The organism is Psychrobacter sp. Cmf 22.2, from assembly GCF_001921745.1.
GTDB lineage: Bacteria > Pseudomonadota > Gammaproteobacteria > Pseudomonadales > Moraxellaceae > Psychrobacter.
Genome location: NZ_MRYA01000006.1, coordinates 1 through 165,578, shown reverse-complemented (window position 1 = coordinate 165,578; position 165,578 = coordinate 1). Strand labels below are relative to the sequence as shown.

Below are 165,578 nucleotides of genomic sequence, written 5' to 3'. Positions count from 1 at the left end.
GTAAGTCATGGTTATTTATTGTGGTAATCGTTTAGTTGATTTATTTTATAACATTTTTGTGGTCAGGTGACTATATAACCTACCCATCTAATTGTTTAAGGCGTCAAAGACGAAAAAATAATTTTTAATAAAATATGTGACGTTGATATCTGCTTATTCAATAATGAATAAGCAGACACAAAAAAACCTCAAGTAAACTAATACTTGAGGCGAAACTTGCTTAAACTTAATGTCTAAATTCGGTTTAGCTGTTTACAAAATATGGCGCAGCGGACGGGACTCGAACCCGCGACCCCCGGCGTGACAGGCCGGTATTCTAACCAACTGAACTACCGCTGCTTAGGTCGTTTAGCTTTTTTACCACAAGCTAGTAAGTGGTGGGTGATGACGGATTCGAACCGCCGACATTCTGCGTGTAAGGCAGACGCTCTACCAACTGAGCTAATCACCCGCTCTGTGGGTGTGTATTATATAGATTTACATCTGCCTGTCAAATAGTATTTCGCCTTTTTTTAGCTATTTCTTCTAATTTTCAGTAAATATATGGCAAGCAGTTGTTTTTATTACTTTTATATTTTTCAAAAATGATGATATTTTTTTAGATCGACGCGTTTTAGTTGCTTTACCTTATAGATAAGCGAGACAACCTTACGCTCAGTCATAAATGCGGCCTCTCAAAATTATTTTTGAGAGGCCTTTATCTAAAAAGGAAACGTCATACGCCTCCCTTTATCGAACTTACCGTAAGGCTTGGTTAAGCCAAGCAGCTTATTCTCTAGACTACTTCTCAGATTTATCGAAATCCATAGAGACAGAGTTGATGCAGTAGCGCATACCAGTGGTCTCACGTGGCCCATCAGGGAAAACATGACCCAAGTGGGCACCGCAGTTACTACAGGTAACTTCTGTTCGAGTCATCCCTAGCGAATTATCAACATGCTCATCGATAGCACTGTTGTCGATACCTTGATCAAAGCTTGGCCAGCCGCAGCCAGCGTCAAACTTACTATCTGAATCAAATAAGTTAGCACCGCAGCCTTTACAGCGATAGACACCTTTATCCTCAGTGTCATTGTAGATGCCCGTAAATGGGCGTTCTGTGCCCTTCTCACGCATCACATGATACTCATCAGCACTGAGACGCTCTTTCCAGTCTGCTTCTGTTAATTGTGCAATCTCTTCTTTGCTAAGTTGATTGTCTTGCATGATTTATCCTTATTAGAGTGTTTATTATCTAGTCTGCTTATGGCATTTTATTGCAAATACTACTTTATTAAATATACATTAGCAGACTAAGCCAACGTTCTCTATCTGTTGGTTATAGAACGATTATTCAAGGTAAGTTGACAAAGTACGTTACATATATTTATCGTCTACGACATCCAATATTCATTATAAATAATGCAACAGATATAACCAATACGACATAAGCACTAGTAAGATTCAAGTTGCTCTTAGTTTATGCAAGAATAACTTGCATTAATAACAATTAAAAAACTTGCATCTGTACAATTAATGCAATAATATCTTGCAATGTGCAATGATAAAATTCACCAGAATAGCGGATTAAAATAACTATGAGCGACAACAAAGACAAAATGTCACAAGCTGAACGCCTAGTAAAGCTACGTCGTGACAAAGGTTTCACTGCTGAGCAATTGGCACAAGCGATGACTGCGGCTGGTGCAAAAGTCAGTCGCGGCGCTATCTCTAATTGGGAACGTGGCACTAATGGCATTGTGTCATCTAAATTGCCGACCCTTGCAAGTATTTTAGGATGCAGTGAAGGCTACTTACTCCGTGGTGATATACAAACAGACGATAAGGCGCCTGACGCAGCCAGTAGCGATATAAGAGCAACCCTATCTGATAATCAAGCTCCTCATCAACCGCTTTCTCATTCACAAGAAAAAGCTGTCAGTAAGGAAACCAACAGCACCGTTCAATCGCCAGACCAGCAAATAAGCGCCAAAAATAAAATAACTACAGGTAGTAATACTATGACATCACTAAAAAAATCTACTAAATTACAAAATGTTTGTTATGACATCCGTGGACCGCTGCTACAAACAGCGACTAAAATGGAAGCCGAAGGCCAGCATATCTTAAAGCTAAATATCGGCAACCCTGCTCCTTTTGGTCTTAGTGCACCGCACGAAATCTTGCGTGATGTAGCAATGAACCTGCCTGAAGCCACTGGATATTCAGACTCGCAAGGTATTTTTTCGGCGCGTAAAGCCGTCTTGCAATACTATCAATCAAAAGGACTGCTATCTGCCGTAGACGTGCGTGATGTTTATTTAGGCAATGGGGTCTCTGAGCTGATCGTTATGACTATGCAGGCGCTAATGAATGATGGTGACGAAGTTTTGATTCCAATGCCGGATTATCCACTGTGGACTGCAGCGACCAATCTTGCTGGTGGTACTGCCGTGCATTATCGCTGTAATGAAGAAGACAATTGGCATCCTGATATTGAAGACATCAAATCAAAAATTACTAGCAAGACTAAAGGCATTGTCGTCATCAATCCCAATAACCCGACAGGTGCGCTATATTCAGATGAAGTTCTCGAACAGATCATCGAAGTTGCCATTGAGCATGATTTGGTTATCATGGCAGATGAGATTTATGATCGCGTCCTCTATGACAGTATGACACATACGCCCATGAGTACCTTAACTGATGAGGTGCTTATCTTGTCATACAATGGGCTCTCCAAGTCGCATCGCGTCGCAGGTTTTCGTGCTGGCTGGTTAATGGTCTCAGGCAAAAAACAGAATGCCAGCGACTTTATTGAAGGTTTAGACATGCTGGCCTCCATGCGCCTATGCTCAAACGTACCAGGACAATATGCTATTCAGACTGCGATGGGGGGTCATCAGAGTATGAAAGAGTTGACCTCAGAAAAAGGACGTCTATATAAGCAACGTGAAATGGCCGTCTCTCGTCTTAACGCTATTAAAGGCATCTCGTGTACCATGCCTCAAGGCGCATTTTATTGCTTCCCAAAGATGGATCCTGCCATTTATCCTATTGAGGATGACATGCAGTTTATGATGGAGCTATTACTCGAAGAAAAGGTACTAATGGTGCAAGGCAGTGGCTTTAACTGGGATGCACCTGATCACTTTCGCGTGGTATTCTTACCCAATCTTCATGATTTAGAAGATGCTATGGATCGACTCGATCGCTTCTTTGCCAAAAAACGCCAACAGTTTGGCACTGCTTAGTTTTTTAATACTATTTAATTAATATTACATCTTAAACTAGACGTAAAAAAAACGCTTATCAACTTGATGCTGATAAGCGTTTTTCTGGTTTTTACGACAACTACAGTTAAAAGATTTGCTTGAGGATCAGATAACTGATGGCTGATAGTGCCGCAGCCACTGGTAAAGTAATGACCCAAGCCAAACCAATAGGCTTCATAAGTGACCAGTTGGTATCTCTGTTGACAATACCAATACCCAATACGGCGCCAACCAACGTATGCGTACTTGATACAGGTAATCCCATAGTAGATGCACCCATCACGACGGCTGCAGCGGCAAGCTCAGCAGAAAACCCCGATGCTGGATGCATTTTTGCCAAATTTGTACCGACTGTCTGAATCACCTCTTTACCAATGAACCAAAGACCGACGATAAGTGCTACACCAAAGGTCAACATCACCGCTGGAGGTACAGCCGCTTGTGAAGCAATTTCATTGGTACGAATAACATCCATAATCGCGGCAAAAGGACCAACAGCGTTGGCAATATCATTTGAACCATGACTAAACGCAAATGCCGATGCTGTAAAGACCTGCATCCAGCTAAACATAATAAAGGTCGCTTTGGTAAGATCCTCTTTGTGCTTACCACGAATACTTTTGGTGTAGATAAAGGTAGCAAGCCAAACCAGCGCCCCTATCATACCCATAATTAAAAAACCCTGCAGGGTAGTCATATTGCTATTGACGTTTTTGAGGCCTTTAAAGACCACAAGAGAGGTCATAACCGTACCACCCATGGCAGCAATAATTGGTACCCACTGCTTAATGGCTTTTAGCGTATCAAGATTACTGCGTTCATGTTCAATCTTATAAAGATCTTTATAATAATCTGTCTCTAAGTCTTCAACCACGCAGTCATCATCTTTATAAATCTCTTGATCGCGTAGCATCGCTGAAGTATAAGCCAGTTGTTCTGACTCTGATAGACTGTCTAAAAATTCTTTGTGGTTTTGTTTTAAGACTTTTTTACTCGCTTTTAGCTTACCGATATGGGCCTCAGCTTTATCATTATAATCAATAATATTTTTCTTAATCTGTCCATACAATAGGTAAGCCAATATACCACCTAACAATGGCGAGAGTACCCAAGAGATAGCAATCGTCCCTATCGTACCCCAATCAACAGTAGAAAATGCACTTGCACTGCCGCCCAAATCAAAACCTAACACAATAGAGCTACCGACCACCCCGCCGATAATAGAGTGAGTGGTTGAGACAGGCAAGCCTTTACGCGTGGCAAACAACAGCCAAAACGCGGCAGCAATTAATGCAGACAACATGACATAAATGAATTGGTTGGGGCTAACGGCTAAGCCGTCCATATCGACGATGCCTTTACGGATAGTATCAGTAACCTCTCCGCCTGCCAGCACCGCTCCCGACACTTCAAATATCGCGGCCACCCCCAATGCTTGAGGAATGGTTAATGTACCAGCACCAACTGAGGTACCAAACGAGTTGGCGACATCATTACCACCAATATTGAATGCCATAAAGACACCAAAAGCGGTCGCCACAATAAATAGCGTCGTCTGTTGACGCATTGTATAATCGAGTCCCCACCATAAAAAATAGCCGGTCATCGCAATCAGTAAAATAGCAAAAAATAAATTGATTCTCATAGAGCCCACTTGTTTGGTCGACCCTGTAGAACTGCTGCTAATACCCATAAATTAATGCGCCTTGCGTAAGCTGATTGAAAATATTTGCGATGTGGATGTATGATATAAAGTAGCGCGTTTATCATACCATTAAGCCGCAAATGTAACGCCAAATCGTTCGATTACAGCATCTTGCGGCTTAAGAGTTCGTTTATGATAATTATAATTGAGATAATGCTATTTGGTCATTTTCATCACGCGCCTATTATATTAAATAATCAGGCGTATTGTATAATGATACTACAAGATTTGTAACTGAAACCTCAAAACTTATATTTTCGGCAGTATATTACTTAGACTAAATACAGAAGATATAAAGCCTATAATTCTCGTTTGTCCTATTATCGATATTCACAATGAATTGTCAAAGAAAACATCCGAATTATTCTCATCAAAACATTCTATGTCTATTTTTTGAGTGCTTTGCAATAAAATACCTACAGTGTCTCATATCTATAAGTGCAGATTTAGCTGCGCAATAGCATGGTCTAGTACCTGTAAACGAGCACAGCGCTTTTCATTGGTTGCGATGATACACCATGGCGCATCAGAAGTATTGGTACGCGCCAACATATCTGCTGCCGCTTGTACATAGTCTGACCATTTGTCACGATTACGCCAGTCATCATCAGTGAGTTTAAATTGCTTATGCGGCGTCTCGCGGCGATCCTCAAAACGCTGTAACTGCTCTTTTTTATCGATGGCAAGCCAGTATTTTATGACAATCGTTCCTGCTGCCATAAGCTCTGCCTCAAAACGATTGATTTCATCATAAGCGCGTTGCCACTCTGGCTTATCTATTAAGTCCTCGACGCGTTCAACCAACACCCGTCCGTACCAAGTACGATCAAAAATAGCAATACGACTCATACGGTCCGTTTGCTCATTTGGTAAACGTGTCCAAAACCGCCATAAATAGGGATGCTGCAACTCATATAACATCGGTGCGCCAATGTTATAAATTTGATACTCACGTGGATCAAGCGGCGCAACCATTCGTTTGATAGCCCCGCCCTTGCCAGCAGCGTCCATTCCTTCAAAGGCAAATACCACGTGGCGACCTTTGCGCGCGCGCAGTAACTCTGCAAGCTTGGTCTGTTTTTTTGCAAGTTGTTTATGATAGTCTGTCTTATCGATCTCAGGATTCTTAATATCTATCAGCTGTTCGGGTATATCTACGGATACAAAGTCTGGCTGACTGTCATCGTCACTTAGGTTAGTGCCACTTTTAGTACTGTCAGAGATCGTACTGGCAATGTCACTAGTTCTTTTAAGATCAGCAGATACAGGTAAGCTGACACTACTTGCCAGCGCTGTCTGCATCGCTTGTAACACCTCATGGCAAAACTCAGTCGCTGCTTGTGATTTGTCCCTACCATCGATAATGACCCAGTCATCTTGCTGCCGCAAGAGTTCAGATGCCACACGGTTAAACTGCGCGACTATTGCAGTATCACTCCAATCAATTTGATATAAAAACTGTGGATCAGCTTCCTTATCTTTTAGACGTGCTTGTAAGGTCTCAACTTCGACATGAAACCAGCACTTGAGTAGTTTGGTGTGGTTTGCAGCCAGATCTCGCTCAAATACTTGCAACTGAATCAGTGCTTGCTGCAAGTAATCTTGCCATTTGGCGACCAGAAGTTCCTGATCTTCATCGTCTTGCATAGCGTTGGTTGCCAGATGCATTACATGATATAAAAGATCAGCATACCAGTTACCAAAGTAGACCATGACATCACCATGTCGCGGCAGGGCTTTGGTATGAGCTTGCCAGATAGGCTGGTATGCAAGCGGAGGATAACCAATCGTTGCTTCAACTTTTAATAATCTTGGATCAACCCACTGACGTAGCTGTTTGACTGCTGTGCCCTTGCCTGCTTGCTCCATACCATTGACGAGCACCAATAATCCGGTTGGCTTATTAGTAGAAGACGGCGTTTGTTGCCGCGTCTCTCGCAGTGCATACTGCGCTGTCACTAAGGCCAATCTTAGTGCATCCTTGTCCAATGAAAACTGACTCAAAGGATTGGGTGTCAAGCGCTGATCTATTAACTGTTTGACCATTTGGTTTTCTGTGGTTTTTTGTTCCCCATCTGATTTATTATGAGACATATGTCAGTTCCATTTTATTTTTATGTGAGCGGTTATTGGTTATCGTCCTTTCATAATAATAACATTCGTTTGCGCAGAAAATCACAGTGCTGTGTAACAGTTTGACATTTGTATTCTAACTTAAATTCTTTTAAGGTAATATATTACGCTAGCGATGCTATTTACCGACATTTATAACTTCTAAATAAAAGTCATTTCCATTTAAAAATACATACCTAACCATACAGGACAAACTTCTATGTCTGCTTTATCTGATTTACAAAAGCATTTAACGCGCTATTGGGCACTACCTTATCATGAGGATGAGGCATTAGATTCTAAGCTCAAAGACGTACAAGCATGGCAACGGGCACGTATTCAGCGTACTCATTCAGAGCTATTTGAGCAGCCAAAGAACAAGCCTATGGCGAATTATTTTCTCACACAACTATATGGCGGTGATGAATTCAAGCTATTGGCCAAGCAATTAGAACGCATCCTGCCAAAAGCAAAAAAACTTGAGAAACTTGCCAAAGAGTCCGTATTGCAGACTGGCACTATGGCTGTTCAGGCCGCTATCTTGGCAATTGAGCTAGATATGCATCTGGCGCAGTGGTTAATAGAGCAAGACCTAGCAGTCAATGAAGAAAACATGCTTAAAGCTTATCGCGCGGTCGATGAAGCAGATGAACGTCGTTTACAGATCAATAATCTAAAAGACGTCTGTTACCGTACTGATAAATATCTCAACTCATTTATGCTGCGTAAGGCTTTTTCTTTTGCCAAAAGTACGGCATATAGCCGTGGCTATCAGCCTTTATACGATTTTATCGATGCAGGTTTTACCGCGATGAAGCCTCTTAAAAGTGTCAGTGGTTTTATTGAACCATTTTGCAAGCGTGAGCTGCAGATCATCGATCAAGTTCATAACGCTGATAGTAACGACAATGTAGAAGTATTTGCTGTATCATAGACCAAAACAGTCGCTAAGTTGAGCATTTTGCGTGCATCATATTGATCAATCACTGTTGGTCGTATAATGCTAGCAAAATGCTTTTACATTTGGATGAAGAGTAATTATGATTGAATAATTATAAAAGCCAAGTAGACACAACAGTAGGCCACAGGAATACTCTATGACCAATGACTTAAAAAACACCAATCACAAGTTCACTAAAAACAGCCATATTCAAGATAAATTAGTCAAAGATAGTATTGTACATAGTGAAAATATTAGTGCAAAGGCCCAAGCTCGCAAAGACCCTACTCCTAATACGTCAAGTCATCGCTCAACGGCAAACAGTGCGGGTATTACAAATACCAATAATAGTGACTTTACTCAACTACAAGACTTACCAACAGGAACACCGCAAGGTCAGCAAACCACTATGCCATATAATGATAATAAAGTAAGTGACAACCCAGCTCCGTCCGCGGACAATCAAAAACCGCGAGTTGCCTTTAACCAACGTGATGACATTAATAACCCGCATACGCTGGATACGGATGGATCAGAAGAGACTCATTTTGGCTACAAGACTGTCAATAAAGCTGAGAAGCAAGCGCGCGTAGCCGATGTGTTTACCTCAGTTGCCAAAAAATACGATATCATGAATGATCTGATGTCTTTTGGTATTCATCGTCTTTGGAAGCGCTTTGCTATCAGTCTATCTGGTGTGCGTGCAGGTCAGCACGTGTTAGATATCGCAGGTGGTACGGGTGATTTGGCCAAAGTGTTTAGCCGTGAAGTAGGTCGTCATGGTCACGTTGTCTTATCAGACATTAATGCAGCGATGCTAGAAGTTGGCCGTGAGCGTTTGATTAACGCTGGCTGTAATAACGTTGACTTTGTCCTTGCCAATGCCGAGACCCTTGCTCCTTTTGAGGATGAAAGTTTTGACTTATTGACTATTAGCTTTGGTCTGCGCAATGTCACTGATAAAGACGCAGCTCTACGTTCAATGTACCGTGTATTAAAGCCAGGCGGTCGTTTATTAATCTTAGAGTTCTCAAAGCCTGTTTTTGAACCACTATCTAAAGCCTATGACTTATACTCTTTTACTGCCTTACCGCTTATGGGCAAGCTTGTAGCAAACGATTCAGAAAGCTATCAGTACTTAGCAGAGTCGATTCGTATGCATCCTAATCAGCAAACTTTAAAGCAGATGATGGAGCAAGCAGGCTTTGAAAACTGCGATTATCATAATCTAACAGCTGGTATCGTTGCAGTTCATAGAGGTTTTAAGGCATAACGCTGATTGCTCAACAATCTCTAACGCTCAAAGCAGTGTTGACAACGCTACAGCATGACCATAATTATTTTTGATATGTGAGAGTATTATGCTAACGGTATTACTTTTGGCAAGTGCCGAAAAACTCATCAATATGGCTATCGCTAGTGATGATATCACTAAAGCTGGCTTGACACCGCTTGCTGGTAAAGTACTGCGGTTAAATATGGTCATGCCTAAGATACAGGTAGATATCTTATTTAACCATGAGCATCTACGTTTTGAGCCCATTACTGCCAATAGTGTGTTTGAGCCACGCGGGCAAAGCTTTGGTCGAGATGCTGATGAACGTCAACAGGCAAACAAGGATATGGGGCGTATTGGCCATAGTCGTCCAGACTGCACTATTAATGTTGAAAACCCCGCTGAGCTATTAAACTTGATACGCGGCGCTGAAGGCAATCTGCCGATTGACGGTGATTACAAAGTCTTGATGCAGCTCAAACAGCTGGTCGCTGGATTTGACCCTGATATTGCAGGTCAGCTCGAACCTTTCATAGGCAAGCCAATGGCAAGTCAGTTGCAACTACTGATATCTCAGCTCAAAAGCAGCTTTCGCCACACTGCCAAACGTACCTTTGACGATGTGAGTGATTGGGCCAACGACGTGACAGGCAATAGCCCACCTGACCCCATCGAAAAAGCAGAAGCAGACAGTCTCAAGCAGCAAATTCTTAAGCTGCGTGCGGATATCGAACGTGAAGAGGCACGTTTGGCCGCTATCAAAGCTGAGCAAGCATGTTTAACCGATAGGTAGATATAGCTTATCCTGTCTTTTTCATCTTATCCGCATTCTTATCTAGACTGTTTGTTTCAAGTAACTACTTAGAGTAACTACTGCCCATGCTATTATCCTATCGCGCCCGTCTACTTGAACTTTGGCGTATTGCTGCAAGCTACCGTATTGATACTCACTTTACGGCTGAGGAGGCTCCACAGCTACAGCCGATTTTACGTTTGATTCGGATGCATCCAGCTGCTTGGGGCAAAAAACATCAGCCCAATGCGATTAAATATGCGCTAGAAGATATGGGCACGCTGTTTTTAAAGCTTGGTCAGCTACTCTCCACCCGTCGTGATTTAGTGCCACCTGAAATTATTGAACAACTTGTTCAGTTACAAGATAAGGTAAAACCTTTTGAATCTGATGTTGTCATCGCTCAAATTCAAGATCCAAGGTATGGTCTCGGTCAGTCTATTGAGACGCTATTTGCACGCTTTGATGTCAAACCGTTAGCCGCAGCTTCCATAGCTCAAGTACATACCGCAGCATTGAGAGATGGTCGTGAAGTTGTAGTAAAGATCGTGCGTCCTAATATCCGCACGACTATTGTTGCAGATTTTGAGCTATTACGTGAGCTTGCCAGTTGGGCATCGGCACGGATTGAAGCGGCACGTGCAATACATATTATTGATATTGTTGAAGACTATCGGCAAGTCATGCTCAATGAGCTGGATTTGACTTTAGAGGCGGATAATACTACTCAGATGCGTAACAACTTTTTGGGTTCGGCATTGATGTATGTGCCTGAAGTTTACGACGCTGCCAAAAACGTTATGGTGATGGAACGCATTCAAGGGGTACCGATCTCACAAGTTCATATATTTGATCAGCTAGGCTATGACCGGGCAACACTCGCTGAAAAAGGATTGACGATATTTTTTACCCAAGTCTTTCGAGATAACTTCTTTCATGCCGATATGCATCCGGGCAATGTCTTTGTAGAAACGCCACCAGTAAAAACATTAGATAGTCATACTCAAGCGGTCAATCTCGGTCATGAACCTCGTTATATTGGTCTTGATTGCGCTATTATGGGCACTTTATCAAAAGACGATCAATTGATTGTAGCGCGTATGCTATTGGCCGTCATGAACAATAACTTTACTGCTATGGTCGATATCGTCAGCCGTGCTGGTTGGATTCCACCAAATACAGACAAGCATGCTTTGATGCGTGATATGAAGCGCACCGTCGGCCCGATGCTACAAAAGTCTATCAATGAGATTGATTTTGCTGGCGTTTTGATGCAGATTTTAGATATAGCGCGTCGCCATCATATGAGCATCCCGCCGCAACTGATGCTTTTACTAAAAACTTTGGTACATGTTGAAGGCCTTGGTCGTGACTTGTATCCAGATTTGGATATTTGGTCATTGGCGAAGCCAATCTTAAGTAGTTGGGTTAAAGAGCAGCTTGATCCTATGCGCAACTTTCAACAGATACGCGCACAGCTACCAGAGATTTTATTGTCCAGTACTGATATTCCAAAACTACTAGATCAAGGTCTGCAGAGTTTGGCTTCACAAGGGTCACGTCAAGACAGTCAGTTGCGTGAGATTCAGCAAATACGTGCCGACATGCTCAATGACCGTCGCCGTGACTGGCTAGCATTAGCAGGATTTGGCCTATTTATCGCCATTGCTACACAAGTAGTCGGCTGGCTATCACCTGTGTTTTACATTTTAGCGATGTTAGCAGTCGTTTGGCGTATCTTAGCTTAAAGCTACCGCTTCACTGACAAGGATAAGTTATGATCAGCTCTCAAGTTAATACCACACCTACTAAACCGGACTATAGTGCCGCTATTAGTGAGCTACAAGCTCAGTTTGGCGAGCAGCTCAGTATCAATCCGACGGTCCGCGAACAACATGGCCATACCATGACATGGCTTGCCAACCAGCCACCAGATGCCGTGCTGACAGCGCAAGATAAGCATGACGTTGCTAAAGCGGTCGCGATTTGCAACCAGCATAAAATGCCAGTGATTGCTTTTGGTATTGGCTCATCGCTTGAGGGCCAATTAAATGCTCCTTATGGCGGACTTTCAATCGATATGCATGCGCTAGATGCTATCTTGCAAGTCAATAACGAAGATTTGACAGTGACTGTACAGCCTGGTGTTACACGTGAACAGCTGAATCATTATTTACGTGATACAGGTTTATTTTTCCCCATAGACCCAGGCGCCAATGCTAGTATCGGCGGTATGGTTGCAACCCGCGCTTCAGGTACTAACGCAGTACGCTATGGCACGATGAAAGATGTGGTACTGGCACTTGAAGTGGTGACAGCGAATGGAGAGATCGTACGAACTGGTACGCGTGCCAAAAAGTCGGCTGCAGGTTATGATCTGACGCGCTTAATGATAGGTTCTGAAGGTACGCTTGGTATCGTCACCGAAGTCACACTCAAACTGTTTGGGCTTAGTGAATGTGTTGGTAGTGGTCTTTGTCATTTTCCAACGATTGAAGAGGCCTGTCAGGCCGTCATGCTTACCATTCAGATGTGCTTACCTATTGCTCGAATCGAATTGCTTGATGCTTTACAAGTAAAGGCCTGCAACCAATACGCAAATCTTGATCTACTTGAGACACCTACCTTGTTTGTAGAGTTTCATGGGACTGAAGCGAGCGTACGCGAACAAGCACAGACTTTTAATGATATTATCGAAGAGTTTGGCGGTACTGACTTTGTTTGGGATACTAATGAAGCTGAGCGCAAACGTCTGTGGCAAGCGCGCCACAATGCTTATCATGCCAGCTCAGCCTTGCGACCAGAAGCAAAAGCGTTATCGACTGATGCCTGTGTGCCTATTTCACGCTTGGCTGAATGCGTAAGCGCCACTGCAAAAGACATTGCAGACGCTGGAATGATTGGCCCTATGGTCGGTCATGTTGGCGATGGCAATTTCCATGTTTTATTGTTGGTTGATAATGATGATCCAGTAGAGACTGCCAAAGCTGACGAGATCATCGGACGGTTGGCTATACGTGCTATCGAGATGGATGGCACTTGTACTGGTGAACATGGCATCGGTCAAGGTAAGCAAAAATACATGGATCAAGAACATGGCAACGCCATACCGCTTATGCAAGCCATCAAGTCCGCTCTTGATCCAAACAACATCCTAAACCCTGGTAAAATCTGGCCTCAGCCTTTAGTAATAGAAACACCTCAAGCAGTAGAAGTATAAAATAAGCTTACACAAAAAATGCGCCGACTTTTATCCATAAAGTCGGCGCATTTTTCATTCAAGCGGTCAGATGGTTTCTACTGTATCTGATCAATTGCCACTTGAGTTAATATTCGGCCACGAGCGGTACGTAATACATAACCTTGCTGAATCAAATAGGGCTCAATCACATCTTCAAGGGTGCCGCGATCTTCTGCCATGGCAGCTGCCACTGCTTCCACGCCTGCCGGACCACCGTCAAAACGTTCATGCAAGATTTCGATATAACGCCTATCAAGATGATCTAAACCGCGCCGATCGACTGCTAGCATATCTAGCGCACTAGCAGCGATAATACCGTTGATACTGCCATCCCCTCTTACTTCAGCATAATCACGTACTCGTCGCAATAAGCGATTAGCAATCCTTGGCGTACCTCGCGCACGGCGTGCAATCTCGATAGCACCATCTTCGCTCATTGACACACGCATCAGGCGCGCCGCTCGGCTTACAATAGTCGTCAGATCAGCAATATTATAAAATTCAAGGCGCTGAACGATACCGAAGCGATCACGCAGTGGTGAAGTCAAAAGCCCTGCTCGCGTCGTCGCTGCGACCAAAGTAAAGGGCGGCAAATCAAGTTTGATAGAGCGTGCTGCAGGGCCTTCGCCAATCATAATATCAAGCTGAAAGTCCTCCATTGCAGGATATAGTATCTCTTCAATGACTGAGCTTAAACGGTGAATTTCATCAATAAATAGTACATCACCAGCTTCCAAATTGGTTAGCATAGCGGCCAGGTCACCTGGACGCTCAAGCACAGGTCCTGATGTCGAGCGCAGATTACCACCCATTTCACGAGCAATAATATTAGCAAGCGTCGTCTTACCCAGACCAGGCGGACCAAAAATCAAAGTATGATCTAGTGCTTCATCACGACCTCGCGCGGCACCAATAAAAACTTCCATCTGTTCGCGCACGACTGGCTGACCAATATATTCAGACAAAAGCGAAGGACGAATATTGCTATCAGGAGCATCATCTCCTCCTTCTAGCGGATTAATTAAGCGGTCTTGCATCATAGGTTCTATCATTATATTAAAAAGATAAACAATGTAAAGGCAACAAACAGCATAACCAAACCTAGCGGATAAGTCATGTAAAACGTTTTAAATTACGCATTAAAACGAAAATAAGCGACAACTAGTGTCGCTTATCTATAGGTAGCTGTATATGTAAGATGAGCAGTCTAAAAACCAGATAACTGCTGCAAGGTAGCTTTTAACAAGCTTTGCGTATCAGCAAAGACATCACCGTTACTTTTGGCAGCCTTAATCGCCTGCTGGGCTTCTTTTTCTTTATAACCCAAGCTAATCAGTGCGCCTTCCACCTCAGCGATGATGCTTCCTTCATGCGTTACCGTTACTGGCTGAATATCAAACTCCAAATTACTATCATCGACTTCGATGTTTTTGAGCTTATCTTTAAGCTCAATTAGTAAGCGCTGGGCTGTCTTTTTGCCGATACCTGGTATACGAGTAAGCGCAGTTTCTGAGTCCTGCGCAACATGCATCTTTAGCTCAGCTGCTGACATAGCAGACAGCATGGCAAGCGCCATCTTGGCGCCAACCCCATTAATCTTGATAAGCTGACGAAAGACATCACGCTCTTTTCGATCGATAAAGCCATATAGCAACTGTGCATCCTCTCGTACATGAAAGTGCGTCCAAATGCTCGCTTGCTGCTCCAATTGTAACTGACAAAATGAGGGTAATGGCAGCTCGATATCATAGCCCACACCAGATGCTGTCATAATACAAGCTGTTGGCGCCATTAAATATTGTACTTGCCCAGTAATCAGTCCAATCATAGTAGCTCACCTGTCATAAACACTTGTATAAGAAACTTTTATATAAGGAGCATTAGTATACGTACAACTACTGCCCCCTAAGCAAATCCTAAACCAAACTTTTCAATAAGTTAGCTTATTGGTAAAAATCAACCATACCTTCAAGGCTGATCGGACGGATTTTATGCGCTTGACCCGCAGAACCGAAGGCTTCAAAGCGGTTACTACAGATATCTGACATTGCAACCATAGAAGCTTTAAAATATTTACGTGGATCAAACTCACTAGGATTGTTTGTCAAGTATTCACGGATAGCACCTGTCGATGCTAGACGTAAGTCAGTATCGATATTTACCTTACGCACACCATGCTTGATGGCTTCTACAATCTGCTCAACTGGCACGCCGTAAGTTTCGCCGATATCACCACCATTCTCGTTGATGACTTTTAACCATTCTTGCGGTACTGATGAAGAGCCATGCATGACGAGGTGAGTATTGGGTATACGGGCATGAATCTCTTTTACACGCTCAATAGATAAAATATCGCCTGTGGGCGGACGCGTAAATTTATAAGCACCATGACTGGTACCAATTGCAATCGCTAATGCATCAACATTGGTATCTTTGACAAACTGTTCAGCTTCATCTGCACTGGTCAACAGCTGCTCATGATCAAGAACGCCTTCTGCACCTGAGCCGTCTTCTTCGCCCGCCATACCAGTCTCAAGACTGCCTAGGCAACCAATCTCACCCTCTACAGAGACACCGCAAGCATGAGCAAGCTTGACGACTTCACGCGTTACACTCGCATTATAGTCATAATCCATCGGCGTTTTACCATCTTCACCCAGTGAGCCATCCATCATAACTGAAGAAAATCCAAGCTGAATTGAACGCTGGCAGATGGCTGGTGACATACCATGGTCTTGATGCATAACGACTGGAATATGAGGCCATTCTTCGATAGCAGCGATAATCAGATGACGCAAAAACGCCGAGCCTGCATATTTACGAGCGCCCGCACTGGCTTGTACGATGACAGGCGAGTCACAAGCATCGGCAGCCATCATAATCGCTCGCATCTGCTCCAAATTATTTACGTTAAATGCAGGCACACCGTAGTTATGCTCAGCGGCATGATCTAAAAGTTGACGTAAGGAGATTAAGGCCATAAAAAGCTCTCTGATTGGTTTTAAAATAATAACGTTATTAAAAACTGCAAAAGTATCACTCATTTAGTATGAGGGTTATACTACAAAATAAAGTAAATCCAAAGAATTGAATTCCATTTAGTGGTTACTCGTTGCTAAACGCAAACTGTAGCCATAAAGAATAACCACTGGGTTTACCTACCCAAATTATAGCGGGGTGATTATAGCAAAAATTCCCTCTGCCTCGTAGCAGTTGCATCAGTATTTATTTATCTAGCCAGTTTTCCAAGTAACATTTCATAAGTCACTGGCATCTACGTCAATCTAGCTTGCGTAGCTTATGTCAAATAGCAGACACAAAAAAGCCCTGATTACAATCAAGGCTTATTTAAGTTTTTTAGGGCTTATAGAACAAGTATCCGTCTATTAATTATAACTCAGTAATTCATCTCTCAGTAATCAATAAACTGACTATCTACTTGCTTAGTATTGTTGCTCAGCTTCAACTTCAACTTCGTTTGCGCCATCAGCGACAGCGTCAGCACCTTCAGATACTGCTGCAGCAGTACCTTCAACGACTTCGTTTGTGCCTTCAGCGATAGCATCACCAGTGTTTTCTAGTGCATTGGTAGCAGCAGCACCAGCTGTTTCAGCACCCTCAGCGACTTCTGTACCAGCTTCTTGAGCGGCTACTTCAGCTTCTTGGGCAGCAGCTTCAGTCTCATTAGTAGCTTCTTCTGCATTAACAGCGATGTCATCACCAGCAGATTCAACCGCAGCTTCTGTTTGCTCTTCAGTTTGTTGGCTACACGCAGTGACTGCAAACGTACCAGCAAGAACACTAGCAAGTAACAAATGACGTTTTAACATAATAAACCCCTCATAAATAATGCATGTCAAAATACATGGTGGCGCTATTTTATAGGTAGCAAATAACACATGCAATAATAATTTTCAGTATATTAACAAATAATAACTGCTTAATAATAATCCTCAATTATCAACTTCACATACTTATTATTATCGTTAAAGCATGTTGATAGTTGATAATATCCATATAGACTACCTTAAATGTTAAATCCTATTTGTACATGTAGTGTTACTACCAGCGTGACTTATATTAATATTTGGTAATTATATAGCAATAATACTGTTACCTTTTATACTTGTTTTAGGGCCGTCTGTCTTAAACAATTATTTTTCTGCAATTTGTAAGGCAGCTACGGCAGGTAAAACTTTACCCTCAACAAACTCTAAAAACGCACCGCCGCCTGTCGACATATAGCTTACCCCATCCGCTACCTGATATTTATCAATGGCTGCCAGAGTATCACCCCCACCCGCTATCGAAAACCCATCACTGTCTTGTACTGCTCGCGCTAAAATCTCAGTACCAGCACCAAAAGCGTCTACTTCAAACACACCAACCGGACCATTCCATAAAATAGTTTTGGCGTTGATAATGGCATCAGCCAGCTGCTTAGCACTTTGCGGCGCAATATCTAATATCATATCGTCGGCACCGATATCACTCACCGCTTTAACAGTGGCTTTTGCTTGCTGTAATGAGCCTATAAAATCATCAAAATTAATGTCGTTTTTATCAGCAACAATCACAAATTCAGGCAGTAAGATATCAGTCTTAGTCATGATTTGATGAGCTGTATCGACTAAGTCTGCTTCATATAGCGATGCACCTACGCTGTGGCCTTGCGCTGCCAAAAAAGTATTTGCTATACCGCCGCCAACAATAATCTGGTCACAAATATCAGCCAAGCTATGAAGAACTTCAAGCTTGGTAGATACTTTAGAGCCACCAACAATGGCTAACATAGGCTGGGCTGGGGTCTCAAGCGCTAAACTTAATGCATCTAGCTCAGCTGCGAGTAATGGACCGGCACATACCGTCTTATTAGCTTGACGCATGGCTTGAGTCACACCTTCAGTAGAAGCTTGCGCCCGATGAGCCGTGCCAAATGCATCCATCACAAATATGTCACATAAACTGGCATAAGCTTCTGCCAGCGTAGTCTCATTGTTTTTTTCGCCTTTATTAAAACGGACATTTTCTAATAAAACCACTTCACCAGCTGTAATATCTACGCCTTGATTAAGGTAGTCATTGCTAAGCGTCACTGGCTGCTTTATTTGTCCTGCTAGATTGGCCGTTAAATACTCAGCGACTGGCGCAAGAGAGTATTTCGATTCAGGAGCGCCTTCTGTTGGACGACCTAGATGTGAACATACAATGACAGATGCTCCCTTATCTAACGCCATCTTGATAGTTGGTAAGCTGGCCTGCAAACGTGCATCGCTCGCTACTTTGCCATCTTTAATAGGTACATTAAGATCTTCTCGGATCAACACTACTTTATCTGTTAAGGTCAGCTCACTCATACGTAAAAAATTCATTATCGCTCCTAGGCTACATTGATTATTTTATCTACCGTTTTAACAAATTAATTTAACTGCTATTACTGTATGAGCCGTAGTTTATACAATAGAGCGCATTCATTCTAGGCAAAAAACAAGCTTAACCGTAAATTCTTCACAAAAATTCACCACTACAAACATTTAATATTCATTATTGAGAATATATATGCAATCAGTAGTCATAATCACAAGATGTCTTGAAGAGTTAGTAACATTTCGTGGTGGCACTGATTCATCGATCAACTTAATATAGGAGACTATCTATTTACAGAAAACTTTACCGTCCTCTTTTTATAGGTAATAGTTTTATAGATAATAGCTTTATAAAATAGAAAATAACAATAACCCATTTGGAGAATATAATGAGCATTGATTTTGACGCTGCCAAACAAGAATTACTAAAATTAAAAGAAGAGTATGAAACTCGGATCGATAAAATCGAAGATCATATTCAACATCCACAAGACAGTTTGAACGAGCATTGGGAAGATCAAGCCATATCGTACCGACAAAACGACATGCGAAAAAATTTATTGAGTGAAGCAAGGCAAAGTCTTATTTATGTCGAAAACGCATTAAGCCGTATCGAAAACGGTACTTATGGTGAATGCGAAGTGTGCGGTGAACCAATAGAAGAAAAACGCTTAGAAGCATTACCATATGCGACATTATGTATGAAGCATGCTGAATAGGCTTTTTGTATAACGCCTTATTGAACTTTTAGACAGGTATTTACCAGTTGGTAAGTGCCTGTTGCCACTTTTGACAACGCTCCTCTATCGACTGTATAGGCAGATCCATAATATCACCAACGACGGCAACATAGGCAATAGGCAGTCCTTTTAATTGATGAATGTTTTCAGCCGTTAGTCCCCCAATGATACAAACGTCAGTTTTATTGTCAGCAGCTTGTTGGCAACCATCGATAAGTTGTTGTCGAGTAATGGTATCGGCTTTAGGTTTAGTCGATGAGGCAAATATAGCACCCATAGCAATATAAGTTACGCCTGAATATATGGCTTTTTTAATGAGTGTTACATCTCCATGACAAGTGCGACCAATGATTTGATTGGTTTTTAGTTGTTGTCTAGCTTCGCTAATAGCACCATCTTGTTGTCCAAGATGCACCCCTACGCCAAGCTTGGCTGCCAACGCAAGATCATCGTTTATAATGACTGGCACTTTGTAACGCTCAGCTAAAGCGACTATTTTTACCGCTTCAGCATACAGCTTCTCTTGACCATTTGGCTGCGCTAACACCTGCTTTCTTCTGATTTGTAACAACCCTATCGTACCTGTCGCCAGAGCCACCGTTAATTTGGCATAAAGCAGATCGAACTCATCATCATTAGTCAGCAGATACAGCATAGGTCCTGTTTTTGGTGTATTTTTTGGTTTGTTTGGAGTTGATATTTTAGTCATCACTTATCCTTAGGTTCAATGAATACAAAAAAAGACCGTTATCTTAGATAACAGCCCTTTATTGTCTACAAACTACAAGCTTTATAACCGTTTATATCAGCACTTTATACTGTCTGACGCGTGGCTAAACTGGTTAAGATATTTTTAGCATCGCCCCAGCGAGTCGCTGAACTATTAGCGCCTAGAATCACAATGATAGCAGGGCGGTTGTTGACACGGGTTTCCATGACCACGCAACGACCCGCTTCATTAATGAAGCCTGTTTTAGAAATACCAATTGGATAATTACCTGAACGGACAAGGCTGCTGGTATTATTGGCTTTATAAGTACGGTTGCCACTTGAGTAATTGGCCACAAAGAAGTCATAGCTTTTGGTGGTAGAAAAACGACGAATAACATCATAATTACCCGCCGCACGTACCATTTTTACCAAATCATTTGACGAGGCAACATTGCGCTTATCAAGCCCTGTTGGATCACCGAAGAATGCTGTTGTCATTCCTAACTCTTGAGCTTTACGATTCATTGCACGTATAAAAGCGTTATAACCACCTGGATAATTGCGCGCTAAGCTTTTTGCAGCAGGATTTTCTGATTTCATCAAAGACATAAGTAATAGTTCAGCACGATTCATACGATCGCCTGACTTTAAGCGCGAGCTTGCACGTTTAGGACCTACAAAATCCTCTGGATCAAGCGTAATTTCTTCACGCATATCAAGACCAGCATCTAGCACAACCATTGCCGTCATTACCTTAGTAATACTGGCCATAGGACGAGCAATATCTGCATCTTTTTCATAAATAGATTCACCAGTTTCAGCATCGATAACTGCCACACTACGTGAATCAGTGCTGATCGGAATCATGCTACTGCTACCAAAACTACCACGGTAAGTAGTGTTATATCGGTTGCTGCTACTACCATAGCTGTTAGAGTTAGTAATACTAGTAGTACCATAACCATTATCGATTTTTTTGATAGGCGTAGAAGCACTTTTAGAGCTATACATAATGTTGCGTGCTTCTGATAAGCTATCAGCGCCGCCCCAACTGACACGTGCACTAGACTCAGCAGGGCTACCATTAATACTTAGCGCCGCTTGTGCTGCACTGCCTAAGCTTAATGAAATCATGGCAGCAACCAGTTGCTGTTTGGTTAATGGTAAATGTTTCATTCTTCCCCCTGCTATTGGTCTTACATCAATTGCATATTAGTATGCACAACTGATTAACGTAGCGTTTTTGATGGTGTTTGTAGACACTCGTATAGAGTTTTTGTACTTTTAGTGTATCATGGTTTGTACATAAGTTTAACGTATCAAGCTGACTTCATAAGATTTTTTTGTATATATATAAAGATTATTACAATTGCTTTAAGTTTAAGTAATAGTACTCAACACTCAAGAAATATTTGTTATAGTTCATCTCTGCTTTAAATAGAGGGTTTTCTACATTGTTATTAGTAAGTATTGTCATTGTGAAACAAGCAATTTTGTATAAGTCACTATAAAACAAGATTATTATAAATAGCAACATCGATGTAAAATAAAATACTTGTACTAAACTATATAGGATAAGTCACTATTAAATAACATATTTATCTCATAGCCAGTTCTCATCAGTAGTTGGCTATCTCAATGCGTATTAAACTATCAAATAGTAAAACTAGTAAAGAGTATAACTATGATTCGAGTATTAGTAGTAGATGATCATGATTTGGTACGGATGGGTATCAGTCGAATGTTATCTGACAGTGCAGATATTGAAGTAGTGGGTGAAGCTGATAGTGGTGACATGGCATTAAAACTTGCTAAGCAGCTTAGTCCAGATGTGGTTCTATTAGATGTCAATATGCCAAACATTGGAGGACTTGAAGCGACAAAGCGTCTAGTGCAATTAGACATGGGGATAAAAATACTAGCAGTAAGTAGTATGTCAGCGCAGCCTTACCCATCGATGCTCCTTAAAGCTGGGGTTAATGGTTATATCACTAAGGGTACACCGCTTGATGAGATGATACGCGGCATCAAAAAAATATACCAAGGCGGACGTTATTTTAGCCATGACGTTGCCGAGCAGCTAGCAGAAGTATTGTTATCGGATAAGGCCTCCTCGCCTTTTGACTTACTAAGTGATCGCGAAAAACAGGTCGCTATGATGGTTGTTAACTGTCAAAGTCCCCAACAAATTGCAGACCAATTATTTGTAAGTGTAAAGACCATTAATACCTATCGCTACCGTATTTATGAAAAAGTTGGCGTAGATAGTGATGTTAAATTGACTCATCTAGCCATTCGCCATGGGCTGATTCAGCCTTAATGCCAAAGCCATGTGTAATTTTAACTGGTCTATTGATCTTTACTCCTCCCCTTCGGTTATTTTATGAAACCTGCTTTTAAAACCTTTAACGCCATACTGCAGTCTCTAAAGCAGGATAACACCCTACCTGTCTCACAGTTACGTAAGCTTGGGATAATCTATAATGGTTATCGTTTGGTGGTTAGTGCATTTTTATTACTGATGGCATACGCCAATATTAAAGCTGACACCAATTTATTATTACCAAGCTTATTGCAACAAACCGCTCTTGGGTTTTACGTCATTCTTAGTCTGATTTTGCTCAGTTTATTCTTAGTTGCTACCAAGCAATTACAACGCCAGTTAGTGTTTGGTTTGGGCATTGATGTCATTGTATTAAGTTTATTGTTATACACCAACGGTGCGCCAGACTTACAATTGACGATGCTATATATGGTTGTTGTAGCAGCAAGTTTTATGTTGCTGCGTAGCTCACAAGCTCTCGTCATTACATTACTGGCGATTTTATTTGTTATTTATCAGCAGTTTTTTCATGCGATTGCCAATAGTATGAGTCTCACCAACTTAGGAGATGCCCTACTAATGTCAGCCAGCTTTTTGGCGGTTGGTTTTTTGAGTTGGTCAATATCTCAGCGTTTGGTGCACGTCGAAAGATTTATAACGCGCCAAGCAGAGGAGGTAGAGCGTCTCAATACGATTAACCAAGAAGTTATTAGTCAAATGCTCAATGGCGTTATGGTGATTGATAAGCAGCATATTGTATTGGCCAATCATGCAACTTACCAGCTATTAGGTATTCCTGAGACCCAAACATCGCCGTTCACAGAAGTATCTTCTAGTTATGGTGATGCCAAACCGACTATTAGGCAGCAGCAGCGTAGTTTTAAAAACCATCATAATCCGTTGTATGCCTTTCAACAGGCCTTGGCTCATCAACATAGAGCCCTACTCAATAGTTGCCTATCTGTCCCTACTAATCAATCAAGAAACTTTGTTTACGAATTGCCTGAAGCAGCCACTGCTTCTATTACAAACAAACTGCGCGTACAAGTGATCCCACTAAACGACGGTAGTCAACTCATATTGTTTGAAGATTTGCGCCGTGAACAAGCCAATGCTCAACAACTAAAACTGGCCTCTTTAGGACAGCTAACGGCCAGTATTGCGCATGAGATTCGCAATCCGCTTGCTGCTATCTCACAGGCCAGTCAGTTATTGATGGAAGACATGAATGATATAACTGACTCAGACAATAGCGAGAGTCAAGCTGCCATGGATACCAATGGCAATAACGAGCTATATAAGATGATATTTGCACAAACCAAACGTGTTAATCGCATCATTGAAGACGTGCTAAAACTATCACGTCAGCAGCGCTCTAATAAACAGACCATAGAGCTTGAGACTTGGATGCCACAATTTTTAGAAAACTACTTTCGTGGCAATGATATTTTTTTGCATGATACCTCTCATCCCGTAATACAGTTTGATACTCATCAATTAGAGCAAATACTGATTAACTTGATCAATAACGGTTTGCGTTACTGCGGTCTTATACATCCGTATGCTTACGCTGAGATTGAAATATACTGCGTGCAGAACGATGTTATAATCGATGTTTTGAATGAAGGTGAAGGCGTCGCTCCAGCTGATGTAGAGCATTTATTTGATCCATTTTTTACGACTGATAAAGCAGGTACGGGACTGGGGCTTTATTTGTCGCAAGCCTTTAGTGAAGCCAATCATGCAAGGCTACTTTATGTCGCTGAGCACGAAAAAACCTGTTTTCGTTTGATCATACCGACCGGCTCTTGTTCAGAAGAAGTTTGGGATGACGAATATTAAAGCTGGAGATGTCAGTAATATTTATACCAATAGCATATTGATTTTTATCCGTAATAAACACAACGCACATGTACAGTTAACGAAGATGAAAAGTCTTACAGATAAAGGCTTTCTATTTATTTATAATAAATATTCGTTTAGTCATTTGTATCAATTAAGCAATCATGAGGTTATGTATGACAGCAATCGCGCTAGTCGTCGATGATGAAGTAGATTTATGCCGACTTATGCAAATTACGCTGACAAAAATGGGCATCAAAAGTGATGTAGCTTATAGCCTATCACAGGCAAAATCTTGTCTAGAAAGTAACCATTATGACTTTTGCTTAACGGATTTGCAGTTACCAGATGGCTCAGGATTGGAGCTGGTCAAGCAGATTAGTAGTAGCTCTAATACACCTGTTGCTGTCATCACCGCCCACGGTAGTATGGATTTGGCTATCGAAGCACTTAAAATCGGCGCTTTTGATTTTGTGAATAAGCCACTTGAGTTACCACGTCTACGCCAACTGGTCGAAAACGCTCTTAAAGTTATTCATCAGGACGAAGGTGTTCAAGAAACTGATGAGGTTACGCCAGAGCAGCAGCTACTAGACAGTCGTCTTATCGGCAATTCTGCTGTTATGCAAACTCTAAAAACAACCATCGTTAAGCTTGCCCGCTCACAAGCGCCAGTATTTTTATCAGGTGCTTCTGGTACGGGTAAAGAAGTGGTCGCCAGACTCATTCATGATTTGAGCCCGCGCCGTGATGGTAGTTTTGTCCCAGTGAACTGCGGCGCGATTCCATCTGAGCTTATGGAGTCAGAGTTTTTTGGACATAAAAAAGGCAGTTTCACGGGTGCAGTGGCAGATAAGCAAGGTTTGTTTCAACAAGCCAGTGGTGGTACGTTATTTTTAGATGAAGTTGCAGACTTGCCACTTGCTATGCAAGTAAAGCTATTACGCGCTATTCAAGAAAAAACAGTACGGGCTATTGGTGACACCAAAGAGATACCTGTAGATATTCGTATCTTATCAGCCACTCACAAAGACTTAAGTCAATTGGTAAAAGACGGAGAGTTTCGGCAGGATTTGTACTATAGAATCAATGTTATTGAGCTCAAACTTCCCATGCTCAATGCGCGTCGTGACGATATCCCTTTGCTGGCCAAGCACTTTTTAGCGCTGATATCTGAAGAGTGGCAGCTAGATACGCCAGCACAGCTGACTGAAAGTGCTTGTGAGCGCTTGCAGCATCATGAATTTGCAGGAAATGTTCGTGAACTACGTAATATATTAGAACGGGCAATTACCCTAGCAGAAACCACCATGATAGATGACACCCATCTAGGATTGCCCGAACTTAGCGATAGCGTTACTGCTGACTCAAAAGATACGGCAAATCATAAGGATAACAGTACTGCATCTACAGTAGATGACGAGCCTATGATACTACAAGTTGATGGCCCCAAACAAAGCGTCAAAAATAATAATAGCGGACATCTTTCAAACAATTTGCATCCATATCGTACCCATACTCAACACTATTCTTCAGCGTTTCAGATGTCCACCTCTAAATCTGATAGTGTTAGTACTTCATCTGTTTATAATCAAGACCGCCGTAAGTCTGAACAGTTTGTTGACGACATAAACACTCAACCCTCACTCGTCAGTATTTCTGAAGCTGAGTTGCCTCAAAAAGGCCTAGAAGCCTATTTACAAGAGCAAGAAAAGCGTTTGATCATTAAGGCGCTCAATCAGACCGATGGGAACAAGACTCAAGCAGCAGAGTTGTTAGGTACGACCTTTCGCTCGTTACGCTACCGGATGAAGAAGCTTGAGATTGATGAAGATTAGAGCCATTACTCATAAGCCATCTTTTGCTGTATCAGTCATGCTATAGTTATTATCTTTTTTTACAAAATGAAGTCCTGAAGAGTGTACTTGCGGTCGCAATATATCGATAGCCTGTTGCTCCCATGTACGCTCATTGCCAGATAAAGCTATATCAGGCTGTACGCCTATCTTATCGATTTTTTTCCCTGCTGCTGTTAAATAGTGAGCCACTGTCAACTTAACGGCTTGCTCATCATTAAGTGGTATGACTGATTGCACAGATCCTTTGCCGTAGCTTACTTCACCGACGATAGTTGCACGTTGTTGTGTCTGTAGACTACTTGCCAGCACTTCTGCCGCTGAAGCAGAATAACGATTTTGTAAAACCACTACGGGTAAAGGTTTAAGTAAAGCGGTGTCTTGGGTGGATAAGGTACGCAGCTTACTTTGTCTACTCTTTACCTGTACCACGTCAGTATCGCTCATAAACAAACTGGCTACTTTTACAGCCGATGTCAGTACGCCACCTGGGTTGTCACGCAAATCAAGCAGTACTCCGGTAACGGGCGCATCAAGACTGGTTAGGCTTTGCAAAATCTTTTCACGTGTATTGTTTTGAAAAGCAGGAAGTTTAATAACAGCAATACCATCAACAAGCCGGGTCTCGATGTTTTGTCGATGAGTATTGTTGCGCTGCAATGTAATAACACGCTTGCGTCGACCAGCTTTGGAAACGGTCACATCAACCTGCGTGCCGGCAATCCCGTTAAGTAGCTGCTCTACATCATCAGACTGCCTATCACCATCAATCTTAAACTCGCCAATCTGATGAATATAATCCCCAATAGTAATATCTTTTTTATCAGCAGGCGACTCATCTACGATATCAGTCACTACCCAATATCCTTCATCTGGTTTGTATACTGCCTTTAAACCAACATCTCCCACGTCACCTTCGGTAAATGCACGTAGGTTTTCATACGCTTCAGCATTCAAAAATTCAGCATGACTATCAAGCTTAGTCAACATACCACTCATCGCATTATCGAACAACGCTTCGTCGTTGACAGGATCGATATATTGACGACGTACTAAGTCCACCACTGCGACAAAGGTTTTTAAGGTTTCAGGAGAGATGGCGTTTAAAGACACTTGCGCAACTTCATCTGGTATATTAGTCAAATCAGCCTCTACTGTCTCGACTGCGGCAGCATCGCCTAATGCATCTATATCATCATCTGTCTGGTCAACTGTATTCTCTTCAATATCTAAGTCATTTACGCCTACTGCTTTCCCATCTACTGTACTCTCATCAACATTCAAACTGATCAGTTGCAGGTCTGCTGTAGGGTTATCAGTGTTCATACTCATACCAACAGGCTCTGTGCTGGCTGCCTGTACAGGTATATTGATACCAGTTATCCCAAGTACCCCAACTACTCCTATCTTTAGCGCAGAATCACAGATAGCAAATGGTAGCAATTTTGACTTAAATAGTATGGCTGATAGTTTTGAAGACAACGAAAGCATAAAAGGACTCATATAAGATAAAGAACATGTATCACCCTATCATTGTTATGTGATTTCAAGCTCACTAAAGAGGAGCTAATGGGTCTAAAACAGCAACACAATAATAATAAGATATAGTCGATCCAGTATAAACTAAGTACAGTGCTACTAAGATAACTTTTCCTTGCTTACTGTACCTACGCAGCTCGATGCGGCACAAAACTTATGTCAGTAGCGCGTTATAATTTTTGTACTTGTTATATAGGACTGACTATAGCATTAAGATTCCACCAAAAAATAGCGTAATATTGCAAACAAAAGGGGAAAGATAAACACTATCCTTCCCCTTTCTTCTAAAAAAGTAACATTTGTTATAAGGTAGGAATCAGCAAACTCTTACCTGTCATCTCAGCTGGTGGCTCGATATCCATTAATGTCAGGATAGTAGGTGCGACATCGCTTAACTTACCGCCTCTACGTATTCGTACATTTTGCTCACCAACATAAATAAGAGGAACATGTTCCGTTGTATGTTGAGTATGCACCTGCCCGCTTTCGTAATCTTGCATCTGCTCGCAATTGCCATGATCTGCTGTGATTAACATATCACCACCCGCCGCCCGTACCGCCGATTCAATACGTCCGATACATACATCAAGCGCTTCCACCGCTTTCACCGCTGCATCAAAGATACCCGTGTGTCCGACCATATCACCATTAGCGTAGTTGACAACCAATACGTCATATTTTCCTGACTCAATAGCAGCCACTAATTTATCGGTCACTTCAGGGGCACTCATCTCAGGTTTTAAGTCATAAGTCGCTACATCTGGAGACGGCACTAGAATGCGCTCTTCACCCTCATATTCTGCTTCACGGCCACCACTAAAAAAGAAAGTCACATGCGCATACTTTTCGGTTTCAGCGATACGCAGCTGGGTTTTGCCCTGATCCTGCAAATACTCGCCCAGTGTATTTGTTAGTGAGGTTGGATAATAGGCAATGCTGGTTTTTGCATTATCTGCCAAGACGTCTGAGTACTTGGTCAACATCACAAAGGCAGCAAGCTTTGGTTGCTTTTGACGAGCGAAACCTGAAAACTTATGGTCTGGTAGCACAAACGCTTGCGCAAGCTCGCGAGCACGGTCAGCACGAAAGTTCATAAAGATAAGCGCATCGTTGTCTTCAACAGTATATGGCATCTCATCACGTCCAATCACGGTCGTTGGACTAACAAACTCATCGGTCTCACGTGCTTTATAAGCCGCTTGGACAGCCCCATCTGCTCGCGTTGCTAGGCGATCAGCCCTACCTTCAGTAATAAGCTCATAAGCTTTTTGGACGCGATCCCAGCGGTTATCACGATCCATCGCATAGTAACGCCCGATAATACTGGCAATCTGCACGTGGCCACCTTCATAGTGTGCATTGAGTTTATTAATATAGTCACGCAGACGATTGATATACTTATCAGCAGACTTCGGCGGCGTATCGCGTCCATCTAAAAAACAATGCACAAAGACGTTTTTGGCACCATGTACCAATGCAGAATGACACATACCTTCGATATGATCTTGATGCGAGTGCACACCACCATCAGACAGCAGTCCCATGATATGGACATTACCACCTAACTCGTTAGCAGCTTTCACTGCCTCAACCAATGCTTCATTTTTATAGAATTCGCGATTATTAAGCTCATTTGAGATACGGGTTGAATCTTGATAAAGGACACGGCCAGCGCCAAGGTTCATATGCCCTACTTCTGAATTACCGAACTGACCATAGGGTAAACCAACGTCTTCTCCTGAAGCTGATATCAGGCCATGCGGATATTGCTGATAAATATTATCTAAATTTGGCATATTTGCAGCAGCAATAGCATTGTCTTTTTCATCTTCACGATGCCCAAAGCCATCCAATATCATAAGGACATGGGGCACTTTTTTGTTAGGATTATTAAGCTGAGCCTGACTGTCAGTGATAGATTCTGATTGTTGTTGCGTATTGGACATAGATTACCGCTCCTCAAGTGAATGAACGCCTATAGTGCTATATTAGATTAAAGTGTCTATACTACCACAAAACTCAAAATAGCTGAAAACTCGACATTTTTTAACCAGTCTATAGGGCTTTTTAGATTTTTACTAAATCGAAGTCATGAATAGGTAAAACAAAGATTAAGGCAAAGTATTAATCTGTAAATCAGGCTTGCAATCAGTTATACCATTAGTTAATATAAAAATATTCTAGAGTGTTGGCTAGTAGATGTTTATTCCCTGAGCCGATAATGCTTTACCTGGATGTGCTATCTATTGCTTCATTGTGTATGCCTGCATCGCTTGCGGTGTATCAGGAAACCTGCCGAGGCAATGACACATCCGCCCTGAACTTCACGGTTCATGGGTCACCATCTTACGGCGGCACTCTGGTTGTTATATTCGGTTATGCTATCTAGGTTATAACCATTAAAAGCCCCTTTTGTCATGGACAAGAGGGGCTTTTTCTATATCTGATGTTTATACAATCTTGTATTGTCATGTCTATAAACTATTCGTCATTGGCAGACTTAGTAATTTTCTTTACATCTTTTGGGACATTTTTGGCTGTGCCATCAACCGTAGTATGTTGTTTAAACACATCACCAAATGGATTCTGTTGCTGCTGTCCGAATGGATTTTGACCGCCCATTCCGCCTGCACCGCCAAACGGATTTTGACCACCCATACCACCAAACGGATTCTGACCGCCCATCTGTCCACCCATTTGTTTTGCCATCATCTCCATCATTTTTTGTTGATTATTCATGACATAGTTATTAGCTATATCTTTAAGCTTCTTTTGGACGGGAGGTAGTACGACGAGCAACGCCAACACATCGCTAATAATACCTGGAATTAATAGTAAAATTCCTGCAGCTGCCATGGCCACACTCTTGAGCATGGTCGATTCTTGCGGACGCATGGCAGGGTCCATCATACCTCCTGCTTTCATCTGTTGGGCCATCGGATTGAGAGCCGACATACCTTTACGAATAAGAGAGATACCGATGACAGCGGCGACAATAAACCACATAAATACAAGCCAGCCACTCATAAACTGAGCAAGCAAATACCATATCAGCATCTCAATAATAAACCAAACGATGGCAATACCAACTATCTGACCCATAAAGCGTCGTCCTATCAAATAAAAACTATAAAATTAAGTGCCATAAAATTAAAATGGCTAACATGTCATGTATATGGGGATTGATTGCTATACTATCAAACTTAAGGCTAATTTTTAAGCCATAAAACAAAATGGAAGTAAGACAGAATACTATGACAATTATTATAGGGATTGATCCTGGCTCACGTATGACGGGCTACGGAGTCATTCAACAAACGGGCGACAAGTTAACCTATATTGATGCAGGTACCATTCGCACTGACACAAAAGAGATGCCTGAACGTCTTAAGCGTATCTTTAACGGCTTAACTCGTATTACTCAGTATCATCTAAAATATGCCAATGAACCTATTTATGCTGCTATTGAACAAGTATTTATGGCAGAAAACCCTGACTCTGCGCTTAAGCTTGGGCAAGCACGTGGCGCCGCTATTGCAGCAATGGTTGCATTGGATTTGGAAGTATCAGAATATACTGCACGACAAATTAAACAAGCAGTTTGCGGTTATGGCGCTGCCGCCAAAGAGCAGGTCCAAGAAATGGTTTGTCGCATATTATCTTTAGATGTGGTACCACAGGCCGATGCCGCTGATGGTCTAGCCTGTGCTATTTGTCATGCGCACTCTAGTCATTCAATGAACAAACTACTACTTAATAGCTCAATGCGTGGACGCGGTGCCTCCAAGAAAAAAGGCCGCTGGCGCTTAACTGAAGACGACTTGGGAAATTTGCGTTAACCACTTGCTTGTCTGATACATGAACTATCAAGCAATATATTACTATATCGTTAACCATTAAACAAAAAGCACGCGCTCTATAGGCACGTGCTTTTTATGGTTATATCTTCCTTTTCGAACAACAGTATTTATCTGGCCATTGAACTTTCTATCACGATATCGAGTACATAAGCATACTTTGCATCTGAGTCGTCATCCGATTCAAGTTTATAACGCTGCAGGCGTAGCACTTCATCATAATCAGGGTTATGCTCATAACCATCAATACTGCCCTTGAACGCTGTCCACTCACCTTCGTTTATCTTTATACCTTGATCATCGTAGGTAATTGGTTTTACTTGCAGACAACTCTGCGCCGAATCGTTAGGGCAAGGTTTGGTGTTTGCATCCACTGCCCAAAATATCGTCTCACCTCTGCTATTATACTTCGCTTGCGCCGTCATCCTACCTCCCCAAACGAGAGTTGCCTTGTCGCTTGTGATTTGAGTAAGAATTAGAGGTGCTTCGTTTGACAAACTTAGCTGGCTCTCACCCTGCATCAGCTCATTCAGTTTATTTTCAGCTGTATTTAAATCTTGGCACAGCATTTTTGTACCCATGCCGTCTTCCGTCATCAGTATATTATCTTGTAGCTGATAAACCGCATTGACAGTATTACAGCCTACACTATAGCTGATAATGTTTTGACCTTGATATTTATTAAAGTTTAAAACAACTTGGTCATTAATATCCATTAATGATGTTATAGGCTGGTTATCGACATCATTTGCAGTGACCAATGTCCAACGGTAACGAGCAAGCTTGACACTCATTTTTTCTTCAGCACTTAGTGTTTGAGTAGCAGGTGCCGATTGGGCATCAGGATTGATAGCCGCGTTTTCTACAGTGGTATCGTTGGTATCATTACTGGTTGAAGTATTATTACAGGCAGTTAACGCTAAGCTAGATGCTAGCAAACTTGGCAGCAAAGAGGATTTTAAAATTTTACTTACCATGTTACATCTCTCTTATGGCTTTTTTAAACTTCTTTAGAAGCATTTCACTTTTTTAATCAATTTGTCATACAAATACAACCATCGTACGAAAATATATATCGCACAGATACAGACAAAGTATAAAGCGTTTAGATCAACGTATACTTTCTCACTATGGACTGCTAAGACTTGTGTAAACAAATATTTAAGAAAATTTGTTTACTTGTTTAAGATACACTCTAAATATTTAAGTCGATATGACAGATATCAAATGGTATAACTACTATAAGAATAACTACGTTACCTTATGTAACTAAATGTTTTAGTTTTATTATCCAGCAGTTTTTGCCTCTATATACAACTTTTAGTTTTGTTTCCCCAATTAATAAAGGATAGCCAATAACTTAACTATCCTTTGTTAGGTATGTTTATAATGAGGGTTTATACGGATTTTATTTAATCGCTGTCCTTTATAGATTTGGCCGTTTTTTTGATATTAAAACGTTCATTCATCATTTGATAAAAGCGCGCTAAATTTTCCCCTTGCTCATTAGGATTGACCTTAAGTATTTTGCCAAAATCCAACCCTAAATACAGCACGATATCTGCAAAGCTCAGTTGCTCGCCAACTAGGTACTCATGACCAACTAAAGCGTTTTCAAAATAAGATAATGCTTTGACAGCACGAGCGATAGACGGCGCAACGAACTCTGGTACTTGCTCAACGCGCTGCGCTTTAGATGGATGGCTGTGCTGAAATGCCAGCATAAGGTTATATAGAACTTCAAACTCAGCAATACGGCGCATAGAGCAGACTTGTGCACGTTGTACCACATCATTGCCCATCACCGAACGCTCACCATAGACGCGATCAAGGTATTCGCAGACTGCCTGAGAGTCGTTAAGTACGGTACCATCATCTAAGGTTAATACTGGTACGGTTTGCATAGGATTCATCTGAGTAAAATCATCTGACATTTGCTCATTGGCAGCAAAGTCGATATCTACGACATTTATGTCATCCATATCATCAACGTCGATACCTTTTGACGCTAATAGAATAAGTGCTTTACGTGGATTAGGGGCAGTACGAGTTACATACAATGTCTTCATGGCAAACTCCGTGGAAGGGTGATCAATAATAGTTATAGCCTACTATAGTTATCATAGCAAAGCCTTATTAATACTTGTCAGAATATTAGTAAAAAACCCCATAACTTTGCGTTATGAGGTTTTTTGGCTTTCATCAGTAGTTTTACCAGGTTACAGCACTTAGCTTATTTATTTGGTGCAGGCGTTGTACGTAGATATGGCTTAACTTCTGTATGTCCTTTAGGATAGTTGGCAGCGATATCTTCGTTTTTGACACTTGGCGGAATAATAACGTCGTCACCATCTTGCCAATCTACAGGCGTCGCGACATTGTATTCATCAGATAATTGTAGCGCATCGATGACCCGAACGATTTCATCAAAGTTACGACCACAGCTGGCAGGATAAGTTAGCGTTAAACGTACTTTTTTGTTTGGATCAATAATAAAGACGCTTCTGACTGTGGCAGTATTATCAGCGTTTGGATGAATCATGTCATAAAGATCGGCGACCGTGCGATCTGAGTCAGCAATGATAGGGAAGTTGACAGCAGTACCCTGAGTCTCCTCGATGTCACCTACCCAGCCTTTATGATCTTCTAAATCATCAACTGACAGCGCAATGGGTTTGACATTGCGTTTTTGGAACTCACCACCTAATGCTGCGGTACGTCCAAGCTCAGTCGTACATACTGGCGTATAGTCGGCAGGATGCGAGAACAACACAACCCAGCTATCCCCTGCCCAATCATAAAAATTGATATCACCATCTGTTGTTGTAGCGTCAAAGTTTGGTGCGGTATCACCTAGACGTAAATGTGCCATACTTAATTCCTTGTATTAGTAATGAGCGATAAAGTTTCTCAAGGCGCTCTGTTATTATCGTTGACGTGCCGAGCTATGAAACAGTAACTCGGCTAACGTCAGTAAGAATTCTATTTTATATTAACAAACTGGTTATGAATGTCTTGTGACGGATTGTAATGCGGTTATTCCATTTATCCCTAAGCGAATCAATATAGATTAAATTATTATTTACACAAAAAAGCCCATGTCTAGCGTACTAGAAATAGGCACAATTGCAAACTACTATTGTCAAGTTTAATCTATAGCGTCAATACTTTAGCTTATATATGACTCACTTATAAAAACTCACTTCGTAAATCTAGAGTAGACTGTTGGCCTAAACCATCGTAGTGTTGATCAAGAAAGGCTTTTGCAGACTCACGACCGATATCGCGTAGGTGCGTTAAAAATGCCCATTCAGAATTTATTTTACTAGACGCTGACAGTGGATTGATTTGTTCAGTGGCTTCAATACGGTGCAAGAAGACCTCAGAATAACGCTCTCTATCCAGATTGTTTTTCTGTAGTTGACGGGTCACAAAGTCAATCGCTCGTAACTCTCTTAACAAAGATGAATTGAACGAAATCTCATTAATACGGTTCTGTATTTCTATGGCACTTGTCGGGGTTTCGTTGCGCTCAATCGGATTAATTTGAACAATCACAATATCTTGGGACTTAGTGGTGCGAAACAAAGGATACAAAGGAGGATTGCCAACATAACCACCGTCCCAATACGGTATGCCATCGATTTCAACCGCTTGAAAATAAGAAGGCAGACATGCCGAAGCTAAAATCATGTCTGCGGTCAACTCTTCACGGTTGAATACTTTTATTTTGCCCGTATGCACGTTGGTTGCCGCTACAAACAGCTTGAGCTGACTGCAAGCTCTGACCTTTTCAAAGTCAATGGTAGACTCAACCAGATCATGTAGCGGGTTGATATTCAAAGGGTTGGTGTCGTAAGGTGACGCTACCCGGCTAAACAGATCAAGCATTAGGTACGCTGGTGAGTCGTCCACATCCCATTTGCCAGTCAAAATACTCAAAGGGCTACGTTTAACAGGGTTCATCATGCCCATGTAGGCCACTTGCCGCCAAAATTGCTCAAGCGCTTCACGCGCGCCATCTGCACCACCATTCATATAGCCTTGTGCCAATACCGTTGCATTCATGGCACCAGCACTCGTCCCAGTGATACCTTCTACACTGACGCGGCCATCTTCCATGAAATAGTCCAGTACGCCCCAAGTAAAGGCGCCGTGAGAACCGCCGCCTTGTAATGCTAGATTGATTGACTTTTTAATCATAATCCCTTTACTCTCCCTTAGATGTATCGTCGAGCATGCCTATTGGGTCAAACAATCAACACATCTACTATTGGCTTGTATCCCTAATCCAAACATCGCACTTTCAAGAGTTTGATAGACGATAATTAAGCCGGCTTATAACTGTCGCGTAAGCTCACGATTTGGTTAAACACTGGCTTGTCGCTGGTGTGCTCTTCACTATCGGCGATGAAGTAGCCTTCACGCTCAAACTGAAAGCGCGTGCCAGCATCTGCGTTGGCAAGTGACGGCTCAACCACTGCTGCAAGCTCAGTCAATGAATTGGGATTGAGCACTTGATGCACATCACTGGCGCTACCTGGGTCCTCGACACTAAATAACTGCTCATACATACGCACGGTCGCAGGCACGCCAAGGCTTGCTGACACCCAATGAATCACGCCTTTGACTTTGCGGCCTTCAGGGTTGTTGCCCAATGTCGCAGGATCAATCGTCGCTTTTAGCTCGGTCACATTGCCAGCATCATCAGTGATATGCTCAGTCACGGCCAGCACATAAGTGTTACGCAGGCGGATTTCTGGCTTTTCTGGTGACAGGCGCTTATAGCCGGCTGGCGGTTCAATTTCATAGTCGCCTTGGTCGATATAAAGGGTTTCGGTAAACGGAATCTCACGCTCACCCATATCGACGTTAGGATGTTTTGGCTGCTTGAGCCATAGAGTCTGAGCATCTTCATCCCAGCGCGCATTGACGCTATCGGCCTTTTGTGCCTCCCAGCTGCTGACCGCTTCCGCAAAGTTGGTAATCGTCACTTTTAAGGGCTTGAGCACCGCCATGCCGCGCGCGGTCGTCGTCTCAAGTGATTGACGGATACTAAATTCTAATAAACGAAAATCAACAACGCTATCGACTTTGGTCACGCCAACGCGCTCACAAAAATCGCGCAGACCCTCTGGCGTATAACCACGGCGGCGCATGCCCGCGATGGTCGGCATGCGCGGATCATCCCAGCCACTCACCACCCCTTCATCGACCAACTGTTTGAGCTTACGCTTACTGGTCATGGTGTGGTCGACATTTAAGCGGCTAAACTCATACTGATGCGGCGGCACCTCAAAGCCGATTTTTTCTACCGCCCAATCATAAAACGGACGATGGTCTTCAAACTCCAGTGTACACAATGAATGGGTGATATCTTCAAGCGCATCAGAGAGCGGATGGGCAAAATCATACATCGGATAGATGCACCATTTATCGCCGGTTTGATGATGCGCTTGGTGCATGACGCGATAGATGACAGGGTCGCGCATGTTCATATTGGGGCTGGCCATGTCGATTTTGGCACGTAGCACCGCTTCGCCTTCGGCAAACTTGCCATCTTTCATCTCATTAAAGCGCGCCAAGTTTTCTGCGACACTGGCATCACGCTGCGGTGATGGCGTACCTGCCTCATTAAATGAGCCGCGGTTGTCGCGGATTTGTTCAGGCGACTGCAAATCCACATAGGCGTCGCCCTGCTCGATAAGCTGCACTGCCCACGCATAAAGCTGATCAAAATAACCTGAGGCGTGATGCGCCTCGCCTGCCCACTCAAACCCTAACCATTTGACATCGTTTTCTATATTGTCGATGAAGTCTTGTTTTTCTGCCGTTGGGTTGGTGTCATCAAAACGCAAGTTGCAAACACCGCCAAACTCCTCAGCGATACCAAAGTTTAGACAGATTGATTTGACATGACCTAAGTGCAAATAGCCGTTTGGCTCAGGGGGGAATCTCGTTACGATTTGGGGGTATTTCTGCGCATTGACATCATCACGAATGATATTACGAATAAAGTCGTTTTTTTGTGCATTATTGCTTGAGTGCTCACTCATTACTCATTGCTCCTAGCGCAAGTGTTCAGCGCGTGTTACCACGCTCAAAAATGATAAATTAAAAAAGACTGATAAAAGATAACGTTGCGTTATTCTATCAGGTTTCGCAAAGGCATTAACAGCCTGATACATGACAGACGACAAAAAAGCCGTTAGACTAGCCATAACTTTTCAACCACCACTTGACAGCGTCATTTAAGGCGCTGCAACTAAAAAAGGAATATCACATGGTAGACATGCCACCAGTAGTAGAACTAGACACCAATATGGGTGCGATCGTCATCGAACTCAACGAAGAAAAAGCGCCAAAAACCGTGGAAAACTTCTTAAATTACGTAAAATCTGGCCATTATGACGGTACGATTTTTCATCGCATCATCGATGGCTTTATGATTCAAGGCGGCGGCATGGACGCTGAGATGAATGAAAAAGCAACCAACGCTCCCATCGAAAACGAAGCGGACAATGGCCTAAAGAACGACAAGGGCACTATCGCCATGGCGCGTACGCAAGATCCACATTCAGCGACCAGCCAGTTCTTTATCAACGTCAAAGACAATGACTTCCTAAACCACTCTGGCAAAAACATGCAAGGCTGGGGCTACACGGTATTTGGTAAAGTCACCAGCGGTATGGACGTCATCGACAAAATGCGCGGCGTACCAACCGGTCGCTTCGGCATGCATGCTGATGTGCCAAAAGAGCCTGTCGTTATCAACTCTGCGACCATCGTTTCTCAGTAAGTCATATAAGTAAGTGTTACTGATAGTCTGATAATAGATGACAAGGATTATGATAAATGCAAACGTTTAATCATCTGATAACGACCCGCCCACATGAGGTGCGGCAAGTATTCATCAGCGATTTGCATTTATCGCCAGAGGAGCCTGCCTTAGTGCAGGCTTTTTTGGCACTGCTCGATGACTGTCTGGCCCTGCCCGTCCTCAAACGTTTATTTATCTTAGGCGATTGGTTTGAGGTCTGGATCGGTGATGACGCTTATTTGACGCTGTCAGATGACGCGCGCCAAACCCACTGGCTCACCCCGCTTATCGCTAAATTAAAACAACTGCGTATCAAGGGCTGTGAGATATTGGTGATGCATGGTAATCGTGATTTTCTACTGGGTCAGCCGTTTTGCAACCTGTTTGGCGGGGAGCTGATTAATGAGCCGTATATGTTAACCATCGGGCAGCAACACTACCGTCTCGAGCATGGCGACGCGCTTTGTATTGATGATAAAAAATATCAGTTTTTTCGTAAAATCATGCGCAACCGTCTAACCCAGTGGTATCTGCTGAATAAATCCTTAGAAAAACGCTTGACCATCGCGGAAAAAATGCGCCAAAAAAGCCAACAAAACAATGCTAATAAAGCCGCTCACATTATGGATGTCAACGATGAGGCGGTAATACAAGCCGTGGCTAATAGCGATGCGCTGCTACATGGCCATACCCATCGTCCAGATATCCATCAAGCGACGACAGATAAAAAACGCTACGTGCTGGGTGATTGGCGGCGGCTGAACGAAGACACCCGTAAACCAATGGTCAGCGCAGTGATCGGTGTAGTGTTCGCTAATGAACACTCAGATAGCAATAAAGCTAAATTTGAATTGGTTGAATTTAAATTACAGGTCTAGCTTCTTTTTTATAAACTAAATGATGTCATAAAATAAGGGTCTGCTAACTATTTAGCAGACCCTTCGTAGTTGGTTGTTCACTTATCAAGTGCAGGCTCATTACTTATCGAGCTTAACTTATCAATCTTATTAAGGCATGAGTTTAAAAAAGTGCTGACGATAATGCTTAAGCTCACGAATAGAGTCACGGATATCATCTAACGCGAGATGACTGCCGCCTTTTTCAAAGTTTTTTAAGATATCGGGACGCCAGCGAAAGCACAGCTCTTTAATCGATGACACGTCAAGGTTGCGGTAATGAAAGAACCGCTCCAGCTCTGGCATTTGCCGCGCCAAAAATCGACGATCTTGACAGATTGAGTTACCGCACATCGGCGACTTACCGCTATCGACCCATTTATTCAAAAACTTAATGGTTTCAGCTTCAGCCTCTGCCAGCGTCACGCTGCTACGACGTACACGATCAACCAAGCCTGATTGTCCATGTTGTTTGGTATTCCACTCATCCATACTATTTAATACCCGATCAGATACCTTAATCGCAAACACTGGCCCTTCTGCAAGGACGTTTAAATCTTCGTCAGTGACGACAGTGGCAATCTCGATAATCTCATCAGTTAAGGTGTTGAGCCCAGTCATTTCTAAATCAATCCATACCAACCCTTTTTTACCTTGGTTTTTAATTTTGATTTTATTGGGATGGTCATCGGTACTCATATTCTGTCCTATGGTCAATAAAGTTTGAAACAATATTCAAGTAAGTTTCGTTGTATAAATTACATAACGATAATGATGTTTGTTTAGCATCACTGCACGTCTGCTGGTGTAAAAAAACTAAAAAGTTCAAAATATTACAAAACCCCTATCTGCTATAGACGCTTTAGGCTGTATGTTAGCAAATTTTCACGCTACACTTAGCAATATTTTTATAATAGGTCACAAACCCATGGCACTAATCCGGCAACGCAAACTGACTAAACAACAGATTCGTCGCATTGACAAGCAGCAGCTCGAGAGTCAAGAGAGCATCGATGAGAGCTTGATGGATGGTGTGGTCATGGCGCATTATGGTAAGCAGTTAGAAGTACAAATCACAAGCTTGCCAGCAGACATGCCCGTACAGCCAGAGATTGCACCCGATGATCCTGAGCCTTTTTGGCAAGCGCTTGAGATGGGCGATATATGGCGCTGTCATGTGCGTACCAACCTTCCTATGCTAGCGGCAGGCGACCACGTACGCTGGACGGCAGACCCCAATACTGGTTTTGGGCGTATTGAATCTGTACAACCGCGTACCTCTCTTGTCTCACGCCCAGATCGTTATCATAAGCTCAAACCTGTCGCCGCCAATGTCGATATTTTAGCAATCGTGTTTGCGCCGCTGCCAGCTGCTGCGCCAACCCTTATCGATCGCTATTTGGTCGTCTGTCATCACGCTGGCGTCAAGCCATTATTAGTGCTTAACAAAGCCGACCTACTGGCGCAAGAAAACGGCATCGATACTAGTGAGCTATTGGCACAATACGCGGCTCTTGGTTATGAGAGCGTGCTGACTTCAGTTGATTGCCCCGAAAACATTGCCAATAATGATGAGCAGCAGGGACTTGATGAGCTAAAACGCTACATAGACAAAAAACTAGTTATTTTTGCCGGTCAGTCTGGCGTCGGTAAAAGCAGCTTAATTAATGCTTTACTACCTGATTCGGCGCAGAGCGTTAATATCATTTCTGAAAACTCAAAACTTGGCCAGCATACCACCACCACCAGTCGTTTATTGCCGTTTAATCCAGACGATCTTACCCAAGGCGGCATCGTCGATACGCCTGGTATTCGCGAATATGGTATCTGGCATTTAGATCCTGACGATATTATTTCAGGTTTTATTGAGCTTGCGCCGCTTGCCGGTGACTGTAAGTTTCGTGATTGCAAACATACTCATAACAGCAAAGGTTGCGCGTTATGGCAAGCGGTAGCTGATGGTGATGTGCTACAGCGCCGAGTCGAAAACCTTGTGACCTTGCAAGCAGAGGCTGATACTAAGCCATATTAATAACGCTATTTATCAAATCCGCACTATTAAAACGTAGGTTGCTCATCATACATTTACTATAGATGACCTAATCGGTATAATAGCGCCTTGTTCAAAATCATTAAGCTGTCTTCTCAGCTTAATAGAACACTTATTTTCTTGGAGGTTTGGTTTGGATCGTGCGCTTGAATTTGTGGGCAACCACCCGTTTTTATTTGGTATCTTAGCCGTACTTGCCGTACTGTTTTTTACCATTGAAAACAAACGTAGCGGCAAAAAAGTGTCGCCAAATACCCTCGGTATGATGGTCAACTCTCAAAATGCGCAGCTGATTGATATTCGCGCCAAAAAGAAGTTTGCCACCGGCTACATCCAAGGCAGTCGTAATATCCCTTTTACAGAGCTCAAAGATCACTTAGATGAGATTCGCGCAATTGAACAGCCAGTGATTATCATTTGTGACATGGGTGTACAAGCAGGTGCGGCTATCCAGATGATTGGTAAAGATAGCGTCTATCGCTTAGAAGGCGGTGTGGGCGGCTGGCAAGCAGCGGGTATGCCCTTAGTAGGACTAAAAGATGCCAAACCCAAGGGCAAAGGTAAGACGAAGCCTAGCTTACATAAGTAAGCCTATTCTCAGAACGAATAAAAAGACATGACTACCCGTTGTGTCTTTTTTTATGGAAGCCGATTCAACGATCATAGGCGCTTGACAGTGTTTAATCGCCTTTTATAACGGGCTGGCTTGAATTTACCATACCTATCCCCACTTTATAGTAAGCGCAATCAAATATACACTTATCATAAATCTATTTAATCCAAGACAATAGATACTTTATATAATATTTAATAATTAAGGATATCTTATGACTGCTTCAGTTAAAGTTTATACAACGCCTATCTGCCCTTATTGCACAAACGCCAAACAATTGCTAAAGAATAAAGGCGTTGACTATGAAGAAATTGGCATGCACGATATGAGTAGTGATGAGCGCCGTGCATTGATGCAAAAAACCAATAACTATCGTACTGTGCCACAAATCTTTGTTGGTGATACTTTTGTTGGTGGCTTTGATGAATTGAATCAAATGAATCAGCAAGGCAAGCTTGATGAGTTATTAGCAGGTTAATCTGCTTTACATGTACTATATGAAGACATAACGACTATATTAATCATCTTTGGCTAATTCTAATTATAGTATTAGACAATAGATGACAGACTATTGTTATTCTTGCCCCAGCTTGTAATAATGTAGCTTGATATCGTACGTTGTTATTAAAACGATGTTATTAAGACAATAACGACACATTGTATTATTTATTCGAGGAATGAACATGGCTGAAGAACAAGCACAACCGCAATTAGCACTAGAACGCATCTACGTAAAAGATATGTCGCTTGAAGTACCAGGCGCGAGTGTATTCACCAAAGAGTGGAACCCTGAGCTGGACATCAATCTATCAAGTAATGCTGAAAAGCTTGATGACGATCACTACCAAGTTATCTTAACAGTAAGCGTTACCGCTAAGAATGCGGAAGAACCAGCGTTTATCGCTGAGGTTCATCAGGCTGGCATCTTTTTGTTAAAGAATATCCCTGACGATCAAATTGGACAGATTCTAGGCGCTTATTGCCCTAATGTTTTGTTCCCTTATGCGCGTGAAGTTATTAGTGACATCGTTACTCGTGGTAGCTTCCCGCAGTTACTGCTTGCTCCAGTCAATTTTGATCAAGCCTACGCGCAAAGCCAACAGCAAGCGCAGGTCGATGCTGAAGGTAACGCATAAATACTGTTGTTCATTTTAAAACCGTCGCCTCATTATGGTAGACGGTTTTTTTATGGATAAACTATTATAGTATTACGTGGTTATAAGACGCCATCAAAAAACCCTGCCAATGAGCAGGGTTTTTATTAATCCAAAGGGTATGAGAAAACGATTACCCTTTTAACGCCGATAAAACTTGCTGTTTGACGTCATCGATAGCTTGAGTACCATCAAACTTGTCATACTTAGGTGCGTTTTCACCTTCTTTGGCTTTTTCTTGATAAAAGCCAACCAAGGCTGATGTCTGCTGATGATATGTAGCAAGGCGCTCACGAATAGTAGATTCTTTATCGTCTTCACGTTGGATGAGTGCTTCGCCAGTGACATCGTCGATATCATCGACCTTCGGTGGATTGTGATCGACATGATATACACGACCTGAGCCTGGATGCTGGCGGCGACCAGATAGACGCTTTACGATCTCATCATCAGGCACACTAATCTCGACTACATGATCGATAGCAACGTCAGCATCTGCAAGGGCTTGAGCTTGCGGGATTGTACGTGGAAAACCATCCAGAATACAGCCATTAGCACAATCAGGTTTAGAGATACGCTCTTTTACTAGGTTGATGATAAGTTCATCAGAAACCAGACCACCTGCATTCATAATGCCTTCAGCTTGCTTACCAAGCTCGCTGCCTTCTTTAATCGCTGCACGTAGCATATCGCCCGTTGAGATTTGCGGAATATCAAACTCTTTAGAGATAAACTGTGCTTGAGTACCTTTACCAGCGCCAGGTGGACCTAGCAAAATAATACGCATCATAATACGTCTCTCCTTGATGGATGGGATGTTAGGGATTGGTTAATTGCGCGAATGCCAGATACACCTTACCTTGTGACTTTATAAAGCTCAAGTTTTTTTGGTATTAGTACCGTATGTAGGTATGACTTAGCTGTTCATATAACGCAATTGCACGCTATAGCAACGACTATAGCGCTTAGATTGTTGAGCTTTTTAAAGTTATGGTATCTGCTGATTAATTTCAACATTGACTTGTTTTTGATCGGCACTAATCACCACAGGGTTACCTGACAAATCACCTGACTCTGCACTAGCATTGCCATTATGACTAATACGAGCAATAACAGCCAGTTGGGTTTTTGCGGCACGTGCTGATTGTAGCGTCCGCTCAGGTATCATAGCATCAATGTCACTTAAACTTATATTGGCCTCACCTTGTTTAATCACACTAATCGGCAAACGCTTGGCTGCAAACGGTGGACCGCCGTTGACATCACGAATAGCAACAAACAACACGTCATCGCCTTTAACCAATGGCAATAAACTAGGATTGACGCTTACAGTGACATTAACCCCTTCAGCGGCTCGCTGCTGCTGCCCTGTTACGTTGGCACTCAACTCATCCAAACTTGCCAGCGCTCGGGTATGATCGCCTGGTTTGGCTGCAATACTTGCTCGTAATCTTTTGATCCAGCCTTGTGCTTGTTCAAAGTTACTAGCACGTGCTTCACCCATTGCCATTAGCATTTGCGCGCCTTCATGCTGCGGGTTATTACGCAACACACCTTGTAATACGCGGCGGCTATCAGCATCCAGTTGGCCTTCATTAGCAAAAAAGCTAATTTGCGCATAAGTGGTTGCGATCTCTTCATTATCAGGAGATAAACGATACGCTCTAGATAAAGCTTCTAATGCAGAGTCAGTCACCTCAAGGGATAAAAACAGCTCTGATAGGCGCATCCAGCGATCAGGATCGTCAGCATGACGATGGACATTGGTCTGCATAGCAGTAATCAGTTGACGACCATCTTCAATAGCCCACTCTGGTGGCTGATCAATCTTACCTGTCAGGAGATCATCGGCTACCTGTCCAACTTTATCTTCTGCTTGCCATAGCTCAAACACTGGAGTGCGATCGCTTATCATTAAGTACGCCATCGCTGCCATCACTGGCACCCAGACAATAATTATTAAACGACTTTTGACACCTGGATTTATCATTGGTGCCACTTGTCGCTGCGCATCTAATAGCTGACGTTCAAGCTCAAGCTTTTGATTTTGATAATGGCTATCATCAATAGTGCCGCTGTCTTTATCACTTTTAAGCTCTGCTAGGCGCTCACGAAACACAGTTACGTTGATATCTAACAATTGATTGTCTACAGGATTGTTTTTTAGACGTGTGGCACGTAGCCATGGTGTAATCACGATGACTGCAAGAATTAAGGCTACGAGTAAACTTAGGGCAATAAATAAGCCAGCAGTAGAAAATAGGGTCATTTTTTGTCCTCTTTGCTTGTGACATCGTGATCAATACTGTTTGAACGTGATAACAGACGATCCAGTTCAGCCTTTTCTGCAGGCGTCAACGCTGCGGCAGGGCTATCAACTATCTTATTAGTAACGCCTTGAGCCGCCAGTTGTCGACGTTTACTCTGCCAAAACCAGCCGGCAATCAAAAAGAGCAATAATAACGGTGGAAAAAACCACAGTATCCATGTTGATGGGCGGACAGGCGGCTTGTAAGTAATAAAATCACCATAACGCTCTTGCATATAGCTGCGTATCTCTGCGTCACTACGTCCATCCTTAACCATGTCGTAAGTTTTTTGCTTTAAATCTTGTGCAATCGGCGCATCAGAGCCTGCAAGGTTTTGGTTTTGACATTTAGGGCAACGCAGCTCCTCAATCAGTCCGCGATACTGAGCTTCTTGCTGCACTGAATCAAAGTCGTAAACATCGATTGCTGCGTAAGCTGTCATACTCAGTAGGCACGCCAATACAAGGCTTACTAACCTTAGTACAATAGCCGTTGTTATTTGAGCGGCTTTCATTTGCATGCCTCCCCAACTTGACTTGGATCTGGGCTGCTGCCATTTTTATTGGCTTCATTAAGTACCATCAAGCAAGGCATGATACGTTCTTGCCAGTTGGCCTCGTTAACCTCTCCAACAATGTGCTGACGTATAATACCCTCGCCATCAACGATAAAGGTTTCAGGAGCTCCAGTTAAACCTAGATCTAGTGCAAACTGACCTGATAAATCTTGAATGGACATCGAAAACGGATCGCCACCTCGGTTCAAATAGCTTAGCGCATCACCAATATCATCTTTGTAATTGACACCAACCAAATTGACACCGCGCTCTTCTAGCTCCATCAAAAACGGATGTTCAATAACACAAGTTGGACACCAAGAGCCCCAGATATTCATCAAAAACGGTTTATCGGGCAAATTGTCATTGGTCATAATACGGCTAGTGTCTGACAACAACGGTAGCTCAAATGCAGGTACTGGCCGCTCAAGAGCCATATTAGCCACAATATCAGTAGGCTTACCCAAGCGCATATAAAGCATTACCATTAGTCCCAAAAACACAATAAACGGCACTAAAAACCATACTTTGAGTTGTTTTTTATTCATCGTCTTATGATGCTGTGCCTTGTTCTGCTGGTTGTTAGGGGTCTTATCCGATTGACTCATCTTATTTCTCCCCAAGCGTCGTTGCGGGTACGGCTGCACTATTAACAGTATCAGCAACCTTATGTGACGCTTTGACTTTCTTAATACGATAGCGGTTATCCAACATACTAATCAGCGCTCCTAAAGCCATAATAATCGACCCTAACCATATCCAGCGAATCAAGGGTTTTACATAGATACGCACTGCCCATTGATTGCTACCTTCAGCGATCGGCTCGCCAAGCGCGACGTACAAGTCGCGCATGAGACTCGCGTCAATCGCAGCTTCCGTCATTGGCATCATACTAATGATATAGGTACGCTTTTCAGGGTATAAGACTGTAACGTCGCGCCCATCTTTCGTGACCGCCACCTGTGCTTGAATACTATCAAAATTACTTCCTTTTACTTCACGAAAGTCTTTAACAGTAAAATCATAGCCTTGAACATGGACAGTATCATTAGGTCCAAGAGCCACATCGCGCTCAATACTCAAGCTACTGGTAAAAGCCACGCCAATCGCTGCGATTAAAACCCCAATATGAGCAGTTTGCTGTCCCCAATAACTAAGACGCAGTTGGCGCAGTCCATTGACCATACTTGGTGCATTTTTAGTTTTATCTCTAAAATCAATAATCATCCATAACAGTACCCAAAAGCTTACTGCCAAAGTCACACCAATATTTAGCATAGATGATGGATGGACAAAGTAAGCGATGATCGCCGCCAATATCAGACTACTGGCTGCGATGACCATACCGACGCCGAGCAGCGGACGCTTGTCCTTTTTCCAGCGAATGTTAGAGCCCATACCCATGGCAAGCAGTAATAACCAAGTCAAAGGGACAAACAATGCATTAAAATAAGGAGGGCCGACGGATACTTGACCTAAATTGAAAGCATCTGCAATAATCGGATAAAGCGTACCAAGCAAGACCACTAAAGTGGCAATCAGAATAATGGCGTTGTTAATAACCAAGAATGACTCACGCGAGATAAGCTGATACTGACTTTCAACCGTCAAACGCCAACCTCGTACTGCAAACATCAATAGACCACCGCCTACGATAATACCAAGGATGGCTAGAATGACTAAACCACGTGTGGGATCAGCGGCGAACGAATGTACCGAAGTAATGACCCCTGAACGTACCAAAAACGTCCCTAGTAGACTCAATGCAAACGCAAAAATCGCTAGCATAATTGTCCAAGCTTTGAATACACCGCGCTTCTCGGTCACTGCCAACGAATGTAATAACGCTGTTCCAGCAAGCCAAGGCATGAGTGACGCGTTTTCTACTGGATCCCAAAACCACCAACCGCCCCAACCAAGCTCGTAGTAAGCCCACCATGAACCTAATGCGATACCGATGGTCAAAAAACCCCAAGCAGCTAAGGCCCAAGGGCGTGACCAGCGTGTCCATACCGCATCCAGACGCCCCTCCCACAATGCCGCCATACAAAAAGCAAAGGGCACAACCATACCCACATAACCCATGTATAGCATAGGTGGGTGAATAATCAGACCAAAATCTTGCAGTACCGGATTCAGATCCGCACCATCGACAGGTATGTTTGGCAGAGTACGATTAAATGGCGATGAGGTAAAAATCAGCATCGCTAACATCATCATCTGTACCGCTGCCAAAATGACCAACACTCGTGCTCGCATCGATAACGGCAAGCCACGACTAAAATAAGACACAAGCGCACACCATGTCGCCATGATGGTCATCCACAGCAGTAAAGACCCTTCGTGACCACCCCAAGTTGCTGATAGCTTGTAATACCAAGGCAATAAAGTGTTAGAGTGCTGTGCAACATAGACTAGGCTAAAATCATTATAATAAAAGCCTGCCATCAGCGCTGCAAACGACACAATCATCGCTGCAAACTGCGCCCAAGCCAAACTTGGTGCAAGACGTTGCCAAGCGACCTGATGACGCATAACACCAATGGTTGGCAACACAACTTGCAAAATTGCCAACACAAAGGCAGCCAGTAAGGCAAAATAACCCAATTCTGTGATTAACATACAATCTAACCCTGTTTACCCTAATACGGTCATAGTTTACTGTGGCGGATTGGGCTTTTATTCATTGAAAAGCACCTATAGTCTACTCATGTCAAAATCAAAACAACGCAAGCTTTGCCAACCATACACCTGTACGATTAGCCTCCAACTCCCTTGTAAAGATAAATTTTGAATTGACTATCTAACTTAATACTGATTTTCTATACGTGTTTATTGACTACTTAGAATTACAAAACGTTTTTATAACAAAATCATTGGTTACTGCACCGCAGGAAAGAACACTAAAACAAGATGCAACCAACCTGCTAAAAACCCAGTCAAACCACCAAGCACGATCAACGTCATCTCATCCTCACGGAATGCTGGACGCAATAAGTTTTGAAACTCATAAGGCGATAAAGCACGAATACGATCACGAAACAGACCAAATATTTTGCTTGCGCGGCTCTCGTTGAGTTCAGGATCTCGAAGTGGCACCATCGTAGCAGTGATCGACTTATTGATAATGGTATTTTTCAATTGTCCATACTCACGGCGACCCAGTCCCATACGCAAAGTCGTTCGAACCACTGGCGACTCTAATATCTGATAAAGGTGCGACTTCATCAGCTCACGCGTTTGCGCCGCTCGATCTCCATACATCATCTCATTCATAATATTCTCTAAAGTCACAAGGTCGTTGACTACGATCTCAGCGAACACTTCAGATACTTCTTCTTGGCGCTTCATAAAGCCGCCTTGGAAACGAAACTTCGCGATATGCGGTAGCGTCGGCTTTATAAAAGGAAAGCCATCACAACGCTCAAAAACTTTTATATAAGAAACAAAGCGTGGCTCTACTGGATTAAATACCATCCAAATTGCAATCCAATTAGTCAGCAAGCCCCAAATAGCAGCAAAGAATGGCACTGTCCAATGCTGTGGTACGACCAAAAAGATAAACATTTGGATAATACCAAAGACCAATCCAATTAAAGCACTGATATGCCAAATAAAGTTGATCTCATGTTGGCCAACTCTTAAAAACATGTTTACCATTAAACGTCGATCGCTTTCCATCTTGTTCACGATCATTTGACGCATATCGACCAAATCTTCAACATGGTATGTCAGATCAGTCACCAAAGATTGCATGATGTCCGGTAGCTCTTGGTGCGCTTGCGTATAGATACGGCGTTTTAATGCATACGGCAGACTGCCCCATAACGCCCCAGAATGCTCCAGCATAATCTCATCAATAAGTGGCTCAAGGTTTTTATCAACCGTATCAGTGATAAAAGCCGCCATCTGCTCAGGCTCCATCGCCTGAAAAAACTCTTCAAGTGAGCCAAGCTTTGAGAGTGTTTGATCGACAATCACTCCAGAGATTTTCCCAGCTTTACGTGGGACGATACCTTGCCAGCCAAGTCCAGGCAAACCAAAAAACGGGAAATTAGGTATACGTATACCCCAAAACCTAATGGGGTAAAACAGCATTTTCAATGCCATCCATACATGCAACCAAGTGACTAACGCTGTCACTGGTGGGATGGTCAGCATGGCAAAAAATTCTGGATGCTCGGCGATCGTTTGCCATATTGAGGTTGCGACCATGACTCTTCCTGCCTCTGACGTAACGATTCTCGTTAATCTATTGTCGTTTGTTGGTATTTTAAAAAAACGCTTAGGGACTATGGACCCTGATAAAAGCAGCACCTTAGTGACAAATAAACACTACAAAATAAATCGCCTGATTTTAGCATACTTGCCGTTCATTAGCACATATACACCTAAGCCAAGTTGTGACTATACATGACAATATCATGCGTCTGACTTAGATTTGTTAACTAACACTGCTCCTTTAAAATAGTCTACGAATAGTGCTATTAATAGCATATGAGAATCTATTAACAAATAAGCTGACAGGTTCAGCGCAATTTATTACATTCTGTTATAATTTGTCGCATAGCAATAATAGCAATACACTTTTAAATCTATGATTCAATATTATAGGGTCATTTACTCCATGTACTTGAAATGATTGTTTTTATTGTCTGCATTTGCTTAAATACCTTTTCACAGCATTCCTTTACCAAAGTAATTTTTGCTTTATCCACTGCGCTCATTGGTACTAACTTTACATGAATAAATCGCTTATCCCAGACACCGAGCAGGTCAACCGCGTTTTTATGCGCCGTATTCTTATTCTTGGTTTATTCATATTTCTAGGTATGAGTGTTTTATTACTGCGTTACGGTTATCTACAAGTGTACGCTCATGATAAATACAAAACTCAGGCTGACAATAATCGCATCAAGCTCATATCTGCACCGCCCAGCCGTGGTTATATTTATGATCGTAACGGCGTATTACTTGCTGACAATCAGCCTGTGTTTACTGCCATGCTGAGCCCCGATGAGGTAGAAGATCCAGAACGTACTTTAAGCTTACTTGCACCTATCTTTGCTTTGACAGACACTGATATTACTGACATTTTGGCAAGACTGAGTAAAAGTAAAAACGATCCTGTGACCATCAAGATTGATTTAACGGAAAAGCAGGTTGCACAGTTTAGTGAGCGTAAGCCGTTTTTTCGGGGTGTTACTATCCAAAGCAAATTGACTCGCTCTTATCCCTACGATGAACTGTTTGCCCACGTTATTGGTTATGTTGGCCGTATCAATGACAAAGAGACCAAACGTATTGATAAAGACCGTTATGCAGGTACTGATTTGATTGGCAAGATTGGTATTGAGCAGCATTACGAAGATATTTTGCTTGGACAGCCAGGTTATCAGTCGGTGGAAACGGATGTTCATGGCAATATTCTACGCCAATTAGATACCAAGCCTCCTATCGCTGGTAACGATATCACTTTAAGTTTGGATTACGGTTTACAAACGATTGCTCAGCAGCAGCTTGACGGTCGCCGCGGAGCTATTGTAGCGATAGATCCAAAGAATGGTGATGTGTTAGCGTTCGTGAGTAATCCAAGTTATGACCCTAACCCTTTTATCTCAGGCATCTCTTTTAAAGACTACGATGCATTAAGAGAAGATATCGATCAGCCGCTATATAACCGCGCGCTACAAGGTATGTATCCACCAGCCTCGACTATCAAACCATTTGAAGGGTTAGGTGCGCTGCATTATGGCTTGAGAAACTGGGAGACGACTATCTATGATCCTGGCTATTTTAGCTTGCCTGGCGACTCACATCGTTTTCGTGACTGGAAGCGCGGTGGCCATGGTTCAGTGAATCTTAAAAAGTCTATTATGATGTCAGTGGATACTTACTATTATAAGCTGGCGTATGAAATGGGAATTCAGCGCTTACATGACTGGATGGTACGCTTTGGTTTTGGTAAAGATACGGGTATTGATTTGCCGAATGAGAAATCAGGTATCATGCCTTCTCCAAAATGGAAAGAAGATACGTATGACAAAGGCTGGTTACCGGGCGAGACCATCTCAGTAAGTATTGGTCAAGGTTATTTTCTGGCCACGCCGCTACAGATTGCTAATGCGACTGCCATGATGGCAAGTAAAGGCAATCATATTACGCCGCATCTGCTAAAAAGTAGTGAAGGTGCGGCAGAAATTGATGTCATCAGCAAACCTGATGGCAAGATTGACTTTAATGGCAAACCTTCTGATTGGACACGTATGCATGATGCGATGGAAGATACCGTCAAAGCTGGTACGGCACGTGGTATCTATACCCCGCGCTATCGTATCGCTGGCAAGACAGGTACTGCACAGGTCAAATCTATCGCTCAAGGTAAAAGCTACAATAAATCGGCACTAGATAAACGTCATTGGGATCATGCATGGTTTAATGGTTTTGCGCCCGTAGAAGACCCTCAAATTGCTCTTGCGGTACTGGTTGAAAATGGCGGCGGCGGTAGTGCAGTAGCAGCGCCTATTGGACGCGCATTATTTGATTACTGGGTATTACAGCGTAAAAGTGACCCTATTACGCCACCAACTCCCGATGAGCTAAAAGCTATTAAATATCAAAAAGCATTGGACAAAGCTAAACGTGATGCTATTCGCGATCAAGAACAAGCATTAAAAGAACAGGCAGAAGCGCAGGCAGCAACTACTACAGCGACCGAATAAAGAATAGCAATTATGAAAAGAAATACAAAAACATCGACATCGCGCAGCCCAAAGCGTGACACAAATCATAAAAAACAAGCCACTGCGGGCAAAGTACGTATTATTGGTGGACAATTTAAACGTCGTAGTATAAATTTTATCGATGCTGATGGCTTACGGCCGACGCCAGATCGCTTGCGAGAAACACTATTTAACTGGTTACTCGCCGATATGCATGGCGCGCGTGTCCTTGATAGCTGTGCAGGCAGTGGCGTACTAGGATTTGAAGCCTTATCTCGCGGTGCAACTCACTGCACATTTATCGAAACCAATCAATCTCAGTACCAAATGCTACTGAAAAGCTCTCAGCAGTTGAATATCGACACTGACAGTTATCTAATCCTACATGGCAATGCTGAGCATGTCTTATCTCAAAACAAGAATTTCAAACAACCGTTCGACATTGTTTTTATTGATCCGCCTTACGCTAAAGATTTATGGCAACCCATTTTGACCACTTTAATTGAGCAGTCGTTAATCACGACAAAGACGCTTATTTATCTAGAAGCGGATAAAGATTTAAATGAGCAATTAAATGAATTGGCTCAGTCCCTAAGCGCAGTCTTTACAATGCAAGGGTTAAGCAGATTTAAAGCTATCAAACAGACCAAAGTGGGGCAAGTTGTGGCTGGACTTTATAGACTAGAATCGTCATAATCATGCAACTTGCATTAATGAATGCTAAAAACCGCTGAAAAACTGGTCTAACGCTGCAGTTTAATGTATATAAGGCGAAAATAAACCCCAATGCAGCTTGCAAGCGTAGGCGCTACTGCTTATAATATGCAGTCTGTTTTTTGAGAGCCCCGTTCCCAGCTAAACTCTCAATGAATTCTAATTTTAAGGTTTTATCATGAAAACACTTAGTGCAAAACCAGCTGAAGTGACCCATGACTGGTATGTCGTAGATGCTGACGGCAAAACCCTTGGTCGCTTAGCCACCCAAATCGCTACTCGCTTACGTGGCAAGCATAAAACTTCTTATACTCCGCACGTAGATACTGGTGACTTTATCGTTGTCATCAATGCAGAAAAAATCGCGGTAACGGGTAAAAAAGCGCAAGATAAAAAATACTATCGTCACAGTGGTTATCCAGGCGGTATTAAAGAAACCAACTTCACAAAGCTGATTGCACATAAGCCTGAAGATGTTCTACATAAAGCAGTTAAGGGTATGCTTCCAAAAGGTCCTCTTGGCTATGCGATGATTAAAAAGCTAAAGCTATATGCAGGTGCTGAACATCCACATACTGCACAGCAACCTAAAGAACTAGACATCTAAGGAGTCACTTATGGAACGCAATTACGGAACTGGTCGCCGCAAGACGTCTACTGCTCGTGTCTTTTTAGCAAAAGGTACTGGTAGCATCGTTGTTAACGGCAAGCCACTTGATGAGTACTTTAGCCGTGAAACTTCACGTATGGTCGTTCGTCAGCCATTAGAGCTATTAGATACTCCTAACGACTATGATCTTTATATCACTGTGAAAGGTGGTGGTATTAGTGGTCAAGCAGGTGCTATTCGTCACGGTATTACTCGTGCATTAATCGAACTTGATGACACCAACAAACCTACGCTAAAAGCAGCTGGTTTTGTTACTCGTGATTCACGTCAAGTTGAACGTAAGAAATTGGGTCTACGTAAAGCACGTAAGCGTCCACAATTCTCGAAGCGTTAATAAAAGCTGTTTATCGTTTTACTGTTATGGTTGTCTTTTTCTCAGAGTTATACCAATAGCATCAAGTAAAACGCTAGATTTGCAAAACCTTATAAGCTGGTCACAGCTTGTAAGGTTTTTTTATGCCTAATGCTTAATAGTAATTACATTAAACGCTATTGTACCCAATAGCCTGACTTTGTAGTCTGCTAGACACTTTGCTTTTATAGTCAAAACCAACTTGCAAACCAGCTACCGCTACCCCATCATGATAGTAACTTTTCATCATTAGCCTCGTCACTATAGATGCTATAAACAGTGCTGTAAAAGGACATTATGAAAGCGCCCGAACAATACGATCCTAGCAAACCCGTAAAGCCTGCCATGCCGCTGCAAAGCAAGCAGCAGTCTGCTAAATCGCCAGCTATTCCTGATGGCATGCCAACAATTACGCAAACGCATAAAAGCACAGCACAAGCGGAAAAAAAGCCTTTCCAATGGCAGTTTTTACACCCTAAATTTTGGGGAGTTTGGCTGTTATTATTCGTTTTTCTACCAATGATTTATCTACCGCTGGGTTGGCAGTTTTGGTTGGGCCGTAAGCTCGGTATCTTGATTTATAAAGTGGCCGGTTCGCGCCGACGCGATACGCTGATTAATCTTAAGCTCGCCTTTCCCAAAAAGCCAGAAGCTGAGCGTGAACTGATGGCAAGGCAGGTTTTTGTTAATCAAGGTATTGGTGTATTTGAGACCTTATGCGCTTGGTTCCGGCCAAATGTTTTTACCAAAACGTTTTCTATCTCAGGACTACAGCATTTGGTGAACGCACAGAATGAGAAGCGCCCTGTTATCTTATTAGGCGCACATTATACGATGCTAGATTTGGGTGGATTGTTATGTACACAGTTTTTTGCCACTGACTGTATGTACCGCCCACAAAACAACGCACTTCTTGATTGGTTTATCTATAACGGTCGTACGCGTATTTTTGGTAAGCAAATTTCTAGCCGTGATATGCGTAGCTTAGTCTCCTCTATCAAAGCTGGACATGTTATTTGGTATTCACCTGATCAAGATTATGGTCTTAAGCAAGGAGTAATGGCACCATTTTTTGGTGTACCCGCAGCCACGATTACGGCACCTAGGCGCTTGGCTAAAATGGGGAATAAGAAAAACCCGCCAGCAGTTATGGCGTTGCATACTTATCGGCAAACGCCAGACAATTTGCCTCGTGGCAAACGACCTCATTATCATTTGACGATTACACCAGAGCTGAGTAACTATCCAAGTAATGATGAGGTGGCCGATGCAACACGCGTGAACGAAGTTTTGGAAGGTCTTATACGTATTGACCCTACTCAATGGATGTGGTTTCATCGCCGATTTAAACACGGTCCTAACGGTCGAACTGATATTTACAAGTAGGTTTTGATTATCAAAAAACGCCTGATAAAATTTGCTATACTTTGCGGCTAATATTTCGCACTTATGATATGCGCTTATAATAATTTGACAAACAATATAACGGATTTTCCATGAGCAATAACAGCAATCCTGACAACCAAGCTTCTGATGCCTCAACCGAAGCCAAACGTATTCTAACGGGCATTAAACCAACGGGCATTCCACACTTGGGTAATTACGTTGGTGCAATTCGTCCAGCGATTGAATCTATTCAAAACAGTGAGCACGAAGCATTTTTCTTTTTAGCGGATTATCATGGCATTATCGGCTGTTATGACCCTGCGATTATTCATGAGTCGACCAAAGCAATTGCAGCCACGTGGATTGCTTGTGGCCTTGACCCTGAACGCGTGACGTTTTATCGTCAATCAGATGTACCTGAAATCCCAGAGCTTGCTTGGATTTTAAATTGCTCATGCGCTAAAGGTTTGATGAACCGTGCCCATGCTTATAAGGCTGCGGTCGATATTAATACAGAAAAAGCCGACGTCGATGCAGATTTTGGTATTACCATGGGCCTGTTCGGCTATCCTGTACTCATGGCAGCTGATATTTTGATGTTTAACGCCACCCATGTCCCCGTTGGCCGAGATCAAGTACAGCATATAGAAATGGCGCGTGACATTGCCGGTACCTTTAACCATCGTTATAAGTCTCTTTTCACCCTGCCATCAGCAGTCGTTGATGAGGACATTCCGCTATTGACAGGGCTCGATGGACGTAAGATGAGTAAGAGCTATAGCAACACCATACCACTATTTGGTGAGACAAACCCGCAGGTCAGTTCTGAAAAACAGATGCATAAAGCCATCATGAAAATCGTGACCAACTCCCAATTGCCTGATGAGCCAAAGGACCCTGACGACTCAGCTCTCTTTGAGATTTATAAAGCCTTTGCAACGCCTGCAGAAATTGCTGATATGCGCGCACAATATGCCGCTGGTATAGGCTGGGGTGATGCCAAGCAAGTCTTGTTTGATAAAATAAATGACGAGATCGCACCGTTTCGTGCGCGTTATGAAGAGCTAATGGCTAATCCAAAGGAATTAGAAGAGATACTGCAAATGGGTGCAAATAAAGCTCGTCGTCATAGTCGTAAGCAATTAGATAAAGCTCGCCGTGCTATCGGTATTCGTCCCCTCGCCAAGCTTAAATAGCCGCTCGCTAAATGCAAACGATCGGTTGATTGGTATAATTTGTCGTATCAGGATGGATGCTAAACGTGCAAACTGAACCACAAGATAAACAAGCAGTCTTGTCAAAGGCTGTTTTTTCTGTAGACGCGTATCAAACAACTGAGCCTTTCTATACTAAAGGCGAAGATAACGGCTCAGTTGTCAATGACATGTCTTTACGTATTTATCAGACACCAGTGCAGCACTTGCCAGAAGATCTGTACGTACCACCTGGTGCCTTTGCCATTTGGCTAGAACAGTTTGCTGGGCCATTAGACTTTTTATTGTATCTGGTCAAAAAAAACAATGTCGACTTGACGCAAATGCCAATTCTGCCCATTACTGAGCAGTATTTGGCTTATATCAGTGAGTTGGATACCGATCATTTTGAGTTGGCGGGTGACTATCTGCTGATGGCATCTACACTGATTGCGATTAAAACCGAGCTATTATTACCTTCTTCAGAAACGCCAAGCGATGAGCGCGACCCAAAAGCAGAGCTCATTGAGCGTCTGGAGGAATATGCGCAAATTAAAGCAGCCAGCGAGCGTCTAGATACGCTTATTCGTCTTGAACGTGATGTGTTTTTGGCGATGGTGAGTATGCCTAACCAAGATGTTATGACTGCCGAATTGCCCAGCTACTCTCCAAACTTATTGATTGATAGCTTATTTAAAATGCAACTACAACCCGACTATCAAATGCATTCTATCAAAGTTGATGCCGTTCCCCTCTCTGATCGTATTGCCAGTATCAGCCGGCAGCTCAGCACTGATGCTGATGGCACACACTCCTTTTATGAGCTATTAGATAAAGCACAAGGTAAGATAGGGATTGTAGTCAGCTTCGTTGCGGTACTAGAGCTGATAAAGCGGCAGTTGGTTGGTGTGGTGAGTGCTGATTTGACAGATGAGGCTACTATTAATAACGAGCTTGCCAGTCCAATCGAACCAATAAAGTTACAATGGCTGGCCTGACAGTTTTGAAAAGAGAATGTTTAATGACAGATACTAAGCACCTGCATCTTGAGGAGATTAGCAAACACATAGAAGTACTGCTACATGCTTCAGAAGCTCCGCTCACTGCAAATTCTATCAAGAAGCATTTATCTTTGTCTGGTAAAGAGTTAACGCAAGCTTTAGAGCTACTACAGCTGCGCTTAGACACTGGTGTCCTCAGCTTACATGAGACTGCTAGCGGTTATCGCCTACAAATAGCGGATAGCTACAGTGCGTTGATACAGCGCGTCTTTCCGCAACGTCAAGAACGCCTGAGTCAAGCGCTGCTCGAAACGCTAAGTGTCATTGCTTATAAACAACCAGTAACTCGCAGCGACATAGAGTATATACGCGGTGTGACGCTATCGAGCGGCATACTGCGGCAACTGTTCGATAAAAACTGGATCATTGAGGATGGTTATAAAGAAACATTGGGTCGTCCAGCTCTACTCCATACGACACCGCAATTCTTAGATGCATTTGGACTGACTAAATTAGATGAGTTACCACCAATGCCAGATATACCAGCTATTGGTGGCAGGTCTTGATTTGTGATTAGAGCGTTAGCTGTTATGGTCAAATTGATTTAACTATCTTATTGAATACCGTGTTGATTGCTTCAACCGTCTTTTTGATTTCAGCTTCGGTAAGCGTTGGATGTACTAAGAACATCAAACTTGTCTCCCCAAGTTCTTTTGCAACTGGCAGTCTGGTTTCAGGACGCAGCCCTGTACCATCGAATGCTTTTTCTAAGTAGACTTCAGAGGCAGACCCAGAAAAACAAGGCACATCTAATTGATTGATTTCTTCAATAATACGGTCGCGTGACCAGTCATCAGGTAAGTTATCAGCGTTCACATAAACATAGAGCTTATAGTATGCGTGCTTGGAATCTGCAAACTCTGGTGTCTCTTCTAACTTTGGTGCATGCAAATACCCTTTATCTTCCCATTGAGTACAAGCCTGTAAAATTGCTTGAGCATTTGCAGTACGCTTAGCGGTCCAATCTGGCATTCTCTCAAGCTGAATACGTCCTATTACGGCTTGCATCTCAGTCATGCGCCAGTTAGTACCAAAACTTTCATGCAACCAACGATAGCCAGGTGGATGCTCTTTTTCATACACAGCAGCATAGCTCTTACCGTGATCTTTATACGCCCACATCTTACGCCATAGATTCTCGTCGTTTGTAGTGACCATACCGCCTTCGCCGCCAGTTGTCATGATCTTGTCTTGACAGAAGCTCCATGCGCCAACATGTCCGATACTACCGACACTACGGCCCTTATAATACGCGCCATGTGCTTGCGCACAGTCTTCAATGACATATAGGTTATGCTTATCTGCAAGCGCCATCATGCCATCCATATCGCATGGCCAGCCTGCTAAATGCACACATACAATACCTTTTGTTTTATCAGTTATAACGGCAGCAATTGTCTCTGGAGTAATGTTACCAGTAGACTCATCAACATCAGCAAACACAGGAGTAGCACCCGCATTTACCACACTAGAAATACTGGCAATAAAGGTACGTGGCGTCACAATGACCTCATCACCTTCGCCAATATCTAGCGCCTGCAACGCTACGTCCAATGCTAAAGTACCATTGCCTAATGCGATGGCATACTTACTATCTGCCCAATCAGCGAACTCTTGCTCAAATTGACGACATTCCTGCCCTGTCCAATAGTTTACCTTATTAGACAATAAAACTTTACTGACCGCATCAGCTTCTTCTTGTGTAAAACTTGGCCAAGGTGAAAAAGGCGAATTTAGCATATAGCTTCCTTATTTATTATAAGATCGATGAACAATAATACTTCATTTTTTTCTAAATTAACTGTCTATTCTCAAATGCTCTTACTTCGTTATGCGCTGCTTTATATAAAGCATAAAAACAATGTTTTACTTTATAACGTCATCAAGAAAACTTTCTGGATAAGCGATACTATTCTTGAGCGACTCAAAAGAAAAACAATCTTCAAGACTATCGACTTCTTTTTCTAATTTTGAAAATTGTACAAACCAATCTTCGAGATAAAAAATATAATTAAAGATTTTTTTGCTCATGGAAGTATCTAGACTATTATTATTTAATAATAGTATAAGCTCGTCGTATATCTTTTTATTGGCATGAAAAACATGCAAGGCCTGATGATAGGTCAAACCTTTCTGATAAACTTTATAAGCCGCCTCAGAGCGTTTTATATTGTTAATGAGCGCATTGTGTATAAGAATCATGACGTTTCCAAGTTTTGATATGTAAATAATCTAGTAAAATTATATATTCTTAAATCCGAATATATTAGAAAATCCTAGTCATATTACGAATTAAATTAAATAGATTGGCTATATTTTTGTATACATTTTTAATTAGATTTCTGGGAATGACTTTTGTTTTATAAAGTAAATAAATAATTTAAAAATCATGTTATATTAACTGTACAAAAAACAACCAATGCTATTACATCAAAGCTCTGTCTGAAAATCCCTATGCATTTTCAATACAGTAAAAACCTTTATAACTATATTATGCAACCGAACTACTTTATTACTTCTTATATTGTCGATATGTATTTTGAAGAAAATATGTCAGATGATATAAAGCAGTATAGCTAACACATAATAAAGTAACTCTTTTTAGTAAACTGACTGACACCCCTGCTGCAAATCTATATGGACTGCTAGTCAAAGACGGATACCAATTTAAGACTGCCTGTATACCCCATACCAAACATAAAGTAGTCATTGAAACAATGATTATTACACTCTGCTTTTTGGAAAACATTAACGTTACTATAGTATCTGTTTCTGTCTCTTCAGCGACGTCTTTGGTGTTAATCTGCCAGTCCTTTGCCCGTAATAAGGCAAACCAAAATAACGCTCCTAACCCTACTATTGAACTTAGATATTGTAACAACCTAGCGATACTTGTTCCCTTAAATGGGAAAAAGTACAAAGGGTATTGTAACCAGTCAATATGACGAGCAATAGAGCCATCAGCATGGGTAATTCCGTCCCATATCAGATGCGTAAATGCACCGAATACTAAACTTAGTACTACTGGCAGATAAAAAGACTTTACCTTATGTAGGACTCGTTTTTTGATACCTGCAAACGACCAATATCTATTAGCATAGCCAGTAAAATACCTTTTAACCTTATTACGACTATTTTTGCTGTCTACATCTTTTAGATTAAAAGACTTTGCTGCCCGTTTTATCAAAAACGGTTGGACTAGAGCGAAAGCAGCAGGTTTTAGACCCCAATTCCACAATGCAAATATTGTCAATCCCCAAGGTAAACAGTAAGTAAACACACCCATCCATTGATGAGATAAGTTTCCTGTTGCGCTACTAGCACCAATATAATAAGGGAAATCTGGCATCATAGTACCGATGAGCAATGCTTCAAAATGAAAACAGCGTATGCTACGGTTTTTCTTTTTATTACGATAAAATGGCAATGCTGCAGCCATATGCGCTAACGTAAAGGCCATATTTATATCCTGTTACTAGCTCTAGCACGCAAAGCAGATATCAGCACTTACTTAATCAAGGCTCTGGCTGGGTTCCCAACCATAACAGCGCCTGCTGGAACATCTTTGGTAACCACAGCACCCATACCAATAATTGCGCCTTTACCAATAACTAAAGGCTTATCTGCTGTTCCTTGCTTGATAACCGCCCCAACACCAACGTATACATGATCATGGACATGCACATTACCACTACAGCTCACTCTAGGCGCAAAAGTCACATAATCCCCAATCACAGAGTCATGAGATACATGACAATACAAATTGGCATGAAAAAACTTCCCAATCTTCATGGTATTGGTTAAACATGCATGGGGTGAGAGAATGCTACCTTTACCTATCTCTATTGTGTCAGGATCTAAGATAATAGTAGTAGGCGCATGAACAGAGAGCGCAGGTATATTGTCTTGTTCAAGCTTGTCTGCCAGCAACTCACGAACCCTGCTATCACCAATGGCGATCGTTACTGCTTTATTCTTAGAGGGATCGCGTAAAAATTCATCATATTTTAGTACTTTATGATTCATAAGCGTATCAAGCTTACCCGAATCATCAATAAATACGATACGGGACTTATCAAGCAAAGGGTATTGCAACTTTAATAAAGAAACAACTTGCTTCCCATGACCACTTGCACCATATATTCCAATTAACTGCTGCATTTTTTTTCCTTATTGCGAGTTATCAGTAAACCTGCTCATTGTCACGTTATCACTTGCATTTATGTCTTCTTTGTCCTAAGCATCAAAAGATCATATAAGACGCGAAGATAAAATTGGTGGTTTAATCGTTGATACTTCTAATAACGTCGAAACTTTCTGCCGTATTTGCACCAACATAAGCGCCTCTAAGAGCGGCTAGATGTTCTATTGCTTTAATAGATCGCGTATTCGGGAACGCTTTGAGTTGACTAGAAAAGCATTCCATAGCAGTGATCTTAGTGGCAAAATCATTTTCACTTAACACATTAAAGTAACGCGGAATAAAAACAGCCTCTACTGTTGGGTGGCCCCACTCTGTTTCAGATAGTGTCTCGTAGGCATAAATGTGCCTAACACTCTGACCTGGTAATGGTCTAGCAGCCACAAGACAAGCGTTGTATATAGCACCATGATCGAGATGTAAATCACCTTTATGAGGTATATATAGAGTGTCTATATTCTTTTCTTTTATCAAAGCGTTCAAAGTACCAGCGATTTTGTATTGTGGATACTGCTCCAATTGCGGCGCAGGAAAGTCATAAAATACAGTTTCTTTTATTCCCAATACCTCATGAGATTTCAACGCTTCGGATCGCACAAACTCCATTCTTTCAGAGTTAAAAAGCTCTGGCGCACCAACTGCTGCATTTGTCATGATCGCGACGTATACATTATCTCCATGGCGTACATGTTTCGCTATTGTGCCACCGCACCCTAAAACCTCGTCATCAGCGTGAGGCGCTACTACTAAAACATTTTTCATGACATTTTCCCAATAATCTCTTTTAACTCTGCAATTTGTTTTTTAAGCTCGTATATCTCAAGCTCAACTTTGTAGCCCAACAAGCTTCCTACTCTCAGTCTGCTTGAATCATCAAAAGCAATTGTAATCCAAATAAGCCCTTTACCCGTCTGAACCAAGAACTCATCTTTTTGACTCTTCAAGATACGACCTTGAACACCTTTTATTTTTAGATTTTGTTCCACTCTACTAGATGTTACTTCTAGTTTATTATTACCTGAAAAAGTAAAAGCACCAGGATGTGGCTCAGAGGCAGCTTTGATAAGACGGTCTATATCGTATGCTGAGCAGGACCAATCAATTAATCCATCTTCAGGCTTTCTAATACCAAATTCTGTCGCTAATGAATCGTCTTGTTCAATAGCTATTAATTCACCATTAGCTAACTGAGGTAATAAAGAATCTAACGCTAGACTCATGGCTTGATGGATTTTTTCTTTTACACTCTTGGCCGTATCTTCACCAGAAACGTCAAATCCTTCTTGCGCTACAATAGCGCCAGCATCGGCAGCTTCTTCAAGCATAAAAAAGGTAGCTGCTCCTTCTTGCGCTTCATGGACAAGCCAAGCCAAAGGCGCCCGACCTCTTCCTTCAGGTAATTTAGTCGGATGAAAACCTATAGCGCCTAATTTAGGAGCCTGAATGATATCTTTAGACACCAATTGAGAAATACCAACGACAAACAAGTAGTCAAGTTCTAAAGACTGTATCTCTTCAATATGGTCATTAATTTTCGTAAATGGCGTAAAACTGATTGAATTTTCTAAGCAAAATGGTTCCAAATCACAGTGCCCACTGACGAATTTGGTTATATTCGGTTTATAACCAAATACTCCGACTACGTCTAATCCATGCTCATGTAGTTTCTGTAGGGTAAGAGCGCTTGACTCCACGCCACCAATCAGTCCAACTCTCATTATTTTTTACCCCATTTCTCACCAAGCAAAACTATCAATGCTGTTTTAGAAAGAATTTTTAAGTCCAATAGAAGTGATTGTCCTTCGACATACTCTTTATCAAACTCCCAGCGCTCTTCCCAAGTTAAATGAATGTTCCCATTTACTTGTGCCAATCCCGTTAGACCCGGACGAACCAATAAACGTTTCTTTGCACTTTCATTAAACTCTTTCACTAGATTTGGCAAGCAAGGTCTTGGCCCAACCAAAGACATATCGCCTTTAACTACATTAAAAAGCTGTGGCAATTCATCAATCTTTAGTCTACGTATTACCTTACCAACTTTAGTAACCTCGGGATCATCGTTGAAAGTCTGTTTAATCTCTCTCACTTTGTCCGTCATGGTTCTAAACTTATAGACTGAAAATACTCTACCTTTTTTACCCACTCGTTGCTGTTTAAAAAACAGTGGGCCTTTACTGGTTAATTTTATTAATACCGCAGTTACGATGAGCAGCGGAGATAATATAACCAATATAAAAATACTTATAAGAAAGTCAAAACAGCGTTTCATAGAAAACCTTATAGCTTAAATATGCGTTTATAGTGTGTTATAAAAATTACTATATTTTTTAATCTTCGTCTCGCAACAATATAATCAGTTTCATGACATTTCTACGTGCGACAATAAACTTATGAGAGGAGTGACTATAGACCCATCTCTTCCAACATTTTGGCATTAACCTTGTGCACATCATATTTTTCTTCAGCTATAGTCCGTGAGCGCTCCCCCATCTCTACAGCTAATTCAGGCTCTTCAATAAAACGAAGCATCGCTTGAGCTAAAGCATCAACATCTTTTACCGGTACTAAAAAACCATTATCACCATCTACAACAGTTTCACGGCAGCCTGGCGCATCTGTAGTAATCACTGCTCGGCCCATAGACATTGCTTCTAATACTGTGCGAGGAGTGCCTTCACGATAAGACGGTAATACATAAACAGAACTTGCTTCAATAGCTGGTCGTACATCGTCCAGCTTACCTAAGAAGTTAATCGTTCCTTCTGCAATCCATTCGTCCAGCTCAGTTTGTTTAATAGCGTGGGGATTGGTATCAAGCCAACCTACCAAATCAAAGTTTATCTCAGGATGAGTCTTTCTAACTTGTTGGGCTGCCTGTGCATATTCACGGACCCCTTTATCCCATAATAATCGAGCAATCATCAAAAACCTTGGCGCAGATTGTTCAGTTAAAGGCACAACGTTAAACTGCGACACATCTACACCTGAACCGTTTACGATACAAGTATCAGCGTTCTTAGATACGATCTTTAACTCACGGAACAACATTTCATCATCTGGGTTTTGAAAGAACACTTTGTCGGCTTTAGATAAAGCACGACGATATAGTTCATGAATTAATTTTTGTAGTTTGGTGCGTTTTTTTGCTACCTCAACTTGCTGAAAAGCGTAGCCTAACCCCGTAATCAGGGCAAAACGGTGAGGTACTTTAGCAAGCCAAGCAGCTAACATGCCGTAAATGACTGGTTTGATGGTATAACTGAGCACATAATCAGGCTTAATCTCTTGCATTAAACGATATAAAGTGCCCAGAGTTTTAGCATCATTGATAGGGTCAGTACCTGTACGTTGCATAGGAACATCATGAACCACGTAATCAAGGGCCTCAAGACGCTCAACAACCTTCATATGATCCTGAAGTCCTGGAGCAGCAACATGGACTTCAAATCCTGCATCTTGTAAAGCAGCCAATAGAGCACCGCGAAAATTAAGTAAGGAAGGTGCATAGCTTGCTATAATTAAAAATTTCATAAATTACTCTAATAAAATGAATTAATGTTCGACAGAAAGTTTTTGAACGTTTGCATTCCTTACTCTATAACCAAGATAAACTAAGAGAACGGTATAAATGAACAAATAATTGAGTAAAAGAAAGGTTGAACTATTAGTAGATAAAGAAAATATCGCTACAAGTGACATTGTTGTAGCGGCCTTAAATCGAGCCGTATGCTTAGAAGTCATCCAGATTAGAGATAAACAAAATGCTGTAAAAATAGAAGTACCGATAATCCCAAACTTTATTAGCGTCTCTACTAAACCATTATGTGTCCCAAGTTCATGTCCATCAATTTCAAATTTAACACCATCAAAGCCTAAACCTATAATAGGTTGACTCTTAAATCTTTCCAGTGCTAGCTGCATGAGTACATCACGCCCATTGTAACCTGTATCTAATAACCTTGAATCAGATGAACTCGCTACATTAGAAAAGTTACCAGATACCCAATCTGCGATCTCAACAGAATAAATAGATAAACCCAGTGCAGTTGCTATTACTACAAATAAGGAGAAAAAATTACTTCTAGGAAATTTTGTAACAAAAGCATAAGATAACAAGCTTAATACAAATGCCAAAGTTGCACTTCTAGAAGCGGTAACACCTAGGATCAATAAGACTGTCCCGATACCTAGAAACTTATATCTTTTTTTATCTAAACCCAGAAGTACAAAGGGTAGTAACATTACAGATAAGTGACTGGTAATATTTGGATTCATGAACAAACCCGGCTTTCGGAAATCAGACCAATTTGTAAAACTTATAAGAAAAAGCGGTAGTAAAATAAGTAGCGTCTTAGACAACTTTTTATACTGCTCTTTATTATAAAAATTCGTCCCTTCAGTCAACGCTATTTGAGATGCAAAGAATAAAAATAAAACCATAGCTATAGATTGAAAAATAATCAACACACTACCTTGGAAAATAATGCTCTGTATTACAATAAATAGCACAAGAAAGAAAATAGCAATTAAACTTTTATTTGCTACTATCTTCTTATGTTTATATATTATAAAAAAATAAAAAAGACAAAACTGCAAAACCACCAGTGGCGCTCGTAAAGGTGCCAAACTTGAAAAACTTACAATAAATATCACAAGTATTGAACTCAATACAAACGAGTTTACACTAATGAACTTAGGGGCTTTTATATTCATATAATTTACTACAATAAAGTCAATTAGTTTTTGTCTTTTGAATATAACTCATGAAAATTATTTACAACATTCTTTATAGAGTATTTATCTATAACATTTCTTTTATTTTTATCTGCTTTTTCTATCAAGGCACTTTTTGAATAACTAAGGTAATTCTTTATAGCATGACTAATGCCAACTACATTGTTACTCAGTGCGATAGATTCTTTGTCCAATAAAACACCTACGTCACCAACATCAGCTGCTACACATGTCGTATCTGCTAATATCGCTTCGCCCACTACATTTGGAAACCCTTCAGTTTTTGAATGCAAGCAAAAGATATCCATCGCTTTTAGACACTTAGGCACATCGTCTCTTTGTCCTAATAGTTTAAAATTATCTGCTAAATCATGTTGTGTTATCCAAGACATCAACTCTGTATTTTCTGCGTTGTTGTCCCTTCCTACTAACATAAATTTTAAATCTGGAAAATCTTTTACCAAATTAGCAGCAACGTCTATAAATAATTTTTGGTTTTTAACTAGATTAAACCTTCCTACCGATCCAATAACAGTGTCATCCGCGGATAAACCAATCTCTTTACGAATATTGAGTCCATCTTCCTTTGTAGAAGAGAGGGCTTCTATATCGAAACCATTAGGAATAACCATCATCTTAGATTTGTCATAACCAATACCGATATGGTAATTTTTTGATACATGTGCTGCGCAAACTATGGAATTAGGAACGTAATAAGATAGCTTGGCGCATACTTTACTAAGATAGACCGTTTGCTTTGAAGCACCTTGAGATACATCTGTAGTACGGATACCCCAAATAATATTATCAATACCTACACTTTTTGCAGCTAGACCACCTAAAAAATCAGCATGGTACATCCAAGTTTGTACGACATCAGGTTTGAGTTCTTTAAGTAACTTCTTCAATTTAAAAAAGGTTTTGGGTACTGAAGGAGTAGACGTCATACCCAAACTATATACCTTTATCCCCTGATTTTCTAAATCTGGACCAATAACACCGCTATCCGTTAAAGAAATAACAACATGTTGAAATTTTCCCGTTTTTTGGCTGTGAAGTACCAGACGCTTAAGCATCAGCTCAGCACCTCCTACATTCAATCCAATAATAACGTGTACTATTTTCTTAGGCATTTTTACGTTCCACATAATTTAACAAGTTGTAAGGAAATTTTTCTTTGCTTAGTAATTTTTCTTTTCCAACATAGCCCTTTAAGAACAAGATAAATCTCATATCCATTTCAATATTCTAAAAAATGGTTAATACTGTAAAAACTTTAATTATTCTTATATAAAAATAGTGTTTGAGATATATTATCTTTATCTTCTTCCTACGTTCTTATAAAACTTTCAAACTTTCATTTTTAAATTTCATATTTAAAATATTTTGTAAGGATATCGATTCATTACTTTTTATAAAAAAATTTAGTGCATATGCGAAATTTTCCTCAAGATCTTGATTATTTTTCTCTTTAACCCACTCTCCATTTGTACAAACATATCTACTTGGCGCTTTCAATAAGGTTCCCGGTGAAAAATTAGTGCCTTGAAATTCTATTAAATGACAACCATCAGATGACTGAGCAATATCTAACGAAGCATAAGGATTACTAATTTTATCAAATATACTCTTTGCATAATCCAAGGTTTCTTTTGGAGGCTTTATGTGCTCAAATAGTCCACTACCACTCGCTCTAAAGTCACCCTCTTTAATATTTCTTTTTAAACTATAGTACCTGTCACCAAATACTAAAATTTTAAAATCATTCGCTAAATTAGGTATAAAGTCTTGCTCAACAAACCTATTAAACCCTTTATGCCTGTAGTTGTATATTAAAAACTCTTCAGCTTGTAATCTAATTTTTCGTTGAAATTTTATTACTTTTCTCTTATTCGATACATTGAAATGCTTTTTCTTAATATCTAATAGATCTTTTTCATTCTTTACTAAAAATACACCACTACTACCTGCTCCACTTACTGTTTTCAATACTTTTGGTAATGGTAAGTTAGAGTCATCAATATCAAAGAAGTAGTTTCCTTTTAAATCACCAAAACCTAATTCAGTTCTATACAACTCCTGAAATCCTTTATTTTCGTGACTCATAAGTATATCGTAACTCGGTATGATTCTACATTTTTTATTAATGAAATACATGACATCTCTTAGATATAGTCTAATATTCTCCTCATCACTAGAAGTGTAAAAAACTATATCCGTTTTATCAAAGTCAATATGCATAAGGTCATTGATAGTTATAATCTCACTATCAAAATTCAAAAGACTTGACACCTTATTGACATCTAGACTCTGCCAACTTTGACCAGTACTACCAAAAAATCCATTAGGTAGTGTAGCGATATATACCTTCATAATCTTAAGCCTCTACAATTAACATTTCCATTTTTTACCTAAAAATAATATAACTTTATCTATGAAAGTATATTTTTTAACTATATATTGTGAATTTGATGTCATTATTAGATAAAACATTAGTAAAAATATATCATCTTCTAGACTTAATTAAATCACTGATAATTTCATCAGTATATTCACCTAAGAATGACTCCCCTGCGTTTTGTGGGATTCTTATAGTTTGACCAAACAAATTTATCTCTATACATCGCCATTTATCAGTAGAGTCTAGGGCCATATCAAGACTGATTATACGAGCACCTATAACAGATCTAGCAATATTTTTACTGGCTTCAACCAAGTCTTGGTATAGTGGGAATTTCTTCCCTTCAAACACAAAACCTGAATTAGGATGACTTAAATATTTTGTTTCATCTATATCGGTTGCATACTTATTCAGTATTCCATTGAGTTTTATACTGCAGACAATTCCGCCATCAGATACATTATCCAAGCTTCCATCTTTTCCCATACGTATACCGGAATTGAGCATATGTACTACATTATCTTTATCTTTATATAAACTTACACGAACAGTATTTATACTATCTTTATTAAAAGCATTGATTAGTTCAGACTGTTCTATCTTTTCTTGGACTACTAAGTTAGGATGTTGTTTTATAATTTCTTTAATATCTTCCTTGCTATCAACAAAGTAAACATCCTTACCACCATAACTGTCTTTATTAGGCTTAATCACAATAGGAAAGTCAGTATCATCAATCTCTTTGTCAATAAACGCTTCAATATCATCTATAGCTTTGAATTCATACGTATAATAACTACCATCTAGCTTATGAAAGAAGTCTTTTGGGAAAATACCTCTACCAAACCATTTGTTATATACGCTTTTATGCGCTAGAAACCCAACATTTCTTTCATTATTTAAGAATCTTTCAAGATATAAGCTATAAAACTCTTCAGGAATAATACGCTTATTGAAGGATCCAGATAATGATTTTGATATCTCTACTGTCTTGAAGTTAATAACTGGAGATACAGCTTTCCAATAATTACGGTATTCCGTCTTCTCATCTTTTGTTAGACTTACTTTTTGGAAGCCGGGAGAGTTATATATTGATTTATGAAGCCTATGAAATGCAGAATATGCTGACAAAAACCTCCAACTCCGAACAATTTTATTTTTTACAATTTTTTTAGCTTTCATGCTTTACGCCCTCGTTTATTTTTTTGAAATAGAAGTAGGATCCAGATCCTAAAATTAATTGACCTATAAATATATTAGTAGCTCCCCCCAATAGTCCAAACTTATAAATAAGCGGGAACGATAATATAAATCCTATTGTTGATGCTATTATTGTAATTCTCATTACTATCTTATCGTAACCTCTTGAGATTAGATAGTTAGTAGAGTAAACACTGTAGAAAACAATAGCTAAAAACCCAGCAATGAGAATATAAAAGACTTCTGAGTCAAAACTATACTTTATACCAATAATATCAAAAATATACTGATGTACTACTAATAAGAAAACTGAAATAGCTGCTATCAAAATTAAATAATACTTGCTAAAGATGTCAAACTTTTCTTTATACCTAATTAAGTATGGAAAAGCCACACCTGATACCACAGAATTAAAGACAGTCAATAACTGTACAACTTGTCTTGTAGCACCAAAATAACCTGCAGATGCCTTACCCAATATCATTCCTACAAGAAAATTGGTAGTATTGTTAAAAAGATTCGGAACGAATTGATTTATAAATAATGGGAAACCAATCCTTAATGTCTTTTTAACTCTTTTAATGCCTACAAAAATTAACTTTAAATTGAATTTACTTATTATTATATAATGTGAAATTAATGATACTATAATATAGCTTATCCCTAATAAGAATGGATATATCCAATAGTCTTGTGGAGCTTTGATCAATATAAAAACTCCTATAGTGAATGAAAGCTTAACTATAAGATTTAAAACCGTTATATAACCCATTCTTTCAACACCCCGAAAAAACCATTCAGGGAATAAGGTTTGACCTATAAGCATCAAACACATCAATAGATATACGAGTAAATCCTCTTTAAACTGTGGTACAAGCAGAATTATCGGTACTAACACAGCTAAAGAGAACAACAGTAAGTACATTTTAGTAATAATTGTTTTACTGTAAATAAAACTTAGTTGTCTCTTATTGGCTCGATGCCTTGCAATTTCTCGTGTCGCTGATAGATTAAAACCATAGTCTGTCACTGCTTGAAAATAAGCCATTAATGACAGTGCTAATACGATCGCTCCATATTGTTGTATCCCTAATACCTTAATTAAATAAGGCAAAGTAACGAAGGGTAATACAGCATTAACAAGCTTTAAAACTGCTAGTGAAAAAAAGTTTTTTAGCAGTTGGCTAGTATCTTTATTACGTAGCATGGTGCGAACTTTACTAATCATAAAACTCAACTATTAATTTGCTAACGACTTAACGTACCAAGGCATGGCTTTATCAATACCTTGACTAATATCAAACTGAGGCTTATATCCTAATAAGTTTTTTGCTTTAGTCACATCTGCTTGAGAATGTCTTACATCACCCTCCCTAAAGTCTCGATATACAGGCTCTTTATCATACTTCACATCATTTCCTGCTAATGCTGACTTAATGGAGTTGAACAAATCATTTAGCGTCGTTCTATCACCTACTGCTACGTTGTAGACTTGATTCTTGGCTTCAGTATTGGTAGATGTTGCTGCTAGTATATTCGCTTGTACGGTATTGTCGATATAACAAAAATCACGGCTGGTTTCGCCGTCACCGTTGATATAGACTTCATCATTAGCAATCATTGCAGCTGTCCACTTTGGAATGACCGCAGCGTAAGCACCGTCTGGATCTTGACGTCTGCCAAACACATTAAAATAGCGTAAACCGACAGACTTAAAACCGTAACTGCGTGCAAACACTTCTGCGTACAACTCGTTAACGTATTTGGTCACTGCGTACGGAGATAGTGGCTTACCAATAGCGTCCTCTACTTTAGGTAATGCAGGATGATCGCCATACGTTGAACTACTTGCAGCATAAGTAAAGCTTGAAACCTCTGCATCACGCGCTGCAACTAACATATTTAAAAATCCTGAAATGTTAGTCTCATTAGTGGCAATAGGGTCTGCAAGAGAGCGAGGAACAGAGCCTAGTGCAGCTTGGTGCAATACGTAGTCCGCACCTTCACAAGCCTTATGGCAGTCATCTACTTTTCTGATATCGCCTTCAATAAAGCGAAAACGTTGCCATTGCTCTGCAGATACTAATGACTGTACTTCATCTAGGTTTTTTTGATGGCCTGTTGCAAAGTTATCCAAGCCTACTACGGTTTGATCCAGCTTTAATAAGGTCTCAAGTAAGTTTGAGCCAATAAAACCTGCCACGCCAGTAACCAACCATTGCTTTGGATTACTTGCTAGTTCTTGTGTTGTTTGTTCATATTGCGTCATGGTACTTCCTTATTATCTATATATCTTGTATTTACAGACGAATATCAGTTTCATCTTTTGCAAATACGTATTTTAAGTCATATAGCACATGTTTTTCTTTACCTAACTCTCTGATACTGCTGACGCCCATATCGGTAAACTCTGAGTGAGCAACTGCTAGAATAATACCGTCATAGTCTCCTGCTTGAGGCTCACTAACTGGTGTGATGCCATATTCACGCTGAGCTTCTTCTTTATCTACCCAAGGATCGTAAATATCGACTTCGATGTTATATTCTTTTAACTCATGAACAATATCGATAACTTTGGTGTTACGTACATCAGGACAGTTCTCTTTAAAACTTAGTCCAAGTATAAGTACCTTTGCACCCTCTACTTGAATACGTTTTTTGATCATATTTTTGATGAGCTGAGTCGTAACATACTCTCCCATACCATCGTTAAGACGACGACCAGCCAAAATGATCTCAGGGTTATAACCGATAGCCTGTGCTTTATGCGTTAGATAGTAAGGATCAACACCGATACAATGCCCACCAACCAGACCTGGACGGAACGGTAAAAAGTTCCATTTAGTACCTGCTGCAGTAAGTACCGCTTCGGTATCGATGTCCATCTTGTTAAAAATGACGGCCAACTCGTTAATCAGAGCAATGTTTACATCTCTTTGAGTGTTTTCAATAACCTTTGCTGCCTCTGCAACCTTAATACTCGCAGCTTTATGAGTACCGGCGATAATAATTAGGTTGTATACATCATCTACAAAATCTGCTATTTCAGGTGTAGAGCCTGCAGTGACTTTTAAAATATTGACAACTCTGTGCTCTTTGTCACCGGGATTGATACGTTCAGGACTGTAACCTGCATAAAAGTCTTGGTTAAATACCAAGCCAGACACGTCTTCAAGGACAGGGATACATACTTCTTCTGTTGCCCCTGGATAAACGGTAGACTCATAAACAACGATATCGTCTTTTTTGATAATGCTACCTATCGCTGTTGAAGCTTTGATTAAAGGTGTCAAATCAGGTTGTTTAAAATCATCAATAGGCGTCGGTACGGTAACGATAAAAAAGTTACAGTCCTTGAGCGCTTGAATATCTGAGGTATAGCTCAGATGTGTCGCTTGCGCTAGTTCTTTATCACTCACCTCTAGTGTATGGTCTGTACCTGATTGCAAGTCTGCAATACGATTTGCATTGATATCAAAGCCTATGACAGGGACTTTTTTACCAAACTCAACTGCTAGAGGTAGACCCACATAACCTAGGCCAATAACTGCTATCTTTATATCTTTGATGTTTCTCATAACGTTCCTTACTAGATAAGTTTATAAAATAGTTTTGATCATTTAGCGTAATGGTTGTTTTATTTGAGAAGGTTTATGAAGGCGCTGAACCTTCGTGATATCCCTCTACAAAATATTTGAACTCTTCTTTTAGCCATTCCACATCATGTGGCTGCGATCTACGGGTTAATTGAGACAGCATATTTTCGATATCCATTAGCGGGAAGCTTTGCTCCATCGCCTGTCGAATCAAGGGATGCTGAGTAGGCTCTACATTGTCATCACCGATGATAAGCTCTTCGTAGAGTTTTTCTCCAGGTCTGAGTCCGCTGACGACAATCTCCATATCTCCATCTGGGTTATTTTTATCTTTAAGCTTACAACCTGTTAGATAAATCATACGTTTAGCAAGATCTACGATTTTTACAGGCTCTCCCATATCTAATACGAATACTTCACCACCTGTCGCCATCGCGCCCGCTTGAATCACCAAACTTGCCGCTTCTGGAATAGTCATAAAGTAACGGGTTACATCTGGGTGAGTCACTGTAATCGGACCGCCCTGCTCAATTTGTTTGGTAAATAATGGAATGACCGACCCTGAAGAACCAAGTACATTTCCAAAGCGCACCATGCTAAAGCAGGTTTTACTATTAACTTGACTCAGGCCTTGACATACAAGCTCAGCCAAACGTTTAGATGCACCCATGACATTGGTAGGTCTGACAGCTTTATCAGTAGAGATAAGTACAAAGGTCTCAACTTTGGCTTGCAGGGCTGCATAAGCGCAGTGATAAGTTCCTTTAGCATTATTGATGACACCCTCAAAAGGATTATGCTCAACAATAGGTACATGCTTATATGCCGCGGCGTGATATACCGTATGAATCTTATATTTCTTAAAGACCCTAATAAGCTTATCTTCGTTGGTCACATTGCCAATCATGGCAATGATTTGAATATCACTATAATCAGGGTTGAGCGTTTGCTGGTTTTTGAGCTCTTGATGAATACTATATAAAGCGTATTCAGACAATTCATAAAGAATGAGACACTGAGGTTTGTTTTTGATTATTTGCCGGCATAGCTCACTACCAATAGATCCACCAGCACCAGTAACCAATATGTTTTTACCTGATATATTTTTGCTCAATAGAACAGCGTCAGGCTCAACGGTTTGTCTGTCTAGTACATCCAAAATATCGACAGGACGCATCGTGCTTACGGTCACTTGTCCAGCAGCAATCTCATGTAAGCTTGGCAGCTGTTTAATCTTGACCGATACTTCTGCAAACTCTTCAATAATCTGTCTGCGACGCGCGCGACTAATAGAAGGCATGGCCAAAAATACTTGTGAGACCTCTAGCTTATCTACCAACTCTACTGTTTCAGCAGCGTCATGAATCTTCTTACCCAATAAGTAACCACCAGCCAGCTGTTGATTGTCATCGACAAAAGCGACCGTACGGTATTTATTTGAGCGCTCTAACGCATCGAACAACTCTCTACCTGCTGCACCTGCTCCATAAATGATAACGTTCTCTTGAGTTTCTTTATCGCTAAGGCGGTTAGGCTGACCACCATTACTACGCTCTAGTAACTCTCGTATACTTAAGCGACTGCCCCACAACCAAACAAAAAATAAGAATAGGTATAAGATAGGAACTGAACGCGGTATATCAGTTAAGATATCGAAGAAATTCATCACTTCATACGCAATAATCAGTACTATAAATAACTGTAATACATTGCGCATGACTCTATCAGAGAAGATACGGGCAACACCCCTGTAAAAGCCTATGAAATAAAGGCCAACAACAGGCGGTAGGGCATATAAAAACAGTGCTAAAGGACTCAGATGGTTAGCAATATCGCCATACCGTAAGGCCAAGGCAAAGAATAAACAGACCATTGACATCACAATATCTGTGGTCAGAAAGACCCCACGCTTTGCAACACGTGGCATCTCTAACAATCGCTGGGCAGTACTATATAACCGATTACCAGTGTTGTTATTTGCAGAATACGTTTTATTAAGCTCTGGCTTCATAGACATAATACTCAACTGGTTGTGTTATCGATATTATTGGGCGTTACCGTAAGTGTAAGTATAGTGATAGCTATTCTTACTCAAGATACCTTGCTGCAGATCATTGATAATGATGCCATCTACCTCGATATTTGCTTTATTCATCTGCTTGACAGCGTAATTCAACTGACCTTCTAGCGAATCGTTGTGACGAGTTACCATTACTACTTGATCAGCATATTTAGAAAGTATGACGGCATCTGTGGCTGCGAGCACAGGTGGTGTGTCAATAATGATGTAATCATAATGAGCCGCCAGTTCGTTCATCAAACCACCAAACTTCTCACTGGCTAGCATTGAAGATGGGTTACGAGCATTGTGACCACGTGGAATAAAATCAAGATTGTCTATATTAGTAGGATGAGTGATGCTCACCGCTGTACTTTGCTCTTCTGTAAAGAAGTCTGTAAGACCTGTGTCTTGTTCCATATTGAACACGTTATGAAGACTACCAAGGCGCATGTCTGCATCTATGACCAGAACCTTTTTGTTCAATTGGGCAAAGACTTCTGCTAAATTTGCAACGATAAAAGACTTACCAACGTTTGGACTCTCGCCTGTGACAACGATGACACGGCTGCGTTGATTGGACTTGGCGATGCTTGGCATACCAAACATTAGATAGGTTCTTAGACTTTTTATGGCTTCATAAGTTGCACTATTATGATCAGAGTAAGACAATAATCTGTTAGTCACGCGCTTGTTTTTGCCTAGACGGTTTAGTGCTTTTGAGCGCGGCACTGTTGCTATCACTGGAACACCCGTATTAGACTCGACCATTTCAGGATCTCGAACCACGTTACGCATTGCACTTCTAAGTAGTACTATCAGGGCACCTAATATCGCGCCTAATACAGTAGCTAACAAAATCACTAACTTATCTTTTGGTGCGATAGCGTTATAAGTACTAACAGGCAAGTCAACAATGCGTGCATAACCGATCTGACCTGCTTTGACGATTTTTAGTTGCTCATAGTTTGTGAGCATAGTGAGATAAATCTCTCTATTGATATCGACATCTTCTGATAACTTTAAAAACTCTCTTTGAATCTCAGGCAAGCCTGCAACCGTATTGTTGATCTCTTGCTTTCTGTTGTTTAATACTCTCAATTGATCGTTGATCTGAACAACCAATGGATGCTCATCAGTGTAATAAGTAGATAGTTCTGCTTGTTGAAGCTTTAGATCACTCAACTGACCATCGATTCGAGATTCTTCAGCTAACAATAGCTGGGCTTCTTGAGCAACATCGATAGTACCGTATCTTTTACGAAACTCGTTAAACGCTGCTTCAGACTCTTCAAGCTTTTGCTTTAGGACAGGAATTTGTGTTTCCATGAAATCGAGCGTTTTGGTGGTTTCTTCAGAGCTACGAGCCTTATTTTGATTAACATAAGACATGACGATTTCATTTAGAATCAAGGTCGTTTGTTGCTGGTTTGGTCCGGTCAAAGACAACTGAATAAGACCAGTCATATTGCCTGTTTCTTCAACTGTCAAATTACCGTTTATGGCATCTGTTGTGATTTTTAACGATTGCTTAGTGATACCAATAGGCTGACCATTGGAGGGTAGGTCTTCTACCGTAATTTCAATTGGACCTTTTGTGCCTTTAAATTGATGTGGCTGATTAAGCTGGCCTTTAAAAGTATCTACGCCACTACTTAATACAAAACCCGTATCGGATCTGCTTAGAGTAAAACCTTGATCTAGGTATTCTTCTGATACATCAAACTGACTGACTGTTACTTCGCCACTTTCAGTCTGTAATGACACTCCCTCTTCAGAATGCACAGGCGTGTTGATTCGATCCTCTACTATTCTATCTATCGCGTTAATCTCAGGATTTTTTAGGCGAATCTGTAAGTGCAATGAATCAACGACTGGTTTTAATACCATTCGTGATTTTATTAATTGAGCTTCTTCTTGAGACTGACTAATCCCAGAGCCAACCAAGTTAGAGATGTTTTCACCCAGTGCTGAGACACCTTGCGGATTGGCATCAATTTGTACCAAGGCATCTGATTGGAACGTTGGATTGACGTAGCGGGTATATAATATTCCTGCTATTAACCCCAACAGAGTGAAAAAAAGCAAGGTTTTCCAGCCACGTAACAACGACCCAAGTAGGCTTGAGAGATCGATTTCTTTATTATCTCGATCACTGCCAGATGTTGATAATTTCTGTGAGTCTGTATTCATATTTATATCCGCTACTTAAATGATTTTTTCATTCCATTGCTCGAGACTATCAATAATATTGCTCTTAGCAATCTCAAACACCGATGTAGGTAACCCATAAGGGTCTTCAATATCTTTACCGATCCAATGACCAATTCGAAACGTTTTGCCTCGGCAATGTGGCCACTTGTCTTCAATCCACTTGGTTTGACTGGTTGACATTGTCAAAATCAAATCTGCCTGTCGTACTAAGTCTTCGCTAATCTGTTTGGCAATATGTGATTCAATATCTGTATCGTCAGTGGCCATTACTTCAATTGCTTTGGTGTCAGCAGGGTAACCTACCAATGCTGACACGCCAGCGGAATCGATATGCTTTTGTGGATAGCGCTTGGCTAGCATCGCAGCTGCCATTGGACTACGGCATATATTGCCTACACAAACGATTAAAATATTATCAAATGCCATAATCGACGCTTTTATCTATAAACCTGAAATTAGGTTTGCCGCAGAAGTCGATGGTAATAAGGCACTAATCACACGGTTCCAGCGTGTGAGACCCGTTGGATCGACATAAACGATGTCGTTAGGCTGCATCTCAAAACGATTGGCCAAGGCAAAGCTTGTGATAGTCTGCATATCGACATAATAAATGTTGGTATATTGCGCTTCTTTATTATCACGAACGATGTAGATCTTGGCAGCATCAGCAGTACTAGCATTGAGTCCTCTTGACTCTCCTAATACACTAGATAAGCTCAGTCCTTGCTCAAGGATTGGTATAGGCTCGATTTGTCCAAACTCACCCAAAACAAATACCCTATTACGGCTCTGGCTGTTGACGTGTATAGAATCACCATCTTGTAAGTATATTTGGTTGGCTGATGAACCCATTTCACGTAATGACTGTAGACCTAGCTCGTAGCTCTTCCCATTGCGATTCAATATAATATTGTTTGAGTCACCAGTTTCAGTTGCTCCTCCCGCCATAGAGATCGCTCCATAAAGCGTCACAGGGGCATCTTCAATATTAAACTCACCAGGTTGTCTGACTGCACCATCAATAAAGAACTTATTACCACGGTAATTGATGACTTTTACTTGTGGATCTGCATACTTAAGATACTTCTGCAATCTTGCGCGTAAGTTGTTCGTAAATTGCGGCACACTCAAACCACTTGCTTTAATACGACCTATCATAGGAAACTGTATAAAGCCTTGTTGATCTACAGGAAAACCTGAAGCATAAGGATTAGAGCTTCCGGCTGACGATGCAGATGCAATATCTGGATAACCAACCAGCTCTATACTTAAAATATCGCCATCAGCAATACGGTAATTGACTGGATTAGAGGATTGAATCAGACGTGTCACATCATCATTACGCACAGCCACTTGCTTAGGTGGTAGCGTGGCCAGATTTAACGGCTGAACATTAAATCGAATACCGTTCTCTGCTACAAAAGTACCATTAGGGGGTAAATCTCCAGACTGCAAACCTGCGTTGATAGTGGTCGCACAACCAGTGAGAAACACAACAGCTGATAAACATAATGCGTTCAACAACTTTGAAGAGTTTTGCGTAGGGGTAAAATGCTTATTGACCATAATGTCTACTCAACCTTATATCCTTCAAAACGAGTATATTAATTACATATATTCGCAAAAACGGATTAAAAAAATACATATATTCGAAATAGCGGATTAATTACCGATGAATATACACTTAAATCAAATACAACGCAATATTCTATAAACTTTTGTAATGGAAGAATACTCACATGATGGGCAATTCACAACATTAAAGGTTTCTTTTCTTACAACTTATATAGTAACAACCGACATAACTTAAGAGAAATAGAAATATCGACCAATAGCATGAACGGTGTTAATATCACTTTTAACGGTTTAAACCATAAAAGATTATCTGCAAAAATTAATCAATAAAATATGAACGCAGTATTTAAGGTATGAATGATTGTCAATAAAAAACTTTTAATAACAACCTGAACCATACAAAAATGTTTAAAAAAACTGTAAATCAAGTAATTTATGCGCTAAACATTTTAAAATAGCGTAGAATATACGTTAAAACTCACTCAATGATGTTGATACATTGCGAAATGTAACCTAACCGACTCAAGGACATGATTATGAAAGATGAAAAACTGCAAAAAGCACTCGCCCGTATGGGACTTGGCTCACGTCGTCAGATGGAAGAAGTCATCAAATCTGGGCGAGTAACTGTCAATAATGGACCTGCAACGATTGGTGATCGCGTCGAGCAAGGTGATGAGATTCGCGTTGATGGTCGCCAAATTAAATATACAGCCGAAAACGAGAAGCGTCGCCGAGTGATAGCTTATTATAAGCCTGAAGGTGAAGTTTGCTCTGCTAAAGATCCAGAAGGTCGACCAACGGTTTTTGAACGCTTACCAAAGCTGACTCACGATCGCTGGGTGATGGTTGGACGCCTTGATATCAATTCAACTGGGTTGTTACTATTTACCAATGATGGTGAGATGGCACATCGCTTGATGCATCCCTCTAACGAAGTGACTCGCGAATATGCGGTACGTGTACTGGGTGAAGTGACCTCTGATATTGCGCGCACTCTTACCGCTGGTGTCATGTTAGAAGATGGTATGGCACAGTTTGAAGATATTAAAGAAGGCGGCGGTGAAGGCGTCAATAAATGGTATCACGTCAAGCTAAAAGAAGGGCGCAACCGCGAAGTACGTCGTCTGTTTGAGTCACAAGGTCTCAAAGTCAGTCGTTTACTACGTACCCGCTACGGTACGATCTCACTACCAAAAGAGTTACGTACTGGACGTTTTTTAGAGCTCGACAAAAAAGACATCAATACGTTAACAGACCTAGTAAGTCTACGCCCGCGTTATGGTACTGGTTTGCACGGCGCCGCTAAAGAGAAGCAAGAGCGCATTAAGAGTAAGCCACTAAAAGCGCGTCGTAGTGATAATCGCAATGACAGTCGCGGTAACAGCACAAAACCTAAGAGCAGCGGCAGTCCTGCAAGTCGTGGTACGCGTAATACTCGAGATCGTAGTAACAATAATAGCAATAAACGTTGATTTAAATGTTGTTCGAAGCTTTGTTTAATACAGCTTATATTAATAAATACTGAATAAATAAAACTTTGAAAATTTAGTGTGAAACAGCAAAAAGCTGCCAATGAAGTATGATCATTGGCAGCTTTTTTTATATAACTTTTGCGATAATATTACCAAAGCAAAAGTTAGCTGTCATGACTATCGATATAGTTTTTCATGACTTGTAACTCTTGCAAGTGCTGCAGTTGCATTTGCGCTAATAGCTCATCTAAGCGCTGTTCGATATTATTCAATACCTGTTGCAATAATTCATCAGCTTCTATGTTTTTTTGGTTATCCATCTGCTTGGCATTTGTACGAACGCTCGCTAGGTGATAACGACTGGCCAGCATTTCAGGCAAGCGAGTATGCAGCATTTTGTCTACTACAAACTGCGGCTCTGTTACCGCTGATGTTTTATTTTGATCTGATAACGCTTTTTGATAATCATAATAGCTACTTACTTTTTCATCAATACGTTGCAATTGACGTAACTGATGATCTGGCAAAACCTGCAAATGTTTTTTATTCAAATTTAGCTGTTGCCAATTTATCGTAGATAATGATAATGGTGCGTTATAATCATGATACCTGAGCACGCCCGGCGTAATGCCAACCGCTTTATGAAACGCTTGCCAGCCTTTTTTGCCCAAATAAATAGTAGTAATCGTGGTCACAATGCCAACACCTATCAGCACACTCATATACCCTTACTCTTCTAGCTTTGGTTTTTGTTGATACTAACGTCTTTATCATCGTCTATTTGTAAGCTCTGAGCATTAGAGGCAGCGCCATCAAAACGCTGCTGCAAATAACGATTGGTTGCAAGTAGCTTTTGACCATCTTGGTGATATGAGGCATTGAGCAAATCATCAAACTGTGTATTGATAGTGCTCAGCACCTCAAGCAGCGCTTCTTTGCCAGTGACATTAGAATGCTTGATTTTGGTGTTATCAGCGCGCTCATCGTCTAAGTCATGCAGACGGCGATAATCAGCTACCGCTTCTGGAATATGCTTGTCCATCAAATTTTGGATCATGACATAGGTCTCTGTGACCGTATCTGTGTCATCAATTTTGCCATCATTATTGGTATCCCCATAGATAGCACGCAGTTTTTCGCCCTTTTGATTAATCTGAGCAAGCGCTGTCTTGACGTCAATAGGCAAGCTTTTTTCGGGGATATAACCCAGTTGCGGCATTGCTTCATATTCTAGCATTTTAGGGGCGGTTACTTTTTTGATGCCACGATACCCCAAATATAATCCTGCTGCTGGTAGCAACCCATACAAAACAAACATCACTAACATTGCAGTTACTTGGGTCATTAGATTGTCCTCGTCATTTGACAGAATTATTTGGCAAACTCTTATTATTTTAAATAAACATTTAACAAAAAAATAAGGCTATATTAAAGCCTTATATTGTTATGCATCAAATACATTATCTTTATTATTACTAACTTACTTTATGTTGGTAACGTCAGCTTTGGGTGCGGCTTTTTACGTAGCGATGGGTTGAGGCAAGACGATCCATAACCGTTTGATGCAACTCATCCAATAACTCATCAAGCTCGTAATCAATCTCCAAAAACAAATCTGTCAACATATCGCCTGCCGTCATTTTTCCTTGTACCATATTATTCTTAGTACGGTGCGGGCTAAAACGTTGAAGTTGCTCATAATGATGCAATGCCTCTGGAATACTCTCAGATATAAGTTTATCAATGACAAATTGACGTTCGTTGTGCTGCTGTTGTTGCTGCTCATTGAGCTCACTACTCCACTCACGGTAGCGCTTAAGCTTACCGTTGATTCGGTCTAGTATTGCAACAGCCTCAATCGGCATCGCATTTAGGGTGGCTTCATCGACCACATCAACAAGCTCAGTCATAATCGGACAGCTTCCATGTTTTAGATACCATAACGTATCTGGGTCAAAAGGGGGTCTATTCGCCGGGCGCATCTGGGAGCGATTGGACAAATAACGATCAGTTAACGGTGTTGGCGTTTGAATATCATTAACTTGTGCCAGCGCCGCACAGATACGATCTGCACGATCAGGCGGGGTCAATATAGAATGCTCACTACTGCTTTGATCGCTGGCCTTAGTCGTATCTAACTCAGGACTGCCCGCTGTCTGTTGGACATTTTGAGCCGCGAGTGTTGGCAAGTCATCTTGAGCTTGGCCAAATGATTGTAGCATTCTTGTCAGACTTACGACCATGACGTACTGTGCCCCTCATTCCTTGCAGTCAGATTGTGTTTATCTTGTATTGCATAGATTAAATCAATAGCGTATCTTAACAGCTTTTTAGAGCGCCGCCAGTACGCAAAATGTCAATATTCCTACACCTCAAAACATGAATCACTATCATATTATGAATGCTCCCGATTATATCTCTGGCTTCTTACTTGGTTTATCCCTCATTATAGCCATCGGTTCACAAAATGCTTTTGTCTTAAAGCAAGGTCTTAAACGCGAGCATATATTTTTCGTCTGCCTGTTTTGTGCCCTCAGTGATGCAATATTGATATCTGCTGGCGTTGGCGGTTTTGGTGCAGTCACGGCACGCTATCCAAAAGTGGTCGATATTGCCAAAGTCGCTGGTGTTATATTTTTGATAGGATATGGGTTACAAAGCTTGTATGCCAGTGTGCGCCTATCACATGCTCTTGATGTCGATGGACAAGTGGTCACCAGTCTAAAGAAGGCGCTACTCCTCTGCTTTGGCTTTACTTGGCTCAATCCACACGTCTATCTAGATACATTGGTGCTAGTTGGGATGGTTTCAACAGGAGCAAGCAGTAAAGTTGTATTTGCAGCTGGGGCAGTCAGTGCCTCGTTCTTTTTCTTTTTTACACTAGGCTATGGCGCACGATTACTCAGACCCTTATTTGCCAAACCAAAAGCGTGGAATATACTAGATGCTTTAGTCGGCATACTGATGCTGTATTTGGCTTGGCATCTATATCAAAGTTAAACCAGGGAGTAAATACAATTATCAATTAAGGCTGCAAAAACGAAAAAACCAAACACATTCATTGAATATGCTTGGTTAATAATGATAACGATTTATAATTTACGGTTTATGATGCCTTTTTACGTTTTTTAGGCTGAACAAAGCTTAAGTTCAAAAAGTGCTCTAATGAGTCATCAAGAACATCTAACCAAGGCTCTGGCAATTCAGGTGCTAGTGTACCTGTCAAAGTAGAACGATAAGCCTTTTCTCTAAAGGTCATGATGCCGTCTTTTTTGTGCTCTTGCCATTCTTTTAGGATCTCGCCTTGCTTCTCTACTGCAAACTCAGGATAGTCAGTCGCATCGGTTAAGTCGCGAATATATGCGGCTTGGAAATCAATGGAATCATCAACCGTTACGGATTTATCATAAGTAGCGAGCCATTTTTGCTCATCTGCTTGCCGTGTCGCCAAGTCAGGCAATTCAATATTGCCCATCATTACATCACGTGCATACCATGCTTGGGCATCAAACATATTAAAGGTAAAGTATTGATCCTGCATTCCTAGATAGATAAGCTTGGGGTTAGGCTGCCAAAAGATACCCTTATACAAGTTGGCTGGATATAGGCAGTTGTGTGTTTGTAGACGCAGCTCATCAGGCAAGAATGGGAAATGAAATAGGTAGCCGGTACACATAATGATAGCATCAAATTGTTGACTGGTACCATCTGCAAAATGCGCCACATCATCTTCGAAATGCGTCACTAACGGTACTTCTTTAATACCGTTTGGCCAGTCATAACCAAGTGCTTGCGTGCGATAGCTGATGGTGACTGATTTGGTACCGTACTTATAGCACTGCGTGCCAATATCTTCAGCAGAATAGCTACTGCCAATCAGTAAGATATCTTCGTCTTTAAACTCTAATGCATCGCGAAAATCATGAGCATGCAAAATACGACCTGGGAAAGTCTCTAAACCTGTAAAATACGGCATATTTGGCGTTGAAAAATGACCCGTCGCAACCACGACATAATCAAACTCTTCAACTTCTTGTTCATTGGTTTTATGGTTCATCACCGTCACGGTGAATTTTTGCGTGTCATCGTCAAAAGCCACCCAACGTACTGGGCATTCAAAACGAATATACTTTTGAATATCTTGCTTATCAATACGGCCCATGATGTAGTCTTTTAGGACTTCACGTGGAGGATATGAGGGTATAGGCTCACCAAAGTGCTCATCAAAAGAGTAATCTGCAAACTCTAAGCACTCTTTTGGACCATTTGACCATAGATAGCGGTACATACTACCGTGTACAGGTTCACCGTTTCTATCCAAACCTGTACGCCAGCTATAATTCCACATACCGCCAATAGCGTTTTGTTTCTCATAACAAACTATTTCAGGTAAGTCTTTTACACCTGCTAAGCGAGCCGCTTCAAAGGCACGTAGCTGTGCTAAACCGCTTGGACCTGCACCCAAAATAGCAATTCTGTTCTTACTCAAGATCAACTCCTGCTAAAAATAGTGGACAATTACTATAACACAAAATTATCAATGGTGTTTAGGAGCACTGCTAGTTGGTTATTAATGAGCAAAACCAGAACTTAAGGCGTTGTTAAACAAAACAGGATTTCTACTATTTTTAGTGCAAGAGTATACGAATACGATGGTTTTTGAGTAGAAGTAAAAGGTTAGATGATTAGGTGACTAAACGCTCATACATTCTATATTAGGTCGGGGAATAACGTTCGTAGTCCGCTAACGATGATTTCAATAGAAACCGCTGCAAGCAACATACCCATGATTCGGCTCATGATATTAAGTCCAGTATCACCTAACAAACGGCTGATACGCCCTGCTGCCATCAGTGCTAAATAACAGAAAAGACTGATCAAAAAGCCTGCAATAAGAACCGCTGAGACTCGTAAGATACCTGAAATTTGTGAAGAATAAATAATAACCGTTGAGATGCCACCAGGTCCGATCATCATAGGAATGGCGAGAGGTACGACAGCTGAAGCAGTGCTTGGTGGAGCGCTTTGTATATGATCAACATCGAAGTTTTCTTGATCGGGCTTTACTGGGTTACCATCACCATTCATCATATTAAGGGAGATTAAAAAAACTAATATGCCACCTGCCAACTGAAACGAGCCAATAGAGATACCCAGTAACTTAAGCAAGGTCTCGCCTGCTACGGTAAAAAAGCTGATAGTAATAAAAATGGTCAAGCAAGCAATACGTGCAACTTTACGTCGATTGATCATCGAGTAGCCGCGAGTCAAGTCTAAAAACAGTGTTAGCGCACTAAATGGATTAATCAATACCACAAAAGCTAAGATAATTTTGATAATTTCAGTATTCACTGAGCGCTCGCTTGTCTATCGGTAAAAACCAGGCAAAAAGATAAGGTCATCGTGCGAGTGCAACGATGACCCAATAGGCGGTTAGCAATGGTATTGTAGCATAGGCAGATAACCTAATTAAATCATTAACTTTGGTTAATATTTGCCCGCCTCAGTAATGAGAAAATCATCATTAATTAAACGGTAATTAAGCGCTAAAATCAAGACCGATATCGAGCGCGGTGGTACTGTGCGTCAGATAACCCATGGCGATGAAATCCACCCCTGTTTGGGCGACCGCTTGCACCGTCTCAGGCGTGATGCCTCCCGAAGCTTCTGTCTTGGCGCGGCCTTGGCACATAGCCACCGCTTGCGCCAAAACATCAGGCGTCATATTGTCCAGTAATACCAAGCTTGCACCAGCATCGAGTGCCTGCGATAACTGCGCTAAGGTGTCGACCTCTACCTCAATCGGAATCAGATGACCGGCGAAGTCTTGCGCTTGCTTGATGGCAGTTGCGATATCGCCTGCAATCGCAATATGATTATCTTTGATCAAAATTGCATCGTCCAGCCCCAAGCGATGGTTACGCCCGCCGCCGCAGCGTACAGCATATTTTTGTACCGTCCGTAGGCCAGGAATGGTTTTGCGCGTACAGGTGATTTGCGCAGGGTATGCAGCCACACTATCGACGATCTGCCGTGTCGCGGTCGCGATACCGCTCAGGTGCGTCATAAAGTTGAGCGCGGTACGCTCAGCAGTGAGCAAATGACGCGCATTACCGCGAACGATTGCCAGCACTGTCCCCGCCTTAACCCTCTCACCATCAGCGACCTGAGCGTCAAAACCAATCTGCGTATCGACCATATCAAAGGCCAATCGCGCCAAATCCATACCGCAGATAACCCCTGCTTGGCGCGCTTTGATCTGTAGCTGCGCTTGCATATCTGCTGGGATAGTTGCTTGTGAGGTGATATCGCCGCGCCTGCCCAAATCCTCTGTAAGAGCGGCCTCTACTAAAGGGCGTAGCAACACCTCATTTAATGCTGGTTCTTGTTTGCCTGTCATCGGTTATCCTTATCGTTGCGCATTTGCCTCATAAATATGTCATCGCCAGTGATATCATCACAAATAGCAATAATATCACTGGTATCACGGTCATTTTTTAGACTCAAAATGAGCATAAATATAGCGTAAAGCACCCCGCCCTGCAATAAAATAATGTCATTTAATTATTTGCGTTTGGGCAGCTTGCTATCCATAAGCAGGCTTTGTAACTCGATATCATGCCGAAAACGATACAGCTTGGCGGGCCGGCCGCGCTGGGCGCTACTGCTCTCTCCTGTTTCCATCACTAGGTTTTGTGCCTCAAGCAGGCGGCGAAAGTTTTGCTTATGCAGGCGCATACCTGATAACGCCTCTACGCTCTGCTGTAACTGCGATAAAGTGAACACATCGGGCATCAAACCAAAAATCAGTGGCCGATACTCTATCTTGGCTCGTAATCGAGAGATGGCAGTGGCAATCACGCGGCGATGATCGTAATACATCGGCTCACCTATCAGCTGCGACCAGTGTTTGGGCAGCTCGGTTAGCACATTGGATAAGTAGCTTGGTGGGTAGCTTGGCGCTTCAGGTATCAATCCTGCTTCATAAAGCATCTCATAGCGCAGCAACACATGCTCGGCGACCCATTCTCTATTTTCTGGCAGCTGCTCCCGACTGGCCGCGCTGGCACCCAAGCTTGGGGACTGTTGGCTTATCACATGTGCTTCACCGATGCCCCAACACAGCTCAATACGCTGACGTCGCCGCTGCTGGGTGATAGCATCATCTGCCTCCTCTGCCCATGCCAATAACGCTGGTACAATAAACGAGGTAATGATACTTGGCGCACCATCTAAGTGGTTTTCCCATGGAAAATAATCATACCAATCTCGCCATAGCGCTTGGCTTGGCAGCTTTGGCGTCTGCGTCTCCTGCACCAGCCCTAGATAGCTGACATACACTAAAGCATGACCATCGACATTGCGTCTATTGGTATCGACAAAGGTATAAAGCTGCTCTAAATACCCAAGTGGCTGCTGCGTCTGTTCCTCCACCCACTGGCGCACCCCTGCTTGCAACGAGCGATGCAGCGGCATCAGTGGCCCATTGGGCAACAGCTTGCCCTGATCGACCGTTAGGACACGGGCGGTATGCTCAGTAATCGCAACGAGTACGGCAACCACCTCGGTGGTGCCACTGCCTTGCTGATGCGCATGTGAATAAGACAACGTCATAAGTGTATTTATCATCCTCGGTAGAAAATTAAACTCAGTACATAAACAAGCTGAGTACAAAAACAAACTCAGTATACAATCAAAACAGCCGTGCTACAGCAGTCGTTAGCACCGTTTATCTATATAACATTGATACGCCCTAGTATAGCTCGAATCTAAGACGATCATAGTCTGTCGCTGTAACATCAGCCGAGCCTCACGCCTTAATACAGTTAGAAAAATCATAAAAAACCCCTTGTTTTTATGCTCAAAATGAGCATAATTAAAACAATTTATGATTTTGCTTCAGCAAATCACCCCAATATTACGACATATGATGTGTCACTATCGCACCAAAGGAAAGGTTGCAGCTATGAAAACTTATCCGTACGACGCCCCTATCATGAGTACCGACCAGCGCATCGCCACTCAGATGACCACCGAATACGCCAGAGCAAAGATACCTACCGAGTTGCCACGCTCTGAGCGGCTGGCGGTTGAAGAAAATATCAAGCACTTGCTAAAAGCGCATAACGCTGTGCTCGTCGCTCATTATTATGTCGATCCTTTTATTCAGGATTTGGCTTTGGCGACTGGCGGCTGTGTCGGTGACTCGCTTGAGATGGCGCGCTTTGGACAAGCACATGAAGCGCAGACATTGGTGGTGGCAGGCGTGCGCTTTATGGGCGAGTCAGCAAAAATTCTAAGCATGGAAAAGACCGTCCTGATGCCTGATTTAGCAGCGGAATGCTCGCTTGATTTGGGCTGTCCTGCAGATGAGTTTGCCGCATTTTGCGACGCCCATCCTGAGCGTACCGTGGTGGTTTATGCCAATACCAGTGCCGCGGTCAAAGCGCGTGCCGACTGGGTGGTGACCTCCTCTGTCGGTATCGATATCGTCCGTTATTTACATGCGCAAGGTGAACCTATCATTTGGGGGCCTGACCGTCATTTGGGCAAATATATCGCTCGTGAGACTGGCGCAGACATGCTGCTCTGGCAAGGCTCTTGTCTTGTGCACAATGAGTTTAAGGCGACCGAGCTGCTGCAATTGAAAGAGGAGCACCCTGACGCCAAAGTGTTGGTACATCCAGAGTCGCCCGATAGCGTGGTCGCGCTCGCTGACGTCGTCGGCTCGACCAGTAAGCTGCTCAGCTCAACCTATGAGATGGATGCCGAGACCTTTATCGTAGCGACCGATTTGGGCATCTTGCACGAGATGCAAAAACGCTCGCCAAACAAGCGCTTTTTGGCCGCACCGACCGCTGGCGACAGCGCCAGCTGTAAGAGCTGCGCGTTTTGCCCGTGGATGGCGATGAATGGCCTAAAAGGCATCGAGCAGTGTCTGACGCAGCGAAGCGGTGAGGTCATGTTGACGCCTGAGCTGGCAGCGGCCGCCAAAAAGCCTTTACAACGCATGCTTGATTTTGCCGAAGCGCAAAAGAAACGCGTGACAGCGAGCGGTGACATTGTCAAAGACCGCGCACTATTTGCTAACGTTGGAGCTGCCTAATATGAGTGAGGCGCATACAGCCGCTAATACAAGCACCCCTGCTGATGATATCCATGGCGTCAGACACACAGATGTGTTGATCATTGGCGCAGGTCTTGCAGGATTGAGCACGGCGCTGGCCTTACCGCAAACACTTAACGTGACGATACTAAGTAAAGCGGCGCTGGACGTTTGCTCCAGTCATTATGCTCAAGGCGGTATCGCGGCAAGTTTGGATGCCAAAGACTGCGCCGCTGATCATATCGCTGATACGCTCATCGCTGGCGCAGGATTGTGCGAGGCAAAAAACACCACAGAGATACTAAGCTCAGGCGAGCAAGCGGTGCAATGGCTGTGCGAGCAAGGCGTGCCCTTTACTCGCCTCCCAAAACAACACGCGCCAGCAGAAAAAATAGCGACATTAAACAGGCTTAAAACCCTTTATCAGAGAGGCTTTGAGACGACAGCCTTACAAACCAGCGACTTACACTTGACCAAAGAAGGCGGCCATGGCTGCCGGCGCGTCGCTCATGCTGATGATGCCACTGGCCGACATATTATGGAAGCCCTCGTTATAAAAGCGCAAGCGGCGTCTAATATCACCATCCTGCCCTATCATGAAGCGCTTCATCTGCTAAAAAATACTGACAATCATTGCCGAGGTGCACTTGTTTTTGATCATGACAACCAGCGCACGCTGACTTTTTATAGTCGCGCAGTGGTGTTGGCCAGTGGCGGTCTAGGACAGTTGTTTAAACGTGCCAGCGCACCCAATGTCTGTGTCGGTGATGGGATTATGATGGCATGGCAAGCGGGTTGCCGCTTAGCAAATTTAGAATTTATCCAATTCCATCCCACAGGTCTGGCACTTGGCGAGAGTAGTTTTTTGATATCTGAGGCATTACGCGGTGAAGGTGGACGGTTATATTGTCCGCAGACGGGTAAACGCTTTATGCTAGATATTGACGCACGCGCAGAGCTAGCACCGCGAGACATCGTCGCTCGTGCTATCGCTGAGCAAATTAGCATCAATGGACTTGGCTACGTTCATCTCGATGTCAGTCATTTGCCAGCGGCATTTCTCCAAGCACACTTTCCGCAGATTTATCAAACACTATTAGACCTTGGCATCGACATCACCACCAACCCGATCCCAGTTGCCCCCACCGCGCATTATAGCTGCGGCGGCGTGGTTACTTCTGCTAATGGCTTGACCGATGTGACAGGACTCTATGCGGCGGGAGAAGTTGCTTATACAGGCCTACACGGCGCCAATCGCTTGGCCAGTAACTCGTTGCTAGAGTGCGTGGTGGTCGGACGCCATATCGCCGCCGATATCCCGCGCTATCTACAAGCAACTAAAAAACCAGATGCCACATCCATTTATACTAACTCAGAGCAGTCCATCTATGATATTTGGACCCCGCCGATGCTGGCAGGCTGTCAGCGTATTACCTTGCCATCGCCCATTGAATACCAACGCCATGCTAACGACCATCACAACGTCAATGTCCGCACCAGTACAAATACTGACATCGCTGGCATAACCACCCGATTAAAAGAATTAATGACCTCGCATCTGGGCATCACTCGCAGCGCCGAGCAATTAGAACAAGCGCTGGTACAAATTCAGAAGTGGCAGCAGCAGCTTAACTGCGTAAACCCCAATCAAATAGCTATCGGTAATAAGGATAAGGCCGCTATTCTAAACGGTTTGCCTTACTTTCAATTAGCAAGACAGTTGCAGTTAGCGACCTTGATTATACAGTCGGCTTATCAGCGTCATGAGAGTCGCGGCGGGCATTACCGCAAGGATTATCCTGACTTAGCGAGCAAACCTAAAGTGAGTGTGATTAACCCTTTATTAGACAGTCTGCCTAGCCAAATTCATCCATCTGATAAATCTATTGCAGTTAATCAAGAATATAGCCAGCAAGATAAGCATTCGCAATCAGCCGTTGGCACCCTATAAAATAGTGAGAATATGGCAATTTTTGTCCACTCGTTCCAGCATTTATAGCCTAATATGATACAATCTCCAGCTCCCTAAAAATGCCTTCAAAAAGCTGCGAGCACATCATCATGCAAAGCCTAGTTACCCTTGTTTTGGTATTAATGCCAATGTTTATTGGCTTTGCCATTCCCTCTAATCCTAAAATGACTAGGCTTGCTGATAAAGGCTTGTCGTACTTGGTTTATGTCATCTTAACCCTTATCGGTATTGAGCTGTCACAAGTAGAAGGGCTGGGTAACCAAATAGGCGAAATCGCCCTATATGTCACCATCTTATCGATACTGACCATTGGCAGTGGTTTGTTTGCGCTCATGCTTTTTGACCGTCTGCGCCCGTGGCATGCCAAAAAACCCAGCGTCAAATCCAAAGAGCACCGCGTCAGTATCCGCGGTAGCTTAGCACAAGTGATTTGTGTCGTGATTGGCATGGTGATTGGTTATTTCTTACCGGCAGGTTATATGCCGCCTGAAAACACCATGACCGTCATGCTGATGATATTGATCTTATTGGTCGGTATCGGCCTCAAAGGCTCGGGCATCACCCTAAAAGAAGTTCTGCTCAATAAGCGCGGCGTTGAGATGAGTATTATCTTTACGTTATCGATATTGGTGGGCGGCCTTGTCTTTGCGCTGATATTTAGCGATGTATCGTGGACGAAAGGTTTGGCACTAGCGTCTGGCTTTGGTTGGTATTCGCTATCAGCAATCGTCATGACCGATGCTTATGGCGCAGTTTGGGGCAGTGTCGCGCTGTTCAATGACTTGATACGTGAGTTTTTTGCGCTATTATTTATTCCCGTCTTTATGCGTAAGTATCCATCAGCAGCGGTCGGCCTTGGCGGCGCGACCAGTTTGGACTTTACCTTGCCGATTATCCAACAATCTGGCGGGTTAAAAGTGGTGCCACTGGCGATTAGTTTTGGCTTTATTATTAATATTGTCTCGCCAGTGTTGATGGTGCTGTTTTCGGCTTTTTAAAAACCGACCGTTTTTTTGACGTTATCATTCAGATTTAAATATCTCGCAGCGCTTTAGATATGGTTCATAGTTTTTCCGATCACTTGGGTTTTCTATATTTGCTAGGTCTTTGACTTGCGTACTTGCTTTGACAGTTACCCTTCTATCTTTTGACTCTATACCTGCAAGATCACTTTCGCTAAAGTCTGTAGCTATAAATGGATATCTATCTGAGCAATCATAAGTAGAAATACGATCAGAGGTAATGTGAGGCTTTTCTACTAACCTATTCCTGACATTAATAGCACGGTTACGTGATAAATTATTTTCATTAGGCGCTATCATCGCAAGCTCGTTTGATGCTACATGACCAAAAATAAAAACCTTGGCATCTGGTTGTTCATGAAGGTTTTCTTCAATTATTGCAAGTGCTTGATCATATTCGTCAGTTAATTGACTGCTCATCGGTTCAAAAAATCCTTGCAACTGCATTTCTAGCGAACCTGTATAAACCACTACTGGACAGCCTTTAGCATCGACCACTACGTTAGGTGGCGTTTCAGGGCATTCATCTATGGCATCAAGCACACCATCGCCATCTAAATCGCTATCCGCCTGCATCGTCCTGATGTTTTCATATTGCGGTATAGTTTTGGGCGGTATAGTTTCGGTAGTTTGGCAGCCAGCTAATATTATAGATGCTGCTAGTAACAACAACGTGCGATGGGTTTTAATGGTCATTATTACGCTCTCTTCATCTAGAATAACTAAAGGCCTTGCCTATCATCACTTTCACGTTTTTTAAAATGTTCAATATATTACTCAACATTGCTAATAAGTGCATAATTACGCTGGTTGAGCCAACTGTTTTCGGCGTCATTTGTCGCAATTGGGCGCTCTGATCCATAGTAAACGGTCTTAATGCGATCAGGATCAATATTATGTTTCATGGTCATATAATTTTTAATCCCTTCCACACGGTATCTTGATAACGTTTGATTGGCGCTAGTTTCTTCACGCTTGGATATATGCCCTTCAACACGCATGACAGCGTCCAAATGATCTTGCATTTTTTTGCCTGCGTTATCTAGCTGTTCATAATACTCACTTTTTATCTCACTGCTATTTTCATCATAATAGGCTCTAGCTTCCATCATAAATTCGTTTTCACCAAAAAGTAAGGAATGGGGACAGCCTCTTTCATCGATGACTACATTCCACGGCGTAGCAGGACATTGGTCGATGTCATCAGGAATGCCATCGCCATCTGAGTCTAAAATCGCTGGAACGACGGGCGCTACGATAGGCGCTTGCTGATTAGCCGCTACTAATTGTGGCGTAGTTTGACATGCGGATAAGACCAAAGCGCTGCCAAAAACAATAATCGCCGAATATATATTTTTTTTCATAGCAACCTCCTTTTCAGTTAAACCCCACTTGCCTGCTTCGCAAACAATCGCATGAGTGGTTTCATCTTGCCAACGCGGTACATGCCTTCACTGCGAATCTGCTGAATCGGACGCATCTGCGCGAGCGAGCCTGCAAACAGCCAATTAAGCGCAGAAAAGCTGTGCATCATCAGGCTATTATGCGGTCGGCGTAGACGCTCATAGCTACGCAAGGTTTGGTTACTGCCCCACAGTTTATTGCCACTACGCGCATAGTCGTGCATCAGCTGCTCACTTAGCGCCTTCACATCGAGCATGCCCAGATTTAACCCCTGACCTGCCAGCGGATGCACACCATGAGCGGCATCGCCTATTAGCACCAAATTGTCCTGTACATAACGCTTCGCTTGCTGCGCGCTCAGTGGAAAGCTGGCGATGGACTCTATCTGCTCGATTGCGCCCAGCTCATAGTGACTGGCAGCGGCCAATTTATCAGCGATCTCGCGCTCGTCTTCCTCGAGCAAAGCCAGTGCATAATTGCGCGGCAGTGTCCAGACAATGGACTGCCAATGCTGCGGATTGGCTTTATCTTCATCAGTGATATCCGCTAATGGCAACAGAGCCAGTGTGCCGGTCGGTAGCATGGCTTGGCGTGCGGTCGCTTGATGGGGCTTGGCAGTCTGAATCGCACAGCAAATCGCGGTTTGCTGATAGTCAAGCGTGTCCAGCCCAATCGCCGCCTGCTGACGGACAAACGAGCCACGACCATCGGCACCGACGAGCAGATGCGTATCGATAGCAGCGCCGTCCGCTAGCGTCACACGGTAGCCCTGCTGCATCCCGCGCCAGTCCATATTGACGACTTTTTGCCCTGCGATGACGGTCAGATAATCACTGACATCATCCTCAGACAGACGCTGCCATAAGGCATATTCGATGACCGCTGGTTCAACCATACTGCCAAGCAGCTCTGGCGCACTGCGGCCACTATCACCAAATAATAGCTCACCCATACCATTGAGTTGCCATACCTGCATCTGCGAGTAATCCGCCTTACGCCCCGATAGTGCTATTTTTCGCCAAGCGCCTACGTCTTTTAGCAGCGCAATACTGGCGCGGCTCATCGCATAAACGCGGGCATCTCGCTTGCCAAGAACCTGTTGCCATGCAGACTCATCTCGAGCAGGACGCGCATCGATTAAGGTCACGGGCATTTTGGCTTGTGCCAGCTTTAGCGCCAGCGTCGCACCGACGATACCGCCGCCGATAATGAGTGTATGGTTGTTTGTCATAAGTTAGCTCTCGATATCAGGACGTATTAAACATTTTAAACATTTAAAAATAAACACTGCTACTGGTCAAAGTACTACTGAAAATTCTTGCATCACTTTAGTTATGGAGATAGTCGTTCCACTATAAAATAAACACAGTGCTACTGGGATGAATTTTATGCAGCCTCTGGAGTGACAAAGTCACACAGCAAGCAAGGGAAATTTATACCAGTAGCACGCTGGCATAGCTGTATTTTTCTTATTTAGGATTCACTATATTACGATTTTAAACCCATTGCATAATTTGCCACCAGCGGTTTGATATTGGGCAGTTTATCAAACGCCACCAGTGCCATATTACGCGCCAATTTGATGGCAGGATTGGGATGGGTAAAGCCATGGACGACCGCATCACAAAAACGAATGACGCGTTTTTGGTCCGTTTGTCGGGATTTTTCGTAGCGCGTGAGCAATGCCGGACTACCGATATCCTCGCCTCGCAACACTTGCGCGCTCAGCATTTTTGCCAGTACGTGAGCATCGCGCATACATAGATTAAAGCCTTGACCTGCCACTGGGTGCAAGGTGTGGGCAGCATTACCCATGATGACGCAGCGGCCAGCGACTTGCTTATCTGCCAGTACGCGTGTCAGCAGATAGGCACCGCGGCGACCAGAGTTGACAAACGTGCCAGCACGATCGCCAAATGCCTCCTGCAACGTCGCCAAAAAATGCGCATCGTTTTCTAGATATTTATCTTCTTCACCGGTTGGGCAGACCCAAACCACCGAGCGTCTGTAGCCTTTTTGATATTCCTCATTGCCATCGCCTTCTGGGTCGGTCAATGGCAGCACCGCCAGTGGCCCTGCTGGACTAAAGCGCTCAATCGCTTTATGCTCATGCGGCTTGTCTGTCTCTACCACACCGACGATGGCGGTCTGCTGATAGTCATACGTCGTCGTGCCGATGTCTAATAGCTGGCGCACGGTAGAGTCGCGGCCATCGCAAGCGACCAGTAGACTGGCCTGCAGCTGCTGCTCGTGCTCTTCTTCGCCGTAGTAGCTAAAGCTGAGCGTCACGCCATCAGGCTGCTGCTCGACAGCGATGACGTTGGCATTATCAATGATACTAATCAGCGACTCCTGCTGCGCGGCCAGTAGTAGCTTACGCCCCAGCCAAGCGTTTTCCATCACTTGCCCAAACGACTCGACTTGCTCGTCCGCCTTATTTAACTGCGCACGTCCAAAGCTGCCTTGCTCGCTGATCTGTACCGCATCGATGCGGCAGGCATGGCTTTGTAGCTCATCCCACAGCCCAATCTCTTGGTAAATCTGTACTGTGCGCCGCGACAGGGCGGTGTTGCGACTGTCCAAATAATGACTGCGCGTGCTGTCATCGTTTGGACTAATGGTTGGGTAGCTCATCTTTTCTAGCAAAGTACTGGCGATACCGTGATGGGCGAGCAGCAAGGCAAAAGACAGACCCACATGACCGCCCCCTGCGATCAGTACTTGCTGGTCGGTGATTGCCGTTTTATTATTTTTCGTATCGAGAGCCTGATTGACGGTATTCGAATGCGTAGCATTTGTCTTGGTTGACATAGTTGAATGAGTATCTTGTATCATTATTATTCCTATTGGAACTGATTGGATAGAGCGGTTATACACACCTATTAAGTATTTTTATTCAGTAATTGATAGGTATTTGATCGTTTACTAAGGCTTTTATATAACGACTAGACCGTTTTTGGACAGCTGATAGATTACCATAAATTGCCCGAACTTCTGTGTCCTTTACAGAAAGCTTATTATGACACTATCTATAAATACTTCCTCATACAACAGAAAACTGCTATCCACTGTAAGTGTTGCAATCCCCATACAAAAACCAAGCTAACTACCCTTGTATATGGCTTGAAATTTAAAAACTATCAACCATAATAAAGACAAGATAGCTACTTATCATCTTCTATATAATTAACGATTTTACTGTCATCTCTCTACTACTTAAAAGTAATAAGTTTTTACCATTGTTTTATTTATTAAGCCCACAGTTTTGCTGATGTTGAAGAGCAATAATGGGCAACAAATACAAGGATAATCGCTTGACTGATTCTATGAACCGCCGTATAAAGTTTGAATCATTAACTCCAGCGCAGCTTAAGACCGTGCTTGGCGAATACAATAATCACATGAAATACCTACAAGATCGCCTCGATATCAAGATTATTCAACGCCAAGGTGACTTTTGCCTGAGCGGTGATGTGACTGCGGTCGAGCGCGGCGAACGTATCATCTATAAGCTGGTTGACGAAGCCCAAAATACTAAAGACATTAGTGCAGAAGAGCTGCATCTTATCATTCAGTCTAGTATCTCGCGCGAGCAAGATATGGAAGATGAGCAAGAATCTGCCGATGATGAAGACGATGCAGCCGATTTGGATTCGGCAAATGATTTTACCCCTGTTAGTCTACGTACTCGTAAAGGCAAAATCATCCCACGCGGTGGCAATCAGCAGCGTTATGTAAAAAACGTGCTCAGCTCCGATGTGTCATTCGGTATTGGGCCTGCCGGTACGGGTAAAACTTATCTTGCGGTCGCCTGCGCGGTCGATATGATAGAGCGTAATGAGATCGAGCGTATTTTACTGGTTCGTCCAGCGGTAGAAGCTGGGGAGAAGCTAGGCTTTTTACCGGGTGACTTAGCACAAAAAATTGACCCCTACTTGCGCCCATTATACGACGCACTATATGAGATGCTAGGCTTTGAAAAAGTCGGTAAAATGATTGAGCGTCAAATTATCGAAGTTGCGCCACTCGCCTATATGCGTGGTCGTACCTTGAATAACTCGTTTGTCATCTTGGATGAGGCGCAAAATACCACGCCTGAGCAAATGAAAATGTTTTTGACGCGCTTAGGTTTTGGTTCACGCGCCGTCATCACAGGGGACATCTCACAGGTCGATCTACCGCGCGGTACCAAGTCAGGACTGACGCAAGCACTAGATATCCTAAGCGGTATTGAAGAGATTCATATCACTAGGTTCGATTCAAAAGATGTGGTACGCCATCAGCTGGTACAGCAAATTGTTGAAGCTTATGATGTGTTCGATAGTGAACAGCTGCTATTAGAAGAAAAACGCAAACAAGAGCGTATTGCAGAGCAAGAACGTAGACAGGCAATTGCTGATGCAGCCTCCAAGCTGTAGCTAAGCATCTTTAAACAGTGTCTGTCTAACTCAAAAGACCGGATTACTAAAAATAGTGATCCGGTCTTTTAATTAACATTAAATAAAAGTAGGGCGTGTTGATAAGCATAATATAGTGAGTTCAGTACAAAAACGTTACAGTGGGACTGGGATGAATTTTACGCAGCATCTGTCGGCGTAGGCACAGCACGCAAGGAAAATTTATACCAGTTCCACGTTGACATACAATGTATCTGTTTTATTTAGAATCAACTATACCTCTCCTTAAGGTGAAGCTATGAACCAATCTAACAACGATAATATAAACGTACTAAAGACAAGTGAACTAGACAAGGTTGAGCTTGATGTCAGCGCTATTGATAGTAACGATGAGGGGTTAATTAGTCGTTACTATAGTGAAGATCGTCTATTGCCAATCATGGTTGCAACTTTAAAATATATAGATAGACGTATAGAGAACGGTCTGATGCTACCCTACTTTACAGATATTAGTCTTGAGACATGGCAGCACAAAATCAAAGCGTTAGATATATATATTACTGACAAGATTGAAGGTCGTGAATTAAATTTGGAAGCACGGGGCAAAGATTATGCGACCAATATTTTGTCTTACCCAAGCGAGATGCCAGTTAATATTATTGAGTTGATGCCAACACTGCCACTGGGAGAGCTTATTATTTGTCATGAAGTCGTGGCGCATGAAGCCATAGAGCAAGAAAAAACGCTGACGCAGCATATTAGCCATTTACTGGTACATGGTATGCTACATTTACTAGGTTTCGATCATGAGCTTGGACAAGCTGAGCAAGAGGAGATGGAAGGGTTTGAGATAGAGATTTTGGCAAGTCTCAACCTACCAAACCCTTATCTACCAAACACTTAAATTTGACGAGGTCAGTTTTTTGACCGTATCAATCTCTTAGAATAATCACTGAATAACCAATCCTTGCTCAGTCTTTAGTCATGGGCAGTTTTTGCGACTGACCCATCTGATTAATCATCTGATCCAAACCTTTGACGTGGACGCTACGCTGCGGGAATGGAATCTCAATCTTCTCATCATCTAAAGCGTACTTAAACTGCTCAAGCAAATCACACTGCATGGTCCACCAATCAGCATTGGTTGTCCAAACATTGAGAGTCAAATCTACCGAGTTATCGCCAAGATTGGTCACGCGCACGATAGGCTCAGGATCTGTAAAGGCCATCGGGTTGTTTCTGGCCAAGCTTAGCATGACCTCTTTGGCGGTTTTGATATCGGCATCATAGCCAATACCGACCGTGATGTCGACGCGGCGGTTAGGCAGCGCGGTATAATTGATCACAGCTGATGTGGTGATATCGCCATTTGGGATGATGATAACGTGATTATTAATCGTGGTTAAATGAGTGTTAACCAAAGTAATTTCAGTAACTGTCCCTGTGTAACTGCTAATCTGTACATAGTCACCAGTTACAAACGGCCGAAAAGTCACAATCATAATGCCAGCGGCAAAGTTTGACAGCTGATCTTTTAACGACAAACCAATCGCGACCGCAGCACCGCCCAATATAGCAACGACTGAGGTGGTCTGCACACCAACTTTGCTCAGTGCGGCTAAGACCACAATGACCAGCAGCACCCCATACAAAAGACGACCCAAAAAGCTGGCAACAGTATCATCTAAGCGGCTACGTAACATGATACTATGAGCAAATGTCACTGCCTTTTTGGCAAGCCAGCGCCCGACCACGAATATTAGTAACGCTAAAGCAACTTTAAACACTAAGCTTAATGCATTAGTCGTTAGTGTCGCAACATCAATAGTAAAACCTAAAAATTCCATACCGACTCTTTATTTTGTAGCTTCGTTTGTTTATCAGACTTACGGTCACAATCGGATGCCAGTTATTATTTTAATAGCTCTGATATCTTAACCTAGTTATCCTGACAGTTTATACCCTATTTTATTCAATAAGTCTTTTATACTCTATCTATAAATCTGTTGTTCTTTGTCCGCTTATTTTTAATAAGTTACTTCTACTTTATCACTATAACGATAGGTACGTATCAAACGCAGCTCGACAATATCATTCATATCTGCGGTAAATTTACCAAAGGGCGCAGCTTGTCGTACTGACTGCTTCGCAGCTTCATCCAATATCGTCGAGCCTGAGCTTTCAAGTAAGCGAATGGCTTTAATATTGCCATCATTGCTAATAATCACCATAAGACGCACTTCACCTGTGATACCTTGGGCACGTGCCTGCACTGGATAATGCAAGTTACCAACTCGTTCGACATGCTCACGGAAAGTTTCGATATAGTCCGCTGCAGCGCCGCGCGTCGTCGAATTGCTATCAACGGTCACTACTTTAGATTTGGTAGCATATACCTGTTGACGCTGAGACAACTGCGCCTCTAAAGTGGCAATCTGCTGACGCAGTCTCTCCTCTTGCGCCATCATATCATCTTGCGCTTGCTTGCTGTCATTATCAGCTTCTACATCAGCCTTACGCCAGCTCAAAGTGGTACGTAGATAACTTTCTTGATAACGCTGTTGACGTACTTGGCGCTGCAGATTGATAACATCTTGCGTTTTGCTTATCTGCTCTGAGGACAGTGGATTTGTTTGGACGCTTTCTTGTCGCACTTGTTGACGTACTGAGCCGCCACCTTGTTGGGAAGCATTTGCAATATAATGAGCATCTTCGTTTGGCTGCATATTGTCTGTCAAAGCTTTTGCCACGTCTTGCATCAATGCAGCGGGATCTTGTCCCATAGAAAAACTGATGCCAAAAATAAGGATGCCATGTACGAATAACGCAATAACAATAGCAACCGGTAAACTAAAATCACGCGCCGCAGCGGGCGTAGAAAAATGATAGCTTTGAGAGTCTTTAATATGGGCCACAATAAATCTCAAATTATAAGCGTAAAAACAGCGGTCATCGTTTTGATACGATCATACCGCATTAGGCAGATTGTAGCCCTCTGATAAGCAATAATTATGCCGATCAATCATTGTATTTGTGCCATCATAACATGAGCAGCAGTTGTATCGCTATGGTGTCACTTTATCATAATCAAAATACAAATAAGGCTTGAGACTAAAAGCGTTACGACCAAACTATGTGTGTTTGCTTGGCATTCTTCGTTATGTTTTTTAGGTTATTTGCTACAATATAAGGCCTTACGTTTTGTAGCATGCTATTTTGCTATATACTATTTTCACTCGTCATATTGCTACCTACAATATCAATTAGCGTCTGACAATCAATCATGTAGTAAAAATAATCCTACTATAATCACAAGGATAACAAGTTTGAGTAACTTCGATAACTTCGACAACTTCGATGACCTCTCCGATAATCTTGGCTATCAATTCAACGAATCATTTAGTGATGGTTGGGAGAGCCTAACCCAAAGTATCAAGAATATTTATAATAAGACTGCCGATAAGCTTGATGATGAATTGGCTTTGCCTGTTGCGCAAAAATACGTCAACGATGCATTACAGAAGTTCGTCACGGACAATGTTAAGTCTATCTTAGAGTTGAGAGTTGAGTTACATGATGACTGGTTTCGCCTATACTGTACAGTAAATGCTGCTGGTATATATGCTGAAGTAGCTGGTAACTTTAGCTTAGTACATGCCCAACTTGATCGTAACGTACAGCGTTTTGTGTTTGGACAACTGACTTATACAGATGTGCTTAACTTACGCTGCGAATCGTTCCTAAAGCTTCAAGGGGTCAAACTTGCTATCTGGTTTTATCATAGCGTCCTAAAAAAAGATCCTCTAGGCGTCATCCTCACTTACATCAATATTGCTCGTGCTAAAGAAGATATTATTTATCTCGATATCAATCGCTGGCTTAAGAAGAACCAAAAAATCATGAGTACCCTACATAAGGTACAGGTAAATTACGGAGAGGTTGAAGAAGATCAATTGATTCTAAAAGCACAAATTAATTATCGCGATTTACTGGGCGGTAGTAGTGGTGAAGATATCATTGGTGATGATGATGAACCCGAATTAATGCAAGGACCTATCCATCCTGTAGATGACGCAACTGAGCCCAGTACAGAATAACTACGACCTATATTACAGTTTTTATTGAATAATAAAAAACGCTGCCAATCAACAGATCGCAGCGTTTTTTAATGATTTGTCATTACTCTCAAAACCAATGACTTATCTATTGCTTACCAATAGTTTTCCACCGCAATGTTCCCTTCACCGCGGCGGTTCATAACAAAACCTAACTCTTTTAACGTCTCTTTGGTATCTTCTACCATGTCTGGATTACCACATAGCATCACATGGGCGCTATCGTTATCTAGCTTTATACCAGCCTGCCTCTCAAGCTCACCATTTAGTAATAATTGTGGCAAACGCTCGCTAAGCGCTCCTTCCATAGGCTCACGAGTCACAATCGGCACAAAGATTAAGCTGGCAGGATTATCCACCAATGTACCAAAGTCATCTTGCAATTGCTTTATTTGCTCAACGTACGCCAGCTCCTCTTTTGAGCGCGCGCTATAAGCTAGGACGATATGCTCATAGTCTTGCCATGTTTGCATATCTTGCAGCATTGATAAAAAAGGTGCCAAGCCAGTGCCAGTTGCAAGCAACCATAAGTCTTTTGGTGAAGGTTTTTGATAGCGAGCTAAAGTCAAAAATCCGAATGGCATGGTATTGAGGAGTAACTCGTCCCCCACTTGTAAGTGCTGCAACTGTGATGTAAACGCCCCATCTGGAATCACGATAGAGAAAAACTCTAGTACTTCATCAAACGGTGAAGATACTATCGAGTAAGCGCGGAAAATATCTTCATCCGGCGCGGCGTCAGTTACTTGGCTTGGTGCCTTGTCTTGCTGCTTGTAGTATTGCAGCTTACTGGGATTGACACCCAAACGTACAAATTGACCTGCAGTAAACTTAAAGCTGTCTGGACGCGTCACGGTAAAACTAAACAGATTGGGGGTCCAAGTGGTCTTACTCAGTACTTTAACGGTTTGAATATTGTCTTCACTCATAATAATTAGTCACTTATATTTTGTTAATTTTTGCGTGGTTTATTAAAACGAACAAATAAAAAAGATGCGCCAAGCTTATCATAAACTCAGCGCATCTTGGTTTTCTATCAGTAACTGTAATAGCTCAATCAAAGCTTATTAGCCCTTATATAAGCCGTATGTTACCAGATACGTGCCATACTCGACCATACAATCATACTGTTGGGTAATATACCAAAGAAAATAATCACTGCGGTCACACCGATGACCATCAGACCACCCATACGGATGCCCCATTGCCCTGCCACGTCAAACTCAATAAACTCTTTTGGACGTTTAAACAGTGTCAGCATGACACGTAAATAGTAGAACAAACCAATGGCACTACCCAAAATAATCATCGCAGCTAAGAACCAGTTCGTACCCTGAACAGCTGCTAGTATGGCAAATAGCTTGGTAATAAAGCCAGCAGTCAATGGAATACCAGCCAATGAGAGCATCATAATTGTCATAACAGCCGTTAGTACCGGACGACGCCAAAACAATCCTTGATAATGTATCAGCTCATTAGCTTCACCGGCCAAACGATAAGGACTAGACATTAGAGTCACAACACCAAACGCACCGATAGAAGTAAAGGCATAAACGGCCATATACATACTAGTAATACTATCAGCAGCACTACCAATACTGACAATCACAATCAACACATAACCCATATGAGCGATAGAAGAATACCCTAGTAGACGCTTTAAGTTGGTTTGACGTACTGCCAATAAGTTACCAACCAAAATAGACAAGGTTGCCATAACCATAATTAGCATCTGTACTGATGGTAAAGCCAGTAAAGCCGTATCAATCAAGAAGCGGACAGCCAGTGCCATCATAGCAACTTTGGAGACTGAAGCCAGATAAGTCGCTATAGGAGCTGGCGCACCTTCGTACACATCTGGCGTCCACATATGAAAAGGGGCTGCTGATAGCTTAAAAGCAATACCAAACATCATTAATGCTGTACCTAATATTAGTAGCGGTGATTCAAATATATCACCCAATACTAAGCTAATAGGTTTGAATGCCAATGAACCAACTTGGGCATAGATGAAAGCCATTCCCATTAATAAGGTGGCAGAGGCAGTCGCTGATAATACTAAGTACTTAAGCCCTGATTCGAGTGAGCGATTACGTAAAAAAGTATAAGACAGCAGACCATATAGCGGTATAGACAAAAGCTCTAAGCTCATAAAGAATGCAGCCATATGCTGCGCCGATACCATTAAAAGCGCGCCAGTGGTCGACACTAACATCAGCAGATACAGCTCATCTTTATTGTCTTTAAGATTGGCCAAATATGCGTAAGCTAATGTACAACATGCCAGCGCACAGATAAAAATAACGACCATATTAAACTGAGCAAAATTATCGATTACAAATAACTGCTCAGCGTTTGGCAATGCATATCGGCTGTCTATTACCCCTCCTATTTGTGCAAGTAGGATAAACAGACCAACGTTTAGTCCAGTCACGGTAATAGTGCCAGTGATGACATGCGAGCGCTTAATAGTAATCGCAATCATGGCCAATAACGTTGTAACTACCACTGCAATGATTGGTGCATAAGGCATTAGCCCCATCAAATCATTCATCGTAATATCATTCATGACTTAACGTGCCTCCATTGCATCAAGTAACTGTGACGCATCTACTTGAGTGATTTCACTGTAGACATATGCATTATTAATCCACTGCATGGCTTGACTTGATGTATCAAGTATCGGCTGCGGGTACAGGCCGAGCCATACCAATCCAGCCGCTAACATAAGTAGTAATGACAGCTCACGTTTGCCCAAATCTTTTAATTTGCGTGTCGGCAAACCATGTGACTTGGTCTCGTGCAAAGCCACCTCTTCAATATTATTAACCCCAAACAATGCGCGATAAATCAAGATTAATGAATACAAACCAGCCAATACCAAGCTAAAGGTTGCTAGTACCACAAACACTGGATACTGGGCAAATGCACCAAATAAAATCATGAACTCACCGATAAAGTTACCCGTACCAGGAATACCTAGGAGCGCGGCGCAAAAGAACATCAATATCGGAGCATAATAACGGAACTGTCCCCACATACCGCCCATCAAAGTCAGATCACGAGTATGTAGACGCTCATAGAGCTGTCCTGCCATGATAAATAGTGCAGCCGAGCTAAGCCCGTGCGCAAGCATCTGAATCATCAGGCCTTGCAGACTGAGCAACGTACCTGCATAAATCGCCAAAACCACGAAGCCCATGTGCGAAACACTGGTATAGGCAAGCAAACGCTTCATATCGGTTTGCATAAAGGCAAGCCAAGCTCCGTAAAATATACCAATAGTCCCTAACGTAATGGCAATTGGTGCAAACTCTTGAGACGCTGCAGGAAATAAAGGTAATACAAAACGAATCAAACCATAAGCTGCTGTCTTGATTAGTACCCCTGCCAAGTCCACCGAGCCTGCTGTTGGTGCCTGCGCGTGAGCATCCGGCAACCAGCCATGAAAAGGAATAATTGGCAACTTGACGGCAAAACCAATAAAAAAGCAAAGCATGATTGGATATTCCCAGCCGCCAAGTGGCGTACCGAGCAAGTCATTATAATTAAAGCTAACCACACCGCGATTGGCATAATTGAATAGTACTAATAACAAGATACCAATGAGCATGATAAGCCCAGAAGCTTGGGTATAGATAAAGAACTTGGTGGCAGCGTATTCTTTAGTCTTACCACCAGCGACATCATGACCCCAGATAGCAATCAAGAAATAGATAGGAACCAGCATCATCTCCCAAAAGAAAAAGAAGAGGAACATATCAATCGCTAAGAACACGCCTATAACGCCGCCCAAACTCCATAACAAGTTCAGATGAAAAAACCCAACACGGCGTTGAATCTCATTCCATGAACAAGCAACAGCAGCAACACCAAGTAACCCTGTCAGTGCAATCATCAGCAGCGACATACCATCTATTGCTAAATGAAAGCTAATACCAAAACTTGGTATCCATGGCACATTATATTCAGCGACCCATGGCACAGCAGATTGTGGTGCTATGACTTGCTTACTCATGCCTGAAAAGTCGCCATACTGCCATAATACAAGTGACAACCCAAAGGTCAGCATCATGCCGATCAAAGCAATCCACCGCGGCAGACGCTTGTTTATTCGCTCAACCAACCAGCATAACAACCCTGCAATAAATGGAATTGCAATCAATGCTGGCAGCATCCACGTTTGTTGTAACTCTATCATCTTATACCACCGTCATCATTACCAGCACTAACAGCACAGCCATACCCAAGCCAAAACTTGCAGCATAACCTCGAAGTGACCCTGTTTGCGTTGCAGACATCGCTTTGTTCCCTGCTGATGCCAACATAGGTAATATGTTCCATGTTTTATCAATGGGATCGGCTTTAAATAAGCGACCAATGAATAAAAAGGGTTTTACGAAAATCAAATCGTATAGCGCATCAAAGCCCATACCGTTATAGCACCAGTAATATAGCGCGCCACCAATACTTGATTGTTTAAAGCGCGATAACATCCGGCCCTTATCAACCACATATAATAAAGCTGCTAATATCAATCCAGCCAGCATTGCACCCATCGCGATATATTCCGCCGTATGTTTGGCGTGCGCTTGACCTGCAATTTCTAATAAATGCCCTACGCTCTCTGGCAACACACCTTGTAACGGTGGCGTTATGAGTGCGCCCACTGCCGTGGATAGTACTAACAGTACAGTCAATGGCAACCAATACGACACACCAGATAATTTATGTGCAGGTGTTTTCTCTTCACCAAAAAAGACGATCCAAATCATACGGAAAGTATAGATTGCCGTTAAGAATGCACCGAATACACCCATATAGAATAAAACTTGATGACCGGTAGCATAGGTCTCCCAAAGAATGGCTTCTTTAGAGTAAAAACCTACCGTCACCCAAGGTATGGCTGCAAGCGCACCGCCACCGACGATATAGCACCAAAATACCAATGGTATCTTTTTGCGTAAGCCGCCCATCTTAAAGATATCTTGCTCGTGATGGACTGCAAGGATGACTGCACCTGATGATAAGAATAGCAAGGCTTTAAAGAAAGCATGAGTCATTAAGTGGAAGATAGCTCCTTGCCATGCACCAACGCCGAGCGCTAAGAACATATAACCGATTTGGCTCATGGTCGAATACGCTAGGATACGTTTAATATCTGTTTGTACCAATGCACAGAATCCGGCGACAACAAGCGTCAATGCGCCTACTGCTCCAACCCAATATAAAAGAATACCAGGAGTCAAAATAAATAACGGATGCATACGTGCGATTAAATAAACGCCTGCGGTTACCATGGTCGCCGCGTGAATCAATGCAGATACCGGTGTCGGACCTGCCATCGCATCAGCAAGCCACGTATGTAATGGCAACTGCGCTGATTTACCCATCGCACCGCCAACCAACATCATAGTGGTCAACATCATTGTTGGATTATTAAGATCAACCACCTCTGGCGCACGCGTAATAATCTCTTGAATATTGAGCGTACCAAATTCACGAAACAGCAAAAACAGTCCAAATGCTAAGAAGACATCACCGACACGAGTAACGGTAAAGGCTTTCATCGCAGCTCGGCCATTGGCACGATCTTCGAAGTAAAAACCAATCAATAGGTATGAACAGATACCCACGCCTTCCCAGCCAAGATAAAGTAGTAATAAATCATCTGCGAGTACCAGCAACAGCATGCTGGCAACAAATAGGTTCATATAACTAAAAAAACGGGCAAAGCCTTTATCACCTTTCATATACCAAGCGGCAAACAGATGAATCAAAAAGCCAATACCAGTGATAATCCCAGTCATAGTCAATGCTAAACCATCAAAGCTTAGAGCAAAGCTTGGTGCAAAGTCGCCAACTTGAAACCATGTCCATAGCGGTACTTGTATTACGGTACCTGCTGGATTGTCCAGCAAAAAAGTGTAACTGGCAATCAAGGCACACAATGCTGATAACAGCATGCTTCCCACACCAACGAATGCAGCTGCTTGTTCAGTCAGCTTGTCACGCATAAAGGCTAATATTAAAAAGCCAATGAGCGGAAGTATAAAGGTTAATGGTAATAAACTCATGACATCATCCCTTCATCTCATTGGCGCTATCGACATCGAGATGCCCACGCTTATGGTAAAACTGTAGTAATATTGCCAAACCGATGGCTGCCTCAGCTGCTGCTAGTGTCAAAATAAAGATAAACATAATTTGTCCGTCTGGATCGACCCAGCGGCTACCTGCCACTACAAAAGCTAATGCTGCCGCATTCATCATAATCTCAAGACTCATTAGCATGAATAAAAAGTTACGACGTACCATGACACCGCATAGTCCAATAGCGAACAATATACCTGCCAAAATTAGTCCATGGCTCATAGGTATCATACCCAGTACACCTTGCGCCTCAGTAGCGGGCTGCACTAAGCCTACTACCTCATGGGCGAACGGGACGTTGGACACATCTTGTGCCACGCTCGCTGCTAATATCATCAGTCGGACTCCTTACGCGTGACTCGCTGTACACCTACATAGTCATGTGGATCTACTTCTTTGTATTCGTATGGTTCAGCTATCTTTACAGCATCACTAGCTTTATGACTACCGGCATTCCCATGTTCTATAATACTACCCACACTTGGTTGGAAGTCTTGACTGTCGTTACCCATGATCTCATCATCTACAGACTCTTTGCCCAAATGATAAGCAGCAACTAGAGCTGCCAATAATAGCAGCGCGGCTACCTCAACCAACATGACATACTTAGTAAACAGTGCCGTACCAACCGCTTTAGCAGAAATAGACGTACCGCCAATCATGGCGACTTCATTATGATTAAGACCAATCATCGCATACAGCACAACCGCGATAATGACAGTCAGCCCAGTTGGTACTGCCCATGTTCCTGCACTAAGCCAACGCTCCTCACGAGCATCATTAGCCATGCCCAAATTCAGCATCATAATGACAAAAACGAAAAGCACCATAATTGCACCAGCGTATACAACGATCTCAAGCGCCCCAGCAAAAGGCGCACCCAGTACGAAAAATACACCGGCTATCGCTAACAATGATACGATCATCGATAAAATAGCATGGACTGGGTTGGCATGAGTGACCACACGCAGACTAGCAAAAATAGCGACTGCTGCAAGTGAATAAAAACCTGCTAGCTCAGGGTTGTTTAAGATATTCATCATGGCAGCAAGCTCCGAAGATCAATAGGTGCGGCTTCATTTTGTGCAGCCCCTTTTGGTTTATCTGCCACGGCCATACCAGAGACGCGATAATAGTTATAGTCAGGATATTTACCCGGTCCTGAAATAAGTAAATGCTCTTTCTCGTAGACCAGATCCTGACGATTATACTCACCCAACTCAAAATCTGGTGTCATTTGAATCGCTGTCGTTGGACACGCTTCTTCACACAATCCACAAAAGATGCAGCGTGAAAAATTGATTCGGAAAAACTCTGGATACCAGCGTCCATCATCACGCTCAGCTTTTTGTAGTGAGATGCAACCAACTGGACACGCTACTGCACATAAGTTACAAGCAACGCAGCGCTCATCACCGTCTGGATCACGAGATAATATAATACGTCCACGAAAACGCGGCGGTACTGGTACAGGCTCTTCAGGATACAATATAGTATCGCGTGGCCTAATCGCATGGCTATTAACCATCCACATGCTGCGGACAATGGTAAAAATACCAATGACAATCTTTTTTATCGTAGTAAACATGGGATTATTATCCTTATCAGCATTACTTTAGATCTTTACCAAAACTACAGTGCTGGAGAAAACATCAATATAACAGCAGCAGTAATCAGTAAATTGATCAAAGTAACTGGCAGACAGACTTTCCAACCAAAATTCATCACCTGATCATAACGCGGACGCATGAGTGAGCCGCGAGCCAAAACAAACATGGTCATAAAAAATAGCGTTTTTATCATGAACCAAAAAGCTGGCGGGATAAATGGAATATCTAAATTAAAGGGCGCAAGCCAGCCCCCAAAGAACAAACAAGTCATCAGCGCAGAAATGAGTACCACATTGACATACTCACCAATAAAGAACATGCCAAATTTCATACCTGAATATTCGACATGATAACCTTCGGCAAGCTCTTGCTCTGCTTCTGGCTGGTCAAATGGATGCCTATGCGTCACTGCTACACCAGCGACCACAAAGGTTAAAAAGCCAAAAAACTGCGGAATGATATACCAGCCATCAATTTGTGACTCAACGATTTCACGCAGATTAAAAGAGCCAGTCAGTGCAACCACACCCATTAATGACAAGCCTAAAAATACCTCATAGCTGATCGTTTGTGCTGCTGAACGCAGGCCACCAAGTAATGAGAACTTGTTGGCAGAGGCCCAGCCACCAAACATAACCGCGTAGACAGCTATACCTGCCATGGCAAAGAAAAACAAAATGCCAATATCCCAATCAGCAACACCAAGCGTTGGCGAGATAGGAATAATGGCAAATGAGGCCAATGCAGTGAACATAGCTACTGCAGGCGCCAAGGTAAACATAAACTTATCGGTAAATTTTGGTATCCAATCTTCTTTAAAGAAGATTTTGAGCATATCAGCGACCAGCTGCAAAGAGCCAAAAGGCCCGACACGGTTGGGACCGTAACGATCTTGCCACAGCGCTAACATACGACGCTCGTAGACAATCATGATGGCAGCTACCAAAACGACTACCAAAAAAATCATTAAAGACTGTCCGACCAAAAACAAAATAGACCAAGCATCAAAGGTCATGCTGTCAGCCAAAAATGTTGGTACATCAGGAATAATACGGGTCACTTGCATATTACATCTCCTGTGTATTGGTCGGAGCTATCGTTGTTTGGGTTGAGCGATTATCATCAAGACCGTTACCAGCCTCACTAGTATGTGTCAAAGAGCTATCATCAGCCATATTACCTACCATCGTTACTGGCGCATCCACTTTGCGTACCGAAGCTGGCACTGATGGATGGATAATGTTTACTTGTCCAACTGGATAGCCGATACAGCCTTCTGCTAAATAACCAACGATCTGTACTGGCAACGTAATTTGTTGCTTATTAATCTCGATAGCTAGGTAATCACCAGTTGCGATATTCCAATCTTTGGCATCGTCAACACTGATACGCCAAGCTGCTACAGGCAGTTGTTCAGCAACGATTGGACTTCGTGATGCCATCATCGAGCTGGCATAGATATTATAGACCGGTACCAATTTAGCTTGGCCTTTTGCTATATCCGTCGTCGTTATCGAACTTGCTTCTGGTGCAATATATCGACGTGTCGGTAGACGCTCTAACATATCAAACACGCGCACACCTGGATCGCCATTTTTGAGATGACCGCCCACTTTATCTTGGTATTTGTTCCATGCTTGCGGAGAATTCCAACCTGGCGCATGAGCAAAAGGAATCATCGAGCTTGGGGTTTGTTTGCCGCTATAGCCTTCCATCGAAAAGGTTAAGCTGGTATCCCAGTCTTTTGGCTGCATTGGTTCATGGACAGATATTGGTGCACGCATTGCGGTGCGACCAGAATAACGACGCGGCTGACGAGCAATCTTAAGACCCGTGATACGATAATCAGCATTGGGCGCCGCAGCTTTAATACCGGCAAGCTTAGGATGAGTCGCTACTAGGGCATCAATCACATCATCTAGCTGTGTCCAGTCGACATCTCGACCTTCCAAGCTGCTATGGACAGCATGCAACCAGCGCCAGCCTTCTTTGATACTACTCATCGGATGATAGTAATTGTTATCATAAACCTGAAAGAAGCGCTGAGCACGACCTTCAGCAGATACCAAGGTACCATCTGCTTCAGCAAAGCTTGCAGCTGGCAAAACAATGTCGACATCTTTGTGCCACTCAAGCAGCTGATGATCGAGTGCGATGACGGTCTTGTCAGCGAGTAGCTGTGTTAGTTTGTTGGCATCAATCGCATCAGTCAGCTGATTTTCAGCAACGATGACCACATCAAAATCAGTCGCCAGTAACTCTTCGACTGACTGACCACCAAGCAGGCAAACACCCATGCTATTTGCATCTGGAACCGTTAAATAAATACCCGCTTGTGCCTGATAGTTTTTATTAACTTCTTTGAGCTCAAGATTGTCTTCTCTTAGCTCATCGCTATCGGCAGGCTCACGCTCGATATCATCTTGAGCTTCTTTATCAGTACCAGTATTCGGTTTAGCAGGTTTAGCCGACAGCTCTTTATCTTCTTCAGGCTGATCGTCCGCCGCCTGTGCCTGAGCGGCGGTAACCTTAGCGTTATGTGCTTCAACTTGCTGTTGCTCGGTTGCTTTAATAGCCACTCGTTTTTGCGTGAGTGCCTGAGCAATCTGCGCGGCCGCTTCTATCAGTGCCGTCGATGACAAGCTGCTACCTGAGACGACTAGTGGCTGATCTGCTTGAATCAAATCATAAGCGATCTGCTGAGCCAGCGCTTGCATACCGTCAATATCAGTATTGTCATCTGTATCTTGTTGTTCAGTCGCTTGTGGGTCGATTATTTCTGATAAATCATCTGCAAAATTAGCAATTTCATCGGCCACTTTAAAGCCAAGCTTGATAATATCTTCTGGCGTTGCCACCACGCTCACTTTACTGATGTCTTCAAGCTTTGTCTGGGTCACATCAATCACATAGACTGGGCTTAGCGCAACTTGTGCAATACGTTTAACCGGTTCAGCAAGCCAAGCCTGAGTTTTGAGTGTGGCGGCCATTTTTAGGCCTTCGTTTTTTGCAGCTTGACGTACTGATAATGCGACGCGCGATGAGGTTTGCGTAATATCCTCACCCAAAATCAGTACCGCGTCATGACTTTCAATATCTGTCAGACTAGGATTGTAGATACCTTCAGTACTTAGTACTTCAATGCATTTATTGACCAATGCTTGCTGCTGATGATTCAAACCTGTTGAAAAGTTATCAAAACCTACTAGGTTTTTTAGCGCAAAGTTGGTCTCTAAGCTGGCACGTGGCGAGCCAATACCAATGACTTCTTTGTCCTTGATACGCTTGATGGTTTCGTCTAAGGCATAGTCAATGTTGATTTTGACGTGTTTATCATTGATACGCTCAAGTGCTTGGGTAGGACGATCAGTACGGTTGACATAGCCATAACCAAAACGACCACGATCACATAAGAAGTAACGGTTTACCTCACCGTTATAGCGGTTTTCGATACGACGTAGCTCGCCATAACGCTCACCAGGTGAAATGTTACAGCCAGCCGAGCAGCCATGACAGATACTGGGCGCATACTGCATGTCCCATTTACGGTTGTAGCGCTCAGAGTGGGTTTTATCGGTAAATACACCAGTGGGACAAACTTCGGTTAAGTTACCTGAAAACTCACTTTCAAACTGACCATCTTTATCACGGCCAAAATAAACGCGGTTGTTCGAGCCATAAACACCCAAATCTTCGCCGCCAGCGTAGTCTTTATAGAAACGTACACAGCGATAGCAAGCGATACAGCGGTTCATTTCATGCGCAATAAACGGCCCAAGATCTTGATTATGGTGCGTGCGTTTGGTAAAGCGGTAGCGACGACTGTTATGACCTGACATATAAGTCATATCTTGCAAGTGGCAATGACCACCTTCTTCACAAGTTGGGCAGTCGTGTGGATGGTTGGTCATCAGTAGCTCAACCATCGACTTACGAAACGCTTTGGCTTCATCATCAGTGACCGAAATGTACATGTCGTCGCCTGGCGCAACCATACACGACATCACAAGACGACCTTTACCTGCTTCCATATCTTCTTTATTTTGATACTGCTTGACGGCGCACTGACGACACGAGCCCACTGAACCTAAGGCTGGATGATAACAAAAGTATGGCACATCAATGCCAAGTGACAAGCATGCCTGTAGCAAGTTATCGCTGCTATCTACTTCGACAGTGGTCCCATCAATATGTATGACTGCCATGCCGTTCTCCTTATTTCACTACTGGCTGTTGATGGGCTGCCGCTTTAATAACGTCTACACCAACTGCCTGTGCGATTTTTTGATCAAACTCAGGTCGGAAATATTTAATCGCACTCATCAGTGGTTCCATCGCACCTGGCGCATGGGCACAGAAAGTTTTACCAATCCATAAGTCACGCGTTAAACCCTCTAGTTTTTCCACATCGCCCACTTGCCCCTCACCATCATTGATAGCGGTAAGTAATTTCACACCCCATGGCAGGCCATCACGACATGGCGTACACCAACCGCATGATTCGCGCTGAAAGAAAATCTCAAGGTTACGCAATAATGGCACCATATCTTGTGCTTCATCGACCACCATAATCAGTCCAGTACCCATGCGGCTACCTGCTTCTTGAATGGTGTCAAAATCTACTACCACATCCAAGTGGTCAGCAGTTAAAAAGTCAGTCGATGCCCCACCGGGTAACCATGCTTTTAGCTTTTTGCCCTCGAGCATACCGCCAGCCAAATCTTCAATAATCTCACGAGCGGTGTACCCAAATGGTAACTCCCATAAACCTGGATCATTGACCAAACCTGAGCAGCCAAATATTTTTGTACCAGGAGTCTCGCTTTTGCCTTTGGTCTTGGATAATGACTGATACCACTCGACGCCATGGTTCAAGATGGCTGGCATATTACTTAAAGTCTCGACGTTATTGACCACCGTTGGTCTACCCCACGCGCCAGAGATTTGCGGAAATGGTGGTTTGGTACGTGGATTGGCTCGGCGACCTTCTAGGCAGTTGATCAAGGCCGTTTCTTCACCGCAGATATAGCGGCCAGCACCCGTATGCACATGTAAATTAAAGCTAAAATCTGAGCCTAAGATATTGTCGCCCATTAGGTTATTGGCCAAACACTCTTCGATAGCTGTGACCAAACGCTCAGCGGCCAAGATATACTCACCACGGATAAAGATATAACCATCGGTCGCGCCGATCGCATGGGCGGTGATGAGCATACCTTCGATCAACTGAAACGGTAGGCACTCCATCAACAGACGATCTTTAAAGGTACCCGGCTCCATCTCATCAGCATTGCAGATGAGATAACGCGGCAAACCGTCTGGCGGTGACATAAATGACCACTTTAGGCCAGCATTAAAACCTGCACCGCCACGACCCCTCACATTGGCCGCTTTAATCATATTTTCAACATCTTTAGGCGCTTTATTTAAAGCTTGTTTTAGACCAGTAAAGCCTTCTAAAGACTGATAAGTAGCCAAATCTAATACAGAGTCATAATGAGCTAGGCGCCATGTTAGCGGCTTGGTTTGGCTATTGGCTGTGGCCTTGTCACCATAGATTGGCACATGCTGATCATTAAGCTGGCTTGGTGCTTGACCTTGGCGACGGCGAGCGATTTGCTCTGACAGTGTTAATCTCATGCGTATAGCTCCAATAACTGTGCGACCTCGGAGGGCTGAATAGGACCATAAGTGTCTTCATCAATCAGTACAGCTGGTCCTTTATCGCAATTACCCAAACAGCAAATTGGCAACAGAGTAAAACGGCCATCAGGTGTCGTCTGACCATATTCGATACCTAGCTGCAATCTAAGCTCAGCTGATAGCGCTTCGTAGCCAGTTAAATAGCAGGCAACGGAATCACAAATCAAGATGACATGACGACCAACAGGCTGACGGTAAATACGGTTGAAGAAAGTGGCGACCCCGTCCATATCTGTCACCGGTATATTTAAAATGTTGGCAATCGCGTTTACTTGTGCGTCATCTACCCAGCCATTGCGTTTTTGTACGATCTTTAATGCGTCTAGTGAGGCTGCGCGAGCATGTGGATAATGATGCATAAACTCATGTATCGCTGCAATCTCCTCAGTAGTGAGAATGCTGGCTACATCTACTTTTGGCATTTTATCGGAAACAATTTTCATAATCTTCTATCTTTCCTCAATCATCACGCTTTATCACACTACAAGGATGTCTTATTGCGACTTTTGCTATATTAAAATATTACCGCATTTGACGTGTTATTTAGCAATAATGCATTGATTAAATTGTCTTTTTTAATATTTAGCGATCGCAATCTGCCATCACAATGTCAATTGATGCCAAATACATAATGGCATCTGACACCAAGGAGCCATTAATTACTGAGGGCATTTGCTGCAAATGCGCAAATGTCGGCGTACGAATACGGGTTCGGTAACTCATCGTGGCTTTGTCGGACGTTATGTAATAACTGTTTAGACCTTTGGTCGCCTCCACTATCGTTGTACACTCACCCGCCGGCATCACAGGGCCCCAAGATACAGATATAAAGTGGTTAATCAGCGTTTCGATATCATTCAATGTACGGTCTTTTGGCGGTGGTACGGCCAGTGGATGGTCAGCTTTATAAGGCCCTTGCGGCATATGATCCATACACTGACGAATAATACGTAACGACTGACGCATCTCTTCGACTTTGATCATACAACGGTCATAAGCATCGCCGTTGTAACCAATAGGCACTTCAAAATCAAAGTTCTCATAACCCATATAAGGACGCGCTTTTCGTAGGTCAAAGTCTACCCCTGTCGCACGGAGACCGGCTCCAGTAACGCCCCAAGCCAATGCTTGCTTGGCATTATACTGTGCAACGCCTTGGGTTCTTCCTTTTAGCACACTGTTTTGTAGGGCCGCTTTGACATATTCATCCAGACGCTTTGGCATCCAATCTAAAAACTCACGAACTAAACGTTGCCAGCCACGCGGTAGATCAGCAGCAGTACCACCGATACGGAACCACGCTGGGTGCATACGATAACCCGTCACCGCCTCAATGACGTCATACGCTTTTTGGCGATCGGTAAACATGTAAAATACAGGAGTCATACCGCCAGCATCTTGAATAAAAGTACCAACAAACAGCAGGTTATTAGTAATGCGAAAAAACTCACTCATCATCACGCGAATGGTCTGCGCCCGATCTGGCACAGTAATACCCGCAAGCTTTTCGACCGACATGATGTACGGTAGCTCATTCATCACTCCGCCAAGGTAGTCAATACGGTCGGTATAAGGGATAAATGAATGCCATGTTTGACGCTCTGCCATCTTTTCAGCACCGCGGTGGTGATAACCGATATCAGGAATACAATCGACTACTTCCTCACCATCAAGCTGCAGTACAAGTCTGAACGCACCATGAGCAGAAGGGTGATTGGGACCGATGTTCAAAAACATAAAGTCTTCATCACGCCCTGAGCGCTTCATGCCCCATTCTTCTGGCACAAAACGCAGGTTTTCTTGTTCATAGCGCTGTTTGGCAGTGTTTAAAAAGTACGGCGTAAATTCGGTTGCGCGTGCATGGTACTCTTTACGCAGTGGATGTCCTTCCCAATATTTGGGCAACAAGATACGGGTTAGGTGTGGATGACCACTAAAAACAATACCAAACATATCCCACACTTCGCGCTCATACCAGTTGGCATTTGGCCAAATATTAGTGGCGCTCGGTAAATTTAAATCCTCTTCGCTCAGAGCAACCTTGATACGTATATCACTATCACGTTCAAGCGACATCAGATGATAAAACACGGTAAAGTCACTATCAGGTAACCCGGCACGGTGCTGACGTAGACGCTCATCTATCGCTGATAAGTCAAATAACATGACATAAGGCTTTGGCAATTTACGTAAGAATAAAAGCACATCGAGCAAATCGGCACGCGCAACCCAAACCGTTGGAATATCATCCACAGTCTGCTGTACCACGAACTTACCTGCATAATTGTGCCCCAGCTCTCTAATAACTGCGGGTACAGGCTTTATCTTAGAATCTTTGTTTTCGACTACCGTGACCATGAATGATACATTCCTTCATTAATCATAACCAAACTATGATGAGCGTATGCGCACTTCGCACTTTTAGGGGTTATTTACTACTAGCCAAACCAATACATCCAGTAAAAGCTGGCTAAATATAAGCAGTATTAAATGCTATCTGGACTACGCAAGTTTTTTACAGCGATACGATCTGCTTGTTTACGGTCGCGTTCAGGGGTCATTTGTGGCTGATAAATACCTTGATCATTGACATGAACCCCTAGCGGACGCCGCTCGTTAGTAATGGACTCTTGGAGTAGCATAAGACCCTGAATCAATGCCTCTGGACGCGGTGGGCAACCTGGAACATAGACGTCGACAGGGATGATTTTATCTACACCTTGTACCACTGAGTAAATATCATACATACCGCCAGAGTTGGCACACGCCCCCATCGAGATGACCCATTTTGGTTCAAGCATCTGCTCATAGAGACGCTGGATAACGGGTGCCATCTTAATAAAACAGGTGCCTGCGACAATCATTACATCTGCTTGACGGGGCGAAGCACGAATAACCTCTGCACCGAAGCGTGATAAGTCATGAACCGCAGTAAGTGTCGTTGCATATTCGACATAACAGCAAGAAGTACCAAAGTTAAATGGCCACAGTGAGTGCTTACGCCCCCAATTTGCTGTTGAATGAACAAGGTCTTCTAGACGTCCCATAAAGACATTTTTATTTACTTCATCTTCGATAGGATCATTGACCGTTTGGCGAGACTGTGCAGGATAGGTATCTGCATCAGGGTTGGCTTTTGTTAATGTGTATTTCATAACATACAACCTTTATATTAAGCGAAGGGTGACAACCAACTGATCATCACTATCGCTACAATTTTTATGATTAATAAGCAACTATTAATACAAACATACTGTCATTATATAGCGTTGTTACTACCAATCTACAGCTACTCTTTACCAGTAATTCCAAGCAAGATTTGCTTTAGACAAAACGATCAACGATCGACGTTTTCTGGCTTGGTAGACGCCGCAAAATCCACAGAAGTAATATTACCTGTGGTATTGATATGGTCTATACTTTTTAGATGACGACGGTTGGTTTCAATATTGTTTGAAACATTGACCTGTCCTGAAGACTGGGCAGGTATCTTACCAGTAGGATCTACCATTAGCTCATGAGCACCATTGAACTTGGTAATATCAGCCAAATTAAAGCCCGCTGGTGCAGCATAAAGACGTTCTTTTTTACGGCGTCTATCAGCAGGTGCCCAATTCATAGCACCCAAGCTTAGCTCATATATCAAACCAATGATTAAAATACCAATAAATATAGCCGCTGCTGCAAACCCAAGCCAACTGGCCTCACGGACTGAGACCGCATAAGCATACAAATACAGCGCTTCTAAATCAAAGATGACAAAAAAGATAGCCACCAAATAGAATTTGGCAGACAAACGAATACGGGCGTTGCCAGATCCGACAACACCCGCTTCAAACACTTCTTCTTTTTGTAAACCCTGAGAGCGACCGCCAAGTAAGCGCGGAACAGCCAGCATAAAGACGACTAGCCCCATAGCGGCTAGAATAAAAGCGACTGCTGACCAATTAAAAGCAGACATGATAATACGTGCTCCTCACCCAATTTCGTGTCGTAAGTAACGCAAACCATTGTTCTATAAAGAATAACAGCATAGCATTACCTGACGCAGACGAAAACACAAAGGCTGTGCTGGTAACGACCAATTATCAAGATTATTGACGACGGTATAAGACGATACCAACCGTAAATCTATCTAAGTACTAAAAATATTAAAGCAGTCTACTGCTCTTTGACACTAAGACCCAAAACAGAGAGACTGGCAATCTTCAGCTATCCTATCAGTCAAAAACTGTAGCATATCTAGATAAAGGCTGGTCATCAAATCCATCTAATAAAGACGCAAGATAAATTTATTAAATCAATATCATATTTAGACATTTAATTGATTTAATAACTCATTACGCGTAATCAACAATGGTATGACAACTGGCATAAACTGTTTGCTCACTATACGCATATCACCCATCAAAAGCCAGTTTTTAACTGTATTATGTAGTCATTTTATATGCTACAAAATATGTATTTTATAAAACCAAATGTGCTACTCACTCCTAAAGCTATAGCAGGACCGATAGTTTGGTTGACAGTCCAATAATTGGGATAAATACATTGGACAATGTAGTCAATTACCAAAAATCACAACGAGTATATCTAGAAATAATAGCACTATACAACAGAGTATTTGATATGCGTGGCAAGACTGCGAGTATTGTAAACCAAATACATCCAATTGCAACCTGCCCGCAGCGCTACTTTAAATAAATATTGCTATGCATGGTGGTGTTCTATGGCTTATAGCCAATAAAAAAGAGGTAGATCCAAATAATGGACTACCCCTTTATCAATGATTAAATCATGAATCAATCAACACTACTGTGTTTATTTTATCAGCCGATTACTGATTGATGATATCTACGCCTTTTGGCGGCGTAAATTTAAACTGACTACTGCTAATACTTGGATTGAGTTTGATACTATTAAATTTAATCGATGTGGTTTGTCCAAGTGTATCATTCAGCACCATCATGACAGGCTTACCACCATTAAAGCTTACCGATAGATTTTTAAAACTAGCATCACCTGTTTTAGGATATAGTACGTAGTAATTTTTGTTTTCGTACGGTTGAGTGACTTTAAAGTTTTTATCAATCTTACTTGGATCGCCTGATAGTAATAATGCTGGCGTGTTGCCTACTTGACTATCTACGCCTTGCTTGGTTGCTTGCTCCAAATCTTTGTCATAGATCCACATTGAGTTGCCATTTGCGACAATCAGCTGCTCTGATGGTGATTTGGTTTCCCAGCGAAAGTTATTGGGACGCTGAACGCTCATTGAACCTTTAAAGGTGCCATTGGTTGCGCCTTTAGTCGTCTGAGTAAAGTCGGCAGTCATGCTCTTAGTGTTGGTTAATAGCTTGTTTAAACGTTTGGCTGCGACCAAATTATCAGCAGGTGCCGCTGTCGCTGACTGGGTCAATGCTATCATCGGTGCTGCCACACCAAGCGTAGTCATTAATACACCAGCTAGCGCGCCACTCATCATTTTTTGTTTTACTGTCGTCGATAAAGTCATGGTTTTTCCTCTCGTGATAAAAATAAAATATCAATTAACATAAAAATTAGATCATCGTGTTTTTGTTATGTTGACCCATTGCACCAGATAAGATCATGTGCAGTATGAGTCATTGCAATAAATATATAAGTATCATAACTATATATTTATCTTATGTTGATCTAACTACTCAGTTGCCAGCTTCTTGTTTGTTAAATTTTAAGTTTAGTATTGCTCTAACTCTCAACAAAATAACGCTAATAACTAATGAGCACAGTGTGCCAGTTTTTTTATTACGCGCCTAGTCTTCAATTGCAATCAATACTACGCCTGCCATACACGCTTGTAACGCTAGCAGTTACACTTTTTTATTCTTATATCACTCTATTCTAATAATCAGTAGTAAAAGTGAACATAAAAAAGCCCCTATCACCAATTGGTAATAGGGACTTAAATATGTAGCAAGCTACGTTATTTATATAAAATAAAGCAGCTTAAGCTTAAAGGTAACGATTACTCGCTTTCAACCGTTACATAACGACGGTTAAATTTACCTTTAGTCGCAAACTTTACCACACCGTCATTTAGTGCAAATAAAGTATGGTCACGACCCATACCAACGCCTTCGCCTGCGTGGAACTCTGTACCACGTTGACGTACGATGATGTTACCAGCAGTAATAGCTTGGCCACCAAAGATTTTTACGCCTAGCATTTTTGGGTTTGAATCACGACCGTTACGGCTCGAACCGGCAGCTTTTTTATGTGCCATGAGAAAATCTCCTTGTTAATATGACTTATCGCTAATGCGATAACTCTTAAGCATTTAGTGCGCTATTTTAGCAATAATCGCTAAATGGGTAATTAGGCATTAATGGCTTTGATTTTTAACAAGGTGTACCATTGGCGGTGACCTTGCTCTTTGTGATAGTGCTTACGACGGTTGTGCTTGATGATACGGATTTTTTCACCGCGACCATGCTCAACTACTTCAACTTCTACGTTAGCGCCGTCTACAACAGGCTGACCGATTTTGACGTCATCGCCATCAACAACCATCAACACGTCTTCTAATTTGATTGTTTCGCCTTTTTCTGCTTTTAGTAGTTCAACTTTTAAAAGCTCATCGACAACAACGCGGTGCTGTTTACCGCCAGTTTTGATTACTGCGTACATTATATGACTCCGTTTAACCCGTGTGCCGTGGCTGATATCATATCAACGCTTCAATAACGAACACGACAGGGAAAAATAAAGGCAAGATTTTACGTCTTTTTGCTTATAAAAGCAAGCTACCCAGCCTATCTTTTTGACGTTCATAATGCTTACTTGGTAACTTAAATACCGTTTTACTAAACTTTCATTAAACCTGTAACTAAGCCCATTATTTACCAGATGAACCATAAAGCATGTTTGGTTGTCATATTAGCGGCAAACTAATACCTAAGTGTCGTCATTATAACTCATACAATCAGTAACTTACAATGTAGTATACACCGCTGCTTTACTTTACTTACCGATTTGATAATGTAGCTATGCTACTATAAGCACATCGGTAGTGTTGTAAGAAACGACTATCAAACGATTCTTTCTATTTTCTAATAATATGATTATTTACTATGACGACCACTTTATCGAACGCCTCTATTCCATCTGTACCTGCGCCAAGCTACGCTGATATCCAAAGTATCGTAACTGATGACTTCGAAATTATGGACAAGCAGGTGTTTGGCAGTCTTAATTCAAAAGTACAACTTGTAATGAGTGTATCCCAGCATGTCATTAATGCTGGCGGCAAACGTATGCGTCCACTAATTACGTTGTTATGTGCGCGTATGCTAAACGACGAGCCATCACAGCAGGCGATGCATTTGGCAGCCATTACTGAGATGCTACATACGGCAACTTTGGTACATGACGACGTTATTGATGAGTCAGGACAGCGCCGGGGCAAACCGACAGCCAATGCCACGTGGGACAATGCAACAGCAGTTTTGGTTGGAGATTATCTCATTGCCCGTGCCTTTAATTTGCTAGTAAGCTTCCAAAGTTTACCGCTGTTACAGCTATTTTCAGATGGAACTTGTGATATTGCTGAAGGCGAAGTCTTACAGTTGCAGCATCAGCATAACCCTGCCGCCACTGAAGCCGACTATCTTAATATTATTGATGGTAAAACCTCACGACTATTTATGATGGCAACTCAAGGTGCAGCTATATTACAAGAGCAAACGCAATATCTATCTGCATTAGCGGACTTCGGTCAACACTTTGGTAATGCCTTTCAGATTATCGATGATGTCCTTGATTATAGTGGTGATAGTGAGGTGATGGGTAAAAACCTAGGTGATGATCTGGCAGAAGGCAAACCAACTTTGCCCACGATTAAAGCGCTTGAATTACTCAAAGACAGTGATAAAGAAAGTTATGAGCAGCTGCGTATTGCCGTACAGACAGGTAAAACGCCAAATGCAGAACAGCTAATAGAGTTGGTTCGTAACTCAGGCGCGTTAGACTACTGTACAAAACGTGCGCTAGAAGAAACCAAGCTGGCGCAACAGGCGCTTGAGAGCTTGCCTGACAACCGCTACCGCCATGGTCTGTATCAATTGACTGAGCTTGCCAGCGCGCGCTTGCTATAGTGACTAAGTGATTGAGCATTTATTTCCGCGGTCACAACTATGGCTTGCCAACGCCGATTTTTTGTAGACAAAGACGATTTAGGAAGCAAAAAACACCTTAATGACTATAGGGTTTTGGATCTTTAACAAAAGTTAACATTTATTTTTGCTGATTGATAGGCAGGTAGTGCTGCGCAGTTATCTGACATAACGCTGATAACACGGATAGTTAGCACTTATATCGCTGCCAATATTGCTGATTTTTGTGACAATCCGCGATATTAGTCACTTGACTGTGGGGTTACCCCTATAGTTTATAATTATTTATTCATTTTATACATCCATGTTGCCGCTTACTCATAGGTCTCCTACCCCTAAGCGGCGACTAAAACACAAAGCGTCTTACCGCGGTACCTCATTGATATAACGCTATCAGATGTCCTAGTAGCGAGGTTTTGAAGATGGTATAGGTGCTTTGAATCAATACTAACTTTTATATTCAATACGCTTAGGTTTATTGATAAACTTTTTATACTGCCATTATTCTTTATACATATTGCCGAGGACATTGATGAAGCACTCTACTCTAGCGCTTGTAATAGCATCTGTACTATCTGGAGCTGTACTGGTTGGCTGTGACAAAAACGAGGACTCAGCAGATGCCGCCGCACAGCAGCAGATGCCGCCAGCCGTCGTCAACGTCCAGACTGTCACTTTTGATACCGTACCCCAAGTACAGACTTTTTCTGGACGTACCGCAGCTTATCAAACTGCCGATGTCCGTCCACAGGTAAATGGCGTCATTGACGAAGTACTGTTCCGCGAAGGCGGTAACGTCAAAAAAGGCCAGCCGCTTTATCGTATCAACACTGATAACTACGCTTCTTCTGTTACCAGCGGGCAAGCAGCGGTGCAGCAAGCACAAGCCAATTATCAGACATCACTGGCCAATAACGCCAACGCCAAAGCTGAACTGGCAAGCCGTCAGGCATCACTTGCTCAAGCTCAAAACGACTTACAGCGTCTGCAAGGTCTGGTCGATATAGATGCCATCTCTAAACAGCAATACGAACAAGCACAAACGCAAGTGCGTACCGCACAAGCTGCAGTACAAAGCGCAGCAGCAGCGGTTGGACAGACACAGGCAGGTATTGAAAGCGCAAAAGCTGGCATTCAGACTGCAAAAGCAGGTCTAGAAGCCAGCACTTTAGATCTTAATCGCACCATTGTACGTGCACCGCTTACTGGTCGTACTGATCGCTCTAGCGTCACCGCTGGTACACTGGTCAGTGCAGGCCAACCAGATCCACTGGTAACCATCTCACGCCTAGATCCTATCTATGTCGACATCAGTCAGTCATCTTCTGAGCTATTAAAGCTACGTCAACAGATAGCTGCAGGCAAAGCACAGCCAGGGATGAACTCGGTTGAGTTGGTATTAGAGGATGGGTCAGTCTATCCGGTACGTGGCAAGCTTGCGCTGTCTGAAGCCAAAGTCGATGAATCGACAGGTGCGGTTACTTTGCGAGCTATCTTCCCAAATAGCAATAATATCTTACTACCAGGTATGTACGTGACAGCACGTCTAACGCAGAGCGTTATCACCAATGCGACACTAGTACCGCAAAGCGCGGTCATGCGTACGCCTAAGGGTGATACCCAAGTTTATATCGTTGATAAAGATAAAAAAATCCAAGTACGTCCAGTCACTATCAATGGCACTTATGATGGACAATGGGTTGTCACTGATGGTTTGGAAGCGGGTGATAAAGTGGTGGTGATTGGCGGTGCGAAGGTTAAACCTGAGCAAGAAGTGGTGGTCAAACCATTAGAGAATGCCAATCCAGCCCCATCTACCCAAGGGACTGCTAACGCCCAAACCCCACAGCAGGCAGCCAAAACGATGGACGAGAAACCATCAGATAACGATACTTCTGATGATTCAACTAAAGAAGAATCATCAGAAGCCGCTGCTAACTAATTCCATTCAAAGATAGGAAGACTTAGGGATATACTATGTCACGTTTTTTTATTAATCGCCCTATTTTTGCATGGGTGCTGGCTATTTTGGTCATGCTCATCGGGGTGATGTCGGTTATCAATCTACCGATTGAACAGTATCCACGTATTGCACCACCGACTATTTCGGTGAGTGCAAGCTATCCTGGTGCGAACGCACAAACCGTTGAAGATTCAGTCGTACAGATCATTGAACAACGTATGAAAGGGCTTGACGGTCTGATGTATATGTCGTCATCAAGCTCCTCAAATGGTGGTGCCTCTGTCACGCTAACGTTTGAGAACGGTACAGACCCTGATACCGCTCAGGTACAGGTACAGAACAAACTACAAGCAGCTATGAGCTCATTGCCTGAATCGGTACAGCGTCAGGGTGTCAACGTCAATAAATCCTCTAGCAGCTTTTTGATGGTGCAAGGTTTTATTTCTGAAGATGGGGGTATGGATCGTGCGGATATCGCCGACTATATCAACTCAAACGTCGTTGACCAACTAAGCCGTGTCGAAGGGGTTGGTGAGGTTCAGGTGTTTGGTTCTGCTTATGCTATGCGTATTTGGCTAGACCCTGCTCGCTTACGTAGCTACAACATGGTGCCGTCTGATGTAGTCAGTGCAGTACGAGCGCAAAACGCGCAAGTCTCTGCAGGTCAATTAGGTCAAGCACCTGCTGACACTGACCAACAGGTTATCAACGCTACTGTCACAGTACAGAGCTATCTGCAAACCCCTGAAGAATTTAAAAATATCTTGTTAAAAACCGATACTACTGGCGCGCAAGTGCGTCTTGGCGATGTCGCAGATGTCGAGATTGGTAGTGAAGACTATAGCGTTATCTCCTTGTATAATGGTCAAGAAGCTGCCGGTCTCGGTATCTCATTAGCTGGTGGTGCTAACGCCCTTGAGACGCGAGAAGCTGTCGGTGCACGTATGGCTGAGCTGGAAGCCAACTTCCCTGCAGGCCTAACTTCAGTGGTACCTTATGACACCACGCCGTTTGTCCGTTTGTCTATCGAGCAAGTCGTACATACGCTTATCGAAGCGATCGTATTAGTATTTATCGTCATGTTCATTTTCTTACAGAACTGGCGTGCAACTATTATCCCTACCCTCGCCGTACCTGTCGTCCTACTTGGTACGTTTGCAGTGTTGTATGTCGCAGGCTTTAGTATTAACGTGCTGACCATGTTTGCGATGGTGCTATCCATCGGTCTTTTGGTCGATGATGCGATCGTCGTGGTAGAAAACGTTGAGCGTATCTTAGAAGAAGATCCTGATATTTCTATCAAAGATGCTACCGTTCAATCCATGGGTGAAATCAGTAAGATCGTTATTGGTATTGCAATTATCTTGTCAGCAGTATTCGTTCCCATGGCTTTCTTTGGCGGCTCAACAGGGGTGATTTATCGACAGTTCTCGATTACCTTGATTACTGCTATGGTATTGTCTGCACTGGTTGCACTTATCTTTACTCCTGCACTATGTGTGACGCTACTAAAACGTGGTAAAAGCCATGAGAAGGGCAACACTGAAGAGAAAAAAGGCTTCTTTGGTTGGTTTAACCGTGGTTTCTTTAAGCTTAGCCGCAAATATGAAAACTCTGTTGGTAAGAGCTTCCGTTTTAAGTGGTTGTACCTGATTGGTTATGCCGCCATCATCGGTATCATGGCTGTTGTCTTCTTACGCATTCCAGGCTCATTCTTACCAGAAGAAGACCAAGGTATTATGTTTACCTTGGTTCAGCTACCAGCTGGTTCGACGCTGGATGAAACGCAAGATGTGCTTGATAAAGTCAGTGACTATTATGATACCCAAGAAGGCGACAATATCGCCTCTGTCTTTACCATCGCGGGCTTTAGCTTTGCAGGACAAGGACAGAATATGGGTCTGGCCTTTGTGCGCTTATCAGACTGGGAAAACCGTTCTGGAGAAGAAAATACCGCACAAGCAGTTGCTGATCGTGCGATGGGTTACTTCTTTACCCAGTTAAATGAAGCACAGGTATTTGCGATCGTACCACCAGCGATTACCGAACTTGGTAATGCCAGTGGTTTTGATTTGATGATTCAAGATACTGGTAACCTTGGACATGAGGGCTTACTTGAAGCGCGAAACATGTTGCTCGGTATGGCAGCACAGAACGATCAAGTCGCAGGCGTGCGTCCTAACGGTCAAGAAGATGCACCGCAGCTAAAAGTAAATATCAATCAAGAACAAGCAGCTGCCTATGGTTTATCAATGGGTAGTATCAACAGCGTTATCTCTACTGCTTGGGGCTCAAGCTACATCAATGACTTCGTCGACCGTGGTCGTATCAAGCGCGTCTTTGTCCAAGGCGAGCCTAGCAGCCGTACCAACCCTGATGATATCGGTAAATGGTATGTACGTAATGAGACAGGTGATATGATCTCGTTCGATGCCTTTTCTAGCAGCGAATGGCAATCCGGCTCACCGCGTCTGACGCGTTACAACAGCTTGCCATCTATGAACATCCAAGGTAGCGCAGCTCCAGGCCTTAGTACTGGTGAAGCGATGAGCTCGATGGAAGCTATGATGGAAAATCTACCTGATGGCGTCGGTTACGAGTGGACAGGTATGTCACTTGAAGAGCAAAAATCAGGTGCCCAAGCGCCAATGCTATATGCGCTGTCCATCTTAGTGGTATTCTTATGTCTGGCAGCCTTGTATGAAAGCTGGTCTATCCCTTTTTCTGTGCTGCTTGTCATCCCACTTGGGGTATTAGGAGCGGTGATATTTACGTGGCTACGCGGCTTTAGCAACGATATTTACTTGCAGGTCGGTCTATTGACAGTGGTTGGTCTGTCTGCCAAAAACGCTATCTTGATTATTGAGTTTGCCAAAGAACACCAAGAGGAAGGCTATAGTTTAAAAGAAGCCGTTATGACAGCAGCAAGACAACGACTGCGTCCGATTATCATGACCTCGCTTGCCTTCGGGTTAGGGGTTGTGCCATTATTCATCGCCACAGGTCCTGGTTCTGGTAGTCAAAACGCCATTGGTACTAGTGTGGTCGGCGGGGTTGTCACCGCAACATTCTTAGGTATCTTCTTTATCCCTATGTTCTATATTTGGGTGCGTAGTTTGTTCCCGCACAAGTATAAGAATAATGGGCCAAACGATGGAGACGATGGTAGCAGTAGCACCCCTGATTCACAAAAACCGACTCCTTCTGAGGAATATCAGCCTGCAAGTCTTGGAGATAATACACAATGAGTGCCCAAAAAACCTTTACCTTAAGATCAGCAGCGTTAGTAAACTTTGCACAACCGCTGCTGTCACAAACGCGCAAAAATAGCGCTCGTCTCTTAAGCCTAACTGCCTTAGCAGTCAGTATGGCAGCTTGTAATACCATTCCAAAAGCTGATACAAGCCCTGTACTTGCTGAGCCTAACATTCCTGTCGGGCAAAGCTATGGCGCCTTTGATCGTGAAACGGTTAGTAGTACTGAGCAGCCAAGCCTTGCCAGTCAACGCTGGCAAGACTTTTATAGTGATGAGCGTTTAAAAGGACTCATTGCGTTAGGTCTTAACAACAATAAAGACTTTGAAAGTGCACGTTTGGCTATCGAAAAAGCACGCGCACAGTACCGTATTACTGATATCAATGACTTACCGACGATTAATGGTCAAGCGGGTTATTCACGTTCCCGTCAGGGTAGTGAGTTTGGCACTCAGACCAATGACAATTACAACGTCGATTTGGGCTTAGCCAGTTATGAGCTTGATTTTTGGGGAAGAATTGACAGCCTAAAAGATCAAGCCTTACAGAACTTCTTAGCGACTGCTGCGGCCAAAGATGTTACCCAGATTAGCCTAATAAGCAATATCGCTCAAAGCTATGCCAATCTAAGTTACAGTCTGGCTCAATTAAAATTGGCAGAGGCGACGGTAGAGAGTCGTGAGAGATCTTTATTTATTGCTGATAAACGTTTTGAAGCAGGCATTGATCCCAAGCTGCCTTCACTGCAATCTTCTGCAGCACTAGAAAATGCCAAGCTTGCTGTATTACGGGCGCAAAGCAGTATCTTGAATTCGCGTAACGCACTGCAGTTTTTAGTTGGCACCCCTATTCCAAGCGAGCTTATTCCAGCACCTGCGGTCAGTAACATTACCAATCATGAAATATTTAGCGCAGGTCTGCCAAGCGAATTGCTACGTTATCGTCCAGATGTCCTACAGGCTGAATATAATCTAAAAGCTGCTGGTGCTAATATAGCGGTAGCACGTGCAGCATATTTTCCAACGATTAGTCTTGCTAGTAGCGTTGGGGTGCGTAGTGACGGTTTGAGTGACCTGTTCGATAATAGTGCTTTTGGTTGGTCTTTTGGGCCCAATATTAGCGTGCCTATCTTTGATGCAGGGCGCTTAGATGCCAACTATGATGTAGCCAAAATCGAGCGTGAGCAGACCTTGGCAAACTACGAAAAATCTATCCAAACAGCTTTTCGTGAAGTGTCTGATGTGCTTGCCACACGTGCCACTTTAGGCGAGCAACTGGCAGCGCAATATCGTTTGCAAGATAATTTTGAACAAACCTATCAGATAGCGGATGCACGCTTCAAAGCAGGTATTTCAAACTACCTAGATGTGCTTGATGCACAGCGTTCACTGTTCTCAACCCAACAAGGTATCTTGGATCTAGAGCTACAAAAGATCGTTAGCCAAATTGAGCTATACCAAGCGCTTGGTGGCGGTGCTAACCTAGACATACCGACGGCTATTCCTGTGCCGCAATATACTAACTTGGCTCAAGTCGCTAACTTACCGGCCAACAGTGCAAAAGCAAAAGCGGCTTACGCTGTCAACGCTGCCGGATCAGCACGCGTGGCATCTCCACAAGAAGCGCTAGAAATTAAACAAGCTAAGACGCCAGCGACCTCTACCTTTAAGCCTACTGCTATTGTCGATGTCGATAACGATGGTGAAAAAGAGACAGCTGTTGGTATCGTGACTCAAGAGACACCTACCGAGCAGGCACCAGTAACGCAAATTATTAAGCCTTAAACAATTACGAGGTATCAAGCGCATAGCTACTCTATAATTAGCCCTACCGTCTTGGTAGGGCTTTTTGCTTTCATAGACTGCTTTTGGTTATAGTAGTCTCATTATATTGAATACTCTTTTACACAGACCAACTTATAAATGATTGCATGCTTTTATAAAACTGACATTGATAAAGTCATGTTGAGTGAAGGAAGATCTGTTGCAATCATAATTACTGAAAATATAATAAGGAACGATTATGTCTTATACCTTTAACCGTCAATACCCTGAAACTCGTCTGCGTCGCCTACGTTATAACGATAATGTACGGTCTATGATTCGTGAAGTAGAGCTACATCCCAAGCACTTTATCGCACCAGTATTTGTATTAGAAGGCAAAAACCAGCGTGAAACGATTGCGAGCATGCCGGGGGTTGAGCGCTTATCAGTCGACCTACTTATCAACTATGCCAAAGAATTGCTAAGCGAGGGCGTCACGACTGTTGACATCTTCCCTGTCATTGATAACTCATTAAAAACGCCTGATGGCAAAGCGGCATACGACGAAGACGGTCTTACTGCGCGTGCAGTTAAAGCCCTTAAAGACGCCGTACCCGAAATGGTCGTCATGACGGATGTGGCGCTCGACCCTTATACGTCACATGGTCAAGACGGCCTGCTCGATGACAGCGGTTATGTCATCAACGATGCAACTATCGAAGTGTTGGTCAAGCAAGCGCTCGTCCACGCTCGTGCTGGCGCTGATATTATTTCTCCAAGCGATATGATGGATGGACGTATCAAAGCCATGCGTGATGCCTTTGAGTCAGAGGGTTTTGTGAATACGGCTATCATGGCCTACTCTGCCAAATACGCTTCTGCTTATTATGGGCCATTCCGTGATGCAGTCGGTAGTGCAGGTAACTTAAAAGGTGGCCACAAAAAACAATACCAAATGGATTTTGGTAACCGCGCAGAAGCGCTGCATGAAGTTGCCATGGATATCAATGAAGGCGCCGACATGGTGATGATTAAGCCCGGTCAGCCCTACCTTGATCTGATTCGTGAAGTCAAAAACACCTTTGGTGTACCGACCTTTGCCTATCAAGTCTCTGGCGAATATGCTATGCATATGGCGGCCATTCAAAACGGCTGGCTCAGTGACGCGGTTATTCTAGAGTCGCTGATTGGTTTCCGCCGAGCCGGGGCCGATGGGATTTTGACTTATTTTGCATTGGAAGCAGCCCGTCAGCTAAATAATGCGTAATCTACTTATAATTTTTAAAGTTTTTTCGCGTCTACAGCTTTATGTCTGCTGGCGCGATTTTATTTCTATAATCTTCATTTTTTTTATAAGCTCAATATGACTATAATCTAAAGATATAAGGCTTTAGCTTCTTAACTATCTTCTGCCCAAAAGTAGCATTTTTACTTTATAATAACCCACCTAATTTTGATGGCGTGTTGACGCTATCCTCTACATTTTATTACAGTTATTGTGCTCGATGTTTCATCACTTTTGCGATGACCTATCAGCGCCTACCCTCTTTTTTGCTTTTGCCCTACAGGTTACGTTATGAGTCAACTCAATCCTAGACAACAAGAAGCCATGCTCTATGTATCAGGACCGCTACTGGTATTGGCAGGCGCAGGCTCAGGCAAGACCTCGGTAATCACGCGTAAAATTGCCTACCTTATCGAAGAGTGCAACATGCCAGCTGAGCGTATCACGGCAGTGACCTTTACCAATAAAGCTGCTCGCGAGATGAAAGCGCGGGTCGGTAAGCTCTTGCCTAGCGAAAAAACGCGTGGATTAACCGTCTCGACCTTTCACCAATTTGGCTTGCAGTTTTTGCGTTACGAGCTGATTCATACACCTTTAAAAGGCAACTTCTCTATCATGGACAGTGACGACAGTAAACGTCTGCTGATGGAGCTGATGATGCGTGACAATTTAAGCGGTGCTGAGAGTCGTGAACTGGTCGGAAAAGCGATCAAAATGATTTCTGATTGGAAGAACGATCTGATCGAGCCTGATAAGGCGATGGAAACCTTAGATGATCCAGAGGATATGATCTTTGCTACCTTATATGCGCTATACGAGCGTAATTTGCGTGCTTATAATGCGGTAGATTTTGACGACTTGATTGTATTACCGACCAAGATACTGCGTGAAAACAGAGAGCTGCGTGATAAATGGCAAAATCGTATTCGCTATTTACTTGTCGATGAGTATCAAGATACCAATACCGCGCAGTATGAGATGATTAAATATCTGGTCGGGCCGCAAGGGCGCTTCACCGTCGTGGGTGATGATGACCAATCTATCTACGCATGGCGCGGTGCCAAACCTGAAAACATGGCGCTGCTAAAAGAGGACTTTCCTAAGCTCAAAATCGTCATGCTTGAGCAAAACTATCGTTCAACCACGCGTATCTTGACTTCTGCCAACGCCGTCATTACCAACAACGAGCATTTGTTTGAAAAAAAGCTATGGTCAGATAAAGGTCATGGTGAGAAGATTCGTATTATTAACTGCCGAAATGATGACGATGAGTCCGAGCGCGTGGCAAAAGAGATTGTCACCCACAAATTACGCTTTGGTAATGAGTGGGAGCAGTACGCTGTTCTCTATCGCAGTAACTTTCAGGCGCGTATGTTAGAAGCACAACTGCGTCAGCTGCAAGTGCCATATAAATTGTCTGGCGGTCAATCTTTCTTTGCACGTAGTGAAATCAAAGACATCATGGGTTATTTGCGCCTTATATTAAACCCTGAAGACGACAGTGCGTTTTTGCGTATTATCAACACGCCCAAACGCGGCATGGGTCCTGCCACGCTTGAGAAGCTCGGTTTATTTTCGCAAGAGCATAGCATCTCCCTACTCGCTTCTTGCACCCATGCAGGTCTTAGCCATGTGCTACCGTCTAAAGCTTATAGCACGATAAAGGAGTTTGGTGAATTTATCGAGCACTATACTCGTGAACTGGATCAACATCCTGACCCTGTACCAATCGTGCGCCAAATGATTGATGAGACCGGCTATATTGACTTTGTCCGTAGCGATGCCAAAACCCCGCAACAAGAAAAGAATCGTATCGACAATATTGATATGCTGTATACCAGTATTCAGTCTTTAATCAACCGCGCTGAAGAAGATGAAGATCGAACGATTGATACCATTATTCGCAAATTAGTACTACTCGATATGCTCGAGCAGCAGCAAGAAGAAGAAAATACCAACAAGGTTAATTTGATGACCTTGCATGCCGCAAAAGGCTTGGAGTTTGATTTTGTCTATATCATGGGACTAGAAGAAGAGATGCTGCCGCACCGCAACTCTATATTGAGTGAGACGATCGAAGAAGAGCGACGCCTGATGTATGTAGGCATCACCCGTGCGCGCCGTGAGCTGACATTGACACTTGCAACCCAGCGCCGCGCTGGTGGGCAGATGCGCGTCACTTCAGAATCACGATTTTTAGATGAGCTACCAGAAGATCATATCGACTGGCCAGCGAAGGCGAAAAAGAAAAAAGCCAGCAAAGACCCAGAGGCAGTCGCTGATGAGTATCTGGCCAATATTCGTGCGTTACTCGGTAATCGCTAATCGCTAATGCCCGTTTTTTGTCATAGGTTGCCTGTTTTATTATAAGTCGATCAATATTATGAAATAGCTACTTATTATAGTGAGTTCAGTATAAAACCGATATAGTGGGACAGAGATGAATTTTACGCAGTATCGAGCGGCGCAGGCACAGCACGCCAGAAAAATTTATACCAGTTCCGCGTTGACATATAATGTATCTGTTTTTTTAGGATCGTCTATATTAATTTTTGATTGATTGTTTTTATTTTTTATCGTTTATTTTTGGAATGCCTATGCCTGCCCCTACGCCAAGCTCAGAACAATCATCCAAACCGCAGTCAGAATATAATTTGTTAGAGTACAACGCTGAACATAAGCTGCTCTATTTGCAGGGATTGGTGGCTGATAATGCGTATGCAGCGATCACTGATTTTTTAGCCCAGCAGTCTGAATATGAAATTGCCAACTTACTAGAATCTTTCCCCAATCAAGATCGGCAGGTTATTTGGGCGCAGGTTCCAGAGTACCTCAAAGGCGAAGTGCTTGCCGAGTTAGAAGTTGATACGCGTCAACCGCTGATGGAGAATATCTCCTCAAAAGAGATTTCTTTATTTACCCAAGATCTTGACGCCCAAGACATCTCAGAAATCTTAGAAACAGTTACCGACACTGTGCGTACTTCGGTAATGGCAACGTTAGACGAAGACACTCGCATTCAAGTCAACAAGCTTGATACCTATGCAGATTGGGAAGTTGGCAGTTATATGGACCCTGATATCATTCAGGTTCAAGATGATGTGAGCTTGGCACATGTACAAGAATGGCTACGAGAAAACGATGAGCTACTAGATGACCAAAGCCAAGAGCTGTTGGTCGTTGATCAAAGCCAGCAGCTGTTGGGACTGTTAAGTTTGGTTGATTTAATCAAACACAAACAGAGCTCACTGGTCTCAAGCTTTACTGACAATGCCATTACTATCAATGACCGGTTAGACATCCAAGATGCTGCCGCAATTTTTCGTTCAGAAGACATTCGTTTTGCGCCCGTTATTAACAGTCATGGAGAGCTGGTCGGTCAATTAAATGGCGAAGACATCATGGAAATTATCCAAGATGATGTCGATAGCACAATGAAAAACTTGGCGGGTGTTAGTCAAGATGAGGAGTTATTTGCGCCTATCTTGACCAGTGCTAAAAGCCGTAGTGTCTGGCTGGGTATCAACTTATGTACTGCACTATTGGCTGCTGTCGTCATTGGTCAGTTTGAGGCGGTGCTGGCAAAAGTAGTAGCACTAGCGATATTAATGCCCGTGGTTGCCAGTATGGGCGGTATCGCAGGTTCACAGACGCTGACTGTTGTGATTCGAGGTATGGCTATGGGCCAAATCGGTGGCTCTAACCGTTGGTGGCTTTTTAATAAAGAGTTATGGGTTGGCGCAATTAACGGTCTTATTTGGGCGTTTATCATGGCGATTATTGCACAAATGTGGTTTCATGATGGTAAGATTAGTGCAGTAATTGGCTTTGCTATCGCCATTAACATGACCGCTGCCAATGTATCTGGTATTAGTATTCCATTGATGCTTAAGCGCATGAACATTGATCCTGCTCTATCTGCTTCAGTTATTTTGACCACAGTGACCGATATCGTCGGCTTTATGTCGTTTTTAGGATTGGCAAGCGTATTGCTGTTATAGCGGTTACCTTTTGCAAGGTATGAGCAAAACTTTGAGTCCAAAACTACAACGTGTCAAAGAGTAGTTGTTATCTATAATCGCTACCTGTTTATAAGTGATTATAAATATTGGTTTGATAAAAAAAATAGTATTATAAAAACTTAAGTGAGTGTGTTATGCAAGCTGTACAAGTCAAAATTCTTAATTCAAAAATTGGTACCCATCCTGATTTTCCTATGCCGACTCGTGCAACAGATGGATCAGCAGGTATCGATTTACGTGCCTGTATTGATGAGCCTTTGACCATCAAGGCAGGAGCGACTCATCTGGTGGGTACAGGCTTGGCCGTCTATATACAAGATCCCAATTATGCCGGAATGATATTACCGCGTTCAGGACTTGGTCATAAGCATGGCATTGTACTGGGCAACTTAGTCGGACTTATTGATGCCGACTATCAAGGGGAGCTGATGGTCAGTGTTTGGAATCGTAGTAGTGACGACTTTGTACTCAATCCTGCTGAGCGTATGGCACAGTACATTGTGGTACCAGTTGCTCGTCCAGAATTTGAAGTGGTTGCAGATTTTAATGATAAAAGTCTTCGCGGTGCAGGTGGCTTTGGACATTCAGGCCGTCATTAAATTTAAAACAACTGAGTTAAAATATATATCAGAGTAACATATATATAACCGCGGTGGACTTAGTAAGTAAGTGCGCCATTTACCATCAATAGGGATACGAGGAGTTTGTAGTCATGCCGACTTTTGCCGCCCAACTCCCTCTATTTCGTGCTTATGATATTCGCGGGGCACGTCAGTATTTTACTACTGAATTCATCGCGGCGTTGGGTGAAGTTTTTGCACAGCTATATAAAGCACAAGCCAGTCACTCAATAAAAAGTCATCCGCTGAAAAACATTCATCCAAAAAAACATGGCATAAAAAAACACAATTTAAAAATGCCTGATCTAAAAAACAAGCACGTTAAAGAAAATTCTTTAGCTTGCTCTGTTTCTCAAAATTATCGCTTTGTGCCATCAGGTAATGTGGTGGTCATTGGCTATGATGTACGCTGTGATAGCGATACCATAGCGCATCTGCTTGCCAGTCGTCTGAGTCAGCACGGGTTGACGGTTATCCAGCTAGGACTTATTACAACGCCAATGATGGCGTTTTGGGCGCAGCAATATACAGGGCACGGTATTATAGTTACAGCCAGCCATTCTGAAAAGAATACTTTAGGGATAAAATGGTTGGTTAATAATGGGTCTCCTAGTGATGCTGATATTCAAGCTGTTTATAAAAGCCTTACGAATGATTCTATACCTAAGCTCAAAACATTATCTAACCCAAGCCATCAGCGAGATAATAAATCTCAAGTCAACCTTTTAAATAATCGTCATGCGAGCATAAAGGCAACTGATCTTGTCAGCCTACCTGCCGATACCGTTGTGTCTACTTACATCGATGCTATCGCGCAAGTATTTACTCGTATCGAGACGCAAAACTACTCCCCTGACCGCTCTAGTGCTACCAGTAAACTTGATTTAAAAATTGTTATTGATTGTCTAAATGGAGCGACCAGTAGGATTGCACAGCCCTTATTTGAACGCTTTTGTCAGCAAGTCATTGTGCTAAATGATATTCCGGACGGTAACTTTCCGAGAGGTAATCCAGACCCCACTGAGCCTAACCGTCTGGCAGAACTGCAGCAAACCGTTATTATTAATGAAGCAGATATGGGTCTGGCTTTTGATGGTGATGGTGATAGACTGATGATCGTCGATAACAGCGGTAAGGTCGTGACCCCTGATCATCTATTGTATTTGCTAGCGCGAGTCGCCATTGTAGAGCGTCCTATATACAATAAAAAGCCCAATACACCGCAGGTTTTATTTGATGTAAAGTGCTCTCATCATTTGGCACGCTTACTCAAAAAGCTTGATGCAGTACCAGTCATGAGTAAGACGGGTAGTAGTTTACTGCGCCAACAGCTTCAATCACATGATAATCGTGCTATTTTTGCTGGTGAGTTATCAGGACACTTTATCTTTAACGATGACTATTTTATTGTCTATGATGATGCTATGTATGCTGGACTGCGCTTGCTACATTGGCTGGCATCAACCGTTATCAAGTCCGATATTACCGCACTGTTAGGTATCGATACTAATTTCAATACTCATACGCTACCGCCAGCTTACGATGCGTGGGGCGCACGTAGAAGAGCGACTCTACCGTATCGACTGACTGATATTACATGGTATCTACCTACGCTTGTCAGTACCGCTGACAACTACCTGCCGTTGCCTGAGAGTGCTACTACTACGTGTTCAATTGTGCATCATTTGACGGTTCTCTGTCGTTATCTACAGCATTTGGTCGAAGATACTCATGACGTCGCGTTGCCAACATGTCATTGTTTTGATAGCGTGCAACAAATAACACCAGCTCAGGCTAAGCGGCTGTTGCCAAAAGGTACGCGTCTGTCTTGTATTGACGGCGTACGTTTAGATTTTGCTCATGGTTTTGGCGTATTGCGTCAGTCAAATACCAGTCATAGCCTCACGGTACGTTTTGCAGGAGATAGTTTGGCTGCTATGACAGAGGTGCAAACGCGTTTTATCGCCTTATGTCAAGCTTTTGATACGCAGTTGGCCGAGCAAATTGCTGCTATATCTGCCGAATAGACACAATAGCCACGACCTCTCAATTTTTAAGAAATACTATTTAAGTAATAGCATTTAATACAATACTTTTGCCACTAATGGCACAATAATGAGCTAAAAGTGCATAAACAACGTGCACTTTATTAGCGTATTTTAGGAGAGCCCAATGTCGCTTAATTTAGATGATGCTAAGAACACCGCTGAGGTACTAACCACTGCACTGCCTTATATTCAGCGCTTTGTCGGCAAGCTGATTGTGGTTAAATACGGCGGTAACGCGATGACTGACCCAGCGCTTGAAAGCTCATTTGCCCGTGATATTGTCCTTCTAAAGACGGTCGGCCTACATCCAGTAGTCGTCCATGGCGGCGGGCCTCAAGTCGATAATTTATTAAAGGAGCTTGGTCGTCAGTCTGATCGTATCGATGGGATGCGTGTGACCGATAAAGGCACTATGGATATCGTCGAGATGGTACTCGGCGGCAATGTCAACAAATCTATTGTTAGCCTCATTAACAAACATGGCGGCCGTGCTATCGGCCTAACCGGTAAAGATGCCAACCTCATCCAAGCCAAAAAACTCTTGGTAGAAAAGATTGGAGCAGACGGTATAGCCGTGCCAGTAGATTTAGGCTACGTCGGTGACGTGGTCAGCGTCAACAAAGACGTGATTAATATGCTTATTGCTTCCAACTTCATCCCAGTTATTGCACCGCTTGGTGTCGATGAAGAAGGCAACACCTATAACATCAATGCTGATTTGGTCGCCGGTAAAGTGGCGGAGTTTTTGCAGGCAGAAAAACTCATGCTCTTAACCAATATCAAGGGCGTCTTGGGCCGTGATGGCAAAGTGGTGACTGGCCTGACACCAAAAACCGTTGATAGCTTGATCGCAGACGGCACGATTTCAGGCGGTATGATTCCTAAAATAGGGTGCGCGCTTGATGCGGTGCGTGGCGGCGTAAAAAGCGCAGTCATTGTCGATGGCCGTGTACCGCATGCCACCTTGCTTGAGATTTTCACCAACGAAGGTGTCGGTACACTGATCAGTCGTGACTTAGATTCATCGATGACCTGACATTAGGAGCCAATCATGGCCTTGTGGTTATGGTGCCTGCTTTTTGTGTTAGAGAGCCTCTACTGCTGGTGGATTATTGGCTACGGCGGTGCGCGCTGGATAGAGGGCTGGAAGTCGTTCTTTATGATTGAATGGTTTGCGCTTGATTGGACAGCGGAGCAAATTCGTCTTTACGTGCTCATTATTTGGTGCTTCAGTCTGATTTGGTTTATCATAGGTATTATAAAGCCCGAGCTTAGGCTCTAAGCTTGGGCTTTTTGCCAGTATCTAAAAGCTTTGTTTACCTAAAAGCTTCTCTTACGAAAAAGTCGCGTCGAACGCTTCTTCATCATAACCACACAGCAAGAAAAGCTTATCTTGGTAACTGCCTTCTACAATTGGACGTTTAATCATGCTGGTGTTTTCTACCAGCAAATCTATCGCTTTATCTATACTGTCATCAGCGGCTTGCTTCTGCTCGTCAGATAGTTTGCGCCACGTGGTTCCGCGCTTGTTTAGCACTTTATCAATACCCAGCTTATCTACCCAGCGCTCTACGCTCTCTTTATCAATACCCTGCTTTTTATAGTCATGAAACTCATAGCTTACATTTAGCTCATCAAGCTTGGTAAACGCTTTTTTCATGGTGCTACATGATTTGATGCCATAAACAGTGATGCTCATAAAAACTCCCAATCCATAGTCATTAGTCGCTGTATTATACCGAAGCCGGTTAATTTTTGGTTTATTAGGGCGTGTCCTCATTTTAAAAATGGCGATAAAAATGAGATAAATCGCCGTCAAACAAGGAAAATAGCGCAGATAATATCGAGATATTAATCAGCTATTTGACATCGTTTGGCCAGATTTAGCCATTTTTAGCCCATTTAGATGGCTATCGATTGAATTGAGGACACGGCCTAAACAAAAACCTCCTGTCGCTACCATGACGCCTTCCCTCAACTTGCAAACATGTCGTCGTGACAGCGCGCGAACGCGTCATCATACCATCGCAATTTTCGCCAAATTACGCTATGCTATGGCATTATTTTGTTTTACCCAATTTATCTGTAATCATCAATTTCGAGCCGACTATGAGCAACGCCGTGACAGCAGAAACTGCTAATACCAATCAGACCAATAATACTTCTATAGACCATACCCAATATCAACCGCAGCTGATCGAAGCGGCACAACAAGCCAAATGGGCAACGGACAAACGCTATGAAGTGGGCAATGAGCCAAGCGACAAGCCCAGTCGCTATATGCTGTCGATGTTCCCGTACCCAAGCGGCAAGCTGCACATGGGACACGTGCGTAACTATACCATCTCTGATGTGTTAAGCCGTTATTATCGTCTAAAGGGTTTCGAGGTCATGCAGCCAATGGGCTGGGATGGCTTTGGCCTGCCAGCGGAAAACGCCGCCATCGCCAACCAAACGCCACCTGCTGCTTGGACATTTGCCAACATCGACAACATGCGCGCGCAGCTAAAATTGCTCGGTCTCTCTATCGACTGGTCACGTGAGTTTGCCACTTGTAGCCCTGAGTATTATCAGTGGGAACAGTGGTTATTTTTACAGTTATATAAAAAAGGCTTGGTCTACAAAAAACTCTCTACGGTCAACTGGGATCCGGTCGACAACACCGTCCTTGCCAACGAGCAAGTCATCGATGGCAAAGGCTGGCGTAGTGGCGCGCCCGTTGAGAAGCGCGACATCCCGATGTATTACTTTAATATCACTGATTATGCCGATGAGCTGCTCGATGATTTAGACCAGCTAGAGGGTCATTGGCCGTCTGAAGTTCTGACCATGCAGCGCAATTGGATTGGACGTAGTGCTGGTATGGAAGTTCACTTCCCTTATGAGCTTGCAGGCGAAAGCAACACTTTAGATGTGTTTACCACTCGCCCTGATACCTTGTTGGGCGTCACTTATGTAGCGGTTGCCGCTGAGCATCCATTAGCGCAGTATGCGTCTGAGCATGATGAGGCGATCGCTCAGTTTTGTGCGTTATGTAAAAAAGGCTCAGTCGCCGAAGCAGATCTTGCCAAAGCCGAAAAGATCGGTATGGATACTGGCCTTACTGTGCTTCATCCACTTACAGGTAAAAAAGTACCTGTTTGGGTTGCCAACTATGTACTGATGAGCTACGGCTCAGGTGCGGTAATGGCGGTACCTGCACACGATGAGCGCGATTATGAATTTGCGACCAAATACAACTTGCCTATCAAACAAGTTATCCAGTCTCCTGACGGTTATGCTGAGTCCGTCATCGCCGATGCCAAAACAGCTGGTACTGAACCAAACCTTGCTTATACTGAGCGCAATAGCTTGGTCAATTCAGGCGAATTTGATGGTATGGATTTTGATCAAGCGTTTGAGGCAATGCTGGCAAAGCTTGAGCCGCAGGAGCTGGCGAAGAAAAAAATCCAGTACCGCCTGCGTGATTGGGGCGTCTCGCGTCAGCGCTACTGGGGCTGCCCTATCCCGATGGTCAACTGTGAGCACTGCGGCACAGTACCTGTTGAAGAGCAGGATTTGCCAGTTGTACTGCCAACTGACGTCGTTCCAGACGGCCGCGGCAACCCGCTCAAAAACATACCAGAGTTTGTCAATACTACTTGTCCAAAGTGCGGCAATCCAGCTGAGCGCGAGACCGATACCTTTGACACCTTCGTTGAGTCGAGCTGGTACTACGCGCGCTTTGCCAGTCCAAACGACACGCAAAACATGGTCAACAAGTCTGCGGCCAATAAATGGCTGCCTGTCGATCAATACATCGGCGGTGTCGAGCACGCGGTCATGCACCTACTTTATGCGCGTTTCTTCCATAAGCTTATGCGTGATGAAAACTTAGTATCAGGAAACGAGCCGTTTGCTAATTTGATGACGCAAGGCATGGTACTTGCTGGTACTTTTAATAGAGTCAATAGCGATGGCAGTACCACTTATTATTTCTCAGACGATGTCGATATCGATTACAACGAACGTGGACAACCGATTAAAGCAACTTTAAAAGCAGATGGTCAGCCCGTTACAATTGGTAAAATCGAAAAGATGTCCAAGTCAAAAAACAACGGTGTCGATCCACAGATTACTATTGATAAATATGGCGCTGATACTGTGCGTCTATATACGCTATTTACTGCCCCTGCTGATCAAACCCTTGAATGGTCGGATGATGCGCTAAAAGGTCCGTATAATTTTGTCAAAAAGGTTTGGCGCATCGCAACTGAACACATGCAAGCATTAGCAGCAGCCAACTTAAACCTTGAGACGCTCAATAATGAAGCCTTAAACACGGATGGTCTAAGTAAAGAAGCGAAAAACTTACGTCGTAAGACTCATGAAACCATCGTCAAGATTGATAGTGATTTGGGTGACCGTTTGGCGCTGAACACGCCAGTATCGAGTTTGATGGAGCTTGCCAATGAGCTATCAAGCTTTAATGCCAGCGGTGAGCAAGACTTGCAAGTACAGCACGAAGCATTGATTGACTTACTGATTATGCTATCCGTTTATGCCCCGCACGTTGGTGAGCACTTAATTGAGCAGTTAGGACTCGACACGGTAACGTTAAACTACCCAGCCGTTGACGAGCGCGCTCTGGTGCAGGATACGATTACGATGGTGGTACAGGTCAATGGTAAGATGCGCGGTAAAATGGATGTCGCCCCCAACAGCGATCCTGAGCAGCTAAAAGCACAGGCGCGTACGCTTGAAGGTGTGGCCAAGTTTTTGACAGGGGACATCAAAAAAGAAATCGTTGTCCCTAATAAATTGGTCAATATCGTGGTGGTAGGTTAGATCTTTTAGGCTTAGAAATTTTGATGACCCTAAGCCTTTTTAAAATTTAAGGATAGCGATTATGTCTTATAAGCATCGAGCTGCACAATCACAACCCAAAAAGGCAAACGGGCAAAAACTAGCGACAGCGTTACTTGCTGCTTTGCCGATGATGACAGTACTCGGTGCCGCGACAGCGCTTAGCGGCTGCGGCTTTCAATTACGTGGTTATGATACACCGATGCTGTTTGATGTTGCCAAAACAGCGATAATTATTGAAGATGATCGTACTTCCTTTCCGTTAAAACTACCATTAACGCGGCGCCTAGAAGCCTTGGGGGTCGATGTCATTGATAACATGACTCTGACCGACGTGGCTAATAACAATCAAAGTGCTGATACTGCACCAATCGCTGCTATTACAGTAAAAAATATACGTTTTAAGCGTTATGAGCTGGTTGGTGTATTGACAGAGATTCGCTTAGTATTGACAGCAGATGTTAGTTATCAAACTGTCGAAAATGGCAAGTCTGTGACTTTAACCAATCCTATTCAAGTCGAACGTAGCTATCAGTATAATGAGGCATCTGTCAGCACTGATGATCAGCAAGGTGACCAAATCCGCGACTGGCTTTATGATAGCTTGGCACGCCGGATTACAGATCAATATGTCGCCATCTCCTTACCTAAAGTTGCTCCCAGTAGGACTAATAATTCAGCTCAAATGATTAAAAACTCAGCAACCACCAACGTTATTGCACCTAACCCCTAGTTTCGTAGCTAGGGCTCGCATTGCTTACTTTTACACTCTAATTTCTCAACCTTAAAAGGTTATGATTCAATCCTTATGCAAGATACCTTTATACAGGCCTATCCAAAGCTACTACAACCTACCGTTGCAGTAGCTGGCTTGTGGCTTGCACATGGTGATGAGCCGTTACTAAGTCAATGGTTTATCGATGCCATGCGTCCACACTGGCGCGCACAAAACTACGCGATTAAGCGTATTGAACTAATATCTGTTAAAAGCTGGCAAGAGGTGCTATCAGAGCTGGGTAGCCAATCTTTATTCGACGATGCCAGCGCGCTCATCGTGACGGGCAACCATAAGCCGGACAAAGCCGTCATCGCTGAGCTAGAACGCCTCGCTCAGGATGCACAAACAGGAGCGCATAGTCATAGTTTGTTATGGTTAACATCCAAACAAGACAAGCGGTCTCAGAGCAGTAAATGGTTTGCACCGTTTGCTCAATATGGTCACGTTATTGATTGCAATTTATATAATGAACAACAACGTCAGCAGCTGCTACAAATACAAGCACAGCAGTTTGGCCTAAAGCTATCAAAAGAAGCGTGGCAGCTACTCATGTCACATACCGAGCACCATCTATTGAGTGCCTATCAAACATTATGGCGATTGTCTTATCTGTTCGCACCGCAATTGATGGCAAATAGCGATAAGACTAAAGAAAACAACATCTCTAAGCCTGCTACCAATGTCGCTTTAGACATCAAAGATCTACAAGCTGCCTTAGTCAGCGACGCCCAATTTAGCGTGTTTGATTTATCGGATGCGATGCTTGCAGGTAATAGCGCGCAAGTGGTAAAAATAATGTTTCAGCTGAAAACGACTGATGAGCCAACGACCTTAGTGCTATGGGCGATTAGTAAAGACATGCGTCAGATTATGCAACTGATGGATGGACAAGACCCGCAAGCACTTGGCATATGGCGGAGCAAGCAAGGCTTATACCAGCAAGCTTGTCGCCGTCAGTCAAAAGCGCAAACTGCCGAATGGCCTGCCCTGCTTTATCGCTGTGACCGAGCGATTAAAGGTCTTATTCGCCAGCCAGCTTGGGAGCTTTTATTACAAGCGGCATTGGAGCTATCTGGTCAACGCTTGTTTACGACTCGATAACTTTCTATCTTTACTATTCTCCACAACTTGTCTTTATTAGCTGATCTTAAATGGCAGATTTTGGTTCTTCCTACTCTCCTTAACCTTTCTTAAACTATCTACCATTCCTTTTTATTCTGTAAGCCTCTACTATACATACACTTAAGTTCACTGTGATTGGATCATTACCATGCGCAAAATAAGCAAAAAGCCTGCTATCAAATGGGGCATTATCGCCTTGATTATTATAGCGTTAGGAGCTTTAGCCTATACCTTTTTAAAACCAGAAGAAGAAAAACCCAGCTACCTGACAGCAACGGCTAACATTGGCGATATTGAAAACAACGTCATGGCTTCTGGTAAAGTTAAAGCACTCAATACGGTTGATGTCGGTGCGCAGGTGTCCGGTGAAGTTAAACGTTTGTATGTTGAGGTGGGCGACGAAGTACAAGAAGGCGATCTTATTGCTCAGATTGATCAAGTGACGCAAAAAAACAACTTAAGTAATGAGCAAGCAAGCCTTGAGCAAAGTGAAGCCGCTATTCAAAGCGCACAAGCAGAATATTTAAGTCGACAAGCCAGCCTAAAGAGCGCCTACGCCGATCTTGCCAGTCGTCAATCTGAGCTAAAACAAGCCCAGTCTGATTTTGCTCGCCTGCAAGACTTAGTCGCCATCGATGCAATATCGCAGCAGGAGTATGATACCCAAGCGACGAGTGTTGAGACAGCAAAAGCTGCCGTTGCCAATGCGCGTGCAGCTATCGATACGGCTAAGGCTGCTATCGCCACCACAGAAGCAAATATCAATAGTCAGCAAGCAGCACTACGCAAATCCCAAACCAACGTCAGTACTGCTGAGGAAGACTTAAGCTATACCACTATTCGCGCGCCCATGTCAGGGACTATAGTCTCTGTTACTACTGAACAAGGCACTACCGTCAATGCCAATCAAACAGCGCCGACCATTGTTACCTTAGCGGACTTATCGACCGTACGTATCAATGCGCAGATTTCTGAAGCTGATGTAATCAATGTTAAAGCTGGCATGCCAGTCTATTTCAATATCATTGGCAATCCTGATCAAAAGTTTGATTCTATACTCAAGGCCATTGAGCCTGCACCTGAGAACATCAGTGACACCAGCTCAACGGATTCTGCGATTTATTATGTGGGTTACATCGAAGTGCCTAACACGGACCGGCGCTTTCGCATTGACATGACAGCACAGGTTTATATCGTTATCGATCAAGCAACAGACGCCCTGCTTATCCCTGCTGCTGCTCTACAGCCTGTTGGCAAAACGGACAAAAAAGCGACTGCAAACGATGATCCAAACGTAAAAACGGGTAAGGTTCGCGTGCTAAAACCAGACGGCGAAGTGGTTGAACAGAGAGTTAAAACTGGCATCAACAATCGTGTCGATGTACAGATTTTAAGTGGCTTGAATAAAGGCGATGAAGTGATTTTAGGTGAAGCAGACTCAACCAAAGGCCAAAGCAGCAGAGGTGGTAGACCGTTCTAACCATTAGATTTATAAGATGAGCTTTAGTTTTGATTGCTTGGTGTTTAGGAGTTTTACGTCAGCAATTTTTTAGTAGTATGCATATAGGTAGCATCGCAAATGAGTCACAAAACCTCTGATCTTAAAACCGCAGCAGACGTCCCATTGATGCAGGTCAAAGGGCTAATAAGAGAGTTCAAAGCTGGTGAGCAAACCATTCGCGTGCTACACGATATCGACTTGACCATCAATCAAGGTGAGATGGTCGCTATCATAGGTCAGTCAGGCTCTGGTAAGTCAACTCTAATGAATATTTTAGGCTGCTTAGATCAAGCGACGGCAGGCGAATACAAGATATATGGACAATCTGTCAATCGCTTGGACGCTGATGAATTGGCCAAGCTACGCCGCGAGCATTTCGGTTTTATTTTTCAACGCTATCATTTGCTTGGCGACATTAGCGCACGAGACAATGTCTCTGTACCTGCGGTATACGCCGGTATGGATGGACAGGCACGTAGTGAACGAGCCGAGAAGCTATTAGCGGATTTGGGCTTAGCAGAAAAAGTAAATAACCGTCCAAACCAGCTATCTGGTGGTCAACAGCAACGTGTATCTATCGCGCGCGCCCTCATGAACGGCGGTGATATCATCTTAGCAGATGAGCCAACTGGCGCGCTAGATAGTAAGTCGGGCGAAGATGTCATGCAGATTTTGCATGATTTAAATGCTCAAGGGCATACCATCATTATGGTTACCCATGACCCCAATCTTGCCGCACAAGCCGAACGCGTCATTGAACTCAAAGACGGCTACGTCATCGCTGACTATAAGAATGACAATTATCAACAAGTACAGGCGCGGCCCGAATCGATCTTAGACAATCATCGCAAAAGCGCTTTTAGTAGCTTTATTGATCGCTTATTTGAAGCCTTTAAGATGTCGTTACTAGCGATGCGCGCGCACAAAATGCGCACTTTGCTTACGATGCTTGGGATTATTATCGGTATCGCCTCAGTGGTATCCGTGGTTGGACTCGGTAAAGGCTCACAAGCGCAGATTTTAACCAACATCAGCTCCCTTGGTACCAATACCATTACCGTAAGTGATGGCTACCCCTATGGCGACCCACGACGTCAGTACAATGATGATAATTTGACCCCGCAAGATGCTCAAGCTGTTGCAGATCAGCCCTATGTCATTAGTGTCAGCCCTCAGCTTGATAGCAACATGAATGTACGCTATCGCAATGTACAAGAGGCCGCTAGTGTCAGTGGTGTCGGAGAGGACTATCTTAGTGTCAGTGGTGAGTCGCTGATTCAGGGGCAAGATTTTGACGAGCAAAGTATCTTGCGACGTACGCAAGATATTATTATTGACGACAATGCCAAAAACACCTTTTTTCCAGATATCGCCAACCCTATTGGTGAGGTGTTATTAATAGGCAGTGTACCAGGACGCGTGATTGGTGTCCTTGCCCCCAATAACAGTGGCTTTAGTCGTAGTGTCGACTCACCAACGCTGTATATGCCGTATACGACGATGATGTCACGTATTAAAGGTAGTGCCTACATTGAGAGTTTTGTGGCATTAATCGACGATAATATCTCTTCTTCGGCTGCTGAGTCCGCCATCTCCCAATTGATGATAAGTCGTCATGGCACCGATGATTTTCGTATACGTAATTCTGACTCTATTCGCCAAACCATTGAATCTACTACCACGGCGATGACTTTGTTAATCTCATCCATTGCCATCATCTCTTTAGTCGTCGGTGGCATTGGCGTAATGAATATAATGTTGGTGTCAGTCACTGAGCGTACCAACGAGATTGGTGTGCGGATGGCAGTCGGTGCACGTCAAAGTGACATTATGCAGCAGTTTTTGATCGAAGCTGTACTGGTCTGTATTTTGGGCGGGCTGCTGGGTATTGGTTTAGCATTTGCTATCGGAGAGTTAATCAACCGTGTTGGTGGTGATAGTTTTAAAGTTATTTACTCACCAACGTCTATCATTGCTGCATTTGTTTGCTCGACGCTTATCGGGGTGGTTTTTGGATTCTTACCTGCTCGCAATGCTGCTAAATTGGACCCTGTCGAAGCTCTCTCGAGAGATTAGCAGTAGATTATCGTTATAATCTGTTAGAATATATGGCTCATAAAATAGAAAGAATGCTAAAACGTTAAAGAAATGGAAGAATTTACACAAGATTTGAACTTTTTTTATCATGCGGGGTTGTAATTGTCACAATAATATATATAATGTGCTCTCACGTTTAGGGATACAAACTTTCTAAACGAGAAAGCAAGCTTAATGTCTCTGCTAGTATTGATAACACGATATAACCAGGTAATAAGTTTGATAGGAAATCCTATTTAAAGGATTTCCCTTGCGAAGCTAAAAAAGCAGTGCTTTTTTTATACGCTTCTCAGGGCCGATAGCTCAGTTGGTAGAGCAGTTGACTTTTAATCAATTGGTCCCGCGTTCGAGTCGCGGTCGGCCCACCATATTTAGTTTGATGCTTGTTTATCGTTCTACCCTATCCGGTAGTGATGAATAAGTGGAAAACATCGTTAAGATGTTTTTAGTTTTACAGCGTTTTCCCTTCAAGGAAAATTCTCTTGCATACCGTCAGATACATTGATTATATGCATAAGTATTAGAAAATCCTGTTTAAAGGATTTTCTTTTGCGAAGCTAAAAAAGCAGCGTTCTTTGTAAGGTTGCGTTTAAATGTAAGACTTTTGGAAATCCTATTTAAAGGATTTCCCTTGCGAAGCTAAAAAAGCAGTGCTTTTTTTATACGCTTCTCAGGGCCGATAGCTCAGTTGGTAGAGCAGTTGACTTTTAATCAATTGGTCCCGCGTTCGAGTCGCGGTCGGCCCACCACATTTGAAAAGCCCCATCACTAACTTAATAGTGACGGGGCTTTTTTTTTGCGTGTCTTGACCGCTATCGTTTAGATTTACGATCGCGCTTAAAGAGATTAAAACCAGCATCTTTTCGCCATAGCAGTTTATGCTTAATCGTATCTTTAATCGTGCGCGGCTCCTTAGGAGCTTGAGCAATCAGCATATCAAAAGTGACGTCACTTATAGCTAGCTCACCGCCATGCGCCATCATGACTACTGAAGGTTTTAAATTTTTTATTCTTTGTAATGACTGAATATAAACTTTAGGATCATAAATAGGGAAAGGCGCGACAAACTTATGACGCAGCTTGATGATTAAGTCCGCTGTATATACTTGCCGACTTGGCAGATGAAATAGCGACAAGTCACGATCTGTATGTCCTGGCGTCTCAAATACCTGCCATTCCTCAAACTCTGGTATATGTTCTTGATCCTTAACAGTAATATCGGGTATAAGGTGTGCTGGGTAATACAAATTTTTAGGCGAACGTCCTTGTCGTCTAGCGACGTATTGGGCGAGGTTCATGTCCACAACATGCATGGTACGACCAGCAATACCACTATACCATTGATTATTTTTGTCTGCAGACACAATACGGCAGCCAGTCTCTTTTCTAAATTTGTGCGCGCCGCCTGCATGATCTGGATGCATATGAGTGACCACAACAACCTTTAGATCTGTTATCGGTCGCTGCAGCGTATTCTTGATATAGTCGAGTACCAGCGCTACATCAGGTCGACAACCTCCATCTAAAAGCATAATCTTGTCCGGATATACGGCAAGATACATACTTTGAATATATCCTTCTAAACGTATAATTTCACATAAGCTCATTTATATTCCTTGCCTCATTATTCATTCTTATCACGAGGCGTCCTTTCGATGTAGATAACCATCTTTAGTATAGCGCTCGTCAATTCAAAATAAATGACTTTGAGTGAACGCTTGTGACTATAAATAGTTAACCTTATATCACCTTTAAATCATACACTGATGCACTCAACTCTAAAAAAGCAAAAACTCAGCACATAGGCTGAGTTTAAGATAAAGCGTTTGAAGATTAAAACTTATATAGTATTAGTCAACTATGCAAGATCACGAACCTTTGGCTCACGCTCCCACAGACGCGACTTAGCGTTTTCGATAAAGGCATCTAAGTCAGCAAGTGGTGTGACAAAGCTGTCTTTTTCTACTGGTAGCTTGCTTAAGATGAATTCTTCAGTCGCTCCGCAATATGCAATTGCTTTACAATGCACATAAGCATCAGTAAACCAATCTAAGGTCGAGCTGTCTTTTGCTAGTTTCTTGGCTTGGTCTGGCATGATGATACTGACCACCGCATCAAAGAATACCGAAGGCGCACCTGCTACACGCTCTTCAGCTTGTATACGTGTGCCATCATCTAATTCCACCTCTTTACTCGGCGCAACGATTTTTACCATACCGCCTTGGGCATTGACAGCGTCTTCAAACTTTTTGATTTCGCTATGATTTGACCCTTTAGCAACTAAGATACCAACCAAACGTCCTTTTAAAGACTTAGGCGTACGGCCAATCGTCTGCAATGGCTCAGAGGTTGCCATATCTTGTACGGGAGCTGCAGCATCAGCAGGTTCTGGCAACTCCATACCTAAGGCAGTTGCCACGCGATTGGCCAAATCTTCATCGATATGTAACAGATGGCCAAGCATACGGGTACGTACATGAGGAGTATCTACTTTGCCAAGCTCAAATGCATAAGCCGTAGCAATATGCGCCTGCTCAGCTGGCGTTTGGCTGCGGTAGAACATACGCGGTTGACTATAATGGTCTGCAAAGCTCTCTGCGCGAATACGGCCTTTTACGCCATCATCCAACTGCTCATGGAATGACTCAAAACCTTTTTTAACACTTTCACGTGGACGCTCAGGATCTAAACTTTGTGGATCATAGAGGGTACGCGTCTTGGGCACCTGCATTTGCATATGACCATCTTGCTGGTTATTAGCAAATGGACATTTTGGTGCATTGATAGGAATTTGCGCAAAATTTGGTGAATTAAAACGGAACAATTGAGTGTCTAAATAACTAAACAGGCGTCCTTGTAGCAGAGGGTCATTACTATAATCAATACCAGGTACTACATGTGATGGACAAAATGCTACTTGCTCCGTTTCTGCAAAGAAGTTATCAGGGTTACGGTTCAAGACCATTTTACCGATAATTTTAACTGGCACTGTCTCTTCTGGAATCAGTTTGGTCGCGTCTAGATGATCAAATGGAAACTCATTGGCTTCTTCTTCAGTAAATAACTGAACACCAAGCTCCCACTCAAAATACATACCATTTTCAATCGCTTCATACATGTCACGGCGGTTATAATCAGGGTCAGCACCAGATATTTTTACAGCTTCATCCCAAATAAGCGACTGTACACCTGCTACTGGTTTCCAGTGGAAACGTACAAAGGTACTTTTACCGTCTTTATTTAGCAAACGGAAAGTATGGATACCAAAACCTTCCATCATGCTAAAGCTACGCGGGAGCGCTCGATCACTCATCAACCAGATGACATTGTGCATAGTTTCGGGGCTTAGTGACACAAAGTCCCAAAAAGTGTCATGCGCAGAAGCCGCTTGCGGAAACCCGCGATCTGGTTCTGGTTTTACCGCATGGATCAAATCTGGAAACTTAATGGCATCTTGAATAAAGAAGATCGGCATATTATTGCCAACTAAGTCCCAGTTCCCCTCTTCAGTATACATTTTTACTGAAAAACCACGAACATCACGCGGCGTATCTTTTGAGCCTTTATTACCAGCGACAGTCGAAAAACGAGTAAATACAGGCGTTTGCTTCCCTGTTTCTGTAAGAATTTTAGCGGTCGTGTATTCTTCTAACGATTCTGTCAATTCAAAATAACCGTGGGCAGCACTACCACGAGCATGTACCACGCGCTCAGGAATACGTTCATGATCAAAATGATTAATCTTTTCACGCAGTACAAAATCTTCTAACAATGATGGCCCACGCGCGCCAGCTTTTAGCGAATTTTGGTTATCAGAAATAGCAACACCTTGCTGCGTCGTTAAAACTTTACCGTCATCGTCTGCACGCTGGTGAGTTTCACCCCCGTTACCACGTTCAGTATTCATATTTTTAGCGGGGTCGGTATGATCTAGATTCTTCTTCATAATATATCCTAGCTAGTAAATAAAATAAGTCTGTTAAGACCCTTGATAAAGTGCTCACACAGTTTTTATATCCTTGAAGATAATGTTGACTTCATATGTCGTTCATTTTTCTGTGTTAATAGCACTACCGATTATTGATAAAACGAAAATAAATAACAGGTTTCCAAACTATATTACCCAAAAAATAAGTTGCTTATATGGTGAACCTTGTTGATATTTAGTTAAATTTCACACTTAATATAAACGAAAACTTTCACCTCTATGGCGGTATATATGCAAGATAAGAACGCATATAAATAATTGATTGTTGTAATGCCAATATTTTCTGGGGTATGCTTTTAGAAGGATTACTTACCAACGATAAATAACTGGACGTTGTATTTAGCCATCTATTTATCTTTTTTTAGCAAACTATAAGGCTATTTATCATGTCATTAACATCGTCTATCCTACCCAATTTTTTATCTAAACATCTTTATAACTCGTTGGTCGCTAGCACCTCGTTGGGCTTAATGATGCTTACGTTTGGCCAGACAGCAGCGGCCATTACCTCTACAGACATCACCTATAAGGTCGATGATAAACCTTATCAAGGCTATTACGCCAAAGCTGACAAGCCTAATGCGCCTTTTATCCTACTGATTCATGATTGGGACGGATTGACAGACTACGAGCGCAAACGCGCGGATATGCTGGCCGAACAAGGCTACAATGTGCTGGCTGCTGATATGTTTGGCACAGGTGTGCGCCCGACCGAAATGGAAGATAAGAAGCGTCTGACCTCAGCGCTGTACGACGATCGCAGTAAAATGCGTCGCTTGCTACAAGGCGCGTTAAATGCAGGACGACTCCAAGGTAATGATGTTCGCACAGGCGTGACGATGGGTTACTGTTTTGGTGGTACAGTCGCTTTAGAGCTTGCAAGATCAGGTTTTCCGCAAAAAGCGTTTGTGCCTTTTCATGGAGGGCTCGAAACTCCAAAGGGACAAAATTACGATAAAACGAATGGGGAGATTTTAGTTTTCCATGGTACAGCCGATGAGGCCGTACCATTTGAAGACTTCACTACTTTGGGAAAAAGTTTAGAAGCTAGCAAAGTACCCCATGAGATGATTACGTATAGCGGTGCAGTTCACGCTTTTACTGATTTTAATAACCCTGATAGATACAATGCGCGCGCAGATGAGCGCTCTTGGAAGCGCTATTTAGATTTTTTAGCAGAAGAATATCGATAGCGTTAGGTGCTATTATCAGTTAGAGTATAAGAGCAGCAATAAGACTGTTTGCTATCAAATATAAGCATCAATGCTTTTGCGCGGTATCAATGCTGTTTTAGCTCAACAGATTTTTTGCAACCATACTTTAAAAAAGGCGACTAATATATTTTACCTAAGACGGCTCGTAACTGTATTTACGAGCCGTCTTTATTCATCCGTCTAGGGCGTAGTGTTCGTTGAGTGAGGAAGATAGCCATATCTAAGCTCTATTGGATATATTCCCTAGTTATAGACAAGGAAGACAGTTATGTTATTAGATAACGACGTATTGCGTGCGCGCATTCGTTTATTAGGATCGTTTTTAGGTGAGGCCATTTCTCGCCAATCTGGCCAACAGACATTAGACACCATCGAGACCTTGCGCCAAGGTTTTATCCAAGAGCGCCGCGAGCATAACGACGGACAAAAAAAGCAACTTATCGAGCTCATCGCCTCGCTAGACAATCAAACACTAAAAAATGTCATTCGCGCGTTTTCTATTTACTTTTTTTTGGCAAACCTAACCGAAGAAAACTACTTACGTGAGCAGCGGCGAGTGATGCGCGCGGAGTCCAACCAAAGCTGGGAGGGCTCTTTTCGCCGCACTTTATCAGAATGCCGCGAGCGCCAGATCGAACCTGAACAAATCAAAGAACTCATTGATCAGCTAAAATTTATCCCCGTCTTTACCGCGCACCCTACCGAGGCGCGTCGCCGTACAACGATGAATATCCTGCAAACGCTATACGAGCACACCGATGCCATGGGTGCCTATCCTGAGGGTAGTCTCGCCTTTGAGCAAGCCAAACAAAAAACGTCAGAAACCATTGATCTACTGTGGTCATCAGATGAAGTGCGGACTCGTAAACCCTTGGTCTATGATGAAATCAATAACGGCCTGCATTATTTTGATGCCAGTCTTTTTACCGCTATACCGAAAGTCTATCGCAATATCAAAGACGCAATCGTAGAGATTTATCCTGAGCTTAGTGACTATGCGCTGCCCGCTTTTGTCAATTTTGGCTCTTGGATCGGCGGCGATAGAGATGGCAACCCCTTCGTCACTCATGAGACCACAGAAATGGCCGTGTTGATGCATGCCAATACCGTGCTGCGCCATTACCAAGTATTGATCCGAAAGCTGCGCCGCGAGCTCATTCATAGCGATAGTATCGTTACCATCGCGCCCGAGATTTATGAGCGCATCCAAGATTACAATGAGCTGGATCAGCAAGTGTTTTGTTATAACCCTGATGACTACAACCATGAGCCATACCGTAGATTGTTGTCGCTTATTCTTGCTAAAGTAAAAGCCACCAACCAACACATCCAAAGCCAAGGCACTGACGATAAAGCAGCAAAAGACGCGTACTTATCGCCGGCCGCACTGTTAGATGACTTACGCCTTATCCGAAAAAGCGTCAACACGCATGATAGCGCCCATGCCGAAGGGCTGCTACTAGATACCATCCGCTTGGTCAAAACCTGCGGCTTTCATCTGGCCGCGCTCGATATTCGCCAAGACTCAGGCTATCATGGCGAGGTCATTGCCGATATTTTTGCCAGTGCCTCCAACTTGCCCGATTACAAGGCGCTAAGCGAAGCAGAGCGCCAAGAGTGGCTAACCCGCCTACTACAAAAACCAGGCACGCCGCTGATTTATACCGATAATTTAAGCGAGCAAACCCGTGAGCAGCTGGCATTGATGCAGTCGGTGGCCAAACTGCGCAAACTGGTCGGCGACGATACCTTTGGCAGCTACGTGATCTCGATGACCAATAACGCCAGTCAACTACTAGAAGTGCTGCTGCTGATGCGTTTTGCTGGTTTATCTGGTATCGATGACGACGGACACTTATTTGCCGCTTTACCAGTAGCACCATTGTTTGAAACCATCGAAGACCTTAAAAACATTGATAAAATCATGCCAACGGTGCTGGATAACCCGCTGTATCGCGAGCTACTTGAGCACTCAGGCAATATTCAAGAGATTATGCTGGGCTACTCGGACTCTTCTAAAGACGGCGGCATCATCACCTCGGCTTGGCAGCTGTATAGCGCCCAGCAGACCATTACACGTATTGCCAACCAATATGGCATCAGCACCCGTCTGTTCCATGGCCGCGGCGGCTCTGTCAGTCGCGGCGGCGGCTCAACTCATCAGGCCATCGCCGCTCAGCCTGCTGGCACATTAAACGGACAAATCAAGTTTACCGAACAAGGCGAAGTGCTCTATGCCAAATACGCCAATCCAGATACAGCAGTGTTTGAGCTGACCATGGGCATCACAGGCGCACTAAAAGCCAGCTCGTCACGCTTTGTGGCGCAGCCAGCCCAGCTCGATAGCTATGAAGCACTGTTTGCGGATTTGGCCGATGCTGGTGAGCAGCAATATCGAGCACTGACGGATAATACAGAAGGCTTTTATCAGTTTTACTCCGAGGCCACGCCCGTACAAGAAATCTCTTTACTAAATATCGGCTCGCGCCCTGCCCACCGCAAAAAAGGCTTGCCAAGCAAATCGACCATTCGGGCGATACCTTGGGTGTTTGGCTGGTCATTGGCCCGCTTTACCCTTCCTGCATGGTATGGCGTGGGCACGGCATTAGAGAGTGTCAAACAAAACGAAGGATTGATGAAAGAGATGAATAAAAACTGGCCGTTTTTTAGCGCCTTTATCAGCAATATCGAAATGGCCTTTACCAAATCGGAGATGAATATCGCCCACGCCTACAGTCAGCTGTGTAAAGACGAGCACTTACGTGCGCAAGTCATGCAGGCTGTCGAGCACGAGCACGCGCTTACTCACTCTGGCCTAAACTCCCTGCTCGAGCAAACCTCATTATTGTCCACGCAGCAAGAGCTGGCAGCGTCTTTACAATGGCGCAATGCTTACTTAGACCCGATAAACTATATCCAAATCGAGCTACTCAAACGCATGCGCCAACCTGATGATAATGATGCTAAAAGTACCGACAAACTGGCGGTAGAAGATCCCCTGATTCGCAGTATCAATGCCCTCGCGGCAGGACTACGTAATACTGGTTAGAACTTGATACTGATATTAAAACGCGAATAACCGCTGACTTAGTTAGCGGTTATTTTTTGAAAAACCAAAATTTGGTTGTTCGCTGGCATCTGATATTGAGTCATTAATGTTAAATGGTGAGTGTTGGCTAAAGCGATGATATCTTCTTTATGCCGGATACCGCTACCAGCATCACGCTGGCGCAAACTGAGATCAAACTGCTGGTTAATTGCACTGGTATAGCGTCCGTTTTCATTAAATGGCCCGTAAACAATCAGCTTGCCGTCTAACGGTAATGCTTCTCCGACCAACTCAAACAACCTCTCAACCAAAGGCCACGATATGATATGCAAAGTATTGGCCGTAAACACTGCATCGTAAGGCTTGCCCGTTATTGAGCTCGGTATCGAATCTGTCGTCAAGTCAAACGTAACAGGCGCATGCAAATTTGGCGCAGGATAACAGGCTTGCCACGCTTGAATGATAGGGTGATTGGCAGCGACATCACTGGTTTGCCATTGTAAGTGCGGCAATCTTGGTGCAAAGTAAACGCTATGCTGACTGGTACCTGAGCCGACTTCTAAGACATGAGTATGCTCTTGTAGCTCTTTTTGTAGCACGTTTAAGATAGGTACTTTATTATTTTCACACGCTTGCGAAAATGGCACTCCGGCTGGAGCAATCGATTGCGTATTATCTGAATTATTATTAAACACTACAGCCATCCTTATAATACTGTTTTCATCAAGCACAGATATCAATAACGAAGATAAGCAACAATAACCTACCACAACGACCTAATAGATACCTGCCTCAACGCCTGCCGCCAATGTCATTGCCAGCTCTTCGACTTGCTCAGTGAACGCCTCTTGCCAATCGCCTTGTAAAATCAGTGCTTCTTGTATCCATTCCCAGCGTAATCCTGTCGTAATCGTTTGCAGCGCCCGTTTGGTTCCTGTGCCATCTTGTCCCGCTCGAATATACAGCGCGAATGGCATGCCCTGCTTCTTCTCTAGCACTGGATAATAACAGCGATCAAAGAAATCCTTGGTCAGTCCTGCCATATACGCCAAGTTCTCAGTCGTGCCTAATAATAACGCATCAGCTGCGAGTACATCTTCAGGCTGCGTATTCTGGGGCGTCTTTAAGATGACATTGATATCTATATCAGAATGATTGGCACCATCGTAAGCCGCTTGCGCCAACTTCTTGGTGTTGGGTGATGGCGCATGCGCGACGATAAGTAAGGTTTTGGTAGCCATATTAATCACCTTTATAACAATTAATAGTCATTTTCTGAATAATATCACAACAGATAATTTTGGGAAAAGACACTCAATATCATTCTTATGGAATACTTTTTGCATAATAGCGCTCAAAGGTTGCTCAAGTTTTTATGCCTGTTATTGATAGTGGTTATATAGAATGATCTCATTACACTATTTTACATAGGTATAAGACTTATGCAAATGGACACAGTTTCAAAAACTCGATTACTACAATTTTCCAGTTGCTACAGGTTTTATAGAAATAAAGCTAGTCTATACTCACAATCGCGATACCAAAGTTAAAATTAAACGTTAACTTCTCAACATATGTAAAACGAAACCATATTGTAGTCCTACAAATTTGAGTAATTGAGCCAATTTGAGTTAAACAATCGGAGTATTTATGAGTATTAGCCAGAATCGATCTGCTAATGATAATTTATTAAATTTGAATACAGTTTCAGAAGGCAAAATGGTTAGAAGCGACGGTATCGTTGTTAATAATCGTGGTTGCGATATATCTGACTTTATTAAAGTAGAGCCAAATGCTAAATATAACATCTCTAGCGAACAACGCAGAGGTCGTGACACTTTTATTTATATTGCTTACTACGATAGCAATAGAGATTTTATCAAACGGGTATCTGCAAGAGACAGATATTCTAAAAGTATAACCGTTACTGCCCCTACAGATGCTCATTATGCGCGTCTCAATATGAATGGCGGCCCTGCCTATCAACACAAACGTATGTTTATAAAAGATGGCGAAGTACTGCCTCCTCAAAATTTTGAGGGCGTATATCCTGATCCTCATCAGGATACCATCTATTTTAAGAATAATTATAGTACGCCTGAAGAAGCGCTTGAGGATGCAGCTAGGCGTGGAGGCGCCAACATTATATTCCCAGATGGTAAATATGAAGTAGCTCTAAAACCTAGAGTACCTAATATTCGGCTGTTTGGTACGGGTGCAACTTACTTTTATGCTAAATCCAGATCAGCAGTGCTTGAAGTTCGCGAAAGAGGGAATGGCTTTCAAGCGACAGGCATTCATTTTAGAGGCCAAACTATAAAGCATGCTGACACTAACAGCCCATTGGCCACCTCTATCTATTGTATGTGGATATGGGGCAAAGATTGTAAGTTTAGCAACTTTACCTCTGAAGGAGCGATATACGACAGCTTATATATACGTGGCAATGGTGAAATGAACTTTGAAGCCAGTGATTTCAAAATAGGTCCATCTAACAGAAACTGTCTTACTATCGCATCAGGCTTTGGTATAACGCTTAAAAATGGCATTGTTCGGTTTAAAAAAAATACATATGTCTATTCTACAAACCCTAGCCGAAACGACCGTGAACCAACCTATGGCGGTTTATACCTTGCCGATATTGAACCACCTACCTCTTCTCTTCAATGGGGCAATGTATTATACGAAGACATTGAGTTTATCAATGCTAGCAACTCGTCTGGAGGACGTCAGATCATAATACAAGATAACAATCGTAATAATCGCAATTACTTTGATATTACTATCCGTAACTGTCTTATGATCAAAGAAGGTAATCATGATGGACATGCCCCATACATCAGGCTGACATCAAAATCTAAACAGAAAGCATTTAGAGGCATTACTGTTGAAGGTGGTACATATAACAACCGCGTCATTATGACATCAAAGTATGAAAAGTTACTTGAGGACTGTACGTTTCAGAATATTAAACTAGATAATACGATATCTTTTGGCTGGCTAATTACCCTTGGCGAAGATTGTATTGCTAGAAATATTAATACTAAAACTAACATCAAAGTTGCAAGCTTTAAAGTTGATCCTTCAACCAATGTCATTGTCCAAAATGTCACAGGTAATAAAAATTATAGTTAATGCTATTTTTATTAGTAGTGATGCAGTTCAATGGTCTAGTACCCAATAAAGTAATAAAGATTATAGGAAAGTTATTGTGAATGAGTTATCAAGAAGAGCCTTTTTACAACGTTTAAGTTATTTAGCAGGTGCTGGTGTTGTTGCACCTATGGCTATGAGCTTATCAGCTAACAAAGCGAGAGCAGCAACAGCAGGCTCAGACTATAAAGCCTTGGTCTGTGTTCTATTAGACGGAGGTAATGATCAAGCCAATACTTTGATACCTATCGACACATCCAGTTATGCAACTTATCATAAGATACGTCAAGACATTGCATTAGATCGATCAAATGTACTACCTTTAATACCTACAACTCAGCTAGCTGGCGGTTTGAAATGGGGTTTTAACCCTAATCTTAAGCGCCTAAATAGCTTGTTTCACTTAAAAAAACTGGCAGTTTTACAAAACGTAGGATCTTTAGTGCAACCTACCTCAATGGATCAGTATAAGAATCGATCAGTAGCGTTACCTAGAGGCTTATTTGCTCACTATAATCAAAAACAAAACTGGCAAAGCACTGCGTCGGATTCTTTTAGAGAAGGCTGGGGCGGAAGAATTGGTGATGCAATCATAAAACAAAACTCTCATGGAGCGTTTTCTTGTATCAGTACTGATGATGATAATGTATTTCTAACAGGCGAAAAGACCAACCCATTGAAAGTTACCTCTGATGGTCTCAAAATTACTGGAGGTATTGAAGAAGGGTCATCAGTATCTGGTACGACGAACTTTTCAGAAGCACTAAGAAGTTTATTTACTTCGTCCGATGACAGTACAGTTGCAAATTCCACCAACGAATCAATGATGTTATCTGCTATCCAAGACGCAAAAACTATTTCAACTGAATTTTCAGCCGAAAATACATTAGCGCAACAGTTAAAAACAGTAGCATCACTTATCAAAGCACGAGATAAGCTGGGTGCCAAACGCCAAATATTCTTTGTGAAACTTAAAGGGTTCGACACACATAATGATCTACTTGGGCGACATGATACGTTGATGCGTCTACTTGATGATGCATTAGGAAGTTTTTATGAAGCTACTGAAGAGTTAGGTGTTTCTCAAAATGTTACCACTTTCACCATGTCAGAGTTCGGTCGAACTTTGAATAGCTATGGTAACGGATCAGAGCACGGCTGGGGAAGTCACCATTTCATTATGGGCGGCGCTGTAAAAGGTAGAGATTTTTATGGTCAAGCTCCAGAGATAGGTCTAAATACAGCCATTGATGTCGGTGAAGGTGCATGGTTACCTACGACATCTATCGATCAGTATTCAGCGACTTTGGCCAAATGGTTTGGCGTCTCAGATAATAATCTAACCATGGTAGCGCCGAATTTACATAAATTCAATAATCAAGATTTAGGCTTTATGTCTAGCTGATTAATTTTTAAAAAAGCATTTTATGAAAGGTGTTTGAACGTTATAACAGCAATAAAGCTTGCCAGAATTCAATTTTGGCAAGCTTTATCGTTTTAGGTTCGTTGTATTACCTTTATAATAAACAGTAGTAGTGCATACCGCCCTCTGCAGCCTATTTGCAGATTATGTTATTCTACGCAAAGTAAACTCTCCTAGTTTTAGCAGAAATTTTAGCTACTTCTAATCAAACAATTAACCTAGAACCCCATATTTCAAATAGGCATCAAACATGTTTATAAAAGAACGTTTTTTCTATTTATCCTTTTTTACTACCATGCTTATGTTCTGTAGTAGTGCGCAAGCTAAAACTCCTGAAGATGAGATCAAAGTAAAAGTATTTATCGCCGCGATGTTTGAAATTGGTGAAAACAGTGGCGATAAAGCCGGCGAATTTCAGCATTGGTATAATCAATATTTTGCAGATAGTAAGCCCATAAAAGTAAAAGGTGCTCATAGCCCAGTCTACTGTAACTCCGAAGGCGTCTGTGGGTCAGTATTAGGCATGGGTAAAGTAGGATCTTCAGCATCTATGCAAGCAATAACACTCTCTCCTAAATTTGACTTTACAAAGAGTTATTTCATTCTAAGTGGCGTCGCAGGCACACCACCTAGTAAAGGTACTATAGGAGATGTCAGCTGGGCTTCTTGGCTGGTGGATTATGACTTAGGTCACCGCTGGAAAGCAGAAGAAGGTAAAAAAGGCGCGCCTACTTTTACGCCGCGCAAAGGCTATGAGGATATTCGTCGCTATCAACTTAACCCTGAACTCCTAAACTGGAATCTACATTTGAGTGAGTCAGTTTCTTTAAAAGATTCAAAAGAAGCCAATGACTATCGAATGAGATACCCAAATGCTGAGGCAAGACGTAGTCCAGCTATAACGGTAGGCACTCATATGACAGGAGATACGTTTTTTCATGGTCCAGGCTTGTCAAAACAAGCTCAATATATCACTGAGCTGTATAATGCAGATGATTACGTGATCACTGAAATGGAAGCCGCTGCCATAGCGCAAGTACTAGATAGAACTGTAGGGACTGAACGTATAATGAGCTTACGTGGTGCGGTGAACTTTGATCAAGGTCATCCAAATGAGACTACCCTTCAACATCTAGATCCTGCTCCAGGAGAAACCGCTGGTGGCTTTTCAGAAACAGTGGAAAATATAGTATTAGTAGGATCAGAAACTGTCGATCATATCGTTGATAACTGGGATGTTTGGGAAGACGGTGTACCAAAATTTGAGCAAAAATAAGAACCAAGATTTAGGTTTTATATCTAGCTGATTCATTTCCAAAAAAGCACTTCATGAACGTTGTTTGAACGTTATAACAGTAGTAAAGCTTGCCAGAATTCGGTTTTGGCAAGCTTTATCATTTTAGGCTCGTTGTATTATCCCTATACAATTAAACCTAAAGTTATCTAAAAAAGTAAAATAGAACTAATTAAGACAGCCGGATCGTAACGTTTATCTCAAGCGTCACAAGCTAACTCAATAATGGTCATATGCACTTTACTGCCTCTTCTTACTTCACCTACTATAGCTTTGATCTTCTCAGCCATGGTAGCTAAAACATCAGTTACTGTATCGACGACTTTGATACCATATTAGTACCGAGATATACACAATTAACATCATCGAAAATCACTTATGCTAGTTTCTAGAATTAATAGTCACCTTTTGCATGATATCAGGATGGATACTTTTCGCAACCGGACACATGAGCGCAGTGTTATAAAATATCTTTTGCGTTTTTTCATCAAGCTGTTGATTAAAGGTAATAGCAACATGAACTTCACTGACTCGTCTGGGGTCAGCTGCCATGATTTTGGTCACTTCAGCGGTAGTACCTGCAATATCAACTTCCATATCTTGCGCTTTGATACCAATAATCGTCAGCATACAACTGGCTAAGCTGGTCGCTAGCAAATCAGTCGGTGAAAACGCTTCGCCCTTACCCTGATTATCAGTCGGAGCATCGGTAATGATTTCGTTGTTTGATTGCAAATGTATAGCAGTAGTACGTAGGTCGCCTTGGTAGGTTACTTTTGATGTTGTCATACCCTATCCTTTCTAATGAAGTTAACTTAAATATAGACATAGTGTAATAGAATGCAACAGCTATGACCAGTAGCTATTCCTTAAAGCCCTACCCAATCCCAGACAAAAAAAGCCCCCAACACTCATGTGTCGGGGGCTTTTGGAATAGGGAGCTGACGATGACCTACTCTCACATGGCCGGAGCCACACTACCATTGGCGCGACGATGTTTCACTTCTGAGTTCGG

At 42.7% G+C, this 165,578-nt stretch carries 134 protein-coding genes, 4 tRNA genes and 1 other RNA gene; 57 read left to right on the top strand and 82 right to left on the bottom strand.

Annotation, left to right across the window (positions count from 1 at the left end; genetic code table 11):
• Positions 1-262 precede the first annotated feature (262 nt).
• The 3 genes from BTV98_RS11140 to msrB form a co-directional block, all read right to left on the bottom strand.
• Positions 263-339: transfer RNA gene (locus BTV98_RS11140), tRNA-Asp, on the bottom strand.
• A gap of 36 nt (positions 340-375) precedes the next feature.
• Positions 376-451: transfer RNA gene (locus tag BTV98_RS11135), tRNA-Val, on the bottom strand.
• A 329-nt stretch (positions 452-780) separates the two neighbouring features.
• Positions 781-1,206 (bottom strand): peptide-methionine (R)-S-oxide reductase MsrB, encoded by a 426-nt coding sequence (gene msrB, locus BTV98_RS11130; RefSeq protein WP_075103613.1) that lies wholly within the window; start codon positions 1,204-1,206, stop codon positions 781-783.
• Positions 1,207-1,577: 371 nt separating this feature from the next.
• Here msrB and BTV98_RS11125 point away from each other — a divergent pair, with 371 nt between their 5' ends.
• Positions 1,578-3,233 (top strand): aminotransferase class I/II-fold pyridoxal phosphate-dependent enzyme, encoded by a 1,656-nt coding sequence (locus BTV98_RS11125; protein WP_075103612.1) that lies wholly within the window; start codon positions 1,578-1,580, stop codon positions 3,231-3,233.
• Positions 3,234-3,339: 106 nt separating this feature from the next.
• Here BTV98_RS11125 and BTV98_RS11120 read toward each other — a convergent pair whose 3' ends face one another.
• Together BTV98_RS11120 and BTV98_RS11115 are read right to left on the bottom strand one after the other, a co-directional pair.
• Positions 3,340-4,947 carry an inorganic phosphate transporter gene (locus BTV98_RS11120; protein WP_058368423.1) on the bottom strand — a complete coding sequence of 536 codons (1,608 nt, stop codon included), beginning with the start codon at positions 4,945-4,947 and terminating at the stop codon, positions 3,340-3,342.
• A gap of 444 nt (positions 4,948-5,391) precedes the next feature.
• Positions 5,392-7,053 carry an ATPase gene (locus BTV98_RS11115; protein ID WP_058368422.1) on the bottom strand — a complete coding sequence of 554 codons (1,662 nt, stop codon included), beginning with the start codon at positions 7,051-7,053 and terminating at the stop codon, positions 5,392-5,394.
• A 238-nt stretch (positions 7,054-7,291) separates the two neighbouring features.
• On the opposite strand from BTV98_RS11115, the gene BTV98_RS11110 reads away from it, so the two are divergent.
• The 5 genes from BTV98_RS11110 to BTV98_RS11090 all read left to right on the top strand — a co-directional run bounded on the left by BTV98_RS11110 (position 7,292) and on the right by BTV98_RS11090 (position 13,300).
• Positions 7,292-8,005, top strand: a complete 714-nt coding sequence (locus BTV98_RS11110) for a hypothetical protein (protein ID WP_075103611.1) — start codon at positions 7,292-7,294, stop codon at positions 8,003-8,005.
• 163 nt (positions 8,006-8,168) lie between these two features.
• Positions 8,169-9,284 carry a bifunctional demethylmenaquinone methyltransferase/2-methoxy-6-polyprenyl-1,4-benzoquinol methylase UbiE gene (gene ubiE / locus BTV98_RS11105; protein WP_075103610.1) on the top strand — a complete coding sequence of 372 codons (1,116 nt, stop codon included), beginning with the start codon at positions 8,169-8,171 and terminating at the stop codon, positions 9,282-9,284.
• A gap of 88 nt (positions 9,285-9,372) precedes the next feature.
• A complete protein-coding gene (locus tag BTV98_RS11100) occupies positions 9,373-10,080 on the top strand; it encodes an SCP2 domain-containing protein (RefSeq protein ID WP_058368420.1) in 708 nt (235 codons plus the stop codon).
• A gap of 86 nt (positions 10,081-10,166) precedes the next feature.
• Positions 10,167-11,828, top strand: coding sequence for an AarF/ABC1/UbiB kinase family protein (locus BTV98_RS11095; protein ID WP_058368419.1), 1,662 nt, complete (start codon positions 10,167-10,169; stop codon positions 11,826-11,828).
• A 29-nt stretch (positions 11,829-11,857) separates the two neighbouring features.
• Entirely contained in the window at positions 11,858-13,300 is a 1,443-nt protein-coding gene (locus BTV98_RS11090) for an FAD-binding oxidoreductase (protein WP_075103609.1), read from the top strand.
• Positions 13,301-13,377: 77 nt separating this feature from the next.
• On the opposite strand, the gene ruvB is transcribed toward BTV98_RS11090, so the two are convergent.
• From ruvB to BTV98_RS11065, 5 genes are all read right to left on the bottom strand, one after another.
• Positions 13,378-14,358 carry a Holliday junction branch migration DNA helicase RuvB gene (gene ruvB / locus BTV98_RS11085; protein ID WP_058368417.1) on the bottom strand — a complete coding sequence of 327 codons (981 nt, stop codon included), beginning with the start codon at positions 14,356-14,358 and terminating at the stop codon, positions 13,378-13,380.
• Positions 14,359-14,528: 170 nt separating this feature from the next.
• Positions 14,529-15,149 carry a Holliday junction branch migration protein RuvA gene (gene ruvA / locus BTV98_RS11080; protein WP_058368415.1) on the bottom strand — a complete coding sequence of 207 codons (621 nt, stop codon included), beginning with the start codon at positions 15,147-15,149 and terminating at the stop codon, positions 14,529-14,531.
• 115 nt (positions 15,150-15,264) lie between these two features.
• Positions 15,265-16,302 carry a class II fructose-bisphosphate aldolase gene (gene fba, locus BTV98_RS11075; RefSeq protein ID WP_075103620.1) on the bottom strand — a complete coding sequence of 346 codons (1,038 nt, stop codon included), beginning with the start codon at positions 16,300-16,302 and terminating at the stop codon, positions 15,265-15,267.
• A 462-nt stretch (positions 16,303-16,764) separates the two neighbouring features.
• Positions 16,765-17,151 (bottom strand): hypothetical protein, encoded by a 387-nt coding sequence (locus BTV98_RS11070; RefSeq protein WP_058368414.1) that lies wholly within the window; start codon positions 17,149-17,151, stop codon positions 16,765-16,767.
• A gap of 324 nt (positions 17,152-17,475) precedes the next feature.
• On the bottom strand, positions 17,476-18,693 hold the full coding sequence (locus tag BTV98_RS11065) for a phosphoglycerate kinase (RefSeq protein ID WP_058368413.1): 1,218 nt from the start codon (positions 18,691-18,693) through the stop codon (positions 17,476-17,478).
• Positions 18,694-19,076: 383 nt separating this feature from the next.
• On the opposite strand from BTV98_RS11065, the gene BTV98_RS11060 reads away from it, so the two are divergent.
• The gene (locus BTV98_RS11060) at positions 19,077-19,406 is read left to right on the top strand and encodes a TraR/DksA C4-type zinc finger protein (RefSeq protein WP_075103608.1); all 330 of its coding nucleotides are present in this window, start codon (positions 19,077-19,079) and stop codon (positions 19,404-19,406) included.
• Positions 19,407-19,446: 40 nt separating this feature from the next.
• Here BTV98_RS11060 and BTV98_RS11055 read toward each other — a convergent pair whose 3' ends face one another.
• Both BTV98_RS11055 and BTV98_RS11050 read right to left on the bottom strand, forming a co-directional pair.
• Positions 19,447-20,136 (bottom strand): thiamine phosphate synthase, encoded by a 690-nt coding sequence (locus BTV98_RS11055; protein ID WP_058368412.1) that lies wholly within the window; start codon positions 20,134-20,136, stop codon positions 19,447-19,449.
• Positions 20,137-20,240: 104 nt separating this feature from the next.
• Positions 20,241-21,314: a serine hydrolase gene (locus BTV98_RS11050; RefSeq protein ID WP_058368411.1), complete on the bottom strand. Its 1,074-nt coding sequence runs from the start codon at positions 21,312-21,314 to the stop codon at positions 20,241-20,243.
• A gap of 508 nt (positions 21,315-21,822) precedes the next feature.
• Between BTV98_RS11050 and BTV98_RS11045 the strand changes: the two genes are divergently transcribed.
• The 3 genes from BTV98_RS11045 (at position 21,823) to BTV98_RS11030 (ending at position 26,141) form a co-directional block, all read left to right on the top strand.
• A complete protein-coding gene (locus tag BTV98_RS11045; protein WP_058368410.1) occupies positions 21,823-22,458 on the top strand; it encodes a response regulator in 636 nt (211 codons plus the stop codon).
• Positions 22,459-22,521: 63 nt separating this feature from the next.
• On the top strand, positions 22,522-24,303 hold the full coding sequence (locus BTV98_RS11040) for a PAS domain-containing sensor histidine kinase (protein WP_075103607.1): 1,782 nt from the start codon (positions 22,522-22,524) through the stop codon (positions 24,301-24,303).
• 176 nt (positions 24,304-24,479) lie between these two features.
• A complete protein-coding gene (locus BTV98_RS11030) occupies positions 24,480-26,141 on the top strand; it encodes a sigma-54 dependent transcriptional regulator (RefSeq protein ID WP_058368407.1) in 1,662 nt (553 codons plus the stop codon).
• 9 nt (positions 26,142-26,150) lie between these two features.
• On the opposite strand, the gene BTV98_RS11025 is transcribed toward BTV98_RS11030, so the two are convergent.
• Positions 26,151-27,650: a S41 family peptidase gene (locus BTV98_RS11025; protein WP_256713900.1), complete on the bottom strand. Its 1,500-nt coding sequence runs from the start codon at positions 27,648-27,650 to the stop codon at positions 26,151-26,153.
• Positions 27,651-28,000: 350 nt separating this feature from the next.
• On the bottom strand, positions 28,001-29,644 hold the full coding sequence (gene gpmI / locus BTV98_RS11020) for a 2,3-bisphosphoglycerate-independent phosphoglycerate mutase (RefSeq protein WP_058368406.1): 1,644 nt from the start codon (positions 29,642-29,644) through the stop codon (positions 28,001-28,003).
• Between the two features lie 228 nt (positions 29,645-29,872).
• Here gpmI and ssrS point away from each other — a divergent pair.
• Positions 29,873-30,068: non-coding RNA, 6S RNA (ssrS, locus tag BTV98_RS11015), on the top strand.
• 111 nt (positions 30,069-30,179) lie between these two features.
• On the opposite strand, the gene BTV98_RS11010 is transcribed toward ssrS, so the two are convergent.
• Positions 30,180-30,800 carry an FxsA family protein gene (locus BTV98_RS11010; RefSeq protein ID WP_058368405.1) on the bottom strand — a complete coding sequence of 207 codons (621 nt, stop codon included), beginning with the start codon at positions 30,798-30,800 and terminating at the stop codon, positions 30,180-30,182.
• Between the two features lie 152 nt (positions 30,801-30,952).
• On the opposite strand from BTV98_RS11010, the gene ruvC reads away from it, so the two are divergent.
• Positions 30,953-31,537 carry a crossover junction endodeoxyribonuclease RuvC gene (ruvC, locus tag BTV98_RS11005; RefSeq protein ID WP_058368404.1) on the top strand — a complete coding sequence of 195 codons (585 nt, stop codon included), beginning with the start codon at positions 30,953-30,955 and terminating at the stop codon, positions 31,535-31,537.
• A gap of 128 nt (positions 31,538-31,665) precedes the next feature.
• On the opposite strand, the gene BTV98_RS11000 is transcribed toward ruvC, so the two are convergent.
• The 5 genes from BTV98_RS11000 to BTV98_RS10980 form a co-directional block, all read right to left on the bottom strand.
• Positions 31,666-32,532, bottom strand: coding sequence for a DUF4377 domain-containing protein (locus tag BTV98_RS11000; protein WP_058368403.1), 867 nt, complete (start codon positions 32,530-32,532; stop codon positions 31,666-31,668).
• Positions 32,533-32,967: 435 nt separating this feature from the next.
• A complete protein-coding gene (locus tag BTV98_RS10995; RefSeq protein ID WP_075103605.1) occupies positions 32,968-33,624 on the bottom strand; it encodes a glutathione S-transferase family protein in 657 nt (218 codons plus the stop codon).
• 164 nt (positions 33,625-33,788) lie between these two features.
• Entirely contained in the window at positions 33,789-34,427 is a 639-nt protein-coding gene (locus BTV98_RS10990) for a peroxiredoxin (protein WP_058368401.1), read from the bottom strand.
• 317 nt (positions 34,428-34,744) lie between these two features.
• Positions 34,745-35,758: a patatin-like phospholipase family protein gene (locus tag BTV98_RS10985; protein WP_058368400.1), complete on the bottom strand. Its 1,014-nt coding sequence runs from the start codon at positions 35,756-35,758 to the stop codon at positions 34,745-34,747.
• Positions 35,759-35,883: 125 nt separating this feature from the next.
• A complete protein-coding gene (locus tag BTV98_RS10980) occupies positions 35,884-37,611 on the bottom strand; it encodes a glutamine--tRNA ligase/YqeY domain fusion protein (protein ID WP_058368399.1) in 1,728 nt (575 codons plus the stop codon).
• A gap of 227 nt (positions 37,612-37,838) precedes the next feature.
• Here BTV98_RS10980 and BTV98_RS10975 point away from each other — a divergent pair, with 227 nt between their 5' ends.
• The gene (locus tag BTV98_RS10975) at positions 37,839-38,354 is read left to right on the top strand and encodes a peptidylprolyl isomerase (protein WP_075103604.1); all 516 of its coding nucleotides are present in this window, start codon (positions 37,839-37,841) and stop codon (positions 38,352-38,354) included.
• Positions 38,355-38,410: 56 nt separating this feature from the next.
• Entirely contained in the window at positions 38,411-39,253 is an 843-nt protein-coding gene (locus tag BTV98_RS10970) for a UDP-2,3-diacylglucosamine diphosphatase (RefSeq protein WP_058368398.1), read from the top strand.
• Between the two features lie 129 nt (positions 39,254-39,382).
• Here the strand turns inward: BTV98_RS10970 and orn are convergent, their stop codons facing one another.
• Entirely contained in the window at positions 39,383-39,970 is a 588-nt protein-coding gene (gene orn, locus BTV98_RS10965) for an oligoribonuclease (RefSeq protein WP_058368397.1), read from the bottom strand.
• A gap of 229 nt (positions 39,971-40,199) precedes the next feature.
• On the opposite strand from orn, the gene rsgA reads away from it, so the two are divergent.
• From rsgA to secB, 4 genes are all read left to right on the top strand, one after another.
• Positions 40,200-41,303, top strand: coding sequence for a ribosome small subunit-dependent GTPase A (rsgA, locus tag BTV98_RS10960; RefSeq protein WP_058369124.1), 1,104 nt, complete (start codon positions 40,200-40,202; stop codon positions 41,301-41,303).
• 151 nt (positions 41,304-41,454) lie between these two features.
• Positions 41,455-41,910: a rhodanese-like domain-containing protein gene (locus BTV98_RS10955; protein ID WP_058369125.1), complete on the top strand. Its 456-nt coding sequence runs from the start codon at positions 41,455-41,457 to the stop codon at positions 41,908-41,910.
• A gap of 238 nt (positions 41,911-42,148) precedes the next feature.
• Positions 42,149-42,412 carry a glutaredoxin 3 gene (gene grxC / locus BTV98_RS10950; RefSeq protein ID WP_058369126.1) on the top strand — a complete coding sequence of 88 codons (264 nt, stop codon included), beginning with the start codon at positions 42,149-42,151 and terminating at the stop codon, positions 42,410-42,412.
• 205 nt (positions 42,413-42,617) lie between these two features.
• Positions 42,618-43,070: a protein-export chaperone SecB gene (secB, locus tag BTV98_RS10945; RefSeq protein WP_058369127.1), complete on the top strand. Its 453-nt coding sequence runs from the start codon at positions 42,618-42,620 to the stop codon at positions 43,068-43,070.
• Between the two features lie 151 nt (positions 43,071-43,221).
• Here the strand turns inward: secB and adk are convergent, their stop codons facing one another.
• From adk to BTV98_RS10915, 6 genes are all read right to left on the bottom strand, one after another.
• Positions 43,222-43,878: an adenylate kinase gene (adk, locus tag BTV98_RS10940; protein ID WP_075103603.1), complete on the bottom strand. Its 657-nt coding sequence runs from the start codon at positions 43,876-43,878 to the stop codon at positions 43,222-43,224.
• Between the two features lie 198 nt (positions 43,879-44,076).
• Positions 44,077-45,357: a c-type cytochrome biogenesis protein CcmI gene (gene ccmI / locus BTV98_RS10935; RefSeq protein ID WP_075103602.1), complete on the bottom strand. Its 1,281-nt coding sequence runs from the start codon at positions 45,355-45,357 to the stop codon at positions 44,077-44,079.
• Entirely contained in the window at positions 45,354-45,911 is a 558-nt protein-coding gene (locus BTV98_RS10930) for a cytochrome c-type biogenesis protein (protein WP_082638039.1), read from the bottom strand. The genes ccmI and BTV98_RS10930 overlap by 4 nt, the downstream gene beginning before the upstream one ends.
• Positions 45,908-46,561 (bottom strand): DsbE family thiol:disulfide interchange protein, encoded by a 654-nt coding sequence (locus BTV98_RS10925; protein WP_075103601.1) that lies wholly within the window; start codon positions 46,559-46,561, stop codon positions 45,908-45,910. The genes BTV98_RS10930 and BTV98_RS10925 overlap by 4 nt, the downstream gene beginning before the upstream one ends.
• A gap of 1 nt (position 46,562) precedes the next feature.
• A complete protein-coding gene (locus BTV98_RS10920; protein ID WP_058369131.1) occupies positions 46,563-48,575 on the bottom strand; it encodes a heme lyase CcmF/NrfE family subunit in 2,013 nt (670 codons plus the stop codon).
• Between the two features lie 258 nt (positions 48,576-48,833).
• On the bottom strand, positions 48,834-50,168 hold the full coding sequence (locus BTV98_RS10915) for a DUF445 domain-containing protein (protein ID WP_058369132.1): 1,335 nt from the start codon (positions 50,166-50,168) through the stop codon (positions 48,834-48,836).
• Positions 50,169-50,695: 527 nt separating this feature from the next.
• Here BTV98_RS10915 and mrdA point away from each other — a divergent pair.
• The 8 genes from mrdA (at position 50,696) to scpB (ending at position 58,557) form a co-directional block, all read left to right on the top strand.
• Positions 50,696-52,675, top strand: coding sequence for a penicillin-binding protein 2 (gene mrdA, locus BTV98_RS10910; protein WP_058369133.1), 1,980 nt, complete (start codon positions 50,696-50,698; stop codon positions 52,673-52,675).
• A gap of 12 nt (positions 52,676-52,687) precedes the next feature.
• Complete coding sequence (gene rsmD, locus BTV98_RS10905; RefSeq protein ID WP_058369134.1) at positions 52,688-53,371, top strand: 16S rRNA (guanine(966)-N(2))-methyltransferase RsmD; 684 nt, start codon at positions 52,688-52,690, stop codon at positions 53,369-53,371.
• Positions 53,372-53,567: 196 nt separating this feature from the next.
• Complete coding sequence (gene rplM, locus BTV98_RS10900) at positions 53,568-53,996, top strand: 50S ribosomal protein L13 (RefSeq protein WP_075103600.1); 429 nt, start codon at positions 53,568-53,570, stop codon at positions 53,994-53,996.
• A 10-nt stretch (positions 53,997-54,006) separates the two neighbouring features.
• Positions 54,007-54,393, top strand: a complete 387-nt coding sequence (rpsI, locus tag BTV98_RS10895) for a 30S ribosomal protein S9 (RefSeq protein ID WP_058369136.1) — start codon at positions 54,007-54,009, stop codon at positions 54,391-54,393.
• 363 nt (positions 54,394-54,756) lie between these two features.
• On the top strand, positions 54,757-55,797 hold the full coding sequence (locus tag BTV98_RS10890) for a lipid A biosynthesis acyltransferase (protein WP_227511764.1): 1,041 nt from the start codon (positions 54,757-54,759) through the stop codon (positions 55,795-55,797).
• Positions 55,798-55,907: 110 nt separating this feature from the next.
• Positions 55,908-56,993, top strand: a complete 1,086-nt coding sequence (trpS, locus tag BTV98_RS10885; RefSeq protein ID WP_058369138.1) for a tryptophan--tRNA ligase — start codon at positions 55,908-55,910, stop codon at positions 56,991-56,993.
• 188 nt (positions 56,994-57,181) lie between these two features.
• The gene (locus BTV98_RS10880) at positions 57,182-57,988 is read left to right on the top strand and encodes a ScpA family protein (RefSeq protein ID WP_058369147.1); all 807 of its coding nucleotides are present in this window, start codon (positions 57,182-57,184) and stop codon (positions 57,986-57,988) included.
• 23 nt (positions 57,989-58,011) lie between these two features.
• Positions 58,012-58,557 (top strand): SMC-Scp complex subunit ScpB, encoded by a 546-nt coding sequence (gene scpB / locus BTV98_RS10875; RefSeq protein WP_058369139.1) that lies wholly within the window; start codon positions 58,012-58,014, stop codon positions 58,555-58,557.
• 28 nt (positions 58,558-58,585) lie between these two features.
• On the opposite strand, the gene BTV98_RS10870 is transcribed toward scpB, so the two are convergent.
• The 19 genes from BTV98_RS10870 to BTV98_RS10780 form a co-directional block, all read right to left on the bottom strand.
• Complete coding sequence (locus tag BTV98_RS10870; RefSeq protein ID WP_075103599.1) at positions 58,586-59,791, bottom strand: DegT/DnrJ/EryC1/StrS aminotransferase family protein; 1,206 nt, start codon at positions 59,789-59,791, stop codon at positions 58,586-58,588.
• Between the two features lie 126 nt (positions 59,792-59,917).
• On the bottom strand, positions 59,918-60,253 hold the full coding sequence (locus BTV98_RS10865; RefSeq protein ID WP_075103598.1) for a hypothetical protein: 336 nt from the start codon (positions 60,251-60,253) through the stop codon (positions 59,918-59,920).
• 310 nt (positions 60,254-60,563) lie between these two features.
• On the bottom strand, positions 60,564-61,511 hold the full coding sequence (locus BTV98_RS10860) for a DUF4184 family protein (RefSeq protein ID WP_058369142.1): 948 nt from the start codon (positions 61,509-61,511) through the stop codon (positions 60,564-60,566).
• Positions 61,512-61,558: 47 nt separating this feature from the next.
• On the bottom strand, positions 61,559-62,212 hold the full coding sequence (locus BTV98_RS10855; RefSeq protein WP_058369143.1) for an acetyltransferase: 654 nt from the start codon (positions 62,210-62,212) through the stop codon (positions 61,559-61,561).
• A 121-nt stretch (positions 62,213-62,333) separates the two neighbouring features.
• Complete coding sequence (locus BTV98_RS10850; protein WP_058369144.1) at positions 62,334-63,014, bottom strand: PIG-L deacetylase family protein; 681 nt, start codon at positions 63,012-63,014, stop codon at positions 62,334-62,336.
• The gene (locus tag BTV98_RS10845) at positions 63,011-63,970 is read right to left on the bottom strand and encodes a methionyl-tRNA formyltransferase (protein WP_075103597.1); all 960 of its coding nucleotides are present in this window, start codon (positions 63,968-63,970) and stop codon (positions 63,011-63,013) included. Before BTV98_RS10845 ends, BTV98_RS10850 begins: the two co-directional genes overlap by 4 nt.
• A complete protein-coding gene (locus tag BTV98_RS10840) occupies positions 63,970-64,524 on the bottom strand; it encodes a sugar transferase (RefSeq protein WP_058369818.1) in 555 nt (184 codons plus the stop codon). Before BTV98_RS10840 ends, BTV98_RS10845 begins: the two co-directional genes overlap by 1 nt.
• A gap of 134 nt (positions 64,525-64,658) precedes the next feature.
• Positions 64,659-65,786 (bottom strand): glycosyltransferase family 4 protein, encoded by a 1,128-nt coding sequence (locus BTV98_RS10835; protein ID WP_058369817.1) that lies wholly within the window; start codon positions 65,784-65,786, stop codon positions 64,659-64,661.
• Positions 65,787-65,807: 21 nt separating this feature from the next.
• On the bottom strand, positions 65,808-66,968 hold the full coding sequence (locus BTV98_RS10830; RefSeq protein WP_058369816.1) for an O-antigen ligase: 1,161 nt from the start codon (positions 66,966-66,968) through the stop codon (positions 65,808-65,810).
• Positions 66,969-66,991: 23 nt separating this feature from the next.
• Positions 66,992-68,122 carry a glycosyltransferase gene (locus BTV98_RS10825; protein ID WP_058369823.1) on the bottom strand — a complete coding sequence of 377 codons (1,131 nt, stop codon included), beginning with the start codon at positions 68,120-68,122 and terminating at the stop codon, positions 66,992-66,994.
• Positions 68,123-68,327: 205 nt separating this feature from the next.
• Positions 68,328-69,362: a RimK family alpha-L-glutamate ligase gene (locus BTV98_RS10820; RefSeq protein WP_075103596.1), complete on the bottom strand. Its 1,035-nt coding sequence runs from the start codon at positions 69,360-69,362 to the stop codon at positions 68,328-68,330.
• 133 nt (positions 69,363-69,495) lie between these two features.
• Positions 69,496-70,572: a sugar-transfer associated ATP-grasp domain-containing protein gene (locus BTV98_RS10815; RefSeq protein WP_058368382.1), complete on the bottom strand. Its 1,077-nt coding sequence runs from the start codon at positions 70,570-70,572 to the stop codon at positions 69,496-69,498.
• The gene (locus BTV98_RS10810; RefSeq protein ID WP_227511710.1) at positions 70,562-71,797 is read right to left on the bottom strand and encodes a flippase; all 1,236 of its coding nucleotides are present in this window, start codon (positions 71,795-71,797) and stop codon (positions 70,562-70,564) included. The genes BTV98_RS10815 and BTV98_RS10810 overlap by 11 nt, the downstream gene beginning before the upstream one ends.
• A gap of 33 nt (positions 71,798-71,830) precedes the next feature.
• On the bottom strand, positions 71,831-72,859 hold the full coding sequence (locus BTV98_RS10805; RefSeq protein WP_075103595.1) for an NAD-dependent epimerase/dehydratase family protein: 1,029 nt from the start codon (positions 72,857-72,859) through the stop codon (positions 71,831-71,833).
• A gap of 31 nt (positions 72,860-72,890) precedes the next feature.
• Positions 72,891-74,168: a Vi polysaccharide biosynthesis UDP-N-acetylglucosamine C-6 dehydrogenase TviB gene (gene tviB, locus BTV98_RS10800; protein ID WP_075103594.1), complete on the bottom strand. Its 1,278-nt coding sequence runs from the start codon at positions 74,166-74,168 to the stop codon at positions 72,891-72,893.
• A 73-nt stretch (positions 74,169-74,241) separates the two neighbouring features.
• On the bottom strand, positions 74,242-76,203 hold the full coding sequence (locus BTV98_RS10795) for a nucleoside-diphosphate sugar epimerase/dehydratase (RefSeq protein ID WP_083606192.1): 1,962 nt from the start codon (positions 76,201-76,203) through the stop codon (positions 74,242-74,244).
• A gap of 27 nt (positions 76,204-76,230) precedes the next feature.
• Complete coding sequence (locus BTV98_RS10790) at positions 76,231-78,438, bottom strand: polysaccharide biosynthesis tyrosine autokinase (RefSeq protein ID WP_058368380.1); 2,208 nt, start codon at positions 78,436-78,438, stop codon at positions 76,231-76,233.
• A gap of 15 nt (positions 78,439-78,453) precedes the next feature.
• Entirely contained in the window at positions 78,454-78,885 is a 432-nt protein-coding gene (locus BTV98_RS10785) for a low molecular weight protein-tyrosine-phosphatase (protein WP_058368379.1), read from the bottom strand.
• A gap of 15 nt (positions 78,886-78,900) precedes the next feature.
• A complete protein-coding gene (locus BTV98_RS10780) occupies positions 78,901-80,025 on the bottom strand; it encodes a polysaccharide biosynthesis/export family protein (RefSeq protein WP_058368378.1) in 1,125 nt (374 codons plus the stop codon).
• A gap of 545 nt (positions 80,026-80,570) precedes the next feature.
• Here BTV98_RS10780 and rluB point away from each other — a divergent pair.
• A complete protein-coding gene (gene rluB, locus BTV98_RS10775) occupies positions 80,571-81,509 on the top strand; it encodes a 23S rRNA pseudouridine(2605) synthase RluB (RefSeq protein WP_058368375.1) in 939 nt (312 codons plus the stop codon).
• A gap of 164 nt (positions 81,510-81,673) precedes the next feature.
• Here rluB and BTV98_RS10770 read toward each other — a convergent pair whose 3' ends face one another.
• The 3 genes from BTV98_RS10770 to BTV98_RS10760 form a co-directional block, all read right to left on the bottom strand.
• The gene (locus BTV98_RS10770) at positions 81,674-82,231 is read right to left on the bottom strand and encodes a hypothetical protein (RefSeq protein ID WP_075103593.1); all 558 of its coding nucleotides are present in this window, start codon (positions 82,229-82,231) and stop codon (positions 81,674-81,676) included.
• Positions 82,232-82,245: 14 nt separating this feature from the next.
• Positions 82,246-82,854 carry a hypothetical protein gene (locus tag BTV98_RS10765; protein WP_256713898.1) on the bottom strand — a complete coding sequence of 203 codons (609 nt, stop codon included), beginning with the start codon at positions 82,852-82,854 and terminating at the stop codon, positions 82,246-82,248.
• 154 nt (positions 82,855-83,008) lie between these two features.
• Entirely contained in the window at positions 83,009-83,731 is a 723-nt protein-coding gene (locus BTV98_RS10760) for a hypothetical protein (RefSeq protein ID WP_075103616.1), read from the bottom strand.
• 175 nt (positions 83,732-83,906) lie between these two features.
• On the opposite strand from BTV98_RS10760, the gene BTV98_RS10755 reads away from it, so the two are divergent.
• On the top strand, positions 83,907-84,509 hold the full coding sequence (locus tag BTV98_RS10755) for a LysE/ArgO family amino acid transporter (protein WP_075103592.1): 603 nt from the start codon (positions 83,907-83,909) through the stop codon (positions 84,507-84,509).
• 106 nt (positions 84,510-84,615) lie between these two features.
• On the opposite strand, the gene BTV98_RS10750 is transcribed toward BTV98_RS10755, so the two are convergent.
• The 4 genes from BTV98_RS10750 to BTV98_RS10735 all read right to left on the bottom strand — a co-directional run bounded on the left by BTV98_RS10750 (position 84,616) and on the right by BTV98_RS10735 (position 89,123).
• On the bottom strand, positions 84,616-85,998 hold the full coding sequence (locus tag BTV98_RS10750) for an NAD(P)-binding domain-containing protein (protein WP_075103591.1): 1,383 nt from the start codon (positions 85,996-85,998) through the stop codon (positions 84,616-84,618).
• A gap of 221 nt (positions 85,999-86,219) precedes the next feature.
• Positions 86,220-86,861: a MarC family protein gene (locus tag BTV98_RS10745; protein ID WP_075103590.1), complete on the bottom strand. Its 642-nt coding sequence runs from the start codon at positions 86,859-86,861 to the stop codon at positions 86,220-86,222.
• Positions 86,862-87,048: 187 nt separating this feature from the next.
• Positions 87,049-87,909: a carboxylating nicotinate-nucleotide diphosphorylase gene (nadC, locus tag BTV98_RS10740; protein WP_075103589.1), complete on the bottom strand. Its 861-nt coding sequence runs from the start codon at positions 87,907-87,909 to the stop codon at positions 87,049-87,051.
• Between the two features lie 164 nt (positions 87,910-88,073).
• Positions 88,074-89,123 carry a hypothetical protein gene (locus BTV98_RS10735; RefSeq protein ID WP_075103588.1) on the bottom strand — a complete coding sequence of 350 codons (1,050 nt, stop codon included), beginning with the start codon at positions 89,121-89,123 and terminating at the stop codon, positions 88,074-88,076.
• Positions 89,124-89,475: 352 nt separating this feature from the next.
• Here BTV98_RS10735 and nadA point away from each other — a divergent pair, with 352 nt between their 5' ends.
• From nadA to BTV98_RS10720, 3 genes are all read left to right on the top strand, one after another.
• Entirely contained in the window at positions 89,476-90,615 is a 1,140-nt protein-coding gene (gene nadA / locus BTV98_RS10730; protein ID WP_075103587.1) for a quinolinate synthase NadA, read from the top strand.
• 1 nt (position 90,616) lies between these two features.
• Positions 90,617-92,566: an L-aspartate oxidase gene (nadB, locus tag BTV98_RS10725; protein WP_083606190.1), complete on the top strand. Its 1,950-nt coding sequence runs from the start codon at positions 90,617-90,619 to the stop codon at positions 92,564-92,566.
• 110 nt (positions 92,567-92,676) lie between these two features.
• The gene (locus tag BTV98_RS10720; RefSeq protein WP_075103615.1) at positions 92,677-93,585 is read left to right on the top strand and encodes a lysine exporter LysO family protein; all 909 of its coding nucleotides are present in this window, start codon (positions 92,677-92,679) and stop codon (positions 93,583-93,585) included.
• Positions 93,586-93,609: 24 nt separating this feature from the next.
• Here BTV98_RS10720 and BTV98_RS10715 read toward each other — a convergent pair whose 3' ends face one another.
• The 4 genes from BTV98_RS10715 to BTV98_RS10700 all read right to left on the bottom strand — a co-directional run bounded on the left by BTV98_RS10715 (position 93,610) and on the right by BTV98_RS10700 (position 97,848).
• On the bottom strand, positions 93,610-94,305 hold the full coding sequence (locus BTV98_RS10715; RefSeq protein WP_075103586.1) for an OmpA family protein: 696 nt from the start codon (positions 94,303-94,305) through the stop codon (positions 93,610-93,612).
• Between the two features lie 77 nt (positions 94,306-94,382).
• Positions 94,383-94,973, bottom strand: a complete 591-nt coding sequence (locus BTV98_RS10710; protein ID WP_075103585.1) for an OmpA family protein — start codon at positions 94,971-94,973, stop codon at positions 94,383-94,385.
• A 17-nt stretch (positions 94,974-94,990) separates the two neighbouring features.
• Entirely contained in the window at positions 94,991-96,244 is a 1,254-nt protein-coding gene (locus BTV98_RS10705; RefSeq protein ID WP_075103584.1) for an FAD-dependent oxidoreductase, read from the bottom strand.
• 257 nt (positions 96,245-96,501) lie between these two features.
• Positions 96,502-97,848, bottom strand: coding sequence for an FAD-dependent monooxygenase (locus BTV98_RS10700; RefSeq protein ID WP_227511708.1), 1,347 nt, complete (start codon positions 97,846-97,848; stop codon positions 96,502-96,504).
• Between the two features lie 491 nt (positions 97,849-98,339).
• Between BTV98_RS10700 and BTV98_RS10695 the strand changes: the two genes are divergently transcribed.
• Both BTV98_RS10695 and ybeY read left to right on the top strand, forming a co-directional pair.
• A complete protein-coding gene (locus BTV98_RS10695) occupies positions 98,340-99,431 on the top strand; it encodes a PhoH family protein (protein WP_058368371.1) in 1,092 nt (363 codons plus the stop codon).
• A gap of 277 nt (positions 99,432-99,708) precedes the next feature.
• Positions 99,709-100,314 (top strand): rRNA maturation RNase YbeY, encoded by a 606-nt coding sequence (ybeY, locus tag BTV98_RS10690; RefSeq protein ID WP_075103583.1) that lies wholly within the window; start codon positions 99,709-99,711, stop codon positions 100,312-100,314.
• 67 nt (positions 100,315-100,381) lie between these two features.
• Here ybeY and BTV98_RS10685 read toward each other — a convergent pair whose 3' ends face one another.
• Together BTV98_RS10685 and BTV98_RS10680 are read right to left on the bottom strand one after the other, a co-directional pair.
• A complete protein-coding gene (locus BTV98_RS10685) occupies positions 100,382-101,257 on the bottom strand; it encodes a mechanosensitive ion channel family protein (RefSeq protein ID WP_075103582.1) in 876 nt (291 codons plus the stop codon).
• Positions 101,258-101,437: 180 nt separating this feature from the next.
• Entirely contained in the window at positions 101,438-102,325 is an 888-nt protein-coding gene (locus tag BTV98_RS10680; protein WP_075103581.1) for an energy transducer TonB, read from the bottom strand.
• 411 nt (positions 102,326-102,736) lie between these two features.
• On the opposite strand from BTV98_RS10680, the gene BTV98_RS10675 reads away from it, so the two are divergent.
• Positions 102,737-103,507, top strand: a complete 771-nt coding sequence (locus BTV98_RS10675; protein WP_256713897.1) for a hypothetical protein — start codon at positions 102,737-102,739, stop codon at positions 103,505-103,507.
• 113 nt (positions 103,508-103,620) lie between these two features.
• Here the strand turns inward: BTV98_RS10675 and BTV98_RS10670 are convergent, their stop codons facing one another.
• The 17 genes from BTV98_RS10670 to rplU form a co-directional block, all read right to left on the bottom strand.
• A complete protein-coding gene (locus tag BTV98_RS10670) occupies positions 103,621-104,454 on the bottom strand; it encodes a ferredoxin--NADP reductase (protein ID WP_075103580.1) in 834 nt (277 codons plus the stop codon).
• 161 nt (positions 104,455-104,615) lie between these two features.
• Positions 104,616-106,094: an NADH-quinone oxidoreductase subunit N gene (locus BTV98_RS10665; RefSeq protein WP_075103579.1), complete on the bottom strand. Its 1,479-nt coding sequence runs from the start codon at positions 106,092-106,094 to the stop codon at positions 104,616-104,618.
• Positions 106,095-106,097: 3 nt separating this feature from the next.
• Positions 106,098-107,726: an NADH-quinone oxidoreductase subunit M gene (nuoM, locus tag BTV98_RS10660; protein WP_075103578.1), complete on the bottom strand. Its 1,629-nt coding sequence runs from the start codon at positions 107,724-107,726 to the stop codon at positions 106,098-106,100.
• Between the two features lies 1 nt (position 107,727).
• Positions 107,728-109,602 (bottom strand): NADH-quinone oxidoreductase subunit L, encoded by a 1,875-nt coding sequence (gene nuoL / locus BTV98_RS10655; RefSeq protein ID WP_075103577.1) that lies wholly within the window; start codon positions 109,600-109,602, stop codon positions 107,728-107,730.
• A gap of 4 nt (positions 109,603-109,606) precedes the next feature.
• Positions 109,607-109,915 (bottom strand): NADH-quinone oxidoreductase subunit NuoK, encoded by a 309-nt coding sequence (nuoK, locus tag BTV98_RS10650; protein WP_058368358.1) that lies wholly within the window; start codon positions 109,913-109,915, stop codon positions 109,607-109,609.
• 98 nt (positions 109,916-110,013) lie between these two features.
• Positions 110,014-110,721, bottom strand: coding sequence for an NADH-quinone oxidoreductase subunit J (nuoJ, locus tag BTV98_RS10645; protein WP_075103576.1), 708 nt, complete (start codon positions 110,719-110,721; stop codon positions 110,014-110,016).
• A complete protein-coding gene (gene nuoI / locus BTV98_RS10640) occupies positions 110,718-111,266 on the bottom strand; it encodes an NADH-quinone oxidoreductase subunit NuoI (RefSeq protein ID WP_058368352.1) in 549 nt (182 codons plus the stop codon). Before nuoI ends, nuoJ begins: the two co-directional genes overlap by 4 nt.
• A gap of 44 nt (positions 111,267-111,310) precedes the next feature.
• A complete protein-coding gene (gene nuoH / locus BTV98_RS10635) occupies positions 111,311-112,303 on the bottom strand; it encodes an NADH-quinone oxidoreductase subunit NuoH (RefSeq protein WP_178379379.1) in 993 nt (330 codons plus the stop codon).
• A 52-nt stretch (positions 112,304-112,355) separates the two neighbouring features.
• Positions 112,356-115,493 carry an NADH-quinone oxidoreductase subunit NuoG gene (gene nuoG, locus BTV98_RS10630; protein ID WP_075103575.1) on the bottom strand — a complete coding sequence of 1,046 codons (3,138 nt, stop codon included), beginning with the start codon at positions 115,491-115,493 and terminating at the stop codon, positions 112,356-112,358.
• Positions 115,494-115,503: 10 nt separating this feature from the next.
• A complete protein-coding gene (gene nuoF, locus BTV98_RS10625) occupies positions 115,504-116,928 on the bottom strand; it encodes an NADH-quinone oxidoreductase subunit NuoF (RefSeq protein ID WP_075103574.1) in 1,425 nt (474 codons plus the stop codon).
• Entirely contained in the window at positions 116,925-117,434 is a 510-nt protein-coding gene (nuoE, locus tag BTV98_RS10620; RefSeq protein WP_075103573.1) for an NADH-quinone oxidoreductase subunit NuoE, read from the bottom strand. The genes nuoF and nuoE overlap by 4 nt, the downstream gene beginning before the upstream one ends.
• A 139-nt stretch (positions 117,435-117,573) precedes the next feature.
• The gene (nuoC, locus tag BTV98_RS10615; RefSeq protein WP_075103572.1) at positions 117,574-119,349 is read right to left on the bottom strand and encodes an NADH-quinone oxidoreductase subunit C/D; all 1,776 of its coding nucleotides are present in this window, start codon (positions 119,347-119,349) and stop codon (positions 117,574-117,576) included.
• Positions 119,350-119,477: 128 nt separating this feature from the next.
• Positions 119,478-120,146, bottom strand: a complete 669-nt coding sequence (locus BTV98_RS10610; RefSeq protein WP_058368346.1) for an NADH-quinone oxidoreductase subunit B family protein — start codon at positions 120,144-120,146, stop codon at positions 119,478-119,480.
• A gap of 182 nt (positions 120,147-120,328) precedes the next feature.
• Complete coding sequence (gene ndhC, locus BTV98_RS10605) at positions 120,329-120,952, bottom strand: NADH-quinone oxidoreductase subunit A (protein WP_075103571.1); 624 nt, start codon at positions 120,950-120,952, stop codon at positions 120,329-120,331.
• Positions 120,953-121,828: 876 nt separating this feature from the next.
• Entirely contained in the window at positions 121,829-122,506 is a 678-nt protein-coding gene (gene lolA / locus BTV98_RS10600) for an outer membrane lipoprotein chaperone LolA (protein WP_075103570.1), read from the bottom strand.
• 492 nt (positions 122,507-122,998) lie between these two features.
• Positions 122,999-123,256: a 50S ribosomal protein L27 gene (rpmA, locus tag BTV98_RS10595; RefSeq protein WP_058368343.1), complete on the bottom strand. Its 258-nt coding sequence runs from the start codon at positions 123,254-123,256 to the stop codon at positions 122,999-123,001.
• Between the two features lie 92 nt (positions 123,257-123,348).
• The gene (gene rplU / locus BTV98_RS10590) at positions 123,349-123,660 is read right to left on the bottom strand and encodes a 50S ribosomal protein L21 (RefSeq protein ID WP_058368342.1); all 312 of its coding nucleotides are present in this window, start codon (positions 123,658-123,660) and stop codon (positions 123,349-123,351) included.
• Positions 123,661-124,103: 443 nt separating this feature from the next.
• On the opposite strand from rplU, the gene BTV98_RS10585 reads away from it, so the two are divergent.
• From BTV98_RS10585 to BTV98_RS10535, 11 genes are all read left to right on the top strand, one after another.
• Positions 124,104-125,126, top strand: coding sequence for a polyprenyl synthetase family protein (locus BTV98_RS10585; protein ID WP_058368341.1), 1,023 nt, complete (start codon positions 124,104-124,106; stop codon positions 125,124-125,126).
• A 550-nt stretch (positions 125,127-125,676) separates the two neighbouring features.
• A complete protein-coding gene (locus BTV98_RS10580) occupies positions 125,677-127,086 on the top strand; it encodes an efflux RND transporter periplasmic adaptor subunit (RefSeq protein WP_058368340.1) in 1,410 nt (469 codons plus the stop codon).
• A 35-nt stretch (positions 127,087-127,121) separates the two neighbouring features.
• Positions 127,122-130,355: an efflux RND transporter permease subunit gene (locus tag BTV98_RS10575; protein ID WP_058368339.1), complete on the top strand. Its 3,234-nt coding sequence runs from the start codon at positions 127,122-127,124 to the stop codon at positions 130,353-130,355.
• Positions 130,352-132,145, top strand: coding sequence for an efflux transporter outer membrane subunit (locus BTV98_RS10570; protein WP_058368338.1), 1,794 nt, complete (start codon positions 130,352-130,354; stop codon positions 132,143-132,145). Before BTV98_RS10575 ends, BTV98_RS10570 begins: the two co-directional genes overlap by 4 nt.
• A gap of 238 nt (positions 132,146-132,383) precedes the next feature.
• Entirely contained in the window at positions 132,384-133,391 is a 1,008-nt protein-coding gene (gene hemB, locus BTV98_RS10565; RefSeq protein WP_058368337.1) for a porphobilinogen synthase, read from the top strand.
• 309 nt (positions 133,392-133,700) lie between these two features.
• Positions 133,701-135,734: a UvrD-helicase domain-containing protein gene (locus tag BTV98_RS10560; RefSeq protein WP_075103569.1), complete on the top strand. Its 2,034-nt coding sequence runs from the start codon at positions 133,701-133,703 to the stop codon at positions 135,732-135,734.
• A 272-nt stretch (positions 135,735-136,006) separates the two neighbouring features.
• Positions 136,007-137,410, top strand: coding sequence for a magnesium transporter (mgtE, locus tag BTV98_RS10555; protein WP_058368331.1), 1,404 nt, complete (start codon positions 136,007-136,009; stop codon positions 137,408-137,410).
• A 155-nt stretch (positions 137,411-137,565) separates the two neighbouring features.
• Positions 137,566-138,030 carry a dUTP diphosphatase gene (dut, locus tag BTV98_RS10550; RefSeq protein WP_058368330.1) on the top strand — a complete coding sequence of 155 codons (465 nt, stop codon included), beginning with the start codon at positions 137,566-137,568 and terminating at the stop codon, positions 138,028-138,030.
• Between the two features lie 113 nt (positions 138,031-138,143).
• Positions 138,144-140,078, top strand: coding sequence for a phosphomannomutase (locus tag BTV98_RS10545; RefSeq protein WP_075103568.1), 1,935 nt, complete (start codon positions 138,144-138,146; stop codon positions 140,076-140,078).
• Between the two features lie 145 nt (positions 140,079-140,223).
• Entirely contained in the window at positions 140,224-141,135 is a 912-nt protein-coding gene (gene argB, locus BTV98_RS10540) for an acetylglutamate kinase (protein ID WP_058368329.1), read from the top strand.
• Between the two features lie 15 nt (positions 141,136-141,150).
• Positions 141,151-141,381: a hypothetical protein gene (locus tag BTV98_RS10535; protein WP_058368328.1), complete on the top strand. Its 231-nt coding sequence runs from the start codon at positions 141,151-141,153 to the stop codon at positions 141,379-141,381.
• Positions 141,382-141,432: 51 nt separating this feature from the next.
• Here BTV98_RS10535 and BTV98_RS10530 read toward each other — a convergent pair whose 3' ends face one another.
• Positions 141,433-141,798, bottom strand: a complete 366-nt coding sequence (locus BTV98_RS10530; RefSeq protein ID WP_058368327.1) for an arsenate reductase — start codon at positions 141,796-141,798, stop codon at positions 141,433-141,435.
• A gap of 410 nt (positions 141,799-142,208) precedes the next feature.
• Here BTV98_RS10530 and leuS point away from each other — a divergent pair, with 410 nt between their 5' ends.
• The 7 genes from leuS to BTV98_RS10495 all read left to right on the top strand — a co-directional run bounded on the left by leuS (position 142,209) and on the right by BTV98_RS10495 (position 151,191).
• Positions 142,209-144,926: a leucine--tRNA ligase gene (gene leuS, locus BTV98_RS10525; protein ID WP_227511706.1), complete on the top strand. Its 2,718-nt coding sequence runs from the start codon at positions 142,209-142,211 to the stop codon at positions 144,924-144,926.
• 61 nt (positions 144,927-144,987) lie between these two features.
• Complete coding sequence (locus tag BTV98_RS10520) at positions 144,988-145,677, top strand: hypothetical protein (RefSeq protein ID WP_058368326.1); 690 nt, start codon at positions 144,988-144,990, stop codon at positions 145,675-145,677.
• 75 nt (positions 145,678-145,752) lie between these two features.
• Positions 145,753-146,823: a DNA polymerase III subunit delta gene (gene holA / locus BTV98_RS10515; protein WP_058368325.1), complete on the top strand. Its 1,071-nt coding sequence runs from the start codon at positions 145,753-145,755 to the stop codon at positions 146,821-146,823.
• Positions 146,824-146,992: 169 nt separating this feature from the next.
• A complete protein-coding gene (locus BTV98_RS10510) occupies positions 146,993-148,324 on the top strand; it encodes an efflux RND transporter periplasmic adaptor subunit (protein ID WP_058368324.1) in 1,332 nt (443 codons plus the stop codon).
• A gap of 99 nt (positions 148,325-148,423) precedes the next feature.
• Positions 148,424-150,421, top strand: a complete 1,998-nt coding sequence (locus tag BTV98_RS10505) for a MacB family efflux pump subunit (protein ID WP_075103567.1) — start codon at positions 148,424-148,426, stop codon at positions 150,419-150,421.
• Positions 150,422-150,734: 313 nt separating this feature from the next.
• Positions 150,735-150,810: transfer RNA gene (locus BTV98_RS10500), tRNA-Lys, on the top strand.
• Between the two features lie 305 nt (positions 150,811-151,115).
• Positions 151,116-151,191: transfer RNA gene (locus BTV98_RS10495), tRNA-Lys, on the top strand.
• Between the two features lie 63 nt (positions 151,192-151,254).
• Here the strand turns inward: BTV98_RS10495 and BTV98_RS10490 are convergent.
• On the bottom strand, positions 151,255-152,049 hold the full coding sequence (locus BTV98_RS10490) for an MBL fold metallo-hydrolase (RefSeq protein ID WP_075103566.1): 795 nt from the start codon (positions 152,047-152,049) through the stop codon (positions 151,255-151,257).
• Positions 152,050-152,300: 251 nt separating this feature from the next.
• Positions 152,301-154,388, bottom strand: a complete 2,088-nt coding sequence (locus BTV98_RS10485; RefSeq protein ID WP_075103565.1) for a catalase — start codon at positions 154,386-154,388, stop codon at positions 152,301-152,303.
• A 428-nt stretch (positions 154,389-154,816) separates the two neighbouring features.
• Here BTV98_RS10485 and BTV98_RS10480 point away from each other — a divergent pair, with 428 nt between their 5' ends.
• Together BTV98_RS10480 and ppc are read left to right on the top strand one after the other, a co-directional pair.
• A complete protein-coding gene (locus BTV98_RS10480) occupies positions 154,817-155,623 on the top strand; it encodes a dienelactone hydrolase family protein (protein ID WP_058368320.1) in 807 nt (268 codons plus the stop codon).
• A 289-nt stretch (positions 155,624-155,912) separates the two neighbouring features.
• Positions 155,913-158,693: a phosphoenolpyruvate carboxylase gene (ppc, locus tag BTV98_RS10475; RefSeq protein WP_075103564.1), complete on the top strand. Its 2,781-nt coding sequence runs from the start codon at positions 155,913-155,915 to the stop codon at positions 158,691-158,693.
• 38 nt (positions 158,694-158,731) lie between these two features.
• Here the strand turns inward: ppc and BTV98_RS10470 are convergent, their stop codons facing one another.
• Positions 158,732-159,388: a DUF938 domain-containing protein gene (locus BTV98_RS10470; protein WP_256713896.1), complete on the bottom strand. Its 657-nt coding sequence runs from the start codon at positions 159,386-159,388 to the stop codon at positions 158,732-158,734.
• An 81-nt stretch (positions 159,389-159,469) separates the two neighbouring features.
• Positions 159,470-159,934, bottom strand: a complete 465-nt coding sequence (locus BTV98_RS10465) for a flavodoxin family protein (RefSeq protein WP_075103562.1) — start codon at positions 159,932-159,934, stop codon at positions 159,470-159,472.
• 409 nt (positions 159,935-160,343) lie between these two features.
• On the opposite strand from BTV98_RS10465, the gene BTV98_RS10460 reads away from it, so the two are divergent.
• From BTV98_RS10460 to BTV98_RS10450, 3 genes are all read left to right on the top strand, one after another.
• A complete protein-coding gene (locus BTV98_RS10460) occupies positions 160,344-161,828 on the top strand; it encodes a hypothetical protein (protein ID WP_075103561.1) in 1,485 nt (494 codons plus the stop codon).
• A gap of 76 nt (positions 161,829-161,904) precedes the next feature.
• Entirely contained in the window at positions 161,905-163,251 is a 1,347-nt protein-coding gene (locus BTV98_RS10455) for a DUF1501 domain-containing protein (protein ID WP_058368316.1), read from the top strand.
• Positions 163,252-163,519: 268 nt separating this feature from the next.
• Positions 163,520-164,545 carry a purine nucleoside permease gene (locus BTV98_RS10450; RefSeq protein WP_058368315.1) on the top strand — a complete coding sequence of 342 codons (1,026 nt, stop codon included), beginning with the start codon at positions 163,520-163,522 and terminating at the stop codon, positions 164,543-164,545.
• Positions 164,546-164,944: 399 nt separating this feature from the next.
• On the opposite strand, the gene BTV98_RS10445 is transcribed toward BTV98_RS10450, so the two are convergent.
• The gene (locus BTV98_RS10445; RefSeq protein ID WP_075103559.1) at positions 164,945-165,352 is read right to left on the bottom strand and encodes an OsmC family protein; all 408 of its coding nucleotides are present in this window, start codon (positions 165,350-165,352) and stop codon (positions 164,945-164,947) included.
• Positions 165,353-165,578: the final 226 nt, after the last annotated feature.

Coding starts and splice junctions, on each gene's coding strand:
- ccmI (WP_075103602.1), bottom strand. CDS start 45,357: ATGACCCTATTTTCTACTGCTGGCTTATTTATTGCCCTAAGTTTACTC.
- BTV98_RS10930 (WP_082638039.1), bottom strand. CDS start 45,911: ATGAAAGCCGCTCAAATAACAACGGCTATTGTACTAAGGTTAGTAAGC.
- rluB (WP_058368375.1), top strand. CDS start 80,571: ATGAAAGATGAAAAACTGCAAAAAGCACTCGCCCGTATGGGACTTGGC.
- rplU (WP_058368342.1), bottom strand. CDS start 123,660: ATGTACGCAGTAATCAAAACTGGCGGTAAACAGCACCGCGTTGTTGTC.
- BTV98_RS10610 (WP_058368346.1), bottom strand. CDS start 120,146: ATGAAATACACATTAACAAAAGCCAACCCTGATGCAGATACCTATCCT.
- rpsI (WP_058369136.1), top strand. CDS start 54,007: ATGGAACGCAATTACGGAACTGGTCGCCGCAAGACGTCTACTGCTCGT.
- BTV98_RS11050 (WP_058368411.1), bottom strand. CDS start 21,314: ATGAAACATTTACCATTAACCAAACAGCAACTGGTTGCTGCCATGATT.
- scpB (WP_058369139.1), top strand. CDS start 58,012: ATGACAGATACTAAGCACCTGCATCTTGAGGAGATTAGCAAACACATA.
- argB (WP_058368329.1), top strand. CDS start 140,224: ATGTCGCTTAATTTAGATGATGCTAAGAACACCGCTGAGGTACTAACC.
- BTV98_RS10490 (WP_075103566.1), bottom strand. CDS start 152,049: ATGAGCTTATGTGAAATTATACGTTTAGAAGGATATATTCAAAGTATG.
- BTV98_RS10855 (WP_058369143.1), bottom strand. CDS start 62,212: ATGCAGCAGTTAATTGGAATATATGGTGCAAGTGGTCATGGGAAGCAA.
- rsmD (WP_058369134.1), top strand. CDS start 52,688: ATGAAAAGAAATACAAAAACATCGACATCGCGCAGCCCAAAGCGTGAC.
- BTV98_RS10695 (WP_058368371.1), top strand. CDS start 98,340: ATGAACCGCCGTATAAAGTTTGAATCATTAACTCCAGCGCAGCTTAAG.
- BTV98_RS10835 (WP_058369817.1), bottom strand. CDS start 65,786: ATGAAATTTTTAATTATAGCAAGCTATGCACCTTCCTTACTTAATTTT.
- BTV98_RS11095 (WP_058368419.1), top strand. CDS start 10,167: ATGCTATTATCCTATCGCGCCCGTCTACTTGAACTTTGGCGTATTGCT.
- BTV98_RS11060 (WP_075103608.1), top strand. CDS start 19,077: ATGAGCATTGATTTTGACGCTGCCAAACAAGAATTACTAAAATTAAAA.
- BTV98_RS10705 (WP_075103584.1), bottom strand. CDS start 96,244: ATGACAAACAACCATACACTCATTATCGGCGGCGGTATCGTCGGTGCG.
- msrB (WP_075103613.1), bottom strand. CDS start 1,206: ATGCAAGACAATCAACTTAGCAAAGAAGAGATTGCACAATTAACAGAA.
- BTV98_RS10570 (WP_058368338.1), top strand. CDS start 130,352: ATGAGTGCCCAAAAAACCTTTACCTTAAGATCAGCAGCGTTAGTAAAC.
- BTV98_RS10700 (WP_227511708.1), bottom strand. CDS start 97,848: ATGATACAAGATACTCATTCAACTATGTCAACCAAGACAAATGCTACG.
- BTV98_RS10735 (WP_075103588.1), bottom strand. CDS start 89,123: ATGACGTTGTCTTATTCACATGCGCATCAGCAAGGCAGTGGCACCACC.
- dut (WP_058368330.1), top strand. CDS start 137,566: ATGCAAGCTGTACAAGTCAAAATTCTTAATTCAAAAATTGGTACCCAT.
- BTV98_RS11090 (WP_075103609.1), top strand. CDS start 11,858: ATGATCAGCTCTCAAGTTAATACCACACCTACTAAACCGGACTATAGT.
- nadB (WP_083606190.1), top strand. CDS start 90,617: ATGAGTGAGGCGCATACAGCCGCTAATACAAGCACCCCTGCTGATGAT.
- BTV98_RS10990 (WP_058368401.1), bottom strand. CDS start 34,427: ATGGCACATTTACGTCTAGGTGATACCGCACCAAACTTTGACGCTACA.
- BTV98_RS10795 (WP_083606192.1), bottom strand. CDS start 76,203: ATGTCTATGAAGCCAGAGCTTAATAAAACGTATTCTGCAAATAACAAC.
- adk (WP_075103603.1), bottom strand. CDS start 43,878: ATGATGCGTATTATTTTGCTAGGTCCACCTGGCGCTGGTAAAGGTACT.
- BTV98_RS10890 (WP_227511764.1), top strand. CDS start 54,757: ATGCCGCTGCAAAGCAAGCAGCAGTCTGCTAAATCGCCAGCTATTCCT.
- BTV98_RS10825 (WP_058369823.1), bottom strand. CDS start 68,122: ATGCCTAAGAAAATAGTACACGTTATTATTGGATTGAATGTAGGAGGT.
- BTV98_RS10445 (WP_075103559.1), bottom strand. CDS start 165,352: ATGACAACATCAAAAGTAACCTACCAAGGCGACCTACGTACTACTGCT.
- BTV98_RS11055 (WP_058368412.1), bottom strand. CDS start 20,136: ATGACTAAAATATCAACTCCAAACAAACCAAAAAATACACCAAAAACA.
- lolA (WP_075103570.1), bottom strand. CDS start 122,506: ATGACTTTATCGACGACAGTAAAACAAAAAATGATGAGTGGCGCGCTA.
- BTV98_RS10980 (WP_058368399.1), bottom strand. CDS start 37,611: ATGAGTGAGCACTCAAGCAATAATGCACAAAAAAACGACTTTATTCGT.
- grxC (WP_058369126.1), top strand. CDS start 42,149: ATGACTGCTTCAGTTAAAGTTTATACAACGCCTATCTGCCCTTATTGC.
- BTV98_RS11110 (WP_075103611.1), top strand. CDS start 7,292: ATGTCTGCTTTATCTGATTTACAAAAGCATTTAACGCGCTATTGGGCA.
- BTV98_RS10805 (WP_075103595.1), bottom strand. CDS start 72,859: ATGACGCAATATGAACAAACAACACAAGAACTAGCAAGTAATCCAAAG.
- ruvA (WP_058368415.1), bottom strand. CDS start 15,149: ATGATTGGACTGATTACTGGGCAAGTACAATATTTAATGGCGCCAACA.
- BTV98_RS10580 (WP_058368340.1), top strand. CDS start 125,677: ATGAAGCACTCTACTCTAGCGCTTGTAATAGCATCTGTACTATCTGGA.
- ppc (WP_075103564.1), top strand. CDS start 155,913: ATGTTATTAGATAACGACGTATTGCGTGCGCGCATTCGTTTATTAGGA.
- BTV98_RS10560 (WP_075103569.1), top strand. CDS start 133,701: ATGAGTCAACTCAATCCTAGACAACAAGAAGCCATGCTCTATGTATCA.
- BTV98_RS10970 (WP_058368398.1), top strand. CDS start 38,411: ATGCAAACGTTTAATCATCTGATAACGACCCGCCCACATGAGGTGCGG.
- BTV98_RS10815 (WP_058368382.1), bottom strand. CDS start 70,572: ATGAAAGCTAAAAAAATTGTAAAAAATAAAATTGTTCGGAGTTGGAGG.
- BTV98_RS11115 (WP_058368422.1), bottom strand. CDS start 7,053: ATGTCTCATAATAAATCAGATGGGGAACAAAAAACCACAGAAAACCAA.
- BTV98_RS11070 (WP_058368414.1), bottom strand. CDS start 17,151: ATGTTAAAACGTCATTTGTTACTTGCTAGTGTTCTTGCTGGTACGTTT.
- ubiE (WP_075103610.1), top strand. CDS start 8,169: ATGACCAATGACTTAAAAAACACCAATCACAAGTTCACTAAAAACAGC.
- BTV98_RS11065 (WP_058368413.1), bottom strand. CDS start 18,693: ATGAATTTTTTACGTATGAGTGAGCTGACCTTAACAGATAAAGTAGTG.
- fba (WP_075103620.1), bottom strand. CDS start 16,302: ATGGCCTTAATCTCCTTACGTCAACTTTTAGATCATGCCGCTGAGCAT.
- BTV98_RS10755 (WP_075103592.1), top strand. CDS start 83,907: ATGAATGCTCCCGATTATATCTCTGGCTTCTTACTTGGTTTATCCCTC.
- BTV98_RS10465 (WP_075103562.1), bottom strand. CDS start 159,934: ATGGCTACCAAAACCTTACTTATCGTCGCGCATGCGCCATCACCCAAC.
- nuoE (WP_075103573.1), bottom strand. CDS start 117,434: ATGAAAATTGTTTCCGATAAAATGCCAAAAGTAGATGTAGCCAGCATT.
- BTV98_RS10860 (WP_058369142.1), bottom strand. CDS start 61,511: ATGGCCTTTACGTTAGCGCATATGGCTGCAGCATTGCCATTTTATCGT.
- BTV98_RS10865 (WP_075103598.1), bottom strand. CDS start 60,253: ATGATTCTTATACACAATGCGCTCATTAACAATATAAAACGCTCTGAG.
- tviB (WP_075103594.1), bottom strand. CDS start 74,168: ATGAGAAACATCAAAGATATAAAGATAGCAGTTATTGGCCTAGGTTAT.
- BTV98_RS11030 (WP_058368407.1), top strand. CDS start 24,480: ATGACAGCAATCGCGCTAGTCGTCGATGATGAAGTAGATTTATGCCGA.
- BTV98_RS10920 (WP_058369131.1), bottom strand. CDS start 48,575: ATGTTAATCACAGAATTGGGTTATTTTGCCTTACTGGCTGCCTTTGTG.
- hemB (WP_058368337.1), top strand. CDS start 132,384: ATGTCTTATACCTTTAACCGTCAATACCCTGAAACTCGTCTGCGTCGC.
- orn (WP_058368397.1), bottom strand. CDS start 39,970: ATGAGTACCGATGACCATCCCAATAAAATCAAAATTAAAAACCAAGGT.
- BTV98_RS11125 (WP_075103612.1), top strand. CDS start 1,578: ATGAGCGACAACAAAGACAAAATGTCACAAGCTGAACGCCTAGTAAAG.
- BTV98_RS10665 (WP_075103579.1), bottom strand. CDS start 106,094: ATGAATGATATTACGATGAATGATTTGATGGGGCTAATGCCTTATGCA.
- BTV98_RS10710 (WP_075103585.1), bottom strand. CDS start 94,973: ATGAAAAAAAATATATATTCGGCGATTATTGTTTTTGGCAGCGCTTTG.
- BTV98_RS11000 (WP_058368403.1), bottom strand. CDS start 32,532: ATGGTAAGTAAAATTTTAAAATCCTCTTTGCTGCCAAGTTTGCTAGCA.
- gpmI (WP_058368406.1), bottom strand. CDS start 29,644: ATGTCCAATACGCAACAACAATCAGAATCTATCACTGACAGTCAGGCT.
- BTV98_RS10480 (WP_058368320.1), top strand. CDS start 154,817: ATGTCATTAACATCGTCTATCCTACCCAATTTTTTATCTAAACATCTT.
- BTV98_RS10575 (WP_058368339.1), top strand. CDS start 127,122: ATGTCACGTTTTTTTATTAATCGCCCTATTTTTGCATGGGTGCTGGCT.
- BTV98_RS10810 (WP_227511710.1), bottom strand. CDS start 71,797: ATGCTACGTAATAAAGATACTAGCCAACTGCTAAAAAACTTTTTTTCA.
- nadA (WP_075103587.1), top strand. CDS start 89,476: ATGAAAACTTATCCGTACGACGCCCCTATCATGAGTACCGACCAGCGC.
- BTV98_RS10535 (WP_058368328.1), top strand. CDS start 141,151: ATGGCCTTGTGGTTATGGTGCCTGCTTTTTGTGTTAGAGAGCCTCTAC.
- nuoH (WP_178379379.1), bottom strand. CDS start 112,303: ATGACCTTTGATGCTTGGTCTATTTTGTTTTTGGTCGGACAGTCTTTA.
- BTV98_RS10510 (WP_058368324.1), top strand. CDS start 146,993: ATGCGCAAAATAAGCAAAAAGCCTGCTATCAAATGGGGCATTATCGCC.
- BTV98_RS10915 (WP_058369132.1), bottom strand. CDS start 50,168: ATGGTCGCAACCTCAATATGGCAAACGATCGCCGAGCATCCAGAATTT.
- BTV98_RS10670 (WP_075103580.1), bottom strand. CDS start 104,454: ATGAGTGAAGACAATATTCAAACCGTTAAAGTACTGAGTAAGACCACT.
- nuoM (WP_075103578.1), bottom strand. CDS start 107,726: ATGATAGAGTTACAACAAACGTGGATGCTGCCAGCATTGATTGCAATT.
- BTV98_RS10785 (WP_058368379.1), bottom strand. CDS start 78,885: ATGGCATTTGATAATATTTTAATCGTTTGTGTAGGCAATATATGCCGT.
- mgtE (WP_058368331.1), top strand. CDS start 136,007: ATGCCTGCCCCTACGCCAAGCTCAGAACAATCATCCAAACCGCAGTCA.
- BTV98_RS11100 (WP_058368420.1), top strand. CDS start 9,373: ATGCTAACGGTATTACTTTTGGCAAGTGCCGAAAAACTCATCAATATG.
- BTV98_RS10485 (WP_075103565.1), bottom strand. CDS start 154,388: ATGAAGAAGAATCTAGATCATACCGACCCCGCTAAAAATATGAATACT.
- ruvB (WP_058368417.1), bottom strand. CDS start 14,358: ATGCAAGACCGCTTAATTAATCCGCTAGAAGGAGGAGATGATGCTCCT.
- holA (WP_058368325.1), top strand. CDS start 145,753: ATGCAAGATACCTTTATACAGGCCTATCCAAAGCTACTACAACCTACC.
- BTV98_RS11040 (WP_075103607.1), top strand. CDS start 22,522: ATGAAACCTGCTTTTAAAACCTTTAACGCCATACTGCAGTCTCTAAAG.
- BTV98_RS10585 (WP_058368341.1), top strand. CDS start 124,104: ATGACGACCACTTTATCGAACGCCTCTATTCCATCTGTACCTGCGCCA.
- rsgA (WP_058369124.1), top strand. CDS start 40,200: ATGGCACTAATCCGGCAACGCAAACTGACTAAACAACAGATTCGTCGC.
- nuoG (WP_075103575.1), bottom strand. CDS start 115,493: ATGGCAGTCATACATATTGATGGGACCACTGTCGAAGTAGATAGCAGC.
- ruvC (WP_058368404.1), top strand. CDS start 30,953: ATGACAATTATTATAGGGATTGATCCTGGCTCACGTATGACGGGCTAC.
- BTV98_RS10975 (WP_075103604.1), top strand. CDS start 37,839: ATGGTAGACATGCCACCAGTAGTAGAACTAGACACCAATATGGGTGCG.
- ybeY (WP_075103583.1), top strand. CDS start 99,709: ATGAACCAATCTAACAACGATAATATAAACGTACTAAAGACAAGTGAA.
- BTV98_RS10880 (WP_058369147.1), top strand. CDS start 57,182: ATGTCTTTACGTATTTATCAGACACCAGTGCAGCACTTGCCAGAAGAT.
- mrdA (WP_058369133.1), top strand. CDS start 50,696: ATGAATAAATCGCTTATCCCAGACACCGAGCAGGTCAACCGCGTTTTT.
- BTV98_RS10850 (WP_058369144.1), bottom strand. CDS start 63,014: ATGAAAAATGTTTTAGTAGTAGCGCCTCACGCTGATGACGAGGTTTTA.
- BTV98_RS10530 (WP_058368327.1), bottom strand. CDS start 141,798: ATGAGCATCACTGTTTATGGCATCAAATCATGTAGCACCATGAAAAAA.
- BTV98_RS10995 (WP_075103605.1), bottom strand. CDS start 33,624: ATGAAGACATTGTATGTAACTCGTACTGCCCCTAATCCACGTAAAGCA.
- BTV98_RS10780 (WP_058368378.1), bottom strand. CDS start 80,025: ATGGTCAATAAGCATTTTACCCCTACGCAAAACTCTTCAAAGTTGTTG.
- BTV98_RS10505 (WP_075103567.1), top strand. CDS start 148,424: ATGAGTCACAAAACCTCTGATCTTAAAACCGCAGCAGACGTCCCATTG.
- BTV98_RS10790 (WP_058368380.1), bottom strand. CDS start 78,438: ATGAATACAGACTCACAGAAATTATCAACATCTGGCAGTGATCGAGAT.
- BTV98_RS10845 (WP_075103597.1), bottom strand. CDS start 63,970: ATGAGAGTTGGACTGATTGGTGGCGTGGAGTCAAGCGCTCTTACCCTA.
- trpS (WP_058369138.1), top strand. CDS start 55,908: ATGAGCAATAACAGCAATCCTGACAACCAAGCTTCTGATGCCTCAACC.
- BTV98_RS10820 (WP_075103596.1), bottom strand. CDS start 69,362: ATGAAGGTATATATCGCTACACTACCTAATGGATTTTTTGGTAGTACT.
- BTV98_RS10450 (WP_058368315.1), top strand. CDS start 163,520: ATGTTTATAAAAGAACGTTTTTTCTATTTATCCTTTTTTACTACCATG.
- BTV98_RS10765 (WP_256713898.1), bottom strand. CDS start 82,854: ATGACCCAAGTAACTGCAATGTTAGTGATGTTTGTTTTGTATGGGTTG.
- rpmA (WP_058368343.1), bottom strand. CDS start 123,256: ATGGCACATAAAAAAGCTGCCGGTTCGAGCCGTAACGGTCGTGATTCA.
- BTV98_RS10870 (WP_075103599.1), bottom strand. CDS start 59,791: ATGCTAAATTCGCCTTTTTCACCTTGGCCAAGTTTTACACAAGAAGAA.
- ndhC (WP_075103571.1), bottom strand. CDS start 120,952: ATGTCTGCTTTTAATTGGTCAGCAGTCGCTTTTATTCTAGCCGCTATG.
- nuoC (WP_075103572.1), bottom strand. CDS start 119,349: ATGGTCACGGTAGTCGAAAACAAAGATTCTAAGATAAAGCCTGTACCC.
- leuS (WP_227511706.1), top strand. CDS start 142,209: ATGAGCAACGCCGTGACAGCAGAAACTGCTAATACCAATCAGACCAAT.
- rplM (WP_075103600.1), top strand. CDS start 53,568: ATGAAAACACTTAGTGCAAAACCAGCTGAAGTGACCCATGACTGGTAT.
- nuoI (WP_058368352.1), bottom strand. CDS start 111,266: ATGTTTACTACGATAAAAAAGATTGTCATTGGTATTTTTACCATTGTC.
- BTV98_RS11120 (WP_058368423.1), bottom strand. CDS start 4,947: ATGGGTATTAGCAGCAGTTCTACAGGGTCGACCAAACAAGTGGGCTCT.
- BTV98_RS10720 (WP_075103615.1), top strand. CDS start 92,677: ATGCAAAGCCTAGTTACCCTTGTTTTGGTATTAATGCCAATGTTTATT.
- nuoF (WP_075103574.1), bottom strand. CDS start 116,928: ATGAGATTAACACTGTCAGAGCAAATCGCTCGCCGTCGCCAAGGTCAA.
- BTV98_RS11010 (WP_058368405.1), bottom strand. CDS start 30,800: ATGGGTCAGATAGTTGGTATTGCCATCGTTTGGTTTATTATTGAGATG.
- nuoJ (WP_075103576.1), bottom strand. CDS start 110,721: ATGATGAATATCTTAAACAACCCTGAGCTAGCAGGTTTTTATTCACTT.
- BTV98_RS10520 (WP_058368326.1), top strand. CDS start 144,988: ATGTCTTATAAGCATCGAGCTGCACAATCACAACCCAAAAAGGCAAAC.
- BTV98_RS10715 (WP_075103586.1), bottom strand. CDS start 94,305: ATGACCATTAAAACCCATCGCACGTTGTTGTTACTAGCAGCATCTATA.
- BTV98_RS10830 (WP_058369816.1), bottom strand. CDS start 66,968: ATGAATATAAAAGCCCCTAAGTTCATTAGTGTAAACTCGTTTGTATTG.
- BTV98_RS10460 (WP_075103561.1), top strand. CDS start 160,344: ATGAGTATTAGCCAGAATCGATCTGCTAATGATAATTTATTAAATTTG.
- BTV98_RS10925 (WP_075103601.1), bottom strand. CDS start 46,561: ATGAGTCAATCGGATAAGACCCCTAACAACCAGCAGAACAAGGCACAG.
- secB (WP_058369127.1), top strand. CDS start 42,618: ATGGCTGAAGAACAAGCACAACCGCAATTAGCACTAGAACGCATCTAC.
- BTV98_RS10685 (WP_075103582.1), bottom strand. CDS start 101,257: ATGGAATTTTTAGGTTTTACTATTGATGTTGCGACACTAACGACTAAT.
- BTV98_RS10760 (WP_075103616.1), bottom strand. CDS start 83,731: ATGCTACAATCATTTGGCCAAGCTCAAGATGACTTGCCAACACTCGCG.
- BTV98_RS11045 (WP_058368410.1), top strand. CDS start 21,823: ATGATTCGAGTATTAGTAGTAGATGATCATGATTTGGTACGGATGGGT.
- BTV98_RS10840 (WP_058369818.1), bottom strand. CDS start 64,524: ATGAAACGCTGTTTTGACTTTCTTATAAGTATTTTTATATTGGTTATA.
- BTV98_RS10985 (WP_058368400.1), bottom strand. CDS start 35,758: ATGATTAAAAAGTCAATCAATCTAGCATTACAAGGCGGCGGTTCTCAC.
- nuoL (WP_075103577.1), bottom strand. CDS start 109,602: ATGAGTTTATTACCATTAACCTTTATACTTCCGCTCATTGGCTTTTTA.
- BTV98_RS10770 (WP_075103593.1), bottom strand. CDS start 82,231: ATGAGTGTGCTGATAGGTGTTGGCATTGTGACCACGATTACTACTATT.
- BTV98_RS11025 (WP_256713900.1), bottom strand. CDS start 27,650: ATGCTTTCGTTGTCTTCAAAACTATCAGCCATACTATTTAAGTCAAAA.
- nadC (WP_075103589.1), bottom strand. CDS start 87,909: ATGACAGGCAAACAAGAACCAGCATTAAATGAGGTGTTGCTACGCCCT.
- BTV98_RS10545 (WP_075103568.1), top strand. CDS start 138,144: ATGCCGACTTTTGCCGCCCAACTCCCTCTATTTCGTGCTTATGATATT.